This is a genomic window from Pseudoalteromonas sp. L21, assembly GCF_021728035.1.
In the GTDB taxonomy this organism is placed as follows: Bacteria; Pseudomonadota; Gammaproteobacteria; order Enterobacterales; family Alteromonadaceae; genus Pseudoalteromonas; species Pseudoalteromonas arabiensis.
Genome location: NZ_JAKKCV010000002.1, coordinates 403,700 through 634,385, shown reverse-complemented (window position 1 = coordinate 634,385; position 230,686 = coordinate 403,700). Strand labels below are relative to the sequence as shown.

The following is a 230,686-nucleotide window of genomic DNA, read 5'->3' as shown; positions in this document are numbered from 1 at the left end:
GCAAAGTTTTGCCTGTCGGCTTGGCTAAGAGGCGGTGGCCCTCCCGACATTTCAACTCCACTAGAACGCATTGTTTCCATAAAATCTCGTACGTTTAATCTAGAGCGAATATTCTCCGTGGTATACAGCTCTCCACGAGGATTCAGCGCTTGTGCATTTTTTTCTATTACTTCTGCAGCAAGTGGAATATCACCTGTGATAACCAAGTCACCCGCTTCAACACGTTTCACAATCTCGTTATCAGCAATATCAAACCCTGATGAAACCTGTATACGCGAAATAAACTTTGAAGGTGGGATACGCATCGCATGATTAGCAACCAGCGTTGTAACTGTTTGCGTGCGCTCTGCTGCGCGAAATAATATCTCTTTAATAACAGTAGGACAGGCATCCGCATCAACCCAAATTTTCATAGCACTCTCGACAGAATTTTTAAGTATGAGATAGTTTACCGTAATTGAACTTATTTACCGCTATTAACGTATTAAAATATTTGATTTTAAAAGGAGCTTTACGTGCGCAACTTCCATAAACTTCTCATTATAGCAATTACCTCTACGATACTCTCTGCGTGTACTGGCACTCCAGAGAACATAAAACCTGTTGAGAACTTTGAACTCAATAAATACACAGGTACTTGGTATGAAATTGCGCGGCTAGATCACTCTTTTGAACGTGGCTTAGAAGGAATAACAGCTCAATATTCAGTAAACCCTGATGGCAGTGTAAAAGTAATTAACAGAGGCTACAATCTTGAGGAACAAGCATGGGAGCAAGCCCAAGGCAAAGCTAAATTTGCGAGCAAACCTAACATAGGTCATTTAGAGGTTTCTTTCTTTGGCCCATTCTACAGCTCATATGTGATTTTTGAATTAGATAAAGAAAATTATCAATATGCATATATCACCGGCTACAACAAAGAATATTTATGGTTCCTATCAAGAACACCCAAGGTGAGCGAAGCACAATTAAAAGACTTTAAAGACACAGCTAAAAAATATGGCTTTAAAACCGAAGAATTAATCTTCGTTGAGCATGACAACCTGTAAAGGGGATTTACAGGTTGTCTTTAAAACATCATGGATGTGTAACACAACTGTCATTGAACCAAGGCAAACTCTGCTTTATTAAATTGAAGCAACATGTGATCCCCCCAATTTAATTCCCTGCTCGGGTAGGCTATGCCTACCCATTTTTTTCAGATCAGTTTTTTACTAACTAAGCTAGAAAATCATTACCGAAAAGCAACTTAACAGTAAAATTGATAAATTGAGTATACTGATATGCTTTACCCATGAAACAGTAAAACTATATAAAATCATGAGCATAAGTACACTTAGCGCCATATAACCGCAAAACAATAATGCACCATATCCACCTTCGCTCAGTACAGATAACACTAAACTTAGTAAAATAGTGATCCAGCCTGTAGCTAAAAAGCTATGTCGTTGTTTATCCGTTAGCTTCTTTTTAAAAACTTCACGAAAATGGTTAAACTTTGCTAAAGCAAAACAATTAAATGCCATAAAGCACAAACTAAACTGCAGTAATTCCATCATCCTTGTTGCTCCTTAAGGTCCTTGGGCTTTTGAAAACGGCGAGTACTTACTTTTTTGCTAGCAGTACGTAATTTTTTGCCCTGTAAAATAAACAGGCTTCCCGCAATAATGAAACCAAAATCAACGCAAAACAGCGTCCATTTTTGAGTTAGTAAATAACTGATCCAATTTCCCTCGGTTGTCATAGCATTTACTAAAGGAACAGCAAAACATACCAATGCGTTAAGCCACGCTGCTAATTGCCATTGACGTTTAGAGCTACTTATTATTGCCAACACAGTCATTGCTAACCATGCGAGGAAGAACACGAGTATTTCTTTATCGGCACGCGCTACCATCTCTAAAGGTAATAATCGATTAGCAATAAAAAATGATGCCGTTGCAAATGGTAACCCCATCAGGGTAGCTAGATTTAACGTTTCTACTAATTTCAAGCCAACCCCAGCTTGCTGCTGCGGCTTTAAACGCTCCCTTAAACGTTTAGCCCACATAATGCAGCCTGTAGCAATCATTGCGCAGCCAGCGATACCACATAAGAAATATAGCCAGCGTAATAATGGGCTAGCTAGTCGCCCTGCGTGTAATGCTGTCATCGAATCATAAAAGCGTGCTGATGCCGACCAATCTTTACCTTGCTCAGCGAGTAGTTCGCCAGTACTACCTGAAAATAAAAATGCCGCCCCATTATCCACGACCTCTTTACCTGTGTTCAAATACACACTCACGCGTGATGACTCTTTGTTTGCATCGCGAATAAAGAAGAAACCTATATCGGCATCAGGTGACTTAGTATAAACCTGATCTAAAATAGTATTCATGCTAACCAGTGGCGCAGGAACATCACTCGATTCGACACGAGCCCTGATAGGACTTGCCTCATTAAACATTTGTTGTAGCCCCTTCTCATACACCGTTTGAGCAGGGTAGGGGAAAACCATAAATATTAAGGTTATCAAGCCTGTATACGTAATCATAATATGAAATGGTAAGGCTAATACCGATGATACATTATGAGCATCAAGCCAACTGCGACTTCCTTTGTTTTTTCTAAAGCTAAACATATCTTTAAAAATACGCTTGTGAATAACAACACCAGTAATCAAGGCAATCAGCATAAATAATGATGCTAGACACACTAGCCAACGTGCCGTTCTGACATCGATGTAATGTAAATCAAAATGCAGTCGATAGAAAAAATACCCGCCTTTGGTCTCTCTTGGCGGCGCAATTTCCTCATTGATAGTAGGGTCTAAATAAGTCTCAGTAAATTTAGTGCGTCGTTGCCCTGGCTGCTTAGGCTCAGCATAACTATAGGTATATAAAGGGTTACGAGGCTCAGGTAAATAAATACGCCATGATGATGAGTCTGCTGCTTTATTTTGCAACTGCTCTACAGCATAGTTAATTTGCTGTCTTTGCTTAGCTAGGCGGTTATCTTGATGAGTAACAGTGTGCGTTTCTGGCTCGAACCAATAAGTAATCTCGTCTTTAAAAAAACTGATGGTGCCAGCAAAAAAAATTAAAAATAATAACCAACATACTAACAAACCAACCCAAGTATGTAGCCAGGTCATTGAACGAAAAAAGTTCTCTTTCATAACCAACCCTTAATCAACGAAAGAATTACAAACTGGACACCTGTAGTTAGTAAAATAGTGATCCAGACACGCTTTAATGACTTAACTGCAAACACCCAAATAAAAACACAACTATAAAAAAATACCGACAACGTAGTGGTTAATAACACACTGTCTAGCTGATTTAAGGGAAGCAAGATGGCTAACAAAGAGATAAGTACACTGGTAAATACATAGCCCCCAAAGATGGCAGCAATAAACCGAAAGAATACCGATATTCGGTAAGATATGCTCACAGAGCGCTTTTTAAACACATTTTTAGGACGCTGCGAAGGCACTGCATCAATGGATTGTGAATGCATGATAATCCTTTAAATAAACACGGATAGAAAGCGCACTATTATAAACTGACAAAATAAAAAAGATAGTGATTATCATTTGCGTAACCATGAAGAATAAGTAAATTTATCGAGTACTCTCTAGTTAGTAAAATAATGATCTACTGGCTTTGCGAAGCCTAATATCATAAGGTGATATAAAAACCGAATGGGGTGCTTGGATGCGAACAATAGGATTAATTGGCGGTATGAGCTGGGAGTCAACGCAAAGTTATTACCAGCTTTTAAATCAAGGTGTTAAAGAAAGCCTTGGTGGACTTCATAGTGCAAAAATAGTACTGGTAAGCTTAGATTTTGCCGCAATAGCAAAATTACAACAGCAACAAGATTGGCCACAGATGGCAGAGATACTGATCAAAGCAGCCAAGCAAGTTGAGGCTGCAGGTGCGAATTATTTATTAATTTGTACCAATACAATGCACAAATTAGCTGAGCAAGTACAAGCTGCGATTTCAATTCCTTTATTACACATTGCTGATGCAGTTGGTGAAAACCTGATCCAAAATAATCATAAAAAGGTCGCTTTACTTGGAACCCAGTTCACTATGGAACAGGATTTCTATAAAGAACGACTAGCAGATAAATTTTCTATTGATGTGTTAGTCCCAGCAGCACAGGAGCGAGCCATCATTCATAATGTTATTTATAATGAATTATGCAAAGGGATTATAAAATCAGAGTCTAAAGCTGCGTACTTAGCAATTATTGATAAACTAAAACAGCAAGGAGCTGAGGCAGTAATTCTAGGTTGTACAGAAATCGCATTACTAGTACAGCAAGCTGATACTTCAATGCCGCTGCTTGATAGCACTACGCTACATTGTGAAATGGCCCTTGAGCATAGCCTTAATGAGGAATAAATAATGTCAAACCATCATACTTTAAATTACGTTGAATTTGCTGCGAGCGATTTAACAGCAACTAAAGCTTTCTTCCAGCATGTGTTTAAATGGCAGTTTACTGACTATGGACCTCAATACACCGCATTTAGCTGTGAATCTGCAGGCCTAGACGGGGGCTTTTATCAAGCACCATTAAAATGTCTATCAACGAATGGTGGGGCGTTGTTAGTGCTTTACTCAAACAACATTAAGGAAACTCAATCACAGGTTGAGAGCCATGGCGGTAAAATAATAAAACCTCTTTTTAATTTTCCGGGTGGTTATCGCTTTCATTTCACAGAGCCAAGCGGTAATGAACTAGCTGTTTGGTCAAAACAAGCCTAGATCATATTTTTACTAACTCATGAATACAAAACTTTTACTAGAGCAAGTTAGTAAATGCGTGATCTGTGAACCTCATTTACCACTTGGCGCACACCCTGTTATCCAGTTTAACAGTAACGCTCGTATTTTAATTGCAGGCCAAGCGCCCGGAGTTAAAGTTCATCAAACAGGTCAGCCGTTCAATGATGCAAGTGGCGATAGACTTCGAGAGTGGCTTAATGTAAGTACTGATGAATTCTACGATGAACAGAATTTTGCTGTTTTACCTATGGGTTTTTGTTATCCAGGAAAAGGCAAATCAGGTGATTTACCGCCAAGAAAAGAATGCGCTATTGCATGGCGAGAGAAGCTTCTGGCGCAATTAAATAATATTCAGCTTACTATTGTGCTTGGCAAGTATGCGCAAGCTTATCATTTACCACAAACAAAGAAGCAGCCATTAACAGAGTTAGTAAAATCATGGCGTGACTATTGGCCAAGCCATCTTCCGTTACCTCACCCAAGCCCCCGCAACAATATATGGCTAAAGAAAAATCCTTGGTTTGAACAACAAGTACTGCCTGAGCTTGGCACAAAAGTACGCTCCATACTTAAAGGCTAATAATGCAAAACCGCTATTATCAACAATATGGTTATTACCATGTAAAGGGCCTTTACAATGACAAGAGCCTATCAAAGGTTCGCCCAATTCTAGATAAGTTTCATAATAACTGGTTACAGGAAAACCAACATTTTTACAAAACTAAAGGTATCAATAGTTCAGGGCTGACCGCAGCACGATGTTTAACGGATGACGAAAAATTAATTTTATTTAAGTTCATTAATTCAGATACTTTGCTCAACCATGTAAGACCAATTATTGCTGCACCATGCTTTATGAATACCCAACTTTTCTTTAACCCTTACAAAAAAGAACAGCGTAATTATTGGCACAGAGATATGCAGTACCATTTAAACCTAACCGAGCAAAAAGAGGCGCTTAAGGGCCCAGAGGTTTTGCATTGTCGAGTGGCTTTTGAAGATGAACTTGGTATTGAAGTCATTCCTGCAAGCCATAAACACTGGGACTCAAAAGAGGAGTTAACAGTTCGGCTAGAGGAACAGGGGGCTTCAAATAGTAACGCACTAAAGAATGGAAAAACCATTGCTCTTAAAAAAGGGGACTTACTAATTTTTTCTGCAAATATGATTCATAGAGGCCTATATGGCTTAAATCGGTTTGCTTTTGATATTTTATACTTTGATCGTCATCCGTGTATTGAGCAATTTTTACAAACCGATTTTTTACCAACTGAAAATCAGAAGCTGCAACTCGACAACCCAGATGCCTTTATTTGGCCACAAAAAAACGGCTAGTTAGCCGTTTTTTATTGAATGACAAGATTACTGTAACATCGCAAATAGTTGTTTTAGTTGTGGCATATATTCCTTAACCAAATTCACATTGCCTTCGTTCACGTTAGTGCTTGATTTTGCCCCTTCTAATGCACCTGCCAACGAGCGTGTGCCCGAATTAGCCGAAGAAGCGCCGAAACTTTGTAAGCCTGTTACAGCTTGATCAACACGCTTTTGATTGTCACTAGACAAGCTACTTTTTAAATTAGCTAAATAGGCCATTGATACTTCAGAACCAACGACAATTAACTGCTCTGGCGTAAAACCATATTGCTCAGTTAAGCCCGCAAACTCAGTATATAGCTCGTGTTGTTTTATTTGATCAAGAAACCCCATCATTGATGAGGTATTCGTTGCCTCAGAACCACTTAACATACTTCCTAAGTCAACGTTTTTAAGCTCAGGCTGATTCTGCGACCAATTAGCCACTGCAGGTAACGCTTTAATATAACTTTGAAGTTGGTTTTCCGTAATATCTTCTGCGAAGCTTGAAAAACTCATTATGAGTAAACTCAATGATATAAGTAACGCTTTCATCAGATTCTCCTTGTGTACAATTTTTAGCCGCCAGTTAGTTTTAACGGGTTATTATGATCAGCTAATTACAAATGTTAGAATATAGTTTTTATCACAGCTAACTGAACCTAATGTTAATTATTTCCAATACTGTAACAATCGATGAATGGGAGCTCGATATAAGCGCTATCCGTTCTCAAGGAGCGGGTGGGCAAAATGTGAACAAAGTGGCGAGTGCTATCCATTTACGCTTTGATATTAATCGTTCCAAACTTCCTGACTTTTACAAACAACGACTGTTAAATTTAAATGACTCTCGAATCACAAAAGAGGGTGTTGTTGTAATAAAGTCGCAAAACCACCGAACTCAAGAACTTAATAAAGAGGATGCACTTAACCGCTTAAAAGAACTTGTTATAAGTGCGACTCAGGTTCAAAAGAAACGCAGACCAACCAAACCAAGTAAAAACTCTCAACGCAAGAGGATGGACAGCAAAACAAAAAGAGGACAAACAAAAGAGCTAAGGAAAAACATAAAATTATAACTTTATAATTACGACTTAGTATCAAAATTAAGCAGAACTGTAAAGAAGTGTAACTTGTTAACAAAGTTAATTGATGGTTAATCTAGCAAATACTATAATAATAATACTATCTCACTTTTGAAGGAGCCGTATATGGGCTACAAAACACGCTGTTTTGCAATTGCAATGATAACGCTGTCAGTTTTACCTATGTCTAGTTTTGCGGTTGACTCTTGGCAAGCTGGTAGCGCGTACCCGCAAGGGAGTGAAACCTGCTACAACGAGATTTTATACAAGGCTCGATGGTGGGCCACCCCTGGTGAAGAACCTGGTAGCTCACAGTGGGGAGCATGGGTTGCAGATGTTGTCTCAAAAACCTGTGTGCAAAATGTGGTGAAACAAGATGAATTATTGAAATCATTACCCACTATTTTTGAAGCGAACAATAAAAAAGGGAGTTCATCAGATTAACTCCCTTTTTATTAATCAAATGTATGATGCCGTGTTACAGCAAAACGATTAAGTATATGATGCATAATATACACAGCACATAAACTAACAAGAATCGCTACTGATACTGACGAAAACCGATATAAGGCACTGTAAACCAAGTCCTGCCCAGGTCCTAACGATTGACCAAACAAAATACCAAACGTAGTAATAATACCGAAGCCAACCCCCGGAATGCCGCCAGAAATTATATGATATCGACTAAAGATGAACGTCAAAATCCATAAGATAAGCGCAGGAAAAATCAATATATCAGTGTGATTGTATAAAAAGAGCTGTGCAACTAACGCTAAATTACAGCCAATTAATGTGCCAACTGCACGCTGCCACGCCGCCATACCAGCCGCTTTCCAGCACAATGAAAATAAGATCAATACAGATGCCGCTTGTGCGGAGATAGAATCTTGTAAATCAAATACCTGAAATACCACAAACGATAAGGTTGCCACTGTTGAACAAAGTAATACTTCATGGCGTACACTTTCTTTCGCTTTTTCGGGCATTACACGTGCTTGACGCGGTGCAACATCAGGAAACAAACCATGCATGAGCATCGAAAAAACAACAGTAACCACAACAGCAACAGCGTTACTAATTATCAGAGGATAGATACTTACTCCTCCACCTGTGTAGGTCGAAAAGTGCAATTGAATCGACAAACTCACAACCGTAGTGGCACCAAATAAGAAATTAGCGCCACGGCTCATTTGATAAAACAAAAAAGCAAATGCGACAAAACTCATCATTGTCATAACAACGGGTAAGTGGGAAAACAATCCTTGTACCACAAGCACAAACAATGCACTGAATACAGCACCAGCGTAAAACTGACGAATAATATGCATATTAAGTACAGGGACTAAACCGAGCAATAACATGGGGTAAACAGTAAAAAAGATGCCATTAGGCCAGTTCATCAATTTTGCCAGTGCGAACCCTAATGCTGAGCCCGTGGCAATGCGTAGCGCTTGGCGCAAGCCATTACCATCGAGTTGCAATACTGACATAACTTACCCTGCCTTAGTAAATGAAGTGCAGAACACTGATAAAGCGAATTTGCATGCTCGCAAACCAACTGCCAACGCTCGAATCAGGCAAAAGCTGAACTGTGGCACGAGCTCCGCTTGGAAATTTAGCTAACATTTGGTGCTCATCCAATTGAATATGAATACGTTGACGCTGCGCATCTCGTACCCAGCGATTGCTACTTTCAGTGGCACTGAGTAAACCGTTAGCATTAAGCTGGCCATCACTGACTCCCGCTTCAAAGCTAACAATTTTGCCAGTAAATACTTTGCCGGGTAGCGCATCAAAGCTTACTTTCGCAGTACTGCCAATTTGCACGTGTACCAATGACTTTTCACGAAAATCAGCAACAAGGTCAGCTTTATTAGCAACAATCGCCATTAAAGGTTGCCCCTTATTCGCATATGTACCTGCTGTCACTTGTAAATTTGCAGTTTTACCATCGGTATCGGCCGTTACTGTTGTATAAGACAAGTTGAGTTTAGCCTGTTCAAGCTGGTTCAGGGCATGGCGTAATGCTAAGTTATCATCCCCCATTTTACCGCGAGCAAGTTTAGCTTCGCTAAGCTGAGCTTCAATTGCCGCTACATTTGCCTTACTTGATTGGTAATTTGCATTAATTGTTTCGTATTCCTGCTCTGAAATAGAACGTTTTTTTAGTAACGATTCACCACGTTCAAACAATAATGTTTGCTCATGCAGTTTTGCTTTCGCTGCCGCGAGCTGCGCCTCAATTGCTTTCACACTGCTATCTAAACGTTGGTTTTGAAGTTTAGCATCATCATAAGCAAGCTCAGCCTGTTGAACAGCCAACTCAAACGGTTCATCATTAATCTTAAACAATGCTTGGCGCTTTTCGACAGCTTGATTGTTCGTTACTAAAACCTCCGTCACGCGGCCGCTTACCTGTGGTGTCACTTGCACAACTGGGTGGTATACACGGGCCTGTGGCGTCACTGGCATATAAAGGTCAGCAATTACAAAATACAGAAATAGAACAATGAAACCCACTAAGGAAATTTTTACATAACGGGCAAATTTTTGATCCGGTGTCATAAAGTTATTTATCTCCTGAGTAGTGATTAATACACTGACGGGCATTTTTTTCCATCTGAACAAGGCCATGTGCCATAGTATCTAGCTGGTTTGTCGTTAAATCTGCATAAAGGTTTTGTTTTACATCAGCAATGATCACACGCAAGGTCTCCAATAAGTTTAGACCTTGTTCAGTAAAATACAGTCGCTTACTGCGTTTATCCTCTGCATCCGCTTCACGTACAATAATCTGTTGTTGTTCAAGCTGCTTGATAGTGCGTGTTAAAGACGGCATTTCAATACCCAAGCTATGCGCCAACTCTTGCTGGGTACAACCCTGATTTAAGTGAAACAAATGAATCATAACAGTCCAACGAGACTGAGTTAGACCAAGAGGTTCCACCGCAAGCGTGACGGCATCACGACACAAACGATGTACACGACCCATGCTCCCGCAGAGGGTTAAATCTAACGTTTCATGAAAGGGGATAGTGGAAGACATAATGCACTCCAATTACTTAGCATGCTAACTATTATATTTTACTTAGCATGCTAAGTAAATATTAATGCATTTTATAAAATAAATAGGATCAATCGGAAAAAACGAAAAGCTGCGAAACTTATGCAGAAGCAAATTCTTTGAAGCAATACCCTTTCAGTTTTGCCCCTTTTTAATAAGTTTAGTCCAGCCAAAAGCGGGGATGGATGGGTATCGTTGCTCTACCAAAAAGCAGAGCAACTAAATTGGCCTTATCAAAGAGTATGTGTTTACTAATAGTTTAACAGATTTGCAGGCGAGTATTGATCCGTCAGTACTTTCGTATCTGACGGCCAATTCTGATTATCTTTGGTGTAGAGTAAATGCTCGCTCAATGAATGTATATCTACATCATATGGCGCTAATTTTACCGCTAATTGTTTTACACGCTTTGCTATTTGCTGATCACTTGGCATCGCATTTAACCCTGCCAAGATTATGCGGTTTGAGTTCTTATCTGTCACAACATTCACAAAGTCACCAAACACATCATAATAAGTAGCCGACTCATGCTGATAAAGCTTACTTGAAGAAAAAGTATTAGCAGCAACAATCCCCCCCTCAGCAAGCACACTTTTTACCTCAGCAAAAAACTCCTTAGTCAGTAAGTGCTCAGGAATGTAGTCACCATTAAAAGCATCAAGAATAATCCAATCATACTTCTGTTTTTTTAATGCGGCTCGTTTAATGAAAATACGCCCATCTTGTACTTTAGAAGTCACTTTATCGGTTTCTATAAGTTGAAAGTAATCACGCGCAACTTTTATCACAGCGGGATCTATCTCAACGTTTTCTATACTTGCGTTAGGATAAAGCTCGTGAATAGTATTGGATAATGTCCCACCGCCTAAACCGATAATGAGGACATTTTGGGGATTATCGATAAAAAGTAAACTCGCAAATGTCATTTTTGTGTAGTTGAACACTAGCTTTTTGGGTTTACTTTTATACATGCAACTTTGCGTACTTTTGCGGGTTTTTTCATTGAATTTTAAACACAACAAATCACCTGACTCTTCAACTAATATATTGCGATACAACGAACGTTCCTTATGTATTACCTCACTGTAGACACCGAACGACAATATCAAAATTACACACCCTATCAAGACTCTAAACATACTGTGCGCTCCTTAGCACGTGTTTGACTGACGGCAATAGCAAGTAGGCCTAACGCACCGAGTACCGATGCAAATGTTTTTATAATATCGTTTACATCAAAAGCTAACACCATGTAGAAAGATGTGATGATAGTCCCAAGAGCACTACCTAAAGTGCTAACAAAATATAAACCACCGGCAACCTGACCGCTTTTTTCATGATCGGTAACCAATAATCGCACTGAATAAGGCGAAATCATTCCGAGAATAGTCGTTGGAATAAAAAACAATGCTGTTGAGGCAAGTAAAGAGCCGTAACGGCTGTCTTCAATATGGCTAAAAATAAAAGCCATAATAGGCTCAGCAAATAAAACAATGGGGATGACCATAATACTGGCGATAAAAAAGATAACGCCATATTTAGCTAAGGAGGGGTTATGTGTAGACAGCTTTCCGCCTAGTAGATAGCCAATCGATAGACTCAGCATAAATACAGTAATTATACTGCCCCAAATATGTACACTGCTACCAAAATAGGGGGCCAAAATTCGCCCTCCTAAAAGCTCAATCCCCATGATACAAAAACCACTACTAAACGCGAGAAAGTAGATGAGAGCATTGATTTTATTCATAAAAACACCTGCTAATTTTATTTTAATTTAAATTCATCTTAACCTGATGGTGATTGCGATACTATGACTATTTTTTAGCCTGTTAGATACATCCATAACGCTCAAGACTAAAATTTTTCAAAAAAGCTACATATCTAATCCAAAATTCTGATATTTTATAGGTACAAAACACACAAGGAAAAAACGCTATGGATCAGCAGCAAGCACATATCACTATCAATAACTCCACCACATTATTTGGTTTAAAAGTTCGCACTTGTAACAGCAACGAAATGAGTGGTCGGGGCGCTAAAATAGCGACGTTATGGCAGGAATTTTATGCCAATATTGCGCCGGAACTATCTCCTGAAAGCCAAGTTTATGGTGTATACACACATTACGAATCAGATGTTACTGGAGACTTTGATGTCTATGCTTGCACCAATACCCCTGTACAATCAGCTAATACAGAATCAATAGACCTTGCAACGGGGAAATATCTTCGCTTTAGCGGTAAAGGAGCTATGCCTCAAACGGTTGTCGATGTATGGGGGCAAGTATGGCAATACTTTAGTAATGAGCACTGCCCATATATTCGCGCTTATAAAACTGACTATGAGTTTTACAAAAATAGTGAAGAGGTCGAGGTGTTTATTTCTGTAGAATAAATACCTCTAAGCTCCCTGCTATGACAAGCTTATGGGAGCTTAATTGAAAAGCATTACTGTAACTGTAAGCGATCAACGAAAAAGCGCTCACTATTATGCGCACCTCCCCATAGACAACTTTGAAGAGGGCTCATTTGACCATCAGCATAAGTAAAGTGATGCTTTCGATCTTTTAACACTAACAGTGGCCCATCCAAATCGACATAACGAGCTTGTGATGCAAGTAATGAGGCTGGTGCCATCGCTAGAGAACTGCCCACCATACAGCCAAGCATTATATCAAACCCCATCTTTTGGGCTTTACTGGCTAACGAACAAGCTTGTGTTAAACCTCCTGTTTTATCGAGTTTAATATTGACAACTTGATATCGTCCCTGCAAATAAGGAAGATCATTTTCAGTATGGCATGATTCATCAGCACAAAGAGGGATTGGCGATGTGAAGTTAATCAGTTGCTCATCCTCACCAGCGGGTAGGGGTTGCTCAATGAGTACAACATTAAGTGCTTTTAGCGCCTCTACATTCTCTTCTAAATCACGAAAGCACCAATCTTCGTTTGCATCTACGATAAACTGACTATGAGGCGCAGCGTTTGCAATAGCCGTCATCCTAGCGATGATATCTTGTTTATCTAGTTTTACTTTCACTAGGGGAGGGGAATTCATCGCCAATACAGCCTCTTGCATGGCTTTTGGTGTATCAATGCTAAGTGTGTGCGCGCAAATACTCGTTATACTGGTTTTACTCAATATCTCTGCAACTGGTCGTGTACTTTGTTTGGCCTGAAGATCCCACATAGCACAATCTAGTGCATTACGGGCAGCGCCAGCGGGGAGTGTATTAATTAACTCGGAAAGTTCCATTTTGCGAGTGAAGGAACGATCACAAAACAATGCTTTAATTTGTTTTGTCGATGTACTTATCGATTCATCATAACGCGCATAGGGGACCGATTCAGCCCAGCCGTAAAATTCTTTGTCTGCAATCACAACCACAATCACATCTGCGCTCTTTTTTGTTCCTCTAGAAATTTTAAAGTCTGATTTCAATGGTATTGATTGATGAAAAACAGAGACAGTGTAGACGCTCGACAACGTTTCTAAGGATATATTGAACAATCTTTCTGTTAGCATAAGTTGGCCACTATTGAATCGACGCCATCACGTAAGGGATCAACACATGGCACACCAAATGTCTGACTCAGACGCTCACAAATTTCATTTCCTTGTTCAATGCTAACACTGGATGTATTAACTGAAATACCGACCACCTGAACATCAGGGTTCGTTAATTTCGCCGCAGCAATATTTAACTCTATCGTCGTTTCAATACTAGGAAAGGAAGTATGGAGTAAGCCACGCATATGGGTTCTATTTAAAGCATGACATATCACTAACGCATCAGGCTGAGAACCATGTAACAATCCCAAGCTAACTCCAGCAAAAGCAGGGTGTGACAGTGAACCTTGCCCTTCGATAATATCCCAATGCGTTTCCTCTGCATCAGGACTTAATGATTCTGCAGCACCGGAAATAAAATCAGCAATAACGCAATCTATCGCTACACCACTGCCTGAGATTAAAATTCCGCATTGCCCCGTAGCCCTAAAGTCGACATCTATATTTTGTTCTTTCATCGCTTTCTCTAGGCTTAAGCTTGTATACATTTTACCTACAGAGCAATCTGTTCCCACAGTAAGTAATCGCTTACCTTTGCGTTTATATCCCTTGCCTGTTGCAAATGCTGTACTTGGATGACGAATATCCAATAAATTTGTATTGTGCTTTTGCGAAAGACTGACCAGCTCATCAAAGTTAGTGAGCTTATCGTGAAGCCCACTTACGATGTTCATTCCGTTCTCTATTGCCTCACTAATAATTGGCAACCACTTTTTGTCTAACACACCACCACTATTAGCAAAACCTAGAACGAATGTTTTTGCGCCTAACTTAGCAGCTTCACAGATGCTACATTGATTGAGACCAGTACTGACTGTACAACCGTTAACGCTCAGCTCGCCTACACAAAGTTCAGCGCGCCAATCAGCTAAACTTTGTGCCATTTTAATTGAGAGTTTATCGGTCGCATCACCGATAAATAGTAAATAAGGAGGCTTAATTTGCATAATATATCTCTAATTTAGAAAGAAAAATTGACTAAACAGAGCATATTATTTTTTAAAATTTAGAAAAGAATGAAGAATTATTGCACCTATAACCTATGTTTATAACCAGACAAAATACCCTTTAAATACAATTAGATAACTCATTTAAAAAGGCGTCTAAAACATGTGATAAAACTTTATTTTCTAAATGAAGAGCACTCACGTTGAAAAATAAAGGAGGGCTGAATGAGGCGATAGCAATGTCATCTGACAAGTTTCCCATAGCAGTATACTTATCAACGATACATACACCCACTCCCTGTGCTACCAAGCGTGCAGCAATAAAGTAAGTTTGCACTTTAATTGTAGAGTCCAGTACGATATTTTCCTCAAGCATGCGCTTCCACAACAGGTGCCCTAAAGGGCCACTATCACTTATATCAATAAATTCTGCCCCTTCAAGTTCCTGAAAGGTCAGCTGAGCAGGTATAGATGGAAATAAACGTTTAGGAAATACCGCAACCAGCTCTGACTGTGCAATTTTAATAGCTTTAACGCCTGGCATCGCACTCGGCGAAAAAACAACAGCCAAATCGCACTTATGTTCAAGTAATGCTTGCAATGCTTCATTGTTATGAATCGTCTGCACATTAAAGTTAACTTTTGGATACGCGTGATGATACTTTGCTATTGCACAGGGAAGTGCATCGAAACCTAAGGCAGGTGTAACACTTAAATTTATATTGCCAAACTCAGCTTTTTTTATATTTTCAGCTGTGTTTTTAATCGACCGCATTTGCTGGTAAATTTTGTCAACTTCGTTGAATAGCATCGACGCCTCCTCAGTTGGAATGAGACGTCCCTTTACCCGCTCAAATAACTTAAAACCTAATTGCATCTCCGCATGCGATAAAACTTTACTAACCGAGGGTTGTGATACATGTAAAGCTTTAGCGGCATTCGTGATTGAACCCGTTGTATAGATTGCATGGAACACTTCGATATGTCGCAGTCGCATTTATTAACTCCTAAAGTTAGGCAAAAAAGTAAACAGTCAAAGTCCAAAGTAAACCTGCCAGACCAGCTGCGATTGATGCAGGAACAAGCTGCGACTTAACATGGTCCATCAGATCACACCCTGTGGTCATAGCGCTTAAAATCGTTGTATCTGAGATAGGTGAGCACTGATCACCAAATACGCTCCCATTTAAAACCGCAGCAAAGCATACAGCCATAAATAACTCTGGATGTGCGAGTTCTTGTGATTGACTAATAGCCCAAGCAAGTGGCATTGCTAAAGGAAATGCGACAGCATAGGTTCCCCAACTTGTGCCTGTTGAAAAAGCTATTGCGAGCGTGATCAGCTGTAGAAGTATTGGCAGCAGCCAAAAGGGCAAACCATCCCCAAGTAAAGATACAAGGTACAAACCTCCACCAATTTGTTTACTAATGGTTCCTATAATAACCGCAAGCATTAAAATAACAGAGGCAACAACAACCCCCTTTAAGCCTGTTGCAAACCCGTCCATCAGGTCACTTAACGACATACCTTTACACAACGCAATAAACGCAGACATTAATAACGCAACCCCAAATGCCCAATTAACTTCAGGCGTACCACTGTATAAAAAAGTAATAATGGCGATACTAATCAAGCTTATCAAAGGCAATAAAAACTCTAATACATGTGGCGAGTAATGAGAAGGGACATGGGTTTGCTGTAACTCTTTTGCACTCAATGGTGTTGCATCTGGGGCATCAAGCTGTCCTGTTGATAATGCGCGTTGATGAGCATCTCTAATCCGCTTGCCAGAAAAACGCGTAATATTCATGGTCAACAAAAATGTGCCTAAAACGGCGAAAAAACTATAAAAACTAAATGGAATACTTGAGAAGAAAAATTTAATTCGCTCTGACTCTGTGGCAAGAAAAGAAACCCCAGGTACAAAAATTAGCGCTTGAATATAAGCAGGCCATGCATTAAATGCGAGGATTGATGCAATAGGGGAGGCTGTTGAATCAACAATATAACTCATTTCTTCATGGCTCACTTTTGCTTTATCAGCAAGGGGGCGCACTGTGGTGCCAACTAAGGTTGTACTCATGGTACCGCCTTGAAAGAAAATAACGCCTAAAAACCATGAAATTAATTTGGCTGAGCGCTGCCCTTTCACAAAGTGCTTTGTCATAAAGTTTGCAAACGCTTGAGCCGCCCCTGTTCGAGACCAGATACCAATCAACCCGCCTAATAACCACAAGTAAAGTAATAACAAAGCAGCGCTACTTTCAGTTGCTAAATTCACAATGATAACGTCATTGGTTAAATCATAGTGACCAAGTAATAAAGCCCCAACAACAATACCACTAAATAGAGACGTAAGTGGCTCTTTGGTAATCAAACACAATAAAATGGTGACAAATGCAGGCAGCAGTGACCATAAGCCATAATGAAAGGCAGGTTTAAGTAAGCGTACCTCGCCATCATCAGTCATAACCCATTGCTCTTCTAAACTCGGAGTTTGTTTACTCGCATCTAAAGAGGCTTGATTTAAAGGTGAGTCTTGATATGCCACAACTGAGTTTATAGTGACTTCTTTTCCTTTATACATATAAGCATACTGATTATGCTCAGTTTGATATGTATCGTATAAATAAGATTGCTCTAACCATGTTGGAGTGACAAAAAAGTTCACATACAATGCACTTGCAATGGCACTTAAAAGGATCAGAAAGGGTAAAAGTTTATTGTTGCTTATCATTTTATTGTCTTTTTTTGAAATGCAAATGAACACCCAACTTGAGCCCGAAGTCGAACGCTTGGGGCTCAAAAATGCACACTATCTGGGCGATACGAATAACTTTGAAAAGAATAAGCTATTTAAAAATAGCTTCTCTGTTCCATAAAAGTAGCCTCTAAAGTTTGGATCATCGGCAAATAAAATAACACTTCCTTTTCCTAACCTTTGTGCAACTAAACTTGTTTTTCCTGCTAGTTGCTGTTGATTTTCAACTGAAGCAAACCCTGTTAATAACGGTTTTTGAGCTATCTGTACAATAGACGCGTAAGGGTTTTTTGGCATTTCAAACGCCAGTAAGCCACTTCGGTGACTGGCAACCTCTCTTCTTACATAGCCGTATCCAAGCGGGTGGGTAATGTCTAAGTCTCCTAACATGACTGCACCACCAATAATATCTTGCGCTTCAAGGTGTGACTTCTGGCCATAATTGATTCTTTCTCGCTGATTCTCAATACCCGGGCTAATCTCGACCGTAACAAGGTCTAGCAACTCTTTGCTGGCCCATTTTGCACCGTCAGCTATACCAATAAATGTCCCTCCCGAGCGGGTCCAAGTTAATAACTTATCGGTGGTTTTCTTATTAATATTTGCGTGTTGACCGTCAACAAGCACAATGTGGCTGTAGTTATTTAGATCTAACTTTTCTAACTGTGATTTAGTCACTAAAACACTAGGAATATTCATGCGCTTATCAAGTAGATGCCAAACTTCTCCAGCTTGATACTGTGAAATTGAAGGCCCAATAACAAGTAATACGTGAGGCTGTTCAATTGCTTCGATGTTATTACTACCCAAATCCATGCCAATACTCTGAGTATGCGATGATTGCAATGCGTAGCTAGCTATCGCATCTTGCTCCGCAGCCTGGCTCATTAATGAATGTAATTTACTTTTATCTTGATTCGATACAGGCACCACCACTGTACCGCGCATAAATGTTTTTTGCCCTTGGTCTGTTTCTGCTTGAAAGCCATTATTAGCAACACGGGGACGAAAACCTTCTTGCAGTAATTGATACATCAATTTAGGGGCGTAATAATTGCTCCATTCAAATGCATAAGCAACCTGAGCCTCGCTTGGGGAGGGTTGGCGAGGAAAAGTAACCGCAAGCACTTCACCTACTTGGTAATTACTTTGTTTGAGCTCTTCATATTCAATGCCAAAAGCTAACGGCATCGTCCAGCCAGATACATCATAAAATGTATTATTTTCAAAGCGCGTTACTTTTGAGAACAAACCTTTAAGCATGGGATAACTCGCTTGAGCTGATTCAACAACGTATGCTTGATTTGCAAAAAATGATTTACCGTTAACGGTCATGTCTTTTGTCAGGGGCTTAACGTCTATTTTATTGCGGCTAAGTAGCTGTAAGAAATGAAAGATCTTTGCAGGGTCTTCTGGTGCTGAAAATACATACCCTTTTACACTATCGTTCTTCGCGGTTTCTTTAGTCTCTTTAGAAAACTGATACTGATAATTAAGTAAGGCCTGTTTTTTGTCTACAGCATTATTAAGAAGCGCTAGGCCTACATGATAATACGTTTTAATATTTTCTCGAAATGACAACAGCCCTCTTGGTGTTTCCAAAACCCCAGCAGAACTGGCCTGTTCAAATAGAATACCTAAACTGCCGTATAAATGTGGATAAGTCGCTCCTTTACCAAGGTAGAAATTATCATAGGCCTCTTCATTAAAAAACAAAGTAGCAGCGCTATCTAGATACGCGCGAGGTTGCTCGACAACATCCGATAACAACCCCATAGCCTGCTTATTGATTAATGGATGAACCCTATCAGGTGCGCCTGGGTGAAAATAAAACGATTTATAAGAGCGCATTTCATGAAAATCAGCCACGATATTTGGTCGCCAGTCATGGAACTTTTTCACCCAACTCACGGGCTCTGGATGTTGCTGCAACATCCACTGCCGATTTAAATCAAACCAATAATGATTGGTTCTCCCTGACGGCCATGGAGAACCATGTAAAGCATGCTCAGGGTCGCTAATAGCTACCTCTGATTGATAACGTAAATTCCAAGAGGCTTCACGACTATTGCCATCAGGGTTCATACTAGCTGTTAACAAAATAACGCTATTTTCTAATAGCTTTTCTGTTTCTTTACCTTGTGCAGCTGCAAGGTGGTAGGCAATAGGTATCGCAGAGTCTGTTGAGCTTACTTCACTGCCATGAACACCAAAGTTAATCCAACTTATCACTGGCATATTTGAAGTATTTAATGCATTACCTTGCTGTAAAAGCATATGCTTTTGCTGTATTTCGGGCAGCCTTTTTAGGTTTGCTGGCGAGCTAATTGTCAAAGTAATTATTGGCCTGCGCTCGTGACTATAGCCAATTACTTCAAAACTAACGCGTTCTGATTGTTCTGATAACATCTTAAAGTAAGCAACTAACTGATCATTACGAACCATTTGCTCACCTAGTTGATGACCCAAAAAGTTCTCTGGGGAAATTATATCTGTATTAAAATTCGTTGCTGGACTATAAAAGTTGCTCGCGGCGCTAGAAAACACATAACAAGAAGAAAACATGATGAGACAACAGAAAAGCGCCTTAAAAAACATTTTCATAATGACTACCTTAGTGATTGATTTTGTCGAATAGTTTGGCCTGCCAATACATTTAACACTTTGCCATTATCAATAGCTAACTGGCCGTTTATCAGCATCCATTGCACACCAGAACTTAGCTTTTCTGGGTTTAAATAATCTGCATTAGCAGCAAATTTTTCTTTATCAAAAATAACAATATCAGCGACATTTCCCACAACTAATTTTCCTCGATTAGTTAAACCAAATGTCTCTGCGGTTAGCGTGCTGCTTTTATGTATAAACTCAGCTAGATTTAGCCATTTTTTTTGATAAACATATTCATGATATTTTTTTGGGAAAGAGGCGTACTTTCTTGGGTGACCAGGGCTGCCATCGGATGAAGTCATCACCCATGGAGCTTGCATATACGCTTTAATATCGTCCTCAGACATATTAAAACTGGCAACCCGCGCATTACCTGAAATAATTATTTTTTTTGCTGCGTCAATTGCATCCAACTGCCAGTCTTCAGCGATTTGAGCCAGTGTCTTACCACGTATATCAGGGCGCGTAGGGTCACTTATCAATAAAGAATCAGCTCCGCCTCTGCGCCTTAAGTTTTCTAACATGGCTGTACGAATTGTAGGCCATTGCGAAGCGTCTTGTAATCTTGCTAAATACTCTTCTTTGCTACCGGCAAGCACTTCACGTGGTACTAAACTACCCGCAACACTGGTTCCTGAGGCTCGCCAAGGATACTGATCCGCAGACACCTTAATTCCCCGCGCTCTCGCATTATCTATAAGTTTAATAACTTGCTCACTTTCTCCCCACACGTCGGTTCCTAACGCCTTAATGTGAGCGATGTGAACGGGCAACCTTGCTTCTTCACCAATTGTTATAACTTCTTCAATAGCGCCTATAAGACCAATACTGTAAGAGCTTTCATCACGAATGTGGCTATCATAAACACCACCATGCTCTGCTGCGACTTTAGCCAGCTCAATAACCTCCTCGGTTGTCGCATAGTTACCAGGCACATAATAAAGCCCTGTTGATAAACCCAATGCTCCCGCGTTCATTGCCTCTTTTACAAGCTCTCTCATTTGCTCAAGCTCGCTGTTGCTTGGCGCGCGATTTACGCGTCCCATTACCGCCTTACGGACTGAACCATGACCAACATAAAGCCCAACATTGGTGCCAATACCTTGCTGCTGGTAATCTTGCAATGTTCCCGCAACATTAACATCGCCACCGCCATCGACGTTACAGAATACGGTGCTGACACCTTGCGTTAAGTAGTTTGCATTTAGATTTGTCAGCCCACCTTTAAAATCGTTACACGCATGTGTATGAGGGTCAATAAAACCAGGTGCGATGATAAAATCTTGCGCGTTAATTGTCTTTTTTGCTTTGATATCAGTAGGTAGATGTTTTTGAACGAAGACTATATTGCCTTTATCAATACCAATCACACCAGAAAACGGAGTTTCAGATGCTCCGCTATAAATAACCTCTCCAATAATAATTGTGTCGATAGATTGCAGGGTTCCCTTAGTACAACCCGCCAGTAAAATAACACTCGCGATGATGCTTGTTAGTTTATTAATTCGCATTTTTTATCCCATAAAGCAGATGAGAAGCACACAACTTCTCATCTAATTGAATGATTATTTATTCAAAACTAAAACTAAAGTTAGCGTATAAATAACGCCCCTCTGCATTGTGCAAGCTTGCGTTATAACCGTATGTTTCATCTGCTAGAGGTGGCTCTCTATCAAACATATTTCGCATACCTAAACGAACGCGAGTACCAGAATCAAACGTGTATTGACCATACACGTTAAAAGTACTCCAACTACTTACATGCCAATATTCACCGGTTTCATCATGAACGGCGCTCGTATCATAAAAATCACCAACATATTTACCATACAAGCCTGCTCCCCAATTGTTATAGCGCCAAGTTAAAGTACCGGTTGCTTGCCACTGAGGACGGCCGTCCATTTGAATTAAATCGCCCACATCTTCAAGAGGTAAACCTAATGCAGCTAACTTTGCCGATTCACTATCAACACTTTGATATGCTTTTAGTAATTTTGCCGCGTTAAGTTTTATATCAAAATCACCAAAGTCAGTATCAGCTAAGCGATAGTTGATGCTTAAATCGAGGCCCTCAGTAACACGAGAGTCTAAGTTTTCATATAAACCAACAACTTCAACCATGTCGCCTACCGCTGCCAAACCAGAACCGTCAAAAAAAGCGATATCATCAGCAGTTGCCTGTGAGCGAATAACATTTGGGTTAGCTGCGCCATTTAAACGGTAGAAATAATCTAAGTCAGCGATATTTTGATAGGAGCGTATACCGATCAGGTCTTCTTGTTCTATACGCCAAAAGTCGGCTGTAAGCGTTAGGTTGTCAATAAATTCGGGTGTATAAACTAGGCCTAATCCATAGTTGTAATCATTTTCTGGTTTTAGTTTTGTGTTCCCTAAGCGAATATTAGAGACGCTGTCGCTGCCATTACATTCACTTAAGTTGCTCAACTCCCCTTTATTTATTCGCGCTTGGCATCGATAGTAATCTGTTGGGTAATTAACACGAGTTGTACTGGCGGTATGAAGTTGCTCAAGATTAGGAGCTCTAAAACCTTCTGAGTAAGAGCCTCGTACTTGTAAACTAGAGGTAGGATACCAGCTGAGTACTGCTTTTGGCTTAAATACACTTCCTACGTCATTGTACTGCTCAAAGCGACCAGCAAGCTGAAAGTTAAGCTTCTCGACTAGAGGGATTTCCATTTCAGGACTGATCAGCGCTCCTGCAAACTCAACAAACGCCGACGCTACATTACGTGAACCATCAGCATTTGGTTGACCACTAGAGCCCATAACATCAGAAGCATAATTACTCCCCGTTACAGTATCTGTGTAGGTTATAGTGCCATTTAATCTGTCATCATAAGTGTTTGCGAAACTTTCATAACGCCACTCAGCTCCCATTGCTATACCAACATCACCAGCAGGTAGTGAAAATAAAGCAGGATTCGACACTTTAAAATCGACTAATGCGAGTTCTGTTTCACCCTCACGACTGATATCGATTAAAAAGCTATCAATCGTCTCTTGAGAGTTACAAGATGCATTACAAAAAGGGTTATATGCAGAGCTGTCTTGGCGGTTTACACTGTCTTGAAAGAGACTTAAACTTATACGGTTATTCGTTTTATCAACTGTTTTAGCTTTGGAATAAAGTACCGCACTGTCCCAACTCCATGCATCAAGATCACCTCGGGCACCCGCTAAAGCACGATAAGATTTATTGTCCACATTAATCCCTCTAGCACCAGCATCAACAACACGGTAAGCATCAATAGTGACATCGAGTCCTTGTGCGGGAATCCCAAAACCAGACACTTGATTAATACCACTCCCTAGCGGGTTCCAATATGCATCACTTGAGATTGTCACCGGTGCAGAGGTTAACGTAGCGGTTTCACCTCGCTGTGAGTTTGACTCGGCTTGGTAATAACCTAGTTCACTGTATAACTCGGTACCTGAGCTTAGTTCATGATTAATAAAAACAAATGAATTTAACCGTTCAGTTTCAGGAATAAGCGTACGGCTACTATTGGTGTTATAACCTTGAGTGTCACTTGAAATGCTGCCACTATCAATGCACAAGCCATTGCTTAATACACATCGCTGATTTGAATCACTGGCATCCACATCTTCGATATGAAACCGTCCGGCTGAACTTGTCAGGCCGTCGACTGCTTGACTCGCATCAAAACGTCCCCAAGGAGTTGTTGTTGAGTTATTTCTAAAATTAGAATCTCCCTCCCAACGCGTGCCCTCTAAGAATGGTCTTAAATCATTATTGCGTGAAAACTTCGTTTCTGAAGCCATAACCTCAGAACCATGATAGTAATTAACTGAGGCTGTTATATTGGTTGAACCATCATTAACATCCCAGCCAGCTAGCGCATTTAAATTGAGCTTTTCACGACTCGTATTTTCAGCCTGGCCATACTGCATATCAAAACGGTAACCGCTAAAATCCTTTTTCATTTGCGTATTAACGACCCCTGCAACCGCATCGGAGCCATAAATAGCAGCAGCGCCATCATGTAAAACTTCAACAGCATCAATCCCCATTACTGGAATCGAATTCATATTAACGGTCGTTACTGGCACTGAGTTTTTTGTTTGCGAGCCTGGGTGTTGTACTAAACGTCGCCCATTCAATAATACAAGTGTGTTACCCGTACCAATACTACGTAAGTTAATTGATGCTACATCCCCTCGTGACGCATACACACCACTCACTACATCGTTACCATTAAAGCTCACTGTTCCATTACTTGGAATCGATGCAAACAACTCACTCCCTGAAGTCGCGCCGATTGCATCAACATCATCAGAATCAATAACAGACACAGGGAGTGCCCCTTCTATATTAGCCCCTTTGATCATTGAGCCAACTACACTGATAATCTCTAATTCTTCATTTTCAGGTGTCTTAAATTGTTTCTTGTCAGCTTGCTGTGCTGCAACCTCAGATATATGGAGTAGATTAAGAGCAACGAATAAGGATAAACTGACTTTATTTAATGGGTATTTTGTTATCTTTTGCGAAGGCATTTTCTTCATCCTGTTTTATATTTTTAATTTTTCCATTCATTACCTTGCACAATTAACTTAACCTAAACAATTGACAAAAAAGCTTTAAATCATAGCCTTGGGTTATAGGCTGAAACTATTGAATAAATGTTCTAATTTTAAGCTGTTCTAAAGAAGATCTAATGAGGTAAAGCAAAATCTTTGAATAGTGATTTGTTACCAAGATGAACAAGTAAAAACCAAAAAGTGAGAAGACGTTAAGAAAGCGGTGATATGAATTTTAACTCTCGTCGTATTTGTAAACCCCCATTACAAAAACTAGATAAGCCGCATCAAGCGGCTTTCTTTATTTATATTGAGTGAATGCTAATTGCTCAGCTTTCGCGTAAGCATTGGTAAGTGAACGCTGATGTCTATCATCTTTAAACTCTTGGTATTCACAGGCAATTTCGTCAATTTTATTGACCCCTAAATACTTACTTAAGGTGCGAAGATGCGGCACTAAATGACTCATATGTTCACGTATTCCACCTTGTTCAAAACCAAATTCTCCTGTGGAGGTAATGATCACTAATCGTTTACCTTTAAGCAGCGGTTTGAGAGGAAAGTCTCCACGCTCTAAGTCAAAATCAAAGGTTTCGTTAATTCTTACAATTTGATCAAACCATGCTTTTAATTGTGCTGGCATGCCGTAGTTATACATAGGCGTTGATATCACAATAGTGTCGGCTTTTGCCACTTCACCAATCAGCTCGTCAGATTCAGCAAGCAGTGTCTGTTGCTGTATAGTCCGTTTTTGAACAGGGGTGAATACAGCCTCTATCCAAGATTGAGTAATAAAAGAAGGAGGATGTATTCCTACATCACGATAGATATACTCAGCTATAGCATTATTACTTTGTAATGTATCAATATAATATTTAGCAATATTTTTAGAAATAGAGTTATGATTTGGATTATCATTTTTCACTTCACGTACACTAGCATCAATGTGTAAAAGGGTAGTCATAATTAAAACCTTATTAGTTAATGTATAGATATCATCAACAAATTGAGACGTTTTAGCAAACGAGTTAAAATTCACTATAAATAAGTTTTACTCAGCTATAAATATAAGTGAGTTTAGTTATGCATATATCATTACAAGCTTTAAAAGCCTTTGAATCAGCAGCCCGCCTTGGAAGCTTTAAAGCTGCGGCAACTGAACTTGCCATTACACCTACAGCGGTTTCACACCATATCGCGAATCTAGAAAGCCGGTTAAATACTAATTTATTTCATCGCGAAGTGAGAAAGATAACTTTAACTCCATCAGGCGAGTACCTGAGTCAAAACGCAACTAGCGGCTTTAAACTTATTTTTGCGGCAATTGAACAGTTGAGCCAAGCAAATAACCAAGTACGCATCACCACAACATCTTCTCTAGCAGCCCTAAGAATAATACCCGCTTTAGAAGAGCTGAATAACGCAAAACCACATTTACGACTTGATATATCAACTAGTGAAACTTTAGATAAGCAACTGCATACCTTGCCTGTTCGGCTAGGAAATAGTGAGGAAGTAAACAAAGTAGATATCATCAAATATGAGCGCTTTGATGTATATGCGGCAAACGCACAACAAAGCGCTCCTAGGCTTGATAAACTGGTTACTTTATACACAAGCCAATGGAAAAATAATGCCCTTCCAGCCCCACCATTAACGCAGTGGCTTAAAATAAATAACCTAAGTGATTCATGTTTCAAGGTAAAAACATTTGATCAAGAGCTGTTTGGAATAAACCAGGTACTCGCCAATAAAGGTGTGGTGTTTTGCTCAAAAACCTTAGTACAACCTTACCTAGATGCGGGCTTACTAACATCATTTAATAACCAAGAAGTTGAATCAAAACTGTGTTACTACATTCCCGAAAAGTCTCGCTTCGAAACATCTATACATAAAGTTGTGATTGAATGGCTTGAGCAGTTACTAATTTAATGATGTAAAAGTAAACATCACTTAAGCTACTATTGATTATAAAGTTTTTAATGAACCATAAAAAGCAACTAGAAACAGAGTTAGTTAATTGGTTTAACGCCTATTTGTAGCTTTGCTTTTCGTCATTACTGAGCCATACCAAAATAATTAAAAGCCCCATCTAGCGCACTGCGAACGGATTGTTTTGCGTTTTGTTCATGGTCAGCTCCTTTGTTGATGTGGTACTGCCAGGTAAGGTCGTTTGGTGCATGCTTTTGAAGAACATTCACTAAGCCATTAAATGCACCGGTTATGGTTGGATTCTCATCACCACCTAATGTGACATAAAAATAGTGAGTGTTGCCTGCTGTATTAGGTAAGCTTTTACTGAACTGTTTTACGACAACATTATCGTCATACCAAGCTGCAGGGCTAAAAGCAAAGTATGCATTAAATAACTCTGGTTTAGTAACCATGGTATATAACACAAAGCTACCTCCTGCCGAAAACCCTGTAAGTGTGCGCTGCCCGCTAATACGATACGTTCCCTCTAAGTAAGGTAATAACTCTGTTTCTATAAACTTTAAAAACACATCAGCTTTACCAAATATTTCTCGCTGATTTTGATTAAACGGGCGCGCTTTTATCGCCACATCCTTACGAGCGTAAGGTGGCACTAAATCACGATTTCGAGTGTCATGCCAAAACAGGTTAGGGATGGCCACTAGAATAACCTCATTCTTGTCATCGGTGCTTTCAAGAATACTTAAAGCGTCATCCCAAGTATCAAGGTTAAAGTTGCCGTCAGTTTTAATTATGAGCGGATAAGCTTTGTTAGAGTTGTAGTTTTTGGGCAAGCGAATGAAAACTCTGCGCATTTCTGCAAGCGCGTTCGACTTGATATCTATATCAATAAAGCGTGAGCTATAGAGCTGTTGGTATTTCACTGCGATATACAAGCCTGTAGCTGTCAAAACGAATGTAATAAACCAAGCTAGATACTGAATTTTAAATTTTAATAATGCCATTTCATATCCTTAATCAATAACTTAATGACACTACTTCAATTATAAAGATTAGTTAATAAGACAATTGTAACAGGGTATTGTTAACTCCGTTCACCGACTTGACTGGGATACAGGATATTCATTAGATAATCCAAAAGCTCGCAGCCGCCATTGCCAGCACTGATAGTTTACTTCAAACATTTGATAGCTTTCTTGTGTAACGGGGGTTTACAGTTTGCATAAAAAAACCGCAGTTTAATATCTAAGCTGCGGTTTATTACTGAAGCATATTTACTTGTTAAGTAAGTGCTTTTCGAAGAAGTTAGCCATCATAGTGTGGTAGTGCAGGGTCGTGCCTTCACCTTCACGTAGGCTGTGAGAACGGTTCGGGTAAGAGAAAAACTCGAACTGTTTATTGTGCTTAACTAATTCGTTAATTAAGCGCTCTGAACCTTGGTAGTGAACGTTATCATCTCCAGTACCGTGGATCAGTAGCAATTTACCTTGCAGGTCTTTTGCAAAAGTGATCGGAGACGTGTTGTCGTAACTATCAGGATCGGTATTTGGGTTACCCGCATAGCGCTCTTGGTAGATGGTATCGTACAAGCGAATATCAGGCACTGGGGCTGAGGCAATCCCCACTTTATATTTATCACCATGGCGGAATAACAAATTAAGTGTTGAACTACCGCCACCTGAGTGGCCCCATACACCAACACGGTCGGTATCAATGACATCCCAACGTTTCGCCATTGCATCAAGGGCATCAACTTGGTCACGCACGGTAATAGAGCCTATTTTTTTGTAGATAGACTTACGCCAATCTCTGCCTTTAGGTGCGCGCGTGCCGCGGTTATCAACAGAGGCAACAATAAAGCCTTGCTGAGTTAAGTACGATTTGTATAAGTAACTGTTACCTTCCCAGCGGTCTTGTACTGTTGAGCCCCATGGCTCACCGTAAACATAAAATACAATTGGGTATTTTTTGCTTTTATCCATATTCGCTGGGAACATGATGTAGCCATCAAGCTCAACACCATCACGGGCATTAACTGTAAAGAACTCGTGAGTCGGTAATTGCTCAGTCGCTAATTTCTCTTTTAATGCTTTGTTCTCAACTAAGGTTTTCACATTACTGTGATCGCTTACTTTAATGATCTCTTTCATTGGCGGGGTGCCAAATTTAGAGAAGGTATGCATCGCCCAAGAGGTATCTTTAGACATGTAATAGCTGTTTGAACCATCGAATGACTCAGGCGTTACGCGCATCGGTTTAGAGCTGCCATCTAGCGAGGTACGGAATAAATAACGCTGGCCAGGATTATCCGGTGATGCAGTAAAGTACATAACGTTTTTATCTTCGTTGAGCGCTAACATATCAATGATGTCATATTCACCCGGCGTTAAATCAACAATCGTTTTGCCATCGCGAGATACACGGTATAGATGACGCCAGCCATCACGCTCGCTATGCCAAATAAAGAACTTACCGTCTTTTGACCAGTTTGCTTTATAAAACCACTCAATAAAGGCATCGTCTTTATCTTCAAGAATTTTAGTCAGCTGTTGTTTTTGCCAGTCGAATAACCAAACCTTGTTGTGGCTTTGCGGGCGGTTAAGATCTTGGATCATCAAAGATTCACCAGTGCCAGCCCAGCTAATACGTGGAATATAACGATCGCGATTATCGCCACCTAACTCAGCCCAGCGAGTTTTCTTGTCGCTAAGACTGACCACACCCACTTTAACCGCTGAGTTCATCTCGCCAGCTTTTGGATACGGGAATTCTTTAAGGGTAGGGTAGAGATCATCGGTGTTATTGATCATAGTGAAGTATTTCACGCCACTAGTATCAAGCTGCCAATAGGCAATTGATTTGTTGTCTGGACTCCAGCGGAAACCATCACGAATGGTAAATTCTTCTTCGTATACCCAGTCAAAATTACCATTAACAATAGTGTCGTTACCATCAGTGGTTAAAGCAGTCACTGCCTTGCTACCCACTTTTTCCATGTAGATGTTGTTATCACGCACATAAGCTACTTTAGAGCTATCAGGTGAGAACTTAGCAAACATCAGCTTTTTCGCTTCAATGTTTTCGCCACCTAACTGATATAGCGAATCGGTTTCAAGGTTTAAAAGCCAAAAATCACCGCGGCTTCGTGAGCGCCACACTTGTTCACCATTGGTAAAAACCATCAGCCATTTACCATCTTTAGACCATTGATAGCTTTCAACGGTGAGTGGCTCTTTATCACCTTTGGGGATCAGTTTTTCGTAACTAACAAGCACCTCACGACCCGTCCCATCGGCGTTATAAAATACAATATCATTGCCTTTTACGCCGTGTTCGTCATCTTTAGCTTTGTCGTCTTGGCTGTTTTTATTGCTCTCACGCTCTTCGAGTACAGTATAACCCGTACCATCATCAAGCCACGAAAAATAAGTGCTTCGCTCAGCTTTAAAGTCTTTTTCTTTATAAATTTGTGCAAGCGAGAGCGGATTAGCCGTTGCGTTCACTGTTGCTGATGGCGTGCTCGCTTGCTCTGTACTTGAGCATGCTTGCAAACCTAAACCCGCAACCACAGCAAACGCAAGGGTAGATGTTTTTATTAAGTTCATTTTTGTTATCCCTTGGTTTTAACCAATCAAGCGTAACAAATAAACTTAATAAAATCTTAACATTTATCGTGAAAACAATGTGTTTGAACTTAAAATCATGCGTTCCACAAGAACATACTGGCTTGCTTGTTGGCAATACTTAGTTCGTAGATATCACTACAGGGGCGCATTGCCGTACCATAGCAAACATGTAGTGGCAATAAGTGCTCTTCTCGAGGATGACTAAAACGTGCCGCAGGGGCCATTTGCCATTCTAATAACTTAGCTTGTCGCTGTTGTTCACTCAGCTCAGCATTACCACATACATCAACTAGCCATTGCTCAAAAGCCATATTTTGCGCTTTAATTTCAGCGGTTTCAGGGGTGAAAAATGCGCGCATATTATGAAAAGTAAAGCCAGAACCAATGATCAATAAATTATCGTAATCAAGTTGTTGTAAAGCCTCACCTATCGCTAGGTGTAAGCTTGGCTCAAGGCTTGGATGTAACGACAATTGCACACAAGGTATATCTGCTTCTGGATACATAATTTTCAAAGGCACATACATACCGTGATCAAAGCCACGAGATGGGTTTAATGTGCTATCGATATTAGCCTTTGCCAATGCCTGATGTACTTTTTCGGCAAGGACAGGTTCGCCAGGACTTGGATACTCGATACTGTAAGCAGGCTCAGGAAAACCATAGTAATCATAAATTAGCTTAGGAGCAGCACTCGAAGTGATGCTAATAGGGTTCGCTTCCCAGTGTGCACTCACCATCAAAATAGCTGACGGCTTTTGAATTTTTGCAGCAATAGATTGCAAACAAGTTACCATATCAGCATGACTTGGATCACCAAGCAATGGCATAGGACCGCCGCCATGAGAAACAAATAAAACGCGTGGCTTTTGCATAAATGTGCTCCTTAAATACGCTTTCTTTTCATACCAATTCGCTTTTAACTATGGTGCACGCACAGAGATACAATAACCAGCCACAAAAACGCACAACTAGGGTGTGAATTTACACACCGCTAGTTTGTAAGTACTAACTTAAAAACCAAGCGACGTTCATGGCAGGGACTTGCCCTTTTAAGCCACCTTCTAGAGGCTCTTTACACAGTAATGTGAGTTGATAAAAAGCATCGTAGTGCTTATGTAGCTCATCGGCGACCACACTAAACGGCGGGCCCAAAAACTCACTTTGCTGATACTCAAATACCACCACTAATTGTTTAGCTCTATTGGTTAATTCAAGTAAATGCTGGGTATAGCGAATGCGTACAGGCTTTGGCAGCGCAACTAAGGCGGCACGGTCATAAACCGCGTTGATAGTGCCAAGTTCATTCGCGGTAAGTGCAAAAATATCGCCTACCCAAACGGTTAGATTTGCGCCTTGGTAACGTAATAGCTCGCCGTGTTGGCTGATTTCGGGTTCTAGTTTTAACTCATCAAATAATTGCTTAATGGCAATCTCACTAAGCTCAGTCCCAACAACACGCATACCTTGCGCGAGCAAATAATGAATGTCGTGAGTTTTGCCACACAGTGGCACAAAAACAGTATCGCCTTGCTGTAAATTTAAGTTAGTAAAATAATGATCTAGGTAACGGTTAACGTCTCCTTCATGAAAACCTATTTCGTTATTCTCCCAACGTTGATGCCAATGCTTTGCGTCCATTACTTACTCCTAAATAAATTGCATAAATTGAGCTGATAAATATAATCCGACACCAAAAAGTAGGTGAGTTACACTACTCTTTAAGCGGGCTTGAAATGGGTTTGCGGTTTTCGTAGCCATTATCCCCATGCCTAAAGCTGGCTGCATAACAAAAAATGGCATACATACGCTCGCTAATCCAAATATACATGCAGCGATTAAGGTGGGCTGTTCAAGCCAAGCAATACCGACCAGTAATATAAATAGAAACGAAAATAAAACACCAATAAAGTAGTGTACGCACCAGCCAAACACGCACTCAAAATGCTTAACAGGGCTAGCTGCTATATTCTGGTGCATAAACTTTCCATCTAATAACCCCAAGCCCCAACGGCCAACTAAACAAAAGTTTAATGAAGGAATCTTAAACACTTTAGCCAGCAAAAAAGCATAAAGATCAATGAACAAAGTCGCCGCTATGCCTACAAAAGTTATCACATAAATATCATTAACACTCATAATTAGATGCTCTTAAATGATTTAATAAAAGGCATGATATCTAATTGCAAAAGTGCTAAAAATAGTAAGATAAACAAACTATGATTGCATAAATGAGAACATGATTGACGATATCGCTCTATTCATACAGATTGTTAAACAAGGCGGCCTAAGTAATGCGGCTCAGAACTTGTCGCTGCCTACCGCAACAGTGTCGAGACGCTTACAACGACTTGAGCAACGCTTAGGTGAGCAGCTATTAAATCGCTCAGCAAGGCAATGCACGTTAACGCAAGCAGGTGAGGTGTATTTTCAAAGCTATGTTGAATTAATTGAGCAATTTGAACAAACTCACCGCCAGCTTAATGAGCAAAAAGCACAATTGTCAGGAAAGCTTAAAGTTTTAGCACCTCTGAATATTAGTCATGGTTTCTTAAAGCCGATGTGGCTCGCATTCACTAAACAGTACCCTGATATTCAACTTGAGCTACTGCTTAATAACCAACTTGAAGATCTCAGTAAAAGCCAAGCAGATATAGCAATAAGAGTAGGGCCGCAGGCTGATTCTATGCTCCATCAGAAAAAGTTAGGCAGTGTTGATAGCTTATTTGTAAGCACTAAAGCATATCTTGATTCGGCACCTGCCTTAGAAGAGCCAGCAGATTTAAAACAACATAGATTAATTGGTACCACTTTGAGAAATAAGTGGCAGCTAACCAATACGCAAACGAATGCAACTTATACTCACATGTGCCGATTTGCTACTACTTTTAATGATACTGGATTTGTAAAATACTTAGTTTGTGATGAGCAAGGTATCGCTTTGTTACCTCGGTTTGAGGTAATAGATGAATTAAAATCTCAGCAGCTAGTTCAAGTACTGCCACACTGGCGAGGGGAAAACCGCGACATTTATGCAATCTGGCCAAGCGCACGTTTACTGAGTAAAAAGGCTGCCTGTTTAAAGCAGTTTATAACCAACTATATTGCTGAACAATTATAAAGTCTGCCATTGATATTCCATCTGTTTAGCGGTCAGTAAGGCGTGTTCGTAGCTAATAAACTCAGCGACTAACGCTAGGCTCATATCAATGCCAGCAGAAATTCCCCCTGAGCTGGTAAACTTATCGTCGGTGACCCAACGAGTATCAGCAATCACATTGAGATCAGGAAACATAGCAGCCAACTGAGGTTGATCTTGCCAATGAGTAGTCACATTTTTCCCGTTTAAAAGCCCAGTTTTAGCAAGCAAAAACGCCCCCGTACAAACACTCGCAACACGCTTGGTGTTAGTGGCAGTGTCTTTTAACCACGCAATAACCTCTGCTTTTTCAAGTTCTCGAGTATGGTCACCACCAACCACAACAAGTAGATCAAGCGAAGGGCAGTCTGTGAAACTGTAATGGGGGTTTACACTATAACCACCGCGGGCAAGAACAGGACGAGTAGTTTCGGCAATTAAACTCACTTGCCAGTCATTATACGCTAGGCGCTCAGCGGTACTAAACACCTCAAATGGACCTGAGAAATCGAGCACTTCGGCATCATCATATATATAAATTCCAATATTCATACAATTGTTCCTGTTATGTGGATTTATTTCTTAAGTAAAAAAACGTACTATGCCATTTTTGCAGTTCGTTAATGACATATTATTAAATTGCGCACTGTATACAAACAAAACTTCAAGGCATTGTTAATGCGTTTTTTATTAATATTGAGCGTACTGCTGGTTGGTTGTAAAACAACACAGCAAAGGGTCGCTGAAATCAGTGAGGTATCGCCAGGCACTATTTATTTTCAGGGCGAAACATCTAAGCAAAATGTTGAAAAGTTCGAACAATTATTAGTAACTAGCAGCCAACAAATCAACACCTTAATTATTAATAGCCAAGGTGGTGATGTGATGGCTGGTCTTCATTTCGGAGGCTTAGTTCATGAATATCAACTCAATGTTGTGGTACGCGAGTTTTGTGCATCCTCCTGCGCCAACTATGTACTTACGGCAAGCCCGCATGTCTTTGTTGAGGAACAAGCCGTTATCGGCTGGCGTGGTGGCTCATTACAGCCATTATACGTGCCGATGGATCAGCCACCCGAGGTCGCTAGCTATATAGCAAAATGGCAAACCGCAGAACGACAATTTTTCGATATCATTAACGTTGAACAAGCGGTTACTATCATAGGAGTGATGCCAGGCATTAGCGAAAGACATGATTCCGCTATTTATAGTTACGATGCCCAAACCCTGAAGCGTTTAGGGTTACATATCGAGTTTGCAGGTGCGCAAACAGGAATGTCAGCAAATGGCGAAAAAGTAGCGCATGTATTCGAGCTTGAGGAGTCTGTACTTAACCACTTTTTACTGCTCAACGATATCGTTTCAGCTGAACTTATTAACTAATAAAAAGCCAACATGACGTTGGCCTTTTTGATAGATATCAATCTAACTCTAAGTGGGCTTTTTCAACACTGTCCGCGGGTAACTCTTTTTGAACAGAAACACCCAACTCTTTGAACTCAGAGGCCTGCTTAATCAAGTTTCCTTTACCACGATACAGCTGAGAAAACGCTTTATCGTAACTTTCTTTGGCGCGGTCTAATTGCTTACCAACCCCTTCCATACTGGTTAGGAAACCATTGAGCTTGTTATAAAAACGCTCAGCGCGGGCGGCAAGCTCTTTTGAGTATTTAGTTTGCTCTTCAAAACGCCACAGTTGTTTAACGATATTTAAGCTAGTCAATAAGGTCGTTGGAGTTGCGACTAAAATGTTTTTCTCGATAGCTTGCTGATAAATATCACTTTGGTATTTAAGTGCTTCAACAAATGCTGACTCAATCGGTACAAACATGATCACCACTTCAGGTGAGTTAATACCAGGGAGTCTGGCGTAGGCTTTGCTTGCTAACTCATTAATACGCGATTGCACAGCGGTTACATGCTCTTTTAGCGCCTGCTGCGCCTCAAGCTCTGTATCAGCATTTACATAGCGTGTATACGCGTTTAAAGAGGTTTTAGCATCGATAACTAAATGACGTTGCTGAGGTAAATACACCACCACATCAGGGCGTAAACGACCGTCTTCGGTGTTAAAGGACACTTCACGTTGATAATCTACCCCTGCACGCAGCCCAGCGCTATCTAGTACATTTTCAAGCATTAACTCCCCCCAATTACCTTGGGTTTTCTTTTGCCCTTGTAATGCGGTGCTCAGCCTATCAGCTTGTTCAGTGATAGCTTGGCTTTTAGCCTGTAAATGCAATAACTCTGTTTTAAGTGCAGCACGCTGCTTAAGATCTTCAACGTGGATCAATTCCATTTTATCGCGAAAGCCTTTTAGCTCACCTTGAACCGGCTTTAATAGTTGCTCAATACTCTCTTGGTTTAAGGTTTTAAAACGCTGCGATTTCTCTTCAAGGATTTGATTAGCGAGATTTTCAAACTCTTTTTTGAGTTGCTCTTTGCTTTCTTTGATATGACTAAGCTGCTCTTTAAAATGCAGTTCTTTTTGCTCTATCGTGCTTCGTAAGGTACTTAAATCAACATCCCGCTGATTAAGTGAAGCTTTAGTGTCAGCAAGCTCAGCTTCAACTTGACGCCAAAATTGGTTGTATTGTTGTGCTTGTTTTTCTTGTTCTACAAAACGAGTTTTAAAGTGTTGAGACTCATCACGTTGTTCAGCGTAATCTTGCTGTAACTGAGAAAGCGTCTGTTGGCTTTGTTCAAGTTGCAGCTGCTTTTGTTGTAAATGATTTTGCAGGATTTGCTGGCTATTTTGCAGTTCAGTTAACTGATTTTTTAAGCGACTTTTTTGCAGCGCAAAAATAACACCACTTGCAACAGCACCTGCAGCAGTACCAAGCACACCACTTTGCCAATTAATCTGTGTAATTAGCTCTGTAATCATAACGAAAACTCAATAACTTAAAGACACATCATCATAACGAATTAGTGCTCAGCAGAGTAGGGGGTTTAGGCATAAAAAAAGCCAGCTCAAGGTGAGCTGGCTCTAACATTACTAAAATTTAGTAACCAAATGGGAAATCAACATAATGCTTATGTAAACTGCAATTTAACAACAAGCATAATAATAGACGCCCTAAAATTTGATTAGTTCAAAAAAACTTTAAAAAAATTTAATTTTTTATCAGTGCGAGCATTTGTTCTTCATCAAACTGAGTGAAACTCATTGATTTTTCTGTAAATAATGCATCAACAAGGGCTTGCTTATGCTGCTGCATTTTAAATACTTTTTGCTCAATTGAGTTAGCCATAATCAATTTATAGACAAACACAGGGTTAGTTTGGCCAATTCGGTAGGCACGATCTGTCGCTTGTTTCTCAACGGCAGGGTTCCACCAAGGATCAAAATGAATCACAGTATCTGCTTGAGTTAGATTTAATCCCGTACCGCCGGCTTTAAGACTTATTAAAAACACGGATGTATCACCTTGAGTAAACTCTTCGATAACACGGTCGCGGTGTCTTGTTTGCCCTGTTAGCATACTAAAGCGGATGCCTAGCTCATTTAATCGCTCTGCTATCACATCAAGTGCCATAGTGAATTGACTAAATATAATTACCTTACGACCTTCGCTTAGCATGATAGGCAAATGCTTAGATAACCACTCAAGCTTAGCGCTGCCAGCCTGTGAACTAGGGTCGATCAATTTTGGATGACAGCAAATCTGTCTAAGCTTTAATAATGCATCTAAAAATGCCAGCTTACTTTTTTGCACACCTTGCTGGGCAAATAGATCGACCAATTTCTGCTCTAATGATTCAGTTATGCCGTTATAAATTTCTTTTTGTTTAGTTTCAAATTCAAACTCTTTAACTAGCTCGGTCTTCTCTGGGAGTTCTTGCGTTACCTGTACTTTAGTTCGGCGTAAGATAAATGGCATGATCAACGATTTAAGTTCATCTGCACGGGCAACATCGTTATCACGCTCAATAGGCATTTGAAAATAGCTCTTAAAATGTGTTTGCGAACCAAGTAAAGAGGGCATTGCAAAATCGAGCAAGGATTTAAGCTCAAATAAGTTATTTTCGATAGGGGTGCCGCTTAAGCACAGCTTGAAGTCTGCGTTAAGGCGCTTAACTAAGCGTGAAACCTGTGCGGCATCGTTTTTGATATATTGCGCCTCATCAAGAATGATGTTTTCAAAATACAGCGGCGAATAAAAGGCAATGTCGCGCTTAAGCAGTGGGTAAGTTGTTAAAATACAATCAGCTTGCGACAACTGTTGTAATTGGTCGCTGCGGGCAGCACCGAAGACGGTAGTGATTTTTAAGTTACTCGCAAACTTATTGATTTCACTTTGCCAATTACCAACCAAGCTGGTTGGGCAAACAATTAACGTAGGGCCTGCTTGAGGTGATTGCTTGGCATTCGCTAAAAAGGCAATAACTTGCAAGGTCTTACCTAGCCCCATATCATCTGCCAAAATACCACCAAGTTGGTGACGTTTTAAAAAGTTAAGCCAATCAACACCGTGTTGTTGATACTCACGTAATTGCACACCTGGGTTTAAGCCTTGAATATCGGACTTTTTAATAAGCTGTTGTGAGCTATTTAATTCAGCTAAGTAAGCATCAAGCGCATCGTCAACAATATTAACCTTAATTGCTTTTTGCTCGATAAGCTTAGACAAAAACGATAAAGGCATTAAGATTTCGTCACGAGTTTTGATGTATTCAAATCGCTTGCGATAATCATTTAATTGCGTAATAGCATTTTTTTCTACTACAGCAAAACGCTTCCCTACGTTGAAATAATAAAACAGTTCACTTTGTCGATTGAGAGATTGGAAGTCGGGATTATCTGTCGTAAATAGTTGTAGCGTTTTGACTCCCGAGATCACGATTTTACTAACTATTTGATGACCTTTACCACGCTGGACTTGAAGTGATACTTGCTTCAACCCTTTGCTGACGCTGAGCTTATCGTCTATTTTCCAACCACGTTTCAATAAGTTAGGAACTATTTCATACTTAAGCCAGTGCCCGTGAATCGCCGAGTTTCTATTAAAAATGAGCTCAGTTTGTAAAGCCCCTTTACAGAGTTCAAAACCGAGATTTGTTAGCTCATTTACAACCGTATTCTCAAGCGACTTGTTCAGTATATCAGCAGGTGCCTGACCTAAATCATACAGCGAATTATGATAATTAAACTTTAAAGAGAGTGTGATTACGTTCTCATCACTATTGATACTAATGACAGGAAAAACTGTACGGGAGTTATTTTTCTTACTTTGCTTAAAAGCGTGGGGGATAAAACCTTCACCAAAGTTTTCATTAAGTTGCTGATAAACGCGGTCAAAGTTCTCTGTATGAATAGCTGGCATATTTGCAAGTAAAGCAATCTCATCAGCGGTTAACGGAGTACGTATACGACCTACTTTTAATTTATCAGGATCGAGGTAAGTAGGAGGGGTTGTTTTTAACAATAACCAATTATCTTGGCCTGCAAGTTTCATATTTAATGAGGTTAAGTCTTTGTGTTGTGTCCAACCAAACTCTAAAGCTTGCATGCTGTCTGCTTTTATAGGCTGACGAGAGCGGCCTAAAAACAAACGTTGAGTTGCAATTAGCTGTTGCAGTGCAGCGAAGCCCCATTGACCTTTAAGCTCAAGTTTACCGAGTGCATTTTGAGAACGGATCCAGCTATATAAACGAAAATCCGATTCTAATAAATCAGTAGGAGTTACAAAGCTATTTAATTGCTGCTCAGTTAGGTTTCGACCCAATGTATAGTCGTGTTCTGAGTCATAATTAGCAATTTTTGGGGTGAGGGTTACAACAGATTTCTCTACATCGAGGACAAATAATAGAACTTGTTTAGCAGTATTAGTGGTATTTTGCTTTAGCGTTTTAAGTTCACTAAACCAATCATTAATGATGTAGTCTTCACCGTAGTCACCAGAGTGTTCTATTTTCAGCTTAAGAAGCACAGCTGCAACATGCCGGCATTTAGTTTTAGAACCACAAGTACAATGTGAATCAACCGAAAAGCCACTTGGTAATTTACTGATCTCAATATGTTGAGTGAAGGTATTACCTTCATTACCAAACATTGATGCATCGATAATACTAAAGTCACTGTTATGCTCTAACCAGTTGATTTGACCGTTCTGGTGGTATTCTTTTGCTTTACTTAACACATGTGGCTTAAATAGCTGTTTAATGAAGCGCTCAGATAAAGGAAACTGAGTTTCTTGCTCTTGTTTGATTTCTTCAAAGATAGCTAATAAGTCATTTTTAGATAAGTTAGCAGACATAACGTTTTTGACAGTAAAAACAAAAAATAATTCTGCCAGTATATGATCTATCGACCAAGAGCTAAAGCACTATCGAGGCATTTTGGACTGGTTGGAGCTGATTACTTAGTAAAAAAATGCTCCTAGGTAAGATCAGAGCAGAAAAAGACCAGAACGTTCAATTAACAAACAAAAATTGCACACGTTATAAACAGGTTAATCACAGAAGAGGGGCTTTACAGATCGCTATTTTACTAAGCAAACAAGATTAAGAGGAAAAGAAGCCTGTAAAGGGTGCTTAGTTAGTAAAAAACTGATCTAAGAGGGTGAAACCAGCATAATTTGAATGTTATAGATCACTATTTTACTAACAAAATGAAATTATAGATCACGCTTTTACTAACTATAAAAGCGTGAGAGATCGTTATTTTACTAACTAATTGAAGCTACTTAAAAGCTTAGTTAACTGCTCTAAGCGTTTGTCTGTCATCACTTTATTATCGATTTTGACAGATAAATCACCGCTTTTTATATTGCGCTGTACACTCACAAATTCACTGTCGATCAGCGCTTCACGACGACTTGGCGCGGCTGGTTCAGCTGTTAATACTTTAGTAATTGCTAACGCACGTTTATCATCGCTACTAATTAGCGCGATATCTGCATCATTGCTTACATTATTGACTAGCTTTGCAAATAGCTTTTCATCACGCTCCTTAGCGCTAATAAGTTTTTTCGCCACTTCTCGACCAACATGATTTGCCGTAGGATACAGGCTTAAAACCTCAGAAGGTAGGTTCTCATAAGCTTTGATAGCATCGGCAATTGCTGTGTGAGATACCCCCTCAATAGCCGCTATCTCACGATAAGAGCCTTTTTTTCCTTCGGCGATAAGCTCATCACGGGTTTGTTGATATGCTTGGCCAAGCTCCCACAGACTCGGAGCAATGTATTGATCTGATGACACCGCAAGAATTTTAGCATCTTGATCTGTGAAATCTTCAGAGCTTAAAACTAAGTAATCGGAATTACTTAAAATACATGCTTTACGGCGACGGGAGCCTGCTAAAACAAGCATTTCGTCACCTTTATCCCAACATAGAGCAGGGTGCTGGTTGCGGCCGTCTTCAGCAATTGCAGGAAGGATATCGGCAACCGACTTTTCATTTAGTAATGATTGTACACGGCGATTTTTGCCATAGACCTTTGTTCTAGATTCAATTTCAGAGCTAGGGATAACCTTACACACTAAAGTAATTAAGCGAGTCGGATCGCTAGGAGCAGGCATACTAACTACATCTCCAGCTGTTGCCTGTTCTAGTAATGCATCTAAGCTACTGCTTTCAATTGATGTTGAAAATGGGTCTAAGCTGGTATCGTTCTTACGTTTTTTAGCCATTTTTATTATTAACCTTACTTAGCTGGATTAAGAGAAGATTGGGTTGATTGCCAATTAGAACGAATCAACATTTCTAGTTCATCAACGACATCTTTGATATTTTCTTGAGCACGAAGGAGTGACTCTCGACTAGCTAAGCTATCTGATGTTTTTTGATCAAAAATAGTGTTAAAGGATGATGAGCTGGCAGTAATAGCCGAGCTATGATTAATTGGATAACTCATGACTTGGCGACCAAATGCACTACGTACATCTTTTACAATGTCACGCTGTGAGTGATTTCCTTTTACATAGTTAGTTACTAAGAACTGCATAAAGTCCCAGCCTTGGTGGCCTAGTGCTGCAACTGTATGATAAATTTCACCCAATCGTTTTAAATATTTATTGTTAGCATCAAAGTCTACAGCTTCAGGATGAACCGGAATAAGCATCGATGTTGAAGCCATTAATGCATTGTAAAACATAAAGTTAAGAGAAGGTGCGGTATCTATTAAAATAAGATCGAATTGGTCTTTTACTGGTTCAATGACTTTTTCAAGTAACTTATGATAATGACGCGTTTTATCATAGCTTGAGCTGTCTTTTAATAATGTTGCAGTTTCATGCTCAAAGTAAAAATCATCCATCCCAGAGGGTAAAATACGAATATTAGGGATATGAGTTGGTAGAAAAGAATTAGTAACCAATTCATCCCAAGTTTCGTTTTCTTCAAGTTCAATACAATCACGCATTAAGTCACCGACAGTGATCGGATCCGGCTCGCTCGGTGGAAAGAAACTAGATGATGAACCTTGTGGATCGAGATCAATAATACCAATTCGATAACGTTTAATGTTAGTAGTAGCCAATGCTGCAGCAATATTCACCATACTTGTTGTTTTACCACAACCACCTTTTAGTGAATTGATAACAATAACTTGTAATTTGTCATCTGCAGTACGGTGATCAGGCTTAATATCCATAATGTCTGCCATAGCGAAGATATTAACTAAAGTATAAGCATAATGACCGTTGGCACCGCGTTTGATGTTAAGTTCATCAAAATCACCATTGTCATGACGTCTTTTTAAGGTGCGATTATTACAGCCTAATAAGTCTGCGGCTGCTTTTTGGGTGTAGGTTCGTAGTTCTTTTTCTTCAGATTTTAGATGAGCACGATAATGTTGAATACGTCCTTCTAGCGATTTTTCAGCAACTTCTGCTGTCGCTTTTAGTAACCTATAAGTGGCTAGCGCATTATTATTGATAGACATACTTTCTTCCTCAAAGTTATGGTTTAAGTATAATGTCCATTCAAATTGCTGTAAACAAGTATTTAAGGCGACATACCTTTTATTTATAAGACATTTAATAAAAATTTGGAACTTTAGTGAAACTAAGTATAAATAAATAAGATTAATATCGGTTAAATATATAGGTATATAAGGTTAATATGCTAAAATAGTGAAGTATATAACTGATTTTATTGAATATTCTTAAAAAAGTCAGATCGTAATTTTACTTGGTAAAGATCAGATCTCTTAATACTCACAGATCAACTTATTACTAAGCAAAAACTAAGCACCTAAGTTATTCACAGTTTAATCACTGATTTGCTCACATTTTTAACTGTGCGGATCAAATTTTTACTAACTAAATTAGAAAGTTATACACCGAGATAGTTGCTATTTTAATTAAATAGTTAGTATGGATCTGATCTGTAGTTGGTACAGATCAGATCTTTGCTAACTAGAACTAGATTTATCCACATGCCGTTTTAAAAATGAGATTTATGTCGTGTTAATTTAGTAAAAAAACTCGTTTAACAGGACATAATTTAAACTGAGTTAGTAAAATCTGCACCTATGAACTATACCTTAGTAAAAATCTGATCTGAAATTTAGCAACCGCGAGTTAGTTAGTATAAAGCTGATCCTTAGAAATTAATTATGATCGGATCAAGTTTTTACTAACTTAAACATTTAACTTTTGTGGTTTTATGTGTTGTTATTAACTGTCGAAGAAAAATTGGAAATAAGAACAATGAGCCGAAAGGTCAACATCTCGGTTGATAATTTACCCGATACCTTACGCGGGCAGATCCACGGGGTGGAAAGTGCAATAGATAATGAAAGTCTTGCACTCTTTACAGACAACAAAGATGTGCGCGTTTCAATTGAAAATGCTGCGCATGGTTTGAGAGCTTACTCAAATACATTTAATCATTATGATTTATGGGGACGCTTTGTCCGTTCTGGTCATAAAAAGCTTCCGGTTGAAGAAGCACCTAAAAAAACCATCGTTACCAGAAGAATTTCAGAAAAGGTTGACGGTATTCTTTATGACGGTGAAATTAAAATTACACCTGCGGTCGTTAGCACTAGAAAAGATGGAGAGGATGTAGAATATCTTGTTTGGCCATCTGACCGAGAAGAAAAAGTCGAGCGTGCCCTTATTCGCCTAGCGTCTAAAGGTAAAATTGTAAAAATTAATTTTAAATCGGGTATTCAGTACGCGGTTGTTTTTTCAATGAATGAATTAGCGCAAGAATTAAAAGCCGTTGGTCAATCAATGCCGTATCCGCAAATCAAAGAATCTTTAGAAGCATTACAAGGGTCTAAACTTTCTTTTAAATATTCAGCGACTGATACTCGTAACACTGACATTGATGATTCTTTTTACGAATCGAATATGAACTTTTTATCGTCACTTCATTTTAGTGGCAAAAAAGGTCAAGGTGGTAATGTGAAATGTGTAGCGTGTTTGAATGCTTTTGTTCATAACATGATCGATAACCTTGAATACAAAGGTTACTACTTTAATAGTGCGCAAGAATTAAAACGTGGTTTATCTCGTTGGATGATGCTTCGCTTGTATCATTTATGGCGTTATGCAGCACCGGGTAAGACCTACCATTTCCGACTATTATCAATCATGGAAAAATATGGCTCTATTTATTCAACAGACGAAATTACCGAGAATAAATTAAAAGCGTTACGTCGTGATATGACGACAACAATGAAAGATTTAATAGAGAAAGGTGCAATCTCAGAATATAACATTACCAATGTTAAAGACGATAAAACGGGCAATATTATTGATTACACTTACGAGATGCATCCATCTGATCAATTTTGTGATGAGATTCTTACACTAAATAAGCATAACAAACGAATCGAAATTCAAGGTGGTAAACGCATTGTTGAGAATGCTGTATTAATCGATGAAGATAAAATTGAAGAAATAGTAGAAGACTAATCTCTTCAATACCCTCAACTATATTGAAAAGGCCACGCGAGTGGCCTTTTTAACATAATCAATCTGTTACTTGTTCTAAGTAAAGTCTATCAACCAAGAAATCATATTCTCTTTTACGAGGATGACTCTCGGGTTTTTTATAATCAGGTAATGTACCAAGTTTTACATCGGGTTCTGGGTTTATCAAAATAAATGGTAAAGCAGCACTAACATGATATCGGTTTTGAGCTGTGTATCTTACGTTAACTTGCGGGCTCACTCTTGTTGGCCTACGAATTCGTAACTTTTCTTTATCAACTAAACTTGCAACACGACTTTGCTCTTGTGCAACTAGTGCTTGCCAAGAATGCTGATCGATCATTCTTGGATTAGAGTAACCAGCCGATTTATCCAACATTGCTAAAGCCATCTTTTTTGTAAGTGTTTTGGTTGCGTGTTTATGCATCCAAGTGAAACGGACGGAGTAGGGTGACTCGGTCTCAAAATGGACTTTTCGATAAGCGGCTAATGTAATTAAATTTGGTACAGCATTATGAACAGCTTCAAAGCGAGCATCATTATTGTCGATAGCTAATACACAATTTTTAAAATCAGCCTTCGCTTTATTTAACTGATTTATTCTCGCTGTAAAATGTGTCTTATCAACATCCTTCAAAATTAACAAACCTGGATGTCTTTTCAAAACTCGACTACTTAGACCTGATTTTTTATAAAAGTCACCAAAGGAATTTAGAATTAATTTGTGGGCTTCATCTCCATCAACTTTTTGTACAGCAATAGTGGATGGGATTTTCTTTTCTTCATTTATATCTATATCAGGTAACTGATAAAATGTTGCTTTATGGAAAGCAACTTGCCTTAATTCTTCACAAAACAAATGGGTTAATTCACTTACCAAATCAAACTGACTGCGAATATGTAGTTTTGAACTCATAAGAACACATCGTACTTAAACATAAATAAAGTCTAACCTTTTGCATTGATTATTTAAAGTAATATTTACTCAAATGTTGACCTTACTAATGTACAAAATGAAGTATGATGTGTTCTTTATGATAGATGTAGCACATTATTTTTATTTTTCAATATGATGTTTAAAAATGTTTTTTAGTTCTGTAAAGATGAGGGTACAGTAAAGGCGGCGTATAGTAAGATGTGTTCTTATGTGATAACTTCTATGGCTAACGTATTATGGTGAGTTAACTAACTGTTTTACAAAATATAAATAAATAGCTAAGAAACTTTCATATCTAATATATTTATCAAATAACTAAATAATTAAAAATAGCTGAATATTGTCCTTGAACTTAGTACGTGCAATAAGTTAGTTTTCGTTAACGGTCTATGTTAGGAATGAGGAAAGAACATGCAATCGTGGAACCCAGACAGCTGGAGAAAACTGCCGATACTTCAGCAGCCAGAATACCCAGATCAAGAAGCCCTTAAATCTGTCGAAGGGCAATTAAAAAGCGCACCACCTTTAGTATTTGCTGAAGAGACGCGTAGCTTATACAAACAACTAGAAGCTGTATGTGAAGGCAGAGCTTTCTTATTACAGGGTGGTGATTGTGCAGAGTCATTTAGTGATTTTAATGCAGCAAATATCCGCGATACTTTTAAAACACTTTTACAAATGGCCGTTGTTTTAACTTATGGTGGTAAGTGCCCTGTAGTTAAAATTGCGCGTATGGCTGGTCAGTACGCTAAGCCTCGCTCATCAGATTACGAAACGATAGACGGTGTTTCATTACCTTCGTACCGTGGTGATATCATCAATAATTTCGAGTTCACAGAGCAAGCACGTGTACCCGATCCACAGCGTTTGATGACGGCATATCATCACAGTGCAGCAACGCTGAATTTATTACGTGCATTCGCGCAAGGTGGTTTAGCCGACCTACACCAAGTAAACCGTTGGAACATGGGTTTTGTAGCTGCAAATCCACTTAAAGAGAAATACCAGCAGTTAGCCGATAGAATTCAAGATGCCCTTGAGTTCATGGAAGTGTGTGGTATTGACTCAACAGTGGCACCAAGTTTAAAAGAAACCGACTTATTTACGTCACATGAAGCGTTACTATTAGGCTACGAAGAAGCACTAACACGTCGTGACCATTTATCAGGTGACTGGTACGATTGTTCTGCACACTTTGTTTGGATTGGTGAGCGTACACGTCAGCTTGATCACGCACACATCGAATTCTTTAAAGGGATTAAAAACCCAATCGGTGTAAAAGTTGGCCCAGGTATGGACCCAGATGAGCTAATCAAACTTATCGATGCCGTGAACCCAGATAACATTCCAGGTCGCTTAACGTTAATTACCCGAATGGGTGCAGATGTACTACCTGAGAAACTACCGGCACTAGTACGTAAAGTACAACAAGAAGGCCGTAAAGTTATTTGGAGCTCAGATCCAATGCATGGCAATACAGAAAAAGCGAGCTCAGGTTATAAAACACGTAGCTTTAATAATATTCTTCGTGAAATTAGTCAGTTCTTCGCTGTACATAAGGCTGAGGGTTCATATCCAGGTGGTGTTCACCTTGAGATGACAGGCCAGCATGTAACTGAATGTACGGGTGGTGCTTATGGTTTATCTGATGAAGATTTAGCGCAGCGTTACCGCACACAGTGCGACCCACGTTTAAATGCAGATCAAGTTTTAGAACTTGGTTTCTTAGTTGCTGATTTATTAAAAGATGCACGTAAGTAACACTAAGAGTAACACTAAGTTATCCAAAAAAGGCTGCACATTGCAGCCTTTTTTAATGTCCGATACTAAAATAAGTTAGTACTTACGTCTTTCAAGGCCAGTATCAGATATAATCTTTGCAGAAATTTCTTCAACTGAATGATGAGTCGAATTTAAAAATTGAATTTTTTGCTTTTTATAAAGCATTTCTACTTCACGCACTTCAATTCGACACTGTTTTAAAGAGGCATATTTAGAATTCGCCATACGGCGCTGGCGAATATCGGCAAGGCGAACAGGGTCAATTGTTAAACCAAATAGTTTATGTTTATAAGCCTTTAGACATTCAGGCAGGGTGCCTCTTTCTAAATCATCTTCAGTTAACGGGTAATTAGCTGCTTTAATACCATATTGCAAGGCTAAGTATAAACTCGTTGGTGTTTTACCGCTTCGGCTAACGCCCACTAAAATGATGTCTGCTTCAGCGTAGTTTTTAATATTAGCGCCATCATCATTGGTCAACGCATAGTTAACTGCATCAATTCTAAAATCATAGCTCTTTTCATGCATGGAGTGAGTTCTATGGACTTTTGGTACCGGCGCAACTTTTAACTCTTGAGAAATTTTATCGCTATACTGCGATAAAAAGTCATAACATACAGCACATGACGATTTAATAATTTCACTCAGCTCATGATTTACAAATGTAAAAAATACTAGAGGCTGCTCACCATCTCGCTGCGCTGTCGAATTTATAAGATCTTTAATCTCATTTGCTTTTTTTTCTGTTTCTACAAATGGGATAGTTTTGTGGTTGAAGTCAACTGGAAACATAGACAATGTTGCGTGGCCAAATACTTCAGAGGTGATCGCTGTTCCGTCAGAAATATAGAATGCAGTTCTCATAATTAACCTTTTTATTACCTTTATCTGCAAAATAGGGGGTTCACGGTTTACGTGAGGTCTGTTGCCAGTGTAGAATGAAGCCGACCTTTTTAGAAGGTTTTCTTTCTTAACTCTCACAGTTAGTACTACAATTTGTTTTATGGAGAAAGATCCGTGCAAGAATACGTTCTCTGGTATCAAGAGCTTGGTATGCAAGATGTTCCACGTGTTGGCGGTAAAAACGCTTCACTGGGTGAAATGATCTCAAACCTAGCTAACGCTGGTGTTCAAGTGCCAGGTGGTTTCGCTACAACCGCTGATGCATTCAACGAGTTCCTTGAACAATCAGGGCTAAACTCAAAAATCCACGATATTTTAGACACACTGGATGTGGATGATGTAAATACACTCGCTAAAGTCGGTGCACAAATCCGCCAATGGATTATCGATACACCGTTCCAACCTAACCTAGACCAAGCCATCCGCGACTCATATAGCCAATTACATGGCGACGCATCACAAGATGTTTCATTTGCAGTTCGCTCGTCTGCTACAGCAGAAGACATGCCAGACGCTTCATTCGCAGGACAACAAGAAACGTTTTTGAACGTACGTGGTATAGATTCAGTAATGACTGCAATCAAACACGTGTTTGCCTCACTATTTAATGACCGCGCAATTTCTTACCGTGTTCACCAAGGTTATGACCACCGTGGTGTAGCCTTATCAGCTGGTATCCAACGTATGGTTCGTTCAGATAAAGCAGCTTCAGGTGTTATGTTCAGTATTGATACTGAATCTGGCTTTGAAGATGTTGTATTTGTAACTTCAAGCTATGGTCTTGGGGAAATGGTTGTACAGGGTGCTGTAAACCCAGATGAATTTTATGTTCACAAACCAACTCTTGCTAACGGTAAACCAGCAGTAGTTCGCCGTAATATCGGTTCGAAAGCAATCCAAATGATTTACTCTGCGGATGAATCACATGGTAAGCAAGTCGAAATTGTTGATGTAGATTCATCACTTTCAAACAAATTCTCAATCACAGATGCTGAAGTTCAAGAACTTGCAAAGCAAGCTGTGATCATCGAAAAGCACTACGGTCGTCCAATGGACATCGAGTGGGCAAAAGACGGTAACGACGGTAAACTTTACATCGTTCAAGCCCGCCCAGAAACAGTTCGCTCGAACGAAGACGCGAACGTAATGGAGCGCTTCCAATTAAACGGTACAAGTTCTGTTGTAGTAGAAGGTCGTGCAATCGGTCATAAAATTGGCTCAGGTACAGTTCGTGTACTAGATTCAATTGATGAAATGGACAAAGTACAACAAGGTGACATTCTTGTTACTGACATGACTGACCCTGATTGGGAACCTATCATGAAACGTGCAGCTGCGATTGTTACAAACCGTGGTGGCCGAACTTGTCATGCAGCAATCATTGCTCGCGAATTAGGTATTCCTGCCGTTGTTGGTTGTGGTAATGCAACTGATTTAATTAAAGCGGGGCAAGATGTAACAGTATCATGTGCCGAAGGCGACACAGGTTATATCTACGAAGGTATTTTAGATTACGAAGTACTTACTTCGCGCGTTGATGAAATGCCTGAATTACCAATGAAAGTTATGATGAACGTGGGTAACCCTGATCGTGCATTTGACTTTGCACGCTTACCACATGCTGGTGTTGGTTTAGCGCGTGTTGAATTCGTAATCAACCGTATGATTGGTGTTCACCCTAAAGCACTTCTTAACTTTGATGCACAATCAGACGAGCTTAAAGCTGAAATCTCAGAAATGATGGCAGGTTATGAATCACCTGTAGAATTCTATATTTCTAAGCTTGTTGAAGGTATTGCAACACTTGGTTGTGCATTTGCACCTGAGCGTGTAATTGTTCGTATGTCTGACTTCAAGTCAAACGAATATGCAAACCTTGTTGGCGGCCAGCAATATGAGCCGGAAGAAGAAAATCCAATGATTGGTTTCCGTGGTGCAGCACGTTATATCTCTGAAGATTTCCGCGACTGTTTCGCGTTAGAGTGTGAAGCAATTAAACGCGTTCGCAACGAAATGGGTATGACTAATATCGAAATTATGATCCCATTTGTTCGTACACTTGAAGAAGGTAAGCGCGTTATTGAATTACTTGAAGAACATGGCCTTAAACGTGGCGAAAATGGTCTTAAAGTGATCATGATGTGTGAATTACCATCAAACGCGTTACTAGCGGATGAGTTCTTAGAGTATTTCGATGGTTTCTCTATCGGTTCTAACGACTTAACTCAGTTAACATTAGGTCTTGACCGTGATTCAGGTCTGATTGCTCATCTATTTGATGAACGTAACCCAGCAATCAAGAAACTATTATCAATGGCTATTCAAACAGCTAAAGCCAAAGGCAAATACGTAGGTATTTGTGGTCAAGGTCCTTCAGATCATGAAGACTTTGCAGCTTGGTTAGTTGAGCAGGGTATTGATTCTGTTTCTCTTAATCCTGACACCGTATTAGAAACGTGGCTATACCTTGCTAAGAAATTAGCAGACTAAGCGCTTTATTTGTCTAAATTAAAGTATCTAATATAAAAAATGCCAGCATCCAGCTGGCATTTTTGTTACTTCTAAGGGCATGTTGACCTTTAATTCAACGAGCAAGTTTTTTATCAATATAAGCACATGACTTAGCCAGTGCCTTTTGACACAGGGTTAAATAATCACGCGCTTTAGGATAGTAAAAAGATAAACAGAAAAGCCCAGCAATAAAGAAGATCAACGATGGGCCAGGTATAATCACAAACACTAAACCCAATAACATACACAAGGCACCTAAACTGATTAATGCAAATTTTTTCATATGGCTATCTCATTTGCCGCTTTAATACACAGTATAAAAGTATTACACCCGAAATCGATAAAAAGAGTGTTACAAACTGTAAAATCTTCAATTTATCTTAGCTATTAGCATGATATAATTTGTAAAATGCCTTAATTTATCACCGTCATGATAGCAACAATAAGTCAACAACAAGCCGCCACAGAACTCGTCTCTAATTTCTTAGAGACTATTAAAAATCAAGGGTTTAGTGGTGATACCGATACAAGCTTTTCAACACGTTTAAGTTTATCGACTGATAACAGCGTATACCAACAAGTTCCACAAGGTGTCATCTTCCCTAAGTCAGCAAAAGACATACAACTGGCTATGCAAATTGCTTCACGTGATCCGTTTTTATCACTGACATTTGGTCCACGCGGGGGTGGTACAGGTACTAACGGACAATCGCTAACCCCTGGAATAGTTGTTGATTTATCTCGCTATATGCGTGAAATCTTAGAAATCAATGTAGAAGAAAACTGGGTGCGCGTTCAAACTGGTGTAATAAAAGACCAATTAAATGACTTTTTACGTCCTTACGGTTTTTTCTTTGCACCTGATCTATCAACTAGTAACCGAGCAACAATTGGCGGAATGGTAAATACAGATGCATCGGGTCAGGGATCTTTAGTTTATGGAAAAACCAGTGATCATGTTTTAGGTCTTACAACTTACCTTGTTGACGGCACTGAAATGTCAACGACTCCCATACCTTTAGAAAAAGCTAAGGTAATTGCTGAACAAAACACGACAGTGGGTAAGTTATATAAAACAGTTATCGATATTGGCCTTGAGAACCGTGATGCTATTTTAGAAAAATTCCCGCGTTTAAACCGTTTTCTTACCGGCTACGATTTAGAACATATTTTTTCTGATGATTTACAAACCTTTGATATGAGTCGATTAATTACTGGCTCAGAAGGTTCTTTAGGTATAGTTACTGAAGCAAAACTTAACATTACACCCATTGCTGAGTTCAAGACTTTAATCAATATTAAATATGATAGCTTTGATTCTGCTCTTCGTCATTCACCATTCTTAGTCGCAGCAAATGCGACTTCTGTAGAAACAGTCGACAGTAAAGTACTTAACCTTGCTCGAGAAGATATTATTTGGCACTCAGTATCGGACTTAATAACCGATGTTGAAAACAAAGATATGCAAGGCCTCAACATGGTTGAGTTTAATGCGGTTTCACCAGAAGACATAAAGGATAAAGTAGATACTCTATGTAAGTTACTTGATGAGTGTGTTAAAAAACAAACGAATGGTGTCATTGGTTATCAGTTAACTAATGACAAAGCTGATATTTTAAAAATTTATGCAATGCGTAAAAAGTCTGTGGGTCTTTTAGGCAATGTAAAAGGCAGCCAAAAACCGTTAGCTTTTGCCGAAGATACTGCAGTTCCTCCAGAAAACTTAGCAGATTTTATTGTTGAGTTTCGTGAACTTCTCGATAAACACAATCTTCAATATGGTATGTTCGGCCATGTTGATGCTGGCGTATTACATGTTCGACCTGCTCTTGATATGTGTGACCCTGAACAAGAAAAATTACTTCGTCATATTTCAGATGAGGTCGTTAAATTGACTGCCAAATATGGTGGTTTAATGTGGGGGGAGCATGGCAAAGGGTACCGTAGTGAATATGGCCCTGAATTTTTCGGCGAACATCTATTTACACAATTAAGAAAAATTAAAGCGGCTTTTGATCCAAATAACCGAGTAAACCCTGGTAAAATCTGTACTCCACTCGAAAGTAAAGACTCACTAGTTTCTGTTGACGATCAAAAACGAGCTTGGTTCGATAAAGAAATTTCTATCAATGTTAAAACAGAATTTAATAACGCTATGACCTGTAACGGTAATGGCCTGTGTTTTAACTATGACGAAACATCACCAATGTGCCCATCTTATAAAGTTACTGGTGACCGCCGTTATTCGCCAAAAGGGCGCGCAAGTTTAATGCGTGAATGGCTACGACTTCAAGAGTCAGAAAATATTGATTTGCTCAATGTTGAAAAGGAATTGATCAATGGCGAAGTGATCACTTGGTGGGAACGCTATCAACATAGTCGTGATAAGCAAAAGGGCGTTTATGATTTCTCCCACGAAGTGAAAGAATCTATGGACGAATGTTTAGCTTGTAAAGCATGTACCACTGCATGCCCAATCAAAGTGGATGTGCCAACATTTCGTTCAAGGTTTTTAAATTTCTATCACAGTTATTATGCACGACCTGTAAAAGATTACTTAGTGGCAGGCATCGAGCAAACTGCACCTGTCATGGCAAAATTTGCTAAAGTTTTGAATCCAATAGTAAACACTAAAATTGTTTCAGGTTTAATTAAAAATACCATTGGTTATGTTGATACGCCAACTTTGAGCGTCCCGCAACTTTCTAAACGTATTTCAAAAAGTCAGCAATTCAATTTTGAATTACTTAATTCGCTTTCAAAAGAAGAGCAAGCCGAGTATGTTCTGATAGTACAAGATCCATTTACTAGTTTTTACGAAGCCGAATTAGTCGAAAGCTTTATCAAAGTCATTAAAGCGTTAGGCAAAAAACCAATGCTATTACCGTTTAAACCAAATGGTAAAGCACAGCATGTAAAAGGCTTTTTAAATGAATTTAAAACGACAGCAAAAAATGCAGCTGAGTTTTTAAATTCACTTTCTGAAATCAACGCACCACTAGTTGGGCTCGATGCATCCTTGGTTATGTGTTACCGAGATGAATATGTATCGATTTTAAAAGATGACCGTGGCGATTTTAAAGTTGAACTTGCACATGAATGGCTTCAAAGCCAAAACTTTAAACAGGTTTCACTTGCCACTAAAAACGATTCACCATTTAAATTGTTAAGTCATTGTACTGAAACAACAGCCATGCCAAATGCATCTAAAGTTTGGCAATCTATTTTTGCTGATCTAAATTTACAACTAGACACTACCAGTACGGGTTGTTGTGGTATGGCAGGAACGTATGGCCACGAAAAACAAAACCAAGAAAATTCACGCGCTCTTTATGAAATGAGTTGGCAACCAATTATTTCTAATAATGAGCCTGAAACTATTTTAGCAACTGGGTTTTCTTGTCGTAGCCAAGTAAAACGCTATGAAAAGTTTAAACCAAAACACCCACTGCAATTAATTGCAGAGCTACTTTAAAAATTAAAGTGTTATTAAATTCATAAAAAATAAAGGCGCTTAACGCGCCTTTATTTTTGGTAACTTTTTGCAATGGGCTTGGTACTCATGCCATGAATAAAAACACTAAATAAAATTGTTGTTAAGGTTACTGTAGCAATTTGCTCTTTGTTCACAATATCTGTGTCCATCACCATTAAAGTGAAAACGATAGACGCTAAACCTCGTGGACCAAACCAAGCAAAAGTAAATTTCTCTTTGAGATTTAAATTAGTGAATAGAAGTGAAAGTAACACGGGCAGAATTCTAAAAATCGTCACGCTTAATAGCGCATAAAAAACAATTGGCCAAGTAATGTCATTCACAATTAAGTGACCACAAACAAAGCCAAATAAACACCAGATTAATAGTGCAACAAATTCCGCGATATGTTCTGAGTCGTTGACTAATGTTGAACGAATTTTTCTAGGAGCTAAGTAATCAAATAATAGTCCCGCTACAAAAACGGCAATAAAACCACTACCATGAAAATTTTGTGTCAAAGAGAAAATAGCCATTACTAAACCAATCAATAAAAATGGACTGCTATTATTTGCAAAATAATGACGTGCTAATGCAATTTTTAAAAGTGGAATAAACACTGCTATCGACACACCAGCAATAAAAAGTGCAACACCCAACTCTCTTGCAAAAACGAGTAGGGTATCAACGGTAGTTACCGCACTTTCTGGATTTTGAGCTAATAAAAGTAAAACTAAAAAAATGGGTACGCAAAGGCCATCATTCAAACCACTTTCTGTATTTATCCCTTCGCGAACTTTTTCTGGTACCGACGTAGATTCCAAAATACCTTTACTAAGGGCAGCATCAGTCGGCGTTAAAATAATAGCAATCAAAGCAGATTGAAAAAGTGATAACTCAGAAAAGAAAAACAACGCACCTGCAACACCTAACAGTAATGTCATTGGCAAAGCGACAAAGAGTAACAGGCTAGGGTACTGATAACTATGTTTTAATACTGTCAGTTTTGATTTTGCTGCATCGGTAAATAAAAAAATACTTAGAGTTAATTCAACTAAAGGTAAAATTTCACTAAGCCCTGCTTCGCCTAATTTGAACTCACTTGGTAAAAAGTAAGACATTGCAATTCCAACCAACACAAAAAACATTGGCCCGGTTATTTCTGTTCGTTCTAACTGACGAATTGTCAGTGAGTAAAATAACAAAGCTAAACCAACTAATGTGAGTATGGTATATTCCATTAAACTTTCCTTTTAATTCCAGACTTTGCGCGTTCTTTTATATTTGTTTGAATATAAATTTGATCAGTCGTAGCAATTTTTGCATGACCTAAATCTTCCGATAAGTGTTTAAGCGGTCTTGTTTGGGCATCATGAGTTGCACCTGTATGCCTTAACCAGTGAGCAGTTGCCGCTTCAAGTTGTTCCGCATCGTCTTTAAAACCATCATCTAATAATGATTGTTTTGCTAAATCAAAACTTTGCTGTACTAACCGACGAATTTGTCGAACAGTCATGCCACCTTTTCCACGAATTTTGTGTACTAATGGTTCGGCCTCATCAACACGGGGGAGGGCAGGTAAGCCTCGGTATAATCTGTAACGTTTGAGGTAAGTGATAAAATCTTCACTTAAAGTTACATCACGTAATTTGTTACCTTTACCCATAATTCTTAAAAACCAAAAGCCATCATTATCTTGCCAAAAATGTGACATAACCGGCGACCACTGTGGTCTTTCAGATAACTCAGAAATACGTAAATACAAACCTTTCAAACAAGCTAGTGTAAATAAATTTCTTTCTAAATCAGGCTGCTGATCACATAGGTCACGCGTTACACCAAATACATACTCCCATTGAATATCACTGAGTGTATCGGGGATTTTAATTTGCGATTGTACAACTAAGTAAGGACTATTCTTTTTGACAACCGGCACAAAATTAGCAAACGTTTTTTCTTCTAAAATAGCAAACTTATAAAACACATTTAATGCTGTAAACATAGCTGCTAAAGTTTGTTGGCTTGCTATATTTTCTTTATTAATGAAAGGGCGCCAATTAGTATTTAGTTTTCTAATACCTTGTTCATCTTTATAACGCCATTGTACTGAGTTCGATAACCACGCTGAATCTGGTTCAACCATAAAATCAACATAGGCTTCAATATCGTCACGCTTTAGATCAAAAACCGATTTTTCAGCAATCAACCATGCCCATAAACAGAATCGTTCAAGTTCATTTCGAAAGCGATTAAATGTTGCTTCTGATTTTCGCCCATACACATACAAAAATTGATATAGAAAAGTTAAGTCTTTTCTTGATTCAGCAACAGTCAATCCAACTTGATGTATAAAGTAATCAAGTTCAGGATATTCTGTAGCAAGAGTATCATCTTCAAGATGGGCAATTTGGTAGCGCAGTTGTTTAAGTGTATCGACGAGAGCAACGAGCATAATGATTAAATATCTTGTAAAATAACAAGTTATAAGACTAACACAAAGTCCGATACTGTCTAGTATTGGACTTTAAATATTTTTTATTAGTCTATATTTATCCTAACCATTGCCATACAAATATTCGAGGAATATGTATGAAAAAGTTTATTACTCTAAGTTTCATTTTAGTCACAACCATCCTTACAGGTTGTGCTACTACAGGTAGTGCATCTCCCGATGAGAAACGTGCTCTAGTACAAAGCATGAAAAATAATACATTAAGTGAGCTTTACGCACAAAAGCCTGATGTAAAACAACAAATTGCTAACTCAGCTGGTTATGCCGTTTTTGATAATGCCAATGTAAATGTTGTTTTAGCTAGCTTTGGTGGCGGCTATGGTGTAGTTAAAAATAATCTGACAGGTAAATCAACTTACATGAACATGGGTGAAGCTGGTTTAGGCTTAGGTTTAGGCGTTAAAGACTTTAATGTTGTCATGGTTTTTCATAACCAAGCCGCAGTAAATCGCTTTATTGAACACGGTTGGGCATTCGGCGGTAACGCTGATGCTGCAGCTAAATATGAAGAAAAAGGTGGTGCTTTAGTTGCGGAAGCAATTGCAGACCAAGTTACGGTTTATTCTTTAACCGAAAATGGACTTGCACTACAAGCAGTATTAAAAGGCACGAAATTCTGGGTAGATTCTGAGCTAAATTAACCTTTTAAAAACCCTTCTAAAAGTGGGCTAGTTAGCAACTTAACTCCCACTTTTAATTATTCTCACTAATTTAACATAACGTAATTTATGGGCTATCTGCGATACCGCAAAGGCGGGTCGCTAGTTAACAAATCAAGTTACCAAGTACCATACTAGTTTTCTGAAAACCTAATTAATATTACCCGTTTTAGTTACTAACTGCATTCGTTTTACGTTACTTGATTAACGAGGTTTTTTAAAATGGATCAATTTAGACACTGCGTTTTCACCCCCGCCAAAATGAATAAATATGCAAACCAACATTAAGTTTGACTAATATTAATACTCTATCACTATAAATATATGAAAGAAGGAGCAGTTTCAAAAAGAGACTCTTAAGTAATATTTTTTATCATTAATGGCTTTTTATGCATGCAAATTTCATCAAAAGTATTAGCAAGTCGCTCAGTTTCATCAAGCACTTGTTGCCAATATTTAATCCGTGTATCAGCATCAAGCTCAGTAAAGTCTTTACGATCAGGGATTTTTCCATAAGGTAGTGAATCAACAAATTCGGCTGATGGAGTAATCATCACCACGTTATCATAGTTACTCGGGGTTATACCGCGCTTTAAGCTTTTATCAAACCACCCTGCTTTAGGCTTGTTATTAAAATGCGGATATAAAATAAGTCCGTCATTATGAATAGTTAGGTCAAAGTGATAATCGATGATACCACCATCACGATATATACCAGGCGGTGTTCCTATTATATTTTTAATGCCTTGCATAACTAACGGGATTGACCCCGAAGCAAGTAAAGCATCGGCTAAATTATCTTCGCTGAGTTCAATAGTATGGGTATTGAAAGTATTGTTATCTGAAAACGATAACTGACTATCCGCCGCTTGAAACACATAACGCTCGTATTGCTTACTTAACAAACGCCTATTCATTCTATTGACTAAGTAGCTTTTAGATAAACCCATTAACTGCATCACTTTGTTTTCTGATGCTGTAAAACCATTCGATTTTGCAACTATAAAGTGGGCTTTAAAAATAGGGTTATGAATGATTTCATGAATACCATCTTCAGCAAATACATAACGTAATAACTCACGAGCTTTTGTAGTTATTTCTTCGGGTTTTGCTTTATTTGATGAGTATCGTGTTTCAGAGTATGACTTTGCTAATCGAGATATTGCAGCAACAGGGTCATTTTGTGCAAAACAGGCAGATCTAAATGCACCAGCGCTTGATCCTAATAAGTTTAAAGGCGTGCTACGGTCTTTAAAAAATTCACCAAATAGATATTTATCCAAACCAAATAATGTAAACCATTTGGGTCCGCCACTTGCCCCTAAAAAGGTATTAAACAAATCGGCAGACAGACCTTGCTCTTGAATTACTTTTGCAGCAGTTGGCCCAGCGTAAATATCTATCATGGTTACTTTTCTCGTTGTTGTTTTAGATTACTTTCGCCAAATACCTTGCTCTGTTTGACCTTGAACCTGTACTTTTTCAGAATCAAAAATGGGTTCTTGGCCTGCATCACGTTGACTATGGTAGTCTTTTGTCACAGATAAGATGGTTGGCGTTAAGCGTATGATAGCGATAACGTTCACCACTGTCATTAAACCTAATGCAATGTCGGCAAGATCCCACACTTGTTTAATGGTGGCCGATGCGCCCCAAATCATCATTGATAAATATAAACAGATATAAATACCACGGCCGAGTTTATTATCTAGTTTAAATAAATGAAGGTTACTTTCTGCATAGGCATAATTTGCAACCACAGAAGTAAAGGCAAATAAACAAATTGCAGCTGCTACAAAGTAAATGCCACCAGCGGCCATATGTGCTGTCATAGCAGATTGAGTTAAGCGTATTCCTTCCATTTCACCACTAATATCAATATCAGCTAATAAAATAATCACCGCAGTACAACTACACAGCACAATGGTATCGAAAAACACCCCAAGCATTTGAATGTATCCTTGAGTGACCGGATGATTAGGTACTGGTGAAGCACAGCCTGATGCATGGGGCACACTACCCGCTCCGGCTTCATTGGAATAGAGCCCTCGCTGAATACCATTTTTAATTGCTGCGCCCATAGCCCCTGCACCGGCTTCTTGTAAGCCAAAGGCTGAAAGTAAAATATCTTCGATCATTGAGGGCACTTTACCGATATTCAGTAAGGTAATAATTATTGCAGCGAGTACAAATAAAATGCCCATGACAGGCACAATACGTTCAGCAAAGCGGGCGATTGCTTTAAAGCCACCTAAAATAATAGAGCCTGCCAGTATTGTGATCACAATACCTGAATACAAAGTTGGAATTTCAAATGCGTAATTGAGGGCATCGGTAATGGTATTTGTTTGCATGGCACTAAACGTAAACCCATAACCAAGAAACAAGCAAAAGGCAAAACATATCGCAAGTGCTCTGCTGCCTAATCCTTGCTGAATATAATAAGCAGGCCCGCCTCTAAACTCGCCGTTGGCATCCCTGACTTTATAGACTTGCCCAAGTACGCTTTCGGCAAAGCCAGTAGCCATGCCAAGAATGGCAATCACCCACATCCAAAATATTGCACCGCTGCCACCTAACGAAATAGCAACGGCAACCCCTGCAAGATTACCTGTTCCAACACGGGCTGAAAGACCAGTACATAAAGCTTGAAATGAGCTAATTGAGTTTTTGTCTGTATTACTACTCGACTTTAATAAGCTAAACATATGGCGAAACTTAACCAACTGAATCGCTTTTAGCCTTACCGAAAACCAGATTCCGGCAAACAGAAGAATATAAATAAGAATTTGGCCCTCTCCCCAAAGAAGACCATTGATTGTTGATACAGCGGTGTTAAACATGGCAGCCTTTATTGTTCTTATTAATAAAAAATCACAAAAAGTGAATAGCTAACCACTTTAACTTTATTTACAGATATCTCAAGTAGGCAGTGAGATTAATTAACCAAGTATGCTCTCTACTAATTTAGCAATTGTTGTTGTAGAAATGCACGGCCTGCTGCTAAACCTAATTTATGATCATAACGAAGGTCTGAATCTGTACTACCTAGTAGCTTACTGCGTAGTTTATCGCCTGCAAAAATTTGTGTGATACGGGCATCATTTGGCGGCTTTGCAATAAAATCAAGCTCATCTTGATATGCTTGTTCGTGCTGAACAAGGTAATCAAATGTTTTGGGGCAATAGCCTGATACGCGAACGAGTGTCTTTAGCTTATTAACCCATTCAGATTGCACTTGAAAGTTTTCATCAACAGTACGAATAACCACAATATCGCGGGCACCACGATTATAGGCTTCTTTCACGGGTAAAGGTGCAGCTAGGCCACCATCTAAATACATATCATGCACTAAATCAGTATTAGAGCTTTGAATAATGGCATCATTTGCGGCTTTGGTTGTTAACCAAGGAGTTAAGTTAACACCATCTTTATATAAAAAAGGTAATGCGCTTGATGCTTTTAGTAGGGCCAACCATTGCATGTCTTCACCATTTGGACTCAAGTAATAGGGTTTACGGTCAGCGGCATTAGTCGTTGTGATCAACAGCTCGCGATTACCTAGGCTTTGTGTTGCTGTTTTAAAATCTAAGGCACGGTTTACTTCTTTGGTTTTGTCAAAATACCAATCAAGATCGACAATGCTTTTACCAAACAGCCCGCGGCCAAGTTGAAAAAAACGTTTATGACGAGAAAGCCCTCTGATCAAACGTTTTGCGTAGCCTTTTTGACGCGCTAAATAACTTGTTAAGTTTTGTGAGCCTGCTGATGTGCCGATGAATAAATCGAATGGGTCATAATTATTTTCTAACCACGCATCGAGTACACCTGCGGTAAAAATCCCTCGTTGCCCACCACCCTCAGCGATTAATGCTGTTTTTGTTTGTGGTTCTACTGCGGCAATTTTTTGAGATTTCACGGTGCACCTTCCTAGGGTAATGGTTAATAAATGTATTGTATAAAGTTAAATTCAATCCTTAAAACGGAATAATTAAATTGATTCAATCTATAAAACCGTTTACAAAATGAGTGCTAGGACTTAAGTAATGCGCATAAAATTCATTACACGCATTCACTATTTGGCCAATCCGTATTAGTGCATGATACTTGCTAATAACTCCAGCGCATGTTGCCTGTCACTCAATTCATACAGGTCATTTGTAAAGATAAACTCATCAACCTGTAGCGTTTGTTTAATCATACTCAGCTTATGCTTAACACTCGCTTGATCACCGACAACTGAAAGCCCTAAAAAGTTTTCAACTTGCATTTTTTCTTGTGCTGTCCATAACCCTTCCATAGTTTGAACAGGTTCTTTAAGCCAAAGTGGTTTGCCGCGCATAAGTGCTAAAATACGTTGTTTTGCGGTGGTTGCTAAAAACTGTGCTTGTTCGTCAGTATCAGCTGCAACAACCGGTAAGCCAAGCATAACGTATGGCTTATCTAACACCTTCGATGGTTGAAACTCTCTGCGATACAAAGCTATGGCATCTTCAACAAAGCGCGGTGCAAAATGACCTGCAAATGCATATGGCAACCCTTTTTTAGCTGCAAGCCCAGCACTATAAAGGCTTGAGCCCAGTAACCAGATAGGGACATTGGTGTTTTCACCTGGAATTGCGCGTACAGGAGAATCACCTTTATATGGGCCAAGTAAACCTTGAAGTTCAGTTACTTCATCATTGAAGTGCTCAGCGCGTTGTTCGTCACGACGTAAGGCACGGCTGGTAATTGGGTCACTACCTGGGGCACGGCCTAGACCTAAATCAATGCGACCTGGGTATAAACTTTCTAGGGTACCAAATTGCTCAGCAACAACCAGCGGTGGGTGGTTAGGTAACATCACCCCACCCGCACCTACGCGAATATTCTGAGTTTTTCCTGCGATGTGACCTATCAATACTGAGGTTGCAGCACAAACGATACCACGCATATTGTGGTGCTCTGCCATCCAAAACCGATTAAAACCAAGTTTGTCGGCTGTTTGTGCATAACTAACACTATTAGCTAGTGTTTGCGAAACTGTTTCGTGCTCTTTCATTGGGCTCAGTTCAAGCAATGAAAAAGGCGTGTTGGTAAGGTCTGACATTCACTCTCCAAAATCTAACTCTTTATAGTTAGTTAATGAGAGCGAACGGCTATTTTTCAAATGCTAATTAGGCACGGCTTTGTTGCTGTTTTTCCACCTTTAGGCCATCAGCATCAATTCCACGTTTCCAATAGGCCGATGCAACAATGTTGTGTTCACGGTCAATTTCAAAACTACTTGTCACTAAACGGCGAATTGCCTTAACCAAGTTTGCTTCTAATGCCATAAACACCATAGGTTGCGTGTTATAACCTGCACATAAGCGTGTTACTTGGTCGAGCAGATCGGTTTCTGGCTCATCTGTAACTAACCATTCAACACTATGTTGGGTGTGTGCTTTAATTTGCTCAAGCTCAATGATATCTGCTTTATCAGCTACATGAATAATGGCATCGACAGTGGCATCTTGTGGAAAGGCTTGTAAATAACCATTGATTGCATTTACAGAGGTTAAGTCTGCCAGCATTAAATAATGTGTTTGCGTAAAATCAGTGAGTTTTTTAAGCCCTGGGCCTGCAATACCTACCTCGTCGCCTACTACCGCACTTTGTGCCCAGTTGGTTCCAACACCCTGATGTTGGTTAACCACAAAGTCGAGAGTAATGGCACCGTTCACAGGGTTAATATCGCGGATAGTATAAGAGCGCATTAATGCAGGGTGTTCAGCGTGTAAATCAAGTTCAACCTTAGATTCACCGGCATGCGGGAATAAGACCTTTACATACGCACCTTTTGCATCTTGAGGGAAATCTGCAAACTCGTCTGAGCCAACGACAATTCTTTGTAGATGCGGGGAAATACGTGTAGTACTTAATACGTTTGCACAACGAACTTTTCTAGCCATGTTAGTCTCCTAGCTGGTTAAATTGCACAACGCCCCAATAGTTGATATAGTCAACTATACGCTTTTAATTGACTTTGTCAACTAATTACAACTAGGTGGACCATGCCACAAACCTCTCTTTCTTCTGCTTTATTTACACTGGCACAAAGTTACCGTGTTACTGTACGTGAAGCAATAAATGCCAATGAGCTTGGCCTTAACGCATTGCATGTACGCTGCTTGCACATTATTGCTGAAACACAGCACTGCACTGCGAACGATATTGTTGCCAAAACGGGGCGTGATAAAGCGCAAATAGCACGCTTGGTAAAAGAGCTTATAAAGCTAGAATTGGTGTCTAAATGTGCCGACAAAAATGATAAGCGCTGCTTGATTTTGTCGTTTACTGAGCAAGGTAAAACCCTGTTTTCACGCTTACAAATTGCAGAGAAACAGGTTGATTCCAAGCTTTGTGAAGGATTAACTGAAACACAAATAACTGAATTCATATCAACAGCGACAACAATGATCAACAATATTAAAAACTAGATTAAATTATTACTTAAAAATTTGCGTATTGACCTCGCGTTAAAGTCATAAGATCTTTTGGATTTAAGGCAATCTCTAACCCACGTTTACCTGCGGATACATAAATGCTTTCAAAGCTTTTTGCACTAGTGTGAATATAGGTTTTTAGTTGTTTTTTTTGTCCAAGCGGGCTTACTCCACCCAGAATGTAGCCAGTTGATTTTTCAACAGCCTGTTGCGGAGCCATCTCTATTTTTTTTACTCCCGCAAACTTAGCTAACATTTTTAGGTTAAGCTGCTGGCTCACAGGCACCACGGCAACGAATAGGTTCTGAGTATTGTCTTCGACAACTAAGGTTTTAAAAACCTGTGCTGCGGGTAAATTTAATTTCTCAACGGCTTCTAGTCCAAACTGCTTTTGATTTGGCTCATGCTCATAAGAAAGCACATCAAATTTAATTCCTTTTTTCTTCAACAAGTTGATTGCTGGTGTCATTAATTCTAGTCCAAAAGTTACTCTGTAATCATTTTGTTCAACATAACATAAAATTCTTAATAAAGAACGAATCGTACTAGGGTATGAATTTTATAATCAACTAGACTAATAGAACCAATCGTTTTAGGACAATTGTCATGTTGAAATCACATACTCTGTATTGGTTAAAGCAAATATTCATTCTTTTAACTTTTTTCTTCGCTATTAACTTTGTGTGCAATGAATATATACGATGGAATGCTTTTGTAGATTGTCAGAATAAATGTCAGTTACTCGGAATTGAAAAAGGCAGAATACAAAAAACTCAATATGATGACGACGTAACACTTTGCAGATGCTTAGCTAATAGCGACTACTACGTGGTTCTAAATTGAATATTTTAAACTACTAGATTAATTTTTTAGTAATAAAAAAGGCGCTTATCAGTAAGCGCCTTTTTATTAACTAACCAAATTTATTTAGTTAAATCATCAAAAAACTTCTTCACACCGTCAAAGAAACCTTTCTCTTTAGGGCGGTTTTTCGAACCATCTTTCCCCATGCTTTGCTCAAGCTCTTCAAGCAACTCACGTTGACGATCGTTTAGGTTAACAGGCGTTTCAATGACCACTTTACAAATCAAGTCGCCTTGCGCACCACTGCGAACCGATTTCACACCCTTACCGCGCATACGGAACATTTTGCCCGTTTGGCTTTCTGAAGGGATCTTAAGTTTTGCTCGACCATCCAGTGTGGGGACTTCAATTTCGCCACCTAATGCAGCGGTGGTGAAACCAATAGGGACTTCACAATAAAGGTTATTACCATCACGTTGGAAAATTGGGTGTTCACGAACAGAGACCTGAACATACAAATCACCTGCAGGGGCACCATGCATACCTGCTTCACCTTCACCAGATAAACGAATACGGTCGCCCGTATCTACACCCGCAGGGATCTTAACAGATAAAGTTTTGGTTTTTTCTACGCGACCTTGACCATGACAGCTGTCGCATGGATCAGAAATAATCTGACCTGTGCCCTGACAAGTTGGACACGTTTGCTGCACAGCAAAGAAGCCTTGACGCATTTGAACTTGACCAGCACCATGACAGGTAGTACAGGTTTTTGGTTTAGAGCCCGCTTTTGCACCGCTGCCATCACATGGTTTACAGCTAACCCAAGTTGGCACTTTAATCTCTACATCTTTACCACGAACTGCCTCTTCAAGGCTTAGGTCCATGTTGTAACGTAGGTCAGCACCACGTTGTTGGCGAGATTGACGGCGGCCACCGCCACCAAAAATATCACCAAACACGTCGCCAAAAATATCACCAAAGTCACCGTGACCGCCACCAAAGCCACCATGACCGCCACCGCCATTTTGATCAAAGGCGGCGTGACCGTATTGATCATACATTTGACGTTTTTGCGGATCAGTCAGTACTTCGTAAGCTTCTTTTACTTCTTTGAACTTTGATTCAAGTTCTTTATCGCCCGCGGTACGGTCTGGATGATATTTCATCGCTAAGCGCTTATACGCTTTTTTGATGTCTCGTTCGCTTGCATCTTTGCTTACGCCGAGAACTTCATAATAATCGCTTTTTGACATATGTATCACACTACTCTTTTTAATGCAGTTTTACTGCATGAGGGCAAACAGAGTTTACCATCTATATACATGCAAAAGGCGCGTCAAGCGAATTCGCTGGCGCGCCTCAATGATTCATCCTAACTTAAATAGCACAACAAAGCAGCTAGTTTTAAATTAGGCAGAAGCGTTACGAGCAATTACTTGTCGTCTTTCACTTCTTCGAACTCTGCATCAACAACGTCATCATCTTGCTTAGTAGATGATTGTTGCTCACCAGCATCTGCACCGCCTTGCTGTTGCGCTTTAGCTTGTGCAATTTCCATTAGCTTTTGTGATTTTTCAGCAAGAGCTTGAGTTTTCGCTTCAATCTCTTCTTTATTATCACCTTTGATCGCCGTTTCTAGCTCTGTAAGCGCAGCTTCGATTGCTTCTTTATCTTCAGCTGGTAACGCGTCACCTGCTTCTTCGATTTGCTTACGTGTACCGTGAACCATTGCATCAGCTTGGTTACGAGTCGCTACTAGCTCTTCGAATTTTTTATCTTCTTCAGCATGTGCTTCAGCATCACGAACCATTTTCTCTACTTCATCATCGCTTAGACCTGAAGAAGCTTGGATTGTGATCTTCTGCTCTTTACCTGTATCTTTGTCTTTTGCAGATACATGTAAGATACCATCAGCATCAACATCAAAAGTTACTTCGATTTGAGGTGTACCACGTTGTGCTGGGCGGATACCTTCTAGGTTAAATTGACCTAGAGATTTATTATCGCTTGCACGCTTACGCTCACCTTGTAGTACGTGAATCGTTACCGCTGATTGATTGTCTTCCGCTGTTGAGAAAACTTGCGATTTCTTAGTAGGAATCGTGGTGTTTTTCTCAATTAGAGCTGTCATTACTTGACCCATAGTCTCGATACCTAGCGATAACGGAGATACGTCAAGTAGTAGTACGTCTTTAACGTCACCAGCTAGTACGCCACCTTGAATCGCTGCACCTACTGCAACTGCTTCATCTGGGTTAACATCTTTACGTGGGTCTTTTCCAAAGAACTCAGCAACTGTTTTTTGTACTAAAGGCATACGTGTTTGACCACCAACAAGGATGATGTCATTTACGTCGTTTACTGATAAATCAGCATCAGCTAGTGCGCGCTTAAGTGGCTCAATTGACTTAGTGACTAAGTCTTCAACAAGTGACTCAAGTTTTGCACGAGTAACTTTAACGTTCATGTGCTTAGGACCTGTTGCGTCAGCAGTCACGTACGGTAAGTTAACTTCTGTTTGCTGTGCAGAAGAAAGTTCAATCTTCGCTTTTTCAGCCGCTTCTTTAACACGTTGCATCGCAAGTGGATCAGTTTTAAGGTCGATACCTTGGTCTTTCTTGAACTCTTCAACTAAGTAGTTGATAACACGGTTATCGAAATCTTCACCACCTAAGTGAGTGTCACCGTTAGTTGCTAGAACTTCAAATGTGTGCTCGCCTTCAACTTCGTCAATCTCGATGATAGAGATATCGAAAGTACCACCACCTAAGTCGTATACCGCAACAACGTTTTCACCTTTATTTTTGTCCATGCCATATGCAAGAGCAGCGGCAGTTGGCTCATTGATGATACGTTTAACTTCGAGACCCGCGATACGACCAGCATCTTTAGTTGCTTGACGTTGTGAATCGTTAAAGTATGCCGGTACAGTGATTACTGCTTCAGTAACCGCTTCACCTAGGAAGTCTTCTGCTGTTTTCTTCATTTTTTTCAGCACTTCTGCTGAAATTTGTGGTGCAGCACGTTTCTCGCCACGTGCTTCAACCCATGCATCACCGTTATCAGCTTTTACAATTTTAAAAGGCATGATACCGATATCGCGTTGTACTTCTTCGTCTTCAAAACGACGACCAATTAGACGCTTGATTGCAAATAATGTGTTAGTTGGGTTAGTTACTGCTTGGCGTTTTGCAGGTTGACCAACTAATGTTTCACCGTCTTGCGTGTATGCAATGATCGATGGTGTTGTGCGATCGCCTTCCGCGTTTTCGATAACGCGTGCTTTATCACCGTCTAGTACTGCTACACAAGAGTTAGTAGTACCTAAATCGATTCCAATAATTCTACCCATGAATCTTCTCCAACTTCAAAATTCGTTAAAACGTTCGATGACTAGTAAATAGGGGTGCAACAAACTGAATTCAACTATTAAAATGAAAAAAATTTACTTTTTTTTGAAATATTTTCCAAATGGGCATTTTTTCCTCAAAAAGAGGTGTTTTCTTAGCTTCATTGCAGGGAAGCAAACTGGTCTGATCACTTTTGCTATGCTATAACCAATAATATAATAATAAATGTTAAGGAAAGTTATGCATTTTGAACAATTACTCGCCAAAGCGAGTGAACTAGGCTGCGACAAAACAAAAGTAATGCAGTTCCCAGAAAACTGGTGTCAGGGTCGTACAGCCTTTGGCGGGTTATCAGCCGCTTTATTATATCAAGCGATGCGTCAACATATTAATAGCTCTCGTCGCTTACTGTCTTTAAGTACTAACTTTGTAGGACCTTTAATTGCTGATACTGATTTTTCCATTGATGTTGAAGTTTTACGCGAAGGTAAAAACAGCGCACAAGTACTTGCTCGAATAATCCAAGATGGTGATGTCTGTATTATTACTCAAGCCTGTTTTGGTGCTAAGCGCCAATCCACTGTACGTGTTGATGTAACTAAAACTATGCAGCTTAAACCTGTCGATGAGCGTTTTGCCCTGCCTTACAAAGAAGGAGAAATGCCTGCATTTTTTCAACATATAGCACTGTGCTTACAAGACGGTAATATGCCGTTTTCTGCTGCTGACACCTCGCATTTAAGTGGCTGGATGAAATTAAAACATACACCCGAGCAAATGAATGAGGCACAAATCATTGCCCTTGCTGATGCTTGGCCACCAACCCTATTACAAATGTATAAGCAACCTGCACCAGCAAGTAGTATGTCATGGTACCTTGAATTTGTTGAGGAACCGAACATCGCGCATGATGCGTGGATTGGTTATGAGGCAATCACTCACCACAGTAAAGATGGTTATGGCCTAGAAGATGGTTGTATTTGGAGTCAGGACGGAAAACTCATAGCGCTAAGTCGCCAAACAGTTGCTTTATTTGCGTGATTCAGGACGGAGTAACTGCGCATATTCAGTGCCATCTAGGCGGATAATTGCTTGATATTCGCCTGATGCAATAATCTTATCTAAACCAAGATTAAAGCTATCTTTAAGTGCTTTGTTAGAAAAGTATGCCGGTCTTGGGGCTTCTTTAAATATAGGGTGAACAACAAAAGGAAGCACCTTGTTGGATTGTTTATACTTTTCTAAGTAAAAGAGAAATACGCGTCGATCCATTATTATAACATCAACCCACCCCTTCATTAGATGATCGACTTGTGCCTGTTGGTTTACTACTTCATCATAGGAAGCCAAGTTTTCTGTTACCGACTTAAACGGTTGCTCGATAAAATTAACAGCATTTTGAAATGCTAAGACACTCTTACCTGCAAGATCAAAAATTGATTTAATAATAAATTCGTTGCTAGCCAAACTAAGAGCTACATTCTGATACATAACAAGCGGCTCGCTTTTATGGATCCCCGCTATTGCCATCGGAGGAAAGTTAAGAACAATATCAACCTTACCTTGCAATAACAGCTGCTCAGCGCGTTTGTTAGACATATAATGTATATCGAGTTCAGTAATACCTTGTGCTTGTAATGCTGCTTTTAGAATCTCAATTTGAATACCGCTGTTCGATTGTTTAACAATGTAAGGAGGTAAAAATGAGCTTGCTGCGACAATAATCTGCTTTTCATGGCTCTGTTGAGAGACACTCTCAGTTGTAAAACAGAACAAAAATAACAAAAGTATTAACGTACGGCTCACTTTCCACCTTAAAGTTTTAGTTTAGCATATTTTCAACGGCTTAAGATAGATACTAGCCCATAACCAAGAAGCTTGCATTTGTATTTACAGGATAATTGGTGCAGAATTAACTAAGTTCTTGTTTAAGAGTAGCAAAGTTTGCAAACAGCATGTCCAAGTTGTGATCTTGTCATCGAGATACCGTACCTTACTGCTAAACAAATGGCTGTATGCCCTCACTGTAATACTAAACTGTCAGTTTCAAAAGCCAATCAAGACAGTAGTGTTGTAGCGCTTAGCTTAAGTGCTATTTTGATGCTTCTCAGTAGTATGTTTTACCCTTTTTTATCATTTAGCAGCAGCGGTATAACACAAACAATTACTCTTCCTGACGCAGCTCGCATTTTATTTAACTACGACAATGACTTCTTAGGACTCTTTATTGATACAAGTATCATTGGCCTACCTATGTTACTTTTAGCTTTGATCATCCCCTTACACTTAGGTTTACTTAAAGCTTTACCCTATCTATGGGGAAAACGTTTGTTAAAAGTTACCTTTGCTCTTGAACCTTGGATAATGTCAGAGATATTTTTGATAGGTGTTATGGTCAGCATGGTGAAGATTATGTCGATGGCAGATATCGCATTTGGCGTTAGTTTCTGGTCTTACGTTGCTTTTGTTGTCTGCTATGTTGCAGCAACGACACGTATAAACAAACAGCGCTTATGGCAACAATTAAAAGAACCTATTTATATTGAGCAAACACAACCTAATACCAGAGCCATTGATCAAGGCCTTAAAGCCTGTCATGTCTGTGGTCAATTATGTAATACAGAGGTTTGTTCTCGCTGCCAAACTAAAACATTTAGCCGCAACCCTAACAGCATTCAAAAAGCGGCTGCATGGTTAATTACCTCTGTTGCGTGTTATATACCCGCCAATGTCTACCCGATTATGTATACGACTAGTTTAGGAGATGAAACACCGTCAACTTTGATTGGTGGCGTTATGATTTTATGGGCGAGTGGTTCATACCCCATTGCTATAATTATATTTCTAGCCAGCGTTGTTGTGCCTCTGGCAAAAGCGCTAGTGCTCAGTTTTCTATGCTTAATGGTCACCCGCCCTGCTAATAGACAAACGAAGAATTACACACGTGTTTATCAACTAACTGAGTTTATAGGTAAATGGTCAATGATTGATGTCTTTGTGGTGGCAATTTTAGTAGCCTTAGTGCAGCTGGGGAATTTAATGTCAGTCACACCTGGTATAGGGACCGTTTTTTTCACAACTATGGTTATTTGCCAAATGCTTGCAGCCCACGCATTTGATCCTCGATTATTATGGGATAGCCCTGCTAATTTAAAAACAGCTAAACAAGAGAATTTGGTATGAGCGAAGCAGCAAAAATAAAAACCGCGCCTAATATTTCCGCTATTTGGATTATACCACTCGTGGCACTGTTAATAGGCGCTTGGATGCTATATCAGTATCAAGCAAATCAAGGCACAACTATTTATATAAAAATGCCTCACGCTGAAGGAATTGTCGCCGGTAAAACCGAAATTAAAGTTCGTAGTGTAAAAATAGGTCAAGTTGATCATGTAAGGCTATCGGACAAGCAAAATAGTGTCATTGCCCGTGCCCAGATAGATAAACATTATGAAGATTTACTCACCGATGATGCCAAAATATGGGTAGTAAAACCACGAATTGATGACACAGGTATCAGTGGCATGAGCACGCTATTATCGGGCGTATATTTAGAGTTTTCACCTGGTGAAAGCAAAAAATTGGCAGATGATTTTGAGCTTCAAGACGAACCAGCCTTGATTGCTAACAACGTCAAAGGGGGGCGTTTTACCTTATTGAGCTATAACGCCGAAGTACTAGACGTCAGCACAGGAATATACTTTAAAGACTACAAAATAGGCCAAATAGAAACCGCAACTTTCGATTGGAAAAACCAAGCAATGAAGTATGGTATTTTTATTAATGAGCCCTACCAAAACTTAATTACATTGAATTCCATTTTTTGGGTAAATTCAGGTATTGAAATTGACCTCTCTGCGGATGGTATTAATGTCAATACAGGTTCACTAAGTAAGCTGCTAAAAGGTGGCATATCTGTTGGTATACCTGAGCAACAAACACCCGGTGAAGTTGCCACTAATGGTCACAGCTTTTCATTGAGTAACAGTTACAAAGCTGCGCTTGAAGAACGTTTTTATGACTTTGACTACTATTTGATTGAATTTGAGCAGTCGATTAGAGGCTTAAGAGCCGGTGCCCCCGTTGAATACAGAGGAATGCGAATAGGCACTGTGGTTGAAGCACCTGCCAGTGTAATTATTGATGGAAAACCAGCACACTTTAGAACAGATAATACCGCAGTACCTACGCTCATAAAAGTTGAATATGGTCGCTTATACCACGACAGCACAGCCGCACGTGAGTTTTGGCATTCAAGTTTAGATGGCTGGGTAAAAAGTGGTCTTAGAGCCTCTTTAAAACCAGGAAACCTGTTAACAGGTGCGGTTTATGTCGACTTAGATATATACAATAACGCTGAACCAGCAAGTCTATCAAAAGTAGCTGAGTATACGGTATTTCCAAGTATATCCAGTGGTATTACTGTTATTGCTGATCAGGTTTCGGATGTTTTAAATAAAGTAAATAATTTAAAAATTGAAGATAGCTTAGCGCAAATGCAAACCACCTTTTCAGAGTATCAAGCGCTTGCCCATGACATGAGAGATTTACTTAATAAGCAAGATACGCAAGACCTGCCAGGCGACATAAATCGCAACTTTGCTGAAATGACCCAAAGTATGCAGCAGTTTGATAAGACCATGAAACAGTTTGAAAAGACTATGGCAAGTTACCAACAGGGTTCAGCGTTTCACCAACAATTGCAGACCACTCTTTCTGAGTTTAAACGCTTAAGTGAAGAACTACAGCCCCTAACGCGTGGCCTAAATCAGCAACCAAATATGTTGATTTTCGATAAGGACCTTCCTGCTGATCCGACACCAAGGAAACAATAATGAACTATAAACTAATTACTTTTATAAGCTCGCTATTCGTATTATCTGCATGTAGTCAAACTTCATTCTCTACCATACAGTATTACCAATTCTCGCAACCTATAACTGCGATGAAACGTCTGAGTGACGATACCCAAGCTCAACTTAGAGTTAACACGGTACAGCTACGTGGTTCATTAAATAATCGTGGTATTGCAATGGTACTCGATAATAACCGCATAAATGCTGCGAATTATCATCTATGGAGTGAGTCACCAGACTTAATGCTAACAGCAAGTGCCCACCAAGCACTCTATACGAAGTTAAAAGATTGGATGGTCATTAAAGGATTGCCCGTCATTACGGATATTGATCAGCAAACTTATTATGAATTAGAGTACGAGTTACATCATTTTAATGGTGATCAAAATGGTAATGCGAATATCGCAGGGTTATGGCGCTTATATTACACAACGCCAGAATCAGGTAGACAGCTTAAAGCAATAAACTATTTTAACAAGTTAACCCCTCTTGAAGAAGATGATTATCAAGGTCTAGTTATAACTTTAGAATCAACATGGCTTGAAGTTAATCAAGAAGTCGGCGCTGAGTTATCAAAACTTAGTCTTTAAAAGAACCTTTAGAGGTTGGTGATCTTCATTAATAATGAGATCGCCAACTTCTTCAAATGCCAATTTTTTCAGCACTTTTTGCGAAGCTGTATTTTGTATTGATGTTATCGCAGCTAACAAGTCAAAATCATTCACATACTCTTTTGATAACATTAAATCTGCCGCTTTTGTAGTGATGCCCTGTCCTTCATACTCAGCTAAGAGAGCAAAACCTAAATCAGGAATAGCCAGTGCATCTCGTTGAAATAGCCCAATCATTCCAACGGGCGTTTCGTCAGCTAGGCAGACAATATAACAGCCCAAGCCATTTTGCTGATGACTATTGATAAATGTTTGTTGTATGTAATGCTGAGCTTGTGCATGGGTTTTGATATCTTTATCACCAATATACTTCAGAAACGATGCCTGATTTAACAGTTTCAAAATAAAAGCATCGTCACTGGGGTAACCTGCACGTAAGAAAATATCGGTCACAACAAACTCCTAATATACTCTACTAACAACATCTGAAGTAAAATTAAGACAATCAAGCACACGTTCCTTTTGAACGTGAGAAAGCTCATCAAGGTTAAAATACCGATAGTCAGTATGCTCGTCGCTTAGGGTTATTTCTGCATGTTCAGGCAAAAAAACTCTAAATATAAATGCATGGGAATTAAACGCTGTGTGGTAATAAACACCACTTAAGTAGGCAATCTGTACATCACAATTTAGTTCTTCATGGCATTCGCGTATGAGTGCGTGATGAATGGTTTCGCCCTTATCTAAAGCGCCTCCAGGTAACCCCCAACTTTTTTCTCCATAATTAGCTTTCAGTAATAACACCTGACCATCTGAGTTAGTGATTACCGCATGACTACTTAATCTGTATGTATCTGAAAAAGCCATATAAACCTCGTTAAACTAATCGCTAGCCTAACATAAATACCGCAATTAAATTAATTAGAATAAGAGAAAAATTCTTATTGACTAAATTAAAATTCAGGATTATTTTTCGTACGATGTTTTGGGCAAAACAAAAGCAGTATATCCTCTATACTGTCTGGCGCCAGCCAACGCAGGCACTTTCCCTATGGGTCCATAAAAGTGTGTTCGCGTAAAGCAGTTACTTGAGTTGAAAGACTTTTGATTTCTGTAAGCAATCTCGCATTGCTTAACTGTGTGAAAAATGTAATGCAAGAACCTTCTGCGTTAAGTTTACTACCTCCTATATTGGTGGTGGTTTTGGCCGTATTTTTACGCCGCCCTATATTATCTTTACTTATTGGTGCTTTGTTTGGGTTAGCCATGCTAGGCCCTACCACTGTATTGTCTAATTTTGCAGATATCTCATTAAAAGTAATGCAAGACGAAACCATTGCTTGGCTTATCTTAGTATGCGGTGGTTTCGGTGCTCTCATTGCTTTATTAGTGAGGACTGGTGGCGCAAGTGCATTTGCTGAATTTGCATTAAAATTTGCAAAGGGACAACGTTCATCACTCGTTATGACATTTGTGTTAGGCGTTATTATTTTTATAGACGATTACCTTAATGCGTTAACGGTGGGTGAAACCATGAAACGTATCACCGATAAATTTAAAATCAGCCGTGAAATGCTCGCCTATGTGGTCGACTCAACAGCCGCGCCTATCTGTGTACTAGTACCACTATCAACATGGGCGGTATTTTTTGGCGGTTTGTTGGTTGATAATAATGTTGCCTCTGAAGGGCAAGGTATTGCTGTTTATATTCAGGCTATTCCATATATGCTTTACGCTTGGTTTGCAGTAATAGTGGTGTTACTTGTGAGCTTAAGCATTATTCCTGCCTTTGGCCCGATGAAAAAAGCACAACTTCGTGCCATGAATAGTCAAATCGAGGTAGCCAATAGTCAGTATAGTGATGTGCAAACTGCTGATGAATATGCAGTAAAAGCGGCTGAAGAAAACTTCGAGACAGCGGCAAGTAATGGCAAACTCTATAACTTTTTAGTTCCCATTATCTTGTTGGTAGCATTCACAGTCTATTTTGAGATTGATGTATTTAAAGGCTTGCTCGCAACCTTTGCCAGTGTACTACCCTTTTATATGCTGCAAAAGCTAATGACGTTGTCAGAGCTGGTGGAACGTATGCTGGATGGATTTAAAAGTATGATCCCCGCAATTGGTACTGTTGTCGCTGCATTTATTTTCAAAGATGTGTGTGACCAGTTAATGCTGCCACAATATGTTATTAATACATTAAGCCCTTATATGACGGCACAATATTTACCTGCCGTGGTATTTTTAGCCATGGCTGTGCTTGCCTTTGCAACGGGTTCAAGCTGGGGGATTTTCGCGGTTACTATCCCTATAGTTATGCCTCTTGCCTACGCAATTGATGCGAATATTCCTTTGGTGATTGGCGCATTACTCTCGGCTTCTTCATTTGGCAGCCAAGCGTGCTTTTATTCTGATTCAACGGTACTGGCAGCACAAGGGTCTGGTTGCGATTTAGTGAGCCATGCTATTACTCAACTGCCTTATACCATATTGGCAGCAACAGCTGCATTGGTTGGTTTTTTGCTTATAGCATAAAAACAAAAGCCCAAGCATTTGCTTGGGCTTTGATTTATTAAAATATACATCCTATTTTTGGAATTGGATTCCTTTGTAATAGGTCTCTAAGTTATCAACTTTAATCTGATTTTCCAGATCAGCGAATGGCTTGTCCGCAAATTTACTACCTCGCAGCTGAATATTCAATCGCGGTGCTTGGTCATTTAACATCGTTTTCTTATAATAATCTTTAAGATCGGCTAAGGTTACTTTTTCAACCTCAGCAATCAGTTTTTCTTTAGAATCGAAGTTAAAGTTTTCACGATACCAATCCGAGATTAAAGGAGCCATTTCATCGCCAAGATTTTTAGGCTGCTCTTTTAAAGACACAAGCGTGGCGTTCTTAAGCTGCATAAAGGTGTCTTCAGTCATATTATCAAGCTCAACTGCGTATTGCTTTTTAAATTCATCAAAACGCGTTTGCATTTCTTTTGGACCTTTAACTGGCGTTTGGATATAAAGCCCCAGCGCTGAATAATCTTCAATTGGGCGGGCTAAAGCGCCGACCGCATAGGCAAGTTGTTCTTCAGTACGTAGCTTATCAAAAGCGACTGTTCTGAAGTGGTTTTGTAACACTTGAGCTTGTGCTTGCTGCTTATAACCTGGAGTCGGGTGAACAACCATATCGATAACTGCAACGTCAGCGACAATAATATCTTTTTGTAACACAATGCGCTCACCTAGCTTCGGCAACCACGCTTTGCTGCGAGCAAAGTCAGATTTTTTATGAGTCTGAGGTAAGATAGCAATCAATTTATTAGCAATCGAGTTCACATCGTCTTGATTATAGTTACCGAAGGAAAATACACGGAGATCATTAGCGGCCAGTGTCGATTGTTTAATCGCAGCAAAATCAGCGAGTGTTAATGCATTAGCTGCTGCAATTAAGGTTTCCGTATCAAATTTACCGCTTCGTGTTAATTTCGAGTATTCTCCAAACGCTTGATAGAAAGGGAACTGTTGCTGTTGGTTCAATAAATCACGCTTATAGCGGTCTATTGCTTGTTCAAAGCCTTCTTTAGATACGTCTAACTGTAAGTTTTCAAGTGCTTGTGCCAATAAAACATCTTGTTTATCAGTAAAGCCACTTAAAGATAGAACCAGACCATTACTAGGCTGTAGCCCTAAACTCATACCTGCAACAGCCGCTTCTGTGCTTAATTTACTCTGCTGCAAGTTATAGATATCTGCCCAAACTGAGTAAAGTACCTGTGCCTTTGCATCAACCAATGCGTCAGGAGTATTGATATAAACCTCAACAAGACCTTTTGGTTGCTCTGCAAATTGTTGACTTGCTTGACGCCATACCTTAACTCCCTGCTCATCAAACACCAGTTCAGGGTGGGCTTGTTGTTTAAATTCAGCTGTTTTAATTGCAAAGCTTTCAGGTAGTAAGCGGTTTACAGTTGGTAGAGCTAATTCAAACTGACTAGGCTTGTTCCAACTTGCAATTTCTTCTTCACTAATATCTTCTATGCGGTATTTGCCATCATAAAAATGAAGCTGTGAATCAGTATCTTCTTGCTTTGATATATACCAAATACGAAGAGTATCTTCATTTAATTGCGATAACACATTTTGCACAGCATCAGCATCAAATTTTGCAAAATAATAAGGTGCATTGATTGCATTATTCACAGGAAATTTCTGCATACTATCGGTCAAGTTGCTGACATAACTAAACTCATCGCCTTTTTCTAAAAATTGAAACTCATTATTCAAAGAAGTTCGAATTTCATTGAAGTATTTACTATCAACCCCCTGCTCTTTGATTAATGCAATGTACTGCATGATAGTCGCAACTATTTCTTTACGGTTTTGCATGCCAGAATCAGTCAACTCAATATTAACTTTAAGGCTGCCATAGTTGCCATATTGAGTCGGCGCATCGCTTGCAGATAAATGCGAAACCCAGCCTTTATCTCTGAGGATTTGTGCAGGGCTGCCTTGCATTTCATTACTAAGTAAATAAGACACAAAGCGATTTGGTTTAACAGCGAACTCAGCGCTGTTGTCTTTAATAGTAAACTCCAACTCTAATTGTTTAACATCTTCATTTGGGGAGTAATAAACACGTTTACCGCCAGCCTTACTAAAGTCGAGCTTATCAGTCACAGTTGGCTTTTCTATCTGCTTATTTTCAATGTCTGCAAAATACTGCTCCGCTTTTGCTTCCATTTCAGCTAGCGGCCGATTTGAAATCATCGCTACTTTCATGATGTTAGACGAGTAATACTTGTTATAAAAAGCCACTGTTTCTTTATGAAGATTACTGCCCTCTTTATCGCCTAATGTTTCTAGATTACCTATTAAGAATCGGTTTGCAGGATGATCCCCCATCATTTGGCGAGCAAGCTTAAACTGACCGAAAAAATCCATTTCACGACGCATTGACCATTCTGCATTTACGGCATTTTTTTCTTTGTCAGTATATTCAGGATACAGCTTGGGCGATTTGAAAAAATCAGCGAAGCGATCAAGTGCTTCATCGTATGCGTCGTTGTTCACTTTAAACATGTAATTAGTGATATCTAACCAAGTGTAGGCGTTATGAGCTCCACCGTTTTTAGTCATAAAATCACTATACCCCTTAGTATCAGGATATCTTTCTGTACCTAGAAAAAGCATATGCTCCAAATAGTGAGCCATTCCCTGCTGACTCATAGGGTCGTGCAACAAACCAACCCCAACACTCAATGCAGCAGCTGATTTTTCGGCACTTGGATCCGAGATTAAAATCACATCAATTTCATTGGCTAACTTGAGGGTTTTATATTCGCGGGTGTCATTAGGACTAACAATAAGCGATTCTGGAATTAGGTTTGTGTTGGTAGTTTGATTTGGTGTTGAACTACATCCAGCTAAAACGGCAAATGCAATAGCACTCAGGCCCATTATTTTTTTCATTATTTAGTATCCATTAGAAATTGACTCTATTTTTATTTATCATGTGCTTATACAGGTCGCAATTCAATGCTTATTAGGGTATAGACTCTAAAAACTTTGTAACACATTGTGAAAAATAAGTACTTACGGCTCGAATTTCAACAAAATAACTATAACAAAGGATGAACTATGGAAAAGTGGCTAATTGCAGCAATGTTCACTCAGGTATTACTCACATTCTCTATCATGGTGATTATGGGACGGCGCCGTTTCACTGCGGTAAGAAATAAAGTCATAAAAATGCAAGACTTTTTAACAATGGAATTAGATAAGGCAGGTTCAGAGGTTAGAGTCGCAGATCGAAACTTTATAAACCAGTTTGAAATGCCGATTCTGTTTTTCATTGCCTGTTTAACTGCTTTACAAGTTCACGCAGCTGGGTTTGTATTTGTAATTCTTGCATGGCTTTATGTCGGGCTAAGATTACTGCACAGTGTAATTCACCTAACAACAAACACACTAAAACTACGTTATTATAGCTTTGTTGTCAGTAGCTTTGTCATGCTTATCATGTGGTTAATAATTCTAATAAGAATTTTTTAAGGCGCAAATTGCGCCTTACATTACCTTCTAAAGTATAAGTCTTCCAGGGTATGAAGCTTCTACTGTATAAATTTTCTACGGTATAAAACGCTGGCTGCCAAAATCGACATCAGCCAGGCCATTGAGCCACTGCTTGAACCAGAATCGCCGCCCTTGTTATCATCACTGTCTATTAATGTATTTTCAACTGGTGACAAACCTGCTGATGAATCAGGGTTTTCATCAATGACAACAACACTGTTAATAGTCACTAAATTTTCACCATTAAAGCCTGCGGTTGTTTCTGGGCATTGATCTTTGCTTAAACCGACAACGGGAATTTCTCCGCAGTGCACAAGATCAGTGATTTTAGTCAGTACATCAAAGCTTTCTTGTGTAATCTCGCCAAATACTGTGAAACCACCATTTTGCACATCTAAATTAGCACTATTATCTTTTAGGTTGAAGAACCATTGGCTGGTGGCACTGTTTGCGTTACCACTTTGTTTAGCCATAGCAATGGTTCCTTTTACGTTAGATAGGACTGGCTCATTTGAAATCGCAGCTTTCTTATCAATTGCTGTAAAATCTGTTTCGAATGAAAAGCCACCGCCTTGTACTACAAAATTATCTACTGAACGGTGAATAATACTTCCATCATACGAGCCATCTGACACATATTCTAAAAAGTTCGCAACCGTTATAGGTGCGTGTTGATCATAGAGGTTTACAGTAACTGTACCTTGATTCGTTTGCATTTCTACAATGGTTGCATTAGCTTGAAAACCAATTACGAGTAACGCAGACGCGAACAAATTTTTTTTCATTGTCTCTTCCTGATAGTTTTTATTTTGAGATGAAGAGGTTAAATAAAAACTAGCGGTTATTAAATAGAGGAAAGAATTGTTACACAAAACACATCAAGTTAATTACAAGTTAATTACACTTGTTTACATTGCATATTCATTAAAGTTATAAAAATCAAATAAATTAAAGCCAAATCGTCTTATCAAATTAGCTGAGTTTGTTAGTATTTACACGACAACAATGAACACATAGGAATAAACCATGGCGAATAAAGAAAGCGCTATTTGCGATTTTGGCCTACACCAAGGTGAGCCTTACAGTCAATTACCGGCCAGTTTTTTAAACTGGATGGTAGGTAATAATCATCAAAAATCACACTATGCAGAGCAAGAGCTTCAACGACGTCAATTAGCTGCCACAGGTGAGTTAAATTTTGAAAATGGCAATAAAAATTATTAAAAGTCATTTAATTTAAACCTAAGTCGTTTAAACTAAGCGCATAATTAACCTACTGCTTTAATATGGCAAACAATTATGCGTTTTATTATTTTATCGTCGCTGCTGTTTTCATTAACCGCTTGCAGCACTTTTCAAGAAAAAGATACCAATCCTCAGTATTTTACTCTTTTACATACTAATGATAATCATGGTCGTTTTTGGCATAACGAACACGGTGAGTATGGTATGGCAGCCCGTAAAACACTGATAGATCAATTAAGAGCAGATGCAAAAGCTCAAGGACATGCTGTTTTATTACTTTCGGGTGGTGATATCAATACAGGCATCCCGGAGTCTGATCTGCAACATGCAGAACCTGATTTCAAAGGTATGTCACTCATCGGCTACGATGCAATGGCAATTGGTAATCATGAGTTCGATAATCCACTCGCCGTCCTTGATCAGCAACAAAAGTGGTCAAACTTCCCATTTTTATCGGCCAATATTATCGATAAAAAAACTGGCGAAGCACGTTATCAAGGCTATAAAGTGTTTGACAAGAATGGGCTTAAAATTGCTGTAATAGGTTTAACGACAACTGACACGGCTAAAATAGGCAATCCGCAATATATTGGCGGTCTTGATTTTAAAGATCCAACCCAAGTTGCTGCAAACCTAGCACCTAAGTTAAAAGCTCAATATCAACCTGATATTACTATCGCCGTCACTCACATGGGCCATTATGTAGATGCTAATTTCGGTATCAACGCGCCTGGTGATGTAACGATGGCACGTAACCTTCCTGAAGGGACGCTTGATATTATTGTTGGTGGGCATTCGCAAGAACCCGTTTGTATGTCAAGTGCAAATGTTCTCGATAAGGACTTTGCGCCTGGTAAAGAGTGTAAACCAGATCAACAAAATGGTACTTGGATTATGCAGGCTCATGAGTGGGGTAAGTATGTCGGTAAAGCCGAATTTAAATTAGAAAATGAGCAATTAACTTTACTAAGTTATGAATTAATCCCTGTGAACTTGTATACCACAAATAAACAGGGCAAAAAGCAGCTTGCCGGTGACTATATTGAACCTGATAAGACAGTCCAAGATGTACTTTCGGTTTATCAGAAAAAAGGCGCAGCTCAGATTGCGGGCAAGATTGGCTCAGTCGATGCTAAACTTGAAGGCGACCGCAGCAAAGCACGCTACGAGCAGGTTAATCTTGCTCGTGTAATTATCGCCGCGCAAATGCAATCTGTTGGGGCTGATTTTGGCTTGATCAGTGGCGGTGGTATTCGGGATAGCATTCAAGCAGGTGATGTTAGTTATAAAGATATTTTGAAAGTTCACCCTTTCAAAAACCGCATTACTTACATTGATATAACAGGAAGAGAACTGTTCGATTATCTGTCAGTTGTAACCTCATTCCCACCGGACTCAGGCGCTTATTTACAGTACCATAAACTTAGTTTTAGTAGGCAAGATGGGCAGCTCAACGATGTGAAAATTAATGGTAAGGCACTCGATATGGACAAAACTTATCGTATGAGTATCAATAGCTACAACGCATCAGGGGGCGACGGGTACCCGACATTGACGAATAAGTCTGGATTCGTAAGTACAGATGACACGGATGCCCAAGCATTGAAGCGCTTCTTCGAAGAAAATAGTCCATTAACAGCGGCTGATTACGCACCTGAATAAGTACAACATGGGAAGTAGTATGCTACTTCCCTATTACTTCGATATCATCACAGGAAATTGCTTTTAAACCATAGTGATGTAATCGGGAGCGAGAACCTTCACCATGAGCTTTGGGAGGGTAATATATTTCCTTAAGCTCAGGGTCATCTTGCCAAACGTCATCCAGTGCAGCCCTAATTTCACTTAACGTTTTCTCAAGGCTATTAGTAAAGTTCGGACGTTTTCTAATTGTATGACCAAGCTCAACTAAACGATAAAAATATTTATTAGCAAGATTTAATAACTCATCTGGTACATCTTTATTTTGATTAAGCACAACATCAGGATATTGGATACAAAACTCAACCAAGGCTAAATAAAAACATAATGGCTTATTTGCTAGCGCAACTGACTTTGCTTCAAGTGCAGTTGATGAAAATGTTTTCGTGTTTAAATCGACAACGAGCTTAGGTGTCTCAGCAAGTATTTGTTCATCATCTGCTGTCGCTTCTACTGCACTATAAAATGACCGTCTGCTCTGACTAACTAAATAGGTAAATAGCGACGCGATTAGAAGCACAAAAATTAAAACGACAATATCAGACTTTACTAATAGATTTTTGTTTAAAATAAAAGTAACCGACAAACTTCTTTTCGGGGTTTGTAATTGAGTTGATATACGTTCCCCTTGCACTTTTGAATTTGTAATACCTTCGATAGAATAAACCACAATGCCAGATTGGTTAATATGTGCATTCAACTGAGTAATGTAATTGGAAACCATTTCTTTACTGCCTGAGTGCTTTAAAAAATCATCAGGTAAGTTTAAGTAGTTCAAATCGAGTGCGATTCTGCTTTGTACCTTTGCAACAGACAATTGATTATTCATCTGCGTTTTGTAAAATTTTGCAATATAGAAACTTGCAACTAACAACACTGTTGTTAACAAAAACACGATTACATAAAAAAGTTTATCTTTACTTAGAAGCATCGACGACCTCGACTGAGTGCTTATTTGAATCGCTTTTACAATCCCAAAATGATTCTACATGATTAAAGTAATGGGAGCTTTGATTGCGCGCTAAGTCCGTGAGGCGAGCTTGAACAGCACACAAAAGGTCGGTGTTCTCATCTTGCATTTTTAAATACCAACGGCTACCACTAACATTATCTCTTATTGGCGTGATGTAATTAACCGAAAAACTAGCTTGGTCACTGTCTTGCCAATAGGATGAAATTAAGTCAACTTGACCACTGGCGAGTAATTCTCTTAGCTCAGTATGAGAGCTGGCATAAGTGATATTTAAATTTTCTAAATTTATGTCTAATGTTTTAAAAAGTTGTTTCGGTAATATGTGACCCGAACGGCTTGTGGGGTAATCCAATAAGCCAATACGCTTATCTAAAAAGTACGACTTTTCAATTCGGGGCTTTTCTTTACTCGAAATGAGGTATGCAGTGTAATCAGGGAATCCTACAACGGCTTGATAATTATAAGTAGATTGCGCCATGAAGGCGTCAATTAAATTCTCTTTTGCAAGAATTAAATCAGCGATCCCTTTGCCTAAAAACTCGATGGAATCTGATGTTTTATAACCCCAGTAAGACGTAACCCTACCGTATTGTTTACGAATGGTTAAATCATCACACAAGGATATTGCCACATCCTCAGCGAGTGTTTTTGCGGATACATAAACGACAAGTTCGTTTAAATTGCTGTCTGACTTTGTATTGCAGGTATACGAAGTTTCAATAAACGATTTTAAGTCAGGTGCCACTGGTTTTCCCTGCATAAAACCAATGCAGAAAAACAAAATAATAGACAGAAACAAAAATGTAACAATCGATGATTTTTTTATTAATATAGTTCTTAAACTCAATTTTACTAACCACTTGCTCGCGCTAGTCTCTATTTGAACAATTATTCTTACTCATTACAACAAGTAATTTTACTTAAACATTCTAACCAGCTGATTTTATTACTTTATGAACAAGAAATTATGAATCTTATTGAGTCCTTTCTATTTATCTCAAAATTCAGGAGAATTGGCGCCAGAAAATTTGATTAAGCAAACATTCACTTTGGACGCTCAACCAATGTTACTAAAAACAATGAAGATGTTGCTGTTAACTACACCAGTAATTTCAGTTTTATCCGCAGCCCCTGCACATGCTTGGGGTCAAAATGGCCATCGAATTGTTGGTGAATTAGCAGCAATGCATATTACCGACACCACTCGAGACGCCTTAGTTCCATTACTTGATGGTGAATCACTCCCTCAAATAGCCACATGGGCTGATGAAATGCGCTCTGCACCAGAAAAATTCTGGCAAAAAAAGTCATCACGCTGGCACTATATAAACTTTGCTGAAGATGATGCAAAACCTGCCTATGACGCTCATGCTCACCATAATAAAGAAACAGTCGCAGATATCCTTGAAGGTATCGAATATTCAATTTCAGTATTAAAAAACGAAAAAGCATCATTAGCTGAAAAACAATTTGCATTACGCTTTTTAGTACACCTTGTTGGTGATAGCCACCAACCTTTCCATGCTGGTCGCAGCGAAGACCGTGGTGGCAATCGCATTTCTGTCACATTCTTCGGGCAAGATACAAACCTACACAGCCTTTGGGATACTAAATTAATAGAAAACGAAAACTTATCTTACACAGAGTTTGCCAAGTTCGTTGACACATCTAACCAAGCATTAATCTCAGATTACCTTGCGAGCTCTCCGAGTGATTGGTTGATTGAGTCAAACAACATTGCTAATTCACTCTATAAAGAAAATGAAACAAATGTAAGTTACAGTTATATCTATAAAAATTTACCAATTGTAAAAACTCGCCTACAACAAGGCGGGATTAGATTAGCCGGTTTATTAAACTCATTATTTGATAAATCAGCAAAACCGTTAGTAAAGGCACTTAAGATGCCTGCTAGCAGTGAACTATAAACCAACAAACCTCTAACACGGGAAATAACATAATGAATAAGTTACGCCTTTCGAAATTAACCGGAGCAGTTATATTAGCTCTTGGTGTTTCAACAAGTGCTATGGCTGCAGATACCTCATCTTCAATGAGAGGTAAAATTACAACGCCTTCTGGTGAAGCAGCTGCAAATGTTAAAATAAAGGTTATTCACCAACCAACTGGCACAGTCAGTGAGTTAACTACAAATGAAAGCGGTACTTTCATCGCTAATGGTCTACGTGTTGGTGGCCCATACACTGTACTTATCGACTCAGATACACACAGTGACAGCATGGTAGAGAATATCTACTTAGAGCTTGGTGATACTTACCGTTTACAAGAACAATTAAACTCATTAGCAATGGAAAAAATTGAAGTTTCTGGCTATAAAATTGTTCAGCAATCTGGCGGTTCAAGCAGTGTTTTCGGTGAAGACACAATCAATAATATGCCAAGCTTTAACAAAGACATTAAAGATGTGGCACGCTTAAACCCACTTGCAAATATCAATGGTAGTGGTGAGCTTACGTTTGCCGGTAATAACCCACGTACAAACAGCCTAACCGTTGATGGTATCGGCCAAAACGATGACTTCGGTTTAAACTATGGCGGCTACCCTACTGCTCAACCACCTGTTGCACTTGATGCAATTGAGCAAATTTCAGTTGATGTATCACCTTTCTCAGCATCAAAAGGTAACTTTGGTGGTGGTACAATTAATGCCGTAACAAAATCTGGTACAAATGAATTTAAATTCTCAGGTTTCTACGAAACATCAACGCCAGATATGGCAGGTGATGTAGATAGTATTTCTGAAGTTTATGCTGATGGTCGCCCTGTTTTAGACGAAGATGGCCATAAAACATTTGAAATAAACAAAGTAGAACCAATTCAAACAGAAGAACGTTTTGGTTTTAACGTGGGCGGTCCATTAATCAAAGACACACTTTTCTATTTTGTTAACTACAACAGCTGGAAGAGCGAACTTGATTTAGATTATGGTTTTGAGGGTTCTGGTGCAACGAACGAATACGATGTAACAGAAGAGCAATTAAATAACTTCTTATCTGTATTAGACAATGTATATGGTTTCCAAGACTCTTTAGGTGGCGATCCTGAAGATACGAATGAATCACTACTTGTTAAACTAAGCTGGAACATCAGCGATGCACACCGTCTAGATTTCACATATCAGTGGCAAGACGATCAAGAAGAGCGTAACTTCGGCACTGGCGGTGACACGGTGTTACTTGCTTCAAGCCGTTATACTTATGCAACTAAATTCAACAATTTCTCAACAAAACTTTACTCAGATTGGAGCGATGTTTTCTCATCAGAGATTGGTATCGCGTATAAAGATGTCAGTTCAAACAGCTTAACAAACTCGAATATTGGTAGCGTAAAAGTTGAAGAATACTACCGTGGTCCAGCGTATGAGTTTGGTACAGACCAATACCGCCACGCGAATGAGTCTTCAACTGAAAACCTAACATTAACATTTGATGGTACTTACCTTCTGGATGAGCATGAGCTTAACTTTGGTATTCAGTATGAATCACTCAATCTGTATAACCTATTTGCTGCAAATTCATTAGGTTCATGGGAGTTTGATAGCCTAGCTGGTTTTGCAAACCGCGAAGTAGGTAACTTTAATGGTACTTATGACTTCTCTTACGCAAACGCCTATACAAACAACGCTGCAGACACAGCATACGATGCAACGCGTAGCCAATTAGCAATCTACCTAGAAGATACTTTTTATATTGGTGACGATTTAGAAGTAAATGCAGGTATTCGTTATGAGCGTTTAGCATCTGACGACAAACCAACTCTAAATGAAAACTTCCTAGAGACTTATGGTTTTTCAAACCAAGAGAATCTTGATGGCGTCGATATCATCCTACCACGTGTTGGGTTTAAATATTACGCAACAGAAAACCTAACAATCAGCGGTGGTGTAGGTCGTTTCCAAGGTGGTATCCCTAACGTTTGGTATAACAACTCGTACCAAAAAGACGGTATTACACTTGTTGATGCACCACAATCAGTAATTAATGATTACTACGCAAATAACCCTGCAGATATCACATCTGTGCCAGGCGCAATTCAAGATTCACTGGTAAAAGGTGCGGGTAGCACAAACTACATTGACCCTGATTTTAAATTACCTTCAAGCATCCGTAGCCAAATTGGTTTCGAGTATGACTTTGACTCTGAATTACTTGGTAATGGTTTCAAGTGGCAAGCTGAAATCGCTTACCACAAGAAAGAAAACGAAGCAATTTGGCACAACACGGCTATCGTACCTGTGGGCGTTGCGGCTGATGGCGAACGTTTAATCCATGAAAGCATCTACTCAGGTGACCTTGCTGATAACTTCGATATCATGCTAACAAATTCATCTGATGATGGCCGTTCAGTTATCTTCTCAACAGCACTTGCAAAAGAATGGGATAACGGTTTATACATCTCAGCAAGTTATGCACACCAAGATATCACTGAAGCATCTTCAGGTTCATCTTCACAAGCGCAAAGTAACTACCAGCACAGTGTTACTAAAAACCGTAACCAAGACTTAGCACAGCGTGGAGCCTATGAAGTAGAACATAGCTTCAAAGTGAATATCAGCTACCACACTGAATTCTTTAAAGGCTATAACACTAAGTTTGACCTTTACTTTGAGCGTCGTTCAGGTCGCCCTTACAGCCACACAATGGCTTCGTACCAAGATGGTGCGCTAGGTGATTCGCGTGACTTCTACTCAAGCTCTGCATACTTAGCTTATATTCCAACTGGTGCAGATGATCCAAATGTAAACTGGGGTGAATCGCAACTTACTTGGGGTGAGCTTGAAGCACTACTTGATAGAGCGGGCATTTCTGAGCGCGGTGAAATCTTAGACCGTAATACGGGTACTATGCCTTGGGTTACAACCATGGATATCAGCGTTAAGCAAGAAATCCCAGGTTTCGCTAAAGGTCATAGCGGTGAAGTGTATTTCATGATTGATAACTTTGCTAACTTGCTTAATAGCGACTGGGGTATTGAAAAGCGCCTTAGCTATCAAGACCAATCAGTTTATGACTTTGGTGGTTTAGATGACCAAGGCCGTTATATAATTGATGAAGCATACAATGGTGCCGATGTAAGAAATTACACACTAATCGACCAAAGTGCTTCTGCATGGCAAGCTAAAATTGGTATTAGTTACAAGTTCTAATCTATACTGTTTAAAGCCCGTTTAATTACGGGCTTTTTTATATCTGTAATAAAAATGACACACATTGATTTTAAAAAAGGAAAGGTACTTACACACAGTAAGTATCATAATTTAATAACGGGAAACCTCATGAAATCAACATTTAATAAAAGTACACTGGCAATCGCTGTTGCGACTTGTTTAACGTTCAGCCATGCTGCAATGGCCAATGAAACCTCTTCTTCTATCAAAGGACAAGTTACAGGCCCGAATGGCAATCCTGCTGCTGGTACACAAATAACAATAATCCATATCCCTTCAGGCTCAGTTAAAAAAACGACGGTAACAAATGAAGGTAATTTTTCTAGCCAAGGCCTTCGCGTCGGTGGCCCTTACAAAATTATCGTCGATTCTGATCAATATGAAGATCAACAACTTGATGGTATTTATTTGACTTTAGGTCAAGATTATCCTGTAACTGTTAGCTTACAAACACAGCAAATGGAACAAATTGTGGTATCTGGCGCACCGATAAGCGCACAAACTGGCAGCACAGGTCCTGCAAGTCACTTCTCGCTTGAAGATCTAGAGTCTCGTCCTGCCATCAACCGTGATTTAAAAGACATTATTCGCGCCGACCCTCGCATCTTTATTGATGAAACAAATGCAAACTCAATTAATTGTGGCGGCGGTAATCCTCGTTTCAACAGCTTGACTGTTGATGGTGTGCGCATGAATGATAACTTTGGTTTAAATTCGAGTGGCTACCCTACCGAACGCATGCCATTTTCATTCGATTCTATAGACCAAGTAGCCGTTGAACTTGCGCCATTCGACGTGCAATACGGTGGTTTTACATCATGTAATATTAATGCGGTAACAAAATCAGGTACCAATGAAATTCATGGTGGTTTGTTTTACGACTATACCAACGACTCAATGTCTGGTGACTCTATCGAAGGTAAAAAGCTTGATACAGGAAACTACACTGAGAAACGCTATGGTTTTAACGTAGGGCTACCTTTAATTGAAGATAAGCTATTCTTTTTTACTTCTTATGAGAAACTAGAAGGCGCGCAAATCTTTGATTATATTCCATTTGCTGACAACCGTATTGATCAAGCAACTATCGATCGTATTACACAAATCTCAAAAGATAACTATAACTACGACCCAGGTAGCATGATTCCGAGCCTACCTGTCGAAGACGAAAAGATTTTAGTAAAGCTTGATTGGAATATTAACGATGCTCACCGTGCAAGCCTTGTATATAACTATAATGATGGCTTCTCTCTTGCCCAATCTGATGCAGATTCTGACGAAATAGCCCTTTCAAACCACTTCTATGAGCGTGGCGCTAAATTAGAATCTTATGTTGCCTCTCTTTACTCTGATTGGACAGATAACTTTTCAACTGAAGTAAGAGTGGGTTATTCAAAACTCGATAACCGCCAGCAATCTTTAGATGCTGCATCTGGTTTTGGTGAATTCCGTATCGACACCGGTGATATTGATGTTTATATCGGCCCTGACGATTCTCGCCAATCAAATATCCTAAATTATGACAACCTATCACTTAAATTAGGTGGCACATACTATTTAGAAGATCATGAATTATCATTTGGTTATGAACGTGAAGAACTGGATGTATACAACTTATTTGTTCAGCACACAGAAGGCGAATATCGCTTTAGTTCAATTGACGATTTTGAAAATGGTATTGCGCGTGTTTACTATGGCAACGCATCATCACAAAATCCAGACGATGCAGCGGGTGAATTTGCTTACGCCTTAAACACCGTTTACTTTCAAGATAAGTTTGAGCTAATTGACTACGATATCACGATTACAGCGGGTCTACGTTATGATTGGTATACAAGCAGCGATAAACCAACCCATAACCAAAACTTTGAAGACAGATATGGCTTTTCAAATAGCCAAAACCTCGATGGTATTGACCTTCTTCAACCGCGTTTAGGCATCAACTGGATTTATAACGATCAATTAGAGTTACGTGGTGGTTTTGGCCTATATTCTGGTGGTAATCCAAATGTTTGGGTATCAAACAGCTACTCTAATGACGGTGTAAGAAATATTCAGATTAACGAAAAAGGTTTACAAATTCTTGGCGATGATGCCATTGCATTTAACGGCGGCGGTATGCCTGGTTATGACATTCCACAATCTCTCTATGACGAGGTTGGGCAAGGTAGTGCAGATGCGAGTGCTAATGTAACTGATCCTGATTTTGAAATTCCTTCAGAATGGAAATTCTCTTTAGGTGGTACTTACATCACCAGCAATGATTATGTGTTCAATGTTGATTATCTCTATACAGATAAACAAGACTCGGCAATTATTCGCAACATTGCTAACGTACAAACAGACACAGCGCCAGATGGACGCCCTGTTTACAACGATGTTTTACATCCGCGTGTATCTGACTTTATGCTAACAAATGTTGAAGGCAGCGATGCTTATTCACATGTACTTTCTTTATCAATGAATAAAGCATTTGATAACGGTATAGATTTAGCACTTTCTTATGCTTATACCGTGGCAAAAGATGTGAGCCCAATGACCAGCTCTGTAGCATTCTCGAATTACCACTTTATTGCGGTATCTGATTCAGAGAACCCAGGCGTTACAACCTCTAATTATGAAATACCACATCGCTTTACACTATCTTTAGGTTATAGCCATGAAATTTTTGACGGCTACGAAACTAAATTCAACCTATTTGGTCAAGCACAGCAAACTAACCCATACTCTTATACCTTTGATAGGGATTCTGGTGGTTTAGGCTTTAACGATGCGAGCCGCCAACTTTTATATGTACCAGAAGTTGATGATGCATCAGTTGTTTATGGTCCTGACTTCGATCAAGCTGCCTTTAACAATTGGATTGAAAGTGAAGGCTTAAAGCGAGGTGAGATCCAAAAACGTAATAATATTGATGGCGACTGGTGGGTTACGTTCGATCTAAAAGTTGAGCAAGAGTTTATGGGCTTCACGCCTGACCAAAAAGGCTCAGCTTATTTCGTAATTAAAAACATCGGTAATCTATTAAACGATGATTGGGGTGTTTTAAAATCAGGTAGTTCGTTACAAAGTGCAGTAACAGCTGACATCGTTGATGGTCAGTATGTTTATAGCTCTTTCAACAACCCTGCTGGTACGAGTGTACAAACTGAACCTTCTTTATGGGAGATGCGTATCGGGGTTCGTTATAGCTTCTAATAATTAAAAGCAAACTATAAGCCCGCCTATTAGGCGGGCTTTTTATTAGTTAGCGTGGATATACGGCCAACGGATGGGTTGTGTTAATTGATACATGTACGTGGTCATTCGGCCGCACAACCACTTCATGGCTTACACGGCTTGTAACTATCGTTTTGCAGGCAAGTTCTACAGCACATAAACGGCTACCACCTTCGTAGCGCACCCATGTCACGACACCATTTGACGATTGTGCATTTTGAATTAAATGAACATCATCAGGTCGCAATAGTACATCAACCGTAGCGGAATTGTGGTCAACTTTAATTGCAGGGGCATTACCTAAGTCTGTTGTCGCTATATCACCTTCACATTGACCTGCTATGAAACTCGCTTCACCTAAAAAGCGAGCCACAAAGCGGTTTGTTGGTAAGCTAAAACAGCGCTCAGGGGTATCAAGTTGCTGAATCCCCCCCTCCTTAAGTACACCCACACGGTCACCAATGGATAGGGCTTCTTCTTGGTCATGAGTGACCCAAATCGCAGGGACACCTGCATCTTTTAATGCGTTACGAATATCCCACCGTAAAGTATCTTTAAGCGCTGCATCAAGATTAGATAAGGGCTCATCAAGTAATACAAAATCTGGTTCGTGAGCAAGTGTTCGCGCAAGCGCGACACGTTGTTTTTGACCACCTGATAATGTTGCAGGCTTCTTATTACGAAACGCCTCAAGACCCAGAAGCTTTATCCAATGATCTGCTTTGGATGTATCGGTCAACCTAAAGCAAATGTTCTGTTGCACCGTTAAATGTGGAAATAACGCAAAGTCTTGAAAAACCATACCTACTTTACGTTTCTCAGGCGGCACTTTTAGCTTTGGAGTAGCACGCCATGTGCCTAAATTAATTTCGCCTTCGCTGATGGGAATAAGCCCTGCCAGAGCTTGCAAAATGGTACTTTTACCACAGCCAGTTGGACCAACTAGCATCAGGATCTCACTCTCTCCAAGTGATAAATTAAGATCACTCACCACACGATTGCTACCATAATCGATAGACAGCTTACTAACTGATAGCATTTATACTGATCCTTAAAGTTCTAATTGACTGCGCTTTTCACCAGAGAGCATTATAGCTAAGCCACAGGCTGATATCACTACCAACAATAAGCCTGGTATTGCAGCACGGCCAAAGTAACCGGCTTCATAAACACGCCATAAATATGTTGAGAGGGTTTCAAACCCTGTCGGGCCTAATAAAAGTGTCGCTTCAAGCTCACGCATTGATTCTAAAAATACCAAAGCCGCACCGGCAATAATACCGCGCAGTGTTAGAGGCAAGGTAATACGCATAAATGCTTCACGTGGACTTGCACCTAGTACGCGCGCTGATTTGATTAAGCTTGAATCTAAGTGTTCAGTACTAGTACGCACAGAACCAACAGCAAGGGGTAAAAACCGAAGTACATAAGCGATGACTAATAATGCCAATGTTTGATATAAAAGCGGTAATTGTAAACCACCATAAACTAGCGCAGTTCCCATTACGATGCCTGGAATACCAAAACCAAAATAGGTAACTCGTTCCATAAAACGCCCTACTTTACCGCTTAATGCAGCATGAGCAACTGGCACAGCGACAACCACAGCGACAAAAGCAGCAATACCCGAGGCATAAGCTGAGTTCCAAGCAATGCTGAAATCAAAATCAGCAATCCCATCACGGGCAAGCCAAAGAGTAAAAATTGCTAACGGTAAACAAATTGCCAATAACAAAACAGGCAAAAATGTTACTAGCATTGCCAGTTTTTGAGCATTTGTCGGAAATAACATCAGAGCTCGACCATGACGCTCTGACGTGGTTTTAATTTGTGATTCGATGAAAAGTAAAAAGCCAACTATCACCATTAACTGCAGCGATAACATCGCAGCACGACTTAAACCAAATGCGTTGTATTCAACATAAATAACACGGGTGAAGGTATCTAAGCGCATCATCGCCGGCGTACCAAAATCGGATAATGTATAAAGCGCAACCAGTAATGATCCAGCGGCAATCCCGTTAACTACACGAGGTAATATTACTTTAAACACACTCATGGTCATCGACATACCTAAAGTACGCGCAGCATTTACCATACTGGCATCGAGGCTGAGTAAAGAAGAACGTGTTGTTAGCATAACAAACGGAAAAGTATACAAGGTCATTACAATAGCAGCACCGGGTAACCCGTACATAGCAGGGGTTTCAAACCCTAATAGTTGGTTTATCTCCCCACCTGGTCCAAATGCCGCATAAAGTGTAAATGCTCCAATATAGCTTGGAATAGCAAGTGGGGCTGCAAATAGCACTAACCAAAGCTTTTTAAAAGGAAGTTGCACATAGGCACTAATGAACGCCAGAGGCACGCCTATAAAAATAGAACCTAATACAGTTAACACCATAAGCGATAAGGTGTTTCCAAGAATTTTTAAATTATGACTATCAAAAACAGCCGTGGCATCACTGGCTAAGGTGATCAGAATATAAACTGGCACTAACGCCAAAAGCGCTGCAAGCAGCGCCATGGGATAAGAAGCAGGTATGCGCATTATAAAACACCGCTACTGCGCATAAGGTCGAGTGTTGGCCTTAAATCTGCCAATTGAGTTAAATCGATTTTCGGCGGTGAAATATCAGTTAACGCAGGTAGCCCAGCTGGCTGGTCAATACCTTGGATCAACGGGATTTCATAGGCTTCACGGGCTAAGTAACTTTGTACTTCTTCACTTAATAAATAACGCATAAAATTCATTGCATTAGGATTATCGGTCAGCGATAACACACCTGACGCATTAACCAAACAACCTGCATCTTGATTAGTAAACGCGAGGTCAAGGTTAGCATCTGGTTTACCTGACTTAAGGCGTAATGTGTAATAATGGTTAGCAAAACCAATATCCACTTCGCCACGTTCAACCGCCATGACTACACCGAGTTCACCCGCATAGGTTTTAGAGCGTTTTTGAACTTTTTTAAGCCATTTAGCTGTTTTATCATCCCCCTCAAGTATACGCATTGCTGTTACAAACGATTGAAATGACGCATAAGCTGGTGCCCAGCCTATTGATAAATCGCTCTCAGCAATTGCTATAATACTATCTGGGATCTGATCTTTACTAAGGCGCTGAGTGTTATAAGGTAATGTACGGATGCGACCTGTCACTGGAGCCCAACCAGGGTAGCGGAATTGCGGTTGTAACTGAGTTTCTAAATCACTTGGTAAAGGTTTAGCCAGACCTGCGTCTGTAACTAAGCCAATTGCACCAGAATCAACGGCCCAAAATAAATCGGCACGTTTTACACCTGCTTTTGCTTCTGCCACGATCATATTGGCTAAAGCTGCAGTGGGTCCACGTCGAATCGATAAATTTAGTTTTGGGTTTTTCTTTTGGATTGATTGCAGCACATTTTCGTACAAACCGCCTTCACCGCGACCTAAATATAATGTTAAATCCCCCTCAAGGGCTGGTAAGTCTTTCACTGAAATTGGGCTTGCAGCAGTCGCTGCAAAGGCTCGTGATAGAGGTAGCGGCATTGAGCCTACTACCCCAAACGCAGCCAGGCCTTGAATAAAGGTCCTACGCTTCACTAAAATACATCCTTACGTGCTTTTTCGGCTTCTTCTAGTAACACCTTAGCGCGATCTAGTTTTTCTTGCATATCAACAACCACTGCACGTACTTGGTCAACACTCCCTTTATCAGAAATAGCCTTTGGCAGGGTTACATTAAAATCTTTTTCGAGAACTTCGACTAACTTCGCATCTTTTTCAATCAGTGTACCTTCAACACCTTCGAATAAGTGAAGGTAAGTGTCGTGTACAATTTGAGTTGCTTCTTCGCTTAAACGCTCTGCATATTTTGCAACAACACGGTCTAACTTGTGTTTAATCTCGTCAATTGTTGCACTTTGCGTCATTGTTTCAGAAGCCGTTGCTTTAACAGCTTTTAATAAGCCTTTTTGTTGGAAGTCAGCAGCCAGTTTAACAGCTCCTAAACCCTGCCACAAGGCAGCGTTCAAGGCCTTTTGATGCTCACGAGCTTCGCTTGCTGGTTTTTTATCATCAATGGCCATTTTAATACCGTAAATGCCTTGCCAGATTGATGCATAAACCGGCACGTAGTTTGTTTCAATAGCGCTGTGAAACTTTACAGACTCCCAGTATTCGATTAAGTCACCGCTTTTTACAGCTTTCGCACCTTTGGCCTCATAATCGGTTACCATAGTGTCTACTTTGCCGATCATCCACTCAACGTCTTCAGAATAATCCTTCAAATTTTCTTTTAGATGATTAACGTGCTCACCAATTGGGCCATTTGCCAATACAGGTTGGGCAATAAAAGTAGAAGCGAATACTAGGCTTAGGCCTAGCGTTTTCACGGTGTTTAACGCTAATTTCATAGGGAGACATCCAAGTTTCTAATTGTAAATGATAGCCATTATCATATACGTATAGATTGCCTAAATCAATTGCTATAAAGCACTGATTACAGATTTACACATTTTTATTTAAGTGATTGGAAAGCTTAGTAAGAATGTTAAAAAAATGTGTTAATTCATGACTATCTAAACCACTCACCAAATGTGCTTGCCATGCAATTGCTTCCGGTACTATTTGTTCATGTAAACAGACCCCTTTTTTAGACAGCATCAGCAGGTTTGCACGTTTATCTATCGGGTCGGGCTTTGCCGTTAAAAGCTCTCTTGCTAATAGTGATTTTACTGCACGGGATACGGTTGATTTATCCATTTGTGCCATATCACACAAAGCTTTTGCACTACACTGACCATACTGAGCAAGATTAGCAATAACGCGCCATTGCGGCACCGTTAAATCAAATTGTTGATAAAGTTCACTAAACTGCTCACTCATTTGCACAGCTATATTAGTCAGTGAGTAAGGTAAGAATTTTTGTAAATCGAGTGTTGGCTGTTTATCTGTTATCATGGCTTCACTACTGTCAAAGAATGTTTACATAATGAAATTCAGCGTGGTTTGAATTTACTCTCACATGAGAGTATCTTACCTAAAACCTTTCAGGAGTCTAGTGATGAATAACGAATTACAATATATGACAGGCTTTGGTAATGAATTTGAAACCGAAGCATTACCCGGTGCATTACCAATCGGTCAATTCAGCCCACAAAAAGTAAAATACGATTTATATGCTGAGCAGTTCAGTACAACGGCATTCACAGCCCCACGTGCTGATAACCGCCGAACATGGTTTTATCGCATTCGACCTTCAGTTGTACAAGGTGATTACACACCAATTGATAATGGCCTGATTCGTACCGCTCCTATCACAGAAGTAGCAACGCCACCCACCATGCTACGTTGGGATCCAATTGAAATACCAGAAAAGCCAACTGATTTTATTGATGGTTTAGTCACCATGGCAGCTAACGGTAGTGCCAATGGCCAAGCCGGTATTGGTATTCATATTTATGTCGCTAATAAATCAATGCAAAACCGTTACTTTTATAATGCAGATGGTGAAATGTTGTTTGTGCCGCAACACGGTGAGCTATTGCTAAGAACCGAGTGCGGTAAACTGACCATTCGTGCAGGTGAAATTGCTGTTATTCCTCGTGGGATAAAATTTGCTGTTGATTTATTAACAGACACAGCCCGTGGTTATATTTGTGAAAACTATGGCCATGCCTATATTTTACCAGAGCGCGGCCCTGTTGGTGCAAACGGATATGCTAATGACCGTGACTTCCACTACCCTGTTGCGGCCTATGAAGATATCGAAGGTGACTTTGAGCTTGTCGCCAAATTTAATGGCAATATGTTCCGTTGTGATATCAGCCATTCTCCTTTGGATGTTGTGGCATGGACAGGAAATAGTGCGCCATACAAATATGATCTTGCCCGTTTCAACGTTATGAATACGGTAAGTTATGACCACCCAGATCCATCAATCTTCACCGTGTTAACATCACCATCAGGGACTGAGGGAGTCGCTAATATCGACTTTGCTATTTTCCCACCTCGTTGGATGGTTGCAGAAAATACTTTCCGCCCACCTTATTATCACCGTAATATCATGAGTGAATTTATGGGCTTAATCGAAGGTGTGTATGACGCGAAAGAGCATGGTTTTGTGCCTGGTGGCTCAAGCTTACATAATTGTATGTCGCCACATGGTCCAGAAGCTGATGTATTTGAAAAAGCCTCAAATGCTGACCTTCAACCTCAACGCTACGAAAATACCTTGGCATTTATGTTCGAATCACGTTACGTTATTTCACCAACAAAATATGCCCTTGAAGGTAAAGAGCGCCAGCCTAATTACACAGACTGTTGGCGTACTATTAAAAAACATTTCACTGGTAAACAGGACGCATAATGAAACTTTATAGCTATTTTCGTTCATCCGCTGCATACCGAGTGCGCATTGCCCTTAATTTGAAGAACATTGATCACGAGCTGGTGACAGTTAACTTATTAAAATCAGAGCAACAAAGCGACGAATACCTTGCTAAGAACCCACAAGGTTTATTGCCTGCACTTGAAACTGAGCAAGGTGTACTTGCTCAGTCTCTGGCTATTTTAGAGTGGCTTGAAGAAACGCACCCAGACACACCGCTTTTGACTGGTGATGCATGGCAAAAAGCTCAGATCCGCAATTTATGTTATGCCGTAGCATGCGATATCCACCCGATTGATAATTTGCGCGTATTAAAGTACTTAGCTAACGATCTTGGTGTTGATGAAGACGCAAAAACAACCTGGTATAAGCATTGGGTAGAAGTTGGTTTTCAAAGCATCGAAAAGCTACTTGATGAAGCGGACACTTTTTGTGTTGGGAACAAACCAACGCTTGCTGATGTGTGCCTTGTACCGCAAGTATTTAATGCACTGCGCTTTAAGGTCGATATGACTAAATACCCTAAGATTGCAGCTGTTTACGAGCAGTGTAATAAGCTTGATGCTTTTATTGATGCTGCGCCGCAGAATCAACCTGATGCAGTTTAATTAAAATAGCTTGCAAGGAACAAAGTAAAGGCCCGTTAATATCGGGCCTGTTAAATTCTATATTTTCTATCTGAGCGCTGAATTGATCACGCTGACATGCTTGATCAAATCCAGTCCTAAATCCGTTAAATAGCCACCATCAGGGCTATCAGTGATGCCTTTATCATAGAGGCGCTTTGCGGCATCCCTTATTGAAGTATCTGCATCTGAGTGGATTTTAATACCCTGCATTTGTGAATCACGCGGAAACTTTGCAAGAAGCGTTAACTCATCAAGCATATTAGTATCAAATTGCATGTGTTCTCCTTTTTATTATAGATATGTGTATTTTTATAGTAACAAGGATTAAGCTTAGTGTAGATATATAAAACTGCATACACAGAGGTACATTTTGAGTTTATTAAAGCATACGTTTTTAATATTTAGTATTTTATTTTCAGTGAGCTCAATCGCAAGAGATAAGCCTGTTGTTGTATTTGATTCTCAAGATATATATGACCAATCAAAGCTGTGTTGGTATGACAACAAACGCTACACTGAGGGCGCAATTATTCAGATAGGTCAAAGCGAGCTCGTTTGTGCTGCAAAGCATACACACTTTAACAACAGCGAGTTATCTTGGTTAAGAATTGATAAAGATGGCAACATTATGAGACCACGTCCAGCAAAAACTATTCGTGTTAACTAAATCTGCAAATAGCAAAGGTAGGCGTTCTAAGTTAGAATGTACTGGTTTAAAGTTATAAAGAAGAGTCATGGACAATCAACCTAACAATCCTCTACATGGTGTTAAACTCGCTGATATCGTAACCAAGCTACAAGAAAAGCTTGGTTGGGATGGTTTGGCGTCGCAAATTGATGTGCGCTGTTTTCAAAATGATCCAAGTGTTAAATCGAGCCTCAAGTTTTTACGCAAAACGCCTTGGGCACGCGAAAAGGTAGAGCAATTATACATTGATACCTTTTCTAATACCGCTGACGATGACGACGCACCGTTCCAATGGAAAAGTATAAAAAAGTAGCGTTAAGCCTGCTCTGAGGTTATCACCGAAAGTGATTTCGGTGATACTTCAACCACCAGTTTATCGGCCGTTTTAACCTCACCATCTATCACATAACTCAAGGGTTCATCTGCACTTATAGTGACTTCTCTCGCATTTGTGTGATGACTGTCAATCGCGAAACTTGTTTGCGTAATACTCGAAAAAACCAATTCAGCAATACTCAAGGTACTTGCTTTTGAATCCGTACTAGGTGTTAACCAATTCACATCTAATAGACCATCTTGATGATCAGGCTGACCTGCTGACTGAGCCAACAAAGTAGTAAAAGGTGCTGCATTTGCTACAATCAAACTTGTGGTATTAATCACTTGCGGCTCATTACTGTCAATTGTCACTGTATAGTCTTGTGCTTCATGCTCACCTAACGCCTGCCAAAAGCCTTGTAAATACGCGAGTTGACCCGATTCATTCTTGGCTTCACGGTGCGCTTTTTCAATCATTTGTTGCTCAAATCCTACACCGGCTAAAAGTAACATTCTTTCGCCATTACAAAGCGCTGTATCAATGCGCGTAGCCTGTCCTTCAATAATTAATTCGCAAGCTTGCTCGACAGGAATAATTTTTGACTTTATTCCCATTAACACATGGGCAAGGGCGTTTGCTGTACCAAGCGGGATGATACCGAGTTTACAATCTGTATTAACTAATACTGTGGCAACTTCTGTCACAGTTCCATCACCACCACATGCAATGATTACATCTGGCTTTGACTTTATCGCTTCTTCGGCAAGCTCTGTTCCATTTGTATCCTTAGTGGTTGTATGCACAGTAAGGTCGTAATATTGCGATAAACGTGAAGTTATTTGCTTATTTTTAGATTCCCATAATTTGGTGCCCGAGACTGGATTTGCAATTAACACCGCTTTATTTTTAATTAATAAATCGCCATTTCGATGACGACGAACTAAATGGCGCAATTGGCGCTTATTTAAGTTTGCAGTTTCGCGGGTTTCTTTAATTTTCAATAGAATGTCGTGCACATCTGCATCTTTATTTTGACTTAGCAGATAAGCAGCCATCACAAAAACGGAGCGTCCACGGCCAAGAGCGCAATGAACAACAACACGTCGTTCTTGTTTAACCTGATGGTGAATCCAGTTGATTGCTTGGTTTAATTGTGCCTTAGTAGGCACACTATGGTCTAAAACAGGAATATTCAAATAACGGATGTTTTCTTGGGTTGATGACCACTCAAGTCCATCAAATTCACAAGTAACATCTAAAATAGCTGTTATGCCCATCTCTTTCATAGTGTCTATGTCAGAGGGAAATAAACGGCATGCTAAAAATAATTGCTCGTCAATTTGCTGTAATGGCGGAACTTTATCATTTTTGCGAGACCATGCATTGTATAGTTGTGCGCCCATCAAAAAAGGGATAAATGCCCAGCGGATATAAATCGGAATAACGCCATTTTCACGCTTACGAAATATGCGCGCCAAGTTAAAGAAATAAGCACCACTTACAAGAAGTAAGGATAAAGCAGTCCAATAAAAAAATAACGCAAAATAAATAGCCTCAACACTCAACCCTACAATTATAAATGCAATTCCTAACGCCAAATAACTAATAGCAGCCCACATAATCACTCCTTGTTTTTCTAATTTATTAATTAAAAGCAAGTTTCAAACCAGTAATTTACTTAAACACTCATAATTAGAGCTAATAAAAACAGTGACTTAATAATTTAAAATAAATCTATCTTATAGTTTAGGTCATATTTTCACAAATTTATGAATAACTTACATAAGTGCATGAAAATAAATGAGCTAAAGTTGCCAAGTTGGACATCCATGCTAGGCTAACTAATAGAAAAGGTGTGGTTTTATCATTTAATTACAGTCTTTTCTCTAAAAGTAATGTTTTTTTGCATCTAAAAAGATGAGTTAACCGTTAATTAAATACAACAAGAACAACAGGAACTTTATGGACAATGATCAACTATTAGCACTGCTCAGTGCAACAGCAAAGGGTGATAAACGCGCTTTTGCTGATTTGTACCAGTCAACCAGTGCGAAGTTATTTGCTATCAGCGTAAAAATGCTGGGTAATCGAGCTCAAGCTGAAGAAGTCTTACAAGATGCTTTTGTTAAAATATGGCACAACGCCAGTGACTATCAGGTATCTAAAGGTGCTGTAATGTCTTGGATGATAAGTATCGTAAGGTATCGCTGCTTAGACCTGTTACGTCATAAAAAGGTACGTAAAGAGCAAAGTTTAACTGATGAGCAAGAGCAAGAAGATCTAACCTCCATACAGGTGTCCTATGAGGATGATTCAAAATTAGTAGACTGTATTGAACAACTTGATCCACAACAAAGACAAGTTATTCACTTGGCTTATTATAAGGGTTTGACTCATCATGAACTTGTTGACCACATTTCGTCTCCTCTAGGTACGGTTAAAAGCTGGATCAGACGCGGGTTACAACAGCTACAAAGGTGCTTAACATTATGAATTATGAAAACCAAACACTTATTGATATGTTAGCCGCTGAATATGTGCTTGGCACTTTAAGAGGCCCTGCGCGTGATAGATTTGCCAGATTAATGCTGACATCAACTCGTGCCAGAGAAGCAACATGGATGTGGGAGCAGCATCTTAACAACTTAGCAAGTTCCATTGAGTCTATCCCTCCTGATGATCATGTATGGGAAAAAATAGTCAGTCGTGTCGACCCAGATGTTATTCCTATTCACAGCAAAGCAAAAAAATCGAACTCATCGATACTCCAAGCATGGTCATTAATAGCAACGGCTGCATGTATTGTGCTTGCTCTGATCATTTGGCAGCCTCATGAGTCTGCAAAATCTCAAGCACAACAAATCGCATTATTCAAAAACCAAGAGCAAACACCTTTATGGTTTATTGATGTCCAACAAAATAACTTATCAGTAAAAGCATCTGCCGCGTTAATTCCTCGCACCGATAAGGATTATGAGCTTTGGATGATAATAAAAGAGCAAGAAGCGCCTATCTCCCTTGGCCTATTACCTAAGTCAGGAAGATTAGAACTACCTAAGGATGCCCGCTTTAATGCAGATGATATAAGTTTGCTTGCAGTCAGCCTTGAACCATTAGGGGGCTCCCCAAATGGCTCACCAACTGAGGTGCTTTACACCACAGAGCTAGTTGTTCTTTAGACTAATAAGCCGTGCTAAGCACGGCTTTTTATATTTTTGTTAAAAAACTTTAAAATTATTGCATCCAGTTAAATTACCAATACGTATTCACTATGACTTAATTTAAAAAACTAAGGATAAAGTCATGAAGAACGTAACTCCATCTCTTATTGCAATTGTAGTATGTAGTACCCTATTCAGCTCTCCAACTGAAGCTTCAAGTCACCGTGAAGCGCCAAACATCGCGCGCTTCCCGACATTAGATTCAACTGACTTTTACGCGTTTAATAGCTACGAAGAAGGTCGTGGCGACTATGTCACCTTTATCGCTAACTACATCCCACTTCAGGATGCATATGGCGGCCCAAATTATTTCGCTATGGATCCTGATGCAACTTACAGTATTCATATCGATAATGACGGTGATGCCATTGAAGATATGACTTTTGCTTTTAATTTCAAAAGCATGCTCCCTAATGACAATATGGGAGTTGCACTCACTGTGGGACCAGAAGGCAACCAAAGAACCGTGGCAGTACCTCTTAAAAACGTAGGTGGTGTCGCAGCTGGAAATGACGCTGCAGTAAATTTTAGTGAATCATATACTGTTAGTGTTATTTCAGGCCCACAACGTACCGGCACTAAAGCAATGCTGACCAATACCATGAACAGCAGTAATGAGTTTTACAAACCGCTTGATTACATCGGTAACAAAACATTCTCATCGATGTCTGCTTATAAAGAGTATGCAAACCAGTATATCTACACTGTTGCGATTCCAGGCTGCAGCGGTATGGGTAAAGTATTTGTAGGCCAGCGTAAAGACCCATTTGTTGTTAACCTTGGTAAAACCTTTGACCTAGTTAATTATGTGCCAGTTGAAGGCGACAGTGCCCCTGGAGCAGGTGACGGTAATGGCTTTCCTGGAGGTATTACACAATCTGCAGACAATGATGATTTAGCAATGAAAAATGTCACTGCAATTGCAGTTGAAGTACCCAAAGCTTGTGTCACTGGTGAAGGTAACGGCACAATTGGTAGCTGGACAACGGCAAGTTTACCTCAAGCACGTATTCTAAACCCGAATGCTTCATTTGCTAAAAATGCTGTGAACGGGGGTGCCTTAACACAAGTGTCTCGCCTTGGTAACCCACTTGTAAACGAGCTTGTCATTGGCCTTAAGGATAAAGACACTTTCTCTACATCTGCTCCTGCTGATGATGGTCAGTTCGCTGATTATGTAACACACCCTTCACTACCCGAGCTACTTAACATCTTATTTAAAGATGCTGTAAATACTACCTTAGGTACGAATATCGAAACCCTTGCACCAACCAACTTCCCTCGTGTTGACTTGGTAACTGCGTTTTTAACTGGCTTCCCAGGTGTAAACCAGCTTGCAACTGTAACACCATCAGAAATGCTACGTTTAAATACCGCCATTGCAGCAACAGCGCAGTCAGAACAATCTGCATTTGGCGTAGCAGGTGATGATTTAGCTGGCTTCCCTAACGGTCGTCGTCCGGGTGATGATGTTGTTGATATTGCGCTTCGTGTTGTAATGGGTCGTTTGTGTTATCCAATCCCTGTCAACGGCACCGACACAGACTTAGGCTTATGTACATCAGATGATGCCAGTGTAGGTACTGTTCCATTCACAGATGGTGCCCCATTGGATGCAAGTATGATGGATGCTAGTTTCCCTTATCTTGCAACGCCAATTGCTGGGTCTAAGTAAGGAGGCAATTATGTGTAAATTCAATCGTTCTACCTTACTCCTTAGCATTTTTGCAGGCGTACTCGCAGGCTGTGGCGGTAGTGATAATGATGACAAAATGAAACCGACACCTGTAAACAATGCTCCCAGTGCAATTGATGCAATGGTAACAACACAAACAGAAGTTGCTATTGAAGATATGCTAAAAGGGTCTGACCCTGACGGCGATGCACTTACTTACAGTTTAGTGTCTGAACCGAGCTTAGGTGATGTTGTTGTTAATGCTGATGGCAGTTATACATACACGCCAAATCCAGAAACAACAGGCTCTGACAGTTTTGATTTTGCTGTGACTGATAGTAAAAACAGTCAAGCAACAGCCACTGTGAGTATCACCATTGAGGCGTTGCAAGTTGACTTCACAACAATTGGCCGTGCTGCATTTAGTCAGAGTGCATCAGATAAACCATTGAGCTTAAACGGTCGTGTATTTACAAATACAGGCGCAGAGGCAAACTTTGATGATCTGGTTAGTGGAAACTAATTGCAAACTTGGCCACGGATGGCCTTTATAAGGATAAATTATGAAATTATTTTCTTTCTTCCTACTATTTACAACAACGCTATTGCAAGCAGAGCCATATATACCGAACGACGAAGATATAATAGCAAGTTCAAGAAGTCCTTTACCTGCCACATTATCGAAATACGAATTGGCAACGTTATTTGAGCAGAATCAATGGGCTGGTAGAACAGAATCAAACCAAGGCCTGTTAAAAAATTACTTATCAGAAAAAATTCGTCAAACGGATGACCCTGATATCCACTACTATTATGCACGCCTGCTGCAACGCGAGCACAAGTTCGAACTTGCTTTGGCGGTATTGAATGATTTATTAAAAAACGACCCTAGCCATGTGAATTCAATTTTACTAAAAGCAAATATTCTTAAAGTACAAGGCCAATTTGCAGCTGCAAATTCAAGTTGCTTATCGCTGGTGGGTAAAGCCAGTATTGAGACAATTTCAACCTGCTCTCTTGATGTTAAAAGCCAAATGGGTGATTTGGCAAAAAGCTATGACGGCTTAAAAAAAATTATCAAAAAACGAAACATAAGCATGAATACACGCCATGTTCTTGCAGAAATGGCTTATCGATTAAACATGCCAGAACAAACCTTACAATATTTAAATGAAGTTGATCTGGCCAAAGCACCTGTCAGCTTAGTTGTGTTGTGGGCAAATGCGCAATTAGCGCTTGGTAATAACGAAAAAGTGCTCGTGACACTTTCAAAACTTACAGCAGATGAAAGCAATCTAGAAGATGCTTTATTACTTCGCTTAGCACAAGCAGAACTAAATAAAGAAGACAGCCAATCAAGTAAGTGGCAAACACTGCTGAAAAAGCGAGTAACACTACGAGAATTGAGACAAGACACCTATCATGCCAGTGACCTTGCTTGGTATTATTTAATGATAAATCATGATCCTACAAAAGCTACTTATTGGGCAAACATTAACTGGCAGCATGCTAAGTTAGAGAGCGATAAACGCCTGCTCGAATTAGCGACCAAGCACAACTAGGGAATTACAATGAAACAGTCACTTTTAATTGCTTTAATGCTTTTTGCTTGTAGCTTTACGTTAAAAGCACACCAATTAAGTACAGCCTATTTGAATCTTGAAGCTGATTCGACCGAGCAGTTAAAATTATCGGGCTCTTGGCAGGTTGCCGTTGGTGATTTAGAACAAAAAATCCCCTTTGATTTAAACCAAGATAACGTGATTACATGGCAAGAAATTAAAACCAAACAATCGGCAATTATCTCTTATCTAAGTAAACACTTATCTACAGTGCAATCTGCAGAGCCTTGCTTGTTATCTTACAATGGAGAATTAAAAGTAGACTCTCACTTTAATCAATCATACATTGATGTCCCTGTTCAGATAGTTTGCCCAAGCGCGTCTGCCGCAATTACCCTAAAATACACCGCGCTATTTGATATAGACTCAAATCATAAAGCGATTGCAGCTGTTGCTAATTCAAGCAGAGTGTTTAGTCAGAACAAACAATCGCAAGTCATTAATTTCAGTAAATCGAGTTACAGCGACACATTCATCGAATATGTCTATCAGGGTGTTTTACATATTTGGATGGGTGTGGACCATATTTTATTCCTTGTGGCTCTATTATTAACGTGCGTTCTCGTTAGAAATGATAAGCGTTGGCAAGGGATTAACTCTAAAAAGAAAATAGCCGTGGATACAGCGTGGATCATCACCGCTTTTACACTTGCACACTCAATCACATTAACAGCTACTGCATTGGAACTGGTATCGCCTAATAGCCGTTGGGTTGAACTGGGAATTGCAATTTCAGTGCTATTTGCTGCGCTTAATAATATTTGGCCACTAATTGTTCGCTTAGGATGGGTAACCTTTGCATTTGGTCTTTTGCATGGAATGGGCTTTGCGAGCGTACTAGGTGAGCTTGGCTTATCTTCTAATTACCAATTGATGAGCATACTTGCATTTAATCTAGGTGTAGAGCTAGGCCAGCTTGCAATTTTAGCTGTTTGCTTACCGTTACTTATTGCTATGCGAAATTATGATTGGTACAAAAAATGGGTCATGCCAGTAGGGTCTGTTGCGATTGCTCTTATCGCATTACAATGGTCAATAGAACGATTTTAAAAATAGAGGCGTATCACGCCTCTATTTGATATTACTCAAAAGGGACTAGCAAAGTCCTCATGGCGGGTTTTAGTGCCTTCATTAACTGCTGAGTATCAAGGGAAGGGTTGAGCATCTTTCTGAGCAATAACCCGCCCATCACTGAAAACATCACTTCAATACGTGCATTTACCTCAGACAGCTCTGTATCCTGCAAGGGGCCTCTTTCACCAATCAGTAACTCACGCATAGAATCACGAGCATGGCTATCGGACTCTCTCAGTAAGTTAGCCACTTTTTCATTGCGTGCAGCTTCAGCCAACATTTCAAGATCAAGCGCACCTTGGTTTAAATCAGTATGACGTTCAACTCCTCGCTCTAGGCCATCGAGTAGCACCGTAACACGGTCACCTGGCTTATTGGCAAACTCTTTAAAGATAGAGAACATCTCTTCCATATCGCGCTCGACAATAGATTCAATAATAGCTTCTTTACTCGCAAAGTAATTGTAGATATGGCCAGCACTCATACCCGCAGTTTTAGAAATTTCAGCCATACCCGCACCATGGTAACCTTTGCGTCGGAAACAATCAGCAGCCGCACAAAGCACTTGATTCCGTCTGGCCTCAGCAAGCGCAGGGTCGTTGTGTCTTTTGGTTTTTTGCGTCATTTTGTCTCCGAGGTAATGTGACGTGGGTTAACTATAACTTAAATAAGGTTTACATGATCTTAATCATTGCTTTGTGATAAAACAACTAAGATCATGCAAGTCCTTAAATAAATTATGCAATTGGTAGTTTATTGCGCAACGTGTTGGGCACTCCAGCCACCACCAAGAGCTTTGTAGAGGTTAATTTGGCTGGCAAGATACGCTTGCTTACCTAAAATTAACTGCTGCCCTGCACTATACCAATTACGTTGTGCATCTAGCACTTGCAAATAACTATCTGCACCTTTTTGGAAACGTGCATCCGACAAGGTAAAAGATACCTCATTGCTACGATAAAGATCATTTAAAGCATCAAGCTGTTGTTTATAACCTTGACGGTCTGCAAGTGCATCAGACACTTCTTTAAACGCTTGCTGGATTGTTTGCTCATAACTTGTTAGCGCAGCTTCTTGCTGTGCTTTGGCCACATCTAAGTTAGCCTGATTACGTCCCATATTAAAAATAGGTAAGTTAATCGAAGGTACAAAGCTCCATGTGCCTGAGCCTGAATCAAACAAATTATCAAGATCAGCAGAAGCGGTTCCAGCATTGGCTGTTAAACTAATGCTTGGATAAAAAGCCGCTTTCGCAACACCAATATTTGCATTTGCAGCAAGTAGGTCATGTTCAGCAGCTCTTATATCAGGACGCTGGGTTAATAACTCAGACGGTAAACCAACGGGCACCTCAGGCATGTTAAGCACGGTATCAATACTTTGCGAAGGCAATAAATCAGCACTCACCGTTTTACCCACTAAAAAGTCTAAGGCATTTTTATCACGTTTAAGTAGGCGTTGATAATTTGCAATATCCACCTTTGCTGTTGCTACTGTACTTTCTAACTGAGATAGCGTTAACTGTGAGGCGGCACCCAATGCAAAGGTCTTTCGTGTTAACTCTAATGACTCTTGTTGTGATTTAAGCGTATCGTTAGCAAGCGCAAGTAATGCTTTATCGGTTGCGTAGTTTAGCCATGCATTAACCAGTTCAGATATCAAGCTGATGCGAACACTGGTCAAGCTATACTCTGCTGAATATAAGTTTTGCAGTGCCTGCTCAGACTGATTGCGTACTTTCCCCCACAGGTCAAGCTCGTAAGCCGTTAAGCCAACCGTTGCAGAGTATTGCTCTGTGATTGTTGCTTGCCCCGTGTTAGATAAATCTGCAGGTAAACGCTGACGTGTGCCTGATGCATTTAAATCGATGCTTGGATACAAATTTGAATCCTCGATTTGATACATAGCTCTCACCTGCTGCACATTGAGTGCAGCAGTTTGTATGTCTTTGTTATTTTCAAGCGTGAGTTGAATTAACTGTTGTAATTGGTCATTACTAAAGAAGGTTTGCCAATGCAGCGCGTTTATATCGCCTTCTCCACCCTCTACATCATAGCTTTGTGCAACGGGTAATTCACGTTGTTCAAGATCTGGCGCCATATTACAAGCAGACAGTAACAAAGCTGCCACAGAAACAGAAACGAGTTTAAGGGTCATTATACTTGCTCCTCATTTGTCGCTTTATGCTTACCAGGGAAGATACGACGTACTAATACAAAGAATAACGGCACAAACAACACCACAATACTTGATGATGCAAGCGTACCGCCAATAACCGCAATACCGAGTGCATTTTGAGCACCAGAGCCTGCACTTGAGGCTATTGCAAGAGGTAATACACCACATACAAACGCCATTGACGTCATAAAGATTGGCCGTAAACGTAGACGGATAGCTGCCACAGCCGCATCAACTAACTTCATCCCTTCATCCATTTTATGAATAGCAAATTCAACAATAAGAATGGCATTTTTGGATGCTAAACCTATGGTGGTTAATAGACCAACTTGTAGATAAATATCATTCGATAAATTAAATACAAATGACGCAACTCCTGCACCAAATACCCCCAGCGGTACAATTAACATTACCGCAGCAGGCACAGACCAGCTTTCGTATAATGCGGCAAGACACAGGAATACAACTAATAATGAAAGTGCATACAATAATGGAGCTTGACCACCGCTTAGGCGCTCTTCATAAGAAATGCCGGTCCATTCAAAGGCAACACCTGGCGGTAATTTCTTAACAATTTTTTCCACTTCAATCATTGCTTGACCAGTACTATAACCTGGCGCAGCTGCCCCTTGGATTTCCATAGCTGAAAAACCATTATAACGTTCTAGTCGCGGTGACCCATATGTCCAGAATGAACGTGCAAATGCTGTAAATGGCACCATATCACCTGCTGAGTTACGCACATACCATTCATCTAAATCTTCTGGAACCATACGTGATTCAGGGATACCTTGCAGATACACTTTCTTAACGCGACCACGGTCAATAAAGTCATTTACATAACTACTACCCCAAGCGGTTGATAGCGTATTATTTATATCAGCTTGTGTTAAACCCAGTGCCTCAGCTTTAGCCAAATCAATATCAAGTTCAAGCTCTGGCTTATCTTCTTGACCATTTGGACGTACACCTGAAAGCACAGGGTTTTGAGCCGCCATACCAAGGAACATATTGCGCGCTTCAAGTAACTTGTCATGCCCCAAACCAACACGATCTTGTAGGAATAAAGTAAAACCATTTGCCGTGCCTAGCTCAACAACAGCTGGAGGTGGAAAAGCAAATACAAAAGCTTCTTTAATGGTTGAGAAAAAGCCCATTGCTTTACCAGCGACAGCACCAACAGATAGATCGTCACGTTGACGTTCATCCCAATGTTTTAAGCCAACGAAACCAATGGCAGCATTTTGCCCTGAACCTGCAAAACTAAAGCCTGTTACTGTAAAGATAGAGCGCACAGCTTCAGATTGGTCCTCTAAAAAATGACGTTCCATCTTTTCAACAACTTTTAACGTTTGTTCTGTTGTTGAACCTGCAGGTAAGCTGACTTGGTTAAATAAAATCCCTTGGTCTTCATCTGGCAAGAAAGCAGATGGCAATTGCGAGAAAATAAATACCATGCCACCAACAATCAACCCATAACAAAGTAAGTAACGTTTACTGTGCTTGATCATGCGCGATACGAAGCTTTGCGCACCATTATTAGTTTTATCGAATCCTCGGTTAAATCCTAAGAAGAAGCGGCCAAAAAGTGATTTATCATTATGAACATGGCTAGGCTTTAACATAGTTGCACATAAAGCAGGTGTTAAAATTAACGCCACCAATACCGATAAACTCATTGCTGTTACAAGGGTGATCGAGAATTGACGATAAATAACGCCTGTGGAACCCGCAAAGAATGCCATCGGAACGAACACCGCTGAGAGCACCATAGCAATACCGACAAGCGCACCTTTAATCTCGTCCATCGATTTACGTGTTGCTTCCAGTGGAGATAAGTTCTCTTCGGTCATTACACGTTCCACGTTCTCAACAACAACGATGGCATCATCAACAAGCAAGCCGATTGCCAGTACCATTGCAAACATGGTTAATGTGTTAATTGAATAACCAAACACCTGCAAAATCGCAAAGGTCCCTAGTAATACAACAGGCACTGCTATAGTTGGAATAAGTGTGGCTCTAAAATTCTGCAAGAATAAGTACATCACTAAGAATACCAATACAACGGCTTCAATTAGTGTACTGACTACTTTTTCAATTGATAATGATACGAACGGAGTTGTGTCGTAAGGAACAACGGTTGTTAGCCCTTCAGGGAAAAATGGCTCAAGCTCAGCAAGTGCTGCTTTTACACCATCGGCAGTATCAAGTGCATTTGCCCCGCTGGCAAGTTTAACGCCTAAACCAGAGGCTGGTTTACCGTTAAAGCGCGCAACCACCCCATAGTTTTCACCACCAAGTTCCACTTCTGCAACATCGCTTAAGCGAACAACTGAACCATCCGCATTCGTTTTTACAAAGATATTTCTAAATTGTTCTGGTGTTTGTAAGCGGCTTTGTGCGGTTACTGTTGCATTCAATTGCTGACCATCAACTGCAGGCAGCGCACCGAGCTGACCTGCTGAAACCTGCGCGTTTTGGGCACTAATCGCAGCACTTATATCTGCTGGTGTTAATGCGTATTTTTGCAGTTTTGATGGGTCTAACCAAATTCGCATGGCATATTGTGAACCAAAAAGCTGAACTTCACCAACGCCGTTCACACGGGAAATAATATCAAGTACATTCGATGAAACATAATCACCGATATCAATATTATTCATGCTTCCATCTTCGGATACAAAGCCCACTACCATTAAAAAGTTTCTAGCAGACTTAGCAACAGAGACACCTTGACGCTGCACCTCTTGCGGAAGTAATGGTGTTGCAAGTGACAACTTATTTTGTACTTGAACTTGCGCTATATCAGGGTCCGTATCAGCACTAAAAGTCAATGTTAATGTCGCTGAACCATTCGATTCTGAGGTAGACGACATATATAACAAGCCATCAAGACCCTTCATCTTTTGTTCAATAACCTGAGTAACCGTATCTTCTAATGTACGGGCCGACGCACCTGGGTAATTGGCTTGAATACTGATTGCTGGTGGCGCAATTGATGGATACTGTGCAACCGGCAAACTTCTAATTGCTAGAATACCTGCCAGCATCACTACAATGGCAAGTACCCAAGCAAATATGGGCCGATCAATAAAAAATCGTGACATTAAGTTTCTCCGTTACTGGCTATTTGCAACTGACTCAGCAGGCATAGGATTAACAGGTGCACCAGGTCTAATTTTCTGAAGACCTTCAACAATCAGCTTATCGCCGCTTTGTAGACCCTCAGTCACTAACCAGTTAGCACCGACTGTACGGTCTGTTTTTAAAATACGAGGCTCAACTTTGTTATCTTTACTTACCACCATCGCAGTTGGCTCACCTTTAGTATTACGGCTTACACCACGTTGTGGAGCGAGGATTGCGTCGTTCTTAACACCTTCAACAACAACAGCACGTACATACATCCCTGGTAATAACAATTTTTCAGGATTAGGAAATTCAGCACGAAGAGTGACAGAGCCTGTGCTTGGGTCAACAGTCACTTCAGAGAACTTAAGTGTCCCTTTATGAGCATAAGTGGTGCCGTCTTCCATTTTTAGCTCAACTTTAGAATGCTGTGCAGCATCTTTATCAAGCTCACCTGTTGCAATTGCTTTTTTAAGACGGGTTAATTCACTGCTTGATTGCGTTAAATCTACAAAAATAGGATCAAGTTGTGTAATTGTCGCTAATGCCGATGCTTGATTAGCACTGACAAGTGCCCCCGCTGTAACATCTGACTTACCAATTTGACCACTAATAGGTGCTAACACTTTGCTGTAGTTCAAATTAATTTCTGCAGTTTTTAACTGTGCTTGAGCGGTTAACAAATCTGCTTTAGCGCCTTTGTATGCCGCATCAGCTTCGTCATAATCTTGTTGACTCACTGCTTTTATATTTAACAGTTCTTTATAACGCTCTGATTTAGCTTTTGCATTTGCAATACTTGCTTCTGCTTTTGTGATTGCCGCTTTACTTGTTGCTACTTGCGCTTCAAACGTCGATGGGTCAATTTGATAAAGCGCTTGGCCTTTTTTAACCTCAGCACCTTCTACAAATAAACGCGATTGTATAATTCCGTTCACTTGCGGTCTTATTTCAGCGATACGAGACGCTGATACGCGACCAGGAAGTTCTTTTGTAAGTGTAAGTGGTTTGCTTTGCATCTCAATTACACCAACAGGAACCGCTTGAGCTGCCTGAGTCTGCCCTTGAGCCTGTTCTGATTGGCCGCAGCCTGATAAAAAAACAGCACCAGCGAGAGCTGACACTGCAAAGAATGGAATGCGAGAGCGCTGCATGTTTAAGTCCTTAGTTTAGAGTGAACGATCATTCTAAACAAAAAAGCACGCAGATCAAGCGTCTTTAAACTAATTTACATTAAATAAAAAACTTGCCTTAGAGCATATTTTTTGTGCAATAAATAATTTCTATTCACAGATTTTCAGTGATAACTGATAATTTTGATTACAAAACCGTTTTAAAACTATCAGTTAGGAGTCATTGACTAATCGCCTAAACAAATGCCCATTGCGCGAGCACTTGTTATTAACGAATGTCCTGAAGGAATAACACGATATTCTGAAGTTGCTTGTTTTAAACTAATTGGTTTAATTTCACCCTCTTTACTAACAGGGATAAAACCGAATCGCCCCTGTTTAACTAGCTCGAATGCCTGCACACCAAACTCTGCTGCTAACACCCTATCAAACGCATTAGGTGTACCGCCGCGTTGAATATGACCTAACACGGTTACTCTGACATCAAGGTCAAGCCCGTCTCTTATTTGTGAAGCAAGCTGCTCAGCAATGCCACCAAGCACTGGATTTTCATAGCCAAATTCATTTGATTGTTTACAAACAACATTACCAGCAAGGGACTTTGCCCCTTCTGAAATAACGATATTGGCAAACCCATGCCCTTTATTAAAACGTGATGTTAGTTTGGCTTTTATCGACTCAATATCGTAAGGAATTTCTGGAATAAGCGCCACTTCTGCACCAGCAGCTATCGCTGAATGCAAACAAATCCAACCAGCGTCGCGACCCATTACTTCAGTAATAATCACTCGGTTATGGCTCTGCGCTGTTGGTATTAAGCGATCTATCGCTTCTGTGGCGGTGTCGACGGCAGTTTGAAAACCTATTGTATAATCAGTACCATATAAATCATTATCAATGGTTTTTGGTACGCCTACGATATTTAAACCATGTTCAAATAAGTGCTGAGAGACTTTATGAGAACCGTCACCACCAATATTGATAACCGCATCAAAACCAAGCTCTGCTAGCTTCTCAATTAACTCCTTAGAACGGTCAACAAGTAGGTGTTTACCGTCAACATTTACTGGAAAGGCAATGGGGTTGCCCTTGTTCACCGTTTCCAATATTGTTCCACCACGCACATGAATGCCTGCAGTCAGCTCGTTTGTAAGGTGGACAATGTCGTTCGGTGTTTCTAATACACCGCAGTAAGCTCTTCGGCTACCATATACCTGCCAGTTACCATCATGTTCAGCGGCTTTGACAACCGCTCGGATCACCCCATTGAGACCAGGGCAATCCCCTCCACTTGTTAATAGCAGTAATTTTTTCATACATTTTCCACTGATGCTAAGGCACTTTTTACAGGTTAGCTTATTTTAGTAAGAAAAGCGTATGACCTAAATCAACTCAATAACAAAATCTATACAGGCATTAAGTTTTAATAACTAAAAGGTCTCAATAGAGAATGCCAGGTTGCTTACAGCACAGCCTGTTTGTGAATTATTAAGACGATGATACTCAGTGTTTTTATCTGCATTAAAAGCAAGTAAAAACTCGTCTTGTTGCGCTACCGCTTGCTTTTCTTGTGTTAAGCAAATAGCTTGCAATAAAGAACGCAATTTTTCAGCTTCAAAAATATTTCCAAATCGCTGCATGGGTAATGGTGGAATTTTGATTGTAGCTAACGCCTTATCTGTAGAGCTTTTTGATAAAGTAAATTCATTGCCCTTAATATCGATGACAGCCCCCGTTGGCCAATAGTCTATGAGACCTTTATTTTCACCCTGTGACTGTATATGCGTTACACCACTTCGACCAATAACGGTCATTAAACGAGTATCAGTTGAATGGATCATAACAAGAGCGGTTGCTTCATCAATTCCAAAGCCATTTCGCTGGCCTGTTGCATTTAAAATGCTGATTAACCTGGGCATACGATTATTTTCACTAAATTGACTATCAACAGGGCCGTAATTGAATGTTCCGAGTCCACCAGTAGACGAGTAAATAAGTTCACCTGTTGCTTGCTCGCTCACACAGCCCGTACATGCTTGCTGTATGGGCTTGTTTCTCAGAGAAGTAATACCGTCACCACTAATTATGCTAGGCACAGAACCGAATGCATTCTGACCACCTGCTTGTAATAAACTACTTACTCCAGTTGACATAATCACTGGACGAGATTGCAAATCATCAAACCAAGGTAGTTTCTTGCCGTTGTTATCGAACAAAACTTGTTGCAGGTTTGTTTGCTGTTCATCGTTAAAGATCACCGCCGTTGCCGACTGGATTTTTTCCCGTACAGTTTTAATGCCAGCATCACACAAAGCTTGTTCAGCTAACACCCTATCTGTGTAGACTTGTTCACGATTATAAACATGCATTTTTGCTTGACGTATATTTTTTAAATCAGCGCATTGATTATGTGTCATAGCAAACGCAGAGGCTGGTGTTAAAGCAAGCCATTCTGTTTTAATTCCTTTATTTTCAAAAAGCGACTGGTAAAAATCTGCTGCAGCATATGGGTCACGACTTGATGCTGTAACAACAAGCACTTTAGGTGTTTGGCTTGAGACTTTTATACTTGCTCCAACAAAATCAACAATATCTGAGTTCGCCTTTTCTAGGTTAAGATCATTAAAAACCTGCTCTTTTAGTCTATTCCCATTAGAATCGAGAACAGCGACTTCGAGCATATCCAATATAAAATTAAACTCATGGCTATCAAGCTCACTCAAGCTTTCATTGTCAATATCACGCCACGCCCATAACAAAGCTGACTTAGTCACTGACTCTGAATGACTTTTAGCCAACTTACTGAGTACCTGTATTACTCGTTTACGGTGTGATTCGTTAGCACTCGGCCATGCGTTTTTTAATTCTGTTAAAGCACGCTCTGTGATCTTAAATTGAGCAGCTTGTTTACCTTGTAGCTCGTTTTCATTGGTACAGTGATGAGTATTGACACTACTGCATACGTTAAGGGCACCACCAACCATTACTAAGGTTTGATTTTTTGATGATTGTGCAAAACTTGAAATCGATAAACAAGCTATGAATGTAGTCAGAAAAATACGAGATAAGGTTTTAAAAAGAAACATAAAAAATCTTTTAGTATTAAAGGAGCTAAGCCGCAGTATACAGATTTTTCATTGCACTTAAAATAATGACGAAGGCGCTTACGCGCCTTCACTTTCAGTCACTCGAGAAACAATTAACTGTTCGATTTTCACACCTTCGACGTCAACTATCTCAAACTTGTATCCGGCAAAATTGATAAACTCTGCCCGCTTAGGTAAACGTTTCATAGTGTAAATCAAAAATCCTGCGACGGTTTCATAATGAGATTGCTCAGGAAACTCTTCAATCTCAAGAACCTTAGCGAGTTCAACTACGGGTGTAAGGCCATCCACCAGCCAAGAGGAATTATCACGTTTAATAATCAACTCTTCACCTTGGTGAGTGATCAAGTCGCCCATAAACCCTCTCATTAAATCTTTAACAGTGACAATCCCCACCATTAACGCATACTCATTTACTACAACCGCAAATGGTTCTGCTGCTTTTTTAAAGGTATTAAGTGCTTCCGAAAGGCTCAAGGTTTCTGGTAAGTAGAAGACATCACGGGTAATAAGTTCGCTGTCAATTTCAGCGTTTTGCCCTTTGAGCACTTTACGAAGGATATCTTTGGACTCAACAGAGCCAATTAATTTATCTAAACTACCGTCACAGACTAAAAAGTGATTATGTGGATGCTCAATAATTTTTGTTGCCACCTCTTGTGCATCTGCCCTAACATCAAAATAAACAATCTGATCCCTTGGTGTCATCACACTGGATAAAAAGCGCGCTTCTAAATCAAACACATTACCAATCAATTGATATTCTTGTTGCTGAAGACTGCCATATTCAGCACCCGCTTCCATCATCGCAACAATATCTTCGGTAGTAACAATATCCTCACGTTCAGCAGGCACCTTAAAAGCACGCAAAATCGCATTCGTTGTACCATTAAAAAACATAACAAACGGCGTTAAAGCAAATGTGACCCAACGCATAATTGACACGACTCTGACAGCGACAGCTTCAGGCATAATCATCGCTAAACGTTTTGGTAATAAATCAGCAAATAAAATAAATAAAGAAGTAATACTTAAAAACGAAATCAAAAAACTAATTTGACTAAGCAAAGGACCTTGGTAAATCATCACAAGGATTTGCTCAATATAAGGTGACAATGCCTGCTCACCGACAATACCACCAAGAATTGCAATCGCGTTCAAAGAAATTTGAATCATTGCAAAAAATGCCCCTGGGTTTTCCTGTAAAGCGAGAACCGCTTGGGCTTTGTTATTCCCTTCATCAACCATGACTCGTAATTTAATTTTCCGTGAAGCTGCAATGGCAATTTCGCTCATCGCAAATAATGCACTTATGAAAATTAAGAAAACAATAACGAGCAGATCACTCATTTTAAAACTCCTAAAAAAACAGGCGCATTGAACTTTTCAATGCATAATACTTTTCGCACGTTTTGGCGCTGAGTAACCTGATTAAACTGGCCTACATTTAAAATGTTTAACACTAGAAAATCGGTTATTTGGGTTAGCAAAATTGTTCAAAAAGCAGCTGATTATAGCTAGTTTACTATAATCAACAAGCCTATTTTGCTTGGTTCGATGAAAAGGCGTGAGTTAATTTTTCTAAGGTGGTGCTCTCAAGATTTTTATTACAAGCAAAGTACAAATCTTGATAATCGGCAGGAATTTTATAAATAGCTTTTAGCAATGAGAGGGTTTTATCTTTTTTAAGCTCATAATTAAATTGTTCATCGCTAAGTACAACCATATCAATACTAGAGCGGCGGCTTTTGAGAACATCATAAATGTTCTCAAAGCTATCTAGCAAAATCAGCTGATTTTGTTCATTAAAACCATGTTCAGACAAGTATACGTGGCTGTAGTTGTCTTTTAAGACGGCTATTCGATATTTTTTTGCTTGCTCTAGGTTTTCAATTTGAACCTGTTGCGACTTAAAACTATAAAAAGAAGCGGTGAAATTACCTAGCTTTGCAATCCAGCTAAACTTATCCTCTCTACTAGGTAATCTAGCAATGGAGAATATACACGTTTTTTCATCTCGTAATGCGGCATTATATGATATGGGCCATGCATTTACTGATAAGGTATACTCAACACCACTTTTCTTTAAAGCGGTAGTTACTTCTTCGACCACAGTACCTACAAGAACACCTTGCGCATTCTGATACTGAAAACTAGGAAGATTTTCTGTCACAACGGTGATTGCTGCAAAGCAAGGTTGCAACAGCAAAGCAAGTGATAGAATAATAGGTTTGAGCATAAATAGACTATACCAAAAAGTTATAATTATTTTTTATATAAATATAGTCTGAAGTGTAAGATTTGGAAATAAAATTTAAAGTACCCAATGATAGGTGAAAGGCCAAAGTAAGCCTTTCACCTAAACCAGTTACTTATTTATGGCGTTAATTAAGAAAGCTGAGATCTTTGCCCCTTCACGAAGCGTTGTCTCAGAACTTGTTTGGCCAATTAAAGAGCTATCTGTGAATGGCGCTATTTCCATCATATCTGCCCCCGTTATCGGAAACTCATCAGCAATAGCAACTAAGATATCAAGTGCATGCTGCGGCGTTAATCCACCCGCTTCTGGCGTGCCGGTCGCTGATGCAAAGCTTTCATCTAATGCGTCAATATCAAAGCTAACATACAGCTCATCGATATTATCGGCTTTAAGTTGTGCAATTACTTCCTCTGCGACAGCTTGCGCGCCACGTTCTAAGATTTCATGAGCCCAATGCTGTTTAACACCAAACGTTGATTCCCAATGCTCTTTCGGTTTACCACTCGAACGAATACCAAACTGAATTAAATTACGCGGTGAAGGTAAATACTCAAGAATATGCGTACACCATGAGCCAAAACATAAATCAATACCTAAGCGTTCAACTAATAAGTCAGTATGTGCATCAAAGTGAATAATTGCCGTGCGCTTACCTGCATCACGTTTTGCTTTTAAATATGCTTTTGTTAATGGGTAACTGATTGAATGGTCACCGCCAATACCGAAAATTCCTTTGTCTGGGTAGTTAGCGTAAAAACCATCACACACATCTTCTGTAATCGACAAAGGTGATACGTGGTATTCACTGTTTTCGTCTGCGTATAGCGCCTTTTGACAGTTAGTGATTGTCGCATCGTTTAAATATTTATCGTGCAGTAAATGAGGGATAACACGTACATCACCAAGATCAAAAGCACGTGCTTGTGGCTGTTGATCGATTAAGGTTGAACGTAAAAATAACGGGCCCCAGTTAGCGCCTCGTAAAATACCACCACCACAATCAGAGCTAATACCCAAAATAACGGCTTTGTGCTCAGAATCAGCCAGTGTTTCAAGTGACTCTTTCCAAAGCACATCAACGTTATCAGTTTGCCCATAAAGCTTGGTACGTAATGCATCTTTTCGTTCCTTTGCCGTATTAACTGTAAAAACACCATCACCTGGTGGGCATAAGCACTGGCTTAATTTTTCATGGAACGCTTTTTGTGTGTTACTCATTTTCACTCCGCTGGTAAGTATCTGCATATTCATGCGTAATTTAAAAAATTACACTCTCCTTTACTTTTAACTATGTTCAACTCAATCAAAGGTAAAAGATAATAAAACTTGAAAAAACAAACAATTGATATAATTGAAGTTCTTTTTCAAAACAGAAGGATTTTGGTGACTTATCTCGAGCATAAGCACCTTGCTTTTGGCAGATATAACATGGGGAATTTTAAAGTCAAACTTTGCAGCAACCTGTCAAGCTGCTGCGTTAAATTTATATTCAATCAGAGTGAATACTCATTATTCGTAGCCTCTCGGCTTTTTGGTTTTGATGACGGCAATGTAGGCGTGCCAGCTTGCATAACTAAGTAGTGGCATGATTACAATAAAACCAGCCGTGCCCGTTATAAAACCAACGAACACTAAACACAAAATTAATGCAGCCCAGACAATCATGGCGCCCACGTTATTTTTTACTGCATTAATAGAGGAAATAACTGCAGTCATGATATCTACCCGACGCTCCATCATTATTTGAGGCGCGAATGCTGAAATGGCGAAAACAGTGACTAGGAGTATTCCACCGACAATACTACCCAATGTTAAAAAAGCTGATAACTGTTCAAAGCTTGGATTAACCACATTAGGGTATAAAGCATGAATAAGCGCTGCCAATCGCATCCACACTATCATGATCACCATGAGTAAAACGGCAAACCCCCACTCCCCAGCAGGGTTCCTAAACATCGACTTTACGCTGTGTAGTAGTGTCGGTTTATGGCCTTTTTCTAGCTCCCACGCAACGTCATACAGCCCAGCAGCAAATGCAGGCCCCACTAATGCAAAACCAACCACGGCAGGTAAAATAACCAAATGCGTGTCGAACCTGTATACAAAAAACATAATCGCAGCAGGTATCAGGGTAAAAACTAACCCATAGACTAAACTGAGTATCGGTGCATTTGCGATGTCTTTAAACGCCAACGCCAACCAGTGAAAGGGGGCCATCGCAGAAATTTGAGTGCTTTGTAAACAACGAGCAAATTGTTGATGTTTACTCATAGAAGATGAAGCAGGCATAGTATATCCTCATTTATCATTATCTATTAAGGTTTAGGTTATCTGCTCGAATCTTGCAACAATCGCACTGCAGGACATCTGTCCTGTACATTCGCAGCAGATATATAAAGTATTACGCTTTAGCTAAAAATAAGGTTCAAAAATGGAAAAGGTATTTCACTTAGGACTAACACGTGACGACTTAAAAGGTGCAACTCTTGCAATTGTGCCTGGGGATCCAGATCGTTCTGCACGTATTTCTTCTCTTTTAGATGATCCTGAATGTCTTGCAAAAACCCGTGAATTTCATGTCTACCGTGGTGTCTTAAATGGTCACAATATAGTTGTTTGTTCTACTGGTATTGGTGGTCCATCTACATCAATAGCCGTTGAAGAACTCGCACAACTTGGTATTAATACCTTTTTACGAATTGGTACGACTGGCGCTATTCAACCGCATATCAATGAAGGTGATATTTTAATTAGCCAAGCGTCAGTTCGCTTGGATGGAGCAAGCCAGCATTTTGCTCCTCTTAGCTACCCCGCTGCATCCGACTTTTTTGCCACACAAGCAATGGTCAATGCCTGTAATGAGTTAGGTATTCAATTCCACATTGGCATAACTGCGTCTAGTGACACCTTTTACCCGGGGCAAGAACGCTATGATACCCATTCGGGTTATGTGCCTCGCGCTTTTCAAGGTAGTTGTGAAGAATGGCAAAAGCTGGGGGTAATGAACTATGAAATGGAATCAGCGACCTTATTCACTATGTGCGCTGCTTTAGGGTTACGTGCGGCTTGTGTAGCTGGGGTGCTTGTTAACCGCACTAAACAGGAAATTCCTAATGTAGACCACGGCGAGATTGAAAGAAAATCAGTCGCCGTAGTTATTGAAGCTGCAAAACAATTACTCGGATAAAGCAACAGTAATATGTTCAAATGCTGGTGAGAAGTCAAAACTTGCCAGCACGCTTTTCGTCACCTCTAATTGGTTCTCTGCACCTTGTGTTTCGAGCAAACTAATCGATTCCACATTTTCACCAGTAAACGCGACTCCAGCCAGATACAGTTGGCTTAATGCACTTTGCAAAGGTGACAGGCTTGGACTATATGCTGCATTCTCCGCATACCCACCATAAAAATCTCCATGTTCATAGGTAGCGATCTTCACAGCACTGTAATTGCTTGTATAAGGCACATAAGAATTTGATGCTGTCATAACTAATTTTTGGTCAATGTTATCTATATCAATAAAGTTAACCGCTTGGCTCGCGCTAGATAATAAGCTTACTCTGTTACCTAAATCTTTTGGGCCAAATGCATTAGGGAGTAGTTCGCGTAGGGTAAAATCACGCTCTGGAAGATGAATGTCAAGGGAGTCTGCGGTGTTTAACTCATTCATAAACTGACGACAATAGCCGCATGGAGCGTCACTTATCGCTATTTTTACTATACGTGACGCACCATTTAACCAAGCATTATTTATCGCCGATTGTTCTGCGTGAACAACCAAGCTGAGCGCTTGATGTGAGAACTCGACGTTTGCGCCAAAATAAAATTGCCTGTCACCTTGTTCTGTTATTCCAAGGGCTACTGCGCCTACATAAAATTTAGAGATAGGTGCAACAGAAAATAGGCTAGCGACTGGCACGCAGGCTTTTAAAAGCTCTAATTCGCTAACTTGGTGCTCATTGCAAAGCTGCAATATGTCACTGTGAGATAAAATACCGCGCTTCGTTTTAAGTTCAGTAAAAAGTGTATCTTGTTGTTGTTCGGTAAAGCTAAATACCGCTTGCGTTTGCTCTGTTTGACTATGTTCTCTATTACTTGATGTCATAACAAATTATATTTATTAATTGGCTATACAGTGTAAAAGGTTACATCATGAAATACTAGGTTTTCATTGTCATTCTAAAACTAAAACAAGCCTCATATCTCAGTCATTAAAGTTAATTTATTGCGCGACCAGCCAAGTTTTAGCCTTTTGAAAACATTCAAAGTTTTCGGCATGTAGGTTATAACGTTTCGCTTTTTGAACAAACAAATCATGCATAAAACCATCAAAACTAACTACGATTGCTACACAGGCTTTTTTTAATGAATGAGCAATCACTGGCATAATATTGAATAACTCAGCAGGAGCAAAATTATGGGTTAACTCTGACACGTCAACTAAGATTTTATCTGACCCATATAATAATGAGTATTGATGAGCTATCTGGTAAAAATTAATCACATCCTGTGCACTTGCAGTCCCTCTTAACGTCATCATTACCAATGACGTTGTTGTATCATAAGTGATACAAGTAGACACGTTCGACATAAACTAACTCGGGAAAAAAACTATAAAAGGCTTAAGCAATGGGGGCAAAAGCCGAGCCATTCTAGTGTTATCTTTTAACGAGTCAATAGCCTAACCCTAAATAGGTCTGACCAGAAACAAAAACCATACTTTAGAGCTACCTAGTGTTAGGCCATTTGTAACGGCTTTTAACAGTTAACTTACTTTTATTGCAACTAAGGATTTTCCCAGATAAGAATAAGCTTTTTCAGATAACGCTCAGTCTAAATACAATTTAAAGTACTCACCTCAACTTAGGCTGTGCATCAACCCCCCTCGCTTGTTGCTTTGGTTTTTTATAATTAAACGGATTAATGTGTAATGAGAGCTTGGATCTTATTTTTTATTTGCTTACTTTTCATTGGTAACTTAAGTACGGTTCAAGCAAAGACAGTGTCTAAAGAAGAGTTTCTTCAATTACGGGAATCTATCCGCCAAGCCTATGCTCGCTCTCCATCAGAGGGTCTTGAACGAGTCTATTTTCTGCTGACTAATAAAGCCTTTACGCTCGAACAAAGTATTATGGTAACCAACTACAAAGCTTGGTTTCTGCTCGAAAATGACGAATTAGAGCAGGCAATGGAGACAATCGTTGAATATAAAAGTATGGTTTCTCATTCTGATGAAAAGAGCTTAATGTATGGTTATTTCAATATATCCGGTGGCATTTATGCACGTTTAGGATTATACAACGAGGCATTGAGTTACTATCGAGATGCTATGCCATTTGCTAAATCTAGGGATGAACGCCTTGTTTATCAAACAGAAAACAACATTGCTAGCATCTACTTAAAATTAGAACGTTTCGATGAAGCATTCACAACCTTTGAGAATTATAAGCACTATGCGCAAGCCAACAATCAACACCTCAATCAATCGTTTGCGACAAATAATATAGCAGCCTCTCTCATAGGCCTTAAAAACTATTCTGAAGCGCTAAATATATTAGATCAAGCCATTACCCTGCAAAAGCGACACAATTTTACAAATCATTTAGCTACAAGTTTAGTGCTAAAAGGAAAAGTGCTTCGCTTAACTAATCGATTATCTGAGTCCGAGGCCATACTTATTCAGGCTATCGAGTTAATTAATAGAGAAAAAATCGATAACGAATACATGGATGCTATTTTGTGTTTAGCTGCCACCTATAACGCTCAAAATAATACGGAAAAGGCCATTGAATTACTTACATCAGTGAGCTCAAAAAACTATAAGTATGTCGATTTCAAAACCGAATTAGATATTACTAAGTTTTCTTCTCAGTTGTATGAAAAACAAGGCAACTTGGAAAACGCGTTATCTAGTTACAAACAATATAATGAAATTAATACTGCCGTATTAACACGCCAAGCCAGTGTAAATATTGCTAAAGCACTCGCCGAAGCTGACTTAGCAGCCAAAGAGGTAAGAATTTCAGAACTTACCAAAGCGGAGCAAATCAAGGCAACTAAAGCAAAAGCGTTTAAAGAGCTGACAATCGCTATATCGATATGCCTTATTGTTATCTTATTTGGCTCTTTTGCTGCAATTCATAGTATTGATAATAAAAATAAAAAGCTAGCCAATGCACTCAAACAACTTCATGATACCCAAAAGCACTTAATCGAAATTGAAAAAATAGCGTCTCTGACAGCGTTGGTTTCAGGTATGGCGCACCAATTAAACACGCCTATCGGCACAATTGTCACTGCCAGTTCTTTAATAGATGAATATTTATTATCAATCTCAGAAAAGTTCAAAGCTCAGCAGCTGACCAGCAAGTGTTTTCATCAATTCATTACTAACACAGCCAGTGCGAAAGAATTGGTCATAAGTAATATTAATCGTCTAGCAAGTATCGTCGAAGAGTTTAAAGCACTCAATGTGTCGATTGCTCTTGATAAACCACCCGTTGAAATTTCATTGCCTGATTATTTGAAGCAACAACTCTCCTTTTTAGACAATTATTTAGGTAAGCAAATCTCATACACTGTTACAGGTAGCAAAGTATCCATTGTTTCGCACCCCTCTATCATTACAGACGTACTTAAAACTTTGGTAATAAATAGTTATGAACATGGCTTTAAAAACCAAGACAACGGCAGTGTTAATATGCATCTTGTTGAGCATGGAGACTACGTCGATATTATCTATCAAGATAATGGCATGGGCATTAAAGATGAAATTTTATCAGAGATTTTTACACCTTTTTACACCACAAACTTAGGTGCGCAACACTTAGGTTTAGGCTTGAATGTGGTATTCAACGCTGTTCAATATAACTTAAAAGGTGAGATATGCGCCGAGTCATGTGAACACGGCGCACGGTTTATTATTACTCTGCCTCTAGATGTTCGTTTAGTTACAAACAATCAAGAGGCATTTGATTAGCCAGTATTACGCATACCCGCAGCGATTCCTGTCATGGTGATCATCAAGGCATTGTCGATATCACCCTCAGAGCTTTCATCAGCTTGTCGTGAGCGGCGCAACAACTCAACTTGTAATAAGTTAAGCGGATCGGTATACGGATTACGAAGCGCAATTGACTCTTTAATCCAAGGTTGATCTGCCAGTAAGCTTTTTTGTGGACTGAGTGACTGTACAAGTTCAATCGCTTCGCTTAACTCTTGGCGCAGTTTTACGCCAAGAGGTCGATATTGCTCAGTGACTAATGCATCGTCGTAATGCGCACTCAGCCAACTATCAGCTTTACTGAATACCATTTCAAGCATCTCTAAACGAGCACGGAAGAAAGGCCACTGTAAGCTCATTTCGTGGAGTGTTTCAATCCCATACTTATCAAGTGCAGCCTTAAGCCCTGTTAATGCCCCAAGCCATGCAGGCAGCATCAAGCGGTTTTGACTCCAAGCAAATATCCACGGAATTGCACGTAAGCTTTCCACGCCACCATTAGGATTTCGCTTCGCAGGACGTGAGCCAAGCGGCAATTTCGATAGCTCCTGCTCTGGGGTTGCCATTCTAAAGTAAGGTACAAAGTTTTCATCATGGCGGACAACTGCACGGTAATGCTCACATGACTCATTACTGATAAGCTTCATAACATCACGCCACTCGCTTTTAGGCTCTGGTGGTGGCAATAAGTTACTTTCAAGCACTGCACCGGCATAAATGTTTAAGCTTTGTAGTGCAACAGCTGGTAAACCAAACTTAAAGCGGATCATCTCCCCTTGCTCAGTTACCCGCAACCCCCCTTTTAAAGAACCTGGAGGTTGTGAACGCAATGCTTGTGCAGCAGGTGCACCACCACGGCCAACAGTACCACCACGACCATGAAATAAAACAAGCTCAATACCGCGTTGCTCTGCTAATTGAACGAGCTTATCCATTGCTTCATATTGTGCCCAGCCTGCGGCCATCATACCCGCATCTTTTGCTGAGTCAGAATAACCTATCATGACATTTTGCTGATTTTTAATATGACCACGATACCATGTGTTATCTAGCAGGCATTCAATTACATCTTTACCTGCATTTAAGTCATCAAGCGTTTCAAAAAGTGGGGCAACAGGCAAATTAAACGTACAGCCGCTCTCTTTAAGCAAGAGTTGTACGGCTAAGACATCGGATGCCGTTCGTGCCATTGAGATTATATAAAGACCAAATGTCTGTGAGTCCTGAGCTGCAATAACATCAAAGGTATCAAGAACCTCTTTCACTTCAGGACTTGGTTGCCAATGTTTTGGAATGAGCGGCCTGCGAGAATTTAGCTCTGCAAGTAAGAACGCTTGTTTGTCATCTTCTTGCCACTGATGATAATCACCTAAACCTAAATAACGTGTTAATTCAGAAAACACATCACTATGACGAGATGAATCTTGGCGAACATCAAGCTTAGCGAGTCGCAGGCCAAAGCTATTTACACGGCGTAAAACATCTAATAGCAGACCATCGGCAACAACTTTCATGTTGTTTTTAAGCAATGAGCGATAACAGACATTTATCGGTTGCTTAATTTGTGCTATGTCAGTGATCAAGTCTTGCGCATCAGTGCGCTTTTGTTTGATCTTTGCCCCCAAGTGGGCAACCGTTTCAACAATTTGATTTCTTAACTTTTTAAGAACAGCACGGTAAGGTTCAAATTCTTGCCCTGCAAGGGCTATTAGCTCATCACTAGCTTCTGACATGGATAGCTCATTACTGAGTGTTTCAATGTCACGGGAATATAAATCAAGCGCCATCCAGCGGCCGTGATCAAGCACTTGCTGAGTCACTTCGGCGGTTACAAATGGGTTACCATCACGGTCACCGCCCATCCAAGAAGTAAACTCAATGGGGCTATAATCAATAGGTAGCTCTAGATTTAGTTGGGATTTAACATCTTGGCTAAACTCGCGTAAAAAACGCGGCACAGCATGCCAAAGGCTATTTTCAATGACTGCGAAACCCCATTTAGCTTCATCAATTGGCGTTGGCCGTGAGCGACGAATATCATCGGTATGCCATGCTTGGCTTATTAGCTGCTCTATGCGATTTAAAAGCTCATCACGTTCGGTTGGTAAATTATCTTTGCGCTCAAGCGAGGCTAAGCAATCACTTAATTCAACGTGTTTATTGATCATAGTACGACGTGTCACTTCTGTTGGGTGAGCTGTCAGTACAAGGTTTATGTGGAGTTTTGAGAGAGTTTGCGCAAGGTTATTAGGGTCAACCTGCCCTTGTTTTGCCGCTGATGCTAACGCTTTTAATGTTTGAGTGAGAGGGTTTAGTTGGCAAAAACCAACATCATTAAAGCGCGATACTGTATGAAATTGTTCAGCAACATTAGCAAGATTCAAAAAATGATTAAATGAGCGTGCAACCGGTAATAGTTCTTCATCTGTGAGAGCGTGTAGTACATCGATAAGTGCTTGCCTATCAGCTTCGTTACCACTACGTGACGATTTAGATAAAGCGCGAATCTCTTCTACCTTATCTAAAATGGCTTGACCCTGAGCATCTTTAATAGTTTGACCCAGCATTTGTCCAAGCATACTAACATTACCGCGAAGTGCAGCGTATTGTTCACTCATTCTCATACTCCTTTCTTTAACTAAGTTGAAAGTACTTACTGCACAGTATTTAAGCTTGCAAAAATGCCGCTAAATACTGATCCTTTTTATTAATATCATTGTCAGCGTTAATTTAATAGATCGAATTTTCTAACAAACTCGTAAAAAAGAATAACCAATATCTCAACATAAAAGTGTAATAAATACGCAGTCTGGTTAAGTGTTGCACTTTGCAATACAGCCAATTGGTAAAATGGACTTACCAATTAAAGCGGTAAAATCCCCATGGGTTAAGGCATCCTTGATGTGCGCGTGGTCAACTTTTTACCTTTCACTTATTCTGCGCTTTAGCTTTGCCCTATAAGAAAAGGAGCTGCTGTCACTTTATTAGTGGGTGATAGTTTGGACGAAATTTTTTTTTCAAATATTTTTAAAACAGGTCAAAAATGCAACTATATATTCTTTGTGGAGCAAGTAGTGAGATTGCAAAAGCCTATTTCACAACACTCAATGAGCATTTATCGTCATGTCTAATAGTGACAATTAGTCGACAACCTCAGTTCGCTGCTGACAACCCACCTATAAAGCACAGCAATAAACACCTTCATTTTGAAACAGATTACAGCGAAGCAAGTTTATCGGCGATAGCAAAAACACTCACAGAACGACAGATCCCTTTGAGTGAGTTAGTTATTTTTAATGGGATTTTGCATGATCTAAACAACCAACCAGAACGTAAACTTGAACAAATTTCTGACACGCACTTTATTAATAGTATGCAAACAAACGCGCTACTGCCAATTCGTTGCGTAACGGCCTTTTCTAGACTATTGAATACCAAAACTAAAAGCGTTATCTGTGCACTGAGTGCCCGTGTAGGCAGTATTAATGATAATAATTTAGGGGGTTGGTATAGTTACAGAGCATCAAAGGCCGCATTAAATATGTTATTTAAATCAGCAGCAATTGAGCTTAGCCGTCGTTACAAACAAAATCGTTGTGTGCTTTTCCATCCAGGCACAACGGATACACCATTATCAAAGCCTTTTCAGGGAAATGTGCCTGATGGAAAGCTCTTTACCCCTTCGTTTGTATCAGAACAGCTATTTAAATTTCTTTCAGACGCTCGCTTTTTAGCTAATTTTGACAACCCTGCTTATTTTGATTGGCAGGGACAACCCATAGATTGGTAATAAGGAACTTCATGCATTTAACAAAACAAGCAATTGCAAACCTTGATAACCGTTATCGCGCTCATTTAATTAATAGTTTATCAGGGTTCAAAAGCGCTAATTTAATAGGTACTCAAGATTGCCATAATCAAACAAACCTCGCTATCGTCAGCTCAGTATTCCATTTAGGTGCGCATCCTCCGCTAGTGGGTATGATAATTCGCCCTCACTCTGTACCGAGACACACCCTTGAAAATATTCTTTCAACAGGTTGTTACACCATTAATCAGGTTAATAAAGATATTTATCATCAAGCACACCAAACATCTGCACGTTATGATAAAGAAGAATCTGAGTTTGATGCTACAGGGCTAGAAACACAGTATTTGAATGATTTTTTAGCGCCTTTTGTTGCAAACAGTCGGTTAAAATATGCTGTTACCTTAAAAGAACATCACCACCTAGCTATTAACGGTACTGAATTGATTATAGGTGAAATAACGGATGTACACTTAGATGAAAATTGCCTAGCTGAAGACGGCTTTATTGATATTGAAGCTATCGATACTGTCGCTGTAAGCGGGCTCGATAGTTACCATGTAACTGAACGTTTAGCCCGCTTAGCTTATGCTAAAAAGTAAGCACTAGATTATAAATGGCTTAGGCGCATGCGTCAGCACATCAAAGCCCGTTTCAGTAACAACGATGTCATCTTCTAAGCGCACACCGCCGTAGCCTGGTATATAAATGCCAGGCTCAATGGTGATCACATTGCCAACCTCAAGCTTGTAGTCTGTCAGTGTGTTGATAAATGGCACTTCATGTAAAAATAGCCCTAAACCATGACCAAGGCCTTTACCCGCATATTCGCCAAAGCCTGCATCAGCAATCACCTTGTTTGATATAGCATTTAAATCTAAACAATTAATGCCTGGTTTAACCATTTCAAGTGCCGCATTTTGTGCATCAAGCACCGTGTTATAAATACAGGTTTGTTTTTCTGATGCTTCGCCAATAATGTAACTGCGTGTCATATCCGAGCGATAGCCATTCACAACCGCGCCAAAATCAACCGTTACAAAGTCTCCTTGCTTTAAAACCTGATCTGATGGATTACCGTGGGGCAAGGCTGAGCGCTCAGCAAACAGCATAATGGTTGCAAACGACATTCCTTCTGAACCTAGCTTTTGCATTCTAAATTCAAGCTCTAAGGCCAAGTCTCGCTCAGTCACACCTGGTTTAAAATAAGGTAACGTTTGTGCTAATGCTTCATCAGCGATGGCTGCGGCCGCTTTGATTTGCGCAACTTCCCAGTTGTCTTTAACGCGCCTTAGTTTTTCTATTAAACCGTTTACAGCTGTTAGAGTGTGGCTGTTAAGCTCATCTGCGACACCTTGCCAAATCGCTACTGTGACATAACTTGCATCAAATGCGACATGACTGTTTGGTTTAAGGTGCCTATTAATACAATGACCAAGGGTTTCGTTGTCTCTGTCTCGACAAACAACTTCAAAACCCGTTGTTTCTGCGATTGCACGTTGATGGTAACGATAATCTGTGATCAGCACACAATCATTTTGAGTGATTAATGCATAAGCAGCATTACCACTAAAGCCACTTAAGTAACGAATATTTTCATGACCTAGAACTAACATGGCGCTATAATCGTGTTGTGCTAGCAAGGCTTTAAATTCAGCTTGTCTTTTTAAGTAATTAACTTGCATTGTCGCTCCTTATTTTTTGCGCATGCTAACAGTAATAACCATAAATACGAATATTATGCGATTAGTCGCAGTGAGTTTGCATCAAGTGTTTACTCAAGCCACAATGCACAAAAAACCAAGGAGTACACGATGACAACATACGGTATTGGCACACAAACGCCAGAGCAGGCGCTTGACTCTTTGTCAGATATGACAACAGATTTAACCCCTATTCAAAATGACGAATTTCATGCGCGTATCGCAAAAGCACAAGCGTATATGCAAGCAAATAATATTGATGCAATTTATTTAAATGCAGGTACTAACCTAGCCTACTTTACGGGTATGCGTTGGTACGCAAGTGAGCGCTTAGTGGGTGCTATTTTACCGGCTAAAGGTGATGTGCAATACATAGCGCCGTTTTTTGAAATCGGCAGCTTAAACGATTTCATGGTGATTGATGGCCCAATTCGTGGCTGGCAAGAGCACGAAAACCCATACCAGTTGTGTGTTGATGTACTTTCAGAAATGGGTATTAGCAAAGACGGCACCCTTGGTATTGATGAAAGCGCACAGTTTTTCATCTACGATGGCATTAATAAAGCGAACAGCGATTACAACATTGTTAACGCACAGTGCGTAACAGCTCACTGCCGCATGCATAAATCGGCTAATGAACTTGCCTTAATGCAACGTGCTATGGATATGACTTTAGAAGTACACAAAGCAACGGCAAGTATGCTTTATGAAGGCATTACCACCACAGAAGTCGAAGCCTTTATTAAAAAAGCCCACCAAAAGGTCGGTGCACCAGGTAACTATTTTTGTATTGTGCTGTTTGGTGTTGCGTCATCTTTCCCGCATGGCGTTAAAAACCCGCAAACCCTCAAAAAAGGTGATGTGGTACTGATTGATACTGGCTGTAAAATACATGATTACCTCTCTGACATTACCCGTACGTATGTATTTGGTGAAGCCAACGAACGTCAACGTATGTTTTGGCAACACGAGAAAAATGCCCAACTTGCCGCTTTTGCTGCCGCAAAAATTGGTGAACCATGTGGCAAATTAGATGATGCAGCAAGACAGTACCTAGCTGAAAATGGCATGGGGCCAGAGTATCAAACACCTGGCTGTCCACATAGAACCGGCCATGGCATTGGTTTAGACATTCATGAATGGCCATACCTGGTCGGTGGTAACCCTACCCCACTCGCTGCAGGCATGTGTTTTAGTAATGAGCCTATGCTTGTAATACCGGATGAGTTTGGTATTCGCCTAGAAGATCACTTTTATATGACAGACGAAGGCCCGCGTTGGTTTACCGAGCCCGCTCATAGCATCGATGACCCATTTGGTTTGACTAAATAAAATTAAAATAACTTTTAAAAGGCCAGTGTTCTGGCCTTTTTTTGTATCTGAATTATTACATTCTTTAACAGTGTGAACATTTTAGAGACAACCTAACCGCTTTTATTATGTTATGATTTTAAGAATTTAACCTAAATACCACATATAATTACGGAGAATAAATGGGTTTACGTTTTAAAGTCCCGCATACGCTTATCTTACTGCTAAGTATGATGGTCATTGCACTTATTGCTACTTGGCTAGTACCACAAGGTTTTTTCACCACAACACTCAGTGAATCTGGTCGCGAAATGGTCGTTGCTGGCACTTATCAAACGGTTGCAGAGCGCCATTACTTAACCCCCTGGGATTTATTACAAGCCATCCCCCGCGCGTTTGCTGCTGCTCAAGATGTTATTTTCTTTGTGTTAATTGTTGGCGGCGTATTAGCTGTTGCACGTGCCACAGGTACAGTCGATGCACTTATTGGTAGGCTTTTAGAACGCCACGGTAAAAAGCCGCAACGATTAATCTTTATGGTGGTATTTTGCTTTGCTTTAGCATCAAGCAGTATTGGTACCGCCGGTGAATACATTCCCTTTGTTATTATTCTCGTCGCGCTTTGTAAAGCAATGCGCTTAGATGCTATGACCGCTGTAGGTATGATAGTCGCAGGTTATGGTATTGGTTACGGTGTATCGGCATTTAACCCATTTACGGTATTAATCGCACAGCAAATTGCAGGGATCCCGGTTTACTCTGGGCTGTGGTTACGTTTAGCTATATTTATTCCATTTGTGCTAATAGGTTTTCATCATGTTTGGCAATACACCAAAAAGGTAGCGAACGATCCCTCTAAATCAATGATGATTGGCGTACCTTGCCCACTTGAAAATCAAACAGCCACCAGTTACCCAGCACTTGCCCTGCGCCATAAACTTATTTTAGGCAGCTTTATTATTACCCTTGCAATTGCAGTATGGGGCATCGCAACTAAGGGCTGGTACTTATACGAACTAGGCGGTGTTTTTATTGCTTGGGGTGTGGTTGTCGCCATTTTAGGCAAACTCTCTGCTGATGAAGCAGCAAACAAATTTATAGAGGGCGTGTCTGATCTTGTTACAACCGCAGTCTTAATTGGTGTAGCACGCGGTATCGCACTTATTTTAGAAGACGGTCAAATCCTCCATAGCTTGGTACATGGCATGTCGTTACCACTATCTTATGTATCAGCAGAAATATCTGCAATTGGCATGTTGGTTATTCAAACCCTGCTTAATACCTTTATTCCTTCTGGTTCAGGGCAAGCTTATGTCACCATGCCACTCATGGCCCCGCTGGGTGATTTAGTGGGTGTACCAAGACAAGTTGCCGTGCTTGCTTATCAATTTGGTGATGGCTTTTCCAATATGATCATTCCGACCAATGCCGTACTTATGGGTATTTTAGGCATGGCAGGCGTACCTTACGGACATTGGTTTAGATTCTGTTTACCACTACTGATTAAACTAATGGTCGCAGCATCGGTTGTATTAGTATTAGCTGTAATGTTTGGCTATGGCTTAGATGTGCAGCCCACACTAAATTGAGTTAGTTGATTTTAAAAAAGCGCCCTAGGCGCTTTTTTAGTTTATATAAACTAATTTTTAGAATACATTTTAGATAGAAATGCGTTGGAGCCGAAGGACGGCTCTGTGACAAAACCAGAACATTAGGCGTAACTTGATTCTGCCCCAAAACAAGTTAGAGTAATAATTCTAAATAACTACTTTTGGTGTTCTAGAAACGGATACGGTCACTTGGTGGCATAGACTAAATTCTATAAAGTGAACGTTCCGACAACTATTACCTACCCCGAAAATAATTTTAAAAGTTATTCGCTAATTCAATCACTCTATTTTTGCTGAAGAGCACCTTCTTCTTTGGCAATTTGTTTCCTGTAACGCCTAGCTCGAAAAATATCACCAAGCTGTTGTTTGAGGAGTGCCCAAAAAGGATAAATATCAGGTCTTGCTTTCTTATTCTTGCTCAGCATGGACAGTTGATACCTCACCATAGCCATATTCGCCAAAGAAGCTAAAGGTTTGTTCTCCCAAGTAATAGGTGATAATTCAGGTACAATTTCTTTTCCGTTTTTCCAGTAATTAGGGGTATTGGGTTCAATTGCTAATGCAGTGGCTATACCGACCATATCAACACCACTCGCAAGGACTTTCTCTGCAACCATTTTTCGCTTAATACCACCAGTAATCATGATAGGCATTTGTGCAACTTTTTTTATTTCAGTTGCAAATTCTAGAAAGAAAGCTTCGCGAGCTAACGTCCGTCCGTCACGTGCTCGTCCTTGCATAGCTGGGGCTTCATAGCTTCCTCCTGATAGTTCAACGAGATCAACTTTAAGTCTATTTAGCCAACTTACAACTTGCTTAGCCTCGCCAGTTGTAAATCCCCCTCGTTGAAAATCTGCTGAATTCAATTTCACGGCAACCGAAAATGTTGGACTTACCTTGTCTCTTATATGCTTTACTATTTCAATCAAAAGCCTTGCTCTATTTTCCAGAGAGCCTCCCCACATATCAGTTCTCTTATTTGTTAAAGGGGATAGAAATTGGCTTAAAAGGTAACCATGAGCTGCATGAATCTCAACACCATCAAAGCTTGCTAGTTCAGCTAAATACGAAGAATGAGCAAAGCGCTGAATAACCTCATCTATGATTTCTGATGTCATCTCTTTCGGGGCGTTGAAGTGTTTAGATAAACCACCTAAATCAACGGGAACTTCTGATGGTCCCCATGTTTGCTGTTGGAGATTAGCGGGCATTTGGCGACCCGGATGATTAAGTTGCAACCAAAATCGTGCTCCACCTGATTTCCCTATAGATGCCCATTTTTTAAACTTATCTAATTGTTGGTCATCTTCCAGAACTACTGCACCGGCACCAGTTAATGCACTCCTGTCCACCATAACATTACCCGAAATAAGTAATCCGCTGCCACCATCCGCCCATGATTTGTAAAGGTTCAATAGGGCCTTTGAGGGGGCATTTTCAACCGTTGCCAAACTTTCTTCCATTGCCGCTTTTGCAATACGATTTGGAATAGAAGTGCCGTTGGGAAGCATTAAATTATCAAATAAGTTCATGATTAAATCCGTATGAATTCCTACGTCAACGTTAAACTTAAAGCTACCTTTAAGGTCAATAGTTAATTTCAATCGATATTATTTCTAGTATTAGATTTGTAAGGAGGCCCTAGATTCATTACTACTATTTAAGTAAAGGCCCCATTTTAGGGGCCAGAAATATTAAGATTGAATAAATTTGAGAATGTCAGCGTTGATGACTTCAGCATTTATCGTAGGCATTCCATGAGAAAACCCTTCATAAATTTTCAATTCACTGTTTAGTAGTAACTTGGCAGATAGGACGCCAGTGTTTTCATAGGGAACGATTTGATCATCATCACCATGTAAGACCAAGACTGGTAACGTAATGCTTTTTAGATCATCTGTGAAATCAGTCTGTGAAAAAGCGACGACCCCTTCGTAGTGTGCTATGGCACTTCCCATCATCCCTTGACGCCACCAGTTGGTGATAACACCTTCATCGGCTACAACACCGTCTCGGTTATAGCCATAAAAAGGACCAGCAGGAATATCTCTGTAGAATTGAGCACGATTTGCCATTAAATTGGCCTGAAGATCATCAAATACTTCTTTTGGAAGTCCATCAGGGTTACTATCAGACTTAACCATTAGAGGTGGGACTGCACTGATTATTACAGCTTTCGATACTCGATCCTGTCCATGCCGAGCTATGTAATGAATTACCTCGCCACCCCCTGTAGAGTGTCCTATATGGACGGCATTTCGAAGTTTAAGATGATCTACTACTGCTGCCACATCATCTGCATAATGATCCATATCATTTCCATCCCAGACTTGGGTTGAACGTCCATGACCTCTGCGGTCATGCGCTACAACACGAAACCCCTTAGATAGAAAGTACAGCATCTGCGCATCCCAATCATCGGAGCTTAGCGGCCATCCGTGATGAAAGAAAATCACTGGTGCATCTTTCGGTCCCCAATCTTTGTAGAAAATTTCATTACCTTCATTCGTTGTAACAAAAGCCATAATACTTACCTCTTCACAAGTTTAAATCGTGTGCTTACACGACCAGTTCATCGGCACCCATTTGGGCGTATGATTCTAAGAGGGCAATTCCACTTCCTAAAAAAACTAACTCAATGTCGAAGTAGTCCTTTTAACCTGCACATTTTATCTGTTCCAAATTTGTGTTCGACAATTCTAGTTGTCTTTCGATACAACCAGCCCTGTTAGAAGATTTCACATTAACCTTAAACCCATGTTTAAGGTCAACGAAAGATTAATGAATGTTCTGTGGGTCTATAAATATAGACTCTTGACTTTAAAGTTTGCTTTAACCTTACAGTGTGGATAGATGATTAGGTAATCACTTTTAATTCCGAGTACTCAGTGCTGAAGGTACTGTCTTCGCTGCGCTTTTGTTCGCCTAATCGTAAGTCATAACAATGTCTATTTAAGGTAAAATATGATTGATCCCTTATCTTTCGCGTCAAAAGAGAGTATGGACGCAACATTATCGAAGCAACGTGAAGCTTTTTTGAAAAGCCCGGCTACGACTATTCGTAAGCGGAAGGCTGATTTAAAAAAATTGAAAGCTGCAATATTAGCGTATAGAGAGCCTTTAAAGGCTGCCGTGAGTGAAGACTTTGGTTATCGCTCCTCCCATGAAACAGACGTTTTAGAATTCTTTGGCATCATTCAATCCATCGATTACATGATCAAGAATTTACGTAAATTTATGAAACGGGAACATAGGCACGTCGGGCTTTTTTTCCGTGCAGGTAAGACGTATGTTGATTACCAGCCTAAAGGTGTAATTGGTATTATGGCACCTTGGAATTATCCCCTTTCTCTTACGTTAATCCCGCTTGCCACCGCACTTGCGGCAGGTAATAGGGCAATGGTAAAACCATCAGAACTCACTCCACGAACAAGCAATCTCATCAAGCAATTAATTGAAGGGGTGTTTGAGCCTGAGGAAGTGGCTGTCATTATTGGTGGCGCAGATGTCGGTGCTGAGTTTAGCCGTCAATCATTTGATCATTTGCTTTTTACTGGTAGTACAACAGTGGGTCATAAAGTGATGAAAGCAGCCAGCGACAATCTGGTTCCACTTACCTTGGAATTGGGTGGTAAAAGTCCCACAGTTATCGCGAAAGGCCAAGTAAAGCAAAAAACAATGCAAAGATTAGTGTTTGGAAAGTTATCAAATGGGGGCCAGACATGTGTTGCTCCTGACTACGCACTTATTCACGAGCAGGATTTAGATACATTCGTGACTCAGTTTTCAGATACTGTTAGTAAATTCTATCCTGATGGCCCAACAGGTAAAGATTACACCTCAATCGTGAATGACAGGCACAAACAGCGGCTAATCGGGTTAATTGAAGATGCTCGACACCGTGGCGCTAAGATTGTTGAGGCGGGGTTACTGCCTGAAAGTGCGAATGACCGGATTAGAACGATTGCTCCCACGCTAGTCATTAACCCTGACGATAACTCTGCAATAATGCGAGAAGAAATATTTGGGCCTCTATTGCCAGTAAAAACTTATCGTACAATGCAAGAGGCTATCGATTATATTAATGCTAGGCCACGCCCTCTGGCGCTTTATTATTTTGGAGAAAAGGATTCAGACTGTAAAAAGCTTTTGAGCAACACAACATCGGGTAACGTAGGGATCAACAATACATTGATGCATGTTGCTCAAGACGATCTGCCATTTGGAGGAATTGGCCCAAGTGGAATGGGCGCTTATCATGGCATTGAAGGCTTTAAATCAATGAGTCATGCAAAGGGAACCTATGAACAAAGTTATTGGAATTTCGCTGATCTACTTCGTGCTCCATTTGGTAAATTTGCAGATATTGCTTTGAAACTGACTTTAGGTAAGAAGTAACGTCATTTCACCGTTTTGCATTAGCTCGGAGAAGCTTACTTTTTGGTTTTGCTATCTGAGCTGGCGCTTTTACCTAAACCTATTTGAGATATTACGCGTTTGGCATTATCTGCACAGTCAATATCGTCAGGTTTTTCTTCTATTTCAGCAAGAATGCTTTTTAATTGCTGTTTATTTTCGGCAAGCTTCTTTTCTAAATCTTCAATATCAACAAGCTTTTGATGAAGTGCGTCCAACAGATTGTCGTGCTGCCAGTGTTCTAAATCCGCAGGCAGTAGCTTACGCAATTCATCCAAACTAAATCCTGCTTTTTGACCATTGGAAATGAGGTTCAAAATCACCTCTGCTTCTGGCGGATAAGTACGATAGCCGTTGGCAGAGCGTTTTACCAGTCTCAATAATCCTATGTCTTCGTAGAAACGAATTTTAGATGTCGCTAAGCCAGTCCTTTTCGAAAGTTCACCAATTTTCATAATATTTATTTACCACGATGCTATTTATTCAAGTTAACTTTAGCTTAAAGGTATTTAAAAGCTACTGAGTTCTGTTCATACATTACGAAATGATTAAGCCATTCAGTTGTGACCCAAATGGCATCATAGTATTCGTGCATCACTTACTTTAATGGTTTAGGAGTATACAAGGCACTTTGAAAGTCAGGGACGTATTCGTACTTTACCATTTCGCCTAAATCTAGGGATTTGATGTACTCCGAAAAACTACCATTACTCAACGTCAATTGGATGGCATCGTCATCCATTGTTGAGCCATGAGAAAGCTGGCGAGAAACAGCGTAACCGGAAATAAGTTTTCCCTGTGCATCCACATTGGTAAAGCTGTTCGTTACAAAGTCCTCATTAGACGACAGGTCTTTCAACTTTTCGCCTTGAATAGCGAAATCCATTTTTCCAGTCTCTTTGTCGAAGATTTCAAAGCGAATAGCCTTGTTGCTTTGGCTGTAATTAATTTGTGTTAACCATTTTGGCAGGTTATAGCCCACCACACCGCGTACTCTTGCAAGTTCTGTATCAACGGGAAGCTTTAAAACGTAGCCCCAATAGTCTTTGGAAATCGATTGCCCCATCAATGTAAATGGCCCCCAGCTTGAATCGCTTGGTTTGCTGGTTATGATTGAAAGAGCAATTTCGTTGTAGCTGTCATTGTCACAATAGTGATATGCGTATGCTGTTAACGCCACCAAACCTCTTCCCGGCCAAACTTGTAATGGTTCTACGCTTTCCAACACCTTTGCTGGCATGAGTGCTTTAAGGCGATCTAAATCAGCAGTATAAACAGCTGTAATACGGCTATTTTCATAGTAAAAATTAGGAGAATAAGTTTCAAACCCAGCATCCACTTTTGTTTTCTGAATCCCTTCAAACCAGCTTAAATCAACATCTGGCGCTTCATCTCGTATAACAGATAAAGGAGGATTAGAGCGAAATCGGTCATATAGTCCTCCTTTAGTCACAGGAACTTCGTGACCCGCAATATCAATGATAGATACATCTTTTTTGTTTTTTTCAGTCGCGCTTTGCACGCTCACTGAACTTATTAACAATCCGACCCCAATTCCAACAACTTTTACCACTTGTTTTGTGTTCATTATGCTTACCTCAAGCTTTGAATTACTAAATTGTTTTTTGGTGTTGACCAAAATCATCTATCTGCAATAACTGTTGTTAAAGGCTCTCAAGGAGCTACTCTTACTTCAAAAAACAAACCGTAATCAGAAAGAAACTAACGCGTTGAATAAGCCTAACCTTAAACACAGCTTTAAGGTCAATATGAGAAACGAATAAATTGTGCTTGTGATATTAGGGTGGTGCAGATAAGAAAAAGTGTAAATTTAGTCATTGACATTAAAGTTAACTTTAACCTTATGATTCAATATATACGACATCCAACGAGGTAAATCAGTATGCAAACAATACTTGGGGCTAATGGTCAAATCGGTAGCGAGCTCGCTTTAGCACTGAAAAAAGACTTCACAGATAATATTCGGTTGGTAAGTAGAACCCCGAACAGAGTAAACGACACAGATGAATTGGTTAGCGCCAATCTTCTTGATGCTGTTGAAACCCAGAAAGCGGTTGAAGGCTCAGAAGTCGTTTATTTAACCGCAGGGCTACCAATTGATACGGCCATGTGGGTAGAGCAGTTTCCTCTAATGATGCGCAACGTCATTGATGCCTGTGCAATGCATAAAGCAAAGCTTGTCTATTTTGATAACACCTACATGTACCCTCAAACCAATGAATTACTCACCGAAGAAATACGATTTGAGCCTTATGGCGAAAAAGGCAGGGTCAGAGGATTGCTTGCCAAAATGCTGCTGGATGCAATGAATGAAGGCCGGGTACAAGCAATCATTTGCCGTGCGCCAGAATTTTATGGTCCCGGCAAAACACAGAGCATTACCAATACCACGGTACTCGATAAGTTACGCGCAGGCGAATCAGCTAAGGTATTTATCAGTGATAAAACATTGCGTACTTTGATTTACACACCAGATGCAAGCAAAGCAATGGCGTTGTTAGGGAACACATCTGATGCCTATGGCCAGACATGGCATTTACCTTGTGATGATAACAGACTTACCTACAAGCAGTTAATAGATATTGCAAGCGACATACTTGAAGCTAACAGTAAATACACCGTGTTAAAAAAATGGCAATTAAAGCTTCTTAGCTTTGTGAGTAAGCCAGTGCGAGAAACGTTAGAACTGTTGCCCCGTTATGAAGATGATAACTTATTTGTGTCAGATAAATTTAAAGCGCGTTTCCCTGATTTTAAGATTACCTCTTACAGAGATGGGTTGGCACAAACACTATTAGAAAATCGTTAGAGGTAAAGTGATGGATAGTTGGATTAAGATTGTTACTTTATCATTATGCATTAGTTTACTCTGGGCCTGCTCAGCAACAGGAGACCACATTTTGAATATTAATAAACAACAGACAAAAAAAGTCTTAATCATAGTGACAAATCATGAAGAATATCCTAGTCGTGAAGATAAAACGGGTTTGTGGCTAACAGAGTTAACGCACTTCTATGATTTGATAATCGCCGCTGGCTTCAGTGTAGATATTGCCAGCCCAGTAGGTGGTAACACACCGCTTGATGATAGAAGCTTAGGTTGGTTGTATATGGATAAATCGGCTAAAAGTCATTTAAACGATCCTGATTTCAAAACTATGCTTACAAACACACATGATGCTAGAAATCTAACCTCAGACGATTATTTTGCTATCTATTTTGCCGGAGGACACGGAACAATGTGGGACTTCAGAAACAATAAGGATTTAAAGCGCCTTGCCGAAGGCATATATAACCAAGGCGGATATATTACATCTGTTTGTCATGGAGCCGCTGCATTATTAAATCTTGAATCATCAGAGGGAACACCGCTGATTGCCGGGAAGCTCATTACGGGCTTTTCAAATACAGAAGAGTGGCTGGCGGGCTTAACAGGCGAAGTTCCGTTTTCGCTTGAAGATGAACTGGTTGCTTTGGGTGCAAGTTATAATAAGAAGTTTATACCTTTTACTTCTTATGCAATTGCTGATGGCAGATTGATTACAGGGCAAAACCCGAATTCAAGCAAAGTGGTAGCAAAAGAGTTATTACGGAAGCTACAGAGTGGATTGTAAAGCCCCCAAGTAATTTATATTTATAAGATTAATTCAATCGAAAGGCCGCATACATGTACACCTTTCATTCAAAACCCAGCTGAGTGAATAGCTACTTTTTTAACAAAGCTGTCCTCAGTACGTAGCTCGTTTCTGTCCAAAAATGAGTTAAAAACCTAAGACTTTAACTTTACGTTCTATACAGCACTTTAATTACATGCCAACCAAAGCGCGTTTTCACTAGATGTGGCTCTAAGATTTCGCCGCTGAATGCTACTTTGTCAAACTGTGGCACCATTTGACCACGTCTAAATTCACCCAAGTCACCGCCTTTTTTACCCGACGGACAGGTTGAATGTTTCTTAGCTAAAGTTTGAAATTTAGCACCCTTTTTAAGTTGCTTGATAATGTCTTCAGCTTGTTCTTTGTGTTTAACTAAAATGTGCAGTGCGTGCGCTGTATTTGCCATGGGAGATCTCAAAAATTTAAACGCGCGTATTTTATCACGGCTAAGCTAACACAGCCACAAAGCCTATTGGCTTTTGTCTGTAGCTTGTAAAAAACCTTTCACTAAACAAAATTGTGCTAAATAATAACTACACATAATAGCGATATCAGCGTAAGAAAAGGGCATATAAAAACGATTCAAAGCCAATATTGAGTCAGATATGACAAAAACCGCCCCACCTAATACTAAGAAGCCGTTCGATTTATCTGTCATCCAAGTAAGGCTTGCCATTGTCATCAAAACAATCGTATAGAAAACCACAGGGATAAGCATTTCATTTAAAGTGGGATACAATAAGCAAAATACCCCTATCGCTAAAAATAAATAAAGTAGCAACACATCAGTGCGGTACTTTTTAACGGGTAGCATTGTGATGATGTAAAATAAGTGACTAACAAAGAATGCAGCTAAACCGCCTATAAACAGTTGCCCTGTATCAAGGGCTAGCAGTACATCCCCTAGCACTGAAAAACTAAGAGCTAATAATAAAGTAATAACAGTACGACTTTGAAATTGCTCTCGATATTTAACTACCATCACAATTAAAAAGAGTATTGGCATTGCTTTTAATAGCGCAGTAATAGCTTGTGGAAGCGCAGGTTGTAACATCAATAGAGCGATGTAAAACGTTGCTAAGAGTAAATAGAGAATGTTCATTTTTTGTTATTGTTGTTGTTCGTTCCCAATAACGACAATAGCAAGCTTTAAATAAAAAGTTTATAGAAAATGCTGTTTTTGTTTTTCAGTCAGCAATCTGCACTGTGTTTGCTTTCCAAAGAATCGGTACCGGTTACGACCAACCCAATCATAAAAACGATCACGCAAGCCTTTTGGGATTAGATAAAACACTTTAGCAAGGGAAAATGGAAAACCTAATTTAGTGGCAATAAATAACACAGCATCACTTTGTTTATACCGCTGGTTTTTATCAATCACTAACATTGAGGAAAGTGGATCGTCAACTTGATGCGCCTTTAATAAATGTTCACCTTTGTCACTTTGGATCGGGCAAAGTTTAAAAGTCATACTTTTATCAAAGCGAAGAATAAAGCGCACACAAAAATGGCACAGGTTGCACTGACCATCAAACAAGATAATTGGGTTACTCGTTCGCAAACCTAACCACTTACTTGTACAACTTGTTTGCCAGTTAAGCCACCAGCAAGTTGTTTATTTAATGCAGTTGAAACAGCTTCAGCGGTAAAATCTACAGCATGAATTTGCGGCAATTTGATCTCGCCTCTAGCTGCATTATCAAGTAATAAATTACCCATAAAACTCAGCCTTTGCTGAGCACATAAGCTATTTGCAAGCCACGCACCGCCTAAAGACACAATGCCAATGTTAGGTGCACGCCTGAACATGAGCTCTTGTTCAAATTTAGGTAGTTCATTTAAACACGCAATGTGGCCACAAAAACGCATTAACTCAACGTTACGAATGGTGGTATCGCCACCAATACAGTCAAGCACGGCATCAAAACCTTGGGGGCCAAGCTCACGACGAATTTTATCTTCAAGTTTTGGGTCTTTGTAATCAAACACCACATCAGCACCTAGTTGCTTAAGTAACTTATGATTGTGTTTGCTGGCAGTGGTAAATACAGTTGCCCCACGTTGCTTAGCAAATTGAATAGCAAACTGACCTACCCCCCCTGCGCCTGCATCAATAAACAGTGAATCCCCTTCGCTTAGCTGCAATTTATCAAGGGCAATTAATGCCGTCATACCTGAACACGGTAAAGTTGCAGCATCACACGGTGAGACGTTATCTGGCACAACCGACACTGCATAGTTTGGCACTGTTGTGTATTCAGATAATACACCTTGGTCGCCAAGGCTAGCGTGCCACACAACACGTGCGCCTACGCCAGGAAACACACCTTTATTGGCATGAATCACAACACCCACAGCATCATGACCAAGTATATGGGGATAACTCCACTTGCAAAACCCCTGCTTTGCAAAGTTAGCATCCCCATGGTTTAAGCCCACATATTCAACTTTGATCAAAAGCTCGTTGCCTTCAGGGCAAGGGACTGGCACAGATAACTCCGATAACGCGATAGCGTCATTAGGCTCAAGCAGTGCTAGTGCGCGCATTGTTGAAGGAAGATCAGTGTTTTTTTGAATATGTGACATTTAATACTCTGAGTTAAAGGTTGTTTAGTTCAAAGCTCCAGCGACCATTAAACGCTTGATAAGCGCTCACTTTGGCCTGCAATGAAGCAATGGTTGAATCAACAGCATTTTCTTGCGCTATTAAAACATCCTGTCGAGCATCTAACAACTCTAAGTAAGGAATTTGCCCTTCTTCGTACATTGCTTGTGCTTGACCAAATGCTTTATTCGCATAATTAAAACGCTCGTCAGCGAAGTTCAACTGCTCACTTTGTTTGACTAACCTTTGCAGCGTAAGTTCACTGTCGCTTATCGCTTTTAACACTTTACTTTGGTAATCACTATAAGCCGCTTCACTTAAAAATTGCTGCGCATCACGTTGAGCTAATAATGCAGGATAACTCAGCAATGACCATTCAACTTTTGGCGTCACTTGCCATTGCTGTACGGTATCTTCTAAACCATTGCTAGTTAAGCTCACTACGCCTGCAAACCCTGCCAGACTAATATCGGGCAGTAACGCTTTGGAAGCTGCAACACTCAGTGAATAAGCCTGACTAAACTGATACAAGGCACTGGTGATATCGGGTCTCAGTGCCATTGCTTCACTGGCTTTATTAAACGACACACTAAATTCGTGGCTTAATAACTCAGGCTCTTCTATCAATGATATGTCACTTGCGAGTCGCCCTGTCAGTACCGCAAGGGTTGCCAAGTCGCGATATTGCAAATAACTAAGCTCAGGAATAAGGGCTTGTTGCTGCTTTAACTGAGCAAGAGTACGGTTAAGATCAAGCTCATTCGCAACCCCCTCTTCTACTCGGGCTTTGAGCACATCAATACTTTGCTCGAGCGCTTCGATTTGCATCTCGATAATAGCTTGCTTTTGCACATTACCTTGATAGCTTACATAGCCTTGCACTACGGCTGAAACCACTTCAACCTGTAATGCTCTGAGCTGTTCTGCTTGGTTGAGTGCCCCCGCATTGGCAGCATCGACTAACGCGGTAATTCGGCCAAACAAATCAAGCTGCCAGTTTACGTTTACCCCTGCGTTTGATTGGCGCGTAATTGCGCCATCTAAACTGCTCCGCTCTGCGCCTACGCTTAGGCTGCCCTGCGGATAATAATCCGCACGGGCTGCACCTAAACGGGCAATGGCTGCATCCAGTTGAAGTTGACTGGTTTTTAAATCGTGATTCATTGCTAATGCATCAGTCACTAAATTGTTTAACTGCGCTGAATCAAAACGACGCCACCAGTTATTTTCGCTCGCACCTTGGTTTTGTTCACCAATTTGTGTATCGCTTACAAATTGTGTCAGGCTCACTTGCTGCTCTTGCATATCGACGCTTTGAGCGCACCCAGTTAATACGCCAGCTAACAGTATTGCACTTAAAACTTTGCCTTGTTTAAAGATTGCATGAAGAGGCTTATGCATCATCTTGCTCCTTCTGCGATTTTTTCGTTACTAACATATAAAACACCGGGGTGAATAATAAGCCAAACACGGTGACACCAATCATGCCTGAGAACACCGCGTTACCCATTGCATGACGCATCTCAGCACCAGCACCTGTGGCTAAAACAAGGGGTACAACACCTGCTGTAAAAGCTATTGACGTCATTAAAATTGGACGAAGTCGTAAGCGACACGCTTTAATAATGGCTTCAAGGTGAGGCATTCCCGTTTTATGCTGATCTCGTGCAAACTCAACCATTAAGATGGCATTTTTACTTGCTAGTGCAACGAGTACAATTAATGCAATTTGCGTAAAGATGTTGTTGTCATCACCTACAAGCCACACACCTAACAAGGCCGAGAAAATAGTCATAGGCACAATCAAAATAATCGCCAGTGGTAGTCTTAAGCTCTCGTATTGCGCAGCAAGTACCATGAACACGAGCAATACAACGAGTGGGAAAACATACACCATGGTATTACCCGCTAATATTTGCTGATAGGTTACTTCTGTCCACTCAAACTCAATACCATTAGGTAATGTTTCTGCAAGAATTGCTTCAATCGCATGCTGTGCTTGGTCAGAGCTATAACCTGGCGCTGGGCTACCATTTAGTTCAGCTGTAGGGTAACCGTTATAGTGCATTACACGATCTGGGCCTGTTGTTGGCGTGACCGTTAATACAGAACCAAGTGGCACCATCTCACCCATGCGGTTACGTACTTTAAGATTCAAAATTTGCTCAGGATCTTGGCGATAATCAGCATCAGCTTGTGCATTAACCTGATAAGTACGACCAAACAAGTTGAAGTCATTCACATACATCGAACCTAAGTACACTTGTAAGGCGTTAAATACTTCATCAAGTGGAATGCCTTGAATCAGCGCTTGCTCACGGTCAATGTCTATATCCATTTGTGGCACTTGAATTCTAAAGCTTGAGTAAAGCCCCATTAATGCAGGGTCTTGCTGCGCTTTAGCAATGGTTGCTTGTAAGCTATTAAAGAGTGCTTCAAAACCTTTGTTAGCACGGTCTTCAATTTGTAGTTTAAAGCCACCTGTTGTACCTAAACCTTGAATTGGCGGTGGCGGAAATACCGCAACAAACGCTTCATCAATAGTCGCAAACTTTTGATTTAACTGCGCCGCAATCGCCATTGCCGACATACTCGGATCTTGACGCTCTTCAAAAGGGGCAAGCGGAGTAAACACAATGCCGCTATTAGGACTATTAGTGAAACCATTCACCGATAAACCTGGGAACGATACTGTGTTTGCAACACCCGGTACTTGTAATGCAATTTTTTCCATTTCTTGCACAACTTCTTGGGTTCTATCTAAGCTTGCAGCATCAGGTAACTGTGCAACAGCCACTAAATATTGCTTATCTTGCTGTGGAATAAAGCCACCTGGTACAGCGTCAAACAATTTTACTGTGCCACCCACAAGGGCAACATAGGCAACTAATACAATCACACTCATACGAATCAGTTTTTGCACCAGCTTTTCGTAGCCATTTGCACCTTTATCAAACAAGCGGTTAAAAGGTTTAAATAACCAGTTGCCAAATACACGGTTTAATAACTTCGTTAAGCGGTCTGGTTTTGCATCATGGCCTTTTAATAATAACGCTGATAATGCAGGCGATAGTGTTAACGAGTTAAACGCTGAGATAACCGTTGAAATAGTAATAGTTAACGCAAATTGCTTATAAAATTGACCAGATAACCCCGTAATAAAAGCCGTCGGAATAAATACCGCACACAGCACTAAGGCAATAGCGATAATTGGTCCAGTTACTTCTGTCATGGCGACACGGGTTGCTTCAAGTGGTGATAAACCTTGCTCGATATTACGTTCAACGTTTTCAACTACAACAATGGCATCATCAACAACAATACCAATTGCAAGCACCAAGCCGAATAACGATAAAGTATTGATTGAAACGCCAAGCCATTGCATAACAGCAAACGTACCAATCAAAGATACGGGTACTGCAATAAGCGGGATAACCGATGCACGCCATGTTTGTAAAAACACCACCACAACGATAACTACTAACGCGATTGCTTCAAGTAGCGTTTTAATAACAGCATCGATAGAGCCGCGTACGAAAATAGTTGGGTCATAAACTATGTCGTATTCAACGCCTGCCGGAAAGTCTTTTGATAGCTCTTTCATGGTTTCACGCACTTGATCCGAAAGCTCAATCGCATTAGAACCTGGGCGTTGAAATACAGGCATAGCCAAGGCTGGTTGACCATCTAGCATTGCTCTTAGTGCATACGTATCTTGGCCTAACTCAAGGCGTGCAACATCACTTAAGCGTGTAAGCTGACCTTGCTCACCCACTTTGATGATCACATTTTCAAATTCTTCTTGTGAGCTTAAGCGCCCTTTAACATTCATCAGAATTTGGAATTGATTACTTTTCGACGTAGGTTGTGCACCTAAGCTACCCGCAGCAACCTGTTGGTTTTGCGCGCGTAATGCATTTACCACATCCATTGCTGTTAAATCACGTGCCGATAGCGCATCTGGATTTAGCCATACCCGCATTGAGTATTGACCACCACCAAACATGCGTACATCCCCCACCCCAGGAAGACGCGCAATTTGGTCTTTGATATACAGGTCAGCATAATTGGCTAAGTAAGTCGTATCATGGGTCTTTTCTGGTGAATATAAATGCACCACCATGGTTAAATCTGGTGATGATTTTTCTGCTACAACACCTAAACGCTGAACTTCTTGTGGTAAGCGTGGTAGCGCACTGTTAACACGGTTTTGCACTTGTACTTGCGCACGGTCTAAATCAGTGCCTAACGCAAAGGTTACCGTTAACGTCATACGGCCATCACTGGTTGCTTGCGAAAACATATACAACATGTTTTCTGTACCATTGATTTCTTGCTCAAGCGGCGTTGCCACCGTTTCAGCTATCACCGTCGGGTTTGCACCTGGGTAACTTGCCGTTACAACAACTGTTGGCGGCACCACCTCTGGATACTCACTCACCGGCAATTGAAATAACGAGATTGCCCCTGCGATAAGAAAAATAAGCGACAGCATCGCTGCAAAGATGGGTCGCTGGATAAAAAAGTGTGAAAATTTCATTTTGCCCTACTGTTTAGCAACCAAATCTGAATGATTATTTGAAAGAGTGAACGCAATACCATCGCTATTAATGGTTACTGTGTTTGGTGAAATTGGCATACCAGGACCAACACGCGCAGGGCCATTCACAGCAATCACATCGTTTTCGTTTAGACCCGATGTAATTGCTCGTAAGCTGCCGTAACGCTCACCTACCGTCACTAATTTATATTCAAGAACATTGCCCTCACCCACAGTGAGTACAAAGCGATTTTTTAAATCTGTGCCAATTGATCGCTCTGGCACGATAACTTTTTCACTCACCTTATTGGCTGCAAGCTTAATGCGAGCGAATGACCCCGCGCGAAGTTGATGCTCATCGTTTGCAAACACAGCACGCACGCGAAGGGTCCCGGTAGTTTGGTTGATTTGGTTATCAATGAAGTTGATTTTGCCGTTAAAGTTAAAGCGAGACTCACCCACCTTTTGCATCACAACCGCTTGTTCACTTTGCGCTGTCACATCAGCAAATGACTGGTTCCAGGTGCGCTCATCAATATCAAAATAAGCATACATTTGCTGGTTTGATACAATGCTTGTTAACACGCTTTGACCTGCAAGCACGTTGTTACCTTTAGTTATATTGGCACGTGATACCACACCATCAATTGGCGAACGTACTTGGGTAAACTCTAAATCAAGTTCAGCGGCTGTAAGCTCGGCCTGTAGTGCTAGTAGCTGCGCTTCGCGTTGTCTGAGTGTTGATTTACGAGACTCAGCTTGCTCAGTTGAAATAGCTTTACGCTCGGTTAAACGCTCTGCGCGTTTAGCTTCGCTTTTAGCTTGCTCCAATGCAGCCTTAGCACTTTCGATTTGTGCTTTTAGGCTATCAACCACTGCTGCAAAAGGACGTGCATCAAGGGTAAATAGTAAATCCCCTTCTTTTACGCTGTCGCCTTCTTTAAAATTAATTTTATCGATAACACCCGAAACACGCGGCATAAGTGCAACTTCTTGTGGCGCTTCTAAACGCGTAGTATAGGTGTGCCAATTTTGTACTGGTTTAACAAGCACTTTTGCTACGTCAATAGGTTGTAAATGGGGTTGCTGCGCTGCTTGGTTGGCTTCTGTACCGCACCCTGCAAGCGTTAAGCTCGCAATGGTCACCGCCACTGCAAGAATAGATTTGTTCATCACGACTCTCCTGTTAATAGATTGGAGGCAATGTTACGGAACTAATTAGCGGATAAAAATGATAGATTTTTAAATTCATTAATGCCAGAATGGCACCAATGAAATTTAAGGAACTGCTATGGACACCACCAGCCGCTTACTTATGTTGCTTGAAGTGATTGAACGAGGCTCATTTGCAAAAGCCGCAGAGTCTAGGAATATAGACCGTTCGGTCATATCAAAACAAATTAGCCGTCTTGAAGATGAATTAGGTGTGCGCTTACTCAATCGAACAACACGTTCTTTTTCGTTGACTGCCGCTGGTGCTGAAATGGTAAAAAAAGCAGCTGAACTCAGAGATTTATTATCTGATACCGTCAGACTTGCTGAGAATTACCACCAAGAACCCCGTGGTACATTAAAAATTACCTCATCAAGTATTATCGGCAAACGGTATATTCAGCCCGTAATTAATGACTTTCAAAAACGCTTCCCGCAAGTTGAAGTTGAACTTCGTTTAGACGATAGACTGATTGATTTAGTATCTGAAGGCTATGATTTGGCTTTTCGTGTGGGAGAGCCAAAAGACTCATCATTTATAGCTCGGAAAATTGCCCGCAACCGGATGTTACTGCTAGCCTCACCTGAGTTTATTGAAACTTACGGCATGCCAAAGCATGTTGAGGATTTAAAAGAGCTGCCAGCTGCCAGCTATTCAAGTCCAAGTAAACGCGTTAGCGGTATTCGCTATCGCGATGTCAATGGTGATATTGTTGAGCAAAACATCAAAAGTGTCTTTCGCGCTAACGATGCCGAAGTACTTTTAATGAAAGCCATCTCAGGTAATGCTTATGTGCTTGCACCTGCATTTATTCTTGACGATGAAGTAAAACGTGGTGATTTAGTGCCTATTTTAACCGATATGGAATTACTCGATTACAGCGCTGTATACGCGGTTTACCCGCACAGGGATTTGCCAGTAAGAACGCGGCTATTCTTTGATGCGATGCGTGAATTCATCGGTAAAGATATCCCTATCTGGGAAGCGAATATTCCAGAGTTTGATAGCATGTACAAAGGCAGTACGTAGAATCTTAACTCGCTTTATCACACTTAGGGGCTTGCTGATTTAACTCATAGGCCGTTACAACCCTGTTTCGCCCCTGCTTTTTTGCCTGATACAGTGCATCGTCTGCACGTTTTATAAAGTTTTTAAGTGTTTGGTTTGGCATATAACAAGCAACACCAATACTAATTGTTAGGTTTATCGCTTGCTCATCAATAGTGTGGATAGTTGTCGATAAATTCTCTCTAAGCATGTCCGCAAACTCATACGCGCTTTGTGGATCGGTGTGGGGAAGGAATATAGCAAACTCTTCTCCACCAATACGGAAGATAACGTTTTTATTGATTCGCTCAGCAAAAAAGGCCGTAACATTAATTAACACACGGTCACCGACTCCATGGCCAAACTGATCGTTTATTTTTTTAAAATAATCGATATCGATCATTAATACATATGTACCAGGCTTATTAGCCAAGTCCACTTCAAAGTAGTGAGTCATTGCTAAGCGGTTACCAGCCCCTGTGAGTGGGTCTAAAAGTGCTAGATTTTCCAGTCGTTTTCCGTACTCCGCCCGACTATTTTCAAACGTATGAGAAACAGCCCAAATACTAATGTAAGTAAACGAAAAATTAAGTAGAAAATTAACCGTATGTAAAGGCGCTAAGCTTTGCTTTGTACCGAGAATAAATGCTTGAACCACTGCTACTATGAGCGAAAATACAACGCCATATTGTTTACCTAGCAACAAGTAAAATAAAATTGGCAATGAGCATGTCCAAATGAACAACAAGCTTTTAATATTACTAAGGTAAGTACCCAGTGTAACTAGGATTGTTAGGAACACACACAAGCTAAGTGATTGCCATAAATGGGCTGTACGTTTACGCGTGTAAAGGTAGGTGTGAAAACAAAATACCGCAAAACCAACTTCTAAAATACCAAGAAAGTAAAAGTGGTTCATAAATAGATTAAAAAAGGCGAAAATGCTTGCAAGAATGCCCAAACAAAATCCCATCCATTTAAGAACGTTATTTCGTAAAGCTTGGGTGCCACGCAATGCGCCAATATCCATTATTAATCTCATAAACTGTGTGATTGGCTAATTTTAACGCGAAACCAGTATTTTCGGAACATTTTTATTTATTGCAATAATCTATACCATCAACTAGTCAATAAAGAGTGATGATTATGAAAAAGAGCAACCGAATAGCTTAGCAAATGTTTATGGCATTCCTTGTTGCATCAGCTCACTAAATTGGGTTGCCAGTAAACACTAAACTACTTTAACTGGATGCGATGAAGGTTTAATCATCAATTAAATCGCTCACTTCTTCAATTAACTCATCAAACTCTTCATCAATGTTACGTCGTTGCTTCGCTGTGAGAGTGGCCTTTAATGCAACAAGCAGCTTCACATAATTATCAAGGTTTTCATCATCAGCCTTAATTAGCGCTTCACTCATATACAGGCTACGGTTATTAATTATCACCGCTAGGGCTTGGTCAAAATCTTCTGGTTTACTCTCTGCTGTAAAGAGTTTTTTTAGTGCATCCAAACGTGTTTGCTTATACTCAAGCCAGAGTAACGAGGTTTCAATTCGATCGTTGCTCGCTGTTTCAATTAGCTCTTTTTGTTCATTGGACAGTGTTCCGAGCCATTCTTTATAATTTTCAAGCTCCTCCTCTAAACGTTTCTTTTTATGTTCAGCAGGTGTTTTCTTTTGATATTCTTCGTACTCATCGTCAATGGATGCTTGGATAGCAGCAACAAATTCAGTGCGCTGTTCTATCGACAGCGAGTTTGCTAAATTGATCAGATCAGGTTCAAGCTTTTTGACTAACGTTTGCCAATGTTGTTTAGCTTGCAGGAAATGCTTTTTTAACTGTTGTAGATTAACATCAACATCAAGCATCGCCTTTAAACTCTCTAAATCTTTTTTGTATAAAGGCAACTGAGTTTCCCTGTGCCAATCTCGACTAGTTTTAACTATTTGCTTAAACTTGTCTGACTGCTCGGAGTTTAGGTCAACATAATCATCAATCCAAAAACCTGATAACCAACCAAGATTGTTATATGTGAAGCTTGGGGAGCAACCTAACGTGCCCATAACCAAACATAAGATAATGAGATTTTTTAATAAATTTTTCATAGGGCTTTTTCTAAACTTTGTTCTTAATTAGCACTTTAGCAAGTTAACGAGCTGTGTAAATATTATTCACCCAGTCTAAATGAAATTAATTGTCATTTAACTATTGACGAACACTTAAATCTAAGTAACAATCATTATCAACAACTTGGCTCACTTCGAAGTTCTCACAGCAAAATCAATGCCTATAAAGGATTGGTATTGACTCGCCAAGTTTGTTCAAGCTGTAACACTTGATTGTAAGTTGCTTCCTCGACCCAAGCATCGACATAAAACGTTACACTTTACTTGCTACATTGCTCATATCGGTGACGGTAGATATGACACGAAAAAGCCCGCAATGGGCTTTTTTTATTTCTTTAATTTTTCTGTAAAATCTGTATCTTAGGCCTACTTAGAATTTTTAAAGCTTGCCATTGCTGTTAAATTAGGCAATTGAGGTGGTTAGGTCTAAACTAAAAGTGATGTTTCGCCCTTTACTACGATGGCAATGCAATTATCAATAAAAATTGATATTTAAACTCATTTGGAGGCCGACTATGTTCAAGCCTAATTTAAAATCACTCATACTTTGTAGTGCTCTCATTATTTCACCTTTAGCAACAAGTGCTAGTTTCGAAGACGCCCAGTTAGCTGCGAACGAGGGGCGATTTGAAGAGGCTCTTCAAACGTATAATTACATGGCTGATAGAGGTTATGCCCCTGCTATGTATGAACTTGGTAAGTTATATGAAGGTGGTTTTGGTGTTAGACGTGACTACCATAAGGCCGCTGAGTTGTATCAAAAAGCGGTTAAGAAAATTCATGCTGATTCTATGTTTGCCCTTGGCGTACTCTACCAAGAAGGCAAAGGTGTGAAGCTCGATAAAGAAAAAGCAATTTCACTTTTTGAAATGGCGGCACAAAAGAATCACCCCGCAGCACAGTACAATTTAGGTGTGATGTACGCGAATGGCGAAGGTGTATTACAAGATTACCGTACTGCCATGAGTTGGTATCAAAAAGCAGCCGCAAATAACTTTTCGTTGGCGCAGTTTAATATGGCACTGATGTATTATGATGGCTTAGGCGTCCCTAAGAACCTAGAAAAATCATATATTTGGAATACAATTGCTGAATACAACGGCAATATGGATGCAAGTCATAGTCGTAAACTAGACGAGCGAAACATGATGCCGGCAGAGATTGAAGCAGCTAAAGAAAAGGCTGATGCTATTTACGCTAAAATTCAGGCAGGTCTTTATGCGCCTGATGGCCGCCTGTAGTGTCAGGTACTTGCGTCTACTGGCGCAAGTACATCCATTTTAATAGCTTAATTAATAATTTATTTTGTTTTAAAAGCATTGATGTACGCGGATTAAACTTCCCTGACACCAGTGTATTACGAGCGTGGCTAAAAGTCTTAAACCCCTCTATGCCATGATAATGCCCCATTCCAGACTCCCCAATACCGCCGAACGGTAGTTGATCCGCTGTTACCTGCATCAAAACATCATTAATCGCAAGTGTGCCACTTCGAATTGCCGCACTAAGATCAGAAATTACAGTCGAGTCATGACCAAAAATATACAAAGCAAGTGGATGCGGACGACTATTAATATAAGTGGTTACTTGACTAAGAGAGTCATAGCTCATAATTGGTAATATCGGTCCGAAAATTTCCTCTTGCATGACTTTCATATCATCACTTACTTGAGTGAGAATATGCAAACCCATTCGGTGCTTGAGTTCGTCAGCGGTATTCTCTTCATAAGCTGTAAACAACTGTGCGCCTTTTGACTGTGCGTCTTCTACATAGCCAGATAGTCGTTCATAATGTGCGCTAGAGATTATCGAGGTTAGGTTTTTTCCTTCAACACCTTGCTGATAATGTTGTTTATAAAGCTCACAAAGCTGCTGAATAAGTTGGTGCTCTAGGTTTTTTGGAACAAATACATAATCAGGTGCAACACATATTTGACCTGCATTATTAAGTTTGCCAAATAATAATGTGCGAGCAACGGCTTTAATATTCACATCATCAAGCACAACAACGGGAGATTTACCTCCTAATTCAAGGGTCACAGGGGTTAAGTGCTGACTTGCCGATTGCATCACTTTACGACCAACCGAGGTTGACCCCGTGAACAGCAGATGTGCAAACGGTATGTCACTAAATGCGGCGGCAATGTCAGCCCCCCCTTCGATGACAACACAATGGCTTGCAAGCTCATCTTTGAATATTTCTGTTAACTGTGCATTGGTATGGGGGGTAAACTCGCTGAGTTTTAGCATAACCCGATTACCAGCGGCTAAAGCGCTAATAACAGGCACAAGGGATAACTGAATAGGGTAATTCCAAGGCGCTATAACACCCACAACCCCTTTAGGTTGATATTGGATGTGGGCATGTGAAGGCCATAAGCTGATCCCAACAGAGCGAGATTCGTTACGTGTCCACTTGGGTAAACGCTTTATGGTGTCAGAAATCGCTTTGACTGTTGGTAGTAAATCTCCAAGCACAGTATCAAAACTTGTTCGATAGCCAAAGTCTTTACTCGCAGCAGCAACAAGCTGTTGCTCATTCTCAATCAACCTCTTTTTAATCGTTTTTAAGAGGTTTATACGTGTTTGTATTGGCAGGAAAGGTTGAGATAAAAAAGCGTTATTCAACTGCTCGAATTGATTAATCAACCCCATTTGAGTATTCGTCAAAATTGAACCCCTTAAAAGATTAAGTTCAGACTATAACCTTCTATAATTCTGTGGGCAATATTACACGTTGAAAAACAGCACCCAGTTGGGTGCTGTTGATTGGTTGGATGGTTGGTTTAAACCCTGACGGATTAGAAACCGAAAACAGCAGCTACAAGGGTCATTGTCACTATGGTGATCATCGCGATGGCGATAATATTCAGTGCAAAACCAGAGCGGATCATGTCACGCATTTGAATTTGCCCAGAGCCAAACACAATGGCATTTGGTGGCGTTGCTACAGGCATCATAAACGCACAACTACACGCAATTGCCGCTGGAATAACCCAAACAAGTGGCGTACCAAATACTGATTCAGCAACCGGACCTAACAGTGGCAAGAAGCCTGCAGCTGTGGCCGTATTGCTGGTAATCTCTGTTAAGAAAGTAATTAACGCGGTTACAGCTAATACGCTCAGTACCAGAGGTATAGCACTAGCACCTTCAATCATATGCGCTATGTATTCAGCTAAGCCTGATGACTTTATTTGTGCCGCCAATGTTAAACCACCACCGAACAGTAATAAAACACCCCACGGTACTTTCGCTGCACTTTCCCAATCAAGGATACGCTCACCGTCGCCTTTATTAGCAGGTAGTACGAATAACAGCAGCGCAGCTGCAATAGCAATCCCAGTGTCTGATACATTTAATCCTGAGTAATCAGCGATCAAAGGTCTGAAGATCCAGCAAATAGCTGCTAAAGCAAATACCAGGGCAACGCCCTTCTCTGCACGCTGCATTGCTCCCAGCTCTTGAAGCTGAGACAAAAAGAGTGATTTAGTGTCTTTACTGGCCGCTTTTGCACATTGTGTATCTACTTTATAGGCAAATTTAGTCAACCACACCCAGCATAAAATAAGCATAATGGTCGCAAGGGGTACACCGACTTTCATCCACTCGGCAAAGCCAATATCTATCTTGTAGCTGTCTGACAAATAGGCAGCCATTAATGCATTTGGCGGGGTACCAATAAGTGTTGCAATACCACCAATACTTGCACCATAAGCGATGGATAATAATAATGCTTTACCAAATTGGTCATTTTCTGGATTTGACTGCTTAACCAACATAGTAATCGACATCGCAATCGGTAACATCATCACTGCTGTCGCTGTATTAGACATCCACATTGATAAGAAAGCCGTTACTAACATCATGGCTAAAATTTGTAGACTTGGCTTAGTCCCTGCACGAAGCATAGTGTTAAGTGCAATACGCTTATGTAGACCCCAACGCTCCATCGCGATTGAGATCAAAAAGCCGCCTAAGAATAAAAAGATCAAAGGGTGTGCATAAGGTGCTGCGACGCCTTTGATTGCAGCAATATCAGCAAGAGGAGATATAACAAGAGGCAATAAAGATGTTGCGGGAATTGGCACAACCTCACTCACCCACCAAGAAGCCATCCAAAAAGCAAGGCCTGCCGTTCTTAAAGCTGGTACACTCATACCAGCAGGTGGCTCAATAAAGCACGTTAACAGCATCACCAATGGGCCTAGTAATAACATTACTGTGCTCATTAATGGGCGTGGCTGTGTACCATCTTTTGTTTGATTAACTAATGACATACTAACTCCTAGAACTTGTATTTAAGACCAAGCGCAATACTGTTGTCTGATTCAAGTTCAAGATCTAAATCAGTGTAAAATAAGTAAGCCGTAGTTTGTTTATCAAATACGTAGTCAAGTCCCGCTGTCCATTGCTTGCCCTCTTCTGCATGACGGATTTTAGAGTCATCTTTCACGTATTGAAGCTTTGGTACCCACTTATCAATGGTGTAACTAGCACTGAGTGCATAACCATTCCCTTCTTTTATGCCATCGGTAGATTCACTGCGTTGAAATAAGCCGCCCAGTTGCAAATTGTCATACTTCCACGTTGCAACAACTCGACTTGCCGTTAATTTATTTAACGCATCAACATGGCTTATAGCAACATAGTATGTTTTTGATTTTAATGCACGGTCACCATAAATAATAGTTGCAGCAAAACCAGCCTCATCATTACTGCTATCATCTTTAGGTGCATAAGTAAGTGCTAAAGATGCACCACCATAGGTCTTAGAACTGTAGGTAATGGTGTCGCCAATACGATCTTGACCTGGAATGAGCTGTGCGATATCTGCTTGGGTTTCGTTAAAACCGTCTATTTTACCTTCTGAGTATTTAAAACGAGTATCATTACGACCAACAACCACTTCACCAAAATTACCTGCAAGACCTAAGTAGGTATTACGCGCTGAAAATGGTTCGTCAGTATCATCATGCTCAAAACCCTTTACTTGTACTTCATATTTGAAAACTGCTTTCAGGGATTCTGTTAGTTTATGACTACCTTTAATACCAATTCGAGAAAATGGTGCTTCAATTTGAGTACCTTCATCGACGTATCGCATAACACCAGTATCAGTGTTTGCTATTTGGACTTCCGCTTTACCGTATATTGCATAATCAGCAGCAAATGCTGAGCTGGCAAAACAGGCTATTGCTACACCCGCCGCAAGGTGTGTTTTTGTTTGAGTTAATATTGTTGTCATTATGTGCCCCCTGTTATTAGGTTCAAATTGTTGTTCCTAACAACAGAGGCAAATTGGTTGCCAACTCAAATTATTAAATTAAATACCTTTTATAACAGTGCAGTGTCACTATTTAATCAATTTAAAAGGCGAAAAATGTGCGGTTTCCCACACAATTAAAACGCTTATTTGTCACCAAACCCACACTAATCTTTAAACATATCGCGGTTGATTCCATATTTTGCCATCTTGTCATAAAGAGTTTTGCGCGCAATCTGCAAGGTTGCCATGGTATTTTTGATACTCGCGTTGTTTCTCTCTAGCGCATCTTCAATTAATGATTGTTCATAAAAACTGACTTTTTCCGCTAAGCTTAAATCTTGTGCGAGTTCATTATCATTATTATTTTGATTATAAGAGGCAAATGCTAAATCAGAGCCGAGTAACACTGCACGTTCAGCTTGGTTTCTAAGTTCTCGAACATTCCCTGGCCAATCATAAGCGAGCAGCCGCTGTTTAGCCTCGGTGCTAAGTGGTGCGGGCGGCTTATGAAACCGTGTCGCAGCAATCGAGCTAAAGTGCTTAAACAATAATGGAATATCGGCCTTTCTATCCCTAAGAGCTGGAATACTCACTTTAACTAAATTTAAGCGATAATATAAATCGGCTCTAAAATCGCCTGTTTCAACCAGTTTTAACAAATCAACTTTGGTTGCTGCGACAATACGCACATCAAGATCGATTGCATGATTATCACCAACCGGAGTCACTTTCCTTTCTTCAAGAACACGAAGTAATTTAACTTGTAAGCTTGCCGGTGTTGATTCGATTTCATCTAAAAAAACAGTGCCACCTTTAGCAAATTCAAACTTACCTTGGCGAGACTGAGTCGCGCCTGTGTACGCGCCACTGGCTGCACCAAATAACTCACTCTCGATTAATTGCTCTGGAATAGCACCACAGTTAATAGCAACAAAATTAGCACTAGAACGATTACTTTGATCATGTAAGTAACGGGCCACAAGCTCTTTCCCTGTTCCTGTTTCTCCCTCTATTAATACATCTGCGGGTGTATCAATCACGGCATTAAGTAAATGCATCATTTGCTGCATTTGTTCGGTTTCACCTAAAATACGCACACCTGGCGCGGATGTTTTTTCGACTGCAAGTTTTAATGCGCGATTTTCCATCACTAAAGCACGCTTTTCACAGGCTCTAGCAATACAGTCAAGCAGTTGCTCCGTGAGTGGCTTTTCAAATAAGTCATAGGCGCCAAGTTGCATTGCTTTTACAGCAACAGAGACATCAGCATAACCCGTTAAAAAGATAACGGGTAATTCGCTGTCAAATGCCCTTACTTGTTCAAGAAAAGCCAAACCGTCCATTTTCGGCATATTAATGTCACTTAAAACAACTCCCTCAAAGCGGCGACTTAACTTTGTTAAAGCACTCACAGGTTCATTAAAACATTGCACTTGATAGCCTTCAATTTCCAGTAGTTGCTTTAATGAATCTCGAATCATGGCCTCATCATCAATAACAATGACTTGCTTACAAGCCCCCGTAACTAAGCTCATTGTGTTTCCTTATTCGTTTGCAATGTAATAATAAATTGGGCACCACCAGCAGGCCGGTTATGAGCACTTAAGCGGCCATTAAATGAGTCGATAATTTGCCGTGAAATTGATAAACCCAGCCCTAAACCATTACTCGTCTTGGTGCTGTAAAATGGCTCAAAAATATTGCCTAAAGCATGCTGATCAATCCCTGGCCCCGTATCTAATATTGATAATTTCACACGATTATCAAATAACTCCAATTCGAAACTTAACTCTCGCTGTTCACACTCAGACATAGCTTGACTGGCATTGGTTATTACGTTCACCAAAACTTGCTCGAACTTAACGCTATCGACCAAAACGCTAATGTGCTCATCTATGTTTGCGTTTTTAATAGTAACGGCGTCTTGCTTAAGTTGCGCGCTGGCGATCATCAAGGCATTTTTTAACATCTGGGCGAGGCTATGTTGGCGTAACTGAGTCTGTGATGGCTTACTAAAGTGCTTAAGTTGTGCCACAATTTTATGTACGCGCTCAATTAATGACTGAACTAAAACGAGGTTTTCGCCAGCCCGCGCTATATCGCCTTTTCCAAGCAGCCGCTTGGCACTGACTAAATAAGTGCTCATTGCGCTAAGTGGCTGGTTTATCTCATGGTTTATGCCTGCACTTAACTGCCCTATCGTAGCAAGCTTAGCCGTTTGAATAAGCGCCTTTTGCGCTTTCTCTAATGCTTGGGTTCGTTCAATGACTTCTTGCTCCAAGCTATGACGAGAAAAAAGTAACTTCTTATAACCTGCAAACCTCACCATCGACATATGAATTAACGCTGCAAGTACAGCATAAAATAAACAAAACCATAAAAGTCTGGGGATTTGTGCGGCTGATAAATGGCTTATATCAACCAATACAGTCGCTTTTGCTTGGATAATATCGATATTTTGGGATGCAGCAACAAAGCTTGCATGTTTGTCGTTAAGTACAATTCGCTGTAATGCAATATTTTCGCTAAGCGCTTGCCCTGAATAAGCTAATCTTTTGGGAATGTGTGATAAATACCGTCTTGAATCAATGAGATTCGCCATCGCCTGTTCATTTAACCTGTTCAACGAAGTCAAACGCCAACTTGCCACATCTGACATTACAATGACGCTATCGGGCAAGGAAATATAAAAATGTGTGCTTTGAGATGTATTTAATAGTTGGCGGTCTTGTTCAAACTTTTTTGCATTGACTTTTAAACTGACAACGGCAATGACTTTGCCATCTTCAATCACAGGTTCCGAAAAATAAAAGCCTCGTTCACTGGAACGCATTCCAAGGGCAAAGTAGGCTACTTTTTGTTTGTTTTTAGCTAAATAAAAGTACGGCCTAAATGCAAAGTTACTTCCTAAAAAGGTATAGTCAACTTGCCAATTACTACTTGCGATGACTGAGCCTGTTAAGTCCATTAAATAAACATCAGAGGCTCCGCTGGCTTTTTGAATATCTTCGAGGTAATAATTAACCGCTTGCTCGCCAATTTTTTTATTCGAAACAAACGATTTAACTAAGTTATTTGCGCTAACAAGAGAGGGAATCGTTGCAAAGCGAGCCAGTTCACTTGAAAAGTAATGGCTTAATTGTGAGGCTTGAACAGCACTTTGCTGCTTGGCTTTATCAAAATCGTGTTGTCTACCAAAGTAAAAAACAAGTACTAACAAGCACACCAACAGCGCAACAGCGCCCACTAATTTTTTACTTAACGATGACATTGTGACCTTAAGTCATAACACTACTAGAATTTGACTTGGTAGTGTAACGATAATTCTTCGGTTGTTCCAGCCACAACACCACTGGCAACGCGAGGGTCAAAAACATCATAGCGTTTGCCAAATAAATTCTCAGCTTTTAAGGCTAAATGGCTTTTATCCGTTAACTGCCATTTGATACTTCCACCTAGCAAACTATATGCTGATTGTTTAAAGTAATCGCCATTTTCAGCACTTACCTCTACTGTATCACGCCAAATTACATTTAAATTGATTTGCCAGTTATCAAAAAGGTTGTAGCTTGTAATTAAACTAGCAAATCGCTTAAAGCTAGGGTTAATAGGATCATGGAAGTACTGCGTGTAAGTTCCAGACAAGCGCAGGCTCTCATCAATTTGCCATACACCATCTAGCTCAACACCACTATTTTGTGTATTAAATGAGTTAGCAAAGGTAAAGAAAGCCTCACTTCCTTCGTAAGGTTCTACGTTTACAAAGTCATTTAATTCGTTGTAGAACAAAACCGTATTCAGTTGTAATTTGTCAGTCTCGTAATGCCAAACAAGTTCTGTTGTTTTTACTTGCTCTGAGTCAAGAGACGGATTACCAATGGTCACGTTGTCATTTGAAAATAACTCATTAGTGACAGGCGTCCTAAACGACTCGCCATATTGAACTTTTAATGTATGCTGGGGATTAATAATAAGTATACTTGCTAAGCGCGGTGATAATTTACTATCAATGTTGTTAACGTTGTCGTAACGTGCTCCAACAAAAAACGTGAACATCTCAGAGTAAGGAATTTTTACCTGCCCATAGGCGCTGTACGTCTCAAAAGTATATTTCAACGAGTCAAATTCAGGAAAATCCAATACAGTAACGATGCCTTGTTGATAATACTCTGGCGCAACTATAACTTGCTCAGACTGGCTATCATAATAAGTTGTTCTAACACCCGCCTCTATCTGCTCTGCTTGGGCATATTCTAAACCGGCTACTAGCTGCCATTGATTATCAAATTGGTAGTTTAGTTCTGTGTCAAACTTCGTGTCTGTTGTTTGCCATTCAGGGCCGAGTAAAAAATCGGGTATATCAGAGAAAGTGGCAATTAAACCGGCACTTGAAATAGCATGTTCCGTGTATGAAAGGTGACTATCTAGAGTTAGGTTATCGCTTTCGAACCATGTGTAGTTAACACCTAAAAACTGATTATCGCTTGTGTGCTGGTTTTGAGATGAGTAACCTGCAAGATTTAAAAACTCATCCAATTTTGTTTTGTTGTATCGCGCACGCAGTTCAAGTTGGTCAACATCAAGCCCTGCTTCAAAATAAACTGCTTGTAAGGGGTCTCGTACTCCTTGAGCGTACTTTTCGCCATCTTTCTGGTCATAAGAAAGTGAAAAGAATGCAGATATTTGTTCGTTAAATTGCCTATGGAACTGCCCAGTAAGCCCAATACGCCCGTTACTACCTGCCAGTACGTTGAGTGAATTACGCTCTTGACTGGTGACAATATTCATCACTCCAAGGAACGCATTACTGCCGTACAAAGCCGAGCCAGGGCCTCTTATAAACTCAATTTTTTCAATGATATCAATAGGGATATATGGCATGTAAACAGATGCTTTACCAAATGATGATTCATTGACTCGCTCTCCATTGATCATCACTAAGACATTGCCATTATCTAAATAGACACCGCGGGCATGTTCTTTAGGAACCGCCCCAACCCAGTCTCCCCGTGTTGATTGCATACCAGGCACAAAATTCATCACCTCATAGGCATTATCAACTCCTAAAGCCTGTATTTGATTGCGGGTAAACACACTCATTGTAGAAGGGACAGAAGAAAGGGTTTCATTTGTTTTACTGGCAATATCAACCTGAACATTGAGTAAATCCTCAAAGCTTAGATTAAATAAATCTTGCTCAATATTCACCATTTCAGCAGTAGAAGCGGCCGAATACAAAAAGAGCGAGAGAATTGCTGAACATCTTAAAAACATTTGCTGCGTAAGACCTGTATCAAAGCAACGTGCTGACATGCAACACACCATTTACACTATTAATACAAAAGATAGACACGCTTGCAATATTTTTATAGCTTAAGTCACAAAAAAGCTCATTAACAACAGCTTAAATGCTTTATTAATGAGCTTAACCTCTTAACAGCTGAGAAATTATTAAATTTTTCTAGCTAAATTGTTTGGCGCTGTCTGTGCGTTTATTTTTGATATATTTATACAAACCTATTAAGGAGGCAGCAATCCAGAAAATTTCAATGACAAAACTGGCTAAGTTGAAATTGTAGCACAGACTAATCAGCAGCAAGATTGCGCCTGTTAAGTTCATCATATTGTAAACAAGCCCTGTCGGAGACGCCTTGTTTAGTTGCAGTAAGAAAAAAGCACCAACAACTAGAAATGTACCTGTCATGCCAATAATATCAAATAAAAGTGCTATCACGTTTATGTGTCCATTATATTCAATTTGTTTATACCCAAATAACTGGCCCAATCCATGGGGAGGGTTGATTTCATTCGTTGAAACAGCAAACCGAGAGATGGTATCAGAACAGAAAGAACAAACGAGGATAAATGTCCGTATTTAATTTCTATTTATGGTTAACCTTGCCACCGATGATTTTTAATGCGGGCGCCCCACGGATCATAGTTGCGCGTGCAAACGGGCGTTCACATTGCGGGCAAATTCCCTGCTTAGAAGTAAAGTCTTGGCTTATACGCTCTATAAAACATTTAACCAGCGCACCTTTGCCACCTTTTCGGTATTTGAATAACTGTGTTTTACATTGACTACAGAAAATATCGACCGTTTTTGTCGGCCCTTTTTTATTGGGTTTAGCCATGAGCCTCTCATCAATCGAGTTAGATAAGCTATGCTAACATGGCTAAGGCCATACTCCCAAAACTAAGCCAATAAGTGAAAATTGTAAAATTGAATAGCCTGCATTAACTAAAAACAACTTTAATGGACGTTGCTCAAAAATGTAACATAAACCAAGCGAACTACTCACCCAACACACCCCTACCAAAAACCCTGTACCGACTGACAAACCAACACTTATTTGCTTACCAATGAATAAAGCGAGCGTAAAAGAAATCACGCAACATAGAATAAAGCTGCCACCAAACACACGAAACGGATTGATCTGTTGTAAATCCAGCTCGGTTAAGCCACAGCTTTCCATCCAAATGCGTTTAAATAACCATGGAGAATACCAAACAGCGCCCAGTAAAAAGGAAGCAAGTGCAGCAAATAAAATAGCCAAAAAATTAAGCTCTGAAAAATCCATACACCAAGACTCATACAGCTAGTGATTATTTCTGAATGTAGTTAAGGATCCACAAAGCAGCAAATAAAATGGGACAAATGGAAGGTAAGCTGTTTGGAGTTAATGCTGAACAGGCTTTTTTTGTAATTTCCGCTGTAATGTACGCCTATGCATATTTAATTGTCTGGCCGTTTGGGAGATATTTCCCTCATTTCTGTGTAGCACATGTTGGATATGCTCCCATTCAAGACGCTCAGGTGACATAACTTGGCTCGACTGAGTGTCACTCACAGAGGAGTTCGCTTCAACATCTCCTAAAATAATTTTTATTAATGAATTAAAATCAACAGGTTTTGGTAGATAGTCATCAGCCCCTAAACGAATGGCTTCAACAGCGCTGGCGATACTAGCAAAGCCCGTTAGCAACACAATTCGAGCGGTAGGAAATTGTGTTCTGATTGGTTTAATCAAGGTAAGACCATTATCATCGCCAATTTTTAAATCTACCAAAAAGTGGCTTGCTTCAAAAATAGCTAATTTTTCTAATGCTTGCTTACTACTGTGGGCAAGCTCACATTCAAAGCCTTGTTTAACAAAACGCCTTGCCAGTGTATTAGCAAGATTTATATCATCTTCAATAATTAAAAGTTTCATACTATTTTTAAACTAACCATCGCAATAGCACCTTGTTTAGGGTGATTGTATAGTGTTAATGAGCCATTTAAGCGTTCTAAAGTCGCATTAGATAGCATGACTGCCATACCCATACCTGTACTACTTGGCATAAGCTGACCCCCTAATGATGCCATTTGCTGCTCACTAAAGCCTTGACCAAAATCACGTAAAGATAATAAGAGCTGTTGTTTATCTATTTGCCAATCTGCCTCTATGGTGTTTTTTTGATTATTATTATTCGCCGAAACTGCATTTTGTAGCAAATTTAACATAGCAGGCAACAGCATAGCGTCACTCAATATGGAGCATTGTGGTGCATCATTTAGCCAATGTAAGGTTTGCTCAGGAAAATGCAGTGTCATCGCATCTTGAATTGTCTTTTGCAGTGTTTGAGCGCTAATAACCTGCTGTGTTTCACCGGTTCTTAAAGCATTTGAAAGAGCTCTAAAATGAGCGAGTTGTTCTTTACACTGAGACAGTGGTTTAGCCATCTCATGAACAATAGGATCATCAGGCTGTTGCTCTTGCAGCTCTTCGAATAACAACTGTAAGTTGGCAATCGGTGTTGCTAATTGATGTGTCACTTGGGCTGCGGCACCATCGAGTGTCAATAGTTGTTCGTGCCTTAATTGCTGTTCGCGGGTTCGAGCAATAGTGGCTTCTCTTGCTCTTAACGTGCTATTTAGTGTGCCAATGACAAACGCGATAACAATGGCACTAATAACAAAGTTTATCCACATACCGATAAAATGATGTGTCATCTGCATTTGGTGCATGGTGTGTTCAGGCATTTTTATCAATAAAAAACTGTAAGCTGCTATTGCTAGCACTGCAATATAGGCTAGCCCCTTAGCATTCACAGAAACTGCGGCTATCATTATGGGCAGCAACAGTAACGAGACAAATGCATTCGTTGCACCGCCACTTAACGAGAGCAAAATAGTTAAAAAGAGTAAATCAGCGGTAAGTTGCATCAAGACAGCTGTGGGCTTGGCCTTGGTTACTTTGCGATAAGCGAAAATACTTAACAGCTGAAAAACGGCTTCAATACAAATAACAGTTAGCAGAGGTAGTAAAGCTATCTGATATTCAAATAAAAAATACACCGCAATCACAGCAAAAAACTGCACCGCGATGGCGGCACTACGAAGTACTAATAAACGACTTATCGCCGGATCGGTTTGCATAGTGGACTCTTTACGACTTAATCATCGTCCATAGAAATTGTAAACACAGCACAAGGTGTACCTTGGTGAAAGACCATTTGCCATTGTTTGCCATTAAAGCGCCAAAGTGACATACGTACAGAATAATTAAATTCCGCACGTGCAGAGCGCCTAAAAGCAGCTTGATAGCTTAACTGCGCAATATCATCACTCAGCATACGGCCTTTAAAGTGTTGATTATAAAACTGAGGGACAACTTCAGTAGGTAAACGGGTTAAAACTTGGAATTTATTAAACGACGTACCGTCTGCAGCAATTTCGATAAAATCATCATCGAGCAATGCATCAAGCGCCTCAGTTGACTGTCTTACCTCTGGCTCCAGTAATTGTCTTTCCGCATCAATCAAATGATTAAATAACGTCGCTTTAATTTTACCGCTCATCTTCATCCTTACTGTTTGAGCACTTTACCGCCCTGCATCACAAAGTTGACGCTGTTCAGCTGACTTATATCATCAAGAACGTTCATGTTAACACTGATGATATCCGCTTGCTTACCAACACTCAAGTCACCGAGTTTATCACTCTGCCCTAACAGCTTTGCCGCCTCGACAGTCGCGGATTTGATAGCTTGAGTAGGTGTCATGCCATATTTTACAAGTAACTCAAATTCATTGGCATTCGCGCCGTGCCTTGAGACACCAGAATCAGTACCAAATGCAATTTTAACATTGTTTTTTAGCGCAAGTTTAAATGAAGCTTCCATTTTTGGTGCCACAAACTCAACTTTATCTGCTATGGCCTTCGGCATGTTTGGATTACTTAAAGCTTCTTTTTTAACAGTCGCACCTGCTAACAAGGTTGGCACCAAATACGCATCATGCTGTTTAAATAGCTTTATCGTTTCTTTATCTAAAAACGAGCCATGTTCAATTGAGTCAACCCCCGCTTTTAATGCGGCTTTTATTCCTTGTGTACCGTGTGCGTGAGCCGTTACTTTTCGTCCTAAATGATGCGCTGTATTAACAATTGCAGACAGCTCTTTATCGGTAAATTGTTGATTAACACCTGCGGCAGTATTACTCAAAACCCCGCCAGTTGCCGTGATTTTGATCACATCAGCGCCACTTTTTATGACATCACGAACTGCTCTAGTACAATCGTCAGCCCCATTGCAAACGCCTAGCCCAAGACCTACAGCTTCACTGATATCTCGACGATAGCCATGCATATCAGCATGGCCTCCCGTTGGTGTGATCATATCACCTGCTGCAAAAATGCGTGGACCAACGATATCACCTCGCTCTATAGCACGCTTTAACGGAAATATAACTTGATAGCTACTACCTAGGTCACGGACAGAGGTAAACCCAGCCTCGACAGTTCGCTGTAAATACTTTAAAGAGCGTAATGCATTATCAGCTTCGTATTCGGTAGTCCATTGGTGCGGGTTGCGTTTTGCATCGCGCTCAAACGTCACATGCACGTGCATATCAATAAGACCAGGCAGTACCAACTGGTTTTTTAAATCAATAACATCAGCATCACTGAGATTTAACTGCTCTTTAGTTAAGTAACCTGCTTTTATTGCGGCAATTTTGTTGTCTTCAAGAATAAGTGTTTGCTGCTCTTTCACTTCTTGCTCAGTGCCTGCGAGCATTTTTCCAGCGTAAATAATCGTAGTGTGCGCGTTAACAGCAAATGCGGATAATAAAGACAGTACCGATAATGTGCTTATTTTTAGATTTATTTTCTTCATAATCGCCTCTTTTTTATACTAGGTTTAACCTAAATGCCGAGTAAATGCCATTATTTGCGACGTGATGGAGCGTTACGCTAGTCTTAAGATGTGAATTTTGATATAACTTTGGGGATATTTAACAAGTCTGACCACATAAAGAGAACACATTATGTCTTATGCCCAAATTACTGGCTGGGGTAAATGTATACCACCAGCAAGCATCAGCAATGATGAAATTAGCAATATTGTTGATACCAATGACGAATGGATCACAACACGTACAGGCATTAAATCTCGTCGTGTCAGCCATGTTTCTACTGCCGATTTAGCCACCGTTGCCGCAAAGCAAGCTCTTGCCTGCGCTGGTGTTGACGCTAAAGACATTGATTTGGTGTTATTGGCTACCTGTACACCTTCTACAATGGTTGCTAACACAGCGTCTTTGGTTCAAAAAAATATTGGTGCGGTAGGCGCCGCAGCGATGGACACCAACGCTGCATGCTCAGGCTTTTTATATGCATTACAAGCTGCAACCGCACAAATTCGTGCAGGCATGATCAAAAAAGCTGTCGTTATTGCTGCTGAACGTATGACTTGGTATGTAAACTGGGCCCGCCGTGACAGTGCGGTATTATTTGGCGATGGCGCGGGTGCAGTTGTATTAGAAGCGTCAGATACACCATCTGGTTTGCTTGCAACCAAAACGGGCTGTGATAGCGAAGACAGAGACATTCTTCACATCGAAAACTTTGGTAGCGATCTTAACAAGTACCAACCAATTGGCCCGTCTAATTTATTATTTGAAGGCCGTGAAATTTTCAAACGTGCTGTAAAAGGCATGAGTGAAGCCTGTGATGATGTTTTAAACCAAGCACAGTTACAACTTGATGATATTGATGTATTAGTGCCTCATCAAGCTAACTTACGCATTATCCAAGCAATTCAACAGCGTCTAAAAGTAGCTGACGAAAAAGTAATGGTTAACATCGCGGATTACGGCAATACATCAGCAGCAACAATTGCCATCGCACTTTGTGAGGCCGTAGAACAAGGCTTAATTAAGCCGCATTCAAATATAATGTCTGCTGCCTTTGGTGCAGGTTTAACGTGGGCTGCAAGCTACATTAAGTGGGGTGAGCGCGTTACGCCAATAGCGAAGTCTGACGCAGCTTTACCACCTTGTGATAAAACAGGACTAGAGTTAGTAGCCCCTGCGGTAGCAGCGTGCAAAGGCACTGAATAATTCAAATTAAATATTAAGCGCGGCAATAGTCGCGCTTTTTCCTGAGGGTTTCAATGGAATTATTAGGCATTCATCATGCCGCTATCATTTGTAGTAACTACGCTCACTCAAAGCATTTTTATACAGAAATTTTAAAACTGCCTGTAATTGATGAGCAGTATCGCAGTGCACGTGATTCTTATAAGCTAGATCTAGCACTGCCAGATGGCAGTCAGATTGAATTATTTTCCTTTCCTGATGCGCCACAAAGACCAAGCTATCCAGAGGCTCAGGGATTACGGCATTTAGCGTTTAAAGTTGCTGATATTGCTAAAGCGAAAGCATATTTAGAACAGCATGGAATTGTAGTTGAAGAAATTAGGCTGGATGAAATCACCGGGAAGCAGTTTACGTTTTTTGCCGATCCCGATGATTTGCCATTAGAGCTATACCAAGTTTAATTTTATTGGAAGCGCTCTTGTAGGTAATTAAACACCGCTCGAATACCCAAAGCTTCACCACCAACAGGACGTCCAGGTAATGCACGTAAGTTCCATGCCATTACATCAAAGTGAACCCAAGGCGTGCTCGGTTCAATAAACTCTTTCAAATAAAGCGCTGCGGTAATTGCACCGCCGAATGGAGTTGACGCACAGTTGGCAATATCTGCCACATCACTTTTTAATAATGCTTTGTATTGGTCAAACAGCGGAAGTTGCCAAACTGGGTCATGACAACTTTCACCGGCATCTAATAATTTATTGGCAACATCACGGTTGTTCGCAAAAAAACCTGGTAACTCAGTACCAAGGGCAATACGACATGCGCCAGTTAAGGTTGCGAAGTCGATAATAAGTTCTGGATTATCATTTTGCGCTTCAGCTAAAGCATCACACAATACTAAACGACCTTCAGCGTCTGTGTTGTCAATTTCAACCGTGATCCCTTTACGTGTTTTGATCACATCGCCTGGTCTAAATGCATTACGTGATACGGCATTTTCAACCGCAGGTACTAAAACACGTAAACGAATAGGCAGGTTGGCAGCCATGATTAACTGTGCAAGACCAATCACGTGTGCAGCGCCACCCATGTCTTTTTTCATGTTGCGCATGCCCGAACTTGGTTTTAAATCTAAACCACCTGAGTCAAAACAAACCCCCTTACCTACTAGCGTTATTTGAGGTGCATCTTGTGCTCCCCAACGTAAATCTAGCAAGCGAGGTTTATTTTCACTCGCACGACCCACCATATGAATTGTTGGGTAGTTCTGTTCTAAAAGCTCATCTCCAACCCACTCGCTGAAATCACCATCATAGGTGTCTGCTAGGTCTGTCATAACCTGAGATAAATGCTGAGGCATCATATCTGCAGCTGGTGTGTTTACTAGATCACGAACAAGGTTAATTGCATTTGCTTGTTGTGTTAAACGCTCAACAAGGCTTTTATTTTCAATTGCTAATTGCGCGCGTGGTGAAGGCTTTTCTTTGTATTCGCTAAATTCATAGCCACCTAGCATAAAACCAAGCGCAACCTGTTCAATAAACTTTTCTTCACCTTGTATTTGGTAACAACCAGCAGGCAGTTTTGTCGATAGCTCACCGGCTAACCAAAAATCTTGAAGATCTGCCACTAAACAATAAACGTGAGTAAGTTCACCGGATTCACTGTCGGCAACCAAAGCCAAGCCTTTATTCTTAAAATCGCAATTAGCTAGCCAATTTTGTAGTGCCTTTGATTGTGATTTAAGCCAATCTGAAAGTTGCGCTTTTTCAACGAAAGACAAAGGAATACCCGATGAAGAATGACGAATTAATGAACTCATTAAACGACTCTAAATGAAGAAAAGATAATTAAGCATACCAATAACAAGCAACAAAAGGTATAGCATTCAAGCTATTTAGCTAAATCAAAGAAATAAAAATTATTTTTGATTTTTCTCTTCCGCCTCTTCTTTGGCCACTTGCTGATCGATCTCTTTAATTGACTTATTGATATTGAAAGAGCTAGGTAAAACATCTACACCAACCCAATGGCCTAACTTCACAACTAAGGGAATTGTTATTGGTGCAAAGGGTAAAACAGCAAAGACACCAAGACCTAAGCCCTTTAAAATATCTAAGAACTGTTCATTAGCGGTATGTAATTCTTCTTTGCTAGCATTACCTTGAGTGTAACGCTTGTAGATATGCAACATTTCTTTGGTTTCTTGCTTTTCTTGTGCAAGTGCAATCTTTAATGCCACCATAGCGCGCTTGAAACGTAATTGCTGACGTCTTTTTGTTATTTTAGCTACCCTAAATGGGGCTCTATGAATGACTTTATATAATCGCATGTTGCTATTCTCACACAGCAAGGGGACTTCACAAAGCATAATTTACTTATATTAACTTTTACATTACCCTGCACACTCTTTTATTACTATTTTAAATTTCACATGCACGAAACTAACCAGCACAGCAATCATAAACCACAAAAACCGGCGCCTGATGAGTGCTGTGGTGGAGGAAGTTGCTGTCCTTGTGTTTGGGATGAGTACCGCGAAAAATTAAAGCAATGGCAATTAAGTAATAAAACACAACAAAAGAAATAAACTGTTACCCCTTCCTTTTAGCTCAAAAATTATACAAACACTCAATTATTAAATTTTTTTTCTAACTAACAGATAAATTTTGACTATTTTTAATCAATTTAAGAATAATTTATCTTCTTAAATTTCATGCACATAATAAAAATAATCACAACAAAACCTCCCTTCCCGTGCCAAAAACAACACGCCATTAACAATTTGCAAAATAAATTTACAGTCGGTATAAGTTGTTTACACCAAGTTTAAATACCTATTTGGTGGCATAATCATAACTATTCTAACTGGGGAAGTCAGAATGAAATTAAAAAATAGTGCATTACATCACGCAATTAAGTTTGCGTTAGCTACCACAACGGCTGGCCTATTTGTATCAGGTTCAGTTGTTGCCGCAGAGCAAACTGCTGAAGAAACAAAAGTTAATAAAAATGTTGAAAAAATTGCTGTTGTAGGAACACGTTCAGCACCACGCTCAATTGGTGATTCACCGGTACCTATTGATATTATTGGTGGTGAAGAATTAACGAAAGCAGGCAACACAGACATGCTTGAGTTATTAAAGGGCTCAGTTCCATCTTTTAACGTGCATCAAAATCCAATCAGTGACGCAGCGTCACTTGTTCGCCCTGCCAACTTACGTGGTTTGCCATCTGACAGTACATTAGTATTAGTTAACGGCAAACGTCGCCATCGTGCTTCTGTTATTGCATTTTTAGGCGGTGGTATTAACGATGGTGCTCAAGGTGCTGATATTTCGGTGATTCCTAGTATTGCCCTAAAGCAAGTTGAAGTACTTCGTGATGGTGCTGCTGCACAGTATGGTTCTGATGCTATCGCGGGTGTAATGAACTTTGTATTAAAAGATGCCTCTGAAGGCGGCTCTATTGAGATCCGTAAAGGTGAATACTATGAAGGCGACGGCGATACCACGCAAATCTCTGGTAACGTAGGTCTTCCTTTCACAGATGATGGCTTTGCAAATTTAAGCTTCCAATATAAAACGGCTGACGCAACAAGTCGCTCAGTTCAACGTCCAGATGCAGCTGCACTTGCTGATGCAGGTGTGCCTGATGTCTCTCCGCTTGCGCAAGTTTGGGGTGCACCAGAGGTCGATGACGATATTTCAATTTTCGGTAATATCGGTCTCGATTTAAGTAGTACGTCACAGTTTTACATGTTTGGTAACTACTCTGAGCGTGATGTGCGTGGCGGTTTCTACTATCGTAATCCACATACTCGCCCTGGTGTGTACTCAAATGACGGCGGTGAAACGCTACTTGTTGGTGATTTAACTGGCGACATGAGCGGCAACTGTCCTACTGACATCATGATTGATGATAACGTATTAGATAACCCAGATTACATTAACGGTGTTGCTAACAACCCTGACTGCTTTGCATTTAATGAAATTCTACCAGGCGGTTTTACACCTAACTTTGGTGGTAACATTACAGACACTGCATTAACAATTGGTACTAAAGGTGAAGTAACTAACGGCTTTTTAGAAGGCGCATACTACGACTTAAGTGGTTCTGTCGGTTTTAATGAATCTCGCTATTTCATTTACGATACCATCAATGCTTCGCTTGGTCCTGAAAGCCCGCGTGACTTTAGCCCAGGTAAATACACGCAGTTAGAAAAGAACTTTAACGCTGATTTATCAAAAGGTTTTGACTTTGGTTTAGCTTACGACGTAAACGTAGCCGGTGGTTTAGAATGGCATGAAGAAACATTTACTGTTGTTTCTGGTGATGTGGCATCTTTCACTGCGGGCCCTTTAACAGAGCAAGGTTTTGGTATTGGCTCAAATGGTTTCCCGGGTTTCAAACCTTCTGATGCTGGTGAATACACACGCCGTAACTACGCAGCTTACGTCGATATTGAAGCACCATTTACTGAAGAATTTTTAATGGGCTTAGCGCTTCGTTACGAAGATTATGATACTTTTGGTTCAACCACTAACTATAAGCTAACAGCGCAGTATCACTTAACTGAAGACTTAAATATTCGTGGTTCATTAAGTACAGGTTTCCGTGCTCCAACCGTTGGTCAGGCTAACGTTAGTAACGTACAAACAAACCTAAGCAGTGGTGTATTAGTGGACTCTGCCCTATTACCACCTACTAACCCGATTGCAGTACAATTAGGTGGTACAGAGCTTGAGCCAGAAGAGTCGCAAAGCTACACATTTGGTGCAGTTTGGACTTTAGGGGACTTATTCTTAACAGTTGATTATTACAATATTCAAGTTGATGATCGTATCAGTCAATCAGACAAAATTGAGTTAAGCCAAGCGGATAAAGACACACTCGAAGCAGCAGGCGTACCTAACGTACAAAATCTTGCTCAAGTTAGTTTCTTTACCAATGACTTTGATACCACAACGCAAGGTGTTGACCTAGTGGCTAACTATGCAACTGAATTGTTAGGTGGTAGCTCTACATTCAGCTTAGCTTATAACTGGAATGATACTGAAGTAACTAAATCAAGCCCAATCACAGGCGAATTTAAAGTAAGCCGCCTTGAAAATGATTTACCAAATCACCGCGCAACACTTAGCTGGGCGCAACAGTGGGAAGATTTCTCTGCATTTACACGTGTGAACTATTTCGGTGAATACCAAGGTGTGCACGTAGATTACGACGCAACAGCTAAAACAGCTGACGCAGCTGTAACCATTGATGCAGAAGTAACGTACTTCTTAACTGAAGAAATCAGTTTCTCTGTGGGTGCACAAAACCTGTTTGACCAAGAAGCTGAAAAACTCGATTTCTTTGATAACACAGGCATTCCAAATAGCAACTGGGGTGGTAAGTACTACGAAACATCTCCATTTGGTATTAACGGCGGTTTCTACTACGTAAAAGCAACCTATATGTTCTAAGCGAGCTTAGGAACTAACCATGCTAAATAAAAAGGCGAAAGACATTTCGCCTTTTTCGTTTTATAGTGAATAAAAATAATAATTTCATCGTAATGTCATGTTGCTAAATAAAGCCAATCAACTCCTTGCTGAAAACAAATTAAAAGAAGCTGAATTTCACTTCAAAGCTTTGTTAGATGCCAATCCTGAAAGTGGTGAAGCTCTATTTGGTTTAGGTAGAATTGCACTACGCTTAGAGCGATATGACGCCGCTGTTTACTTATTACAACGCGCTTGTGAGCGGCTTCCTTATATGCTTGAGCCTTTGCATGCACTTGCAGATGCGTTTAATGGTGTTCACTCTCCAAACGATGCTTTAACTGTACTGGAGTATGCAAAGTCCATCGCCAGTCACAATCCTGAGCCTCATTACTACCTTGCTCAACACTACTTAACTTATGGCGAGCTAGATAAAGCGTACAGCACATTGCAACATGCTTTGACTATGGGTGACTACCCTGTAAAAGCCTATATTTTATTTGAACTTGTGCAGTTTGCTCGGTTTAATCACGAGCAAAACTACATACAAGAACTGCATCAGTTTCTCACACTCACAAATAACTTACGCTTAAAAATGGTTTGTTATTATGCGCTGGGTAAAAGCTACGATATTTTAGACGACACAGACCAAGCATTTAATTACTTTACACTTGCCAACAAACTACAGTTTAAGTTAACAACATTTAAAACAGCAGAGCTTACGCCGTTTTACCAAGATATTATTCAACATAATAGCCAGGCTTTAATCAATTCTCGCGATCGCTTTTTTAGTGGCACCATTACGCCAGTGTTTATTATTGGCATGCCCAGAAGTGGCTCAACATTGGTTGAGCAAATGCTAATAAGCCATGATAGTTTTTCAAGCTTAGGCGAAGATGCAAGCATTAGTAATGAAGTAGTCGCGTATATTGAACAACAAACGCAAACCCCTTACCCTGCTTGCTTGGCAAAGCTTGATCAAGGGCTGATCAATCATGCCCGTAACATCTACATTGAACGAATAAAACAAGCGCCCCAAGTGCGCCCATTTATGATCAACAAACTACCCGCTAATTATCAATCTCTTGGCTTAATATATTTGTTATTTCCAAATGCCAAGTTTATTAATATGCAGCGCGACTACAATGCGATTGCATGGTCAGTCTTTAGTAATTATTTTGCTGAAAACGAACCCTACTTTTGCTCTCTCACTGAGTTCAAACAGTACTTTGATTTATACACTGAGCTTATGGCACATTGGCAGCACACTATGCCAGAGGCAATTTTTGACCTTAACTATGAACAACTTGTCACAGAGCCAAAACAAACATTACAATCTTTAAGCGAATTTTTGGCTATTAAATACAGTGATCACTTTTTAGATTTCTATAAATCAAATAAGCCTGTGGCTACACTCAGTAAAGCGGCTGTCAGGCAACCGCTTTCAACAAAAGCAACAGAAAAATACAAACGCTACGAAGTGGCAATGCAAAAGCTTATGAGTGGGCCTCAAACCAATTCAGAAGATCAGCAAACTGGTCCTGACGAGCCTGTGGATGAGTAAGCATGTTAATATGGTCATAATCAACTTTATGACCGTATTTGCGCCCATAAATAGTCATAGTTTGTTTACCTATGCCTGACTCAGCCATAAACTTTTCGATATCAATGGGCTGGCACAGTGCTTTGTCTTTAATCCCCGCAACATGCATGATCGGTGGTAACGCTTTATCGGCTAATGCTTTGGCGTAATCAAAACCATCGTCAGTATCGACCCAAGGTTTGCGCTTAGCCCATTGCATACTTTGGTAATGGGATTTACGGGTTTCATCATCACTACCCCACTTAAGTTTTTTAGCAGGAACAAAGCCATGCTTGCGGGCGACTAATGGCGCCAGCCCATACCAAATTAAATTACCTTGAATATACTTGCTCGGATGGTGGTTATACAAAGACCGCTTAGAGCCAAAATAAGCACACGCTTTTACATCTTCAATCAGCTCAGGAAAACGCGCAAATACACTGTTCATTAACACCCCGCCCCAAGAGTGTGCCACCCAATAACGAGCAGGCTCACCTTCAAGCTGTTTAATCTTTTCTAAAAATGCGGGAATATCTTCTAAAATAGCCTCAGTTTGGCCATACTTTGCGTGCTTTGAAATCGCAGGCTTACTCTCTCCACGACCACGTAAATCAGCCACATAGCAAGTATAACCCTGTTCAGCTAAAAAAGGGGCCAAGCCTTTATTACTGTGGGTGTAAAAGATTTTGCCATTTTCAACAGCACCATGCATAAAAAACACTGCAGGTCCTTTGGCATCCGTTCTACAGATACGGCGTAAGTGTAATGTTTGGCTTTCGGCGAGCTTTATAAATACTGATTCTTGTTTAATCGTCACGTTTGACCTTTTTATTCTTATAGACTCATCGTACCAGTATTAAGTTACGCCAGTCTATTGGGCAAAGCAAGCATTATGAAATGATAGTCAAGGAACCGCTATGACGTATAAAAGGGCTAAAGTAAGCATTTTTGTTAACACTAACAGCGCTTATCTAAAGCACCAATATCAAGCCTAAGTTAATGTGCCGCCATCATTAAACGTGAAGTAATCCAAATGGCAAACCGAGAATAACGTTTATAAAATACTCGTTAAAATTTTAATTTATAAGATAATTTCATCCTTCGGATGATGGATTCCATCGTATATTTTAACTGGCTCTAAATCATAGGGGTTAACACCCTCAATACACGCAACATTGATTGCAAATTGATGAGGGTTAGAACCCCTTTGATGATGAGTATATATTCCACATGTTTTACAAAAATAGTGTTTTGCTGCCATGGTGTTAAATTGATAGAGGGTTAAGTTATCCTCGCCTTTAATAATTTTTAGGTTTTCAAGCAAAACAGAAGCAGCAATTGCTCCACGCTTACGACACATAGAACATGAACAACGACGCGGGTCTTCTAAGCCATGTGGCATAATCAGCTCTAACTCTACAGTGCCACAATGACATTTAGCATTATGTACTTTTTTATTTCCATATTGTTACCTCCCATCTGACACTAAAATTTAGAGTTGGGAATTTGATTTGATGTGCTTTATTTCCCCCTTATTCGCATATTTTAAGTATGGTAAAAATAATCTGTTCGGCACTCGTCACCTATCCCGTTTACCAATAAAATTCTTTTCAATTCATATTATGCTTTCCTGAGTTTATTTTTGGTAAGAAGCTTTTGTTTTGTATCTACTTTTTAGGACGTAACATGCGTATAAAGGTGTTATCTGCCAAAATATAATGGTGAAACAATGCAGCCGCGGCATGAAAGCCGATTAAGTAATAACCTAACTCGCCGACTGTTTCATGTATTTCTTTTATAGACTTACCCAACTCCTTGTTTTCACTTGCTAATGCAGGAAGCTCTATACCGAAAAATGGCACTGGTTTTCCTGCCATACTCAATATTAACCAGCCTGCTATTGGCATCGCCAACATAAACACATAAAGCGCAATGTGTACTAATTTAGCTAAAGCATCTTGCCATTTAGCAGGCGTAGGCTGTATTGCGGGTATCGGACCTGCCAATACACGCATAACTATCCTCACAACGACTAAAGCTAAAACTGATAAGCCCAACATAAAGTGCCACATTTTAAAAGCATTACGAGTTTCAGTACCTTTATCAAATAATTCACGTAGCTCAATACTAGCGAAAACAGTAACAATTAAAATAAACATAAGCCAGTGTAAGGCAATTGAAATAGTGCTGTAATGAGTTGTTGTATTTTTAAAATTCATAAAGCCTCGTTTGTACAGAAACGCATTCATAGTAGTACCTAGTTTATATGCGTTTGAAATTCGTGGATTTAGTGTAGCGTTCAATCATTGTTACTTTAATGATCAGAAACATAAACAAGTTAAAATTATCTTGTTTATTTTTTAGCTACTGTCTCACTGTACTTTGCTAACCTTAAAATAAACTTATGTATTTTTTAAAAAATAAATAACAGAAATGAAAAACGGCAAGCTGAACTTACCGTTAAATTTATTGTAGTTAAAATTCAAAGTCTAATGATAGCTAACATATCATCATCTTCTTCGTCCAAGCCAACCTCTTGAAAACCAAAGCTTGAATAGAATTCTTTAGCTACAGGGTTTTTTGGGTCATAACATATTTCGATTTCTTTAACAGTGGGACTCTGCTTTATAGCATCTATTGCTTGCGTTAGTGCTTCCCTACCAATCCCTTTTTTCTGATACCTCTTATCAACCATGAAACGCCAAATTGAAATTTTTGAGGGGTTCTCTAAAACCCACATAAAAAAACCAACTGGCTGACCATTTTGGCAAATCGCTTTGCAGATATACCCTGAGTTATAATGAGCTTCTACAAGAGACCACATGTTGCTAGCAACATACTCTTCTTGCTCATCAGTTACATCTAAATCACAAACAGCTTCGTAATTCGATTTACCTATTTCTTCCAGTGAAATACCCATGTTACTCCTTAACCTTAATAATATTTATTTTTGAACGATTAGTTCAATTCTTTGCCTCAAACCGTCTCGCGTTTCTACTTACGGATGTTTACTTTACGAGGTAATCATTCGATAAAATTAACAAAAAGCAAAGTTCTGTGATTCGCTCTTTATAACAGCTCAGCCCTAGAAACGACATGTTAGTAGCGTCTAAGAGAGCTTGTTATAAATTACTTTCTACCATCTCTTTGATCGTTTTTGCTTTAACAAAGTGATCTAACTTATGAGTTTGGATCCACCATGTAGCCGCTTCCATTAGCAATTCAGGGCAATCATTTTTATTTTTAAAAAAGGCGTAAAATGACAGACCCACATTCTCTCCCTTGCTCTTCATTTTCTTATCGCAAACTTCCAGTATTCTGGCTCTCAATTCTTCCCTCATAAATGTCCTGTCAATCTATTGTTTGTATTTTTAGTGCTACCAGCAGACTTTAACTATGTAACTAACTTTATATTAATAACAAAGATAAAACACTTATCCAGATCAACTTGACCCAGTACGATAGACGCTGATAAAGGCCAGTTAACTTTCTATTTTTCAAACCTTTAGCCATTTTTACTAAATAAAAAATAGCGAGCAAAACTACAATGATTGAAAACACTCTAAACTCAAAAGGAATGTAAGTAGAGACAGGGCTGAATGCGACTATTACTGGGGCAAGTAAAAGAGATAAAAGCATTATAACACCCGCCCATGAGTGTATTTTACAACTCAATGTTGGTGACTGGGTATAAGGGTCTTTATCCATTGGAAAGTAGCCCGCAACCCATGTTCCTATTCCATGGAGCATAATAAGAATACCTGTAACGACAAGAGCAATGTTCGCATTATTAAGCTGTATTAAATGCCAACCAAATAAGCAAAATATAAAACCGAGGGGATAATTATTGATAATAGGTGATAACTTTTCGGTGGGGCTACCCGCAGCGCCTAATTCACTGCAAAATTGGTTTTTATGGTCGTAATTAGGGTAAAACTTAGCCGTTACGAAAACACCTACAGAAATCCAAATCGTAGCAAATAAACCAGATAGCGCAGAGATGGTCTCAAACATAAAAATCCTTTTATAATTAAATACATCTTAATATAGATTGCCGATGAGAATATCCTATTGAGCTTAATTATACTAGCGCAAGCAATTTGCTTATCGCTGCCTGTGACATAAACAAATTCAGTGAGTTATTTATGTTAATTTCAAAACAAGAGTGTAGTAACGCTGTGTTAAGTAATAGGCAAGGCTAGCCCCCACCTAAACAATTGCGACGTAAACACTAAAGCTAATTTAATAAGATGCCATACATTACAGCTTGTTATGAGAACTCTTCTACACGTATCAAACATACTAACCTTTTGCTAGTTATAAAAATATCCACCGTAACTGCGCCAGAGCTAAGATTAATTTGTTACAATCTGCCTTTGATATGGCTAACAGATAGGTTTTCCTTAATGCATCCGCGAAATCGCCACTTAAATGGCTACGACTTTACTTTACTATGCAAAGATACCCCTGCTTTAGCAGCCTTTATAAAGCAAACACCAAAGGGCACTGATACGATAGATTTCACCAATGCATTAGCGGTTAAAACCCTCAATCAAGCGTTATTAAAAAGCCATTACAAAATCGATTTTTGGGATTTGCCCGACACCTACCTTTGCCCGCCGGTACCAGGGCGTGTTGATTACATTCATCACTTAGCTGACTTACTAGCAAAAGATAACCAAGGGCATATTCCAACAGGTAAACAGGTAAAAGTGCTTGATGTAGGCACTGGTGCAAATGTGATTTATCCGCTTACTGGTAATCACGAATATGGCTGGCATTTTACAGGTTCAGATATCGATGCCTTATCCGTTAAAATTGCAAAGCAAATTGCACAATTTAATCGACTTAAAATTACTATAAAGCAGCAAAACAATACCAATAAAATGTTTACTGGGGTTATTTCTCATAAAGATGTGTTTCACCTTACTTTATGTAACCCACCATTTCATGCCAGTGAACAACAGGCCAAAGAAGGTACTGACCGTAAGTGGAAAAACTTAAACCAAGCCCCACAAAAAGAGCTTAATTTTGGTGGCCGACAAAATGAGCTCTGGTGCGAAGGCGGCGAGCGTGAATTTATCAGTAAAATGATCATTGAAAGCCAAGAGTTTGCTGAGCAGTGTATTTGGTTTACGTCGCTGGTTTCTAAGTCTGATACTTTGCCAGCTTTAAAAAAATTGCTTAGTACACTTGATGTGAAAGATGTAAAAATTATTAAAATGGCACAAGGCCAAAAAATAAGTCGCTTCATTGCTTGGAGCTATTTTCACCAAGCCGACCGCCAAGCCATTCTAAACGAACTAGTATAAGGATAATAAGATGATCGACTTTCGTTCAGACACAGTAACTAAACCTACAGCACAGATGCGCGCAGTTATGAATGACGCTGCTGTCGGCGATGATGTTTATGGCGACGACCCAAGTGTTAATCAGCTTGAGCAATATGCTGCTGAGCGTCACGGTTTTGAAAGTGCGCTTTATTGTAGCTCAGGTACGCAAGCTAATTTACTGGCACTAATGGCACATTGTGAGCGTGGCGATGAATACATTTGTGGTCAACAAGCACATAATTACAAATTTGAAGGTGGCGGTGCTGCTGTTTTAGGTTCTATTCAACCGCAACCTATCGAAAATAACCCTGATGGCACCATAGATTTAGACAATGTAGTGGCTGCAATTAAAGCAGATGATTTTCACTTTGCAAAAACCAAATTACTGAGCTTAGAAAACACCATTGGCGGCAAAGTACTCCCGCTTAGCTACCTTAAACAAGCAAGAGAATGTGTAAATAAACATAACCTTGCTCTGCACTTAGACGGGGCCCGTGTGTATAACGCCGCGGTTAAGTTAGGGGTTGATATTAGGGAAATCACCCAATACTTTGATTCAGTGTCTATTTGTTTATCAAAAGGGTTAGGCGCCCCTGTGGGTTCATTATTATTGGGTAACAAAGCACTGATTGATAAAGCGCGCCGCTGGCGTAAAGTGCTCGGAGGTGGTATGCGCCAAGCGGGTATGCTTGCAGCCGCAGGGCAATATGCACTTAAGCATCACGTAGCACGACTTGCTGAGGATCACAATAATGCGGCTTATTTAGCACAGCAGTTAAATTCGTTAGCGGGTTTTGACACATCATCGTTTCAAATTGATACCAACATTGTTTACGCAAATGTTGATGAAAATATCGATTTAAACGCCATGGTAATAGCCCTGAAAAAACAGGGCATACTATTTTCAGCAGGTAAACCACTGCGCTTAGTGACCCATTTAGATGTCACTAAGCAGGATATTGATAGCTTTATTTCGGCGTTATCGGCCGAGATTTAACGCTTCTTTATAGTGTTTGCGGCATACCGACACATAGCGGTCGTTGCCGCCAATTTCTACCTGATTACCGTCGGCAATTGCATTGCCCTGTTCATCTGTGCGCAGTACATGATTCGCTTTACGGCCACAATGACACACCGTTTTTAGCTCAATGAGTTTATCTGCCCAAGCAAGTAGATATTGCGAGCCACTAAATAACTCACCTCTAAAATCGTTACGCAAGCCATAACAAAGTACCGGTATACCTAATTCATCAACCACATCAGTCAGTTGCATAACTTGCTCTTTTGATAAAAACTGACATTCGTCAACTAAAATACAGTGACGCTTTTGTTCGGCATGCAACGATTTAATCAATTCAAATACGTTTTTATCCGCATCAAAAATATGTGCATCAGCTTGTAAACCAATTCGCGATGACACTTTACCCACCCCTGCACGATCATCAATTGCCGCAGTTAAAATAACGGGTTCCATACCTCGTTCACGGTAGTTAAATGCAGATTGTAAAAGTGTTGTCGATTTTCCTGCATTCATCGCAGAATAATAAAAGTACAGCTGTGCCATGAGGTTGCCCATAAAATTAAGTCGCAATATGCTACCTTAATCACGCCGTAACATCACCCTTTCCTTTGCGTTTTAAAGTGCAGTGTTTTAATCGGTCACGTTTAGATGAAGAAGTTGAGCGTAATGAGAGGAAATAGGTTGTTTTGCTAGCTGCTGCCACACTAGTTTAACCACATTTTCATGTTTTGAATAAAAGTTGTTTGAAAAAGCTAAATAAGCCGTTGTTGTATTAAGCGGCGGAAACACAGGCGCTAATTTATGTTTATGGTATACAGACAAATCAACTTTGTTATTACCGATTTCGCATATTGCTAGCGTTGCATCTGCGTTTCCTGCTATAACTTGATTCACCGCATCTTGTTGCGTAAATGAGTACTCTATAAAAAATGTTTCTTCACTTGCAGCATCACCTATAAATAATCCATTTGGCACAACAAGTGAGAACGCTTTTCGTTGAAACACTTCCCGCGCCCCCCACTTGGTATGAAGGCGCCTATTACCAAGTAAACATTGGCTAAACCGTGTTAGTGCAAATTCGCTAATAGGTTGCTTATTGTTATTAACAGGAAAAGCCGCATAGCTTAACTTTTCGTGATTAAATGCGCTTAGATGAGCATCCATTTCGCCTGTTTTTATTGCTTCGATACAAGATTGCCGTGTTTTTTTGTGCAAAATAAAATTTATCTTAGCAAGGCTATCGTCAATACGTTTTAAAATGTTGAATTGGGTCTGCGCTGCAAAAATGGGGATTTCATGCCGAGCGTTCAAAAACAGTGGCGCTTTCGCAGAATCGGCATAACAAATATTGATAGTCTGTATGCTTCTGGCTTGCGAATAAAATGTGGCAAACACGGCAATGGCTACTACACACCTAATATAAAATAACGTCACTGTGATAATAAACTACGAATTTAGTAAATTAATACCAGTGTAGAAGCCAAATTTAATTTTTACAAAATGCCTTCGTGCCTAAGCAACCACTCTTTTCTACTAAGTCCACCAGCATAACCAGTTAGTTTACCATTTGCGCCAATAATTCGATGGCATGGCACAATTATACTGATGGGGTTTTTGCCATTTGCCGCCCCAACTGCACGCACTGCTTTTGGGTTATTAATTGCCAGCGCAATATCTTGGTAGCTCTTGCTTGCGCCAAATTCAACGTTCATTAATGCACGCCATACTTGCTTTTGAAAGTCTGTGCCTTTGGTATCAAGCGGCACAGTAAACGCAGTACGATCACCGTTAAAATATTCATTCAGCTCGCTAATACAGATTAAAATCGGTGTCAGTGTATGTTCATTCACCTCTTCTGTTTGCATAATCTCAACTGGGTAAAAGCCTACATAGCTAATACCCTTCGAAGTACTTTGGATGGTGATGTTGCCAATGGGGCTTGGCATAATAACTTGTTGCATGCTCATAGTTGCTGCCATAGTTGAAAAGTTAAATATGAACGAAAAGGTGCGCATCGCTCACTATCAAATTCGCTTACGCCAGCGAGGGCTTTTTTAACCCCTAAATCGCCAGCCAGTAAAATATCAGGATGGCTTTGACCGCGCAGTTTGGCGTAATTTACTGTCCATGGGCCAATACCTTTTAGTTCTAGCCAATAATCAAGTTCTTGATTATCTGGGTTTTGATAACAGTAAGCACTTAAACGCCTAAGCGCATCTTTACGCGCCTGTGGCATTTTAAAAAAATCGAGCTCTGAGTTAGCGACCCACTCAGGGCTTGGAAAATAGTGAATGTTGCTGTGCTGATTAAACTCGTTCACAAGCTGCGTCACTAGATTATGAGCAGCCGTTACACTTACCTGCTGACCAAGGACTGCGCGAATACCTGCTTCATAGTCTGACCAAATCCCAGGTAGGCGCAGCCCTTCACTTAGCGGCATAGCACCTTTAAGCTCGGCATTTAAATGCAGCTCTATGGTGTGTGTATCGGCATCCAAATCTAGCACACGTCGAATATTGTTGATCACTTGCTGTAAATAACGGGTGTTATCAATATCAATGGCCACTTTAAAGTGGTTTTTATGCTCAACAAAATGTGCGGTAAATTGCCCTTGGCAATGTTTGTCTTTAAAGGTTCGACCATAGCTCGTTGCAGTTAGCCATTCGAGGCCACTAATCAATCGGCGCTGTAAAAAGCCATGGTGTGCCTGCCAATTATAAGGCGGCCTAAAAGCCAGTGTTAAATTTAATGTCGCAGTTGGCTTTTTATCTGACTTGCGCAGCTTGGACGGGGCCATATTTAATTGCTTCAAAAATGCATCATTAAAGCGTCGGATACTATTAAAACCTGATGCAAATGCAATATCTGCCATCGACAAATCGGTTTCTTGTAATAGCTGCTTGGCAAAATTGCATTGATTAAATAATCGATATTGGGTGATCGAGAGTCCAAAGTATTGATTAAACAAACGACGTAAGTAACGACTCGACACCCCTAGCCTATCGGCTAACAGCTCACAATCGTAGGCTTCACCTTTATCTATGAGTTGCTTAGCACGTAAAGCGGTGGTTTTGGTTCCTAACCATGCAGAACTATTGGGGGCACTGTCAGGGCGACAGCGTATGCAAGGTCTAAAACCAGCTTGCGCGGCTAAATGCGCGTATTGGTAATACTCAACATTTTTTTCTTGCGCAGTCGGTGCGGGGCAAATAGGTCTGCAATAAATGCCCGTGCTTTTAACAGCAACAAAAAATACGCCGTCAAAACGAGCGTCACGGCTTTGCCTCGCTGTTTGCCATTGTTGGCTAGTCATAGTTATTCTCGTTATTCGCTAATATGGTTAGCTTAACTGAATAATTTTTTTTGACTAGCCAGTTTCGGACCTTAACCTATTTGATTAATGTTTATTTAGTTGCTGCTAAATATCGGCGCTCAACTTCAGACCAATTAATAACCTCATAAAATGCTGCGATGTATTCAGGACGTCGATTTTGATATTTCAAATAATAGGCGTGTTCCCATACATCGAGGCCCAGTATAGGTGTGTGATTATGCATCAGAGGGCTATCTTGATTTAGGCTACTTTCAACAACAAGCTGGTTGTTCTTATCAACACATAACCAAGCCCAGCCACTACCAAAGCGACTAACCGCTGCATTTGTAAATTGCTCTTTAAACTTATCAAAGCTACCGAATGCTTCAACAATCGCTGTATTTAATTCACCACTTGGCTGGCCACCGCCGTTTGGTGTCATTACTTGCCAAAATAATGAATGATTATAGTGACCGCCCACATGCTCTTGCACCGCTTTTTGTAATGGCTCAGGAAGTGAGCCTATGGTACGAAGTAACTTTTCAGCATCCTGTTCACTATAGTGGCTGCCTTCTAATGCCGCGTTAGCTTTATTGATATAAGTTTGATGATGGAGTGTATGATGAATTTCCATCGTTTTCGCATCTATATGTGGTTCAAGAGCTTCATAGCTGTATTCTAATGTCGGTAATGTGTAAGCCATCATGTTTCCTTATCATTAATGAAGTAACTGTGTTTTGTGAGAATGATCACTCAATACATGATTTATGCGTGTGATCAATTCAGGAAAATCTGCGGACATTTGGGCAAATTTAACCAATTCAAAATAGGTTTTGTGATGATGATGCAGAACTAGATGCCGTATTTTTTCATTGGGATGGCATAACACCAAACTAAGCTTTTGATGAGCATGGCATAACCAATTACATGCTTTTTCTGGTTGACCCATCACTTTAAACGTATCTGCTAAGTTATGCGTTGCAACAACAAACGCTGGGAAGCAATGTGATAGTGAATCCGCCACTGTGTGGCTGTAGGGTATATTCGTAAACTGCGCCATTAATGTCTCTGCAATATTTGCAGCGACTGTATAGTGGTCACGGGCAACAACTAAGTCCCCACATTCAAAAGATAAATTACCTTCATAAATTGCCTTTTGCCATGGGGCAAGTGCATCGTCAATTGGTTGATATGTTGGCGCTGTGTGGGATGTTGTTTGAGTCATAAAATCACCTGCACTTAAAACCTGTGTGTTTAAACTACACACAGAAAAGATTAAATGCAAATGATTTTTATTTATACTTTAATTTGTTTTTACAGCTAAAACGAATAGCTTTTATTGATGCGCAAAATCAATCAGCTCTTGACCTGTTAAGCGGTAGATAATCCACTCATTTTGTGGTTTAGCACCAATGCTGTCATAAAAATCAATAGCAGGCTTATTCCAATCAAGAACAACCCACTCAAAACGACCGCAGTCTTTTTCGAGTGCTTGTTTAGCAAGGTATTGCATAATTTGCTTACCCGCACCTTTACCACGGCTATCTGAACTGACGTAAAGATCTTCTAAATACAAACCATTTTTGCCAAGCCACGTCGAGTAATTATAAAAATACACTGCAAAACCAATTGGCGTATCACCCTCTAAACAAATAACACTGTGAGCCGTTGCGCCTTCACTGAATAACGTCTTTAAAATAGCTTGTTCGTCTGTTTTAACTGCGTCAGGCTCTTTTTCGTAGATAGCGAGCTCGGTAATAAAATGTAGAATTGTTGCGGCATCACTTGCTACTGCCGGACGGATTGTAATTGCGTTACTCACTCTGTATTCCTTTTTACATCATTATTGTAACGCCCAGTTTATAAGGGCTTTAGCATAGTGTAAACGCCCTTTACAGAAATACAGTGCATTAAAAATGGGGCAACTAAACGTTAGCCCCATTTTGCTTTATTTTTATTTACTCATCGACTTATAAAGTACCGGAAGTACAAATAAAGTTAAGAAGGTTGCACTGACTAAACCGCCAACAATAACAGTAGCGAGGGGCTTTTGAATTTCAGCCCCTATTCCTGTACTGAGCAGCATCGGAATAAGCCCCAGCATTGAAGTAAGCGCAGTCATGAGTACGGGTCTTAGCCGTGAAACAGCGCCTTCAAATACCGCTTTATCTTTGCTATCGCCAGCGCTAACTCGTTGGTTAATGCTTTCAACCATCACTACACCGTTCAATACCGCAACGCCAAATAAGGTGATGAAACCAACGGAACTAGGTACTGATAAATATTGTCCAGTGACATACAATGCAATCACCCCACCAATCACAGCCAAAGGAACATTGACAAGAATAAGCACCACTTGCGATAAGTTACTAAAGGCAAAATAAAGCAATAACGCAATGAGTAACAAGGCCACAGGTACTACAGTCATCAGCCGCTGTTGTGCCCGTTGCTGGTTTTCGAACTGACCGCCAATAGCTACACTGTAACCACTTGGCAGCTGCATTTTATCAGCAATTGCAGCGCGTATATCGGCAACAACTGACCCCATATCTCGTCCCTGCACATTCGCTTGAATAACCACCCGCCTTTGCACATCATCGCGACGAACTTGTGGAGCGCCTGACTCAATCTGTACATCGGCTACATCTCCCACCCTAAGAATGGCCCCCGCAGGAGTTCGCAGTCGAAGATCAGCAATCACATCCGGGTTTTGGCGATAGCTTTTTGCTATGCGCACATAAATATCATAGCGCTCATTAGCATTAATAATTTGCCCTGCTGATTGCCCACCAATACCATGCTGGACTACATCCATTAAATCAGCCACCGATAAACCAAAGCGCGATAATGCTAAACGGTTGGGTTTGACTATGAGCTGTGCTTCACCGCCTATTTGCTCCATCGCGACATCTTTAGCACCAGGTATTTGCTGTACCAGTTGTTCAATTTGTTGACCTTTTTCACTCAACACCGCCAAGTCACTACCGAACAACTTGATTGCTAACTGCGCTTTAACACCCGATAAAAGCTCATCAACTCGGGTAGCTATAGGCTGTGAAAAATTGAACAAAAGTCCAGGGAATTGCTCAAGCTTGGCTTCCATTAGCTGTTGCAATTCAACACGCGTTTTCGCATTTACCCATTTCTCATGCGGCTTTAAGCCTAAATAGATTTCTATGTTGTTAACCGGTTCAGGATCGCCCCCCACTTCAGCACGACCGATTCGGCTCAGCGCATATTCCACTTCGCTAAACTCAAGCAACATGGCTTCAAGCTTTGGTGCAACTGCAATTGCTGTATCAAGGCTTGCAGAGGGAGCAAGTGTCACACGTAGGTTAATAGTGCCTTCTTCAAGCTCTGGCACAAACTCAGTACCCAGCTTTGGTAGCATAACGGCCGCTACAATAAGCAATAACCCAGCAATAGCTAAAACGCTGCGTTTAGCGTGCAATGCTTTTTGTAAAGCCCGTTGATAAAGCATATCGATTGGTTTTAATAAGATGCTTTGCTTTACTGTCACGCCCTTAGCAAATAAGTACACACACAGAGCTGGCACAACAACCAAGGCAACAATCACAGCGCTAATAATCGCCAGCATAATACTCACAGCCATTGGCTGAAATAACTTAGCTTCAACACCTTCAAAGCTAAACAGCGGTAAAAATACCGTTAGAATAATCAAAGAGGCAAAAAAGATTGGTCGTGAAACTTCTTTTGCAGCAGTAGCAACAAGCTCGGCAGGTGATTTATGTTGATTGTTTTTCAATCCTAAATGTCTAAACACATTCTCAACCATCACCACTGAGCCATCTACCAGCATACCGATGGCAACAGCAATACCACCTAACGACATTAAGTTTGCCGATAATCCAAGCCATGCCATTACACTCAGTGCTAAGCCAATCGAAATAGGGATCGACAACAGCACCAAAAATGTTGCTCTTAAATCCAACAAAAATAGCGCTAATACTATGATAATAAATATAAAAGCTAAAAGCAGTGCATCAATAACCGTTTGTACCGCTTGGCTAATAAGCTCTGCTTGGTCGTAAATTGCTTTAAATTCAACTCCCTTTGGCAGTGCTTGATTTATCATCTCGACACGTGCGTTGATGCCATCAATCGTTTGCTTGGTATTAGCACCCATTCGTTTGAGCACGATGCCGGTGACCACCTCACCACGATTGACTATTTCGCCTTTTTCATCACGTTTAGACAAGGTGACAGCACCTTGACGAATTTCACTGCCAAGTTCAACATTCGCAACATCTGCCACTTTAACGACCGTACCATCAATTGTTTTGATAGGCGTTTGTGCAATCTCAGTAAGCCCCTTTTCGCCTGGGGTAAACCAACCTGTACCTCGGATAACAAGTTGTTCTTGACCACGGTTCATATACCAGCCACCGACATTGCTGTTGTTAGCATCTAGCGCATTGCTGACATCTTGTTGTGTTAAGTCATAAGCTAATAACTTATTGGGGTTTAAATTTACTTGATACTGCTTTACCTCGCCGCCAAATGACAAAATATCGGTCACACCATCAATGGGTAAAATAAGTAATTTAACAACCCAATCATTTAAACTACGCAGTGCCATGCTATCAATGTTTGCACTCGGCTTTGCTTCAAGTAAATACTGATAGACTTGTCCAAGCCCTGAAGTGTTAGGGCCCATGGTTGGCATACCTACACCAGTTGGGATCAGCTCTTTAGCAGATTGCAAACGTTCAAAAACAAGTTGCCTAGCAAAGTAAATATCAACGCCTTCTTTAAACACCACAGTGACGCCCGATAAACCCGTTTTAGAAATAGAACGAACCTGTTCTACATCGGGCAGTGCATACATCACGGCTTCTATCGGGTATGTGATCAGTTGCTCTACTTCTTCAGCCGCGAGCCCTGGCGCTTCAGTGTTAACTGCAACTTGCACATTGGTCACATCAGGAAACGCATCTAGATTTAGTTTTGGGATCATAAATGCACTCACTGCAATTGCAGCAAGCAAGGCCAACACCACCAGTAAACGGCTCTTTATCACCGCCTCTATTAATAAATTAAACATGCGTCACCTCTAGTGGTTATGCGGATCGAATCCGCCTTTAGCTAGCTGTGAGGCAATAAAAAAAGCACCCTGCGTGACAACTTCAAGCCCTGCTTCAATATCAAACACTTCGCGATAATCACCAAAACTTCGACCTAGGGTCACTTCTTTTGCGATAAAGCCACCATCATCATCAACAACGAACAATTGCCAGTCACCATCGGCACTGCGTATTAACGCATTTTCCGGTACGGCAAGTACCGCTTGCTCTGTTTCAAAATGGAAGTACACATCCGCAAACATGCCAGGATGCAAACTATGTTGCGTGTTTTTTACTTCGAGCCTAACTGTTCGCGAGCGTGTTTGTTCATCAATCGTATGCGCTTCTTGAATAACTGTTGCTTGATAGCGATGGCCGTTTACTTCTAACAGCGCCTTAGAACCATTACTGATAGTACGGTCTTGATTAGCTGAAAGCTGTGCGGCAACCCAAAGCGCTGATTCATCGGCAATCAGCATCAGCTCAATCCCCGAATCAACACGCTGACCTTGAGCAAAGTTATCAGTTAAAACAGCACCCGATGTTTGTGCAAACAAGGTATATTCACCGAGCTTTTCAGGCGCTATGGTGAGTGTTTGCGCAATGGCTTGTTTCGATAAACCAATGGCAACAAGTCGGCTATAGGCGACTTCATATTCGGCTTTAGCGGTCAGGATTTGCTTTTCGCTCAGTGTGCCGCGTGTCATTTTAGTGACTCGTTGCCACTCAGCTTCTGCTAATCTAAATTCAGTTTGTTGGCTGGCAACTTCACCGCTAAATAAGGTGACTAAAGAATCTCCTTTATTTACGTGTTGCCCCAGCAAGGCATGGCGCTTTACAACAATTGAATCAACACGCGGTGATACCACATAACTGGCATAGCCATTGGCTTTAATTTCACCTGGGGCATACAAGGTTTGATTGTGTGTTTTTAGTACAAGGCGTTCAACTTTTATATTAGCCAGTTGCTGTTGTTGCTCAGTTAAACTGACTTCATTAGTTTGTTCAGCTTGCTCATTTTCTTGGTGATCATGCTCCAGCTCTGAAGCATGATTATTTGTCACATACATAAAACATACGCACAGCAATGCGTAACGCATAAAATTTCTTAAATACATATATTGTCTCTTACTTAAAATGGGCTAAGCCCAAATAAAATCTAAAAAGGGTTTTGGATTAAGTAAGAGCAAAAATTGGTGGGCGATGTAGCGGTGCTAAGTCAGCCGATTTGAAATTTAAATCGAGTGATTCTATTTTAGTGAAATAGACATCAGTAGGCTCAGACAGGTGTAGCGTATCTACAAATGCAGGGCTGTGACAAACGTGACAATGGCCTTTCTCAGCTGAGTCAGATAACTGTTTTGCAAGCTCGGCATGTTCAGCTTGGTGTAGCTGATGATCGCCATTGACAGCGCAATGGGCTTCAAGGTCGATTTCTTCTGATAGTAGTACCGAAGCCTGATTAAACGCAGCATTATGATCGGCCACATCAAAGCTATCCAGCAATGGCTGGAGCAATAATACGCTAATCAAAATAAACAATGCAGCTTTCACACAGAACCTAAAATTAAACCTAAAAATTGGTACAACGGCGCTAAATTAACAAATCCACCTGCTTTTGAACAGTAAATTATTCGTGTACGCAAGTAAATGATTACAAACATTTCAAAACGCGTATTCGCATGATATAAAAATAAAGCAAATCAATAACTCGGTAATTTTTATGGGACACGGACACCACCATCATCACGATACAAATAACCAAAGCACCCGCCAACTCATGCTGGCTGTTGCGATTAATGTGTTATTGACTGTCGCTCAGGTGATTGGCGGACTTGTTTCTGGAAGCTTATCCTTAATTGCCGATGCATTACATAATTTAAGCGATGCGTCGTCACTCTTTATTGCTTTGATTGCGCGTAAAATTGGTGCAAAACCTGCTAATGACCGCTACCAATATGGTTATAAACGCGCCGAGATCCTTGCAACTTTATTTAACAGCCTAAGTTTAATTGTGATTGGTGGTTATCTGATTGTTGAAGCCATCTCCAACTATTTAAATCCTCAGCCCATTGACGGCTGGATCGTCATTTGGGTTGCGGGTCTTGCGCTTGTTATTGACCTAGTCACCGCCCTATTAACTTACAAAGCGGGTGCAAAAGACAGTATGAACATTCGTGCTGCGTTTATTCATAACATTTCGGATGCAATGGCTTCGGTGGTGGTGATAATCGCCGGTACCTTAATCATTTTGTATCAGTGGTATATTGTTGATTTAATTGCCACTATGTTGATTTCTATGTATGTCATTTATCACGGTATTTTACTGTTAATTGCGAGTAGTAAAATTTTGATGCAAGCAGCCCCTGATAATTTTAACAAAACAAAAACTATCACTGGGCTTAAAGCAGAATTTGCAATCACTGATGTTGATTACCTTAAAACATGGCAGATAGATGACCATCACATTCATTGCGAGCTTAAATTTAGTGCTAAGCAAAACATCAATAACGATGAAATTCGTCACTTTTTACATGCTAATTTTGCCATCGAAAGCTGTACCATTGAACAAGTTTTAGTGTAAATGTTACGCGTTATCATTTACCATTCAGTTTTGTTTTAACAGCAAACTGAAGGAACAAACCTTGTTGAAGTTGTGGTTACGTCGTACACATTTATTGCTTGCCTTAATAAGCGGTTTATTTTTAATTTGTTTAAGCATGACCGGTGCCTTGCTTATTTACGCAAAAGACATTCAACACCTCACTCAAAGCGATAAGTGGACAGTTACCCCAGCAACATCAACACTTGATTTTGATAGCCTTATCAAACACGTTTCAGCTTCAACTGAGCAACCCGTTACCCTGCTAATGCCAGAGCAGCGCAATGACCTTGCGTGGCAATTACAGCTTGCCAATAACCGTTACGTGAGTGTTAACCCTTACACTGGCCAAATTTTATATGAATACGATTACTACAGCACTATTTATGGCTTTACCATGGCTTTGCATCGTTGGCTGCTTTATGAAGATGGTGATAAAAACCGCCCTTTAAGAAACTGGGTATCTGTGTGCGCGCTCATTCTTATTATTGAAATTTTGCTTGGCTTTTATATCTGGGTTAAACCAAAAAATCGTATGAAACGCTTGGCTATTAAGCGTAAAGCAAAGTTTAGAGTATTGATGTATCAGCTACATACCGTTCTAGGCGTATATTTTTTAATTCCACTCATTTTAATTGCCTATACAGGTATGGCGTTTAACTGGAAAGAACAAACAAAAGCCGTATTAGAGTTTGTGATGCAAGGCACTGTTGAAGACAGACCTAAACCTCCGGCGGTGATCCCTCCTTCAGAGAACGCGCCTCATCAAGTTCAAAAAGCATTTGATAATGCGCTAACCGTATTTCCGAAAGGTCAGTTATTTAGAATTTACTTACCTAAAAAACCAAGTGACAACATTGGTTTTAGGATAGAGAACCCAGGTGAAAGTCATGCTTATAGTTGGGTATGGGCAAACCCATATTCAGCGGATATTGTCACAAGTTATGATGCTAGTAAAAGCTCTTGGACCACACAAACATGGAACTTTAAATATAAGTTTCATATAGGTGATTTTGCAGGACCGATTGTGCAGTTACTGTGGTTAATACTTGCTCTTTCACCTTTATTTTTTGTGGTTTCGGGCGTTTACTTTTGGTACAAGAGGCATAATAAGTAGCAAGCTTTTAATCTTGATTGCTCTTTTTCATATGGACTGATTATGAAAACTAAACTCAAAAACGCATTCAATTACGAAATGCTGCAGGCAAAATCAGCATACAGTAACGGCGAATACACGCAGGCTTTTACACATCTAGAAAGAGCACATATTCTAGGCCAGTCTTATATTATTCCTCACACATTATCGCACTGGTGGATGTGTAAAATTGGTTTTAAAACACATAATAACAAAGAAGTTATCGGCCAGTTTATGCGCATTTTTGCATCGGTTATATTTTCTCGTTTATGGGTTCCTAAGGGAAATACAGGGGGAACTGACGTTAATCCATTTAAAGTAATGCCAGTACCTGAGGACTTAAAACAGTACCTAGACTAATTCACTACCCAAGGTACTAGTAACTATATTTATATTTTATTTCTTACCTATTATTGCAAATCATTATCATTACTCTTGCCTTTACACTTCTTTACATTTACACTTCTGCCCCACTAAACAGTCTATTTATCTTTTTTTAACAAGGACAACCATGTTAAGAACGTCGTTAACACTTATTGCACTGGCAGTAAGTAGCTATTCTTTCGCTGATGACTCAATCAATAAAAAATTAACCGCTGAAGAAATGGAGCACGTTGTTGTTTCTGGTAGCCGCGTATTTGAAAGCATCGATGAAGTTCCTGCGTCAATAACCATTATTAACCAAAAGCAAATCGAAGAGCATTTAAAAGTTAATCCAGAACTACAAAGTTTACTATCACAGATGGTTCCAGGACTTGCACCAGACACAAATAGTTCAAGTAATACGGGTCAGAGCTTACGTGGTCGTGCTCCACTGGTTATGATTGACGGTGTGCCACAATCAACACCACTTAGAAATGGCTCATTAGGCGTTAAAACTCTCGACCCTAGTGCCATTGCTCGCATTGAGGTAATTAAAGGTGCTACATCGGTATATGGTAATGGCGCATCAGGCGGCATTATTAACTACATCACTAAGCAAGCTAGCAGCGATGGTAAAACAGAAGGTGAAATCAGCCTATCGTCACGTTTTAGTGCAGTTAAATTAGAAGAGAGTGCAGGTGCACGAATCTCAGCAGCAATTAATGGTCGTGCAGATAAATTAAGCTACTTATTTACAGCTAGTTATGAAGAAAATGGTGTGCAACGTGATGCAGAAGGCGATATTTTAGGTCTTCAATACGGCTTATCTGATGCTGTAACTGAAAACTACTTCACAAAGCTAAGTTATGACTTTGATGACGAAAAGCAACTACAATTTAGCTATAACTACTTCAGCTCACAACAAAAAACTGATTTAGGTGATGTAGTTGGTGATGGTAACAAAGGCGAAAAAACATACGCTATTCACGTACCAAAAGAGCTACAAAAACGTGGTAAGCCGCAGGGTCCTGATGGTAATGAAAACATTACTTTAAAATACACAGACTACGCGTTATTTGAAAACACCCAAATGACCCTTGATCTGTATATGCAAGATATCGAAAATATATTTTTCTTTTCACCAAACCTTGCTAACCCTGACGAGGGTTACGATGGCGGTCAATCAATCATCCGCTCTGAAAAAGAAGGTGCACGCGCTACATTTAACACACTGGTTGATTTTGACACTGTTGAGGCAACATTTATTTATGGTTTAGATGCTTTGAACGATACCACTTCACAACCGCTTGTAGATGGTCGCGTTTGGGTTCCTGAAATGGAAATGGAAAGTATTGCTGGCTTCCTACAAACTAAATGGGTTATCAACAACAACATCATTGTTAAAGCGGGTGTTCGTAAAGAAAGCATTGATTTAACGGTTGATGATTACGACACTTTAAAGCTTTGCCGTTCAGCAACACAATGCTCAGTACCATTGAGTGTTAAAGGCGATACCATTGATTACGACGCTACAACCTACAACATTGGCGTTAAATACAACTTATCGGATGCATTTAGCCCGTTTGCAAATTACTCGCAAGGCTCTGATATTTCGGATATTGGCCGTCTTTTACGTTCTGCAACTGTGAACGATATTGGTTTAATTCAAACTGAAGCTTCAATCATCGATAACTATGAGGTTGGTTTTACATCTCAATTTGATGATGTACGCTTTGAATTTGCTGCTTACCGTAGTACGTCAGAGTTTGGGACAACGAATAGCTTTAATGAAATAACGGGTGTTTATGAGCCTGTACGTGCACCACAAGAGATCTGGGGTTACGAAACAGTCGTTGACTACACTATCAACCCAACATTAAGTCTAGTTGCTACTTACAGCTATGTTGAAGGTAAAAACACAGAAGACGATATCTACCTTGGCTCTCGACAAATTAGCCCACCAAAAGGCACCGCTAACTTAAACTGGCAGCCAAGCGATGAGCTTTCATTAAGTGTGAGCTACCTCTATGTAGGTTCGCGTAAACGCTTTGAACCAAATGCAGATGGTGAGTACGTAGGTGATCAAGGGCCAATTGATAGCTATAACATTTTCAATTTGAGTGGTCGTTACAATTTTGCAGACAATTGGCAAGCATTTATGGGCGTAGAAAACCTCTTTAATAATGATTATTTCCCTGCCCGCGCTCAAGCATATACATATGGTGGCTATAACATTAAAGGTTTAGGCACGACAGTGACACTCGGTGCTAAATATAGTTTTTAGTCTTTGACTGACTATCACTTTATAAGCCCTTTTAGTAAGGGCTTTTTTATTTGTGAAAATACAAACAATAAATTGTTCACAAATCGATCACTAACGCAAACTTAAACGAGAATCACAATCAATAGTAACCACCTGATTTACAAGGAAAAATATTTGCATTCTTGTTTTAATGTACTACAATTATCGCAACTTGGAATTTGAGGACGGCACGATGAAAGGTAACCAAAAAGTCATAGACAGTTTTAACAAACTTCTCGCTAACGAATTAGCCGCTATAGATCAATACTTTATCCACTCTCGCATGTATGATGATTGGGGCCTAAATAAATTGTACGAGCGCCTTAACCATGAAATGGAAGAAGAGAAAGATCACGCAGATTGGCTAATAAAACGTATTTTATTTTTAGAGGGCGTGCCTAACATGACGAAACGTCGTGACCTGCTAATCGGTTCTGACGTGAAAAGCATGATGCAAAACGACCTAACTCTTGAACTTGAAGTCGTTGACTGCGTTAAAGAAGCCATTGCAATTTGTGAGCAAGAGAAAGATTATCAATCTCGCGAAGTACTTGAAAAGCTATTATTTGATACCGAAGAAGATCATGTTTATTGGCTTGAACAGCAACTTGGCTTAATCGACAAAATTGGTAGCCAAAACTACCATCAATCTCAAATGGGCGAATAGAGGCTAAACGTATGAAAGGCGATAAAAGCGTAATTGCAGCATTAAATAAAGTGTTAGCCAACGAATTAGTCGGTATTAACCAATACTTCTTACATGCACGCATGTTTAAAGATTTTGGCTTTTCTAAACTAGACAAAGCTGATTACAAAGTATCTATTCAAAAAATGAAAAACGCTGACCGTCTAATTGAGCGTATTTTATTTTTAGAGGGCCTACCTAACCTACAAGATTTAGGGCGTCTTCGTATTGGCGAAAACTCTGAAGAAATGATCGAAGCAAACATGAGCTTTGAGCTTGACTCATTACCTGATCTTAAAGCAGCTATTAAACTTGCTGAAGAGAAAAAAGATTATATCAGCCGTGAAGCGTTAGATAACATTTTAAACGAGCAAGAAGAACAAATTGATTGGCTTGAGACACAACAACAGCTAATCAAAACCGCAGGACTTGAGAATTACCTGCAATCGCAAATGTGATACTAATTTGATCTACAATAAAGCAGCGCCAGCTGCTTTTTTTATTCTATTACCCTCACCACAACCCAAAACTTAAATACTAGTTAGGCTGAGCAGTTTTAAGTCAAACAGATCAGAAAAATCAGATATCGCTGTAATTGTCGCAATTAAAAATGACTACACGATGAACAAAGTAATGATTTTTATTATCATCTCATTGTTTTCTTTTTAGAAACGGATGCTGCCCTTTTTAAATTTAAAATCAGGTCAAAAATACACCACTAAATACTGACCAATCGCATCTATTACTAACATAAATTTAGGTTAAATAATGAATGATTTAGGTAAACGAGTAGCCCTTTCACCTTCTTCTAACAACTTTAAGGAGTGTGTAGATAAAACCCTAAACGAAGGCATTATTGCCGGCAAAAAAATAACGATGAACTGGCTAGTTGACGCACTCAACTACCCCAATAGAAAAAAGCTAGAACGGGATTTTCGGCGCAACTTAAATACAACTTATCGTGTCTATGTGATGGAAAAACGCTTAGCTGTTGCCATTAAGATGTTAGATGATGAAAAGCTTTCAGTGAAAGCGATTGCACTGTCGAGTGGCTTTAGTAACTCAGCCACATTTTGTAATGCATTTAAACGAGAGTTTGGCTCTGCCCCATCTGTTTACAGAACAGAGCAATTAAAGGAAATTGTTAAAAGCAGTTGCCATATGATAAACACAGATCAGTTAGCAGCTTTTCATTCATAAGTTATTTTTGCGCACTTTATTGGTGCGCATAACCTCATAACTTTTCATATACGCAGCTTAGTTCTGGTTGGCTAAGTGTGTAAGTTATAGTGTTCGAATCGTTAAAGCGTAAATTTTCCACTATGGTTGTAGCATCACTTTCATCATCGCAACGAAAATAACGTTTAGTTCTGACAATGCCGTTAACGAAATATTTCAGTTTTGAACTAACAATACAAAAATTCGGTATTTTTCTCGTACGCGTGCCGTTATGTAAATCACTAAAATCAATAAGAGTGCCTAAATTAAAGCCTTGCGTGGGTTGCTGAACAAGTTTGAAAGAGGCACTTTTGCATAGTTCATTACTTCCCTCATTCGCTTTATAATCACCCTGTTTAGTCTTTATAAGAGATAAGAACTGCGTTTTATTACTTGGTTTCACATCAAGCAAAGCACTTGCAAAAAGCGATGTTGAGAATAAAAAAAGTACTAAATAGGCGTAATATCTCATTAAAAATCCAAAAGCTTATACATGTTCAACTAGCATAGCATGCTGATGATGCTTGTTGAATCTCCTAATAATTTACTTTCATACGTAATAAGTCACAAATTCGTTTGAGTTAAGTAGCTTTTTCACCTCGAATTTTTTTAGCTAGGGTAGCCAGTTCCTCATCACACGCTCTCTCGCAATCGTGTGATGATAAATAACCTTCGTACTTTTCGATAAATGGGCCAAATGTAGGCTCAATATGAGTGAAATCAGACGAACTTCCAGTACCATGCAGCGGGGACAGCTTGCTATGCAAATGATCAATTTCATAGCCTTCCAAAAACATACCCGAACGCCCTACATCTTCAAATGCATCATCAAGAAGAATAGCGACTTTTTTAGTGGCTATTATTAATTTTGATAAATCTTCATCAGTTTGGGCAAAAGCATAGCTAGAGAGGTGTTTTTTCGGAATAACAACTGTCGCACCTCGCGTATTGGGGTAAATAGATAAAAAAGCCAAATGTTCATCATCTTCCCAGAGTTTATGGCATGGCTCTTCACCTTTAACTATTTTACAAAAAATACAATCATGCATCCCAAATATATCCTTATTTAGTTTTCTTATACGACAGACCATAAATTGCAGAGTCCAGCACAACTCCATTAATTAAGTCTTCTGTTAGCTCAAGCCTTGGCTGAAAGATTTAAAGACAGTGCTAACAATATACACTGTATTTGAACTCATTATATTTTCTTATTGTGATATACCATTTATGTTAATTTTTACCGACCAAAACCAATGACCTTTTTGCCACTTAACCCTTTTTTATGCCATTCGGTTTGTTCTTCGCAAAATATTTGCGCATCTAATTCTTTACTTGGCTCTTCGTTTAAGCTGCCTGCAGGCACAAGTAAGTATTTGTTGTCTTGAGATGCAAATGGCAGCGCAGAGCCACAAGTCTTACAAAAGGCTCGTGATAGCGCACGACCAGGGTAATTAAAGCGCGTAATATGATGCTCACCTTTAATCCATTCGATAGCATCGGGTGAAGTAAATAAATTTGCAGCGTGCGCAGTGCCAGATAATTTTCGACATTGCTCGCAATGACAAAAGAAAAAGCGCTTAAAGCTATCAGTTACTTTAAAAGTCACGTCACCGCAGCAACATCCGCCGGTTAGTGTTTTAGTCATCTCTATCTCCTCATTAGCTAAGCCAAAAATTTATAACCTAAACAATGCGCTATTTAAAAATTTTAGGCAATAAAAAAGGCCATGTTACGTTTACAACATGGCCTTGTTTAATTGATACAAATTAGAAATCTAAATTTGATAAAACGTCATCATCAACGTTATTAGACAAGGTCACTTTAAGTTTAGGGGTACGAGCCATTTCACGCTTAATTGCAAAATTAGCTTCTTCGTTACGCGCCCAACTTCGACGAGCAATACCGTTGTTTACATCAAACAGTAACATTGACTTTAAACGACGTTCAGCGGCTTCAGAGCCATCTAGTAGCATACCAAAACCACCGTTGATCACTTCGCCCCAGCCTACACCACCACCATTGTGGATAGATACCCAAGTAGCACCACGGAAACCATCACCAATTACATTGTGAATCGCCATGTCTGCGGTGAAGCGGCTACCATCATAAATGTTTGATGTTTCACGGAAAGGTGAATCCGTACCACTCACGTCATGGTGGTCACGCCCAAGCACTACAGGACCAATTTCACCACGATTAATGGCATCATTAAAGGCTTTAGCGATTTCAGCGCGGCCTTGTGCGTCTGCATAAAGAATACGAGCTTGCGAACCAACTACGAGCTTGTTCTGCTTCGCATCTTTGATCCAAGTGATGTTGTCTTGCATTTGCTGTTGAATTTCTTCAGGCGAGTCCGCCATAATTTTTTCAAGGACTTGTGCAGCAATCGCATCTGTTTTATCAAGATCGTCTGGTTTACCTGATGTACATACCCAGCGGAACGGGCCAAAACCGTAGTCAAAACACATTGGACCAAGAATATCTTGTACGTACGATGGGTATTTAAAATCAATCCCATTATCAGCCATTACATCGCCACCAGCGCGTGATGCTTCTAGCAAGAACGCATTACCATAATCAAAGAAGTAAGTGCCTTTCGCCGTGTGCTTGTTAACAGCATCGGCGTGGCGTTTAAGCGTCGCTTGTACTTTTTCTTTAAATACTTCTGGCTCTTCACGAATTAAACGATTTGACTCTTCATAGCTGATATCAACTGGGTAATAACCGCCTGACCACGGGTTATGAAGTGAAGTTTGATCTGAACCTAAGTGAATGAAAATATCTTCTGCTAAGAAGCTTTCCCAAACATCAACCACGTTACCGATAAAGGCTATCGATACCACTTCCTCATTTTGCTGAGCAGTACGCACACGCTCAACAAGCTCTGGCATGTTATCAATTAACTCATCAACCCAACCTTGCTGGTGACGTTTGATGGCAGCCTTAGGGTTAACCTCGGCACACACGGTAATACAGTTAGCAATGTTACCCGCTTTAGGCTGAGCACCACTCATACCGCCTAAACCAGCCGTTAAGAAGATTTTACCTTTCGGTGATTCACCTTTTTCAAGTACTTTACGGAATGCATTCATTACCGTAATGGTTGTACCGTGAACAATACCTTGCGGGCCAATGTACATAAATGAACCCGCAGTCATTTGACCATATTGAGTTACACCCAATGCATTGAATTTTTCCCAGTCATCCGGTTTTGAATAGTTCGGGATCATCATACCGTTAGTCACAACCACGCGCGGTGCTTCTACTGATGATGGGAATAACCCCATAGGGTGACCCGAATACATGTGTAGCGTTTGGTCTTCTTCCATTTCGCTTAAGTACTTCATGGTTAATAAGTACTGCGCCCAATTTTGGAATACTGCACCGTTACCACCGTAAGTGATAAGCTCTTCTGGGTGCTGTGCTACAGCAGGGTCAAGGTTGTTGTCGATCATCAACATAATAGCGGCAGCTTGTTCGCATTTAGCCGGGTAATCGCTGATCGAGCGCGCTTTAAGCTCATAGTTAGGCTTAAAGCGATACATGTAAATACGGCCAAATTGTTTGAGCTCAGCAGCAAATTCAGCAGCTAATTCTTGATGCCATTCTTTAGGGAAATAACGCAATGCGTTACGAATAGCTAATTGCTTTTCGTCAGCCGATAAAATGTCTTTACGTTTTGGAGCACGGTTTGCATCACTTGGATACGGTTTTGGCTCTGGCAATACGCTTGGGATACCTTGCTTAATTTGTTCTTGAAAAGTCATTATTTGCTCCCTTAGTTAACTTTAAACGCTTGCGATTTAACAAGTTCTACCATGGCATCAATATCAGGCTTAAGTAAGCGGTCTTCTTCTAGTTTGGCAACTTTGCTGCGAATTAGCGCAAAGTTTTCTTCAATGATGTCTGAACACGTGTTAGGACGTCTAAATTCAATTGCTTGCGCTGCATACATCAGCTCAATAGCAAAGATTTTATCAAGATTACCTAAAATCTGGTTTAACTTACGACCAGAAATACTCCCCATAGATACGTGATCTTCTTGGCCCATTGATGTTGGTACGCTGTCTGCTGATGGTGGGAAACACAAAGATTTGTTTTCTGTTACCAATGCCGCAGTCACGTATTGTGGGATCATCATGCCAGAGTTTAAGCCACCCGATGACGTTAATAAACGCGGTAAACCATGTAAGCCCTCAAGTAGCAAGTAACAACGACGATCAGCAATGTTGCCAAGCTCTGCTGCTGCGATTGAAGCATAATCTAATACCATAGCAAGTGGTTGACCGTGGAAACCACCACCCGAAATGGCTTCTTCTTCGCTGATCACAATAGGGTTATCTGTTACAGAATTCATTTCTGTTTCAGCAAGTTCTTTTAAGTGGTAATACGCATTACGTGATGCACCATGAACTTGAGGAATACAACGCAGTGAGTAAGGGTCTTGAACACGGTCACAATCAGTGTGTGAAGCCATGTTTTCAGAGCCTGCAAAAAAGCTGCGCATACGCGCTGCAACTTCAACGTTACCTTTAAAAGCACGAATGGCGTGTAACTCTTCACGAAACGGTGATTGGCTACCTTGCATACCTTCAATGCTCATAGCACCTGCGATATCAGCAAGGTCTAATAGGTAACGCATTTTAGTAAGCGCAGTAATGGCATGCGATAAGATAAACTGAGTACCATTAATTAACGCTAGGCCTTCTTTAGCATGTAAATCTAAAGGCGCTAAACCGTGCTCTTTTAATACGTCTGCAGCTGGCTTGATTGTGTCGTTTACCCAAAACTCACCTTCTCCTAAAAGAGGTAAGAATAGGTGTGATAACGGTGCTAAGTCACCCGATGCGCCAACTGAACCTTGCTCTGGTACAACAGGAATAATATCAAGTTCAATAAACTTAAGCATACGCTCAACTACGGTTAAACGAATACCTGAAAAACCTTGGCTTAATGCATGTACTTTGGTGATGAGCATTAGCTTTGAAATAGGTTTAGCGATTGGCTCACCCACACCGACAGCGTGTGTAATCAATAAATTCTTTTGTAATAGATTGGTTTCTTCTGGAGAAATTTGTGTATCACATAATGGACCAAAGCCCGTATTGATACCATAAATGGCTTTATCTGAGGCAGCCATTTTGTCTACGTTTTGGCGGCTTTTATTAATTTTATCAATCGCTTCTTGGCAAAGCTCTGCCTGTAACGTACCGGCTGCAATAGCATTAACGCTGTCTAACGTTAATTGGTCAACACCATACTTAAATGTCATTTATAACTCCTAAAGAACAGGATAAGTTTTATTTAGAGGGAGTCTAGCTTGCTCTAGTTGTTTTACAAATGCATAATTATCGTTATTCATTCCAGATTTATCGAACTAAAAGAAGTGCTATGCAAGTTCATGACGTAGATCTGCGCTTATTGCGCGTTTTTGTAGCAATTGTTGAGTGTGGCGGGCTTTCAGCCGCAGAGTCACGTTTAAATATTGGCCGCTCAACGATCAGTGCGCATTTATCTGATTTAGAAGTAAGGCTTGGCATTAAATTATGTAAACGTGGCCGCAGTGGTTTTGAAATTACAGACGCTGGCGCTATTACCTATCAAGCATCGATTGAACTGCTTCAGCAATGCGAAGCGTTTGCTAATACTGTAGCAAGCTCTAAAAACGAGTTATCGGGGCGTTTAAGTATTGCCATGATAGATACCATGGTCAGCGACCCACGCTGTGCCATCCCAAGTGCTATTGCAAGATTAAAAGGCAAGGGTAAAAACATTCAGTTTGATATTAATGTGTGTGAAGCACGAGAGGTAGAAACCGCAGTAGCCAATGGCCGTTCATTAGTGGGGATTGGTGTTAGCCGCCATCATATTCGCGGCTTAGACTATACCGCCCTGCATAACGAAACTAACTTTTTGTATTGCGCAGTCGGTCACCCCTTATTTGAGTGTGAAGACAAACAAATAAATGAGCTGCTCAAAGAAGCTGAGGTAATTACCAGTAACTACATGCGCGATAAAGAAAGCCGAAACGACGGTTTAAACTATCAAAATAGTGCTGTTGCTTATCACGATGAAGGTATTGCACATTTAATTTTATCGGGTGAGTTTATTGGTTATTTACCCGACCACTACGCACAGTTCTGGGTTGATAAAGGTATTTTCAAAGCTATTCAACCGAGTAAATATCACTACGATATTCCTGTGGTATTGATCACCTCAAAAACAAATGCCAATTCGCCGCTAGCAAGCGCCATGATTGACGAAATTAAGCGCTGTTACGCGGTTTAGTTTTAAACTTATTGATTAAACTAAAAACAATCAAAATCAGACCAAAAATACCAAGCAATATACGCGTAATATTGCTTTTAAATATTGCCTGTTCATAACTTTGGATCATCTTACCATTTAGTTGTAACTGATGAACTTTATACGCTTCGGCACTTTTATTATATGAAGCTAAAACATGAACGTGATCATTTAATTCAATTGGTAAATTCGTTGGTCTTAGGTATGTAGTCGTCTTTTAAGTTCCTACAACTGTCATAAGTTTACATTTATTGTGTTGCCCACAATTTCTATGTGATTCATAAAAGCGTTGTACTACACCCTGCTCATCTAGTAGTTGTTCTTTTATAGGCAAATCCAAAAAATAGAATGCGGCAATTATTTGCAATAGGCCTATTAAAAATAAATAAGAAGATAAAAACTTTTTTTCTTCTTTTTTCGTGTATTGAGTGATTGGCGACTGATGCGGTGTATTAAGCATTGAGCTGCGGCTCTTTAGTTTCTTTAATTAGCACAAGGCTAAACGCGATCATGGCAAGGTTTGTAGTCACAGGATTAAACGCTTCGATTAAAAGTGTGGGCTGTAAAACAGCAACAAACAGCATTAGCCCAACTAAAGCAGCTATATTGAGAATATTGAGTAAGATTGAACGATAGAAAATAAAAAACAGCACGGCAAAAATCATTTCACCTATGCCAGCTGCTCGGGTAATAAGTGTTGAAATTTCAGCATTAAAACCAAAACTGGCTGTCATTTTTAGTTCAAGGGGAGCAATGTGAATAAGTTTTGGTATCAGCCCATGATAAAGCCAACTAAAGCTGATAATAAATCGAGCGATTTGAATGTTAGTGAAGTATTTCATGAAAGATTATGTGCAGAGTCATTGTGTGCTCAGACAGAGCACACAATGAATACGGCTTAAACCGTTGGCTTACCAAAACGGTTTTCTGCTTCATCACCCGCTAAAAAGCCATTTTCAATCAGTACCCAAATACCACCAATCACTGGTACTAAACCAATTAGTACCCACCAACCTGACTTGTTGCGGTCGTGCCAACGTTTAACTTGAATAGCAAGCGATGACCAAATTAGTGGAATGTAAATTAAAAGTGGAAGGAAAATGGCCGCATTTTGTGAGATCATTGCGCCAATACCACTTAACACAAGCATAGCTAAAACACTAATTAGCATTAATCCTAATACTGATAACCAATAAGTTTTACGTGGAATTCTACCTTGGAAAGAGAATAAGATATCCTTACGACTCATGGTTGTTGTCTCTGTTGAAATATTAGCAACATCTGATTCAGGAGCTTGATAAACGTTTTCTGACACTGTCATTTCCTTTTGAGTTTACTTCGGTTTTAGCAAGGCTACCACTCCGTGCAGCTTACTGATTAATCAAAAATAATTTTTGCACTTTATTAGATCCAACTGAAACTATTGCTGAATCCAACATGAACAAAAGTACCATAAATAATACTATTTAAGGAACTAAAAATTAATAATACAATTAAATTTAATACTTTTTAACTAGCTGAAATAAATAAACTTTAGCTCTCGATATCTCTTTAAACTACAAAAAGCCATTCGAGTGGTTGCTACTGCCAATATTTAGCAAACAGGCGAGGATATGCCTGTTTTAAAAATTTCGGCTTGTCTTTAAAACGCTTGCCCTTTGGCTGTTCAAGCCCAGATGGAATAAATGGTAGCTCATCGCCATTACGCTCTTCAAACAGCATACCGGCGATTAAATCATACTCATCTAAATAAGGATAAGGTTGTTCATTCAAATGATAAACGGGTGTGCAGTCAGCAACGGAGTCTGGGTTCTCTAAGGCTTTTAAAAATGCGCCTTCACCGCGAGATATGAGCCAACATAAAAACTCTGAAAATCCATAATCATCGTTACAACCAGCCATTACAAACGCAGCACCAAATAAGTCCCAAGTGTAAGCTTTACGCATACGCAAACTAAACTGCTTGTCAAACTCCATAAGTTGCTCATCGGATAGATGTGTTAGCTTTTCTCTTAGAGTATTACACACCGATTCTGGCTCTGCCGTTTTATCTTCTGCGGTCACTAATTCCCAAAATTCACTTTCGGTTAGAACACTCATGATAAGATCTCTTTAACACGACCGACTTGACCGTCATCAAGTTGTACTTTAATGCCATGAGGATGGTTTGGTGACTTAGTTAAAATACGCGAAACAACACCTTGCGTTAAATGGCCTGTGCGCTGGTCTTGTTTTAAAACAATATTAACTTCACAGCCTACGGTTATTTGTGAGCGTGTTGGTACAGCCATAATAAACTCTCTTACAGTATTTTTGCCGATTATAGCTATTTGCGACTGTGTTACCAATGCTAAACTCATTTGATGTGTATGTTTTCATCCGCTTGACGTGGTGTTAGTCAAAGCTGTGCCTATTGCAAGGTAAAAGTAAACGGCATATTTAATCCTTAAAAAACAGAATAGCTTTTGCTGATATCACTACTCCTATCTCTTTCAGCTCTTTTGTAATCACTTGATTAATTTGCTCTGCCAGCGGTGAATTTGATAGAGGAATTTGCTCGGCAAAATAACAACTTACTTTCATTGATGCTGGCAGTCTCTTTAAATCAGCGGTGTGAGTTAACCATAAAAAGTTGTCGCTTATGTCTTTTAGGTTTTCACATGCCGTCGTTAGCGCTGCCCGAATAGCTTTATCGAGGCGTTTTTCAGTTTTGGTCATTGTTCTGACTTTTGCTTTTTAAAGTTTTCGTAGCTATCTTGCTGGCGCTTTACACACGCATGGTATTCTTTATCAGCTAAATAATTGCATTCAGTCAAGCGTGCAGATTGGAGTTCATGAAAACGCGCATTTGAACTACACCCTGTTAACAAAAGAAACATTGATGCAATCCCAGTAAACTTTAAAGCGTTTAAAAACATTTAATTTCCTTTCTTCAGTTATACATTGGTACTGCGATTTATTGTATATTGCGTGGGTTTAAATACTATCACCAAAGGGTCATATATGATGTTGTCGCAGTTACAAGAGCTGTTTCAGCGTATCGATAAAAGCAAAGTTTTTCAATCATTCGTTATTGCCGTTATTGTTATTTCAGCATTAACCGTCGGGGCTCATACTTATTCGCTTCACCCAACCGTAGAGTTAGCTCTCCATTGGATGGATATGGGTATTACCGTGTTTTTCCTTGTTGAGCTTGTGATCCGCTTTATTGCAAGCCGAGGCTTTAAAGACTTCTTCAGTAAAGGCTGGAATATCTTTGATTTTATCATAGTGGTAGGTAGCCTTTACCCTGCCGCAGGCTCAACGATTTTTATTGCTCGCTTGTTGCGTATCTTCCGCGTTTTACGACTTGTATCCATGATCCCCGAACTTAGGCTACTGGTTAACTCGCTTTTAAAAGCGATTCCACAAATGGGCTATATTGCCTTACTGATGTTCGTAATCTTCTATATTTATGCCGCCATGGGAAGCATGCTGTTTGCTGATATTAACCCTGTGTTATGGGGTGATGTATCAATATCAATGCTCACCTTGTTCCGTATAGCAACATTCGAAGATTGGACAGATGTCATGTACGAAACCATGGCCGTGTATGAACTTAGCTGGATTTTCTACCTAACATTTATTTTCTTAACTGCATTCGTATTCTTAAACATGATGGTAGGAGCTATTTTAGAGGTTATGTCTGAAGAGCATCGTAACGCGCGAGAAGAGCAGATAAACGACGATGATTTGCCAGCAACCAAAGGCCAAATAACTCAATTACAGGCTGAAGTAGCTGAATTAAAAAAGTTACTGAAAGAAAAGCAGTAACGTTTAAAGGATTAGCTTTTAAGATATTAGGCGCTAGGACATAGACCCTAGCGCCTTTTTTACCCTCGTTTTTCTACTTTCCATGGTGGGTTTAAGCGGTTTTCTCCGGCCCAATATAGTTTAATTTTATTCCCTGATGGGTCTTTTAAAATTGCTTCCGTCCACAAATAGCGCTGAGCGGTTGGTGGCTGTTCAAAATTAATGCCCTTTTCAACAAGTCTCTCGTACAGCTTATCGAGCTGCTCATGTTCAAAATAAATTACCGCATAATTACTATAATCTTCAGTTTCTAATGACAGCGAAAATGTGGCATCACCATCTGGACATTGAAAGCGTGCGTAATGCGGTGTATCTACAATCTGAATCATTCCCAATGTTAAGTAAAAAGCCACCGCTTCATTCATATCCGTTACTGGTAAGGTTACCTGATTGAGGTTCATTCGCTATTCCAATGTAATGCAATATTCTTTTCATCAGCATATCGCGTAAACCAATTAAGCAAAAGATAAGCTGTAACAAATTATTGAGTTACGGGGTTAAAGTTAGCGAGTTACTGGGGGAAAGTTTGTAGAATGCACTTTAACACCGAACATATGAACTTCTCGGCTAAAGCCGTTCCTACGGGTTCCCATCGTAGGCGTGAAACTTGTTTCGCGCGCTTGAAGGTCGTGCTTTTTAGCACATTAAAAGTAAAGTTAGCGAGCAACAAGGGAAAAGTTTGCAAGAGGTGTTTTTTCGCCGAATAACCGCGGTACACAACTAAAGCAATTCCTACCGGAGTACCATGTGCAATATTGGAAATGGTTTGCCCATATCATCTAAAGGCGAGCGTGAGGCGACTTTAAACCCCATATGCTGGTAAAAACCAACTGCAAGTGAGTTTTGCTCATTAACATCAACTTTGTTGGCAGCTAATTGATCAACCGCATAGTTAAGAAGCGCTTTACCAACCCCTTTACCTCTTGCTGCATCTAAAATGAACAACATTTCTATTTTGCATTCATGTACGCCAATGAAGCCCAAAATTGCCTTATGCTCATCCTTAATACACTTTAAAGTAACATGTGGAAAAGCTTGCTCAATGATGATCGGCTTAAAAAAGGCTATGTCGTCTTCTGTTATAAAATCATGTGTTGCTCGGACTGAATTTTCCCATACATCAAGTAGCTCTGGGTAATCTTCAGCGTTAGCACTATCTATTTTCATTGTTTGCCATTTTATAGAAGCTATCCAGCCTTATGCTTCTCAGATGAAATAACAAAAGGATTCGTTAGTCGTTTTAGTTAATTACTCCATTAAAGCATGTGAAGGTCTTTGAAACAAATGAGTATTTTACACCTTAAACTTACCCACTAAATCAGTAAGTAAATGTGATAACTGATTCAGCCGCTCACCATTATCACGCGCATTTTGAGCAATCTCACTCACATCATCGGCCGCATTTTTAATTTCGATAACATTACGATTAATATCTTCAGCTACATGTTGCTGCTCTTCTGCTGCCGTCGCAATTTGAGTATTTAAATCACTGATATTGACGATTGATGCGGTTATTTCGCTAAATTGATGTTGTGCGGAATGGGCTAACTCAACTGTTTTATTTGTGCGGTTTAAACTGGTTGTCATTTCTTTTGACACTTGATCAGACATTTTCCGTAAGGTGTCTAACTGGCTTGCTATTTCTTCTGTCGACTCTGAGGTTCTTTGTGACAAAGCACGTACTTCATCAGCGACTACCGCAAAACCGCGACCATGTTCCCCCGCTCTGGCAGCTTCAATAGCAGCATTTAATGCAAGCAAATTAGTTTGCTCTGCAATGCCTCTTATTACACTCAATATTGACATGATATTTTCACTTTCAGCGTCAAGCTGATTAATATCTTGAGTGGCTTTGGTTATGACCTCAGACAACGATACTACACTATCTACCGTCTCTGAAATCACACTTTGACCAAGCTCTGAGGCATGCTGTGTTTGTGTTGCAAGCTCCGCAGCATTTGCACAACTTGCTGAGACTTCATTAGCGGTAGCCGCCATTTCATTAATAGCCGTTGCGGCCATTTCTAAAGCTTGTTGCTGCTGTGAAGTAGAACCCGATAATTGTCCTGCTTGTGTTGATGTTTGTGCTGACGTATCGCTTACATTATGCGCACATTCATTTATTTGTGTAACTAACTCTGAAATCAAACTCAAAAATAAATTGAAGCTATTGGCCAGCTTCCCAGTTTCATCACGCGTTTTAATAATTAACCGCTTGGTTAAATCTCCGCCGCCTTGTGATATTTCTGTCAACCCATCACTCACTTCGACAATAGGTGCAGAAATGAGTTTTGAAATATAGCTGGCTAACAAAATAAACACGGCAATTAAAATTGCACTAATGATCACAATGGTAATTGTCATCGTGTTAGCAGCGCTCATCACTTCAGACTTTTCAACTAAACCAATGAATTTCCAGCCAAGCTTTTGAGACGTATAAATATTCGCCACATAATCAGTGCCTTCAAGATTAATTTCAAATTGGCCAGTGTTATTATTCGCTAACTGTTTATATTTACCTTCGCTAACCTCTGCCAATTGCTTAAAGCGATAATCAGCATGTTTAACATCAACCAAGACGTTACCACTGTCTTCAATAAGCATTAGATAACCGGTTTCACCTAATTTAATATTAGCTATAATATCTGTCAGACCTTGCAAAGATACATCCATGCCCTGAACACCAATAAGCTGACTATTTTGTTTAATCGCTTTCACTGTTGATACAATCACCATATCATCAACGGCCCAATAATAAGCATTCGTTCTTACTGTGCTTCCATCAGCGGCTTTTGCAGCTTCGTACCATGGCCGTTTTCTAGGATCATAATTAGCGGTTACTTCGCCTTCTGGCCATTGAATATATCCACCTTGCTCATTCCCCATGTAAATATAGGCAAGGCCTGGATGCGTATCACCAAAGTGATCAAATAACGTATAAGCAGCTTGCTCTGTGTCACTGCCAGACATATGCGCAAGCTTAACTGCATTGGGCGATTGCATATGTGTTTTAACGTCTTGTTTAGCTTCTAAAATCGCGGGGTGCGAAGCTAAATAATCTACATTTTTTTCAATCTCTGAAAAAAACATATTAATACCATTATCTACTTGCTTTGCTTCTCGTTCACTTAATTGGGCAAAACCATCTAATGCCTGTTGCCTTGTTTGTGTGATGACTAAAACAGCGATAATTATTAATGGTAAAACTATTGCGGATGCAAATGACAGCTTTAACTTCTTAGAGATATTCATGATTCAAACCCAATGTATGACTCACAAGAATATAGTGAGTATCTTTATATTCAGCAAGTTATTAGATTTAGATTTCAATAAAATGAAGGGTACTGAATGAGTAGAGTAAAGACTGAAGAACTTGAGTATGACAGTTAGTTGACACAGAAATGAACTGTACTAAGTTTACCTATAGCATTTAACATACTTTTAACAATCATGTTGAGTGCCATCCAACCAATATTGGCAGCATTTGCAGGATGCTAATGTGCTGCCTATTCTATTTTGGCTGTAAAACGAATTCATTTCTCCTCAAATTGTAATCAGGACTTTTGGACATATATTCAGTAATGCCAGATATATTTAGTTCGTTGATTGTCCACTACTATGTTTCCTAAGTTAAACATAATTGGAGAATAACTATGAAACTTTACCACGCATTTAAAGGGATCGCTGCTGTCGCTCTTTTGAGTTTATCGTCTTTATCTTACGCTGGAAATGACACCGAAACAGATGAAAATGGGGTCATTTTAGCGGGTCATGATGTCATCGCATATTTTAAGCAAAATAAACCTGTGTTAGGGAATGCTAAATATACAGCGGTATACAATGATGCGATTTACCGTTTTCAGTCTGCTAAAAATAGAGATATGTTTAATTCAAACCCAGAGAAATACGCACCTCAATACGGTGGTTTTTGTGCTTATGGCGTAACCTTCGGTAAAAAGTTTGATATTGATGGCAAAGCATTTGAAATCAAAGATGGAAAACTCTATGTAAATAAAAATATGGATGTGTATAAAGCATGGGCTGAAAACATTCCTAAACACATTAAAGAAGCAAATGACCATTGGCCAGATGTTGAAAATGTAAGTGCTGATGACCTGTAATTTATAGTTAGTGACCAACCATCGCACTTCTAACAGCACCAGGGGCTTCACCTTGGTGCTGTTTAAACGCTTTTCTAAAAGCGGCTTCTGTCTCGTAACCACTTAATTGCGCAATTTCTGCAATACTAATATCACTACAAATCAGCAATTTACGGGCTTCTATTAAACGCCACTTAAGCAAATATTTCATCGGACTTAAGCCAACTAGCTTTGTGAACTTATCTGCAAAATTAGAACGACTCATTGAAGCTTTACTGGCAAGTGACGCTAAATTCCAAGCATATTCTGGTTGTTGATGAATTGCATTAAGTGCTTTACCTATACGATTGTCAAACAACGCCACCAACATACCATTATTTAACTTGCCAGCTTCAACTTGCTCTCTGAGTATTTCTATAAACACCAAATTAGCGAGTTGATCGACTATGGTATAGCAGCCTGTGCGCCTTTGCTGTAACTCCACAATCATCATATCAATTAATTGCATTATTCTTGAATTACACGATGAACTTGTAGCGGGAATGTGTAAAAACTCAGGTAAAGCATCTAAAAGTGGATTAACTAGGGTGTGATTAAACTGAAAAAAACCACAAACCATATTCGTTGTTTCACCCGCCCCCTTCGCAGGCTGATTGACTAATTTTTTTGCTGGTTTAATCGGTGAGCTCGATATTATGTGTTGATGATCTCTTGGAAAAACAACAAGATCTTTTTCATTCAATACAATAGTTTCATTCTCAAAATGTAGCCATGCTTGCCCTTTACCAATTAAATGAAATGGAATCCGGCGAGAGCCCGATGTATCAACAGCCCACGAGCCACAAAAATCACCATTAACGTATACTTCGGCCCTCAAGGACATTCGCTTAAGTAACACACTAAGCGGATCAGGATCATTTAAATAAATATTTGGACTTTCAGACATAATTTTAGCTACATGCAACATAGAGAAAAAATTAACACAGCTTAAACTAGCCACATCGGTTAAATCACTTAGGACTAGCTCATGGCTAAGATCAAAATGTACCACAAAGACTATTGCCCATACTGTCGAGCGGCAAAGCAACTGTTTAAAAAGTTAGGCTGGCAATACACAGCAATAGAAATCTCAGATAACGACCGACTTTTTCAAGAAATGGTTTCACTGAGTGGTCGTAGAACTGTCCCACAAATATTTATTAATGATGAACATATTGGTGGCTTTGATGATTTTCAGCACTATGTTAAACAACTAAGCCATAGCTAGATTAGCTTTAGCAATAGGAAAAGATACGCGCTATAACAAGTAAAAGTTAGCTATTGATATCTTTTCCTATACCAACTTCAGTTTTCAACATATAAGATAATAGGCTTTGCGCATCAGGATGCTTATCTTTTTTTAACCCCGCTACAACACCTTGTTGATCAGCTATTGATTTATGCTGGCCTAACTTTTCTTTTGCCTGAATTGAGTCAAGTTTGATTTTAATACCAACAATCCCCCGTAGTAGCTTCGCTTGATAGTCACCTGGCAGCAAACTTGTGTCGTTTAAAATACTCGGCTCGTATTGGCTAATTAACTCATCTAAGCAAACCAAAGTATTGTCGTCATCAAGGTATTCAACCTTGCCTTTTGCATGAACCGCAGTGTAATTCCAAGTCGATACAGCTGGCTTTTCAGCATACCAAGTTGGAGATATATTATACCCAAACCACCTCAAGATACAGAATTCAGCGTTTCTCATGGGCTTAATGTCAAGGCGTTACTTTGTAAGAATGGCACTCCCTTTTAAGAAGTAACAACGCAGAGAGTAAGTTCTTGAGAAACGCCCTAAGGGTTGGTTTAAAAGCGATTTATTCGGCGTTATTGACTTTAACAAGGGAAAAACCATTCTTTTCAGTCAATGCCTTGCCTAAATCACTTTTAATTCCAACTGAAACTCGGATCTTGAGGTGGTTTGGGTATACGCGGACCATTAAAAACCACTAACACATGCGTATCTTGTAAGCTTTTACCATGCTTGTTTGCCCGTGACACATGACCATATAAAGTACCAAACTCACCTTCATCGGGTTTATACACCAATGGCAAATGTGTGGCTTCAAATTCACTGTCTATCATCAGCGCAAAGCTATAGTTTTTTATAAATTGTGAGACTCGCTCTGGTGTCATTTTCCACTTGTTGGGTGTGTGCATGCTTTTCTCATATTATTAAAATTGCTCTGATTGTTTGAATCTATCATTGTAATTGATAAAGAATTTTCTACTAGCCTTTACCCGCTACTTCAATCACAAATGATGCCGTGTCCTTTAACCAGTTCGAAAAATTAACAAATCAAAACACCTTTAAGTTAGAGTAAAGCAACTAAATGATAATTGTTTGCATTAGCGTTTAATGCATGATACCTTCCTACTTATCGGTACAGGGTGTTGCGGATTTTAATTAATTAGAGACGGAAAAAGCTCTTCTGGTCTCTTGGTTACTTAATCAATGTTAAAGGATATACATATGGAAAATTTTAAACCACCGCAATATCAATGGATTAATGATTCTAACTATCAAACTAAACCCAAACAAACTGCTGCCCCACTTTTTGGTGTTTCACCAATGGAGGATTACGCACAATTAATACAATTGGGTATAAGCACCCTCAGCGAGCGTATTAAAGAAGTTAATTCTCCTACCAGTGGAGTACAACCTGCACAGTTACAAGAAGAATTTGCAGCCATTGATCTAAACACACCTTTAAGTGACATAAATCAAGTCCTCGAAGAGCTAGATCACCTTTATTTAAAACACGCGATATACTTCCATCATCAAGATTACCTTGCTCACTTAAATTGCCCAGTTATGCTTACATCGCTGCTGGCAGAGTTGTTTAGCTCTTCGATAAACACCGCTGTTGAAACATGGGATCAAAGTGCAGGCGCAACACTTATAGAACAAAAAGTGATTGATTGGACATGCCAAAGAATCGGTTACGATGAGGGCGCAGACGGCGTGTTTACTACTGGCGGAACCCAGTCAAATTTAATGGCATTATTACTTGCACGTGAGTTGGCAGGCAAATTAGAACCACACAGCCATACAAATATTACTTCTGGCTTAAGCAGTAATGCACATCGTTATCGCATTCTTTGTTCTGAATATAGCCATTTTAGTATTCAAAAGGCAGCGGCATTATTGGGTCTTGGTCATGATGCTGTTATCAGTGTTGCGTGTGATAAAAATCGCTGTATTGATACCCATAGCCTCGAAAACACATTAAATGAACTCCAAAGAGCACATTTATTACCAATTGCTGTAATCGCCACGGCTGGTACAACAGATTTTGGCGCAATCGACCCGATAGCAAGCATTGCTCATTTATGTAAAGAGCATAACTGTTATTTACATGTAGATGCTGCTTATGGCGGCGCTTTATTAGTGTCACAACATCATAATGAACGATTGTCAGGCATTGATTTAGCTGACTCTGTCAGTATTGATTTTCACAAAACATTTTTCCAGCCAGTATGCTGTTCAGCCCTATTGGTTAAAGACAAGCGGTTATTGAGCTTTCTAACTTATCACGCCGATTACCTCAATCCAAAGGCTCAAGCGCAAGCCGGCGTTCCTGATTTAATAAATAAAAGCTTACAAACAACGCGCCGATTCGATGCGTTAAAGCTCTGGTTAAGCTTAAGAACAGAAGGGCCTGATGCGATTGGTGCCATGTTCGATACCTTGCTTGAAAAAGCACAACAAGTATACCAACGCTTGACTCGTCATAGCCAGTTACAAGCTGCACAAGTTCCATCACTCACTACACTCGTATTTCGATTTAACGATAGCACCTTGAGCCAAACTCAGCTTGATGAATGCAACAGCACTATTCGCAGGGTCTTAGCTCAGAGTAGCCGTGCCATGATTGCAGCAACAAAAGTGAACAATGTTCAGTATTTAAAATTCACTTTATTGAACCCTCACGCATCGATAGACAGCATAGACGAGGTATTGAATGAAATTTGCAAAATTGGCGAACAATATGTGATCGACTGCAAAAGCAAACAATTGTGCACAGCTTAAGGAAAAGACAATGAAACCAGAAATTTATGATTTAATCGGAATAGGTGTAGGCCCGTTTAATTTAAGCTTAGCAGCGCTTTCTTCGCCACTTTCAGACTTGAAGACGCTATTTGTTGACAGTCGCCCTAAATTTGATTGGCATCCAGGTATGTTATTAGACTCTGCGAGTCTGCAAACCCCTTTTATGTCAGATTTAGTGACGATGGCAGACCCAACAAGTCAGTTCAGTTACTTAAATTTTGCCAAGCAGACTGGTAAATTGTATTCGTTTTATATTCGCGAAAACTTTTTTTTACCGCGACAAGAATATAATCAGTATTGCCAGTGGGTGTGCCGCCAGTTAAATAATCTCAAGTTTAATTTTCACGTAGAAAACCTCGAATACGAGCAACAGCTCGACTGTTACCGAGTCTCTGGCAAAGATAAAGTAACTGGCAAGGTACAAGATTTATATTGTAAACATTTAGTGCTTGGTACCGGTACTCAACCTTGGCTACCTGAATTTTGCCCGACAGATAAGCACATAACTCACTCTTCACAGTACCTTAATAACAAAGCAATGTTACAAAGCAAGTCTGACATTACTATTGTTGGCAGTGGTCAGAGTGCAGCAGAGATTTTCCATGATTTACTGCTAGATATTGATAAATTTGGTTATCAATTACGCTGGTTGACGCGTTCACCGCGGTTCTTTCCTTTAGAGTACACCAAGCTTACTCTGGAAATGACATCGCCTGAGTATATTGATTATTTTCATAATTTACCAAGTGCGAAGCGACAACAACTTATCCACTCGCAAAAGTCGCTTTATAAAGGAATTAATTCAGAGCTCATTAACGATATTTACGATTTGCTCTATCAAAAGAAACTGAATTGCGATTTCTCAGCCGAGCTTTTGACGAATACCTCATTAACGAACATTAAACAAGAAGGCCAAAAACTTGCCCTCTCATGCCTACATAACGAGCTAGAGCAAGATTTTAGCTTTAACACTAATGCACTTGTAATGGCGACAGGCTATCAATATCAGTTACCCACCTTCATTGAACCATTACGGCATAAATTAAACTTCGATGAGAACGGCGAGTTACAAGTAAAACGTAACTATAACATTGATGAGCAGGGTCGCATTTTTGCACAAAACCTAGGCCTTAACAGCCATGGATTAACAGTGCCAGATCTCGGAATGGTGTGTTATCGCAATGCCATCATATTAAAGCAAGTATTAGGTAAAGCGCCTTATAGCATTGAAGAACGCATCGCCTTCCAACAGTTTGGCATTCCTAAAACAGAGAGCTTTGCGCCCTCACATAGTAAAACAGCTTCAATGTCACAGGAGGCTATGTGAGCAATTGTAACCACGCAGAGGTCAGTAAAAGCTTCGCTAGCCAGTGCCAAGCAATAATAAACACGGACGCCTTTGTTATTGATGACTTTCGTTTTTACATTTACCAAGCACAGAAGCACTTTCCCTTATTAAATAGCTGGCTGGCTCAAGATTATGCCCACTTTTGGGGAATGCAAAATATGAATGCAGAGCAACGCCAAAGTGAACTTGCTCCCGCACCTCATAAACTAGCACTTATAGCTTACCAAGATGCGATTCCTGCTTTTTTTATTGAATTGTATGACCCGCAGTTTGACGAAATCGGTAAACATTTTGAAAAGCAATCTGGTGATTGTGGAATGCACCTTTTACTTGCCCCCGTAATCACCCCGCAAAGTGGTTTTAGTCGGCGTGCTATTACAGCAACAGCAAAACTCATCTTATCTCAATTAGGTTTTACTCGATTAGTTGTTGAGCCTGACATTAACAATCAAAAAATACATAAGCTAAATAAAAAAATAGGCATTCAGAGCAGTCATATCGTTCGCCTTACAAACAAAGATGCATGGCTAGGTTTTGCTGATCTAGCAAGCTTTGAAGCAGCTACAACACAAGGAGACTAATTATGGAAATCATTAAAAATTCATTCCCTCAACATTTATCTGAATCTTTATGGCAAGGTGCTAATCAACATTTAGTCGCCAAAATACTGTGTGAGTTTAGTCATGAAAAACTAATAAAACCTATTGCAGCAAAAGAAGATAGAAAACAAACATTGCAGCAATTTCAGTTATTATTAGAAAGCAACCAAGGGCTTTTAAGTTATGACTTTAGTGCTCGCCACTATCAACTAGATCACCTACATATTCAGCCAGAATCAATTGTCTGCAAACTAGATGGCATTAACCAAGATTTAGATGCAGTAACGCTCATTATTGCCCTAAAAGATCGTTTAGGTATTACTGATAGCCTCTTACCAACTTATTTAGAGGAAATCACCAGCACGTTATACAGTAAAGCATTTAAATTGCTTCACCAAAATAAACCCGTTTCAGAGCTGGTACATTGCGATTATCAACAAATTGAAGCGGCCATGACCGAAGGTCACCCAGTATTTGTCGCTAACAATGGTCGTATTGGCTTTGATATGGATGACTGCCACACTTTTACACCTGAAAGTGGTCAAGCAATGAAATTAGTCTGGTTAGCTGTTGCGCGGGTAAACACAAGCCTAGCAATGATTGAAGAGCTTAATTACGAGCGTTTTATTGAAAGTGAATTAGGCAGCCAGCAAGTTGCAGCATTTAACAACATAATTGCTGAGCATGGTAAAAAAGCTGAAGACTATTACTTTATGCCTGTGCATCCTTGGCAATGGCGCGAAAAAATTAGCCGAATTTTTGCTGCTGATCTTGCTCGTAAGCAACTTGTTTATCTTGGTCACAGTGAAGATGACTATCAGGTACAACAGTCGATTCGCACATTCTTCAACTTAAATAACAACAAGCGTTGCTACGTCAAAACCGCATTGTCTATATTGAACATGGGCTTTATGCGCGGGTTATCTCCTTATTACATGAGCCGAACGCCCGAAATAAACACCTTTGTTGCTGAGCTTGTGAACAGCGACCCATACTTTGCTAAAAAACGCTTTGTCGTTTTAAGAGAAACCGTCGCAATTGGTTATCACCATAAATATTACGAGCAAGCATTAGAAAAAGACACGCCTTATAAAAAAATGCTCAGTGCACTTTGGCGAGAAAGCCCTTTCAGTTTAACGTATCAGGGAGAACCGTTAGTTAAAGAAAACCAACAACTTTTGACATTGGCCGCCTTGCTACATCAAGACAGCCAACAAAAGAGCTTGCTTGTTGAACTCATTAATACCTCTCAACTCACAGCAAGTGAGTGGGTAAGCAAATTGCTGGATCTTTATTTACAGCCTCTATTACATGCATTCTTTGCGTATGATTTAGTGTTTATGCCCCATGGTGAAAACCTAATCCTTGTTTTAGAAGAACACCAACCAGTTACTATTTTAATGAAAGATATTGGCGAAGAAGTCGCAATTCTAAACGGCAATTCACCTTTACCAGGTCATGTCGCTGACTTAGCGGTGAGCCTAGAAGAGGACATGAAATTAAATTATATACTGCTAGATATTTTCGACTGTATCTTCCGCTTTATCGTACCGCAGCTTGATGCGCAAAATTGTTTAACTGAACATGATTTTTGGCAATTAGTCGCTGATAAAGTTTATCAGTATCAGCATGAAAACCCGCAATTTTCCGAAAAATACACACGTTACAACTTATTTAAGGCTCGCTTTACGCGCACCTGCTTAAACCGCATTCAATTGAATAATAATCAGCAGATGATTGACCTTGAAGATAGAGAGAAAAATCTCCGTTTTGCTGGGGATATCAAAAATCCACTGCATGATTTTGCCACTCGTCATGACTTTCAACATGACACAACAATGGCCTAAGCATAGGCCTCACTATTTATAGACGTAATAGGACTACGGATAAAAATGAAAAAGACGAACTACTTTACACTCACGCCTGTCGCACTTTCTTGTTTAGCGATATTTAGCCACTCTTTACAGGCTGAGCAAAAAAAGCATCACGATATGGAAGTACTCACAGTCGTTGGTGAACAAAACCATGCTCAAGGCTATAAAGTCGAGCAAATGAGTACCGCAACGGGTTTAGAATTATCATTTCTAGAAACACCGCAATCAACCACAGTCGTGACTGAGCAAGCGATAAAAGATCAACAACTAAACTCAGTTATTGAAGTGATGAACAGCGTAACAGGGATTAATACCCGCCCTTCTGACAACGACCGCTACTCAATCAGTGCCCGCGGTATTGGCGTAAGCAGTATTTTGTATGACGGCGTGGCAACAACCTACGATACACGTTTTAACTATGGTGACAACTTAATGGATAGCGCAATTTATCAGCGCATAGAAGTTGTTCGTGGTGCAACAGGTTTGATGCTCGGAGCGGGTAGCCCGTCTGCTGCGATTAATTTAGTTCGTAAGCGTCCGACAGAAGAATTTCAAGCAAGCGTAAGCCTAAGTACAGGTTCTTGGCAACAGTTACGCGGTATTGTTGATTTATCGGGCGGCTTAAATCAAGACGCAAGTGTTCGAGGTCGAGTGGTCGTAGCGTATCAAGATCGTGAAAGCTATCAGCATCGTTACGAGCAGCAACGACAAACACTATACGGTATTATCGAAGCAGATATAGGTCGTAATACATTGCTGACGTTAGGTGCTGACTATCAAGATACCAAACCTGAAGGCTCTATGTCTGGCGGATTACCGTTATTCGACAACCAAGGCAATAGAACTAACTACAGCCACCATACGTCAACAGCCCCACGCTGGGCGTCATCCAAAACCAAAGCATTGAATAGCTTTGCCACGATTGAACATAACTTTAGTGATGACTGGCAACTCAAAGCAAGCTACATCTATGGCGATAACGATTTAGAATATGATGTGTTATGGGCTACAGGTCACCCAGACCCAATAACCAACGAAGGGATGATACCTGGCTCATTAGCATTTATTGACGGTAATCGAACCCAACATACATTCGACTTAAAATTAACGGGTCGCTTTACCCTCTTTGACCGCTCACAACAAATTCTAATTGGTGCAAATCAACAGAAGCAAGAGTTTGCCAATCCATATTATGGCTCTTTAGATGAGGCTCCACCTTTAGGTGACTTTAGAGATAAAGATTTTACATATCCGACCCCTACATGGAGCGATGAAGTTCTGTATGGCTCATGGGGGGAAACAAAGCAACAAGCAATATACCTCGCCTCTGATATTGCGTTAACCGACGCACTTTCAATGGTAATAGGTGGGCGTATTGATAATTGGGAAACTGACCAAGACAATTTTGGCACCATTCATGATTACGAAGTTGATAATGAATTTACCAGCTATGTCGGCGCCACCTATGCGATTGGGCAAAATGTATCACTGTATGCCAACTACACAGATATTTTTACACCACAAAGTAGAGTGCAAGCTGATGGCAGTTACCTCGATCCTGTTAAAGGAAAAAACTATGAAGCAGGTATAAAAGCCAGCTTATTTGAAGAAGCGTTAGACACCTCTCTTTCGGTGTTTGAGATCCGCCAAGATAACGTTGGCGAAGCAACGGGAGAAACCTTACCAGGAACAACGGTTCCTATATACCGCGGTATTGATGGCACTAAAACACAGGGATTCGAATTTGAAGCCAATGGTTCAATCAATGAACAATGGAATGTCTATTTTGGTTATAGTCAATTTGAAACAGAAGACCCTGATGGTGAAAAAGTAACGACCACTAGCCCAAAACATCAAGTAAAGCTCTTCACTACTTATGAATTAGATAACTGGGTAAATGGCTTACAACTGGGTGCTGGCGTTAATTGGCAAAGTGAGATCCGCAGAGATGTTACTAAGCCAGATAGAAGCTCAGTGGAGGTTAGCCAGCAAAGTTATGGGCTTGTTCGATTAATGGCAAGATACAATGTAAACGATCAACTAACATTGCGCGCTAATTTAGACAACGCATTCGATAAACGTTATTACAGTCAATTAGGCTTTTATAACCAGTTTCAATATGGCGCACCACGAAACTTTAGCATCACTGCTCAATATAGTTTCTAAGTAACTCGACATTATTGCGAATTGCTATTATGCCGCCTCGGTATGAGGCGGCATAAAATACACTTAAAGCCGCAATTTTATGAAGAAGTTTCCACCCCAGCACAATGAAAGTACAAACATACATGGCGTTACACGATACCACTGAGCTAAACTCTTTACTGGAGCAACAGGCTCCATTTTATAGCCAGCATTTTAAACTTATTGAGCCACATCAACCTCTCCCCAAAAACTGCCAACCATTATCACAACGATTAAAAAAACCACATTATACAGAATCGCTCATGACTTTTTCTAAGAGCTATCAACAACAGCAACAAGAATCAATCGACCTTAGCGCATTACATTCTATGTGGAGCCAATGGTTTTTCGGCTTTTTACTTCCGCCACTATTAGAGTACGCATTAAAAAGCCAAACAAGTGTATTGCATGCTGCAATGAACCTTAAAAACTGGCATTGGACTTATCATCAAACGGGGCGAGTGGAATGTTTCTATTTAGTACTTAGAGAAGATCAAGTTCAAAGACCGACTGAGTTACCCATCACATTACTAGAACGGTTACTTGTTAAGCTGATAAATCCTATTATAAAACAACTAAGCACCCTGTCGGCGGTGTCAGAAAAGTTATTTTATAGTCATGTTGCGTACTGTTTTTATTGGTATTTATCAGAAATGCCGTTAGCTCAGGAATGTAAACTTAATTTACTAAACCAGTTATTTAGTAAAGACACATTATTACTCGCTAAAGGCGCTACTTTGCCACACCCTTTATGGCGCAAAATTAGACTTAAAAATAGTGAGTACCCGCGTATTATGTGTTGTTTACGGCATAAATTACCTAACACACAAATGTGTACTATTTGCCCATTGCACAAGAATAAACACAAGATCTGTAAAACTGCGATATGAAGGCTCTGTAAAAGAGCCTCTATAGAATAGAATGTTTGAGCAAGGCTTTATTGCTCAAACATAGCCTTATTTAGCCATCAACAATTATGCGAAGCATACGACGAAGAGGTTCGGCCGCGCCCCATAAAAGTTGGTCCCCCACTGTAAATGCACTGATGTATTCTGGACCCATGGCTAACTTACGAATACGGCCTACCGGAATAGACAAGGTGCCCGTTACTTTAACAGGGGTTAAGTCTGTAGCCGTCATGTCGCGGTCGTTTGGAATAACTTTGACCCATTCATTGTGAGAAGCCAGGATCTCTTCCACTTTTTCTACGCTGATATCTTTGCGTAGCTTAATCGTCATTGCTTGTGAGTGACAACGCATTGCACCAATGCGAACACATAAGCCATCAACAGGGATAGGTTGCTGGCTACTACCTAAAATCTTGTTTGCTTCAACTTGTGCTTTCCACTCTTCTTTACTCTGACCGCTTGGCATTGGTACATCAATCCAAGGGATAAGACTACCTGCTAAAGGCACACCAAACTGGTCTTGCGGTAAATCACTTGAGGCGATTTTTTCAGTGACTAATTTATCAATTTCAAGAATTGCCGCGTTTGGATCAGCCAGCTTGTCTGCCACTGTTTCGTGAATTGCACCCATTTGTGCGATTAACTCTTTCATGTTGCGGGCACCAGCACCAGAAGCAGCTTGATACGTCATTGGGCTAACCCATTCAATCAAGTCTTGCTCAAATAAACCACCCAGCGCTAACAACATTAACGATACAGTACAGTTGCCGCCAACATAGGTTTTAACCCCCTGCTCTAAGCCTTGATCTATAACGTCTTTATTCACTGGATCAAGAACAATAATGCTATCGTCACTCATACGCAGTGCAGATGCAGCGTCAATCCAGTAACCTTGCCAACCTGATTCGCGTAATTGCGGGTAAACGGCTTTGGTATAGTCACCGCCTTGGCAAGTCACAATAATATCCATCTTCGCAAGCTCAGCAATATCATTCGCATCTAAAAGCGGCTTAGCAGGGCCCGCAATATCGGGGCCTAATTGACCGGTTTGTGAGGTGGTGAAAAAAGTCGTGTCGATCTTAGAAAAATCATTTTCTTGCTGCATACGCTCTAATAACACAGAGCCAACCATGCCCCGCCAACCGACTAATCCTACTTTTTTCATTGTTTGTTCCACTGTTTGATTCATTCAAATTACCTAAACTGTTAAAAATTAAAGTCCATTGCGTGAGAATTTAATTTTTACAGAAGTAATCTAGCATTGCGGCCCCAGCAAAACTAGTGCTAGTCATAGAATATAAAATTTTTTCATCTTGGCTTAGTAATCTCACCTCAAATACTCAATTTGTTGCTCATACTTTTTCTAGTTCTAGCGAACTCTAGTCACTTACGACGTAAAAACTGAGCTGATTTCTTTATGCAATTAATACAAATGCCATAAACAAGATTCATAATCATTTCGCACTTTGTAGTAGGAAGTACTGTGTATTTTTTATTTTTAAAAAGGAATCAAACAAATGAAAAACCTATACTTTTCTGGTCTAATTGCGGCTTTGCTATCTTGTGGAGTTTCTGCAAATGCTAACGAAATTGATGTGGAGGCGAATACTTCTTTCACACGCTCTACAACCAGTGTCGAGCAAGTGGCGGGTTCTGCAACAAGCCTATCTACTGCAACTTACCTAAACCCAGTGGTTAGAGTAAATAATAGTTATAGAAACTTTTTCGTAGGCTCATTATCTGGCAACCAGTTTTGCAAAGAGCAAGGCCATAAAGAGGAAGTAACAGGAAGTAGCGTAAAATGTGGCGAAGATGAATCTTCTTATGCAGAATACGACTGGTATGATAGCGCATGGGTTTCAAAAAGCACGGGGAGCAAAAACCAGTGTTACCCACTCTATGCAAGCATAAAATGTGGTAATTAGCGTTTAGAAAAGAACCCAGTGCTTTCTGGGTTCTTATCCTGTAATTGTATTTGCAATCTAGCCACTAATTTTTATCTGCCTTTTAAATCCTAAGCTTATTAAAAACGTCTCAATAATAGAATCACTGTCCTGAAAATGATTTTACAAAAGTGATGTCGCTAACTTTGCTAGTTAGCTTAAATAGTTGCTACATAAATCCCTCGACAAAAATAAAAAAGCCCTGCTATTGCAGGGCTAAATCAATGTTAGGATTTATTATTATATCCTTCCTTGGTCAGAGTGAGTTAAAACTCGTAAGAATAACTGATACTTAGCTCTGTGCCTTCATCACGAGAACGCACAATAATATCTGACTGAGTCACTTCTTTATCCTCATTGAGTAAGTTTTGCACTTTGAATTTAACTTTAGAATTAAAATCAGGATACCAAGTATAAACTAAGTCCAATGAATTAAAGGGTTGCTCATAAGCATCATCACGTCCTGCAACGCCTGCAGCAAGTATGCGCTCACCAAATACGTTGTACACTAGCGAAGCACTATGAATACCATCAGGCGAATCATAGTTAAGCTGCATATTAACAACGTATTGTGAGTGACCTGTCATACGCTTTTTAGGATTCGTTAAGTTGCCAGCAAATGCAGGATCTATCGTCGCTTCTGAGTCACTCAGTGTGATATTACCGCTGGTAAATAGACCTTCAGTTACCATTGTAAGATCTTGTAACCACTCAGCTTCTACACCGTATACTTCTGCTGTTTCGCCGTTTACAAAGCTAGCCGAGTAGTCATCATCACCAACTCTTAATACAGTTTCGATTGGTGCTTGGATATCTTTATAGAATGCAGCCACACTAAATGAATTACCCGCCTCACCGTAATATTCATAACGTAAGTCATAGTTCTTAATTGGGCTGCTTTTAAGTCCTACACGCCCAAAAGTACGAATATCAGTGAGTGGGTCAAAGTAAGTGACAGGTACAACTTCACGAAAATCAGGACGTACGACCGTTTCACCATAACCGGCACGAATTTGATAATTTTCACCACCGAGGTAAGTTAATGACAGTGCAGGATACCAATCATCTTCAATAATAGTACCATCTTCGATATTCTCTGGAGACCAAATATTTTGCAGATCGTCACCATCAAAAATTAAACTTGACGTACCAACCGATGTTTGTCGGAACTGCTCATAACGAACACCACCACTTATACGTAACCACTGTTCATAAATAACATCAAATGAGGCGTAGCCTGCATCGATTTTTTGTGCAGCGATATAATCATCGGCATCAGGTGCTGTTGGCTCATTAAAGTCAACTAAGACGCCATTATTATCAATGAATTCGTCAGATAAGTAGCCACTGTTTGCAAGCGGATCATTTGTACCGTCGTTAATCGATATAGGCGAACCTGAGCTGTTATTAATGGTAAAGCTTGACGTGTTATAAACACGGGCTCTATCAGAGAAGTCATAACCAAGCTTAAATTCAATATCCAGAGCATCAAAACTAAGTGGCAGGTTAAAGTTGCCACCATATGACGTCACATGCTCTTCCATGTCTGTATAAGACATGATTACACGGTTGTCATCACCTGTAATTGTCGAACCTGCGTAGTTTCCTTCACTATCGTATTGATCTCTGAATTTGTAGTCCGCATTAGTTGGGATATCTGTTGTTGCTTCAGAACGAGTGTATTGCCAATCAAAGCCAATCCCCCAGTAATCAAGAAAAGTATGTTGGCCTAAAAATTGGCTAACATTTAACTCTCTTTGTTCAAGGTTAAACTCATGATTACGGTTTGCAATGCCATTCCCTGCAATACTAAATGTAGAGCTGCCTGCTGGGCTTTGAGAAATTGACACTTCAGTTTCATCTTCGTTATCGACAATGTATAAATGCTGTGCTGAAATACTGTGCGTTTTATACGAATAACCAATACTACCCGTTAAGTTATAGCGCTCATTTTCAGTAGTAACTGTAGAGTCTTTTAATGTATTGTAACAAGACGAAGCCACATCATCAGCGGTTTTCAATGTCGTTGAACAGTTTTCTAAATCTTCTTGGTCTTGTGTAATAACAGATGAGAACTGTGTTCTAGAATCCCATTCATTGGCATACGCCCCCGAGAGTAAAAAACCAATTTTCCCACCGAAATAAGACTCCTCAAAACTATTACCTAAATGTGCTTTAACACCATATTCAGGATCAATAGAGTCTTTTTCTAACGCATAATTTCGTGGCAACGATTTTAGTAATTGATTGTTAATTGCTGTCGCTTGCTCGGCACGAGTTCCTTGCTCACTATCAACTAATAGATCTCTGTTAACAATATTGCTGACACTGAAGTTACCATGGTATCGCACAATAGCATCTTTTAACGCTTGTGGTATGCCACTATCTGAACCTGAATAGGTATACCCATCATCTGCTGAAGTGTTATACCCTACTCCAAGCTCAACGCCCGCAGTAAACTCTGTTGGAATAGATTTAGTACGAATATCTATGTTACCACCACCAAATGCAGCAGGCATATCTGGTGAGTAGGCCTTCTGTACAGCCATACTTTCAATAATACTCGCAGGGAAGATATCTAATG

At 40.0% G+C, this 230,686-nt stretch carries 207 protein-coding genes (2 of these 207 cut by a window edge); 74 read left to right on the top strand and 133 right to left on the bottom strand.

The genetic code is table 11. The features are described 5' to 3' along the window. Window positions 1–413, bottom strand: the 5' portion of a protein-coding gene (locus L3V41_RS08025; protein ID WP_062567832.1) for a YaiI/YqxD family protein. Its footprint begins 37 nt before the window's first position; 413 of the gene's 450 nt are visible here — the first part of the coding sequence; its start codon is at window positions 411–413; its stop codon lies beyond the left edge, outside the window. A gap of 102 nt (window positions 414–515) precedes the next feature. On the opposite strand from L3V41_RS08025, the gene L3V41_RS08020 reads away from it, so the two are divergent. Continuing rightward, window positions 516–1,049, top strand: a complete 534-nt coding sequence (locus tag L3V41_RS08020) for a lipocalin family protein (protein ID WP_062567833.1) — start codon at window positions 516–518, stop codon at window positions 1,047–1,049. Between the two features lie 174 nt (window positions 1,050–1,223). Here L3V41_RS08020 and L3V41_RS08015 read toward each other — a convergent pair whose 3' ends face one another. Genes L3V41_RS08015 through L3V41_RS08005 form a run of 3 tightly spaced genes read right to left on the bottom strand, consistent with a single transcriptional unit; the run spans window position 1,224 to window position 3,498 of the window. Next, window positions 1,224–1,559: a DUF3325 domain-containing protein gene (locus L3V41_RS08015; protein WP_062567834.1), complete on the bottom strand. Its 336-nt coding sequence runs from the start codon at window positions 1,557–1,559 to the stop codon at window positions 1,224–1,226. Continuing rightward, window positions 1,556–3,157 (bottom strand): PepSY-associated TM helix domain-containing protein, encoded by a 1,602-nt coding sequence (locus L3V41_RS08010; RefSeq protein WP_237127516.1) that lies wholly within the window; start codon window positions 3,155–3,157, stop codon window positions 1,556–1,558. Before L3V41_RS08010 ends, L3V41_RS08015 begins: the two co-directional genes overlap by 4 nt. Beyond that, entirely contained in the window at window positions 3,154–3,498 is a 345-nt protein-coding gene (locus L3V41_RS08005) for a hypothetical protein (protein ID WP_237127515.1), read from the bottom strand. The genes L3V41_RS08010 and L3V41_RS08005 overlap by 4 nt, the downstream gene beginning before the upstream one ends. 197 nt (window positions 3,499–3,695) lie before the next feature. Between L3V41_RS08005 and L3V41_RS08000 the strand changes: the two genes are divergently transcribed. From L3V41_RS08000 to L3V41_RS07985, 4 genes are read left to right on the top strand one after another with little or no spacing between them, the layout of a single operon-like run. Further along, window positions 3,696–4,394, top strand: a complete 699-nt coding sequence (locus tag L3V41_RS08000; protein ID WP_237127514.1) for an aspartate/glutamate racemase family protein — start codon at window positions 3,696–3,698, stop codon at window positions 4,392–4,394. Window positions 4,395–4,397: 3 nt separating this feature from the next. Next, complete coding sequence (locus tag L3V41_RS07995) at window positions 4,398–4,760, top strand: VOC family protein (RefSeq protein WP_062567837.1); 363 nt, start codon at window positions 4,398–4,400, stop codon at window positions 4,758–4,760. Between the two features lie 19 nt (window positions 4,761–4,779). Next, a complete protein-coding gene (locus tag L3V41_RS07990) occupies window positions 4,780–5,361 on the top strand; it encodes a uracil-DNA glycosylase family protein (protein WP_237127513.1) in 582 nt (193 codons plus the stop codon). A 2-nt stretch (window positions 5,362–5,363) separates the two neighbouring features. Then, window positions 5,364–6,116: a phytanoyl-CoA dioxygenase family protein gene (locus L3V41_RS07985; RefSeq protein ID WP_237127512.1), complete on the top strand. Its 753-nt coding sequence runs from the start codon at window positions 5,364–5,366 to the stop codon at window positions 6,114–6,116. Between the two features lie 27 nt (window positions 6,117–6,143). Here the strand turns inward: L3V41_RS07985 and L3V41_RS07980 are convergent, their stop codons facing one another. Then, the gene (locus L3V41_RS07980; RefSeq protein ID WP_237127511.1) at window positions 6,144–6,692 is read right to left on the bottom strand and encodes a short-chain dehydrogenase; all 549 of its coding nucleotides are present in this window, start codon (window positions 6,690–6,692) and stop codon (window positions 6,144–6,146) included. 110 nt (window positions 6,693–6,802) lie between these two features. Here L3V41_RS07980 and arfB point away from each other — a divergent pair, with 110 nt between their 5' ends. Both arfB and L3V41_RS07970 read left to right on the top strand, forming a co-directional pair. Further along, window positions 6,803–7,216 carry an alternative ribosome rescue aminoacyl-tRNA hydrolase ArfB gene (arfB, locus tag L3V41_RS07975; protein WP_237127510.1) on the top strand — a complete coding sequence of 138 codons (414 nt, stop codon included), beginning with the start codon at window positions 6,803–6,805 and terminating at the stop codon, window positions 7,214–7,216. A gap of 132 nt (window positions 7,217–7,348) precedes the next feature. Beyond that, complete coding sequence (locus tag L3V41_RS07970; protein WP_062567842.1) at window positions 7,349–7,666, top strand: hypothetical protein; 318 nt, start codon at window positions 7,349–7,351, stop codon at window positions 7,664–7,666. 11 nt (window positions 7,667–7,677) lie between these two features. Here L3V41_RS07970 and L3V41_RS07965 read toward each other — a convergent pair whose 3' ends face one another. The 5 genes from L3V41_RS07965 to L3V41_RS07945 all read right to left on the bottom strand — a co-directional run bounded on the left by L3V41_RS07965 (window position 7,678) and on the right by L3V41_RS07945 (window position 12,036). Then, window positions 7,678–8,712 (bottom strand): DUF2955 domain-containing protein, encoded by a 1,035-nt coding sequence (locus L3V41_RS07965; protein ID WP_062567843.1) that lies wholly within the window; start codon window positions 8,710–8,712, stop codon window positions 7,678–7,680. 13 nt (window positions 8,713–8,725) lie between these two features. Continuing rightward, window positions 8,726–9,787 (bottom strand): HlyD family secretion protein, encoded by a 1,062-nt coding sequence (locus L3V41_RS07960; RefSeq protein ID WP_237115531.1) that lies wholly within the window; start codon window positions 9,785–9,787, stop codon window positions 8,726–8,728. Window positions 9,788–9,791: 4 nt separating this feature from the next. Further along, complete coding sequence (locus tag L3V41_RS07955; protein ID WP_062567845.1) at window positions 9,792–10,268, bottom strand: MarR family transcriptional regulator; 477 nt, start codon at window positions 10,266–10,268, stop codon at window positions 9,792–9,794. A gap of 269 nt (window positions 10,269–10,537) precedes the next feature. Beyond that, window positions 10,538–11,425, bottom strand: a complete 888-nt coding sequence (locus L3V41_RS07950) for a fused MFS/spermidine synthase (RefSeq protein WP_237127509.1) — start codon at window positions 11,423–11,425, stop codon at window positions 10,538–10,540. Continuing rightward, a complete protein-coding gene (locus tag L3V41_RS07945; RefSeq protein WP_062567847.1) occupies window positions 11,410–12,036 on the bottom strand; it encodes a fused MFS/spermidine synthase in 627 nt (208 codons plus the stop codon). The genes L3V41_RS07950 and L3V41_RS07945 overlap by 16 nt, the downstream gene beginning before the upstream one ends. 188 nt (window positions 12,037–12,224) lie before the next feature. Between L3V41_RS07945 and L3V41_RS07940 the strand changes: the two genes are divergently transcribed. Next, entirely contained in the window at window positions 12,225–12,683 is a 459-nt protein-coding gene (locus tag L3V41_RS07940; protein ID WP_062567848.1) for a GyrI-like domain-containing protein, read from the top strand. A 53-nt stretch (window positions 12,684–12,736) separates the two neighbouring features. Here the strand turns inward: L3V41_RS07940 and dgcA are convergent, their stop codons facing one another. The 8 genes from dgcA to L3V41_RS07900 form a co-directional block, all read right to left on the bottom strand. Further along, window positions 12,737–13,816, bottom strand: a complete 1,080-nt coding sequence (dgcA, locus tag L3V41_RS07935; protein WP_083515250.1) for an L-Ala-D/L-Glu epimerase DgcA — start codon at window positions 13,814–13,816, stop codon at window positions 12,737–12,739. Next, window positions 13,810–14,808, bottom strand: a complete 999-nt coding sequence (gene dgcN, locus L3V41_RS07930) for an N-acetyltransferase DgcN (RefSeq protein WP_237115534.1) — start codon at window positions 14,806–14,808, stop codon at window positions 13,810–13,812. Before dgcN ends, dgcA begins: the two co-directional genes overlap by 7 nt. Window positions 14,809–14,929: 121 nt before the next feature. After that, window positions 14,930–15,805 carry a LysR family transcriptional regulator DgcR gene (gene dgcR / locus L3V41_RS07925; RefSeq protein ID WP_062567850.1) on the bottom strand — a complete coding sequence of 292 codons (876 nt, stop codon included), beginning with the start codon at window positions 15,803–15,805 and terminating at the stop codon, window positions 14,930–14,932. Window positions 15,806–15,821: 16 nt separating this feature from the next. Then, window positions 15,822–17,546 carry a Na+/H+ antiporter NhaC family protein gene (locus L3V41_RS07920; RefSeq protein ID WP_237115535.1) on the bottom strand — a complete coding sequence of 575 codons (1,725 nt, stop codon included), beginning with the start codon at window positions 17,544–17,546 and terminating at the stop codon, window positions 15,822–15,824. Between the two features lie 78 nt (window positions 17,547–17,624). Further along, window positions 17,625–20,039 (bottom strand): M14 family zinc carboxypeptidase, encoded by a 2,415-nt coding sequence (locus L3V41_RS07915; protein WP_237127508.1) that lies wholly within the window; start codon window positions 20,037–20,039, stop codon window positions 17,625–17,627. Window positions 20,040–20,179: 140 nt separating this feature from the next. Continuing rightward, the gene (locus L3V41_RS07910) at window positions 20,180–21,751 is read right to left on the bottom strand and encodes an amidohydrolase family protein (protein ID WP_237115537.1); all 1,572 of its coding nucleotides are present in this window, start codon (window positions 21,749–21,751) and stop codon (window positions 20,180–20,182) included. A gap of 58 nt (window positions 21,752–21,809) precedes the next feature. Further along, window positions 21,810–24,779 carry a TonB-dependent receptor gene (locus tag L3V41_RS07905; RefSeq protein WP_237127507.1) on the bottom strand — a complete coding sequence of 990 codons (2,970 nt, stop codon included), beginning with the start codon at window positions 24,777–24,779 and terminating at the stop codon, window positions 21,810–21,812. 325 nt (window positions 24,780–25,104) lie between these two features. Beyond that, a complete protein-coding gene (locus L3V41_RS07900; RefSeq protein ID WP_237127506.1) occupies window positions 25,105–25,767 on the bottom strand; it encodes an NAD(P)H-dependent oxidoreductase in 663 nt (220 codons plus the stop codon). Between the two features lie 119 nt (window positions 25,768–25,886). Between L3V41_RS07900 and L3V41_RS07895 the strand changes: the two genes are divergently transcribed. After that, complete coding sequence (locus L3V41_RS07895; protein WP_237127505.1) at window positions 25,887–26,735, top strand: LysR family transcriptional regulator; 849 nt, start codon at window positions 25,887–25,889, stop codon at window positions 26,733–26,735. Between the two features lie 125 nt (window positions 26,736–26,860). Here L3V41_RS07895 and L3V41_RS07890 read toward each other — a convergent pair whose 3' ends face one another. From L3V41_RS07890 to L3V41_RS07870, 5 genes are all read right to left on the bottom strand, one after another. Beyond that, complete coding sequence (locus L3V41_RS07890) at window positions 26,861–27,742, bottom strand: alpha/beta hydrolase-fold protein (protein ID WP_237127504.1); 882 nt, start codon at window positions 27,740–27,742, stop codon at window positions 26,861–26,863. 270 nt (window positions 27,743–28,012) lie between these two features. Then, complete coding sequence (locus L3V41_RS07885; RefSeq protein WP_237127503.1) at window positions 28,013–30,343, bottom strand: DPP IV N-terminal domain-containing protein; 2,331 nt, start codon at window positions 30,341–30,343, stop codon at window positions 28,013–28,015. A 95-nt stretch (window positions 30,344–30,438) separates the two neighbouring features. Continuing rightward, window positions 30,439–31,239, bottom strand: a complete 801-nt coding sequence (locus L3V41_RS07880) for a class III extradiol ring-cleavage dioxygenase (RefSeq protein WP_237127502.1) — start codon at window positions 31,237–31,239, stop codon at window positions 30,439–30,441. Between the two features lie 133 nt (window positions 31,240–31,372). Continuing rightward, window positions 31,373–32,005: a thiopurine S-methyltransferase gene (gene tmpT, locus L3V41_RS07875; protein ID WP_237127501.1), complete on the bottom strand. Its 633-nt coding sequence runs from the start codon at window positions 32,003–32,005 to the stop codon at window positions 31,373–31,375. 9 nt (window positions 32,006–32,014) lie between these two features. Further along, a complete protein-coding gene (locus L3V41_RS07870; protein WP_237127500.1) occupies window positions 32,015–32,503 on the bottom strand; it encodes a DUF2938 domain-containing protein in 489 nt (162 codons plus the stop codon). 100 nt (window positions 32,504–32,603) lie between these two features. Here L3V41_RS07870 and L3V41_RS07865 point away from each other — a divergent pair, with 100 nt between their 5' ends. Then, window positions 32,604–33,485, top strand: a complete 882-nt coding sequence (locus L3V41_RS07865) for a LysR family transcriptional regulator (RefSeq protein ID WP_237127499.1) — start codon at window positions 32,604–32,606, stop codon at window positions 33,483–33,485. On the opposite strand, the gene L3V41_RS07860 is transcribed toward L3V41_RS07865, so the two are convergent. Then, window positions 33,480–34,055, bottom strand: a complete 576-nt coding sequence (locus L3V41_RS07860) for a DJ-1/PfpI family protein (RefSeq protein WP_062567862.1) — start codon at window positions 34,053–34,055, stop codon at window positions 33,480–33,482. The genes L3V41_RS07865 and L3V41_RS07860 overlap by 6 nt on opposite strands. 126 nt (window positions 34,056–34,181) lie before the next feature. Here L3V41_RS07860 and L3V41_RS07855 point away from each other — a divergent pair, with 126 nt between their 5' ends. After that, window positions 34,182–34,886 carry a hypothetical protein gene (locus L3V41_RS07855; protein WP_237115544.1) on the top strand — a complete coding sequence of 235 codons (705 nt, stop codon included), beginning with the start codon at window positions 34,182–34,184 and terminating at the stop codon, window positions 34,884–34,886. A 37-nt stretch (window positions 34,887–34,923) separates the two neighbouring features. On the opposite strand, the gene rmuC is transcribed toward L3V41_RS07855, so the two are convergent. The 4 genes from rmuC to L3V41_RS07835 all read right to left on the bottom strand — a co-directional run bounded on the left by rmuC (window position 34,924) and on the right by L3V41_RS07835 (window position 42,394). Beyond that, window positions 34,924–36,390: a DNA recombination protein RmuC gene (gene rmuC, locus L3V41_RS07850; protein WP_237127498.1), complete on the bottom strand. Its 1,467-nt coding sequence runs from the start codon at window positions 36,388–36,390 to the stop codon at window positions 34,924–34,926. Window positions 36,391–36,619: 229 nt separating this feature from the next. Further along, a complete protein-coding gene (locus tag L3V41_RS07845; protein WP_237127497.1) occupies window positions 36,620–39,763 on the bottom strand; it encodes a DEAD/DEAH box helicase in 3,144 nt (1,047 codons plus the stop codon). Window positions 39,764–40,178: 415 nt separating this feature from the next. Then, window positions 40,179–41,141 (bottom strand): transcriptional regulator, encoded by a 963-nt coding sequence (locus L3V41_RS07840; RefSeq protein ID WP_237127496.1) that lies wholly within the window; start codon window positions 41,139–41,141, stop codon window positions 40,179–40,181. 14 nt (window positions 41,142–41,155) lie between these two features. Next, window positions 41,156–42,394: an AAA family ATPase gene (locus L3V41_RS07835; protein WP_237115547.1), complete on the bottom strand. Its 1,239-nt coding sequence runs from the start codon at window positions 42,392–42,394 to the stop codon at window positions 41,156–41,158. A gap of 769 nt (window positions 42,395–43,163) precedes the next feature. Between L3V41_RS07835 and L3V41_RS07830 the strand changes: the two genes are divergently transcribed. Next, complete coding sequence (locus L3V41_RS07830) at window positions 43,164–44,378, top strand: hypothetical protein (protein WP_062567868.1); 1,215 nt, start codon at window positions 43,164–43,166, stop codon at window positions 44,376–44,378. A 58-nt stretch (window positions 44,379–44,436) separates the two neighbouring features. On the opposite strand, the gene L3V41_RS07825 is transcribed toward L3V41_RS07830, so the two are convergent. Next, entirely contained in the window at window positions 44,437–45,312 is an 876-nt protein-coding gene (locus tag L3V41_RS07825; protein WP_237127495.1) for a DNA replication terminus site-binding protein, read from the bottom strand. Window positions 45,313–45,744: 432 nt separating this feature from the next. On the opposite strand from L3V41_RS07825, the gene L3V41_RS07820 reads away from it, so the two are divergent. Beyond that, the gene (locus tag L3V41_RS07820; protein ID WP_054563102.1) at window positions 45,745–47,094 is read left to right on the top strand and encodes a 3-deoxy-7-phosphoheptulonate synthase class II; all 1,350 of its coding nucleotides are present in this window, start codon (window positions 45,745–45,747) and stop codon (window positions 47,092–47,094) included. A 75-nt stretch (window positions 47,095–47,169) separates the two neighbouring features. Here L3V41_RS07820 and L3V41_RS07815 read toward each other — a convergent pair whose 3' ends face one another. Further along, window positions 47,170–47,979 (bottom strand): pyruvate, water dikinase regulatory protein, encoded by an 810-nt coding sequence (locus tag L3V41_RS07815; RefSeq protein WP_062567870.1) that lies wholly within the window; start codon window positions 47,977–47,979, stop codon window positions 47,170–47,172. Window positions 47,980–48,132: 153 nt separating this feature from the next. Between L3V41_RS07815 and ppsA the strand changes: the two genes are divergently transcribed. Further along, on the top strand, window positions 48,133–50,508 hold the full coding sequence (gene ppsA, locus L3V41_RS07810) for a phosphoenolpyruvate synthase (RefSeq protein WP_237127494.1): 2,376 nt from the start codon (window positions 48,133–48,135) through the stop codon (window positions 50,506–50,508). Window positions 50,509–50,602: 94 nt separating this feature from the next. Here the strand turns inward: ppsA and L3V41_RS07805 are convergent, their stop codons facing one another. Beyond that, complete coding sequence (locus tag L3V41_RS07805; RefSeq protein WP_237127493.1) at window positions 50,603–50,812, bottom strand: PGPGW domain-containing protein; 210 nt, start codon at window positions 50,810–50,812, stop codon at window positions 50,603–50,605. A 147-nt stretch (window positions 50,813–50,959) separates the two neighbouring features. Between L3V41_RS07805 and L3V41_RS07800 the strand changes: the two genes are divergently transcribed. Beyond that, window positions 50,960–54,004 (top strand): FAD-binding and (Fe-S)-binding domain-containing protein, encoded by a 3,045-nt coding sequence (locus L3V41_RS07800; protein ID WP_237127492.1) that lies wholly within the window; start codon window positions 50,960–50,962, stop codon window positions 54,002–54,004. Window positions 54,005–54,054: 50 nt separating this feature from the next. On the opposite strand, the gene L3V41_RS07795 is transcribed toward L3V41_RS07800, so the two are convergent. Both L3V41_RS07795 and L3V41_RS07790 read right to left on the bottom strand, forming a co-directional pair. After that, a complete protein-coding gene (locus L3V41_RS07795; protein ID WP_237127491.1) occupies window positions 54,055–55,245 on the bottom strand; it encodes a cation:proton antiporter in 1,191 nt (396 codons plus the stop codon). Then, window positions 55,245–56,456 carry a tyrosine-type recombinase/integrase gene (locus L3V41_RS07790; RefSeq protein ID WP_062567875.1) on the bottom strand — a complete coding sequence of 404 codons (1,212 nt, stop codon included), beginning with the start codon at window positions 56,454–56,456 and terminating at the stop codon, window positions 55,245–55,247. Before L3V41_RS07790 ends, L3V41_RS07795 begins: the two co-directional genes overlap by 1 nt. 137 nt (window positions 56,457–56,593) lie before the next feature. Here L3V41_RS07790 and L3V41_RS07785 point away from each other — a divergent pair, with 137 nt between their 5' ends. Further along, complete coding sequence (locus L3V41_RS07785) at window positions 56,594–57,157, top strand: YSC84-related protein (RefSeq protein ID WP_237127490.1); 564 nt, start codon at window positions 56,594–56,596, stop codon at window positions 57,155–57,157. A gap of 374 nt (window positions 57,158–57,531) precedes the next feature. Here L3V41_RS07785 and L3V41_RS07780 read toward each other — a convergent pair whose 3' ends face one another. The 5 genes from L3V41_RS07780 to L3V41_RS07760 all read right to left on the bottom strand — a co-directional run bounded on the left by L3V41_RS07780 (window position 57,532) and on the right by L3V41_RS07760 (window position 63,108). Beyond that, window positions 57,532–58,581 (bottom strand): patatin-like phospholipase family protein, encoded by a 1,050-nt coding sequence (locus L3V41_RS07780; RefSeq protein WP_237127489.1) that lies wholly within the window; start codon window positions 58,579–58,581, stop codon window positions 57,532–57,534. Between the two features lie 27 nt (window positions 58,582–58,608). Further along, window positions 58,609–60,018: an alanine/glycine:cation symporter family protein gene (locus tag L3V41_RS07775; RefSeq protein WP_237127488.1), complete on the bottom strand. Its 1,410-nt coding sequence runs from the start codon at window positions 60,016–60,018 to the stop codon at window positions 58,609–58,611. 119 nt (window positions 60,019–60,137) lie between these two features. Then, complete coding sequence (locus L3V41_RS07770; protein ID WP_237115568.1) at window positions 60,138–61,094, bottom strand: patatin family protein; 957 nt, start codon at window positions 61,092–61,094, stop codon at window positions 60,138–60,140. Window positions 61,095–61,268: 174 nt separating this feature from the next. Then, window positions 61,269–62,264, bottom strand: coding sequence for an LLM class flavin-dependent oxidoreductase (locus tag L3V41_RS07765; protein WP_237115569.1), 996 nt, complete (start codon window positions 62,262–62,264; stop codon window positions 61,269–61,271). Window positions 62,265–62,331: 67 nt separating this feature from the next. After that, the gene (locus L3V41_RS07760; RefSeq protein ID WP_237127487.1) at window positions 62,332–63,108 is read right to left on the bottom strand and encodes a siderophore-interacting protein; all 777 of its coding nucleotides are present in this window, start codon (window positions 63,106–63,108) and stop codon (window positions 62,332–62,334) included. Window positions 63,109–63,210: 102 nt separating this feature from the next. Here L3V41_RS07760 and L3V41_RS07755 point away from each other — a divergent pair, with 102 nt between their 5' ends. Further along, the gene (locus L3V41_RS07755; protein WP_062567895.1) at window positions 63,211–63,636 is read left to right on the top strand and encodes a MarR family winged helix-turn-helix transcriptional regulator; all 426 of its coding nucleotides are present in this window, start codon (window positions 63,211–63,213) and stop codon (window positions 63,634–63,636) included. 13 nt (window positions 63,637–63,649) lie between these two features. On the opposite strand, the gene ybaK is transcribed toward L3V41_RS07755, so the two are convergent. The 3 genes from ybaK to dnaK form a co-directional block, all read right to left on the bottom strand. After that, the gene (gene ybaK / locus L3V41_RS07750) at window positions 63,650–64,111 is read right to left on the bottom strand and encodes a Cys-tRNA(Pro) deacylase (protein ID WP_062567896.1); all 462 of its coding nucleotides are present in this window, start codon (window positions 64,109–64,111) and stop codon (window positions 63,650–63,652) included. Window positions 64,112–64,565: 454 nt separating this feature from the next. Further along, window positions 64,566–65,702, bottom strand: a complete 1,137-nt coding sequence (gene dnaJ, locus L3V41_RS07745; RefSeq protein WP_062567898.1) for a molecular chaperone DnaJ — start codon at window positions 65,700–65,702, stop codon at window positions 64,566–64,568. 179 nt (window positions 65,703–65,881) lie between these two features. After that, window positions 65,882–67,801, bottom strand: a complete 1,920-nt coding sequence (gene dnaK / locus L3V41_RS07740; protein ID WP_062567899.1) for a molecular chaperone DnaK — start codon at window positions 67,799–67,801, stop codon at window positions 65,882–65,884. Between the two features lie 238 nt (window positions 67,802–68,039). Between dnaK and L3V41_RS07735 the strand changes: the two genes are divergently transcribed. Beyond that, on the top strand, window positions 68,040–68,840 hold the full coding sequence (locus L3V41_RS07735; RefSeq protein ID WP_237115572.1) for a thioesterase family protein: 801 nt from the start codon (window positions 68,040–68,042) through the stop codon (window positions 68,838–68,840). On the opposite strand, the gene L3V41_RS07730 is transcribed toward L3V41_RS07735, so the two are convergent. Beyond that, the gene (locus tag L3V41_RS07730) at window positions 68,829–69,605 is read right to left on the bottom strand and encodes a transporter substrate-binding domain-containing protein (RefSeq protein ID WP_237115573.1); all 777 of its coding nucleotides are present in this window, start codon (window positions 69,603–69,605) and stop codon (window positions 68,829–68,831) included. The two genes, L3V41_RS07735 and L3V41_RS07730, sit on opposite strands and share 12 nt — an antisense overlap. A gap of 138 nt (window positions 69,606–69,743) precedes the next feature. On the opposite strand from L3V41_RS07730, the gene L3V41_RS07725 reads away from it, so the two are divergent. Genes L3V41_RS07725 through L3V41_RS07715 form a run of 3 tightly spaced genes read left to right on the top strand, consistent with a single transcriptional unit; the run spans window position 69,744 to window position 73,245 of the window. Next, the gene (locus tag L3V41_RS07725) at window positions 69,744–70,982 is read left to right on the top strand and encodes a paraquat-inducible protein A (protein WP_237127486.1); all 1,239 of its coding nucleotides are present in this window, start codon (window positions 69,744–69,746) and stop codon (window positions 70,980–70,982) included. Beyond that, the gene (gene pqiB / locus L3V41_RS07720) at window positions 70,979–72,634 is read left to right on the top strand and encodes an intermembrane transport protein PqiB (RefSeq protein WP_237115574.1); all 1,656 of its coding nucleotides are present in this window, start codon (window positions 70,979–70,981) and stop codon (window positions 72,632–72,634) included. The genes L3V41_RS07725 and pqiB overlap by 4 nt, the downstream gene beginning before the upstream one ends. Continuing rightward, entirely contained in the window at window positions 72,634–73,245 is a 612-nt protein-coding gene (locus tag L3V41_RS07715; RefSeq protein WP_062567903.1) for a PqiC family protein, read from the top strand. Before pqiB ends, L3V41_RS07715 begins: the two co-directional genes overlap by 1 nt. Here L3V41_RS07715 and L3V41_RS07710 read toward each other — a convergent pair. Beyond that, on the bottom strand, window positions 73,228–73,719 hold the full coding sequence (locus L3V41_RS07710; protein WP_237115575.1) for a GNAT family N-acetyltransferase: 492 nt from the start codon (window positions 73,717–73,719) through the stop codon (window positions 73,228–73,230). The two genes, L3V41_RS07715 and L3V41_RS07710, sit on opposite strands and share 18 nt — an antisense overlap. A 9-nt stretch (window positions 73,720–73,728) precedes the next feature. Then, window positions 73,729–74,133 (bottom strand): NUDIX domain-containing protein, encoded by a 405-nt coding sequence (locus L3V41_RS07705; protein ID WP_237115576.1) that lies wholly within the window; start codon window positions 74,131–74,133, stop codon window positions 73,729–73,731. 285 nt (window positions 74,134–74,418) lie between these two features. On the opposite strand from L3V41_RS07705, the gene L3V41_RS07700 reads away from it, so the two are divergent. Beyond that, window positions 74,419–75,801, top strand: coding sequence for a Na+/H+ antiporter NhaC family protein (locus L3V41_RS07700; RefSeq protein WP_237127485.1), 1,383 nt, complete (start codon window positions 74,419–74,421; stop codon window positions 75,799–75,801). A gap of 51 nt (window positions 75,802–75,852) precedes the next feature. Here L3V41_RS07700 and L3V41_RS07695 read toward each other — a convergent pair whose 3' ends face one another. Further along, complete coding sequence (locus tag L3V41_RS07695; RefSeq protein ID WP_237127484.1) at window positions 75,853–78,729, bottom strand: insulinase family protein; 2,877 nt, start codon at window positions 78,727–78,729, stop codon at window positions 75,853–75,855. Between the two features lie 168 nt (window positions 78,730–78,897). Here L3V41_RS07695 and L3V41_RS07690 point away from each other — a divergent pair, with 168 nt between their 5' ends. Next, window positions 78,898–79,311 carry an MAPEG family protein gene (locus L3V41_RS07690; protein WP_237127483.1) on the top strand — a complete coding sequence of 138 codons (414 nt, stop codon included), beginning with the start codon at window positions 78,898–78,900 and terminating at the stop codon, window positions 79,309–79,311. Window positions 79,312–79,370: 59 nt separating this feature from the next. Here the strand turns inward: L3V41_RS07690 and L3V41_RS07685 are convergent, their stop codons facing one another. Then, window positions 79,371–80,117, bottom strand: a complete 747-nt coding sequence (locus L3V41_RS07685; protein ID WP_237127482.1) for a peptidylprolyl isomerase — start codon at window positions 80,115–80,117, stop codon at window positions 79,371–79,373. 241 nt (window positions 80,118–80,358) lie between these two features. Between L3V41_RS07685 and L3V41_RS07680 the strand changes: the two genes are divergently transcribed. Next, a complete protein-coding gene (locus tag L3V41_RS07680) occupies window positions 80,359–80,556 on the top strand; it encodes a hypothetical protein (RefSeq protein ID WP_062567910.1) in 198 nt (65 codons plus the stop codon). A gap of 75 nt (window positions 80,557–80,631) precedes the next feature. Next, window positions 80,632–82,239: a bifunctional UDP-sugar hydrolase/5'-nucleotidase UshA gene (ushA, locus tag L3V41_RS07675; protein WP_237127481.1), complete on the top strand. Its 1,608-nt coding sequence runs from the start codon at window positions 80,632–80,634 to the stop codon at window positions 82,237–82,239. Between the two features lie 22 nt (window positions 82,240–82,261). On the opposite strand, the gene L3V41_RS07670 is transcribed toward ushA, so the two are convergent. Together L3V41_RS07670 and L3V41_RS07665 are read right to left on the bottom strand one after the other, a co-directional pair. After that, window positions 82,262–83,107: a hypothetical protein gene (locus L3V41_RS07670; protein WP_237127480.1), complete on the bottom strand. Its 846-nt coding sequence runs from the start codon at window positions 83,105–83,107 to the stop codon at window positions 82,262–82,264. 88 nt (window positions 83,108–83,195) lie between these two features. Further along, complete coding sequence (locus L3V41_RS07665; protein ID WP_062567913.1) at window positions 83,196–84,098, bottom strand: hypothetical protein; 903 nt, start codon at window positions 84,096–84,098, stop codon at window positions 83,196–83,198. A 217-nt stretch (window positions 84,099–84,315) separates the two neighbouring features. On the opposite strand from L3V41_RS07665, the gene L3V41_RS07660 reads away from it, so the two are divergent. From L3V41_RS07660 to L3V41_RS07650, 3 genes are all read left to right on the top strand, one after another. Further along, window positions 84,316–85,179, top strand: a complete 864-nt coding sequence (locus tag L3V41_RS07660; RefSeq protein WP_062568170.1) for a S1/P1 nuclease — start codon at window positions 84,316–84,318, stop codon at window positions 85,177–85,179. A 32-nt stretch (window positions 85,180–85,211) separates the two neighbouring features. Beyond that, a complete protein-coding gene (locus L3V41_RS07655; RefSeq protein ID WP_237127479.1) occupies window positions 85,212–88,418 on the top strand; it encodes a TonB-dependent receptor in 3,207 nt (1,068 codons plus the stop codon). A gap of 129 nt (window positions 88,419–88,547) precedes the next feature. Further along, window positions 88,548–91,637 carry a TonB-dependent receptor gene (locus tag L3V41_RS07650; RefSeq protein ID WP_237115584.1) on the top strand — a complete coding sequence of 1,030 codons (3,090 nt, stop codon included), beginning with the start codon at window positions 88,548–88,550 and terminating at the stop codon, window positions 91,635–91,637. 49 nt (window positions 91,638–91,686) lie between these two features. Here L3V41_RS07650 and L3V41_RS07645 read toward each other — a convergent pair whose 3' ends face one another. From L3V41_RS07645 to L3V41_RS07625, 5 genes are all read right to left on the bottom strand, one after another. Continuing rightward, window positions 91,687–92,697 (bottom strand): ABC transporter ATP-binding protein, encoded by a 1,011-nt coding sequence (locus tag L3V41_RS07645; protein WP_237127478.1) that lies wholly within the window; start codon window positions 92,695–92,697, stop codon window positions 91,687–91,689. Window positions 92,698–92,709: 12 nt separating this feature from the next. Beyond that, window positions 92,710–94,209, bottom strand: a complete 1,500-nt coding sequence (locus tag L3V41_RS07640; protein WP_237127477.1) for an iron ABC transporter permease — start codon at window positions 94,207–94,209, stop codon at window positions 92,710–92,712. Further along, window positions 94,209–95,249, bottom strand: coding sequence for an extracellular solute-binding protein (locus tag L3V41_RS07635; protein WP_237127476.1), 1,041 nt, complete (start codon window positions 95,247–95,249; stop codon window positions 94,209–94,211). The genes L3V41_RS07640 and L3V41_RS07635 overlap by 1 nt, the downstream gene beginning before the upstream one ends. Further along, window positions 95,249–96,061, bottom strand: coding sequence for a hypothetical protein (locus L3V41_RS07630; protein ID WP_237115586.1), 813 nt, complete (start codon window positions 96,059–96,061; stop codon window positions 95,249–95,251). The genes L3V41_RS07635 and L3V41_RS07630 overlap by 1 nt, the downstream gene beginning before the upstream one ends. Window positions 96,062–96,155: 94 nt before the next feature. Next, complete coding sequence (locus tag L3V41_RS07625) at window positions 96,156–96,608, bottom strand: MarR family winged helix-turn-helix transcriptional regulator (RefSeq protein WP_237115587.1); 453 nt, start codon at window positions 96,606–96,608, stop codon at window positions 96,156–96,158. Between the two features lie 103 nt (window positions 96,609–96,711). Between L3V41_RS07625 and hmgA the strand changes: the two genes are divergently transcribed. Continuing rightward, window positions 96,712–98,016, top strand: coding sequence for a homogentisate 1,2-dioxygenase (hmgA, locus tag L3V41_RS07620; protein ID WP_237115588.1), 1,305 nt, complete (start codon window positions 96,712–96,714; stop codon window positions 98,014–98,016). Continuing rightward, entirely contained in the window at window positions 98,016–98,645 is a 630-nt protein-coding gene (maiA, locus tag L3V41_RS07615; protein WP_062567922.1) for a maleylacetoacetate isomerase, read from the top strand. Before hmgA ends, maiA begins: the two co-directional genes overlap by 1 nt. 66 nt (window positions 98,646–98,711) lie before the next feature. Here the strand turns inward: maiA and L3V41_RS07610 are convergent, their stop codons facing one another. Then, window positions 98,712–98,942 carry a TIGR02647 family protein gene (locus L3V41_RS07610; protein ID WP_062567923.1) on the bottom strand — a complete coding sequence of 77 codons (231 nt, stop codon included), beginning with the start codon at window positions 98,940–98,942 and terminating at the stop codon, window positions 98,712–98,714. A gap of 94 nt (window positions 98,943–99,036) precedes the next feature. Here L3V41_RS07610 and L3V41_RS07605 point away from each other — a divergent pair, with 94 nt between their 5' ends. After that, on the top strand, window positions 99,037–99,333 hold the full coding sequence (locus L3V41_RS07605; RefSeq protein ID WP_237115589.1) for a DUF1496 domain-containing protein: 297 nt from the start codon (window positions 99,037–99,039) through the stop codon (window positions 99,331–99,333). 67 nt (window positions 99,334–99,400) lie between these two features. Continuing rightward, window positions 99,401–99,667, top strand: coding sequence for a VF530 family protein (locus L3V41_RS07600; RefSeq protein ID WP_062567925.1), 267 nt, complete (start codon window positions 99,401–99,403; stop codon window positions 99,665–99,667). A gap of 2 nt (window positions 99,668–99,669) precedes the next feature. Here the strand turns inward: L3V41_RS07600 and L3V41_RS07595 are convergent, their stop codons facing one another. Beyond that, entirely contained in the window at window positions 99,670–101,292 is a 1,623-nt protein-coding gene (locus tag L3V41_RS07595; protein WP_237127475.1) for a diacylglycerol kinase family protein, read from the bottom strand. 343 nt (window positions 101,293–101,635) lie between these two features. On the opposite strand from L3V41_RS07595, the gene L3V41_RS07590 reads away from it, so the two are divergent. From L3V41_RS07590 to L3V41_RS07565, 6 genes are all read left to right on the top strand, one after another. Then, window positions 101,636–102,166 (top strand): sigma-70 family RNA polymerase sigma factor, encoded by a 531-nt coding sequence (locus L3V41_RS07590; protein WP_062567927.1) that lies wholly within the window; start codon window positions 101,636–101,638, stop codon window positions 102,164–102,166. Continuing rightward, window positions 102,163–102,852 (top strand): anti-sigma factor, encoded by a 690-nt coding sequence (locus tag L3V41_RS07585; RefSeq protein ID WP_237127474.1) that lies wholly within the window; start codon window positions 102,163–102,165, stop codon window positions 102,850–102,852. The genes L3V41_RS07590 and L3V41_RS07585 overlap by 4 nt, the downstream gene beginning before the upstream one ends. Before the next feature lie 124 nt (window positions 102,853–102,976). Next, window positions 102,977–104,569, top strand: a complete 1,593-nt coding sequence (locus tag L3V41_RS07580) for a DUF4331 domain-containing protein (protein ID WP_130152101.1) — start codon at window positions 102,977–102,979, stop codon at window positions 104,567–104,569. A 10-nt stretch (window positions 104,570–104,579) separates the two neighbouring features. Then, a complete protein-coding gene (locus L3V41_RS07575; protein WP_237127473.1) occupies window positions 104,580–105,092 on the top strand; it encodes an Ig-like domain-containing protein in 513 nt (170 codons plus the stop codon). A 40-nt stretch (window positions 105,093–105,132) separates the two neighbouring features. Beyond that, window positions 105,133–106,131, top strand: a complete 999-nt coding sequence (locus tag L3V41_RS07570; protein WP_237115593.1) for a hypothetical protein — start codon at window positions 105,133–105,135, stop codon at window positions 106,129–106,131. A 9-nt stretch (window positions 106,132–106,140) separates the two neighbouring features. Continuing rightward, a complete protein-coding gene (locus L3V41_RS07565; protein ID WP_237115594.1) occupies window positions 106,141–107,241 on the top strand; it encodes a HupE/UreJ family protein in 1,101 nt (366 codons plus the stop codon). Between the two features lie 31 nt (window positions 107,242–107,272). On the opposite strand, the gene L3V41_RS07560 is transcribed toward L3V41_RS07565, so the two are convergent. The 10 genes from L3V41_RS07560 to L3V41_RS07515 all read right to left on the bottom strand — a co-directional run bounded on the left by L3V41_RS07560 (window position 107,273) and on the right by L3V41_RS07515 (window position 121,364). Further along, complete coding sequence (locus L3V41_RS07560; RefSeq protein WP_062567933.1) at window positions 107,273–107,890, bottom strand: TetR/AcrR family transcriptional regulator; 618 nt, start codon at window positions 107,888–107,890, stop codon at window positions 107,273–107,275. Between the two features lie 128 nt (window positions 107,891–108,018). Further along, complete coding sequence (locus L3V41_RS07555) at window positions 108,019–109,422, bottom strand: efflux transporter outer membrane subunit (protein WP_237115595.1); 1,404 nt, start codon at window positions 109,420–109,422, stop codon at window positions 108,019–108,021. Beyond that, on the bottom strand, window positions 109,422–112,553 hold the full coding sequence (locus L3V41_RS07550; protein ID WP_062567935.1) for an efflux RND transporter permease subunit: 3,132 nt from the start codon (window positions 112,551–112,553) through the stop codon (window positions 109,422–109,424). Before L3V41_RS07550 ends, L3V41_RS07555 begins: the two co-directional genes overlap by 1 nt. Before the next feature lie 12 nt (window positions 112,554–112,565). Next, the gene (locus L3V41_RS07545) at window positions 112,566–113,729 is read right to left on the bottom strand and encodes an efflux RND transporter periplasmic adaptor subunit (RefSeq protein ID WP_062567936.1); all 1,164 of its coding nucleotides are present in this window, start codon (window positions 113,727–113,729) and stop codon (window positions 112,566–112,568) included. 206 nt (window positions 113,730–113,935) lie between these two features. Beyond that, complete coding sequence (locus L3V41_RS07540; protein WP_062567937.1) at window positions 113,936–115,024, bottom strand: ATP-dependent 6-phosphofructokinase; 1,089 nt, start codon at window positions 115,022–115,024, stop codon at window positions 113,936–113,938. Between the two features lie 114 nt (window positions 115,025–115,138). Then, window positions 115,139–116,794, bottom strand: coding sequence for a cyanophycinase (locus L3V41_RS07535; protein WP_237127472.1), 1,656 nt, complete (start codon window positions 116,792–116,794; stop codon window positions 115,139–115,141). A gap of 78 nt (window positions 116,795–116,872) precedes the next feature. After that, window positions 116,873–118,165 (bottom strand): hemolysin family protein, encoded by a 1,293-nt coding sequence (locus tag L3V41_RS07530; RefSeq protein WP_062567939.1) that lies wholly within the window; start codon window positions 118,163–118,165, stop codon window positions 116,873–116,875. Between the two features lie 190 nt (window positions 118,166–118,355). Further along, window positions 118,356–119,054, bottom strand: coding sequence for a transporter substrate-binding domain-containing protein (locus L3V41_RS07525; protein WP_062567940.1), 699 nt, complete (start codon window positions 119,052–119,054; stop codon window positions 118,356–118,358). Between the two features lie 129 nt (window positions 119,055–119,183). Continuing rightward, window positions 119,184–120,293: an arginase family protein gene (locus L3V41_RS07520; RefSeq protein ID WP_062567941.1), complete on the bottom strand. Its 1,110-nt coding sequence runs from the start codon at window positions 120,291–120,293 to the stop codon at window positions 119,184–119,186. A 291-nt stretch (window positions 120,294–120,584) separates the two neighbouring features. Continuing rightward, window positions 120,585–121,364 carry a DUF2189 domain-containing protein gene (locus L3V41_RS07515; RefSeq protein WP_237127471.1) on the bottom strand — a complete coding sequence of 260 codons (780 nt, stop codon included), beginning with the start codon at window positions 121,362–121,364 and terminating at the stop codon, window positions 120,585–120,587. 142 nt (window positions 121,365–121,506) lie between these two features. On the opposite strand from L3V41_RS07515, the gene udp reads away from it, so the two are divergent. After that, window positions 121,507–122,262 (top strand): uridine phosphorylase, encoded by a 756-nt coding sequence (udp, locus tag L3V41_RS07510; protein ID WP_062567943.1) that lies wholly within the window; start codon window positions 121,507–121,509, stop codon window positions 122,260–122,262. Here the strand turns inward: udp and cdd are convergent. Both cdd and L3V41_RS07500 read right to left on the bottom strand, forming a co-directional pair. Then, window positions 122,251–123,180: a cytidine deaminase gene (gene cdd, locus L3V41_RS07505; protein WP_237127470.1), complete on the bottom strand. Its 930-nt coding sequence runs from the start codon at window positions 123,178–123,180 to the stop codon at window positions 122,251–122,253. The two genes, udp and cdd, sit on opposite strands and share 12 nt — an antisense overlap. 117 nt (window positions 123,181–123,297) lie before the next feature. Continuing rightward, a complete protein-coding gene (locus tag L3V41_RS07500; protein ID WP_237115598.1) occupies window positions 123,298–123,666 on the bottom strand; it encodes a hypothetical protein in 369 nt (122 codons plus the stop codon). 339 nt (window positions 123,667–124,005) lie between these two features. Between L3V41_RS07500 and L3V41_RS07495 the strand changes: the two genes are divergently transcribed. Continuing rightward, a complete protein-coding gene (locus L3V41_RS07495) occupies window positions 124,006–126,054 on the top strand; it encodes a tetratricopeptide repeat protein (RefSeq protein ID WP_237127469.1) in 2,049 nt (682 codons plus the stop codon). Here L3V41_RS07495 and ppc read toward each other — a convergent pair. Further along, window positions 126,051–128,696, bottom strand: coding sequence for a phosphoenolpyruvate carboxylase (gene ppc, locus L3V41_RS07490; protein ID WP_237127468.1), 2,646 nt, complete (start codon window positions 128,694–128,696; stop codon window positions 126,051–126,053). The two genes, L3V41_RS07495 and ppc, sit on opposite strands and share 4 nt — an antisense overlap. A 425-nt stretch (window positions 128,697–129,121) precedes the next feature. Between ppc and L3V41_RS07485 the strand changes: the two genes are divergently transcribed. Then, complete coding sequence (locus L3V41_RS07485) at window positions 129,122–129,868, top strand: SDR family NAD(P)-dependent oxidoreductase (RefSeq protein ID WP_237127467.1); 747 nt, start codon at window positions 129,122–129,124, stop codon at window positions 129,866–129,868. An 11-nt stretch (window positions 129,869–129,879) separates the two neighbouring features. Continuing rightward, on the top strand, window positions 129,880–130,488 hold the full coding sequence (locus L3V41_RS07480) for a flavin reductase (protein WP_237115602.1): 609 nt from the start codon (window positions 129,880–129,882) through the stop codon (window positions 130,486–130,488). A 3-nt stretch (window positions 130,489–130,491) separates the two neighbouring features. On the opposite strand, the gene L3V41_RS07475 is transcribed toward L3V41_RS07480, so the two are convergent. Next, window positions 130,492–131,571 (bottom strand): Xaa-Pro peptidase family protein, encoded by a 1,080-nt coding sequence (locus tag L3V41_RS07475; protein ID WP_237127466.1) that lies wholly within the window; start codon window positions 131,569–131,571, stop codon window positions 130,492–130,494. Window positions 131,572–131,700: 129 nt separating this feature from the next. Between L3V41_RS07475 and L3V41_RS07470 the strand changes: the two genes are divergently transcribed. Further along, on the top strand, window positions 131,701–132,921 hold the full coding sequence (locus L3V41_RS07470) for a Xaa-Pro peptidase family protein (protein ID WP_237127465.1): 1,221 nt from the start codon (window positions 131,701–131,703) through the stop codon (window positions 132,919–132,921). A 161-nt stretch (window positions 132,922–133,082) separates the two neighbouring features. After that, entirely contained in the window at window positions 133,083–134,489 is a 1,407-nt protein-coding gene (locus tag L3V41_RS07465) for a TIGR00366 family protein (protein ID WP_237115605.1), read from the top strand. 305 nt (window positions 134,490–134,794) lie between these two features. Here L3V41_RS07465 and L3V41_RS07460 read toward each other — a convergent pair whose 3' ends face one another. Beyond that, window positions 134,795–136,114 carry an NADH:flavin oxidoreductase/NADH oxidase family protein gene (locus L3V41_RS07460; protein WP_237127464.1) on the bottom strand — a complete coding sequence of 440 codons (1,320 nt, stop codon included), beginning with the start codon at window positions 136,112–136,114 and terminating at the stop codon, window positions 134,795–134,797. Between the two features lie 90 nt (window positions 136,115–136,204). Then, window positions 136,205–137,035 (bottom strand): alpha/beta hydrolase, encoded by an 831-nt coding sequence (locus L3V41_RS07455; RefSeq protein ID WP_237127463.1) that lies wholly within the window; start codon window positions 137,033–137,035, stop codon window positions 136,205–136,207. A gap of 439 nt (window positions 137,036–137,474) precedes the next feature. Between L3V41_RS07455 and L3V41_RS07450 the strand changes: the two genes are divergently transcribed. Beyond that, a complete protein-coding gene (locus L3V41_RS07450; protein WP_237127462.1) occupies window positions 137,475–138,908 on the top strand; it encodes a coniferyl aldehyde dehydrogenase in 1,434 nt (477 codons plus the stop codon). A 35-nt stretch (window positions 138,909–138,943) separates the two neighbouring features. Here L3V41_RS07450 and L3V41_RS07445 read toward each other — a convergent pair whose 3' ends face one another. Both L3V41_RS07445 and L3V41_RS07440 read right to left on the bottom strand, forming a co-directional pair. Then, the gene (locus tag L3V41_RS07445; protein ID WP_237127461.1) at window positions 138,944–139,381 is read right to left on the bottom strand and encodes a MerR family transcriptional regulator; all 438 of its coding nucleotides are present in this window, start codon (window positions 139,379–139,381) and stop codon (window positions 138,944–138,946) included. Between the two features lie 143 nt (window positions 139,382–139,524). Further along, window positions 139,525–140,514 (bottom strand): hypothetical protein, encoded by a 990-nt coding sequence (locus tag L3V41_RS07440; protein ID WP_237127460.1) that lies wholly within the window; start codon window positions 140,512–140,514, stop codon window positions 139,525–139,527. 315 nt (window positions 140,515–140,829) lie between these two features. Here L3V41_RS07440 and L3V41_RS07435 point away from each other — a divergent pair, with 315 nt between their 5' ends. Together L3V41_RS07435 and L3V41_RS07430 are read left to right on the top strand one after the other, a co-directional pair. After that, the gene (locus L3V41_RS07435; protein ID WP_237127459.1) at window positions 140,830–141,756 is read left to right on the top strand and encodes an NAD-dependent epimerase/dehydratase family protein; all 927 of its coding nucleotides are present in this window, start codon (window positions 140,830–140,832) and stop codon (window positions 141,754–141,756) included. Between the two features lie 10 nt (window positions 141,757–141,766). Further along, window positions 141,767–142,561 carry a type 1 glutamine amidotransferase domain-containing protein gene (locus tag L3V41_RS07430; RefSeq protein WP_237127458.1) on the top strand — a complete coding sequence of 265 codons (795 nt, stop codon included), beginning with the start codon at window positions 141,767–141,769 and terminating at the stop codon, window positions 142,559–142,561. A 169-nt stretch (window positions 142,562–142,730) separates the two neighbouring features. Here the strand turns inward: L3V41_RS07430 and ppiC are convergent, their stop codons facing one another. The 7 genes from ppiC to L3V41_RS07395 form a co-directional block, all read right to left on the bottom strand. Further along, window positions 142,731–143,009: a peptidylprolyl isomerase PpiC gene (gene ppiC / locus L3V41_RS07425; RefSeq protein WP_055021968.1), complete on the bottom strand. Its 279-nt coding sequence runs from the start codon at window positions 143,007–143,009 to the stop codon at window positions 142,731–142,733. A 63-nt stretch (window positions 143,010–143,072) separates the two neighbouring features. Beyond that, window positions 143,073–143,705, bottom strand: a complete 633-nt coding sequence (locus L3V41_RS07420; protein WP_237127457.1) for a lysoplasmalogenase — start codon at window positions 143,703–143,705, stop codon at window positions 143,073–143,075. Window positions 143,706–143,765: 60 nt separating this feature from the next. After that, on the bottom strand, window positions 143,766–144,140 hold the full coding sequence (locus L3V41_RS07415; protein WP_267135587.1) for a DCC1-like thiol-disulfide oxidoreductase family protein: 375 nt from the start codon (window positions 144,138–144,140) through the stop codon (window positions 143,766–143,768). A gap of 26 nt (window positions 144,141–144,166) precedes the next feature. Continuing rightward, window positions 144,167–145,189, bottom strand: coding sequence for a zinc-binding dehydrogenase (locus L3V41_RS07410; protein ID WP_062567955.1), 1,023 nt, complete (start codon window positions 145,187–145,189; stop codon window positions 144,167–144,169). Window positions 145,190–145,202: 13 nt separating this feature from the next. Then, complete coding sequence (locus L3V41_RS07405; protein ID WP_237127599.1) at window positions 145,203–146,609, bottom strand: TolC family protein; 1,407 nt, start codon at window positions 146,607–146,609, stop codon at window positions 145,203–145,205. Continuing rightward, a complete protein-coding gene (locus tag L3V41_RS07400) occupies window positions 146,602–149,748 on the bottom strand; it encodes a multidrug efflux RND transporter permease subunit (RefSeq protein WP_062567956.1) in 3,147 nt (1,048 codons plus the stop codon). The genes L3V41_RS07405 and L3V41_RS07400 overlap by 8 nt, the downstream gene beginning before the upstream one ends. A 6-nt stretch (window positions 149,749–149,754) precedes the next feature. Continuing rightward, entirely contained in the window at window positions 149,755–150,921 is a 1,167-nt protein-coding gene (locus L3V41_RS07395; RefSeq protein ID WP_237115612.1) for an efflux RND transporter periplasmic adaptor subunit, read from the bottom strand. A gap of 118 nt (window positions 150,922–151,039) precedes the next feature. Between L3V41_RS07395 and L3V41_RS07390 the strand changes: the two genes are divergently transcribed. Then, window positions 151,040–151,990: a LysR family transcriptional regulator gene (locus tag L3V41_RS07390; protein WP_237127456.1), complete on the top strand. Its 951-nt coding sequence runs from the start codon at window positions 151,040–151,042 to the stop codon at window positions 151,988–151,990. A 4-nt stretch (window positions 151,991–151,994) separates the two neighbouring features. On the opposite strand, the gene L3V41_RS07385 is transcribed toward L3V41_RS07390, so the two are convergent. Next, window positions 151,995–153,050, bottom strand: coding sequence for a GGDEF domain-containing protein (locus L3V41_RS07385; protein WP_237115614.1), 1,056 nt, complete (start codon window positions 153,048–153,050; stop codon window positions 151,995–151,997). A gap of 220 nt (window positions 153,051–153,270) precedes the next feature. Next, window positions 153,271–154,116 (bottom strand): DUF6279 family lipoprotein, encoded by an 846-nt coding sequence (locus L3V41_RS07380; protein WP_237127455.1) that lies wholly within the window; start codon window positions 154,114–154,116, stop codon window positions 153,271–153,273. A gap of 536 nt (window positions 154,117–154,652) precedes the next feature. Between L3V41_RS07380 and L3V41_RS07375 the strand changes: the two genes are divergently transcribed. Continuing rightward, complete coding sequence (locus tag L3V41_RS07375) at window positions 154,653–155,378, top strand: tetratricopeptide repeat protein (protein WP_062567961.1); 726 nt, start codon at window positions 154,653–154,655, stop codon at window positions 155,376–155,378. A gap of 16 nt (window positions 155,379–155,394) precedes the next feature. Here L3V41_RS07375 and L3V41_RS07370 read toward each other — a convergent pair whose 3' ends face one another. From L3V41_RS07370 to L3V41_RS07310, 13 genes are all read right to left on the bottom strand, one after another. Further along, entirely contained in the window at window positions 155,395–156,792 is a 1,398-nt protein-coding gene (locus tag L3V41_RS07370; protein WP_237127598.1) for a coniferyl aldehyde dehydrogenase, read from the bottom strand. 146 nt (window positions 156,793–156,938) lie between these two features. Further along, window positions 156,939–158,369 (bottom strand): SLC13 family permease, encoded by a 1,431-nt coding sequence (locus L3V41_RS07365; protein WP_062568173.1) that lies wholly within the window; start codon window positions 158,367–158,369, stop codon window positions 156,939–156,941. A 56-nt stretch (window positions 158,370–158,425) separates the two neighbouring features. Beyond that, a complete protein-coding gene (locus L3V41_RS07360) occupies window positions 158,426–159,385 on the bottom strand; it encodes a porin (protein WP_237115615.1) in 960 nt (319 codons plus the stop codon). 185 nt (window positions 159,386–159,570) lie between these two features. Then, window positions 159,571–160,941 carry a sigma-54 dependent transcriptional regulator gene (locus L3V41_RS07355; RefSeq protein WP_062567964.1) on the bottom strand — a complete coding sequence of 457 codons (1,371 nt, stop codon included), beginning with the start codon at window positions 160,939–160,941 and terminating at the stop codon, window positions 159,571–159,573. Next, entirely contained in the window at window positions 160,938–162,677 is a 1,740-nt protein-coding gene (locus L3V41_RS07350; protein ID WP_237127454.1) for an ATP-binding protein, read from the bottom strand. Before L3V41_RS07350 ends, L3V41_RS07355 begins: the two co-directional genes overlap by 4 nt. A gap of 23 nt (window positions 162,678–162,700) precedes the next feature. Next, a complete protein-coding gene (locus L3V41_RS07345; protein WP_237127453.1) occupies window positions 162,701–164,719 on the bottom strand; it encodes a TonB-dependent receptor in 2,019 nt (672 codons plus the stop codon). Between the two features lie 148 nt (window positions 164,720–164,867). Beyond that, window positions 164,868–165,140, bottom strand: coding sequence for a hypothetical protein (locus L3V41_RS07340; protein ID WP_062567966.1), 273 nt, complete (start codon window positions 165,138–165,140; stop codon window positions 164,868–164,870). A 148-nt stretch (window positions 165,141–165,288) separates the two neighbouring features. Further along, complete coding sequence (locus L3V41_RS07335; protein ID WP_062567967.1) at window positions 165,289–165,540, bottom strand: hypothetical protein; 252 nt, start codon at window positions 165,538–165,540, stop codon at window positions 165,289–165,291. Between the two features lie 42 nt (window positions 165,541–165,582). Beyond that, the gene (locus L3V41_RS07330) at window positions 165,583–165,987 is read right to left on the bottom strand and encodes a DUF1761 domain-containing protein (protein ID WP_062567968.1); all 405 of its coding nucleotides are present in this window, start codon (window positions 165,985–165,987) and stop codon (window positions 165,583–165,585) included. A 99-nt stretch (window positions 165,988–166,086) separates the two neighbouring features. Further along, on the bottom strand, window positions 166,087–166,620 hold the full coding sequence (locus tag L3V41_RS07325; protein ID WP_237115618.1) for a response regulator: 534 nt from the start codon (window positions 166,618–166,620) through the stop codon (window positions 166,087–166,089). Beyond that, window positions 166,617–167,828 carry an ATP-binding protein gene (locus L3V41_RS07320; protein WP_062568175.1) on the bottom strand — a complete coding sequence of 404 codons (1,212 nt, stop codon included), beginning with the start codon at window positions 167,826–167,828 and terminating at the stop codon, window positions 166,617–166,619. The genes L3V41_RS07325 and L3V41_RS07320 overlap by 4 nt, the downstream gene beginning before the upstream one ends. A gap of 17 nt (window positions 167,829–167,845) precedes the next feature. Next, window positions 167,846–168,250, bottom strand: a complete 405-nt coding sequence (locus L3V41_RS07315) for a DUF4440 domain-containing protein (protein WP_062567970.1) — start codon at window positions 168,248–168,250, stop codon at window positions 167,846–167,848. 8 nt (window positions 168,251–168,258) lie between these two features. Further along, on the bottom strand, window positions 168,259–169,566 hold the full coding sequence (locus L3V41_RS07310; RefSeq protein WP_062567971.1) for an amidohydrolase family protein: 1,308 nt from the start codon (window positions 169,564–169,566) through the stop codon (window positions 168,259–168,261). Between the two features lie 151 nt (window positions 169,567–169,717). Between L3V41_RS07310 and L3V41_RS07305 the strand changes: the two genes are divergently transcribed. Both L3V41_RS07305 and L3V41_RS07300 read left to right on the top strand, forming a co-directional pair. Then, window positions 169,718–170,791 carry a ketoacyl-ACP synthase III gene (locus L3V41_RS07305; protein ID WP_237115620.1) on the top strand — a complete coding sequence of 358 codons (1,074 nt, stop codon included), beginning with the start codon at window positions 169,718–169,720 and terminating at the stop codon, window positions 170,789–170,791. Between the two features lie 53 nt (window positions 170,792–170,844). Further along, window positions 170,845–171,231, top strand: coding sequence for a VOC family protein (locus tag L3V41_RS07300; protein WP_062567973.1), 387 nt, complete (start codon window positions 170,845–170,847; stop codon window positions 171,229–171,231). Window positions 171,232–171,233: 2 nt separating this feature from the next. Here the strand turns inward: L3V41_RS07300 and L3V41_RS07295 are convergent, their stop codons facing one another. Beyond that, complete coding sequence (locus L3V41_RS07295; protein WP_237127452.1) at window positions 171,234–172,595, bottom strand: leucyl aminopeptidase family protein; 1,362 nt, start codon at window positions 172,593–172,595, stop codon at window positions 171,234–171,236. A 99-nt stretch (window positions 172,596–172,694) separates the two neighbouring features. Further along, entirely contained in the window at window positions 172,695–173,105 is a 411-nt protein-coding gene (locus tag L3V41_RS07290; protein WP_062567975.1) for a hypothetical protein, read from the bottom strand. Between the two features lie 102 nt (window positions 173,106–173,207). Between L3V41_RS07290 and L3V41_RS07285 the strand changes: the two genes are divergently transcribed. The 3 genes from L3V41_RS07285 to L3V41_RS07275 all read left to right on the top strand — a co-directional run bounded on the left by L3V41_RS07285 (window position 173,208) and on the right by L3V41_RS07275 (window position 177,823). Then, the gene (locus L3V41_RS07285) at window positions 173,208–173,363 is read left to right on the top strand and encodes an oxidoreductase-like domain-containing protein (RefSeq protein ID WP_083515256.1); all 156 of its coding nucleotides are present in this window, start codon (window positions 173,208–173,210) and stop codon (window positions 173,361–173,363) included. 292 nt (window positions 173,364–173,655) lie between these two features. Beyond that, window positions 173,656–176,241, top strand: a complete 2,586-nt coding sequence (locus L3V41_RS07280) for a TonB-dependent receptor (RefSeq protein ID WP_237127451.1) — start codon at window positions 173,656–173,658, stop codon at window positions 176,239–176,241. A gap of 97 nt (window positions 176,242–176,338) precedes the next feature. Next, the gene (locus L3V41_RS07275; RefSeq protein ID WP_237127450.1) at window positions 176,339–177,823 is read left to right on the top strand and encodes a sulfotransferase; all 1,485 of its coding nucleotides are present in this window, start codon (window positions 176,339–176,341) and stop codon (window positions 177,821–177,823) included. On the opposite strand, the gene L3V41_RS07270 is transcribed toward L3V41_RS07275, so the two are convergent. The 6 genes from L3V41_RS07270 to L3V41_RS07245 all read right to left on the bottom strand — a co-directional run bounded on the left by L3V41_RS07270 (window position 177,756) and on the right by L3V41_RS07245 (window position 181,855). Continuing rightward, window positions 177,756–178,658 (bottom strand): alpha/beta fold hydrolase, encoded by a 903-nt coding sequence (locus L3V41_RS07270; RefSeq protein WP_237127449.1) that lies wholly within the window; start codon window positions 178,656–178,658, stop codon window positions 177,756–177,758. The genes L3V41_RS07275 and L3V41_RS07270 overlap by 68 nt on opposite strands. A gap of 264 nt (window positions 178,659–178,922) precedes the next feature. Then, the gene (locus L3V41_RS07265; protein WP_237127448.1) at window positions 178,923–179,243 is read right to left on the bottom strand and encodes a GFA family protein; all 321 of its coding nucleotides are present in this window, start codon (window positions 179,241–179,243) and stop codon (window positions 178,923–178,925) included. 265 nt (window positions 179,244–179,508) lie between these two features. Further along, window positions 179,509–180,060 carry a cytochrome b gene (locus tag L3V41_RS07260; protein WP_062568176.1) on the bottom strand — a complete coding sequence of 184 codons (552 nt, stop codon included), beginning with the start codon at window positions 180,058–180,060 and terminating at the stop codon, window positions 179,509–179,511. 263 nt (window positions 180,061–180,323) lie between these two features. Then, a complete protein-coding gene (locus L3V41_RS07255) occupies window positions 180,324–180,761 on the bottom strand; it encodes a GNAT family N-acetyltransferase (protein ID WP_237127447.1) in 438 nt (145 codons plus the stop codon). A 202-nt stretch (window positions 180,762–180,963) separates the two neighbouring features. Beyond that, the gene (locus L3V41_RS07250) at window positions 180,964–181,182 is read right to left on the bottom strand and encodes a DUF6500 family protein (protein ID WP_062567981.1); all 219 of its coding nucleotides are present in this window, start codon (window positions 181,180–181,182) and stop codon (window positions 180,964–180,966) included. Window positions 181,183–181,249: 67 nt separating this feature from the next. Beyond that, the gene (locus tag L3V41_RS07245; protein ID WP_237127446.1) at window positions 181,250–181,855 is read right to left on the bottom strand and encodes a DUF998 domain-containing protein; all 606 of its coding nucleotides are present in this window, start codon (window positions 181,853–181,855) and stop codon (window positions 181,250–181,252) included. A 392-nt stretch (window positions 181,856–182,247) separates the two neighbouring features. Between L3V41_RS07245 and rlmF the strand changes: the two genes are divergently transcribed. Next, window positions 182,248–183,153, top strand: coding sequence for a 23S rRNA (adenine(1618)-N(6))-methyltransferase RlmF (gene rlmF / locus L3V41_RS07240; protein WP_237127445.1), 906 nt, complete (start codon window positions 182,248–182,250; stop codon window positions 183,151–183,153). Window positions 183,154–183,163: 10 nt separating this feature from the next. Next, window positions 183,164–184,171 carry a low-specificity L-threonine aldolase gene (ltaE, locus tag L3V41_RS07235; protein WP_237127444.1) on the top strand — a complete coding sequence of 336 codons (1,008 nt, stop codon included), beginning with the start codon at window positions 183,164–183,166 and terminating at the stop codon, window positions 184,169–184,171. Here the strand turns inward: ltaE and L3V41_RS07230 are convergent. From L3V41_RS07230 to L3V41_RS07185, 10 genes are all read right to left on the bottom strand, one after another. Next, a complete protein-coding gene (locus tag L3V41_RS07230) occupies window positions 184,154–184,738 on the bottom strand; it encodes a thymidine kinase (protein ID WP_062568177.1) in 585 nt (194 codons plus the stop codon). The two genes, ltaE and L3V41_RS07230, sit on opposite strands and share 18 nt — an antisense overlap. A gap of 87 nt (window positions 184,739–184,825) precedes the next feature. Next, window positions 184,826–185,506 (bottom strand): hypothetical protein, encoded by a 681-nt coding sequence (locus L3V41_RS07225; RefSeq protein ID WP_237127443.1) that lies wholly within the window; start codon window positions 185,504–185,506, stop codon window positions 184,826–184,828. Window positions 185,507–185,688: 182 nt separating this feature from the next. Continuing rightward, on the bottom strand, window positions 185,689–186,156 hold the full coding sequence (locus tag L3V41_RS07220; RefSeq protein WP_209438171.1) for a methylated-DNA--[protein]-cysteine S-methyltransferase: 468 nt from the start codon (window positions 186,154–186,156) through the stop codon (window positions 185,689–185,691). A 2-nt stretch (window positions 186,157–186,158) separates the two neighbouring features. Then, a complete protein-coding gene (locus L3V41_RS07215) occupies window positions 186,159–187,508 on the bottom strand; it encodes an AlkA N-terminal domain-containing protein (protein ID WP_237127442.1) in 1,350 nt (449 codons plus the stop codon). A 91-nt stretch (window positions 187,509–187,599) separates the two neighbouring features. Then, entirely contained in the window at window positions 187,600–188,211 is a 612-nt protein-coding gene (locus L3V41_RS07210) for a superoxide dismutase (protein WP_237127441.1), read from the bottom strand. A gap of 15 nt (window positions 188,212–188,226) precedes the next feature. Further along, window positions 188,227–188,733 carry a hypothetical protein gene (locus tag L3V41_RS07205; protein WP_237127440.1) on the bottom strand — a complete coding sequence of 169 codons (507 nt, stop codon included), beginning with the start codon at window positions 188,731–188,733 and terminating at the stop codon, window positions 188,227–188,229. 111 nt (window positions 188,734–188,844) lie between these two features. Further along, entirely contained in the window at window positions 188,845–189,330 is a 486-nt protein-coding gene (locus tag L3V41_RS07200; RefSeq protein WP_062567990.1) for a GNAT family N-acetyltransferase, read from the bottom strand. Between the two features lie 132 nt (window positions 189,331–189,462). Further along, window positions 189,463–192,573, bottom strand: a complete 3,111-nt coding sequence (locus L3V41_RS07195; RefSeq protein ID WP_237127439.1) for a CusA/CzcA family heavy metal efflux RND transporter — start codon at window positions 192,571–192,573, stop codon at window positions 189,463–189,465. 9 nt (window positions 192,574–192,582) lie between these two features. Further along, complete coding sequence (locus L3V41_RS07190; protein WP_237127438.1) at window positions 192,583–193,692, bottom strand: efflux RND transporter periplasmic adaptor subunit; 1,110 nt, start codon at window positions 193,690–193,692, stop codon at window positions 192,583–192,585. A gap of 76 nt (window positions 193,693–193,768) precedes the next feature. Then, the gene (locus L3V41_RS07185) at window positions 193,769–194,146 is read right to left on the bottom strand and encodes a hypothetical protein (RefSeq protein WP_237127437.1); all 378 of its coding nucleotides are present in this window, start codon (window positions 194,144–194,146) and stop codon (window positions 193,769–193,771) included. 169 nt (window positions 194,147–194,315) lie between these two features. Between L3V41_RS07185 and L3V41_RS07180 the strand changes: the two genes are divergently transcribed. The 7 genes from L3V41_RS07180 (at window position 194,316) to L3V41_RS07150 (ending at window position 200,879) form a co-directional block, all read left to right on the top strand. Beyond that, entirely contained in the window at window positions 194,316–195,176 is an 861-nt protein-coding gene (locus tag L3V41_RS07180; protein ID WP_237115629.1) for a cation diffusion facilitator family transporter, read from the top strand. A gap of 64 nt (window positions 195,177–195,240) precedes the next feature. Beyond that, window positions 195,241–196,311 (top strand): PepSY-associated TM helix domain-containing protein, encoded by a 1,071-nt coding sequence (locus L3V41_RS07175; RefSeq protein ID WP_237127597.1) that lies wholly within the window; start codon window positions 195,241–195,243, stop codon window positions 196,309–196,311. 42 nt (window positions 196,312–196,353) lie between these two features. Further along, window positions 196,354–196,689 carry a DUF3703 domain-containing protein gene (locus L3V41_RS07170; RefSeq protein WP_237115630.1) on the top strand — a complete coding sequence of 112 codons (336 nt, stop codon included), beginning with the start codon at window positions 196,354–196,356 and terminating at the stop codon, window positions 196,687–196,689. Window positions 196,690–196,840: 151 nt separating this feature from the next. Then, entirely contained in the window at window positions 196,841–198,976 is a 2,136-nt protein-coding gene (locus L3V41_RS07165; protein WP_237127436.1) for a TonB-dependent receptor, read from the top strand. 211 nt (window positions 198,977–199,187) lie between these two features. Then, the gene (gene bfr / locus L3V41_RS07160; protein ID WP_054552096.1) at window positions 199,188–199,661 is read left to right on the top strand and encodes a bacterioferritin; all 474 of its coding nucleotides are present in this window, start codon (window positions 199,188–199,190) and stop codon (window positions 199,659–199,661) included. A gap of 11 nt (window positions 199,662–199,672) precedes the next feature. After that, a complete protein-coding gene (gene bfr, locus L3V41_RS07155; RefSeq protein ID WP_054552095.1) occupies window positions 199,673–200,137 on the top strand; it encodes a bacterioferritin in 465 nt (154 codons plus the stop codon). Between the two features lie 310 nt (window positions 200,138–200,447). Then, window positions 200,448–200,879 (top strand): helix-turn-helix transcriptional regulator, encoded by a 432-nt coding sequence (locus L3V41_RS07150; protein ID WP_237115633.1) that lies wholly within the window; start codon window positions 200,448–200,450, stop codon window positions 200,877–200,879. A 34-nt stretch (window positions 200,880–200,913) separates the two neighbouring features. Here L3V41_RS07150 and L3V41_RS07145 read toward each other — a convergent pair whose 3' ends face one another. From L3V41_RS07145 to hutH, 5 genes are all read right to left on the bottom strand, one after another. Continuing rightward, a complete protein-coding gene (locus tag L3V41_RS07145) occupies window positions 200,914–201,369 on the bottom strand; it encodes a hypothetical protein (RefSeq protein WP_237127435.1) in 456 nt (151 codons plus the stop codon). A 109-nt stretch (window positions 201,370–201,478) separates the two neighbouring features. Continuing rightward, a complete protein-coding gene (locus L3V41_RS07140) occupies window positions 201,479–201,946 on the bottom strand; it encodes an HIT family protein (protein WP_237115635.1) in 468 nt (155 codons plus the stop codon). Window positions 201,947–202,134: 188 nt separating this feature from the next. Beyond that, window positions 202,135–202,542 (bottom strand): GFA family protein, encoded by a 408-nt coding sequence (locus L3V41_RS07135; protein WP_237127434.1) that lies wholly within the window; start codon window positions 202,540–202,542, stop codon window positions 202,135–202,137. Between the two features lie 121 nt (window positions 202,543–202,663). Next, the gene (locus tag L3V41_RS07130) at window positions 202,664–204,664 is read right to left on the bottom strand and encodes a urocanate hydratase (protein WP_237127433.1); all 2,001 of its coding nucleotides are present in this window, start codon (window positions 204,662–204,664) and stop codon (window positions 202,664–202,666) included. Between the two features lie 11 nt (window positions 204,665–204,675). After that, window positions 204,676–206,169: a histidine ammonia-lyase gene (hutH, locus tag L3V41_RS07125; RefSeq protein ID WP_237115638.1), complete on the bottom strand. Its 1,494-nt coding sequence runs from the start codon at window positions 206,167–206,169 to the stop codon at window positions 204,676–204,678. 119 nt (window positions 206,170–206,288) lie between these two features. Between hutH and L3V41_RS07120 the strand changes: the two genes are divergently transcribed. Next, window positions 206,289–207,185 carry a LysR family transcriptional regulator gene (locus tag L3V41_RS07120; protein WP_237115639.1) on the top strand — a complete coding sequence of 299 codons (897 nt, stop codon included), beginning with the start codon at window positions 206,289–206,291 and terminating at the stop codon, window positions 207,183–207,185. Window positions 207,186–207,420: 235 nt separating this feature from the next. Here the strand turns inward: L3V41_RS07120 and L3V41_RS07115 are convergent, their stop codons facing one another. From L3V41_RS07115 to L3V41_RS07085, 7 genes are all read right to left on the bottom strand, one after another. Then, window positions 207,421–207,663 (bottom strand): hypothetical protein, encoded by a 243-nt coding sequence (locus L3V41_RS07115; protein ID WP_237127432.1) that lies wholly within the window; start codon window positions 207,661–207,663, stop codon window positions 207,421–207,423. Continuing rightward, complete coding sequence (locus tag L3V41_RS07110) at window positions 207,656–208,045, bottom strand: DoxX-like family protein (RefSeq protein WP_237115641.1); 390 nt, start codon at window positions 208,043–208,045, stop codon at window positions 207,656–207,658. Before L3V41_RS07110 ends, L3V41_RS07115 begins: the two co-directional genes overlap by 8 nt. A gap of 56 nt (window positions 208,046–208,101) precedes the next feature. Beyond that, window positions 208,102–208,518: a DUF805 domain-containing protein gene (locus L3V41_RS07105; RefSeq protein WP_209438167.1), complete on the bottom strand. Its 417-nt coding sequence runs from the start codon at window positions 208,516–208,518 to the stop codon at window positions 208,102–208,104. 266 nt (window positions 208,519–208,784) lie between these two features. Next, a complete protein-coding gene (locus tag L3V41_RS07100; protein ID WP_237115642.1) occupies window positions 208,785–209,303 on the bottom strand; it encodes a DUF4240 domain-containing protein in 519 nt (172 codons plus the stop codon). Continuing rightward, complete coding sequence (locus L3V41_RS07095) at window positions 209,300–209,494, bottom strand: YwbE family protein (RefSeq protein WP_062568181.1); 195 nt, start codon at window positions 209,492–209,494, stop codon at window positions 209,300–209,302. The genes L3V41_RS07100 and L3V41_RS07095 overlap by 4 nt, the downstream gene beginning before the upstream one ends. Before the next feature lie 148 nt (window positions 209,495–209,642). Then, on the bottom strand, window positions 209,643–209,921 hold the full coding sequence (locus tag L3V41_RS07090) for a hypothetical protein (protein ID WP_062568010.1): 279 nt from the start codon (window positions 209,919–209,921) through the stop codon (window positions 209,643–209,645). Beyond that, complete coding sequence (locus L3V41_RS07085; RefSeq protein WP_062568011.1) at window positions 209,918–210,121, bottom strand: hypothetical protein; 204 nt, start codon at window positions 210,119–210,121, stop codon at window positions 209,918–209,920. The genes L3V41_RS07090 and L3V41_RS07085 overlap by 4 nt, the downstream gene beginning before the upstream one ends. Window positions 210,122–210,209: 88 nt before the next feature. On the opposite strand from L3V41_RS07085, the gene L3V41_RS07080 reads away from it, so the two are divergent. Continuing rightward, a complete protein-coding gene (locus tag L3V41_RS07080) occupies window positions 210,210–211,016 on the top strand; it encodes an ion transporter (RefSeq protein WP_237115706.1) in 807 nt (268 codons plus the stop codon). A 59-nt stretch (window positions 211,017–211,075) separates the two neighbouring features. Here L3V41_RS07080 and L3V41_RS07075 read toward each other — a convergent pair whose 3' ends face one another. The 3 genes from L3V41_RS07075 to L3V41_RS07065 form a co-directional block, all read right to left on the bottom strand. After that, complete coding sequence (locus L3V41_RS07075) at window positions 211,076–211,456, bottom strand: VOC family protein (protein WP_062568013.1); 381 nt, start codon at window positions 211,454–211,456, stop codon at window positions 211,076–211,078. A 331-nt stretch (window positions 211,457–211,787) separates the two neighbouring features. Next, entirely contained in the window at window positions 211,788–212,222 is a 435-nt protein-coding gene (locus tag L3V41_RS07070) for a GNAT family N-acetyltransferase (protein ID WP_237127431.1), read from the bottom strand. A 126-nt stretch (window positions 212,223–212,348) separates the two neighbouring features. Beyond that, window positions 212,349–214,307 (bottom strand): methyl-accepting chemotaxis protein, encoded by a 1,959-nt coding sequence (locus L3V41_RS07065; protein ID WP_237127430.1) that lies wholly within the window; start codon window positions 214,305–214,307, stop codon window positions 212,349–212,351. Window positions 214,308–214,708: 401 nt separating this feature from the next. On the opposite strand from L3V41_RS07065, the gene L3V41_RS07060 reads away from it, so the two are divergent. Further along, window positions 214,709–215,176 carry a YHS domain-containing (seleno)protein gene (locus tag L3V41_RS07060; protein ID WP_062568016.1) on the top strand — a complete coding sequence of 156 codons (468 nt, stop codon included), beginning with the start codon at window positions 214,709–214,711 and terminating at the stop codon, window positions 215,174–215,176. A gap of 7 nt (window positions 215,177–215,183) precedes the next feature. On the opposite strand, the gene L3V41_RS07055 is transcribed toward L3V41_RS07060, so the two are convergent. Then, window positions 215,184–216,101 (bottom strand): AraC family transcriptional regulator, encoded by a 918-nt coding sequence (locus L3V41_RS07055; protein WP_237115644.1) that lies wholly within the window; start codon window positions 216,099–216,101, stop codon window positions 215,184–215,186. Window positions 216,102–216,182: 81 nt separating this feature from the next. Between L3V41_RS07055 and grxC the strand changes: the two genes are divergently transcribed. Further along, window positions 216,183–216,422 (top strand): glutaredoxin 3, encoded by a 240-nt coding sequence (gene grxC, locus L3V41_RS07050; RefSeq protein ID WP_062568018.1) that lies wholly within the window; start codon window positions 216,183–216,185, stop codon window positions 216,420–216,422. A gap of 46 nt (window positions 216,423–216,468) precedes the next feature. On the opposite strand, the gene L3V41_RS07045 is transcribed toward grxC, so the two are convergent. Both L3V41_RS07045 and L3V41_RS07040 read right to left on the bottom strand, forming a co-directional pair. Then, window positions 216,469–216,900: an FMN-binding negative transcriptional regulator gene (locus L3V41_RS07045; RefSeq protein WP_237127429.1), complete on the bottom strand. Its 432-nt coding sequence runs from the start codon at window positions 216,898–216,900 to the stop codon at window positions 216,469–216,471. Window positions 216,901–217,079: 179 nt separating this feature from the next. Then, the gene (locus L3V41_RS07040) at window positions 217,080–217,352 is read right to left on the bottom strand and encodes an FMN-binding negative transcriptional regulator (protein ID WP_237127428.1); all 273 of its coding nucleotides are present in this window, start codon (window positions 217,350–217,352) and stop codon (window positions 217,080–217,082) included. A gap of 313 nt (window positions 217,353–217,665) precedes the next feature. Here L3V41_RS07040 and L3V41_RS07035 point away from each other — a divergent pair, with 313 nt between their 5' ends. The 6 genes from L3V41_RS07035 (at window position 217,666) to fhuF (ending at window position 226,141) form a co-directional block, all read left to right on the top strand. After that, window positions 217,666–219,225 carry an aspartate aminotransferase family protein gene (locus L3V41_RS07035; protein WP_237127427.1) on the top strand — a complete coding sequence of 520 codons (1,560 nt, stop codon included), beginning with the start codon at window positions 217,666–217,668 and terminating at the stop codon, window positions 219,223–219,225. Window positions 219,226–219,235: 10 nt separating this feature from the next. Beyond that, window positions 219,236–220,573, top strand: coding sequence for a SidA/IucD/PvdA family monooxygenase (locus tag L3V41_RS07030; RefSeq protein WP_062568021.1), 1,338 nt, complete (start codon window positions 219,236–219,238; stop codon window positions 220,571–220,573). Beyond that, a complete protein-coding gene (locus L3V41_RS07025; RefSeq protein WP_237115646.1) occupies window positions 220,570–221,175 on the top strand; it encodes a GNAT family N-acetyltransferase in 606 nt (201 codons plus the stop codon). The genes L3V41_RS07030 and L3V41_RS07025 overlap by 4 nt, the downstream gene beginning before the upstream one ends. Window positions 221,176–221,177: 2 nt before the next feature. Then, a complete protein-coding gene (locus L3V41_RS07020) occupies window positions 221,178–223,040 on the top strand; it encodes an IucA/IucC family siderophore biosynthesis protein (RefSeq protein ID WP_237127426.1) in 1,863 nt (620 codons plus the stop codon). Between the two features lie 45 nt (window positions 223,041–223,085). After that, window positions 223,086–225,233: a TonB-dependent siderophore receptor gene (locus L3V41_RS07015; protein WP_237127425.1), complete on the top strand. Its 2,148-nt coding sequence runs from the start codon at window positions 223,086–223,088 to the stop codon at window positions 225,231–225,233. Window positions 225,234–225,355: 122 nt separating this feature from the next. Beyond that, window positions 225,356–226,141, top strand: coding sequence for a siderophore-iron reductase FhuF (gene fhuF, locus L3V41_RS07010; RefSeq protein WP_237127424.1), 786 nt, complete (start codon window positions 225,356–225,358; stop codon window positions 226,139–226,141). A gap of 70 nt (window positions 226,142–226,211) precedes the next feature. Here fhuF and asd read toward each other — a convergent pair whose 3' ends face one another. Further along, window positions 226,212–227,348 carry an aspartate-semialdehyde dehydrogenase gene (gene asd / locus L3V41_RS07005; protein ID WP_062568026.1) on the bottom strand — a complete coding sequence of 379 codons (1,137 nt, stop codon included), beginning with the start codon at window positions 227,346–227,348 and terminating at the stop codon, window positions 226,212–226,214. A gap of 328 nt (window positions 227,349–227,676) precedes the next feature. Between asd and L3V41_RS07000 the strand changes: the two genes are divergently transcribed. After that, window positions 227,677–228,084 carry a hypothetical protein gene (locus L3V41_RS07000; RefSeq protein ID WP_237127423.1) on the top strand — a complete coding sequence of 136 codons (408 nt, stop codon included), beginning with the start codon at window positions 227,677–227,679 and terminating at the stop codon, window positions 228,082–228,084. A gap of 284 nt (window positions 228,085–228,368) precedes the next feature. Here the strand turns inward: L3V41_RS07000 and L3V41_RS06995 are convergent, their stop codons facing one another. Continuing rightward, window positions 228,369–230,686: the 3' portion of a TonB-dependent receptor gene (locus L3V41_RS06995; RefSeq protein ID WP_062568028.1), read on the bottom strand. The gene runs 385 nt beyond the window's last position; only the last 2,318 of its 2,703 coding nucleotides appear in the window; the start codon falls outside the window, past its right edge; the stop codon is at window positions 228,369–228,371.

Excerpts from the sequence above, each read along its gene's own strand:
- L3V41_RS07980 (WP_237127511.1), bottom strand. The coding sequence starts at position 6,692 with ATGAAAGCGTTACTTATATCATTGAGTTTACTCATAATGAGTTTTTCA.
- L3V41_RS07145 (WP_237127435.1), bottom strand. The coding sequence starts at position 201,369 with ATGAGATATTACGCCTATTTAGTACTTTTTTTATTCTCAACATCGCTT.
- L3V41_RS07140 (WP_237115635.1), bottom strand. The coding sequence starts at position 201,946 with ATGCATGATTGTATTTTTTGTAAAATAGTTAAAGGTGAAGAGCCATGC.
- L3V41_RS07515 (WP_237127471.1), bottom strand. The coding sequence starts at position 121,364 with ATGCCTGCTTCATCTTCTATGAGTAAACATCAACAATTTGCTCGTTGT.
- L3V41_RS07130 (WP_237127433.1), bottom strand. The coding sequence starts at position 204,664 with ATGACTTTTCAAGAACAAATTAAGCAAGGTATCCCAAGCGTATTGCCA.
- dnaK (WP_062567899.1), bottom strand. The coding sequence starts at position 67,801 with ATGGGTAGAATTATTGGAATCGATTTAGGTACTACTAACTCTTGTGTA.
- L3V41_RS07845 (WP_237127497.1), bottom strand. The coding sequence starts at position 39,763 with ATGTCTGCTAACTTATCTAAAAATGACTTATTAGCTATCTTTGAAGAA.
- L3V41_RS07670 (WP_237127480.1), bottom strand. The coding sequence starts at position 83,107 with ATGAATAATCAATTGTCTGTTGCAAAGGTACAAAGCAGAATCGCACTC.
- L3V41_RS07905 (WP_237127507.1), bottom strand. The coding sequence starts at position 24,779 with ATGCCTTCGCAAAAGATAACAAAATACCCATTAAATAAAGTCAGTTTA.
- L3V41_RS07575 (WP_237127473.1), top strand. The coding sequence starts at position 104,580 with ATGTGTAAATTCAATCGTTCTACCTTACTCCTTAGCATTTTTGCAGGC.
- L3V41_RS07895 (WP_237127505.1), top strand. The coding sequence starts at position 25,887 with ATGCATATATCATTACAAGCTTTAAAAGCCTTTGAATCAGCAGCCCGC.
- L3V41_RS07435 (WP_237127459.1), top strand. The coding sequence starts at position 140,830 with ATGCAAACAATACTTGGGGCTAATGGTCAAATCGGTAGCGAGCTCGCT.
- L3V41_RS07220 (WP_209438171.1), bottom strand. The coding sequence starts at position 186,156 with ATGCAACAAGTTATTATGCCAAGCCCCATTGGCAACATCACCATCCAA.
- L3V41_RS07365 (WP_062568173.1), bottom strand. The coding sequence starts at position 158,369 with ATGAGCACAGTAATGTTATTACTAGGCCCATTGGTGATGCTGTTAACG.
- L3V41_RS07780 (WP_237127489.1), bottom strand. The coding sequence starts at position 58,581 with ATGATAGATATTTACGCTGGGCCAACTGCTGCAAAAGTAATTCAAGAG.
- L3V41_RS07790 (WP_062567875.1), bottom strand. The coding sequence starts at position 56,456 with ATGCTCGTTGCTCTCGTCGATACACTTAAACAACTGCGCTACCAAATT.
- ushA (WP_237127481.1), top strand. The coding sequence starts at position 80,632 with ATGCGTTTTATTATTTTATCGTCGCTGCTGTTTTCATTAACCGCTTGC.
- L3V41_RS07265 (WP_237127448.1), bottom strand. The coding sequence starts at position 179,243 with ATGCCACATGGCTTAGAAGACCCGCGTCGTTGTTCATGTTCTATGTGT.
- L3V41_RS07910 (WP_237115537.1), bottom strand. The coding sequence starts at position 21,751 with ATGCGAATTAATAAACTAACAAGCATCATCGCGAGTGTTATTTTACTG.
- L3V41_RS07255 (WP_237127447.1), bottom strand. The coding sequence starts at position 180,761 with ATGGGTATTTCACTGGAAGAAATAGGTAAATCGAATTACGAAGCTGTT.
- L3V41_RS07310 (WP_062567971.1), bottom strand. The coding sequence starts at position 169,566 with ATGAAGAAAATAAATCTAAAAATAAGCACATTATCGGTACTGTCTTTA.
- L3V41_RS07535 (WP_237127472.1), bottom strand. The coding sequence starts at position 116,794 with ATGTTTCTTTTTAAAACCTTATCTCGTATTTTTCTGACTACATTCATA.
- L3V41_RS07495 (WP_237127469.1), top strand. The coding sequence starts at position 124,006 with ATGAGAGCTTGGATCTTATTTTTTATTTGCTTACTTTTCATTGGTAAC.
- L3V41_RS07865 (WP_237127499.1), top strand. The coding sequence starts at position 32,604 with ATGATTGACGATATCGCTCTATTCATACAGATTGTTAAACAAGGCGGC.
- L3V41_RS07405 (WP_237127599.1), bottom strand. The coding sequence starts at position 146,609 with ATGCATAAGCCTCTTCATGCAATCTTTAAACAAGGCAAAGTTTTAAGT.
- L3V41_RS07330 (WP_062567968.1), bottom strand. The coding sequence starts at position 165,987 with ATGGATTTTTCAGAGCTTAATTTTTTGGCTATTTTATTTGCTGCACTT.
- L3V41_RS07825 (WP_237127495.1), bottom strand. The coding sequence starts at position 45,312 with ATGAGTTCAAAACTACATATTCGCAGTCAGTTTGATTTGGTAAGTGAA.
- L3V41_RS08015 (WP_062567834.1), bottom strand. The coding sequence starts at position 1,559 with ATGATGGAATTACTGCAGTTTAGTTTGTGCTTTATGGCATTTAATTGT.
- L3V41_RS07995 (WP_062567837.1), top strand. The coding sequence starts at position 4,398 with ATGTCAAACCATCATACTTTAAATTACGTTGAATTTGCTGCGAGCGAT.
- L3V41_RS07210 (WP_237127441.1), bottom strand. The coding sequence starts at position 188,211 with ATGGCTTACACATTACCGACATTAGAATACAGCTATGAAGCTCTTGAA.
- L3V41_RS07355 (WP_062567964.1), bottom strand. The coding sequence starts at position 160,941 with ATGAGCTTAGTTACGGGGGCTTGTAAGCAAGTCATTGTTATTGATGAT.
- L3V41_RS07035 (WP_237127427.1), top strand. The coding sequence starts at position 217,666 with ATGGAAAATTTTAAACCACCGCAATATCAATGGATTAATGATTCTAAC.
- fhuF (WP_237127424.1), top strand. The coding sequence starts at position 225,356 with ATGGCGTTACACGATACCACTGAGCTAAACTCTTTACTGGAGCAACAG.
- grxC (WP_062568018.1), top strand. The coding sequence starts at position 216,183 with ATGGCTAAGATCAAAATGTACCACAAAGACTATTGCCCATACTGTCGA.
- L3V41_RS07705 (WP_237115576.1), bottom strand. The coding sequence starts at position 74,133 with ATGGCTTTTTCAGATACATACAGATTAAGTAGTCATGCGGTAATCACT.
- L3V41_RS07470 (WP_237127465.1), top strand. The coding sequence starts at position 131,701 with ATGACAACATACGGTATTGGCACACAAACGCCAGAGCAGGCGCTTGAC.
- dgcA (WP_083515250.1), bottom strand. The coding sequence starts at position 13,816 with ATGCTAACAGAAAGATTGTTCAATATATCCTTAGAAACGTTGTCGAGC.
- L3V41_RS07390 (WP_237127456.1), top strand. The coding sequence starts at position 151,040 with ATGGACACCACCAGCCGCTTACTTATGTTGCTTGAAGTGATTGAACGA.
- L3V41_RS07840 (WP_237127496.1), bottom strand. The coding sequence starts at position 41,141 with ATGGCTAAAAAACGTAAGAACGATACCAGCTTAGACCCATTTTCAACA.
- L3V41_RS07900 (WP_237127506.1), bottom strand. The coding sequence starts at position 25,767 with ATGACTACCCTTTTACACATTGATGCTAGTGTACGTGAAGTGAAAAAT.
- L3V41_RS07525 (WP_062567940.1), bottom strand. The coding sequence starts at position 119,054 with ATGCTCAAACCTATTATTCTATCACTTGCTTTGCTGTTGCAACCTTGC.
- L3V41_RS07100 (WP_237115642.1), bottom strand. The coding sequence starts at position 209,303 with ATGAGTGTTCTAACCGAAAGTGAATTTTGGGAATTAGTGACCGCAGAA.
- L3V41_RS07920 (WP_237115535.1), bottom strand. The coding sequence starts at position 17,546 with ATGATAAGCAACAATAAACTTTTACCCTTTCTGATCCTTTTAAGTGCC.
- L3V41_RS07585 (WP_237127474.1), top strand. The coding sequence starts at position 102,163 with ATGAATTATGAAAACCAAACACTTATTGATATGTTAGCCGCTGAATAT.
- L3V41_RS07990 (WP_237127513.1), top strand. The coding sequence starts at position 4,780 with ATGAATACAAAACTTTTACTAGAGCAAGTTAGTAAATGCGTGATCTGT.
- L3V41_RS07290 (WP_062567975.1), bottom strand. The coding sequence starts at position 173,105 with ATGCGATTATATAAAGTCATTCATAGAGCCCCATTTAGGGTAGCTAAA.
- L3V41_RS07015 (WP_237127425.1), top strand. The coding sequence starts at position 223,086 with ATGAAAAAGACGAACTACTTTACACTCACGCCTGTCGCACTTTCTTGT.
- L3V41_RS08000 (WP_237127514.1), top strand. The coding sequence starts at position 3,696 with ATGCGAACAATAGGATTAATTGGCGGTATGAGCTGGGAGTCAACGCAA.
- ybaK (WP_062567896.1), bottom strand. The coding sequence starts at position 64,111 with ATGACACCAGCAATCAACTTGTTGAAGAAAAAAGGAATTAAATTTGAT.
- L3V41_RS07530 (WP_062567939.1), bottom strand. The coding sequence starts at position 118,165 with ATGAGTGATCTGCTCGTTATTGTTTTCTTAATTTTCATAAGTGCATTA.
- L3V41_RS07170 (WP_237115630.1), top strand. The coding sequence starts at position 196,354 with ATGAAAACTAAACTCAAAAACGCATTCAATTACGAAATGCTGCAGGCA.
- L3V41_RS07625 (WP_237115587.1), bottom strand. The coding sequence starts at position 96,608 with ATGATAACAGATAAACAGCCAACACTCGATTTACAAAAATTCTTACCT.
- L3V41_RS07855 (WP_237115544.1), top strand. The coding sequence starts at position 34,182 with ATGCGTTTTTTATTAATATTGAGCGTACTGCTGGTTGGTTGTAAAACA.
- L3V41_RS07410 (WP_062567955.1), bottom strand. The coding sequence starts at position 145,189 with ATGTCACATATTCAAAAAAACACTGATCTTCCTTCAACAATGCGCGCA.
- L3V41_RS07800 (WP_237127492.1), top strand. The coding sequence starts at position 50,960 with ATGATAGCAACAATAAGTCAACAACAAGCCGCCACAGAACTCGTCTCT.
- L3V41_RS07835 (WP_237115547.1), bottom strand. The coding sequence starts at position 42,394 with ATGTCTATCAATAATAATGCGCTAGCCACTTATAGGTTACTAAAAGCG.
- L3V41_RS07395 (WP_237115612.1), bottom strand. The coding sequence starts at position 150,921 with ATGAACAAATCTATTCTTGCAGTGGCGGTGACCATTGCGAGCTTAACG.
- dgcR (WP_062567850.1), bottom strand. The coding sequence starts at position 15,805 with ATGCGACTGCGACATATCGAAGTGTTCCATGCAATCTATACAACGGGT.
- dnaJ (WP_062567898.1), bottom strand. The coding sequence starts at position 65,702 with ATGTCAAAAAGCGATTATTATGAAGTTCTCGGCGTAAGCAAAGATGCA.
- L3V41_RS07660 (WP_062568170.1), top strand. The coding sequence starts at position 84,316 with ATGTTACTAAAAACAATGAAGATGTTGCTGTTAACTACACCAGTAATT.
- L3V41_RS07045 (WP_237127429.1), bottom strand. The coding sequence starts at position 216,900 with ATGAGAAACGCTGAATTCTGTATCTTGAGGTGGTTTGGGTATAATATA.
- L3V41_RS07775 (WP_237127488.1), bottom strand. The coding sequence starts at position 60,018 with ATGTTTAACACCGCTGTATCAACAATCAATGGTCTTCTTTGGGGAGAG.
- L3V41_RS07335 (WP_062567967.1), bottom strand. The coding sequence starts at position 165,540 with ATGGCTAAACCCAATAAAAAAGGGCCGACAAAAACGGTCGATATTTTC.
- L3V41_RS07890 (WP_237127504.1), bottom strand. The coding sequence starts at position 27,742 with ATGGCATTATTAAAATTTAAAATTCAGTATCTAGCTTGGTTTATTACA.
- L3V41_RS07325 (WP_237115618.1), bottom strand. The coding sequence starts at position 166,620 with ATGAAACTTTTAATTATTGAAGATGATATAAATCTTGCTAATACACTG.
- L3V41_RS07570 (WP_237115593.1), top strand. The coding sequence starts at position 105,133 with ATGAAATTATTTTCTTTCTTCCTACTATTTACAACAACGCTATTGCAA.
- L3V41_RS07350 (WP_237127454.1), bottom strand. The coding sequence starts at position 162,677 with ATGTCATCGTTAAGTAAAAAATTAGTGGGCGCTGTTGCGCTGTTGGTG.
- L3V41_RS07030 (WP_062568021.1), top strand. The coding sequence starts at position 219,236 with ATGAAACCAGAAATTTATGATTTAATCGGAATAGGTGTAGGCCCGTTT.
- L3V41_RS07230 (WP_062568177.1), bottom strand. The coding sequence starts at position 184,738 with ATGGCACAGCTGTACTTTTATTATTCTGCGATGAATGCAGGAAAATCG.
- L3V41_RS07080 (WP_237115706.1), top strand. The coding sequence starts at position 210,210 with ATGTTGTCGCAGTTACAAGAGCTGTTTCAGCGTATCGATAAAAGCAAA.
- L3V41_RS07345 (WP_237127453.1), bottom strand. The coding sequence starts at position 164,719 with ATGTCAGCACGTTGCTTTGATACAGGTCTTACGCAGCAAATGTTTTTA.
- L3V41_RS07315 (WP_062567970.1), bottom strand. The coding sequence starts at position 168,250 with ATGAGCGGTAAAATTAAAGCGACGTTATTTAATCATTTGATTGATGCG.
- L3V41_RS07445 (WP_237127461.1), bottom strand. The coding sequence starts at position 139,381 with ATGAAAATTGGTGAACTTTCGAAAAGGACTGGCTTAGCGACATCTAAA.
- L3V41_RS07485 (WP_237127467.1), top strand. The coding sequence starts at position 129,122 with ATGCAACTATATATTCTTTGTGGAGCAAGTAGTGAGATTGCAAAAGCC.
- L3V41_RS07965 (WP_062567843.1), bottom strand. The coding sequence starts at position 8,712 with ATGTCAGTATTGCAACTCGATGGTAATGGCTTGCGCCAAGCGCTACGC.
- L3V41_RS07595 (WP_237127475.1), bottom strand. The coding sequence starts at position 101,292 with ATGTGGGCTGCTATTAGTTATTTGGCGTTAGGAATTGCATTTATAATT.
- L3V41_RS07645 (WP_237127478.1), bottom strand. The coding sequence starts at position 92,697 with ATGCTATCAGTTAGTAAGCTGTCTATCGATTATGGTAGCAATCGTGTG.
- L3V41_RS07815 (WP_062567870.1), bottom strand. The coding sequence starts at position 47,979 with ATGAGAACTGCATTCTATATTTCTGACGGAACAGCGATCACCTCTGAA.
- L3V41_RS07440 (WP_237127460.1), bottom strand. The coding sequence starts at position 140,514 with ATGAACACAAAACAAGTGGTAAAAGTTGTTGGAATTGGGGTCGGATTG.
- L3V41_RS07250 (WP_062567981.1), bottom strand. The coding sequence starts at position 181,182 with ATGAGGGAAGAATTGAGAGCCAGAATACTGGAAGTTTGCGATAAGAAA.
- L3V41_RS07520 (WP_062567941.1), bottom strand. The coding sequence starts at position 120,293 with ATGAGTAACACACAAAAAGCGTTCCATGAAAAATTAAGCCAGTGCTTA.
- L3V41_RS07650 (WP_237115584.1), top strand. The coding sequence starts at position 88,548 with ATGAAATCAACATTTAATAAAAGTACACTGGCAATCGCTGTTGCGACT.
- L3V41_RS07455 (WP_237127463.1), bottom strand. The coding sequence starts at position 137,035 with ATGGCTTTTGTTACAACGAATGAAGGTAATGAAATTTTCTACAAAGAT.
- L3V41_RS07085 (WP_062568011.1), bottom strand. The coding sequence starts at position 210,121 with ATGTTTTTAAACGCTTTAAAGTTTACTGGGATTGCATCAATGTTTCTT.
- ltaE (WP_237127444.1), top strand. The coding sequence starts at position 183,164 with ATGATCGACTTTCGTTCAGACACAGTAACTAAACCTACAGCACAGATG.
- rlmF (WP_237127445.1), top strand. The coding sequence starts at position 182,248 with ATGCATCCGCGAAATCGCCACTTAAATGGCTACGACTTTACTTTACTA.
- L3V41_RS07590 (WP_062567927.1), top strand. The coding sequence starts at position 101,636 with ATGGACAATGATCAACTATTAGCACTGCTCAGTGCAACAGCAAAGGGT.
- L3V41_RS07700 (WP_237127485.1), top strand. The coding sequence starts at position 74,419 with ATGCAAGAACCTTCTGCGTTAAGTTTACTACCTCCTATATTGGTGGTG.
- L3V41_RS07940 (WP_062567848.1), top strand. The coding sequence starts at position 12,225 with ATGGATCAGCAGCAAGCACATATCACTATCAATAACTCCACCACATTA.
- ppc (WP_237127468.1), bottom strand. The coding sequence starts at position 128,696 with ATGAGTGAACAATACGCTGCACTTCGCGGTAATGTTAGTATGCTTGGA.
- L3V41_RS07000 (WP_237127423.1), top strand. The coding sequence starts at position 227,677 with ATGAAAAACCTATACTTTTCTGGTCTAATTGCGGCTTTGCTATCTTGT.
- L3V41_RS07540 (WP_062567937.1), bottom strand. The coding sequence starts at position 115,024 with ATGAAAAAATTACTGCTATTAACAAGTGGAGGGGATTGCCCTGGTCTC.
- tmpT (WP_237127501.1), bottom strand. The coding sequence starts at position 32,005 with ATGGACGCAAAGCATTGGCATCAACGTTGGGAGAATAACGAAATAGGT.
- L3V41_RS07985 (WP_237127512.1), top strand. The coding sequence starts at position 5,364 with ATGCAAAACCGCTATTATCAACAATATGGTTATTACCATGTAAAGGGC.
- L3V41_RS07070 (WP_237127431.1), bottom strand. The coding sequence starts at position 212,222 with ATGAAAATAGATAGTGCTAACGCTGAAGATTACCCAGAGCTACTTGAT.
- L3V41_RS07305 (WP_237115620.1), top strand. The coding sequence starts at position 169,718 with ATGTCTTATGCCCAAATTACTGGCTGGGGTAAATGTATACCACCAGCA.
- L3V41_RS07295 (WP_237127452.1), bottom strand. The coding sequence starts at position 172,595 with ATGAGTTCATTAATTCGTCATTCTTCATCGGGTATTCCTTTGTCTTTC.
- L3V41_RS07500 (WP_237115598.1), bottom strand. The coding sequence starts at position 123,666 with ATGTCGAACGTGTCTACTTGTATCACTTATGATACAACAACGTCATTG.
- L3V41_RS07135 (WP_237127434.1), bottom strand. The coding sequence starts at position 202,542 with ATGACTAAAACACTAACCGGCGGATGTTGCTGCGGTGACGTGACTTTT.
- L3V41_RS07680 (WP_062567910.1), top strand. The coding sequence starts at position 80,359 with ATGGCGAATAAAGAAAGCGCTATTTGCGATTTTGGCCTACACCAAGGT.
- L3V41_RS07685 (WP_237127482.1), bottom strand. The coding sequence starts at position 80,117 with ATGAAAAAAAATTTGTTCGCGTCTGCGTTACTCGTAATTGGTTTTCAA.
- L3V41_RS07190 (WP_237127438.1), bottom strand. The coding sequence starts at position 193,692 with ATGCGTTACGCATTGCTGTGCGTATGTTTTATGTATGTGACAAATAAT.
- L3V41_RS07165 (WP_237127436.1), top strand. The coding sequence starts at position 196,841 with ATGTTAAGAACGTCGTTAACACTTATTGCACTGGCAGTAAGTAGCTAT.
- hmgA (WP_237115588.1), top strand. The coding sequence starts at position 96,712 with ATGAATAACGAATTACAATATATGACAGGCTTTGGTAATGAATTTGAA.
- L3V41_RS07360 (WP_237115615.1), bottom strand. The coding sequence starts at position 159,385 with ATGACAACAATATTAACTCAAACAAAAACACACCTTGCGGCGGGTGTA.
- L3V41_RS07475 (WP_237127466.1), bottom strand. The coding sequence starts at position 131,571 with ATGCAAGTTAATTACTTAAAAAGACAAGCTGAATTTAAAGCCTTGCTA.
- L3V41_RS07300 (WP_062567973.1), top strand. The coding sequence starts at position 170,845 with ATGGAATTATTAGGCATTCATCATGCCGCTATCATTTGTAGTAACTAC.
- L3V41_RS07735 (WP_237115572.1), top strand. The coding sequence starts at position 68,040 with ATGCATTTTGAACAATTACTCGCCAAAGCGAGTGAACTAGGCTGCGAC.
- L3V41_RS07480 (WP_237115602.1), top strand. The coding sequence starts at position 129,880 with ATGCATTTAACAAAACAAGCAATTGCAAACCTTGATAACCGTTATCGC.
- L3V41_RS07320 (WP_062568175.1), bottom strand. The coding sequence starts at position 167,828 with ATGCAAACCGATCCGGCGATAAGTCGTTTATTAGTACTTCGTAGTGCC.
- L3V41_RS07075 (WP_062568013.1), bottom strand. The coding sequence starts at position 211,456 with ATGAACCTCAATCAGGTAACCTTACCAGTAACGGATATGAATGAAGCG.
- L3V41_RS07765 (WP_237115569.1), bottom strand. The coding sequence starts at position 62,264 with ATGTCAGACCTTACCAACACGCCTTTTTCATTGCTTGAACTGAGCCCA.
- L3V41_RS07040 (WP_237127428.1), bottom strand. The coding sequence starts at position 217,352 with ATGCACACACCCAACAAGTGGAAAATGACACCAGAGCGAGTCTCACAA.
- L3V41_RS07545 (WP_062567936.1), bottom strand. The coding sequence starts at position 113,729 with ATGCAGCGCTCTCGCATTCCATTCTTTGCAGTGTCAGCTCTCGCTGGT.
- L3V41_RS07090 (WP_062568010.1), bottom strand. The coding sequence starts at position 209,921 with ATGACCAAAACTGAAAAACGCCTCGATAAAGCTATTCGGGCAGCGCTA.
- L3V41_RS07690 (WP_237127483.1), top strand. The coding sequence starts at position 78,898 with ATGGAAAAGTGGCTAATTGCAGCAATGTTCACTCAGGTATTACTCACA.
- L3V41_RS07600 (WP_062567925.1), top strand. The coding sequence starts at position 99,401 with ATGGACAATCAACCTAACAATCCTCTACATGGTGTTAAACTCGCTGAT.
- L3V41_RS07465 (WP_237115605.1), top strand. The coding sequence starts at position 133,083 with ATGGGTTTACGTTTTAAAGTCCCGCATACGCTTATCTTACTGCTAAGT.
- L3V41_RS07110 (WP_237115641.1), bottom strand. The coding sequence starts at position 208,045 with ATGAAATACTTCACTAACATTCAAATCGCTCGATTTATTATCAGCTTT.
- L3V41_RS07640 (WP_237127477.1), bottom strand. The coding sequence starts at position 94,209 with ATGCGCATACCTGCTTCTTATCCCATGGCGCTGCTTGCAGCGCTTTTG.
- L3V41_RS07430 (WP_237127458.1), top strand. The coding sequence starts at position 141,767 with ATGGATAGTTGGATTAAGATTGTTACTTTATCATTATGCATTAGTTTA.
- L3V41_RS07755 (WP_062567895.1), top strand. The coding sequence starts at position 63,211 with ATGCCACAAACCTCTCTTTCTTCTGCTTTATTTACACTGGCACAAAGT.
- L3V41_RS07065 (WP_237127430.1), bottom strand. The coding sequence starts at position 214,307 with ATGAATATCTCTAAGAAGTTAAAGCTGTCATTTGCATCCGCAATAGTT.
- L3V41_RS07805 (WP_237127493.1), bottom strand. The coding sequence starts at position 50,812 with ATGAAAAAATTTGCATTAATCAGTTTAGGTGCCTTGTGTATGTTATTG.
- L3V41_RS07945 (WP_062567847.1), bottom strand. The coding sequence starts at position 12,036 with ATGAATAAAATCAATGCTCTCATCTACTTTCTCGCGTTTAGTAGTGGT.
- maiA (WP_062567922.1), top strand. The coding sequence starts at position 98,016 with ATGAAACTTTATAGCTATTTTCGTTCATCCGCTGCATACCGAGTGCGC.
- L3V41_RS07715 (WP_062567903.1), top strand. The coding sequence starts at position 72,634 with ATGAACTATAAACTAATTACTTTTATAAGCTCGCTATTCGTATTATCT.
- L3V41_RS07060 (WP_062568016.1), top strand. The coding sequence starts at position 214,709 with ATGAAACTTTACCACGCATTTAAAGGGATCGCTGCTGTCGCTCTTTTG.
- L3V41_RS07215 (WP_237127442.1), bottom strand. The coding sequence starts at position 187,508 with ATGACTAGCCAACAATGGCAAACAGCGAGGCAAAGCCGTGACGCTCGT.
- bfr (WP_054552096.1), top strand. The coding sequence starts at position 199,188 with ATGAAAGGTAACCAAAAAGTCATAGACAGTTTTAACAAACTTCTCGCT.
- L3V41_RS07095 (WP_062568181.1), bottom strand. The coding sequence starts at position 209,494 with ATGGCTGTACCAACACGCTCACAAATAACCGTAGGCTGTGAAGTTAAT.
- arfB (WP_237127510.1), top strand. The coding sequence starts at position 6,803 with ATGTTAATTATTTCCAATACTGTAACAATCGATGAATGGGAGCTCGAT.
- L3V41_RS07195 (WP_237127439.1), bottom strand. The coding sequence starts at position 192,573 with ATGTTTAATTTATTAATAGAGGCGGTGATAAAGAGCCGTTTACTGGTG.
- L3V41_RS07885 (WP_237127503.1), bottom strand. The coding sequence starts at position 30,343 with ATGAACTTAATAAAAACATCTACCCTTGCGTTTGCTGTGGTTGCGGGT.
- L3V41_RS07420 (WP_237127457.1), bottom strand. The coding sequence starts at position 143,705 with ATGAACATTCTCTATTTACTCTTAGCAACGTTTTACATCGCTCTATTG.
- ppiC (WP_055021968.1), bottom strand. The coding sequence starts at position 143,009 with ATGGCAAATACAGCGCACGCACTGCACATTTTAGTTAAACACAAAGAA.
- L3V41_RS07380 (WP_237127455.1), bottom strand. The coding sequence starts at position 154,116 with ATGAAAAATTTATTAAAAAATCTCATTATCTTATGTTTGGTTATGGGC.
- L3V41_RS07245 (WP_237127446.1), bottom strand. The coding sequence starts at position 181,855 with ATGTTTGAGACCATCTCTGCGCTATCTGGTTTATTTGCTACGATTTGG.
- L3V41_RS07950 (WP_237127509.1), bottom strand. The coding sequence starts at position 11,425 with ATGTTTAGAGTCTTGATAGGGTGTGTAATTTTGATATTGTCGTTCGGT.
- L3V41_RS07870 (WP_237127500.1), bottom strand. The coding sequence starts at position 32,503 with ATGAGTGTTAATGATATTTATGTGATAACTTTTGTAGGCATAGCGGCG.
- L3V41_RS08010 (WP_237127516.1), bottom strand. The coding sequence starts at position 3,157 with ATGAAAGAGAACTTTTTTCGTTCAATGACCTGGCTACATACTTGGGTT.
- L3V41_RS07695 (WP_237127484.1), bottom strand. The coding sequence starts at position 78,729 with ATGAAAAAAATAATGGGCCTGAGTGCTATTGCATTTGCCGTTTTAGCT.
- L3V41_RS07180 (WP_237115629.1), top strand. The coding sequence starts at position 194,316 with ATGGGACACGGACACCACCATCATCACGATACAAATAACCAAAGCACC.
- L3V41_RS07960 (WP_237115531.1), bottom strand. The coding sequence starts at position 9,787 with ATGACACCGGATCAAAAATTTGCCCGTTATGTAAAAATTTCCTTAGTG.
- L3V41_RS07370 (WP_237127598.1), bottom strand. The coding sequence starts at position 156,792 with ATGGGGTTGATTAATCAATTCGAGCAGTTGAATAACGCTTTTTTATCT.
- asd (WP_062568026.1), bottom strand. The coding sequence starts at position 227,348 with ATGAATCAAACAGTGGAACAAACAATGAAAAAAGTAGGATTAGTCGGT.
- L3V41_RS07555 (WP_237115595.1), bottom strand. The coding sequence starts at position 109,422 with ATGACCCTTAAACTCGTTTCTGTTTCTGTGGCAGCTTTGTTACTGTCT.
- L3V41_RS07115 (WP_237127432.1), bottom strand. The coding sequence starts at position 207,663 with ATGCTTAATACACCGCATCAGTCGCCAATCACTCAATACACGAAAAAA.
- L3V41_RS07760 (WP_237127487.1), bottom strand. The coding sequence starts at position 63,108 with ATGGCTAGAAAAGTTCGTTGTGCAAACGTATTAAGTACTACACGTATT.
- L3V41_RS07955 (WP_062567845.1), bottom strand. The coding sequence starts at position 10,268 with ATGTCTTCCACTATCCCCTTTCATGAAACGTTAGATTTAACCCTCTGC.
- L3V41_RS07280 (WP_237127451.1), top strand. The coding sequence starts at position 173,656 with ATGAAATTAAAAAATAGTGCATTACATCACGCAATTAAGTTTGCGTTA.
- L3V41_RS07120 (WP_237115639.1), top strand. The coding sequence starts at position 206,289 with ATGCAAGTTCATGACGTAGATCTGCGCTTATTGCGCGTTTTTGTAGCA.
- L3V41_RS07385 (WP_237115614.1), bottom strand. The coding sequence starts at position 153,050 with ATGAGATTAATAATGGATATTGGCGCATTGCGTGGCACCCAAGCTTTA.
- pqiB (WP_237115574.1), top strand. The coding sequence starts at position 70,979 with ATGAGCGAAGCAGCAAAAATAAAAACCGCGCCTAATATTTCCGCTATT.
- L3V41_RS07630 (WP_237115586.1), bottom strand. The coding sequence starts at position 96,061 with ATGAAATTAGCGTTAAACACCGTGAAAACGCTAGGCCTAAGCCTAGTA.
- L3V41_RS07260 (WP_062568176.1), bottom strand. The coding sequence starts at position 180,060 with ATGAATTTTAAAAATACAACAACTCATTACAGCACTATTTCAATTGCC.
- L3V41_RS07820 (WP_054563102.1), top strand. The coding sequence starts at position 45,745 with ATGCAATCGTGGAACCCAGACAGCTGGAGAAAACTGCCGATACTTCAG.
- L3V41_RS07400 (WP_062567956.1), bottom strand. The coding sequence starts at position 149,748 with ATGAAATTTTCACACTTTTTTATCCAGCGACCCATCTTTGCAGCGATG.
- L3V41_RS07795 (WP_237127491.1), bottom strand. The coding sequence starts at position 55,245 with ATGGAATATACCATACTCACATTAGTTGGTTTAGCTTTGTTATTTTAC.
- L3V41_RS07375 (WP_062567961.1), top strand. The coding sequence starts at position 154,653 with ATGTTCAAGCCTAATTTAAAATCACTCATACTTTGTAGTGCTCTCATT.
- dgcN (WP_237115534.1), bottom strand. The coding sequence starts at position 14,808 with ATGCAAATTAAGCCTCCTTATTTACTATTTATCGGTGATGCGACCGAT.
- rmuC (WP_237127498.1), bottom strand. The coding sequence starts at position 36,390 with ATGATTACAGAGCTAATTACACAGATTAATTGGCAAAGTGGTGTGCTT.
- L3V41_RS07450 (WP_237127462.1), top strand. The coding sequence starts at position 137,475 with ATGATTGATCCCTTATCTTTCGCGTCAAAAGAGAGTATGGACGCAACA.
- L3V41_RS08005 (WP_237127515.1), bottom strand. The coding sequence starts at position 3,498 with ATGCATTCACAATCCATTGATGCAGTGCCTTCGCAGCGTCCTAAAAAT.
- L3V41_RS07020 (WP_237127426.1), top strand. The coding sequence starts at position 221,178 with ATGGAAATCATTAAAAATTCATTCCCTCAACATTTATCTGAATCTTTA.
- L3V41_RS07860 (WP_062567862.1), bottom strand. The coding sequence starts at position 34,055 with ATGAATATTGGAATTTATATATATGATGATGCCGAAGTGCTCGATTTC.
- L3V41_RS07150 (WP_237115633.1), top strand. The coding sequence starts at position 200,448 with ATGAATGATTTAGGTAAACGAGTAGCCCTTTCACCTTCTTCTAACAAC.
- L3V41_RS07610 (WP_062567923.1), bottom strand. The coding sequence starts at position 98,942 with ATGCAATTTGATACTAATATGCTTGATGAGTTAACGCTTCTTGCAAAG.
- L3V41_RS07970 (WP_062567842.1), top strand. The coding sequence starts at position 7,349 with ATGGGCTACAAAACACGCTGTTTTGCAATTGCAATGATAACGCTGTCA.
- L3V41_RS07560 (WP_062567933.1), bottom strand. The coding sequence starts at position 107,890 with ATGACGCAAAAAACCAAAAGACACAACGACCCTGCGCTTGCTGAGGCC.
- L3V41_RS07205 (WP_237127440.1), bottom strand. The coding sequence starts at position 188,733 with ATGACTCAAACAACATCCCACACAGCGCCAACATATCAACCAATTGAC.
- L3V41_RS07285 (WP_083515256.1), top strand. The coding sequence starts at position 173,208 with ATGCACGAAACTAACCAGCACAGCAATCATAAACCACAAAAACCGGCG.
- bfr (WP_054552095.1), top strand. The coding sequence starts at position 199,673 with ATGAAAGGCGATAAAAGCGTAATTGCAGCATTAAATAAAGTGTTAGCC.
- L3V41_RS07055 (WP_237115644.1), bottom strand. The coding sequence starts at position 216,101 with ATGTCTGAAAGTCCAAATATTTATTTAAATGATCCTGATCCGCTTAGT.
- L3V41_RS07580 (WP_130152101.1), top strand. The coding sequence starts at position 102,977 with ATGAAGAACGTAACTCCATCTCTTATTGCAATTGTAGTATGTAGTACC.
- hutH (WP_237115638.1), bottom strand. The coding sequence starts at position 206,169 with ATGACATTTAAGTATGGTGTTGACCAATTAACGTTAGACAGCGTTAAT.
- L3V41_RS07550 (WP_062567935.1), bottom strand. The coding sequence starts at position 112,553 with ATGTCACGATTTTTTATTGATCGGCCCATATTTGCTTGGGTACTTGCC.
- L3V41_RS07655 (WP_237127479.1), top strand. The coding sequence starts at position 85,212 with ATGAATAAGTTACGCCTTTCGAAATTAACCGGAGCAGTTATATTAGCT.
- L3V41_RS07830 (WP_062567868.1), top strand. The coding sequence starts at position 43,164 with ATGAGCCGAAAGGTCAACATCTCGGTTGATAATTTACCCGATACCTTA.
- cdd (WP_237127470.1), bottom strand. The coding sequence starts at position 123,180 with ATGACATCAAGTAATAGAGAACATAGTCAAACAGAGCAAACGCAAGCG.
- L3V41_RS07785 (WP_237127490.1), top strand. The coding sequence starts at position 56,594 with ATGAAAAAGTTTATTACTCTAAGTTTCATTTTAGTCACAACCATCCTT.
- L3V41_RS07275 (WP_237127450.1), top strand. The coding sequence starts at position 176,339 with ATGTTGCTAAATAAAGCCAATCAACTCCTTGCTGAAAACAAATTAAAA.
- udp (WP_062567943.1), top strand. The coding sequence starts at position 121,507 with ATGGAAAAGGTATTTCACTTAGGACTAACACGTGACGACTTAAAAGGT.
- L3V41_RS07565 (WP_237115594.1), top strand. The coding sequence starts at position 106,141 with ATGAAACAGTCACTTTTAATTGCTTTAATGCTTTTTGCTTGTAGCTTT.
- L3V41_RS07880 (WP_237127502.1), bottom strand. The coding sequence starts at position 31,239 with ATGCAAAAGCCACGCGTTTTATTTGTTTCTCATGGCGGCGGTCCTATG.